Consider the following 230686-nt stretch of genomic DNA (forward strand, 5'->3'; position numbering starts at 1 on the left):
GCCGCCTCAAATAGGAGATTTTGAAGGGATTGTATTACATACAGATATGGAAAAATTGACTAAATTTGAAACGTCTAATCCATTAATCAATCAACTTCATCATAATGTAGAATGGTCTCAAAGAGGAAACTTCTTTGACGTGCCAACAGATTGTCCCCAGCGAGATGATCGACTTGGATGGACAGGAGATGCACAAATGTTTATTGGGACAGCTACGCAAATTATGAATGTGCAATTGTTCTTTAAAAAATGGCTCCAAGATTTATCATTAGATCAAAATGTTAATGGGGCTGTGCCGTTAGTTATTCCAGATGCGTTTGGGAAAAGAGCGGATTTTGATCTGGATACTTCTGGCGGTTGGGGCGATGCAGCAATTATTTGTCCATGGGTTCATTATTTACATTACGGAGATGTATCGATTTTAAAAGAACAATATGACAGTATGAAGAAGTATATAGATTACATACGTTCACAAGGTGAAAATGAGTATTTATGGGATACAGGCTATCATTTAGGGGATTGGCTCGCATTAGATACGAAACCTGATGTATATGAAGGCGGAACAGACAAGCATTTTATTGCGACAGCTTATTATGCGTATTCTACATCGCTTTTACGAAAGGTTGCTGAGATTTTAGGTAAAAATACAGATGCTAAGTTTTATGCAGAGCTACATGGAAATATTGTTCAAGCGTTTCAAAATGAATTCGTTACACCAAATGGTAGGTTAATTTCAAATACACAAACAGCCCACATATTAGTACTTCTTTTTGAACTAGTGAAAGATAATGTGAAGGAGAAAGTATTTAATCGATTAATTGAGCTTTTAAAAGCAAATAAAAATCATTTAACAACAGGTTTTATAGGAACACCGTATTTAAATTTAATATTAAGCAAGTTTCACCGTCATGACCTTGCTTGTAAGCTTCTATTTCATGAAGATTATCCATCATGGTTATACCAAGTGAAACAAGGTGCCACAACGATTTGGGAACATTGGGATGGCGTGAAAGAGGATGGGACACTTTGGAATGATAGTATGAATTCGTACAATCATTACGCATATGGTTCTATCGTTGAATGGATATACCGATATATTGTTGGATTAGAAGTGGATGAAACAAAACCTGCATATAAACATTTTTATGTACAACCACATTTTGACTCGAATTTAGAATGGATTAAAGTAAAACGTGAGACAGCTTATGGAGAAATTAAGATTGATTGGCGTGTGGAAAAGGAACAAGCCTTTTTACATGTTTCCATACCACCTAATACGAGTGCTACATTACGGATAGATGAAATGAATTGGAAAGCAGAGCATACTATTGAAAAGGAATTAGAATCAGGCGATTATAAATTTACATTTTGTAAAAATATAATGAGGTAGAATTCTGTTAATATAGAAAAATTTAATATTCATTATGAATATTAAATTCACTGTTTTTCATGTTATGATAAATTTTATATAAGATTGAAAGAAGGTTTTTCTACATATGAAACATGCTGAAAATGAATACTTAAATTTATGCCGCCATGTAATGGAGCATGGTACGAAAAAAGAAGATCGTACAGGGACAGGCACTGTATCTGTATTTGGTTATCAAATGCGTTTTGATCTAAGTAAAGGTTTTCCTTTATTAACGACAAAGAGGGTGCCATTTCGCCTTGTAGCAAGTGAATTGCTTTGGTTTATGAAAGGTGATACAAATATTCGTTATTTATTGCAGCATAATAACAACATTTGGAATGAATGGGCATTTAAGAGTTGGGTAGAAAGTGACGAGTATACGGGTCCTGACATGACTGATTTCGGTCTTCGCTCACAACAAGATGAGGAATTTAAAGTTCAGTACGATGAGCAAATGGAATTGTTTAAAAAGAACGTTTTAGAAGATGATGATTTCTCAAATAAATATGGTTATTTAGGAGACGTATACGGTAAGCAGTGGCGTGCTTGGAAAACGACAGCTGGTGAGACGCTTGATCAATTAAAAGATGTAATTGAAATGATAAAAAAAACGCCAGATTCACGTCGCCTAATTGTATCTGCTTGGAATCCTGAAGATGTACCAAGTATGGCATTACCACCTTGTCATACGTTATTTCAGTTTTATGTAGCAGACGGTAAACTTTCTTGTCAGCTATATCAAAGAAGTGGCGATATATTCCTTGGAATTCCATTTAACATTGCAAGTTACTCGTTACTAACACATTTAATTGCACATGAATGCGGACTTGAAGTGGGAGAATTTGTTCATACAATTGGAGATGCACACATTTATACGAATCATTTTGAGCAAGTAGAAAAGCAATTGGCGCGTGAACCACGTCCGTTCCCGAAACTTACATTAAATCCAGATGTGAAATCTGTGTTTGATTTTGAAATGGAAGATTTAACGATTGAAGGATATGATCCACACCCAGCAATTAAAGCACCGGTTGCAGTATAATTGTAGAGGAGATGAAAAGATGATAGTTTCATTTATGGTCGCAATGGACGAGAATAGAGTAATTGGTAAAGATAATAATTTACCTTGGCGTTTACCGAGTGAATTACAATATGTAAAGAAAACAACGATGGGTCATTCGCTTATTATGGGAAGAAAAAACTATGAAGCGATTGGTAGACCACTGCCTGGAAGACGTAATATTATTGTAACTCGTAATGAAGGGTATCATGTTGAAGGCTGTGAAGTAGCACATTCTGTAGAAGAAGTGTTTGAGCTATGCAAAAATGAAGAAGAGATCTTTATTTTTGGCGGAGCGCAAATTTATGATCTCTTTTTACCTTACGTAGACAAGTTATATATAACAAAAATCCATCATGCATTTGAAGGAGATACATTCTTCCCAGAAATGGATATGACAAATTGGAAAGAAATTTTTGTTGAAAAAGGTTTAACGGATGAAAAAAATCCGTATAAGTACTATTATCACGTATATGAGAAGCAACAATAGTAAAAAAGATTGATGTGAAAATTCACATCAATCTTTTTATTTGTATCCATCAATATAGGTTTATAGATGAGATTCGATAGTGCTATAATGAATGGTAGCATGTAAAAATGCTAAAATTTTCAAGAGTATTAAGATAGAAAGAGGAGGAGAATCGATTGAGAAAGATATGGGGGGTTCTTTTTCTTTGCTTAACATTCATGTTAGTCGGATGTGGTAAAGAAGAAAAACCACAAGAAGCATTTGATACATATGCAAAAGCATGGAATAAACAAAAATTTGCAGAAATGTATGATCAATTATCAGAAAAGGCAAAAAAAGATATTTCAAAGAAAGAATTCACTGAGAAATATGAAAAAATTTATGCTGGCATTGAAGTGAAAGACTTAAAAGTGGAAGCAGGAGAAGTAAAAGAAGATAAAAAAGATGAAGGTCCTGTTCCTTTTAAAGTAAGCATGGATACTGTTGGTGGTAAAATCAATTTTGCCCATGAAGCAAAAATGGTGAAAGAAAAGGATGGAGATAAAGAATCTTGGAAAATAGATTGGACTCCTGATTTTATATTCCCAGGTATGACGAAAGATAGTAAAGTGCGTATGCAAACGACAGAGCCGAAGCGCGGAGAAATATATGACCGTAACGGTAAATATCTTGCGGTAAATGGTAAAGCTTCTGAAATCGGATTGATTCCTGAAAAATTAGGGGATGCAGCTCCGCAAACGAAAGAAACGGTAGCGAAGTTACTAAATATGTCTGTCGAAGAAATTGATCAAAAACTAGCAGCTAAATGGGTAAAACCAAATTACCTTGTACCAATTGGAATATTGCCTGAAGGAGCAACACAAAATACGTACATAGATTTACCTGGTGTTGCAACAAAGCCAGTAAATGTTCGCTCATATCCATTAGGAGAAGAAGCCGCACATCTTACTGGCTATATTGGAAAAGTGAATGCTGAAGATTTAAAAACGTTACAAAAGAAAGGTTATCAAGCAGATGATCCGGTAGGTAAAGCTGGTTTAGAGCAAGTACTGGAAGAAAAGCTACGCGGTAAAAAAGGTGGCCGTGTCTTCGTAGAAGATGCACAAGGAAAAGAAATTAAAAATTTAGCAAAAACAGATGCTGTTGATGGAGAAAATGTAACTTTAACGATTGACAGTGCAGTTCAAAGCGAAATTTATAATGAAATGAAAAATGAGGTAGGATCAAGTGCAGCAATTAATCCAAAGACTGGAGAAACACTTGCACTTGTGAGCACACCAGCTTATAACCCAAATACCCTTACAAGAGGGGCGTCAAAAGCGCAACGTGATGCGGTAAATAATGATCCGAAAAAACCGATGACGAATCGATTTACACAATTATCAGTTCCAGGATCTGTATTTAAGCCGATTACAGCTGCAATCGGTCTTGAAACGAAAACAATTGATCCAAAAGAAGAGTTAAAAATTGAAGGATTAAAATGGACAAAAGATTCTTCTTGGGGTAATTATTATGTAACACGTGTAAAAGATGCAAATCCGATTGATTTTGATAAGGCGATGAAATACTCGGATAATATTTACTTCGCACAAGAAGCTTTGAAAATCGGAAAAGACAAGTTTATGAGTGAAGCGAAAAAATTCGGATTCGATGAGAAATTACCAATTGAATATGGGTTCCCAGCTTCTAAAATCGCAAATGATGGTATTAAAAATGATATTCAAATGGCAGACACAGGTTATGGACAAGGACAAGTATTAATGACGCCACTCCATCTAGCATTAACGTACGCACTAATTGTTAATGAAGGAAACATACCTTCTCCATATATAATTAAAACAGATAAGCAACCAAAAGCTTGGAAAGAGAATGTAATTTCAAAAGGCAATCAGGATATATTAAAAACTGCTATGACGAAAGTAATTAATGATCCAGATGGTACTGGGAAAATTGCTAAAATTGATGGCATGACTCTTGCTGGAAAAACAGGTACAGCGGAATTAAAAGTATCAAAAGAGGCTGAAGGAAAAGAACTAGGCTGGTTCGCTGCATTTGATTTAAATTCACCAGATATGGTTATTACTATGATGATTGAAGATGTAAAAGGTAGAGGCGGAAGTAATATTCCAGCTGAAAAAGTAAAACATGTATTTCAAAAATAATATGTAATAAAAGGTTAGCTCTATAATTTGTAGAGCTAGCCTTTTTATCCCACTTTAATGAGCAGTAAGACCCACACCTCAAAATTCAGCGAAAGCAAAGAAGTTAGGTAGGGGGCGGGCTGCCCATAAAAGTCCGATTGGTGAGGGCTGATTAAAGTTTCACTTTATATGAAAGAATTCTTAATATCTGTATACTGAATTTTAAGGAAACAAAACAAATCATTAACTTACGAAAAAAAAGTAGCTATTTTTTATTGACACCGAACGAAACTTTTTGTATTATACTTACATAAGGTAAGTTATTTACTTTCAAATTATAAATCTCAAATTAAAGATAAAATGTATAAAAGGGAGAGAATACAATGACAAAAGTACTATTTATTACAGCAAATCCAAATTCAGCAGAAGGTTCTTTCGGAATGGCAGTAGGGGAAGCTTTCATCGAAGCTTATAAAAACGAACATCCACAAGATGAAGTTGTAACAATTGATTTATTCAATACTACAGTACCAGCAATCGATGCAGATGTATTCGCTGCTTGGGGTAAATTTGCAGCAGGTGAAGGATTTGAAGCTTTAACTGAAGCTCAACAACAAAAAGTTGCAGCAATGAACACAAACTTAGAAACATTTATGCATGCAGATCGTTATGTATTTGTAACTCCAATGTGGAACTTTAGCTATCCACCAGTAGTAAAAGCATACTTAGATAACTTAGCAATTGCAGGTAAAACATTCAAGTATACTGAAAATGGTCCAGTTGGCTTATTAGAAGGTAAAAAAGCACTTCACATTCAAGCAACAGGTGGCGTTTATTCTGAAGGAGCATACGCAGCTGTGGACTTCGGCCGCAATCACTTAAAAACAGTATTAGGATTCATTGGTGTAAATGAAACTGAATATATTGCAGTTGAAGGTATGAATGCAAACCCTGAAAAAGCACAAGAAATTAAAGAAGCAGCAATTGCTAATGCTCGTGAATTAGCAAAACGTTTCTAATATAGAATGGTTAAAAAGTCCAAACACTTGTTGTTTGGACTTTTTTTCTTCTTTTTCCTTCGTTTGTCTAGTATAATGAAGGTCGGAATGATAATAGGTGGGGGTTCTGTATGATTCAAACGTTTTTTAAAATCTTTTATTTAATTGTAATCGTAATTGCGATTACACCAAGAATGTGGCGCCTTAAAAGACAAGTAAATACGATGTCGCCACTAGAAAAAGATAGTGCTGTGTACAAAACGACAAATTGGTTTGGTAAGAAAATGGTACGTGTAGCTGGGGGAACAGTAGAAGTTAAAGGACTTGAAAATGTTCCGAAAGACAAGCCGGTACTAGTTGTAAGTAATCACCAGAGTAATATGGATATCCCTGTTTTACTAGGTTATTTAAATAAACCAATTGGCTTCGTTTCAAAGGCAGAGATTAAAAAGTTCCCAGTTGTACCAACTTGGATGGAACTTATGAATTGTGTATTTATGGATCGTAGTGATCGTCGCCAATCACTTCAAGCGATTAAAGATGGAATTGAACTATTGAAGAATGGGCATTCTATCGTAATTTTCCCTGAAGGAACGAGAAGTAAGGGTGGCGAAATTGGAGAGTTTAAGGCTGGGAGTTTTCATCTTGCTGTAAAATCTAGTGTAGCAATCTTACCTGTAACATTAGATGGGACATATAAAATGTTTGAAGCGAATGGAAACCGTATGAAGCGAGCTCGTGCAACAGTAACAATTTCTAAGCCGATTACACCTGAAGAGTATGCGACTATGGATATTAAAGAGTTAACGAAGTATACACAGGATGTTATCGCATCACAATTACATAAGTAATAAAAAAGGTTTCAGCTTACATTAAGCTGAAACCTTTTTTATTATGCCGTAGGTAAGACGTAAAAGAGTACGCAGAAGAACATCATCGCACTACCACCTAATACGAAAAGATGCCAAATGGCATGGTTGAAAGGTAACTTTTCCCAAAGGAAGAATATAGCTCCTACAGAATATAAAATTCCACCTGCTAAAAGTAGTGAAAAACCATGTCCAGTTAGATTTTCATAAAGTGGTTTAATAGCAACGATTATGAGCCATCCCATTATGATATAACATAGCGTCGATGCCTTAATAAAGCGACGTACAAAGAAAATTTTGAAGATGATACCCCCGATTGCTAGTGTCCATATAATTGCGAGTAACGTCCAACCTAATGGTCCACGAAGCGTAATAAGTAAAAAAGGAGTATATGTGCCAGCGATTAATAAATAAATGGCTGAGTGATCTAGTATAGTAAATAATTTTTCTACTTTTGGATGGTGAATGCTATGTAACAATGTCGAAAACAAGTACAGTAAGAACATGCTTACACCGTAAACTGTAAATGCAACAACAGCAGATGCGGTACCATGTTTAGAGGCATGAATAATCAATATGATTAAGGCAGGGATGCTTAAAATGGCACCGATACCATGTGTAATTGCATTTGCAATTTCTTCTTTCACAAATTGTGTCATTCGTGTCATTTTTTCAGTCATAATGGTAATCCTTTCTACTATCATAAAATAATATGTCTTTTCCCTTACCATATCATACACAAGGGCAATAGAAAATGAAATTTGTATAATTGATTATATTTTTGAATTTTTTTGATAAAAGTCAATGGATTTGTTGACGTTTTCAAACTTTTTTGACAAAATAAAATTATGTAATAGTAGGACAAGGAATCTACTAATAAAGGGGATGGAGAAATGTTTTCAAATATTGGCTTTCCAGGATTAATTTTAATTTTAGTAGCTGTACTTATTTTATTTGGGCCGAAAAAATTGCCGGAAATCGGAAAGGCTTTAGGGGAAACGTTAAAAGAATTCAAAAAATCAACGAAAGAATTGACTGATGATGCATTTCAAGAGAAGGAAAAGAAAGAAAAAATGTAATGGATTTTCCTCGAAATGGATAAATTAAGTGTGGTGAACGAGATGGAAGATCGGGAAATGAGTGTAGTAGAACATATAGTTGAGCTTCGCAAACGAGTAATATATACCGTGTTATCCTTTGTACTATTTTTAATTGTTGGGTTTACTTTTACGAAGGATATTTATTTTTGGCTTGTAAAAGACTTACCAATGAAATTAACCGTTCTCGGTCCAAGTGATGTATTGTGGATTTTTTTCTCGATTGCTACAGTATTTGCTATCGTTTGTACAATTCCTTTTGCTGCTATACAAATTTGGTTATTTGTAAAACCGGGTTTACATCCAAATGAACAAAAGATGACGTTAATGTATATACCGGTATTGTCTATATTATTTATTGCAGGTTTATGCTTTGGATATTTCGTTGTAATGCCGTTTTTATTTCATTTTTTAACTACGATAGGTAATGAAATGTTTAATACGATGTTTACGACAGAAAAGTATTTTCATTTTGTTCTTAATTTAACAGTTCCATTTGCTGTAATTTTTGAATTGCCAGTAGTAGTAATGTTTTTAACGAGTATTGGACTGTTGACGGCGGAATTTCTAATAAAAATAAGAAGGTATGCTTACGTAGCATTGATTATCATTGCATCGTGTATATCACCGCCAGATTTTTTATCACATAGTTTAGTTGCGGTACCGCTTATTTGTATTTATGAAATTAGTATCGCTTTATCAAAGATTGTTAGTAAGCGAAAAAAGAAAAGAGAAGAAGAAATTCAGTCGAAAAGTGCCTCGTTATAAAGGCACTTTTTTTATTTATTTGTTATACTCTAGTTATAAACGTATACAATATAGAGAAGAAAAAAAATATAGAATCTCCAAAATTTAGACAAACTTTGCGCTTTTATAAGTTTATACTGAATATATTAAGCAATATACGGATAACGAGTCCTTGTCTTATTAGGAATTTAGGATGGGGGATGGATTAGGTGAAGATGAATAGAGTAAAAATCTTTTAACCATAAGGACTACAGAGATTGTCTAAGGATACTTTTGTATTGATGGGAGTCGCCACTTTAAACAACGTGTTACAGCGTAAAGTAGAAGAAGTTCAAAAATCCAATGAAAAAGAGGATTGATATTGTGATTACGAAAAGTTTTTATTTCACTCATTCAACAGGGGAGTGTATTAAAATATTTGAAATCCCTGTCCTACAAGCGCAGCATCCATTATCGTTTCTAATACAGTCTCGTCTTCAATTATTTATTGCAAAAATTCAAAAACAAAAGCACCCAAGATTTTCGTATTCTTTCCGTGAATATTTACAAAATTGTTTGAAGTGGAATGATTATTTAAATGTATATAAAACAAATACTCTTGAAAAAAATGCATGATATAGAGTGGGGACAGGGTTAAGAGCTCTGTCTTTTTCATTTTAGATATAAAAATATAATTAATTTAATGAAATTTCGTTTCAAATTGTTGAAAGCAATGGGAATACTAGTATAATAACAAGGAGAGCGTATTGGAAAGGGAAGAATATAATATGCAAAAAATTAAAATTGTAACAGATTCAACGGCAGATTTATCACAAGAGGTAATTGAGAAGTATGACATTCATGTTCTACCATTATCAATCTCTGTAAATGGACAAACATATTTAGATCGCGTTGATCTACAACCAGATGAATTTATTGAAGAAATGATTAGATCAGAGGAACTACCAAAAACATCACAACCAGCAATGGGTACATTTGTAGAAATGTATGACAAGTTAGGTGAAGATGGAAGTGAAGTACTTTCCATTCATATGACAAGTGGAATGAGTGGTACTGTGGCAACTGCAAATAGTGCTGCATCAATGACCGACACAAAAGTAACAGTTGTTGATTCGCAATTTATTACACATGCTTTAGCATATCAAGTAGTTGAAGCTGCGAAAATGGCAAATGAAGGACGCTCACTAGAAGAAATTTTAAAACGTGTAGATGAAGTAAGGAAGAATACTCGTTTATATGTAGTAGTAGATACATTAGAAAACTTAGTGAAGGGTGGGCGTATCGGTAAAGGAAAAGCATTTATCGGTTCGTTGCTTAATATAAAACCAATTGCTAGCCTTGAAGATGGTGTTTATAACCCTGTAACGAAAGTGCGTAGCCAAGGTCAAATTGTAAAAACGTTAGCTAAGTTATTTGAGGAAGATACAGCTGGAAAAGTTGTAAAAGCTGTGGCAATTCCGCATGCGAAAGCAATTCCTTTAGCTGAAAATGTAAAAGCGGCTGTTGAAAAAGTAAGTGGATTTGCTCAATCAGAAATTTTCTTTACAACGCCTATTATTAGTACTCATACAGGTCCGGGTGCAATCGGATTTATGTATTTAGCAGAGTAATAAAAAAGCTACTTGAAATTGATTTCAAGTAGCTTTTTTATGTGAATAGAAAGTAAGAAATAAGAAGGGCTATACAGGCACACCCGCTAATGATATAGCGAGTCTGTAAATATTCATTCATAGAAAACACCCACTGATTAAAGTTTCGCTTTATGATTTTCTATATTATATGTTGGATATAGAAAATAAGTAGTTACGTTATACATGTAATGTTTCAACTTCTTTATTCACTTTTTTAGCATGTGTTTCGCTATTATAGGTGAAAGTTTGACCTAAAAAGAGTACATGCAGTTGTTCCCACGGTAACATACGCAAATTCCAATTATTTCGAAGCCTTGTTATTGCCTCGCGAGGTGTTTCATCGGCGAGTGCAAAAGCTCCGTAATGCATGGGTATAAAGTGTGTAGCATTTAAATCTAAATAAGCTTGCACTGCTTCTTCAGGTGAAACGTGAGATATTTTCATAAACCATTCTGGTTCATAAGCTCCAATTGGCATAAGGGCAATATCAATGGAAAAGCGTTTGCCAATTTCTTTGAAACCTTGGAAATAGCCACTGTCTCCACAAAAATAAATGGTTTCCTCCATATTGTCATTCTTAATAATCCATCCACCCCAGTGAGATGTGTTCATATCAAATAATGATCTTCTCGTCCAGTGCTGAGCGGGTACGAAGTGAAAGGAAACATCATTAATAGTCGTACTTTCCCACCATTTATACTCTTCTACATTGTTGAATTTTTTACGAGTAAATAATTTTTTTAGCCCAATGGGTACTAAGTATAATACGTCATCGTTAAGTTGGCGAAGTGTTGAAAAATCTAAATGATCATAATGACCATGTGAAAGAAGAACAATATCAATTTTAGGTAGTTCTTTTATAGAAAGTCCAGGTTCTGTAAGTCTTGGGACTAGCTTTAATTTATTGGCCCATACTGGATCCGTTAATATATTAAGTCCATTCGTTTGGATAAGAAAAGTGGAATGCCCAATCCATGTGACAGTCGTTTTTTCAACATTACTTTGCAAAAATGCACTTTGTTTAACAGGTGATTGTTCTACTAAGAAAGAAAAATCTTTTTTGTTTTGCTTTCGTTCTTTACGCCAGCGTATAAAAGAGCGAATTGATTTTTTTGTGCTAACATTATCCATATTTTCATAGCGCTTTGCCATGAACATCACCTCATTTAAAATCGTTGTAATTGTATTGTACCGAAATGTTGTTAAGGAATACAGTGTATAACATGGATGAATGTTTAAGGAATTGTTAAAAAATAGGGGGATCTATTTACAAAAGTAACAACAAAATTAGTTTTGCAACTTCTATTTAGAGAAATAATAGTGAAAAAATATATTTTGTCTAGTGATTCGCTTGAAATAAAGAAGTAACATACGTAAATTCGTACGATTTCGTGAACAAATGTAGTAAACAATTTTCTCGTAGTGTTAACTTTTGTTATGATAAACATAACCTATTTAAATTTAGGATAGAGAAAAGAGGTTTATAAATGAAGCGTTATCAAAAAATAATTGGTCTTATGGTTGTAGTTTGTCTCTTTGTACTTGCTGGATGTAGTGGATCAGGTTCAAAGCTTCGTAAACCATTAAATTGGGATTTAGAAACTTTCCAATTTACTAATCAAGATGGAAAACCATTTGGTACAAAAGATTTAAAAGGGAAAGTTTGGGTTGCAGATTTTATGTTCACAAACTGTCAAACAGTTTGTCCGCCAATGACTGCTAATATGGCAAAATTACAGAAAATGGCGAAGGAAGAGAAATTAGATGTTCAGTTTGTATCATTTAGCGTAGATCCTGACCTTGATAAACCGGAAAACTTGAAAGCTTTTATTCAAAAGTTTACAGAAGATACAAGTAACTGGAACCTGTTAACAGGTTATTCGTTAGAAGATATTACAAAGTTTGCAAAAGATAATTTCCAAACACTTGTAGATAAACCTGAGAATGGTCAAGTTATGCATGGTACATCATTTTATTTAATTGATCAAAACGGAAAAGTAATGAAAAAGTATAATGGTATTAGTAATACGCCGTATGAGGACATTATACGTGATATGAAGCGATTAGCAGAATAAAAAGAAGGGTGCAGATTAAAGCACCCTTCTTTTTTTACACTAGTCTATGGATAAAATGTCATGTTGTTGAGGAAGTTTTGGTGCCCGAATTTCTAACACGCCATTTTGATACGAAGCTTTCGCTGCTTTTTTATTAATGGAGTACGGTAATTTAATCAATCTGGATGCTTCTGAAATGGAACGTTCTCGGCGATAATAGTTATGAGATGTTTCTTCTTCAGCCTCTTCAAGTATTTCTTCTTTTACAGAGACTTTTAAGTATTCACTTTGTATTTCAATTTGAATTTGTTCTTTTTGTATACCTGGTAGTTCAGCTGTAACAACGAGTTCTTCGCCAACTTCGTATAAATCTACAGGGAATGTTAATAAACGGTTTCCTTTTTGGAAAAAATGATTTAAATCAGCGATTACATTACGAAGTGGTGTTTGCTCGAAGAAATCATCAATTTGCTTTAAATAATTACGAACCGGTGGGCGAGAAGAGTCTTTTTTTTCTTCACTCATGATATTCCCTCCTAAAAATCAATTTGCAATATCATATGACAAAAGCGGAGAAAGGTGAGTGCCTAGTTTTCATGTTTTCATAAAAAATTGTTAAAAATGTGAAATGGAGTGATTTTTTTATAGTTTTTGGTCGCCATATTCAGTTGATTATGCTAGTATAAATAGGGTTGATATAGTAGTATAGAGACAGAATGAAAACTGAAAGAGGGTAAGAAGTATGTGTGGTTTTGTAGGATGTTTATGTGAAAACCCTAGAGAGTTTTCAGAAACAGAAAAACATCAATTTGAAAATATGAACACGATGATTTTCCACCGTGGTCCAGATGACGAAGGATATTTTCGTGATGAACATGTACAATTTGGCTTCCGCCGTTTAAGTATCATTGACTTAGAGGCAGGACATCAGCCGCTAACTTATGAAAATGATCGATATGTAATTATTTTTAATGGTGAAATTTACAACTATGTAGAATTACGTGAAATGTTACTTGAAAAAGGTGCAACGTTTGCAACGCAATCTGATACAGAAGTTATCATTGCATTGTATGCACATATGAAAGAAAAATGTGTAGACTATCTTCGTGGTATGTTTGCATTTATGATTTGGGATCGTGAAGAGAAGAAACTTTTCGGTGCACGTGATCACTTCGGTATTAAACCTCTATACATCGCACAACAAGGTGATACTACATTCTTCGCATCTGAGAAGAAAAGTATTATGCATGTGATGGAAGATAAAGGTGTTAATCCAACGTCTTTACAACATTACTTTACGTATCAATATGGTCCAGAGCCAGAAACATTAACAATTGATGTTAATAAAATCGAGCCTGGTCATTATTTCGTAAAAGAAATCGGTAAAGAGATGGAAATCCATCGCTACTGGAAGCCTTATTTCAATGCTTCAAGTGCAACGAAAGAGGAGCATATCCAAGCGATTCGTGATGTGTTATATGATTCAGTAAAAGTGCATATGCGCAGTGATGTACCAGTAGGTTCATTCTTATCTGGTGGTATCGATTCATCTATCATCGCTTCTATCGCAAGAGAAATGAATCCAAATCTTTTAACATTCTCTGTTGGTTTTGAGCAACGTGGTTTCAGTGAAGTTGATGTTGCGAAAGAAACTGCTGAGAAATTAGGCGTTAAAAACCATAACGTATTCATTTCTGCAAAAGAGTTTATGGATGAGTTTCCAAAAATCATTTGGCATATGGATGATCCTTTAGCTGATCCAGCAGCTGTACCGTTGTACTTCGTTGCTAAAGAAGCACGTAAACATGTAACAGTTGTTCTTTCAGGTGAAGGTGCAGACGAGCTATTTGGTGGTTATAACATTTACCGTGAGCCAAACTCACTGAAAATGTTCTCTTACATCCCTAGCCCAGGTAAGAGCGTTCTAAAAGCATTAAGTGGTGCTCTTAAAGAAGGGTTTAAAGGAAAGAGCTTCCTAGAGCGTGGATGCACGCCAATTGAAGAGCGTTACTATGGAAATGCTAAAATCTTCCGTGAAGAAGAGAAAGCTGAATTAATGAAGTATTACAATGAAAGTGTTAACTATATGGATATCACGAAACCATTGTATAACGAAATTAAAGATTATGATGATGTAAGCAAAATGCAGTACATTGACATGTTCACTTGGTTACGCGGTGACATTTTATTAAAAGCTGATAAAATGACAATGGCGAACTCATTAGAACTTCGTGTACCGTTCTTAGATAAAGAAGTATTCGATGTTGCATCTAAAATTCCAACTGAATTTAAGATTGCTAACGGAACTACGAAAGCTATTTTACGTGAAGCAGCACGCGGAATCGTTCCAGATCACGTATTAGATCGTAAAAAACTTGGATTCCCAGTACCAATTCGTCACTGGTTAAAAGACGAAATGCATGATTGGGCTATCAATATTATAAACGAGAGTAAAACAGAGCATTTAATCGACAAACAGTATGTATTAAACTTACTGGAAGCACATTGTGCAGATAAAGGCGATTATAGCCGTAAAATTTGGACTGTACTTGCGTTTATGGTATGGCATCAAATTTATGTTGAGCATAAATACGATACGAATAAGTTCCACGAAGAAACGAAACGTGCGTATAGCTTAGTTTAATTAGAAAAACCTTAAGATCGCATATGGTCTTAAGGTTTTTTTCATAAATAGGGCGTATTGTTGATACAATAATAGTAAAAGGATGGACAACATATGATTACGTTTGAAAAAGTAACTGTAGAAAATGAAAACGTTGTGAAAGAAATGTTTCGCTCACATAGTTTAACTGAGAATCAAGTACAGTATTGTGTGAAGGTTGATGATACATATATCGGTGTAATAGACTATAGTGTACAAGAGGAGACTGCAATTTTATCTCAATTAATTATTCACTTTGACTATCAAAGTTACGGTTATGGGACAAATACGTATTTCACATTTGAAATGATGATGAAAGAAAGAAATGTGAAAGAGATAAAGGTAGTACAAACGGAATTAACAGAACAAGCAAAATCATTTATAGAGAGCTTTGGGTTTAACGAGGAAGATGGGATATATGTGAAGAAAATATAGCGATGAGTAGTTATGCGGGATAAATATAAGGCAGGTGGATGTATGATGATGACTTCTGGTCTTGTATTAATTGGAGGGTGTTTTTTAGTAGCGGAGCTAAGCCATATGTTTATTCGAAAAAGAATGAATAAGAAGAGAAAGCCGTATGAATTACAATATGCCCCAGTGTTTTTCCTTTTGTTTTGTATGCTACTTACATTACAAAATATAACGACCTTTCCACCGCTGTTAAATATTTTTTTAAAGTTCGGTTTGCTGTATAGTACCACTGGAATAGCCCTTTTATTTCTTTTATTTTGCATACGTTATATTCACTATCAATCGTATATATTTATTTTAAATTGGTTAAAGCAAAATGATAGAAACCGCCTTACATAAGGCGGTTTTTTTATTTACGTTATGTATTGACTGGAATTACAATTACTTTCTTACGCCCATTTCTTTTTTACATGTTACGCTTAAAAAATTTGAGTAGCAAATAGGCACAAAAATATTTTGAATAAAAATGAGGGTGCAATTATATATATTGAAAAAGTTTTCTGATGTATCTATTGACAATGTATGAGATATACATTAATCTTTAAATGCTAATGATAATCAATTTCACATAGGAGGACTTATGACACGCATTAAAAATATTCTTATACTTTGCGTTATGTTACTAATGGTCGTAATCGCAGGGTGTGGTAAAGAAGAAGAGCAGAAAGATAAAGATACATCAGTAAAGGCAAAAGATTCTTATAGTATAAAGCATGCAATGGGCGAAACAACAGTGAGTGGTACGCCAAAAAGAGTTGTTGTTTTAACAAATGAGGGCGCTGAGGCACTTTTATCTGTTGGAGTAACGCCGGTTGGAACGACGAAACCACGAGCTGGTGATGAATGGTATCCTCATTTAGCGGAAGAGTTAAAGAATACGAAAGTAGTAGGAACTGAGCGTGACATTAATTTAGAAGCAGTAATGAAGCTTCAGCCGGATTTAATTATCGGAAATAAAATGCGTCACGAAAAAATATACGAGCAGTTAAAAGAAATCGCGCCAACAGTATATGCTGAAACATTACGCGGTGATTGGAAAGAAAACTTTACACTTTATACAAAAGCTGTAAATAAAGAAAAAGAAGGGCAAAATGCTCTTAATGATTATAAAAAGCGTATTGCAGGAATAAAAGAAAAATTAGGTGATAAAGTTAACTCTAAAGTTTCCATTATTCGCTTCGTCCCAGGTGATGTTCGTATTTATCAAAAAAATTCATTCTCAGGTGTTGTATTAAATGATATTGGGTTTAAACGACCACCACTACAAGATAAAGATGAATTTGCGATAAAAGGGATTACAAAAGAGCAAATTCCAAATATGGATGGGGACTATTTATTCTATTTCACATCTGATAAAGATGGGGATAAGAATAATGAAGGAAACACGTTAGCAAAAGAATGGACAGAAGATCCACTCTTTAAGCAACTGCAGGCTTCTAAAGATAATAAAGTATTCCAAGTAGATGAAGTGATTTGGAATACAGCAGGTGGTATTGTCGCTGCAAATCTTATGTTAGATGATATTGAAAAATATTTTCTGAAGTAAATGAACGGTCGAGTACATCACTTTAAATAGGTGATGTACTTTTTATTTATGAAAATACAGAAAATTCCTTCTTTTATGTATGGATAAGTTGTACAATTAAACCAATCATGGAATAAAGGAGTGGGAATAAATGAAAGCTACTCATAAAGATTGGATTTTGTTTAACGGAAGAATTGTAAATACGAAGGAAGAACAGCCGATGATTCCATTAGAAGAGAGAGGCTTTCAATTTGGCGATGGTATATATGAGGTATTCAGACTATATGATGGGAAGCCACATTTATTAGATTTACATTTAGAACGATTCTTTCATTCTATGGAAGAAATAAAACTAATTCCACCGTTTACTAAGGAAGAGTTGGTGGAAGAGTTACATCAAATGATTGAAAAAAATCACTTTCAAGAAGATGGGAATGTATACTTGCAAATATCAAGAGGTGCTCAAGCACGTAATCATGTATATGAGTCAAATATGCAACCAACATATTTTGCAAACATTGTTTCTTTTCCACGACCAATTGCTGCTATGGAACGAGGGATAAAAGTTACTGTAGAAGAGGATATACGTTGGAAGTTCTGTCATATAAAATCTTTAAATCTGCTACCTAATGTTATGATTAAAAATAAAATAAACGAACAAGGATATCAAGAAGCAATATTAGTACGAGATGGAATTGTAACGGAAGGATGTCATTCCAATTTCTTTATGGTGAAAAATAATAAATTGATTACACATCCGGCTGACAATTTCATTCTTCACGGCATTACACGTCACTTCGTTATTACATTAGCGAAAGAGTTACATATTGAAGTAGAAGAACGAGAATTTTCACTACAAGAAGTATATGAAGCTGATGAATGCTTCTTCACAGCGACACCACTTGAAATATTCCCAGTCGTTCAAATAGGTGATGAACAGTTTGGAACCGGCGAAAGAGGACCAATTACAAAGAAACTCCAAGATGTATATGAAGAAAGTATTAGTTTGTTTAAAGTTACGAACTAAAGTCACGAAAAAAAGCTGGTATTCGTCCAGCTTTTTTTCATGATATAATTCAAGCATAGGACAAGATTTGAAAACGCTGTAAAAAGGGGATTTAATGTATGCATTATGAAGATTTTAAAGAAGTAATTCACGGTAGACGAAGTGTTAGAAAGTTCACAGAACAAGAAGTATCCACTAGTGATATAAAAGAAATTATTGATTGTGCTCGTTATGCACCGAGTGATACAAACTCGCAAACTTGGGAGTTCTTGGTCATTATGAACCGAGAGAAAATTAAAGAAATTGAACAAATGACATGGGATGCATTACATAAACTTGCGGCAAAAGCGGCAGAAAATGGAGAAGAGAAAGCAGGGAAATTACTTACACGATCTTTCGGACCATATGCAACAGCTTTCTCGGAGGCCCCAGTATTAATCGTATGTTTGGCAACGCCATATGAATCAAAGTTTCGTGAAAAGATATTTGATCCAATTGCTTTTGTTCCGGATTCAGTTTGGGAAGAAGAAGGAATTAAGAGTAGCTGTTTAGCGGCACAAAACTTAATGTTGGCTGCACATGCGAAGGGGCTTGGTACATGCCCAATGACAGGACCAGTATTGTTAGCTCAAGATGAACTGCGCCAATATTTACAAATTGAGCCTGAAAAACAAATAAATATGGTTATTTCACTCGGTTTTCCGAAGGATAAGCCAAAGAAACTCCCAAGAAAAGAAGTGGATGAGATTACAACATTTGTTTTTTAAAGCCTAAAATAAAAAGACATTGTTCATTCAATGTCTTTTTATTTTGGATAGGTATGTAATTAATCTGTTGGGCTAAAATGATAGATAAGAGGGAATTACTATTTATTTCATAAAAAAAATTAATGTTCTATTAAGGAAAGTATGATACATTAATCGTGAGCAAGATTCTATTTGTTCATGAAAGTGTTACAAGTAGTCTTAAAATTTAAAAGTTATTTTTGTATAATAAATTATAATGAAATGACAGGGGGGATGAATTTTGAAAAAATTCATAATCACTGGATTGTCTGTATTGTTATTAGTTGGTTGTGGTGTTTCACAAGAAAAAGAGGGTACACAATCAAAGCAGGAAGAAAAAGTTGTAAACGCGAGTAATGAGAATATAGTTTTATTTCCTGAAGGAGCAGTGCCAATTGGAGAAGGAAAAGTAAAAGTTATTACACCAGATGGCACGTCTGAGAATGGTAATATACCAGCTGTATTCATTAAAAAGGATACTTTAATTCAACACGTTGAATTAGAGCTTTCTAATTTTCAAAACGATAAAGAAACATTTGTGTTTGTAGATCAAGTATATGCAGATAAATATCAAGTCACTAGTACAACACAGACAACAGTACAATTAAAGGAAAAGATGCTTGAGACAGGTAGTCATACGATTACTGCAGTTCAGTATGAAAACAATGACCCGAAAGGAAAGGTTATTAGTTTTAATCAAGCAACATTTGAGACAAAACCTGCGTCTTAATAAGAATAAAAAGTACATTACTCAAAAAGTAGTGTGCTTTTTTGTTTGGATTAGAGGGTGCAATAGTGAATAACTTGTTTCGTTTTCAAATACGATTAAATAGAAAGAAATCACTTATTACTTCTATGATAGAGGAAGAAGTTGAAGATGTGAATCGGTGTATTCGTATCGTCTTGATTAGTATGATGATGTCCTTAATTTGGTTTATGATACAGGAGGTTATTCAAGTTACGCTCCATTATCAAATTCATGACTTATTAATAGGAGCTATTTGTGTTACCATTGTTTATCTATTATATGATAAACTCGGACTAAGGTAAGTTTCAGAAGGAAAATGTAGGTATTTCATTTGAAATGTCGAATAATACATACGATGTCGTAATAACAAATTTTCTATTGTTTACTGTGAAACAGGAGAAGGAGAGATAGTAATGAAACGAGCTCTTATAAATATTGATTATACATATGATTTTGTAGCTGAGAAAGGTGCTTTAACATGCGGAAAACCAGGACAAGAAATTGAGAAGGAAATTGTCCATTTAACGAAGCGATATATTGAAAATGGAGATTACGTAGTCTTTGCAATCGATAAACATGAAGAAAACGATGTATATCATCCAGAATCAAAGTTATTCCCGCCTCATAACATAGCCGGTACAAATGGAAGAGAGTTATTTGGTGAATTACAAGGTGTGTATGAAACATATAAAAATGCAGAGAATGTATATTATATGGATAAAACACGATATAGTGCATTTGCAGGAACAGACCTAGAGATGAAGTTACGAGAAAGAGGAATAGAAGAAGTTCATCTTGTAGGTGTTTGCACTGATATTTGTGTTCTTCATACAGCGGTAGATGCTTATAATAAAGGATTTAAAATTGTAGTTTTTGAAAAGGCGGTTGCATCTTTTAATGCGCAAGGGCATGAATATGCACTTGGACATTTTAAGACATGCCTACATGCAGAAGTGAAGTGAAAAAAGAGGCCTTTAAAAAAAGGTCTCTTTTTTCGTTTAAATTGAGACGAGGTTTTGCTCGATTAGTTTTTTTATGAACGGACTAATTTTTTCTGGTAACCCATTTAAATCAAAAAATTGTACGTGTAATGATTCAAATCCATCGGCTTTTAACGTACCACCTGTGATGTCTTTGCAAAGGTAGGCAATAGTTATAGGATAAAATTCATCCCCGTTTGGTAATTTCACAAAAAATTCTTTTCCAGAAAATACGCTTATTAACTGTAAGATTCCTATTTCAATCCCTGTTTCTTCGAGCACTTCTCGTCTCCCGGCTTCTTCTGTTGATTCACCAAGTTCAACGAATCCACCTGGGACACCCCAAATACCATTTTGCTTTTGTTGAAGTAATATTTGTCCTTGTTCATTGAATACAGCTACAGCAACTCCTGCTAGATTGAGTGGTCTCGATCCGACAACTTCTCTAAGTTCTTCAATATATCCCATTGTATGTAACCTCCGTAAGAAAAAATAAAAGCAAATAAACTATTCGTTATTATGTAAATATATTCCTCTTTATAAGGGGAAGAGATGTCATATGCCTTATTTTTTTACTTGGTAAAATATACATCAAAAAAGGTCAAATAAAGTCTTTGACCTTTTTTGACCAAATGTTATAATAAAGACAGAAAGAGATAATCTTTCATTCATAAATAATAAGGAGGAAAAAATATGCGTAATTTATTTCCAGAGATAACAAAACGTCAAAATGGTATTTTTGATTTTGGGCCTTCTTTATTAGAAGGGATGACAGATGCTTTCTTTAAACCAATGAACATGGATACTTTCAAAGTAGATGTTCATGAGCAATCTGATAAATTTACTGTGAAAGCAGATTTACCAGGTTTTCAAAAAGAAAACATTCAAGTTGATTTTGAACAAGATGTATTAACGATTCAAGCAACGAACCATAATGAAGTAGAAGAAAAAAATGAGAATGGCACATATATTCGTAAAGAACGTTCTATAGGTTCTGTAACTCGACGCTTTAGTTTTAAACAAGTTGAGGAAGAAAATGTTAGAGCAAATTATAAAGATGGCGTGTTGACAATTGAATTGCCAAAATTGAAAGAAGAAAAAAGCAGTAAGACAACAATTAATATCGAATAAAAGAGCTGATAAATTCAGCTCTTTTTTTATGTAGTTAATGAATAAATTAGTTGAAATCGTAATGAGTAGAATAAAGTTTTAACGTTTAAAAAATTTTACGATTAGCTCCCCTTACGTTATTAAAAAAGGTATATTTAAATGGAAAGGAAAAGAACATCTAGACATACTGTTTAAAGTGAATTAGTAATAAAGTCAAAATACATAGTAAGGGTAGCAGCATTTTAGAGTAGATAATAGATTTTCCTAGAAAAAAACTGAGACAATTATGAATTTTTTAATTAGTAAGGAAGTGGTTAGATGAGTGTATTAACGTATACGGAAGAATTTTTTAATTATGTAAGGGAGTTTTTACTTTTAAGGTTTTTACTATTTGCTTTCGTTTTAATCATTATTTCTTTTGTCGTAAACCGTATTATTGATTGGTTTTTTAGGAAATCAAGCTTTTTTGATGAAGAGGTAGAGCAAACGATTCAAAGTGTGATTCGATCTATTTTTAGATATATCATTATCATCAGTCTAATCATATATTTAATTAGCCAATTTGTAGATATAAAAAGTATCATTGCAGGTGCAGGGATAGCGGGGGTTGTTATCGGTTTTGCTGCACAACAGATGCTAAAAGATGTTATATTAGGCTTTGCGAGATTAGCGGACAAAGAGTTTCGTGTTGGCGATTTTGTTACTTTTAACGGAACAAACTCAGGAACGATTGAGGAAATTAGTATTCGTTTTATGCAAATTCGTGAATGGTCAGGAAAACTCCTTACCATACCACATGGAGAGATTAGAACGATACAAAATTTTAATAAAGGGTGGATGCGAGTCATTGAACGGATTACGGTAAGTTATCAGGAAGATCCGACAAGAGTTAAGGGATTGTTAGAAGAAGTTTGTGTGAATTGTAATGAAAAATTGGCCCCAAGTCTTTATAAAGTGGAGGATGAAGCTGTTGAACCGTTTAAATATGTAGGTGTTACAGATTTAAATCCAAATCTTAAATACGTTGGATATGAATTTTGTATTACAGGCTTAATAAAGCCAGAAGATTATTTTGAAACTTCTAGACAAGTAAGATTTGAATTAATGTCTATGTTCTATAAGAATCAAGTGCAAATGCCAGCAACAAATATGTTCGTTACTACTGAGAGTTTACAGCATAATCATGGTGGACAATCTGTATCGGACAGCTAAAGTCGAATAATTGGATAAAAAACAATAATAAAATGATCAATATAAAGAAAGAACTGAAGGAATTCAGTTCTTTCTTTATTTGTAGAATTTAGAAATTTCTTAATGTTATAATGGTAATTGGTGATGAAAATGAACTTTGAAGAAAAAGAGATGCATCGTTTAGAAGCATTAAAAGCAATTGCAGAATTATTAAATGAAGCAACAGACTTACAAGACATGTTGGAAAAAGTGTTACATACATTGTTACAAGTTATGAATTTGCGAACAGGGTGGATCTTTTTTATTGATGAAAGTGGAAGGCACCGAATGCTTGTAGATGAAAACTTACCACCAGCTCTTACGTGGCAAGAGAAGAAGCCAATGTGTGAAGGGGACTGCTGGTGTGTAGAGCGTTTTGTGAATGGCAGGTTGGAAAAAGCGACAAATATTATTGAATGTAAGCGAATAGAGGATGCGATTGAGTGTAATTGGGGGGAGACAGAAGATGTTACACATCATGCGACGATCCCTCTTAGGTCTGGATCGGAGAAGTTTGGTCTATTAAATGTGGCTTCGCCTCAAAAAACACATTTTTCAGAAGAAGAATTAGCATTACTAGAATCAATTGCATTTCAAATAGGAACGACAATTCAACGTATACAGTTAGTGGAAAAAGAACGTAAATACGTAGTTGTAGCAGAACGAAATCGATTAGCTCGTGATTTACATGATTCAGTAAAACAATTGTTATTTTCTATTATGCTAACAGCAAAAGGTACGCTAAATATGACGCAGGATAAGGATTTGCAAGAGATGTTAAGTTATATTGGAGAATTATCACAGGAAGCATTACAAGAGATGACACTCTTGATTTGGCAATTAAGACCGGAAGGATTAGAGAAAGGGTTAGCTGAAGCAATTAAAAATTACGGAAAGTTGTTAGGGATTCACGTGGAAGTTCGAATTGATGGTATGGTTTCAATTGGTGATGAAATAGAAGAAGTTTTATGGCGTATTAGTCAAGAAGCGATACATAATTGTAAAAAACATGCTTCATGTGAAAAGGTACATGTTCTTTTGAAAATAGAAAATGACCAGTTGTATTTTTACATAGAGGATAACGGAATAGGATTTATACAAGATCACGTAAGAGAGTCAGCGCTCGGTTTAAAAAGTATGAAGGAACGTATTCAGTTAATGAGGGGATCATTTCAAATAAAAACTGAGCTGAAAAAGGGTACGAAAATTGAAATTCAATTGCCGGTTTGAAGGGGAGAAGAAGGTTGAAAATTAAATTACTACTAGTTGAGGATCATCATATCGTTCGAAGAGGACTTGTATTCTTTTTGAAAACGAGAGAAGAATTTGAAATAGTTGGGGAAGCGGAAAATGGTGAAGAGGCATTAACATTCGTTCGAACGAAAAGACCAGATGTAGTATTAATGGATCTATCAATGCCGAAGATGGATGGTATTGAAGCAACAAAACGCATAAAACAATATGATGAAACAATAAAGATACTAATATTAAGCAGTTTTTCAGAGCAAGATTATGTTTTGCCAGCACTTGAAGCTGGAGCAGATGGTTATCAATTAAAAGAAGTACAACCTGAGCAACTGGTCGCTTCTATCATTGCAATACATCAGGGGAATGCGAATTTTCATCCGAAAGTAACACCAGCACTATTAGGACGGTCAGTGGTCAAAAAAGAAAACCCTTTTTCCATGTTAACGAAAAGAGAACAAGAAGTACTTCATGAAATTGCGAAAGGACGAAGTAATAAAGAAATTGCAGCAGTGCTTCATATTACAGAACAAACTGTAAAAACACATGTTTCAAATGTTTTAGCTAAATTGGAAGTAGATGATCGTACGCAAGCTGCATTATATGCGGTGAAATATGGGGTTATTTAGGAGGAGTGTATGAAAGTAAGGACTACATTACAGCGGTACATGTCAAGTTTGTCTGAGGCTAGTTATTTTAATGGTACGGTACTGATTGCAAAAAATGATGAAATATTGTTAAGTGAAGCATTTGGAACAGCGAATTTCACATTTAACATTCCTCATACTATTGATACAAAATTTCGAATTGGTTCATTAACGAAAGGGTTTACCAGTACAGCAATTTTACAATTAGAAGAACGTGGATTGCTCTCGGTAGAAGACTCAATTTCAAAATATATACAGGGATTCTCTTATGGAGAAGATGTTACAATTCACCACCTATTAACTCACACATCGGGTATCTCAAATTTTACAAGTTGGCCTAATTATTGGTCGGATATAATGAGGAAATCTGTATCTAAAGAAGACATTGTGCATGTATTAAAGACGTACCCGTTAGAGTTTAAACCAGGTGAGAGATATAGTTATACAAATTCTGGTTATATTTTATTAACAATTATAATCGAAAAGATTACTGGTTTATCATATAAAGAATATATACATAAATATATATGTCAACCACTTCAAATGCATAATACTGGATGTGAGGATGAGTGTAGAGAAATAGTAGAATCTTTATCAACAGGATATACGATATTTGGAGATATAAAACAAACTGAACATATTGATATGTCATTTCCACTAGGGGCATATGGAATGTATTCGACAGTTAAAGATTTGTTTAAATGGCATAAAGCATTGCGTAGTAGAGAGGTGATTTCAGAAAGTTCACTTCAAAAAATGTTTACTGCATATTCAGATCATTATGGATATGGTTGGGCTATAGAACAAGAAGAATATATTTCTACTAGTCATTTTGGTGATATAAATGGTTTTGTGAATTATTTGATTCGATATGAAAAAGATAATGTTTGTATTATTGTACTAAGTAATATAAATATTACACCGGTCATAGAGATTGCAAATAACATAGCTAAGATTATAAATGGGGAAGAGATTCAGATGCCGAGACCTATAAAGGTGTATGAGGTGAATTTTTTCGATAAATTAAAATGTGTGGGGAAATATATAACAGAAAACAATGAAGTAATTCAAGTTATAGAAAAACAAAATAAACTCTATGTTATAGTGCCAAAACGTTATGGTGTATTGTATAAACTTGAGCTTTATCTTTGTTCTTTTCAAGAGGAAGTTGCAATGTTTCGAACGAAATACGTTGATGAAAAAATAAAAATAAATACAAAAACAGGATCATTATCTTTTGAAGATGTTACGAAAAAATGCATAAAAGCTAATAAAATATATAGTGAAGCTGAATAAAGGTTTTTCTTCTTTCAATAATTAGGTACAATAAAGTGAAACTTTAATCAGTGGAAGGTCTATCCCCACTGATTATTAGCACACACTAATTGTGTTTTTACGGGATAAAGCTACGATGGAAGGGGAAGATATGCTATGCCTGAAACAAGAAGTGGGATTGGAAAGATTCAGGCTTCGTTAAACGGTTTGTCACCGAAATTACGAAGTATTGCCGAACATATTTTGAAACATCCGCAAGATGTTGTACATAAATCTATTACTGAATTAGCAGAAGTTACGAATAGTTCTGAAGCTACGATATTCCGCTTATGTAAAAACCTTGGTTTACAAGGATTTCAAGATTTAAAGATTACATTAGCTCGTGAAATTGTACATACACCGATGCAAAATATTCATGAAGAAGTATCGGCAGAAGATAGCATGGTAACTGTTGCTAAAAAAGTTTTTCATTCGCATATTACAGGACTACAAGATACACTGCATTTGTTAAATGATACAGCGCTAGAGCAAGCTGTCAAAGTCTTGCAAGAAGCAAGCCGTATTGAGTTTTACGGAAATGGTGGCTCTGGTATTATTGCGATGGATGCGTATCATAAGTTTATGAGAACGGGTATTTCTTGTATTGCTCATACAGATTCACATTTTCAAATTATGGGGGCAGGTTTACTTACGAAAGAAGCAGTTGTGATTGCTATTTCTCATTCGGGTAGCAATAAAGGATTACTGGAAGCGTTAGAAGTAGCGAAAGCAAGAGGAGCTCGCATTATTGCAATTACGAGCTATCAGAAATCAGCATTAAGTCAACTTGCTGACATAACACTTTATACTTCTACACGCGAGACGGAATTTCGTACAGAAGCAAGTTCATCACGGTTAGCGCAGTTAAGTTTATTAGATACTTTATATGTTGGATTATCGTTACAACGCCAAGACGAAACGTTGCAAAATTTACAAAGTATACGTGAAACAATTTCGATGAAGCGAATATAAAAAAGTCCTTCAAATGTTAAATTTAGATAATAACTTATAGGATAGTTAGTCCGTTATGGGGCTGATTATCCTTTTTATTTACATAACAAATAAAAAGAATGAATATTCAATTTGATTAGTATAATATAGAAATGAAATTTGAAGCGTTTGATAAAAATAAGAGAGTTAATGATAAGATACTTTGATTGAAAGGAAAAAGAATTATGTTTCTCATAGCATATTTACCTATTTTTCTTTATTTATTATTAGAATTTTATAGAATTTCACCTATTAAAGAAGAAAAACAAAATCGTGGTTCTAGTTTCTTAATCGGAGTAGTGTTCGCATTGATGATAACGATTCCAGAAATTTTGTATTTCTTTATAGTAAATAAGATTCATTAAATGCTGTTTTTGGGTGTTATGATTGGGCTAATTGGAGTATGGATAAGATTTTCTTCAATGAAAATTTTAGGGAGATTTTACAGTAGGAATGTGGGAATGCAAGGGGGACATAGGTTAATTCAAAACGGCTTATATAAATATGTTCGCCACCCTGGTTATTTAGGATCTTTTTTGGTCTTTTTAGGATTTGCTATATCTTCATCTTCTTTCATTGCCATTTTAATAAATATAATTTTATTTTTCCTAGTGTACTCGTATCGTATAAAAATTGAAGAGAGAATTCTTATTACACTGTTTGGAGAACAATATAAACAATATCAGTCTAAGATTTGGAAAATTATACCATTTCTATACTAGGGATTATAGGAGAAAGTTCAAAATTAGTTATTGAAGTTATCTAGTCTTTATATTTGAGGAAATACATTTTTTTATTTTTGCTTCCCTTAGCTTGTCACAATCAAGCTAAGGAAAGCAAATGCCTTAAATAGATGAATGTGAGAACTCACCACATTTAAAAAGACAGGAACCTTTTGTATATATTAAATTATGTACAAAAGGTTCCTGTCTTTAATTTTATTGAGTTAAAAGTGTATGACCTAAATAAAATAATAGACGAGCTTTTTATATGGGTTGATAGTTTGTTTAATGGTTATAATTATCTATGGAATATACTACTTATAATCTCCCAATGTTAAAAAAATTTTTAACCGCTATATTCTTCATATGTAAACCGAAAAGAAATACTTGATAAATTCCAGTGTAAATAGGATGAAGGGAGTTTCAATTTTTTCTTCAAATATATCAAAATATGATTTGGTTAATAATTCAAATATTGTTCAATATTTAACAATAGACTTTTAAAATTACATGTTATGATGAACATGTAATGATGATTGAACACTTAAACTTGGCACAATGATTAGCCAAACTAGTGAAGACAGAAGTTGTGAGATGAACTCATGAAAAATTCTAAAACACTAAAGGGGAGATCACATATGAAAGCAGTAGTAGTTAATAAAAATAGTAAAGCAAACATTGAAATTATTGAAAAGGAATTACGTCCGTTACACTCAGGTGAAGCGCTAGTAAATGTAGAGTATTGTGGAGTTTGTCATACTGATTTACACGTTGCAAATCATGATTTTGGAAACACAGATGGCCGTATTCTTGGTCATGAGGGTATAGGTATTGTGACGAAAATTGCTGATGATGTTACTTCACTAAAGGTGGGGGACCGTGTAAGTATTGCATGGATGTTCCAATCTTGTGGGCGTTGTGAATATTGCGTAACTGGTAGAGAAACATTTTGCCGTGAAGTGAAGAATGCTGGTTATTCAGTAGATGGTGGTATGGCTGAACAATGTATTGTGACAGCTGATTATGCGGTGAAAGTACCAGAAGGATTAGATCCTGCTCAAGCATCATCAATCACATGTGCGGGTGTAACTACATATAAAGCTATAAAAGTATCGGATATTAAACCTGGTCAACCTATCGTCATTTATGGCTGTGGTGGATTAGGTAACCTAGCTATTCAATATGCTAAAAACGTATTTGGTGCAAAGGTAATTGCAGTAGATATTAATGACGATAAATTAGCCTTAGCAAAAGAGGTTGGCGCTGATATGACAATCAATCCAATTTCTCAAGGTCCTGCTGATACGATTGTTCAAGATGAGTTTGGTGGTGCTTATGCTGCTGTAGTAACAGCTGTTTCAAAAGTAGCATTCAACTCAGCGGTTGATGCAGTACGTGCTTGTGGTAAAGTCGTTGCAGTAGGTTTACCGGTAGAAACTATGGATTTAAACATTCCGCGACTTGTATTAGATGGAATTGAAGTAGTTGGCTCTCTAGTCGGTACTCGTAAAGATCTAGAAGAAGCATTTATGTTCGGTGCAGAAGGAAAAGTAGTGCCGGTCGTTCAAACTTGTTCTCTAGATAAAGTACAACATGTATTCGAAGAAATGGAACAAGGTAGAATTCAAGGACGTATGGTAATCGATTTTAAACACAATAATTGTGATTGCAATTCACTTTAAATATAAAAAGCATGAGTCTAGCTAAAGACATGTAAAGAAGTTAGACGACAAAAAGAAGATGATCCCTGCATTTAACAGGAATCATCTTCTTTGCATTCCACTACTATCAATATCGAGTAATGGAAAGGATTAAAGGTTCACTTTATCTACAAACGAAAAAGAATCTTTACTTTTAACAAATTTTTTATGATCTGGAACGGTTTGAATTGCTATAACTTGTGTATCTCTTGCTTTCAGTGCATCTTGAATCCCGATTGTCATAAGCTTAATAAATAGAATCGTAATAAAGAATGAAGAGAGGGTATAAAAAATAATCCACCATGAAAGATTCATTTCATTACGATTTAATCCAATAAGTCCTGCCCAATCATTAGATAGAGAAACAGGTTTGAGTACTCCGTCATAGAGTTCACGCATTTGAATCCCGCCAATTACAATGTTAAGCAACGCTAAATGGATAACGAGTATGAGTGTTTGGACGATATGTTCCATAAATAATACAAATAAGCGGTCAAGTAATAAGACTCGTAAGTGTTTTTTCATAATATGAAAACGGCTAGCACCCAATAATTGTGAACTTAAAATGTAATCTCGTTTCATAAATTCATCAACCTCTGAGGATATATATAAAGAAAGTGTAGGCAGAGCGACGAAAATAAGTACGAGTACTTGATAAAACGTAAATGAAATATTTGGATTTAACCCATCAGCATTTGATGTGATTACAATATTAACGGGTGTGATGAGTATGAATGCGATAAATAGAGTTGGAATATAATAAAAAACTTCTGAGCATCCTTGGAAAAATCTCTTGAATTTTGAAGCGTATAAACTTAAGAGTATTCCTATACATGTTCCGCATAAAATTCGAAAGAAGCTAATTGCCACGGCTAATAAAATAGTGAATTTTGCTCCTTCTATAATTTGTAAGAAAACAGACTCGCCAAAACGATCAGATCCAAAAGGCGGAATTAACGATGGTGGAAAGGGGGCCTTTCCAAGTAATTCGTTATTGTCATTGTAAAGTAACTGAGGAGGTTTTGGGATGTTATCTTTAAAGAACCAACTATAAATAAAACTAGCTGAAACAAGTATGAATAAATAAATAAAGCCGATTAAAAAGCGTTTTGATTTCCAAATAGATTTCATAAAGCTGCTCCTTTCAATTGCCTTTGCCATCTATTCATCATGAAAGAGATGATTTGAAAAATGGCGTAAAACGGTAAAATAATCATGATCAGTATGATAAATGCAGCGGGAGGTGAAATAAACGCCTTATTAAATAAAAATTGAATAATGCCATCCATATTAAAAACAAATTCTAAAATGAATAAATTAGAAAGTAAGAAAACAAAAATCGTTTTTAAATGGTGGAAGAAGTGGATAGATATATTTTTGAATAAATGAATGCGTAGTATATAACTTGATGAAAGGCCTTTTCCATAGGCAACTTCTACATAATCTTTACCATGTTCTTCTTTTATGTATAACACCATCATCCGAAACATTTGTAATGTAGGTAAGACCGCTAAAGATAAAATAGGGAGTAAATAAGCTCGATTTTCATTAAAAGAAATAATGGTGACAGGAGATTCCCCGAATTTCTTAAGTACCCATATGAAAAATATTTGCAAACAAATCATCATCATCATATCAGGGACAGCTTCTAATATGAACACAATTCGGTTTATCCATTTTTTTATATAATCTTTTGCTAAAAAATAAAAAAATGCCATGCTAGATGAAATAAAGAGCGCAAGCAAAAAGGCTAAAAATAATATAGTAAATGAATATAGGTAAGGTTCTAAAACAGTTGGAAATAATGGTGTTGTTTTTAAATGAGCATACTTTGGGTCTGATCCTATAACCAACAATGATTCAGGGGAGAAAACCTGTTTTAACATAGTAACAATCTGGTCAAAAAAATAAATTGGTTGAAAGGTAAATCCGTTTTGAGTGATAAATAAATAAGGTAAATTTAATAATAGTAACAGTGATAAAAAAATGGATGAAAGCTTAATTGTGAATTGAGATATTTTATGTAACATTAAATCCCTCCGACATCTTTTTACAACATTATACAATAAAGTTCAAAATATTGTTTTATTTTTCTGAAAAATATAAATAGTATTATAATTTATTTTATGGAACATATATTTACAAGTTAAAAAAATGATAGTAGATTCGAGCTCTATGTCCATTAAGATAAAAAGAAGAGTGAAACTAAAACACTAAAAAGAGAAAAATGCATAGAATTCTTATTGTGGAGGTAGTTGCTCTTTTGCTTTTGATGGTTATGTTACGCCTAGCTAAGTTTATGCAAATTCAAATTTAGGTGAGATTGTTTCTTCTTTTAGGTTATGTGTGGGGAATTTAAAAAACTCCTAGGGATCAATGAATACCTAGGAGGGCACCTGCGTCATATAACAAATTTACAATTATGTTGTGTTTTTGTTTGAAATGCATATTGTTTCATATACATTATAATCAATATATTTAAGTTTAAAAGAGTTATACTTTTATCTAAACTCGTAACCAAAATAACCACTAAATCCAAATAGTACTATTGTGGCTGATTTAGATATCCATTTAATTAAGATTGGATTTAGAAAAATTCTAGTAAAATGAACAAAGCCTAAAAGATACCAACAGCTATTATGATAAATGTAGATGTACTTGTATTATCTAATGAAGAGACTAGAACCGGACCGAAGACCCCTATCCAAAATACAATATTAGCCGGTGATAGAGCAATCATAAAAATTCTTCTATTTTATTCAATTACTATTCTTTTCAATTGTTTCAACAAAAAAAGATTGTGGTGATTTTTCACATTACTTCTAGCGAGTTACAAAAGTATCTCTTTGTTGAAGTTCATTGCTTAAAACCCCATAAGATCCTTTACATGTTTAGCGTTCTGTTTAGATGTTAGTTTTTCAAGTAATAAAAATGCAACATCAAAAGCTGTACCTGGATTTGAAGATGTAATAATATTTCCATCTTGAACAATTAAATCATTTTGTACTTTTGCCCCGAAATTCTTTAACTGCTCTTTTCGTTTACTCGTTGGATGACTGTATGTGGTAGCTTTTTTACCTATAAGAATTCCACTTTTACCAAGTGCTAATGATGCAACACAAATACTTGCAATAGGTTTCTGTTTGACATGAAAATGTTGAATAACATGTAAGAATTCTTTACTGTATGCATCCCGATAAAAGCCAGCTTCTTCAAATCCTCCTGGAATAGCTAGTGCATCAAACTCATCCAATTGAATATTATCAACCGTTTTTTCGGGTATGATAGTAAAATTCCAAGTACAAGTTAATTTATCCCGAAGACCAACTGTTATGACCTCGGTTGCCCCGTCTCCCTCCCACTTATTCCAACCTAGTACGTCTGTAAATACACTAGCTTCTACTGCTTCAAATCCGTCAGCTAATAATAATAAAATCTTTTTCATATAGTAAATCGCCTCCTAATATCTTTATTTTATATGGATATAAAAAGCTGATGAATAAGTTAAATAAGGATATTTAATTGTTTAGCTTTATTATATAAAGAATTTAGATTATTATATTTTATAAAAAAAGGTTGGGTACTTTATGGATCAAATTGATAAAAAAATCTTAGGGTTATTACAGTCAAATGCAAAAATTTCAATGAAGGATTTAGCTGAAGTAGTTCACTTATCTTCTCCGTCAGTAACTGAGCGAGTAAGAAAGCTAGAGGCGCAACAAATTATTGAAGGTTACCATGCACATGTTTCCCTAAAAAAAATTAACCGCCCAATTTCGGCACTTATTCTGTTTAAATCAACGAATTGTAAAGCATTATCTAACTTTTGTTATAATCATCCGGATGTAATTGAGTGTTACAGAGTAGCGGGGGAAATTAGCTATATTGTCAAATTAGCAACTGATTCTGTAGAAAGTTTAGAACAATTTATTGATGATTCAATGCAATATGGTACGCCATCAACAAATATTGTATTATCTTCTCATGAAAAAAAGATAATCGCTCCCTTTATTAGTGAAAAATAAAAATACATGCCTAATCAATTAACTATTACTTCCTTAATGTTTTTTTGAAAATAGCCCTTATTTTTCGGACTTGTATAAAAAATAAGGGTCTCTAATCATTTTTCTTATATTGTTTTTCAACACCTTTTTCATGCAAATGAGTAAAAAGTAAAGTTTGGAAGGACTATGAATGTGTTATTAATGAAAGAAAAAGATTGTGTTATGGTAACGAATGGACCGCAACTTTACCGCACGGAGAACATACATTTCGTATGTAAGTGAAATGTCATGAGGGGAATTATATTTTATTATGAAAAAAATTTTCTTTTTAAAACTTGATTAAAGAAAAAATATTTTATATACTAATTCATGTAAACGGTTTACTAAATCGTATTTTGCTAGAAACGAAGGGAAGATTCACATGGAAACAAGGGGGAGAGTAATCGGGATTGATATCGGTACCACAAGTACAAAAACGGTTGTGTTCACAGAAAAAGGAAAAGTCATTGCATCACATGCAGTCGATTATCCAATTATACAACCGAACGTCGGATGGGCTGAGCAAGATCCTGATGTAATATGTGCTGCTGTTTATAAAACTGTAAGCGTTGCCATCAAAAAGGGTAATGTATTACCAGAAGATATTTCTTCAATCGGTATTAGTACAGCAATGCACGCATTAATTGCAGTAGATGAAAATGGTGCGCCGTTAACGCACTCTATAATTTGGGCAGATAATCGTAGTACAAAACAAGCAGAAAAATTATTACAACATATGAATGGACATGAAATTTATAGACGTACAGGTACACCAATTCATCCAATGTCACCACTATCTAAATTACTATGGATGAAAGAAGAGGAACCAAAATTATATAAAAGTGCTTATAAATTTATTTCTATTAAAGAGTATGTTATTTATCAATTGTTTTCACGCTATGTAGTTGATTATTCCATTGCTTCTGCTACAGGGTTATTCAATTTAGAAACGTTAAATTGGGATGTTGATGTGCTGGAAATGTTAAATATTTCTTCAGAACAATTATCAACTCCAGTACCAACTACATATATTTTATCGGGTATGAAACGAGAATTAGCACAAAAGATGGGTATTCGTGAAGATACTCCAGTTGTTATTGGTGCAAGTGATGGTGTTCTTGCGAATGTAGGCGTTGGGGCCATATCGCCTGGATCAGCTGCAATTACGATTGGAACAAGTGGTGCAGTTCGAACAATTTCATCTAATGTTAATACAGATGAAAAAGGAAGAACGTTTTGTTATGCATTAACAGACGAGCACTGGGTGATCGGCGGACCAACGAATAACGGTGGCATATTACTGAGATGGTTACGTGATGAATTTGGTAGCCCAGAACAAGAAGTTGCAAGAAAACTTGGCATTGATCCGTATGATTTATTAATTAAATATGCGGAAAGTGTACCAGCTGGAGCAGGTGGATTGCTATTTTTACCTTTCTTATCTGGAGAACGTGCACCTTACTGGAATGCAAATGCTCGTGGTACATTCTTCGGAATTAATCTTCAGCATAAACGAGAACATTTTATTCGTGCAGTCATGGAAGGGGTTTGTATGAGCGTATATTCTGTTGCACTCGCAATCAGGGATTGTTGTACAGGGCCACTTACTGAAATACGCGTTTCAGGAGGATTTGCGAAATCTGCATTTTGGAGACAAATGTTATCCGATATGATGGGGAAAGAATTGCTTGTTCCTGAAAGTCATGAAGCATCTGCGCTTGGGGCAGCGGCAGTTGCTTTATATGCTGTGGGAAAAATTGATTCTCTTGAAGAGGTTAAGGATTGGATTGATATTGTTCATCACCATGTACCGAATAAAGAAAATACGGCTATATATTTAGAAATGTTTTATATGTATGAACGACTTTACAATCGCTTGAAAGAAGAATTTGATTGTATAGCTGCTTTCCAACGTAAACAATAGGGGGATTGGGAGAAATGGTAGTTGGAATCGTACTAGCGGCAGTTGTCATACTACTTTTACTTATTACGGTAGTAAAATGGCATCCGTTTGTCGCGTTAATTTTAACAGCAATTGGTGTAGGGCTAGCAATGGGAATGCCATTGATTGGAACTTCACCAAAAGATCCAGGGATTATTGATTCTATTAAACTAGGGCTTGGTAATACGTTAGGATTTTTAGCGATAGTTTTAGCATTAGGAACGATGCTTGGAAAAATGATGGCCGAATCTGGTGGTGCTGAACGAATTGCTAACACATTAATTGATCGTTTTGGGAAGAAACGTGTTCACTGGGCAATGATGTTTGTTGCATTTTTAGTAGGGATTCCGGTATTTTTCCAAGTTGGATTTGTACTACTAATTCCATTGGTATTTACAATTGCATTAGAAACAGGGGTATCACTTATTACAATCGGTATTCCACTAGTAGCAGGATTATCCGTTGTACACGGACTAGTGCCGCCGCATCCAGCAGCGATGGCAGCGGTAGGTATTTTTAAAGCAGATGTAGGGAAGACAATTTTATATGCGTTAATTGTCGGACTTCCAACTGCAATTATTTCAGGTCCACTTTATGGAAAATGGATTGGTGCTCGTATACATAAGGAAGTACCATTAGATATAGCGGAGCAATTTGTTGAAAAAGATAATAAAAAAGAGCTTCCTAGCTTTGGGAATACATTGTTTACAATTTTACTTCCAGTATTTCTTATGCTTGGTGCATCAATAGCGGAAGTTGCATTAAATAAAACGAGTCAACTAGCACAAGTATTACACTTTATTGGAGATCCGATTGTCGCCTTATTAATTGCAACCATTTACTCTTTCTTTAGTCTTGGATATGCAAAAGGTTTCTCAAAAGATAAAGTATTACAATTTACAAATGATTGCCTTGGTCCAATTGCAAACATATTGTTAGTGATTGGTGCAGGCGGCGCATTTAATAAAGTATTATTAGATTCTGGAATTGGAACGACAATTGCAGATATGGCGAAAGAATCGCATATTTCACCGATATTATTAGGGTGGGGAATTGCGGCACTAATTCGAATCGCAACTGGATCGGCAACTGTTTCTATGATGACAGCAGCTGGTATTGTTGCGCCGATTGCAGCAAGTACACCAGGTGTAAATGTTGAATTGTTAGCACTTGCAACTGGTGCAGGGTCATTAATTTTATCACACGTGAATGATTCAGGATTTTGGATGATTAAAGAGTATTTCGGAATGACTGTGAAAGAAACGTTATTAACATGGACTGCAATGGAGACTATACTATCTGTAGTAGCACTTGGACTCATTTCGTTATTAAATATATTTGTATAGAATGGGAGATTGATTAATATGAAACTAGGTTTAATTGGATTAGGAAAAATGGGGTTCCCATTAGCGGAACATTTATATGAGGACAAGCATGAAGTAGTTGTATATGACGTAAATAAAGAACTTGTTGAAAAAGCGGATAAATTAGGTATCACTGCTCGCCATTCATTAAAAGAAATGATTGCTGAACTAGAAGCTCCTCGTACAATTTGGGTAATGGTACCTGCAGGGGAAGTAGTTGAGTCAGTATTAAAAGAAGTTTATCCATTATTAGAGGAAGGCGATATCGTTATTGAAGGCGGAAATTCATTCTATAAAGATACGTTACGCCGTGCCGAAGAAGCGAAAAGCTTTGGTTTACATTACGTAGATATCGGAACATCGGGCGGTGTAGAAGGAGCTAGATATGGTGCTTGCTTAATGGTTGGTGGAGAAAAAGAAATTTATGATCAATTAGAACCTTTATTTAAAGATTTAGCAGTAGAGAATGGTTATTCTTATGCTGGCCGCGTTGGTAGTGGTCATTTCTTAAAAATGGTACATAACGGTATTGAATACGGAATGATGCAAGCAATCGCTGAAGGATTTGAAGTGTTAGATAAAAGTGATTTTGATTTTAATTATGAAGATGTTGCAAAAGTATGGGCGAACGGATCTGTTATCCGCGGATGGTTAATGGATTTAACTGAAAAAGCATTTGCAGAAGATCCTAAACTTGATGGCATTAAAGGTGTAATGAACTCTTCAGGAGAAGGAAAATGGACTGTTGAAACTGCACTTGAACTGCAAGCTGCAGCACCAGTAATCGCTATGTCATTATTTATGCGCTATCGTTCTCAAGAAGATGATACATTCCATGGAAAAGTAGTTTCAGCACTACGTAATCAGTTCGGTGGACATGAAGTTGTGAAAAAATAAGGATGTTTTTGAAAAGAAACTTGTGCATAAGCGCAAGTTTCTTTTTTTTATAGTGTTAGAAAGCTCTAATTTAAAAATACCAATCAACCAGTGTTTATCTGTACTGGTTGTATCAAATATAAAGCGCTGCATGAAATATGTCCCAACATAAAAATAAGAATAAATAAAATGAAGTTTTCATAAATAGTAAAAGGATGGTTATGTCATCAGTGTAGCTAAGAAATGATGTTACATATGAAAAGAGCGTGTTAATAAAATATGAGGTGGTTAAATGGGAAATGAGCAAGTGAAGAATGCAGGGGAAGAAAAAAAGTTATGTCTTTGTATGATTGTTAAAAACGAGTCTAGGATTATGGAAAGATGTTTAAATGCTACGAAATCAATTGTAGATTTTGTTTCTATTTGTGATACTGGCTCAACTGATCATACACCTGAAATTATTGAAAATTGGTGTAAAGAAAATGAAATTCCTGGAACAGTTCATCATGAACCATTTCAAAACTTCGGTTATAACAGAAGTTTAGCTGTTTCGTTGGCGCAAAAAACATATCCAGAAGCAGATTATTTATTAATATTAGATGCAGATATGATATTAGAAGTGGATCCTGAGTTTGATAAGACTAGTTTAACGGAAGACCATTATCTTACATTACAATATGATATTCATATTAAGTATTGGCTTACACGGCTTTTAAAAGCGTCTTTACCATGGAAATCAGTTGGTGTTACTCATGAGTATTGGGATATAGATCGTTCCAAAGTTGGAGAGAATTACAATACGAGAGTAGCTAGGCTAGAGACGCTTGTCGTTAATGACCCTGGTGATGGTGGGAGTAAAGCGGATAAATTTGAAAGAGATGAGAGGCTGTTGTTACAAGGGTTGAGTGATCCAGAAACTACGCCAGATTTGCATATAAGATATTTATTTTATTTAGCCCAAACTTATTTTCATTTAAGTCAATTTGAAGATTCGATTAAATGGTATAAAAAACGAGTGGAAGCAGGGGGATGGGTTGAAGAGGTATTCTATTCGTTATTGCGAATAGGATTTTGTTATGAACAATTAGCAACTCGTTCAGCAAATAAACAACTTGAAGTAACAGAAGCGGATGAAAAAGAAAATGCTAAGAAACAAGAAGAGCAATATACAGCATTAGCTGTTCTTTATTTTCAAAAAGCGTGGGAATATAGACCAACTAGGGCTGAGCCGTTATATCAACTTGCAAGAATGTATCGATTAAAATCTCAAAATAACATTGCTTTGATGTATGCCCTGCAAGGGAAGGAAGTTCCTTTTCCAAAAAATGATCTTCTATTTGTAGATTATCATGTATATGATTACTTATTTGACTATGAGATTTCTATAAGTGCTTTTTATATACCACATAAAAAACATTTAGGTGCAGTGTCACAAAAATTTTTGGAATCGAAAAAAGATGAGTTACCGTTGCATATAGCAAATATGGTAGAAAGTAATGCGAAATTTTATTAAATACAATTTCAGTTAAAGGAGTAGTGGAGTAATAATGGAATTAATACGATGGGCGCTAGAGCTAGGAGAATCTGTGCATGGAAATACGTATGAAGAATTGTTGCCACTACTAGATTATTATTATGATCGTGATCATTTAAAAGCGTATTGTATCGCAAATCTTCTGTTAAACATGGACGTATCAGATGAACATCAGCAAAGAATCGAATTAAGAAGGTGCATTGCTGCTTATTATGCTGGACTATATAAAGTAGCAAAAAAACATGCAAAGGATCTTTTACTGAAATATCCGGATGTGGATTTATATAAGAATAATTTAAGGCTAATGGAAGCTTATTTGAATAAAGAATATGATTATTGTCTGTTTATATGCCCAAAGACGTATGGTAGTTTTATAGATGTTGCGCGAGCTTTGAAATGGCGATTGGAGCAAGAGGGAAATACAGCAATCATATCAGAAACAATACTAGAAAATGTGGGAAATACAATTGTTTTTGGAGCGCATACATATGCACATAGCCCACATCTCCTTCCGAAAAATGCAATTATTTATAATTTAGAACAGCTATATGAAGGAAGCCCTTATGCGCATCCTCTTTATTTAATGTTATTAAAAGATAAGGAAATTTGGGATTATAGTAAACAAAATATAGAATGGTTAAAACAAAGAGGAGTAGGAAAAGAAATAAAACATGTAGGCATGAACTATGCACCAACTTTAGAAATAAAAAAAGATGCATTTGATGAAGAATTAACTGAAGACATTGATATATTGTTTATAGGTGCTCTTAACCCAAGACGGCAAGCTATATTGGATCAATTAAAAGTCGTTGCCCCGAATTTAAATATTGTTTTTAAAAATAATGCGTGGGGAATTGTTAGAAATGAGTTAATTGCCAGATCTAAAATTATATTAAATATCCACTTTTACTTATCTGGTATTCTTGAAACTCCTCGAGTTTCTTATGCAGTGGCAAATAAGAAATTTATTATTTCGGAAAATAGCAACCCAGAGGACGAAATAGATTGGCCGGGAATTGTATTTACTCCGTATGAAAAAATAATAGAAAATATTATGAAATATATAGCATTGCCAGAAGAACGTATCAAATTAGCAGAAAAAGCGTATAACCATTTTGAAGCTAAAAGAAGCAATGGCATACTGAGCAATAAAGAGAAAGAAAAGTAAATGTGAAAAACTCATACTTTCGTATGAGTTCTTTTTTCGTCTATCATACTATTTTATTAAGCTAGTTCGCTCTTTATATTGTGTTTTGTATAGAAATTTCTGATAATATATAAGTATAACTTGAAAACAAAGGGGAGAAATAATGATGAAACTAGTTGTTATTAACGGTACACCAAGAAAATTCGGTAGAACTCGTGTGGTGGCAAAATATATTGCTGACCAATTTGAAGGGGAGTTATTCGATTTAGCAGTAGAAGAACTACCCTTATATAATGGGGAAGAATCACAACGTGAATTAGAAGCGGTAAAAAAATTAAAGGCGTTAGTGAAAAACGCAGACGGCGTAGTGCTATGTACACCTGAATATCATAATGCAATGAGTGGGGCGTTGAAAAATTCGCTAGATTACTTAAGTAGTAGTGAATTTGTTCATAAACCTGTCGCATTACTTGCAGTTGCAGGAGGCGGTAAAGGTGGAATTAACGCATTAAACAGTATGCGTACTGTTGCTAGAGGGGTATACGCCAATGCCATCCCAAAACAAGTTGTGCTTGATGGACTTCATGTACAAGACGGTGAACTGGGTGAAGATGCAAAACCATTAATTCATGATTTAGTTAAAGAATTAAAAGCATATATGGGCGTATATAAAGAGGTGAAAAAGCAACTAGGAGTGGAGTGATATGTCCTCACTTTATCAGGATTCTCGCTTGTATTACATTCTAGGGGCCAATAGTCTATCTGCTATTGGTTCTGGAATTGTTATGATAACAATTCCTTGGCTGTTAATTAAAGAGAGTGGGGGAGAGACAACGTTTGGTTATGTTTCTATCATTGCAACCCTCATTATGTTTTTATTAACACCATTCATTGGGCAAAGTATTGATCGTTTTTCAAGAAAATCTTTATTGCTATGTAACGAAGGAATTGGAATAGCCGTAATCGGGATAATGGTTATATGGGGATTTGCTGGGCAACCCTATCATTCTATTCACTATATTCTTATTTATATAGCCGGATCATTCTACTATTTATTATTTTACCCTACAATATTTGCGTTCAACCAAGAGATATTTCAAGCAGAACATTATAAAAGTTTAAGTGGAACGATGGAAATACAAGGACAGTTAACACAAGTTATTTCTGGAGCGGCCGCAAGCTTCTTAATTGAAATTGTATCTTTGAAGTGGATTTTGTTAGTAGACATGTTAACTTTTGCTGGAGCATTTTTTCTTTTCTTATGTATACCGTACGTAAAGAAAAAAGAAGTGAAAAGAAAAATAACATTTAAGAAGCAATTGTTTGAAGGAATTCACTTTATGAAAAAACGTCCTAAGCTCTTTTGGTTCTTACTGGCCACTTATATGCCGTTTATAGGTGTTATGATGGCAAATTATTTAATACCCGTGTATATTTCGGATATACTCAAAGCCAATGCCTCTGTATACGCAATAGAGGGCACGATGTACGGTGTCGGAGCGATTGTTGCAGGAATCTGTATTCCACTTATAATGAAATATGTCAAAACAGAAGTTTCAATCGTTATGACGATGTTCATTTATGTAATTTCAATTACCGCAATGATTATTGAACCTTCCGTAATGTTGTTATATGGACTAGCGATTTTTCATGCGATTGGAAATGCGGGGACAAGAGTGGCGAGAAATGTATTGATGATGGAGGAAATTCCAAACGAAGTAATGGGACGTGTAGACAGCTTATTTCGATTAATTGGTACAGGGATACGAATCGTATTATTAATGCTGTTTACAGCTGGTGTATCTAAAGCTGGGGTAATGCTCCCGTTTTACGTATTAAGCTGTATATTGACCTTCTCATTAGGAATCGCTATTTATTATGTACTATCACAACGTAAAGTAGCGGCGAATGTTTCTAATAAATCAATCGTTTGAAAAAACACTTCTGCCTCCCTTTCTTTTTTTATATAATAAAAAGAAAGGGAGCGAAAACTTATTTATGAACAAATGGATATTACTTATCATCTTATTATTACCACCACTATACATTCTTTATATGACCTTTCGAATGAAGAAAGTTGCTCGTGAAAAGTTGAGCCATCACTCTCCGTACCTTCTTATACTGGGTGCAAAGTTATTTGGTGATAGACCGTCTTTATCTCTTCAAAATCGTTTAGATGTAGCGCTGGAATATTTATATTCTCATCCTGAGGTAAAAGTAATTGTTTCAGGCGGCCAAGGGGAAGATGAAGATATACCGGAAGCTCACAGTATGAGAAACTATTTAATGGTACATGGTATAGATGAGAGTCGTATTTTAATAGAAGACCAATCTACAAATACGTATGAGAATGTAAAGTTTAGTATGGATTTATATGAGGTGAAACATGCGGTAGTTGTAAGTAATACGTATCATTTATATAGAACGAAAATAATTGCGAAGCGTTTAGGCATGAAGATGGAGGCACTAGCTGCTGAAACGCCAATGCGCTCTAAGAGAAAAATGTATGTGCGTGAATATGCCGCTATAATGAAAACAATATTGTTAGACCGTTAGAGCTCAAATGTGAGCTCTTTTTTTGTTGAATAATGCGTATCATTTGAAATGAATTCCATATTCCAGCAAAATAAAGGAAACAACGATAAAGGAGTTGTATTTGTGATTCAGTTTAATCAAGTGTCAAAATCATATGAAGATGGCACAAAAGCAGTGGATTCATTGCATTTAGAAATTAAAAAGGGAGAATTTTTCGTCCTTATTGGTCCGAGTGGTTGCGGGAAAACAACGACAATGAAAATGATTAATCGTTTAATTGAAACGACAGAAGGCTCAATTTTAATCGATGGAAAAGATATTCAAGAATACAATATTAATGAATTACGCTGGGATATAGGGTACGTATTGCAGCAAATCGCTTTGTTTCCACATATGACAATTGCTGAAAATATTGCAGTTGTTCCTGAAATGAGAAAGTGGAGCAAAGAAAAAATAAAAGCTCGTGTCGATGAGTTGCTCCAGATGGTCGGGCTAGATCCAGACGTATATCGCGATCGCATGCCTGATGAATTATCAGGTGGGCAAAAGCAGCGTATTGGTGTCGTACGGGCATTAGCCGCAAATCCGAAAATCGTTCTTATGGATGAACCATTTAGTGCGCTAGATCCATTAAGTAGAGAACAGCTTCAGAAGGATATAGTGCAATTGCAAAAGAAGATTCAAAAAACAATTGTATTCGTAACACATGATATGCAAGAAGCATTATCACTTGGAGATCGCATTTGTATTATGAAAGAAGGAAAAGTTGTTCAATTAGATACGCCAGAAGAAATTATACGTAACCCAAAAAATGAATTTGTAGAAGAGTTCATTGGAAATCGTGGGCGACCTTGGTATGAGGGGAAAAGTATAGAAGATGTATTGCCACTTGATGAAAGTATGCGGATAGAAGGGGAAGCACTATCATTACATTCTTCTTTACAAGAAGCATTAGTTCGCCTGCGAGCTGATGCAGTCGTTCCAGTTGAAGAAAATGGTCGATATGTTGGAGCTTTAACAAGTCGTCATATTGTCAATTATATTGTTGAACAAATGAAGGAAAGAGGCTAAACAGTGACTGATTTTATACAAACGTTTCAAGAACGAAAAATAGAATTACTAACTGCATTAAGTGAGCATTTACAAATATCGCTTATTTCATTATTTTTTGCAGTAATTATTGCGGTACCGCTTGGCATTTTATTAACGAGAAAAGAACGAATGGCTGAGTTTATTATAGGAACTTCTGCAGTTATGCAGACAGTGCCATCACTTGCATTACTCGGATTATTAATTCCGTTAGTAGGAATCGGAAAACTGCCAGCCATTATTGCATTAGTTGTGTATGCACTATTACCTATTTTACGCAATACATATACAGGAATACGGGAGTTAGATGAATCTTTAATCGAAGCAGCGAAAGCTATGGGGATGAATAGCTGGAGAAGACTGTGGAAGGTAGAGCTTCCTCTTGCTTTACCAATTATTATGGCCGGTATTCGTACGGCAATGGTATTAATTGTTGGAACGGCTACATTAGCAGCGCTTATAGGGGCTGGTGGGCTCGGTAAACTCATATTACTTGGTATCGATCGGAATGATCATGCACTTATCATTTTAGGGGCCGTACCAGCCGCGTTACTCGCTTTATTCTTTGATGTAGTACTTCGAGTGCTTGAGAGGCCAAAACGCTCGTCTAAGCGTGTTATATTGACGATATGTATTGTTTGTATAATGGTTGCTTCTCCATTTCTTTGGAATACAGAAAAGAAAGATATTGTTATTGCGGGCAAACTTGGATCAGAACCTGAAATTTTAATTCAAATGTATAAGCAACTTATCGAACAAGATACCGATTTACACGTACAATTAAAACCAGGTCTTGGAAAAACAGCATTTGTATTTGAAGCGTTGAAATCAGGAGAAGTAGATATATACCCTGAGTTTTCGGGAACAGCTTTATCTACTTTTGTGAAAGAAGAGCCAAAAAGTACAAATCGGGATGAAGTATATGAACAGGCTCGCGTTGGAATGGAACAGAAATATAATATGGTTATGTTGAAGCCGATGGAGTATAACAATACATATGCACTAGCTATGCCGAAAAAAATAGCAGATCAAAATAATATAAGTACAATTTCTGATTTAGGAAAAATTGCACAGAATGCGAAAGTAGGATTCACATTAGAATTTGCTGATCGTGAAGACGGTTATAAAGGAATGCAAAAATTATATAACTATAAGTTTTCAAATGTGAAAACGATGGAACCCAAATTACGTTACAGTGCAATTCAATCAGGGGATGTGAATGTAATTGATGCATACTCAACAGATAGTGAATTGGAACAATACGGACTTAAAGTGCTAAAAGATGATAAAGGGTTATTTCCACCATACCAAGGTGCACCTTTATTAAGAAAAGAGACGTTACAAAAATATCCTGAACTTGAAAAAGTATTAAATAAATTATCTGGAAAGATTACAGATGAAGAAATGCGAAAAATGAATTATGAAGTAAATGTAAATGGTAAAAGTAGTGAAGAAGTAGCGAAACAATTTTTACAAAAAGAGAACTTACTTCGTTAAATTTACAAGAAATATACAAATTTATATGTATGAAATGACCGTTCATTACAAAATGAACGGTTTTTTTGTGCATACTTATACATTTTTTCAAAAAAGTATTCCATTTTTCTTCATTTTCTTTTAGAATAAGTAATGTTTTCCTGAAAAAATATAAGAGAAGCGTCTATTAGAGAAAAAGGTGACTTTAATAGTTGAACGAACATAACACCTAGAATGACAGATGGGGTGGTACAAATAGAAAAGAAGTTAGGTTTTTTTCCATTAATTGCATTAGTAGTTGGAACAATGGTTGGTGGCGGTGTTTTTAGTTTACCGCATGACTTAGCAGTAGGAGCAAATAGTGGCTCTATAATAATTGGCTGGTGTATTACAGCGATGGGAATGATTCCACTCGCGCTCGTATATCAAACGTTAGCAAGAAAAAAACCAGAGCTTGAGGGCGGAATTTATAGTTATGCACGTGCTGGTTTCGGTGAATATATTGGATTTAACAGTGCTTGGGGATACTGGCTAGCAGGAATTTTAGGAAACGTTGCAACAATCATGTTACTGTTTAGTACATTAGGCTATTTCTTCCCAATTTTTAAAGGTGGAAATAGTGTTGCGTCTATCGTAGGAGCATCACTTTTATTATGGACACTTCATTTTCTAATTTTATTTGGAATTCGTGAAGCATCTATTATGAATGTTATTGCAACGATAGGGAAATTAGTTCCAATCGTATTATTTATTGTTGTAATGGTAACAGCGTTTCGCTGGGATACATTTACACATGATTTTTGGGGAGAAGGAACTATTTCAGTTTCCTCTATACTTGGTCAAGTGAAAAATACAATGCTTGTAACTCTTTGGGTCTTCATCGGGGTTGAAGGAGCGGTAGTATTATCTGGAAGAGCGAAAAATAGTCGAGACGTCGGTAAAGCGACAGTATTAGGACTTATTTTAGTAATGTCTATTTATATTTTAATTTCTGTCTTGTCAATGGGAGCGATGACAAGAGGAGAGCTTTCTGTTTTAGAAACGCCGTCAATGGGACATGTATTAGAACATGTTGTTGGGACGTGGGGCGCAGTTGCGATTAACATTGGGTTAGTTGCTTCACTTGTAGGTACATTAATAGGTTGGTTTTTACTTGTTTCTGAAATTTCCCATGTAGCAGGAAAAGATGGCGTGTTTCCGAAAGTCTTTACGAAAACAAATAAAAAACAAACGCCGCATATGGCATTATGGATCTCAAATGGCGTTGCCCAAGTTATATTTATAATCGTTCTGTTTTCAGAGTCAACATATCAAATTATGTATTTCATAGCGTCAACATCAATTTTAGTACCATATTTATTATCAGCGTTATTCCAATTCAAATTAGTAATTACAAATGAACTAAAAGATGCAAAAGTGAAAAATGGTTCGCTAGCTTTAATTGCTTCGCTTTACTCTGTATGGCTTATTTATGCAGCTGGTTTGAAGAATTTATTGCTCGTTTCAATCGTATACGGGATTGGGATCATTGTTTATGTGTATGCAAGAAAAGAAAAAGGAAATCGTTGTTTTACTGGTATAGAGAGATATGTAATGTGGGCAATTGTAGTAGCAGCTGTTACATCTCTTTATATGTTATTGACTGGAAATATAAAAATGTAAAAGTCCTTTTCATTTAAAGGGCTTTTTTCTTTGTCTATAGAATATCTAATACATAAGATATTCAGGAGGGATGAAAATGGAAGAAAAAGAACAGTTGAACAGAATTGTTGATTTAGCGAGTGAAGTAAGGAAGGTATTAGTGCAAGAATCTTTTTTTAATCATCATCCTGAACTGCGAGGAGTGATTGAAAATTTAGCGAGTGCTGTAGAGAATTTGGCGGAATTACAGCAAAATAAAGATGAAAACGCTGAAGATCGTTTACGATATGTACTTGCTAAAATGAAAATTGCTCATAATGCCATCTTACAAGAGAAAAACGCATTTCCATCTCATTAATATACGATTTCATTTTGAACCTGGCGGATAACGTCAGGTTTTTTGTTTCTAGTTTTGTGTTTCTTTCATACACTAAGAATAGTATGAAAAAAAGAAGGTGACGAAGGTGAAATTACATAAAGCTCTTCAGCCAAGTTTTATAAAACGAATGTACTATATGAGGTTTATTGGGAAGTTTACAAAAGCAGAGAGTGAGAAGAGTGGAGAGAATTTCTTTGTACAATGCCTATCGCCAATACCATTCACATTGCAAGAGCAATTGAAAAATGAACCATATGTATTTGAAGGTTTATGTAGCAATAAAAAGAATGAAAAAGTCTTTTCGGAATTAAAGAAAAGAAAACTAGAAAAGCAATTGGTTATGTTTCGTCTTTATTATGAAAGAGGACATATATACGTGGAGTTAATTTGTACAGAAGAACCGCGAGAAATAGCAAACGGTTATAAAATGATTCCAGTACCTAAAGTTTCCGATTATAAAAAGGGAGAGTCTTTAGAAAGAAAACTTAGTAATGGTTATTTGTCATTTCTAATGCCAAAATATCCGAAAGACTTTGAGCCTCCTGAGTTATTGTGGCATGAGGGAAGGTTATATGGAAATATATCTTTAAAGTCATCGTCAATTAGTTCAATCGCATATTTTGAACAACAGCGGGAATGTAAATATATAGAACTGAATGACTGGATGAAGTATGTAGAAATAGCGGTAGAAGATCAATTATATTTTGTAAGCAATCATGTGTATGAGCAATTAAAAAAACGAATAACTGAAGAAGGTAAGCTTGTAGAGGTAGAGGAAATAAAAGTGCAAAAGGATGAATGGGAATGGGATGAGCGTGAATCCGTCTTTTTACAGTATGTGAAAAGTTTTGTACGTAATAAAGGACTATATTTGGATGAAACAGATATTTATAACTTTCATATAAGTACAAAAACAAATATGTTGACGATTCTGGGTGGTATACCAGGCGCTGGAAAATCCCGTTTTGTGCAAGCTTATGCAGAAGCACTTGGATTACAATACGGGGAAGAATTGGTTTGGATTCCGATTTCGCCATCGTATCAAGAACCACATGATTTACTTGGTTACCTTCACCCAAATGGTACTTTTATTGAAAGTGAAACAAAATTAGTTAGGGCGTTAATGAAGGCAAAAGAAAATCAAAATCAGTTGTATATAATCGTTTTTGATGAAATGAATATGTCACATATTGAGCATTGGTTTACTCCATTTCTATCTGTTCTTCAACTTGAAAAGCAAAATCGTATTTTAAATTTATATGAAGGTGTGCAAGAAAAAGAAAATCCAATTCCGCCAACAATTGAAATTGGAGAAAATATTATATTTGTTGGTACTGTGAATTTTGATGAAACAACGAAGGAGCTCTCAGATCGATTATTAGATCGGACGAATGTAATAACTTTACGAAAGATTCCGTTTTGTGAGATGTGTATGGAGCAAGAGAAAGTTGTATTACAACCACCTCTGAAAGTAACTGCAGGAGAATTTCGCATAAATTGGGTCAGGAATAAAACGATGATCGAGGTGTTTTCTGAAGAAGAGTTAGAGCTATTAGATAAGTTACATGGTGTATTGTCATCACACGATACGTCAAAGGGAATTTCTTTTCGATGTGCAAATGCAATTGCTACTTATTTGCAAAATATACCGTTCCAAAATAATCATTCTTATATGATTAGTAGAGAAGAAGGGTTTGATTTACAAATAAAGCAACGTGTATTGACGAAAATAAGAGGGACTGAAATGATGGTTGGGTCTTTACTTTCAGAGGAAGTAAAAAGGGGTGCAACATTGGTACCTCTTTTGCAATCTCCACTTGCAAACAGAGTATCTACATTTGAACACTCTATAGCATATATAAGAGAAAAGCGTAGAGAACTGGAGTTGTATGGCTATGCAAAATGATGGGCGATATGAAACAGAAATCGTTGATACGAAAGAAACGCTTCCTTTTGTATTAAAGTTAATTATTGGAACGGAGTCAAAAGGAGAATATATTTTATTAAATCGTCTTTGTACATCTGCAACAGCATTAGTTCAATGTATTTATAAAGTGCAAGAATTAAAACCAATTAGATTGCAATACCATTATGAAAGCCCAATGAATATTACTTTTATATGGAATAAAGTATATGAGGGACAGAAAAATATAAAAGAGACAAAATATGAAATAAATGAAAAAAAACAAAAGGTATTAATATATGAACATGGGAAAACGGAATTCTTTTATCCATGGCGTTGTGGTTTATATCATTTTGAGGTGAATATAGAAGAGCGAACGTACTATGGTGCTTTTCAAGTCGTCCCAAAAAACTTTTTTGATGATCAATTTGAAATGATTCAAAACTATGTGAAGTCAATTTTAAATGAGTTGATTTTAGATAGAGGTTATTATAAAAAGACTTTCTCTGCTCTTAGTGATATTGAAGATTCTTCTTATTTAGTGTTACTTAGAAAGTTGCCACAAAAAATGAAAAAGATAAAGCAAATTTTTAAGAAAATAGAATCGAGTTCAAAATTTATACATGAATATAAATGGGAAGAAAAGGAGCGGAAAGCAACGAGGAAAGGAGCGGTAGTGGCGGAAAGAAAACCGTATGCAAAATATTATAATCGTAAGTTTATCGAACAAAAAAATAGTATGGAAAATGAATTTCTTAAATTTAAAGCGATGCAATTTTATCTTTATTTACTTGAAGCTAAAAGTTTTTTGCGTCAAACAATTGAAATATTAGAACGAGCAAAAAAGAAGAAATCAGAAGAATTTCAAGCTGTAAAAACGATTATACAAACAATTGAGCGTAATGGATCAGTGACCGATAGAGAGAAACAAAAATATAAAAATATACATTTACTAAAAGAGGCAGATTTACGAAAAAGTTCTATGAAGATACAAGAATATAAAATTTTAGCTCATTTTGTACATGATAGTGTACAATATTTTCAAACTTTAATGCATTCTCCATTTTGGAGAGAAGTTTCTGAAACGGGTAAGATGAACTCACATAATCTACCGATACCACATCAACAATTACTACAGCATTTAGATTTACTTCCACAATATACAGATCAATCTCCATCTTTATTATTTGTTTATAAACCAACTTTTTTAGTGTATGAATATTACGCTTTTTTTATCGTTATTTCCATGTTAGAGCAAATGGGTTTTGAAGCTAGAAATTCCATTCGTGAACAAATACAAGAGCATTTTTATGTAGATGGATTACAAGATGGAACGACAGTAGTTTTACATCGAGGTGATATGAAAGTCCAAGTCGCATTTAATGATTTAATTGAAACACATCCCCTTATTGCATTAAGTAAAGGGAGTAATTTTTATAATGGAGAAGACACGAAGAAGCCAGATATTCGATTAGACTGTTATGTAAAGGAGGAAGAGAAATACGTATACCAATCTTCTATTATTATTGAAGTGAAGTATAGCCCAATGTACAATATTTTTCAGCACGTTGGCAATACGAAAGCAACTGAGCAAATGTATAAGTACTGGTCTATAAAATTTGTAGAAGAACAGGATGGAAAGCGAATCTATCATCGAAGGGCCATTTATGAAGTCATTTGTGTATATCCAGGAAGTCATATGCATAGTAAAAAAATTGAGTCTGGATGCGGTGTGTTCTTGCAATTATATCCATATAAAACGAAACAAGGAGAAGAGAAATTAGCGGGGAAACATGGAATGGTACAAATTTTTGAGAAGTGGTTAAAAAGCATGAAGAAGTAAAAGAAATCCTTTTTTATAAAGGATTTTTTTAGATTAAGAAGAATTATATGCAGTATGGAAGACAGCTTCATATGATATGAATTTGCAAGTGATAGAAATATATTTTGAGAAGAACGGTACATGAGGGATAAAAGAAGATTATGATGGAATTTAATTTATTTTGCAGAATATAATAAGGCGTAAATGTTTTTAGTTGCATACGAAGATTTGTTCTTATATGATAGATAGTGAAAGCGTTATCAAAAACAGAGCGGCGATGGGAAAGGCGGGGAAATATGTTCCAGCGTGTTCAAACAAAGGAAGAACATTTTTGGTTCGAGCAACTATGGGGAGATTTTTGTGAAGAAAGAAACTTAATGTTCGTAGAACGTAATTTAAATCCATCACGATTTTTATTAATAGAAGATGAACATCATATCGGTACAGTAGAATGTATTAAGTATACGGTACCAGAACAATCAAATTCTGAGTTTTTCTATCCGTTTTCTAAAAATGATTTAGTGAAAGATTTGCAAAATGTATATGAAATAGGCAAGTTAAGTATCGCGAAAACGTCTCGTGGGAGAGGACACTTCAAAAGACTAACAGCTATTTTATTTATGCATGCATTAGAAACGAAAGCAGAATGGTATATCGCAGCGGTTACAAAAAGAATGTATATGTATTTATTAACACTCGGTTTCCCAATTGAACCGATAGATAAGCCATTTCAGTTTCATGATACTTTACAAGGTGTACCAGTACGAATTCATGCCCGAAAAGGGGCTACGCATTTGTATTCTTTAAAAGAATTTCGAGATGTAATTCAAGGAAATGCCCATGCACAGGCATTAATCGCAGAATACAGTAAGAATATTATGTTAACTAAATAAAACGAAATGAATATGTATAATAAAGAGAATGCGATTTTAAAATGAAATCATTCTTCATGAAAAAGACCCTTATTATTTTAATAAGGGTCTAAAAATTATAATCCAAATATACTAAAAATCATTTTACGGCGCTTCGGTTTCTTTTCACGTTCATATATTGGTTTTGTATCGGGAGTAATATATATTGGTTCTTCTTTCTTGAGGGTAGCTTCTAGTTTTTGAATTCGCTCTAACATTTCCTCCATTTCACGGCGATGTTGTAAAAGTTGGTACGTAACAACATCATTTGCCTTATCTTGCATTTGTTCTTCCATGCGATCTAGTCTTCTCGTAATTGTGTTTAATTGAGCGGTTAATTGCTCAAAATCATGTGATGATATGTTTTGAACAATTGTATTTACTTGAGTTTTCAATTCTTCAACATCATTTGATGATGTTTTTTGAGTAGGGTGAGTGTTTTGGGACTGCTCAATTTGTGAAAGATGGTATTCTAACATTTGATCTAAATCATCTTGTGTAAAAATAAAGTGACCATATTTATTTTTTTTTATAGTAAGATTTAATTGTTGTGCAATCCGGACAACAGCCTTTGGGCTAACACCTAATTTTTTTGCGATAAATGGTGTTTTATATTCCAAAATAATCCCTCCTATATATATCCTGTTGAATGATTTCGATCTATGAAGTAAGTTCCCTTCCAGTGTGACAAAAGAAGTGTGGAATCGGCAAAGAAAGTGTTTTTTCACGAAATGAAGCTAGGAAGAATATATCGTGAATATAAAAACTTTTATCCCGCTTTAACGGGCAGTAAGACCCCCACCTCAAAATTCAGCGAAAAGAAGTAAGGTGGGGGATGAAGAAAATCCCCACTGATTAAAGTTTCACTTTATCTTAAGATTTAGAATCATTTGACTGAGGGGAATGAATTAGATTATCATAATGATAAATATCTTTTTTATGTATGCATATAATATATAAAAAGGTGGTTGCTAATGTAGAATTTTGTTAGAGTATTAGAATGCTTACTTCACTTGAATAAAATTAAGTAGGAGGTGGCTTCCTTGCTTACAATGTAAGTAAGGAAAAGTATTTGGACATATATAGTATAAGTATAGTGATTGTTTTAATTGCCTTAACGGCATTTTTCGTTGCAGCAGAATTTGCAATTGTTAAAGTGCGAAGTTCACGAATTGACTATTTAATTGCAGAAGGAAGTAATCGCGCAACATCTGTCAAAACAGTCATTACAAACTTAGACGAATATTTATCTGCTTGTCAGCTAGGAATAACAGTTACAGCATTGGGAATTGGGTGGTTTGGTAAACCTGCGTTAAAGCAAATGTTTGATACACTTTTTTTGAATTTGAACATTTCCACTCAACTAGCAGACATTTTTGCTGTAATTTTAGTGTTTTTGTTTATTACATTTTTACATGTTGTAATAGGGGAATTGGCCCCAAAAACATTTGCGATTCAAAAAGCTGAACAGGTGAGTTTATTTGTTGCTAAACCGTTAATTTTCTTTTATCGTATAGCGTTTCCATTTATTTGGATCCTAAATGGATCAGCCCGAATGATTACGAAGTTGCTAGGACTGAAACCACCGAAAGGGCACGATGAAGTTCATTCAGAAGAAGAATTACGGTTATTAGTTTCAGAAAGTTACAAAAACGGAGAGATTAATCAGTCTGAATATAAATATGTAAATAAAATCTTTGAATTTGATGATCGTATAGCAAAAGAGATAATGGTACCCCGAACTGAGATGCATATCATAAGTAAAGAAATGCCTGCTGAAGAAGCGTTGCAAAAAATGTCTCAGGAAAAATATACGAGATATCCAGTTGTTGATGGCGACAAAGATCACGTAATAGGCTTTGTGAATTTTAAAGATATCTTCACAGATTTTGTGCAGCATAATGCGGTTAGTAATAAGAAAGTGGAGCAATATATTAGGCCGATTATTTTAGTTATCGACTCCATCCCAATACACGACTTATTTTTAAAAATGCAAAAAGAAAGAACACATATTGCTATATTGATAGATGAATATGGTGGTACGTCTGGACTTGTTACTGTTGAAGACATTTTAGAAGAAATAGTTGGAGATATTCAAGATGAGTTTGATACAGATGAACAGCCAGAAATTCAACAAGTTAGTGAAACGAAAACAATACTAGAGGGAAAAGTACTTGTTAGTGAAGTAAATACGTTATTAGGTTTAACGATTGATGATAATGGTGTTGACACAATAGGTGGATGGATTTTAACGAAGAATATAGAAATTGCTGAAGAGGATTTCATTGAAATCGAAAATTATAAGTTTTGCGTGAAAGAATTAGACGGACACTATATAAAGAGACTAGAAGTTACAAAAACTGTAGAATCAATTGTTATTTTAGAAGATGAACAACAAATTTCATTACAAGAACAAATTAGTTCGTAGACTCTGCTAGATGGCAGAGTTTTTTTGAGCATAATGTTTTTTGCAGAATAAGGGCTATGTTACAATGACATAAGTCAGACCTTTCACTAGGTGAAGTATTGCTGCATACATATATTTGAAAGGGGAAGAATTATGAAAAAGCATTTATATATAAATGGAGATTGGAAGTCTGTAAATACGTATAAACCATTATATGCACCATATTCTGAAGAAACATTAGCGGAAATCGCGCAAGGAACGGAAGAAGATGTAAAAGAGGCTGTTATTGCTGCAAAGAATGCGATGAAAGAAATGAATAGATTATCTGCATATGATCGTGCGACTATTTTAGAGAAAGTCGCACAAAAAATGGATGAAAGAAGAGAAGAATTTGCAGAGATTATTGCAAAAGAGGCTGCAAAACCAATACGTGCTGCAAGGGGAGAAGTAGATCGTACCGTTCAGACATACAAATTTGCAGCTGAAGAAGCGAAGCGTATATACGGTGAGACACTGCCACTTGATGCAGCACCTGGTGCAGATGGGCGCATAGCTTACACAATACGAAAACCGATTGGGGTTATAGGGGCAATTACACCATTTAATTTTCCATTAAATTTAGTGGCACATAAAGTTGGCCCTGCAATTGCTGCTGGAAATACAGTTGTATTAAAACCAGCTGATCAAACGCCTCTATCATCTTATGCATTAGTTGAACTATTTGAAGAGGCAGGATTGCCAAAAGGGGCTTTAAATATTATTTCTGGTCCCGGTTCAACTGTAGGCGAAGCAATAGTTACAAATGATGGTGTTGCTTCCATTACTTTTACGGGAAGTCCGAAAGTTGGACTTGGAATTAAGGCAAAGGCTGGGTTAAAGCGAGTTACGTTAGAACTAGGATCAAATGCTGCTGTTATTATTGATGAAGATGTTGAATTAACAGATGAATTAATTGAACGAGTAAAATGGGGAGCATTTGTTAATAATGGACAAGTTTGTATTTCGGTACAACGTGTTTTTGTACATGAAGAGAGAATGGATGAATTTTTATCTAAGTTACAGAAAGCGATGGAAACAGTTGTTGTTGGTGATCCGTTGCTTGAGGAAACGGATGTATCAGCTTTAATTTCGAAAAAAGATGTCGAGCGTATCGATAACTGGGTGCAAGAAGCAGTTAAAGAAGGAGCGAGCGTTTTGTATGGTGGTAACAAACGTGATGAAAGGATTTTTGAACCAACTGTATTAACGAATGTTCCAGAGCATGTATCTGTACAGTGCCAAGAAGTATTCGGTCCACTTATGACCGTAAATACATTTAAAGAAATTGATGAGGCCATAGAGAAAGTAAATCATTCGCGTTACGGTCTACAGGCAGGTGTATTTACAAAAAATTTGTTTAAAGCTATGCGTGCAATTGATGAGCTTGAAGTTGGTGGTGTCATGATAAATGATATTCCAACGTTCAGGGTAGATCATATGCCTTACGGTGGTGTGAAAGAAAGCGGTACGGGGCGTGAAGGAATTAAATATGCAATCGAAGAAATGACAGAAATGAAATTAGTGTGTATTAAAAAATAAAGTAACTAGAACTTAAACATCGCAAAAAAACGAGTAGGAAATGTTTACGATTCCATACTCGTTTTTTTGTTTATTTTACGTTTCTTAGAATGATTTCATTTAATCAAGTGTACCTTTTACTTCATTTCTTGTTTGAAAACAGCATCTTCTACATAAATTTGTTCTTTGTCGACAGCAGTGCTATGAGATAATACTAAACCAATTGGTGTTTCTATCCCTTTATTTTGAACAATTGTAAAAGGAACATTTTTTTCATTCGCTAATTTAATGTATTTTGATAAATGTGGGTAAGCAATGCCACCATTTAGGAATATTTGTAATGATTGAGAAGAGCGCATGCTATTAGCTACTTCAGAATATACATTACTTTGCATTACTTGACCGATAGTTAAAGCGATTTCTACACGCTCACGTAATGTAGTTAAATACATATTACGTTCTTCTGGTTTGTTCTGCTTTTGGCCGTAAATGCCTTCTTGGAGATAATCTTCCACATTTTTATTTACCATATTTTTCACACCTTTCCTTTTCTATTGTACGAAAGAATGAAGCAGGATGCAAAAAAAGTCGCATCGAATATAAAAAATTTGAATGAAAGGAAGGAAAATGGAATGTAACAATCTAAACAATTAATAAGGTTATAAAAATTTTATCAACACATATTAACAAAATGTGACAATAATCTATTAACGAATCTTGTTTTTTGTGTTAATATTCAAAATATAAAGGGTGTTCGTCGCATGGAAATGGAGGAATGGAGGTTTTTCCAATCGATAAGGATATTAAAGAAGTATTTTGTTCGCACTTGAAAAACAACAGGCACCAATTCGTTGAGAACTGGAAAAACAAAATGATAATTTCCGATAAAGATCCATTTAGACTAGAAGCAGTTCAAAATGGAGAGGATTTATTAGAGTTTATTATTGAACTTACTATGGAAGAAAAAGATATAAATTATCTTCAGCCATTATGCGAGAAAATTGCTATTGAACGTGCAGGAGCAGATGCGAATATAGGTGATTTTGTTTATAATGCAAATGTGGGAAGAAATGAGCTTTTCGAAGCGATGTGTGAATTAGATGTTAGTGCACGTGAATTGAAACCAATTATGGCCCAAATACATACTTGTTTTGACAAATTAATTTATTATACTGTTTTAAAATACTCGGAAATTATATCAAGAAATTTAGAGGAAAAACAGCAATATATTAACGAAACACATAAAGAAAGGCTGACGATTTTAGGACAAATGTCAGCTAGTTTTGTACATGAATTTCGTAATCCGCTTACTTCCATTATGGGGTTTGTCAAATTATTAAAGGCAGACCATCCTAGTTTATCGTATTTAGATATTATTTCTCATGAATTAGACCAATTAAATTTTCGCATTTCGCAATTTTTACTCGTATCGAAAAAAGAAATGTGGACTGAATCTGAACGGTTTTGGCTAAATGATTTGTTTCAAGACATTATACAGTTCTTATATCCAAGTTTGGTCAATGCAAATGTTTCTATTGAAAAGAATTTGCCATATCCAATTCCTCTTACTGGTTATCGGAGTGAAGTGAGACAAGTATTTTTAAATATATTAATGAACTCAATTGACGCTCTTGAATCAATGAAAGAAGAACGAAAAATTATCATTGATGTATTTGAAGAAGATCAATCGATTCGAATTGTAATAAAAAATAACGGGCCAATGATTCCAGCTGAAAATGTAGAAACGATTTTTGAACCATTTGTAACTACTAAAAAGTTAGGAACTGGTATTGGGTTATTTGTATGTAAACAAATTGTAGAAAAACATAATGGGTCCATCATGTGTCGTTCAGATAATGATTGGACAGAATTTCAAATTGCATTTCAAAAATAAACAGTCTACACCAAATGAATGGTGTAGACTGTTTTAATTCGTAAGTATAACAGCTTCTAATTTAGGATCTTTCGTTGAATAACCTAAAATTGAAATTGTATAAATAATGTTCGGTTCGACTTTGAAATCCGGTATAGTTAGCAAGACACTTTGATTATCTGCGAGTGAAACTTCTATATCCGCTGTACCAGGGCTAACTTCTAAAAAATCTGTTATTTGTTTAAAGAGTACATTTTCAAATAAATGATCGCCACCTTTTAAACTTACATTTACAACAGAGGTATCGGGAGAAAAGTGCGCAAAGCGTATTTTTGCCTGGCCTGTTGGTAAATGAGTATTATCAAGCATAGGCTGTAATTGTAGATGATTATCACTATTTATTGCAGCAAAAGTATAAGTGTGATTTCCCATTATTGGTACTAAAGCTGAAAAGTTGGGCGTTTCATTTCCGACAGGAACAATATCTATTCGGTACTTACCTTGTACTAATGTTAAATAGGGACTAAATTGTTTAAATGAAATGTTTTTAATTACCTTTTGCCCGTTTACTAAAATGTCAACGGCAGGTGTATTTGAAGCAGAGTGAAAAAATCTTATGTGCGATGGTAAAGCAGCTTCTTGTGAATCTCTTTTTTCGTATGCCTGTACAAGATTCGTAAGCGCATCATAATATTTCATATATAGTTCTACATATTTTTTTGGATTATGAAATTGATAGTAACGAGCGAGATGTTCGTAACGTGCAGCTTCTTGTCCATATTTTTCGATTTCAGATTGAGACATGAACATTCCTCCTTTGTCATCATTAAAACTATATGCTTAGCAAGAATGAGGTTATGCGAAAAAAATTTGTTTTTTAAAGGTGAAAGATTGAAAATTAATAATAAGTATTTTTTAAGGATAAGTTTAGGTGAACGAGAGTTATAATTTTCTAGAGGATACAACAATATATCATCCATATTGGCTGAGGAAGTGTGTATTTCGAAATGAAAAATTTGAGAGCATTACACGTGACATGTCGAAACCATGTCCTGAAACCCTTAGGAAACTGGGGATTTTTTTAATTATGGGCAAATACACATACAAAGTAATAATTGTCCTACATAAATTATAAAGGAAAGGTAGTTTGAAATTAAGGAAAGGAATGAAACCTTGGGATGGGGATATCCCGCAAGGAATTGTGAATGGAGTTATGGACGGTTTTGTGCTTTATATTGTAGGATGAATTGTGATTTTGTAATACTATTGTTTCTATTTACGTTAGCAAGTGACGGTATTAACTGATAAAAGAGCGTCGTGCCGAACTGATTAATGTGGTTAATCGGTTCTTTTTTTATTGTATAAATGGAGGAGAATGTATGTGAAATATTGGGTTCTACAAAAAATAATTGCTATGCATTTAGTAGGATTAATTGTCGAGATTTGTTTGAAAATATGCAATATAAAGTAGGAGAACAGGAAGGAGTTTAAAGGGAGTTTCGTCGAAGTTTACACAATGTCGGTATTTGAGGGAAGCTGGCATTATGTTAGAAAAATATTTAGTGAAGCGTTAATTTTTATATAAGGGAGGGTTACTTGAGCGTATAGATAAGGGTTGGTCTTTGAATTAAGTTCTGAATTTTCTGTTTTTAAAATTGGTATTTAGCACTCATTTGTATATTTTATAATAGTTTTTTGATAAATTCACTGCTTTCGCAGAGGGTTCTTTTTTATGAAAGAAACGTCAATTTTCTTCATATATATATACAAATTGGAGAAATGGGGGAGCGCTATGCGCGATTACTTAATTAAACCACTTGTTGGTCAGCCGTATCCAATGATTTCACATGGAAAAGGTGTGTATTTGTATGATCAAAACGGAAATAAATATTTTGATGGCTCGTCAGGAGCAATTACGGCAGGTATTGGGCATGGCGTAAAGGAGATTGCGGACGTTATCAAAAAGCAAGCAGAGGAGATTGCTTTCGTTTATAGATCACAGTTTACGAGTGAACCAGCTGAAAAATTAGCTAAGAAATTAAGCGATTTAAGTGTAGGAGATTTGAACTGGAGCTTTTTTGTAAATAGTGGTACGGAAGCAAATGAAACAGCTATGAAAATTGCGATTCAGCATTTTCAAGAGCGGGGTATTCAAGGGAAGCATAAAATATTGTCACGATGGATGAGTTATCACGGTATTACGATGGGAGCCTTATCAATGTCTGGGCATCCACTGCGTAGACAACGTTTTGTGTCAATTTTAGAAGATTATCCAACTATTCCAGCTCCATATTGTTTTAGATGTCCGGTGCAAAAGGTATATCCAACTTGTCAGCTTGCTTGTGCGACTGAACTAGAAAGATCAATTGAAAGGATTGGAGCAGAACATATTGCGGCTTTTATTGCTGAACCGATTATTGGAGCAGCTGGAGGTGCAGTCGTTCCGCCGAAAGAATATTATAAAGTTATTAAAGATATTTGTAGTCATTACGATATTTTATTTATTGCTGATGAAGTAATGACTGGGCTTGGTCGTACTGGTGCATGGTTCGCGATGGAGCATTGGGGTGTAGAACCGGATATTATGACCCTTGGTAAAGGTTTAGGAGCTGGATACACACCGATGGCAGCGACGGTTGTAAGTGACCGTGTTATGGAGCCAATTTTACGAGGATCGCGTTCTGTTATGAGTGGGCATACGTTAAGTGCAAATCCATTATCTGCAGCAACAGCTCTAGCTGTTATTGAATATATGGAGAAACATAATCTACCTGAAAAAACAGCGGAAAAGGGAGAGTATTTAATAAAAGGATTACAGAAAGTTCAGCAACAATCGACAATCATTGCTGATGTGCGCGGAAAAGGGTTGCTGATTGGTGTAGAATTGCAACCGTTTACAAAGGCGTCAGAACTTATTTCGGTTGCAGCTAAAAATGGTCTTCTTTTATACCAAGCTGTTTCAGGGCAAGCAGGAAAAGAAGATAGTGCACTGCTTGTAGCACCGCCAATGACAACTACATATTCCGAGTTAGATGAATTACTTTCAATTTTTGCAAAAAGTGTGGAAGAAATGATGCAAAAAGGAGGGCATAGTATCGCATGACAACTATTACGAATACATTCAGTAAATTAAAAGAGATAGAGGAAGTAATTTCTTTATTCCACGATGATATGACATTAATGTTTGGGGGATTTGGGGGGATTGGATCCCCTCCATCTTTAATACAGGCGATTTTAGAAAAAGGAGTTACAAATTTAAATTTAATTGGAAATGATACGGGATTTCCTGATGTAGGAATCGGTCGTCTCGTTACGAATGAAAGAGTAAAATCATTAATTACTTCTCATATCGGCTCAAACCCAAATGCAGGAAGACAACTAAACGAAGGAAGGTTACAAATTGAGTTTTCTCCCCAAGGAACATTAGCAGAGCGTATTCGCGCTGGTGGTGTAGGGCTTGGTGGCGTATTAGTTGATGTAGGTGTTGATACGATTGTAGAAGAGGGAAAACGTACTGTTGAAATGAATGGTAAAACATATTTAGTTGAAACAGCATTAACTGCTGAGGTTGCGATTGTATACGCGAAAAAGGCGGATCCATTCGGTAACCTTGTGTTTGATAAGAGCGCTCGTAACATGAACCCTCACGTAGCTATGGCCGGGGATATAACGATTGTAGAAGCAGAAGAAATTGTTCCACTTGGAAGTTTAGATCCAGAAGAAATTGTTGTCCCAGGAGTATTTGTAAATTATATCGTACCGTCGGAAGGAGTGAATTGGAAATGGGTATGGGCGTAGAAGTGAGAGATAAGATTGCTAGACGTGCAGCGAAAGAAATACAAAATGGTATGATTGTAAATTTAGGAATTGGTATACCATCGCTTGTACCGAATCATTTGCCTGACGATATAAACGTTATGTTTCATGCAGAAAATGGAATTGTAGGTATGGGACCTACGCCAAGTAAAGGAAATGAAGACGAAAATTTATGTAACGCAGCAGGTTTGCCAACTTCTCTTATTACAGGAGCAAGTTATTTTGATAGTTGCACAGCGTTTGGGATGATTCGAAAAGGTTTACTAGATATAACGATTCTTGGTTCATTACAAGTAAGTGAGAATGGTGATTTAGCAAACTGGATTGTTCCAGGGAAACGCGTTCCAGGTATTGGAGGAGCAATGGATTTAGCTCAAAAAGCGAAGCGGGTCGTTGTTGTGATGAATCATGTCGATAAATACGGAAATGCGAAAATTGTTTCGGAGTGTACATTACCATTAACTTCAAAAAAATGTGTAGATTTAATTATTACGGATATGGCAGTAATGGAAGTGACGCAGGATGGACTTATTTTACAAGAATTAATGAGCCCATACACAGTGGAAGATATAAAACAACATACAGAAGCAGATTTTAAAATTGGTTCTAATTTACTAGTAATTGAATGAGGGGAGATGTAATATATGGAGCAATTAAAAAAACAAGTTTGTGATTATATTGAGAGTCATGAAGAAGAAAGTGTAAAATTTTTGAAACGATTAATTCAAGAAAAGAGCGTATCTGGTGATGAAAGTGGTGCACAAGCAATTGTAATTGAAAAATTACGTGAGCTAGGTTTAGATCTTGATATATGGGAGCCATCATTTTCTAAAATGAAAGATCATCCTTATTTTGTATCACCGCGTACAAGTTTTTCAGATAGCCCGAACATTGTGGCAACCCTTAAGGGAAGCGGCGACGGAAAATCTATGATATTAAATGGACATATTGATGTCGTACCAGAAGGAGATGTGAATCAGTGGGACCATCATCCTTATAGTGGTGAGAAAATAGGAAATCGTATATATGGTCGAGGAACGACAGATATGAAGGGCGGCAATGTTGCACTAATGCTTGCCATGGAAGCAATTATTGAATCTCGTATTGAATTAAAAGGAGATATTTATTTTCAAAGTGTAATAGAAGAAGAAAGTGGTGGGGCAGGAACATTAGCGACTATATTGCGAGGATATAAGGCAGATGGTGTTATTATTCCAGAACCGACAAATATGAAGTTTTTCCCGAAACAACAAGGGTCCATGTGGTTTCGTCTACATGTGAAAGGGAAAGCAGCACACGGTGGAACGCGTTATGAAGGTATAAGTGCAATTGAAAAAAGTATGTTTGTTGTAGATCATTTGAGAAAGCTGGAAGAGAAGAGAAATGACCGAATTACAGACCCATTATTTAAAGGAATCCCGATTCCGATTCCAATTAATATTGGGAAAATTGAAGGCGGGAGCTGGCCAAGTTCTGTTCCTGATTCGTTAATTTTAGAAGGAAGATGCGGTATTGCGCCGAATGAGACTATAGGGGCAGCAAAAGAAGAGTTCGAGAATTGGATCACGGAATTAAATGATGTGGACAATTGGTTTGTTGAAAATCCTGTAGAAGTAGAATGGTTTGGTGCAAGATGGGTTCCAGGTGAACTAGAAGAAAATCATGAGTTAATTACAACACTCGAGCATAACTTTGTTGAAATCGAAGGGAATAAACCGATTATTGAAGCATCCCCGTGGGGGACTGATGGAGGCTTATTTACACAAATCGCAGGTGTACCAACGATAGTATTTGGCCCGGGAGAAACGAAAGTAGCGCATTATCCAAACGAATATATAGAAGTTGATAAAATGATAGCTGCCGCAAAAATTATTGCATGTACATTACTAGATTGGTGTGAGGTGAAAAAATGAAATACTATGAATCTTTTAGAGAACAGACAAATGGCTATACAGTAGAAGGTGTTTTGGACTATTTTAATAAACGTATTCGAGTAGACCACTATACAGGAAATGTTGAGAGGATCATCCAAACAATTGATGAATTAGCAGAGAAACATTCTTTCACTAAATGTATTGTTAAAGGAAAGGGAGAGCATGTTTCCACATGGCTCTCTTTCGGTTTTTTATTAGAAGCAACATTACCACATTATTTTCAAGGTCATGATGCATACTTCTTCGTGAAATTTAATAATGATGAAAGACGCAATAGTATTCATTGGGCTGAGGAAGATACTATTTTAAGCGGTGTAAAAGCAAAAGAGGTAAAGGAAAAAATAGTCCCAGAGAAATTTCTACTAAGAAAAGCGACAGAAGAGGATGCAGAAGAATTAGCAGCAGTCTTTGGAGAAGTATTTGAAGTGTATCCAACTCCATTAAACGAAGCGAGTTATGTAAAACAAACGATGAAAGAAGACGATACAATTTACTATGTGTATGAATTCGAGGGGAAAATAATTAGTACAGCGTCTGCAGAAATGAATATAAAAGAAGGAAATGCAGAATTAACGAATTGTGCGACCTTACCCGAATATCGTAAACATGGGTTTATGAAAAGTTTATTAATTAAGTTAGAAGAGGAACTTCAAGAAAAATCGATTTTCTGTTCTTATACAATTGCTCGATCGCTTTCTTTCGGAATGAATGCAGCCTTTCATCAGTTAGGCTATACGTATACAGGAAGATTGGCGAACAATTGCTACATTTTTGATAAGCTAGAAGATATGAATATATGGGTAAAAGATTTGTCTAAATAGTACGTTATAAAAATAGAACGGAATCATCATGCTTATAATCGCACATAGGTATGCCGAAAATTCGGCATAGTATTTGCTGGATTTTCGGCAAGAGGGGGGATGACATTGCTAGCAGTTTCGACACAAGAAGTCATTGAAGCGATTTTGGGCAGTATTGATGAGGCTATACACGCAGTAGATGAAAATGGTATTACAATTTTCTATAATACTGTAGCTGCAAAACATGATGGATCAAAAATTGAAAAAGTGTTAGGTAAACATTTGTTAGAAGCGTTCCCTTCTTTATCTAGGGAAACAAGTACGTTGATGAAAGTATTAGATACAAAAAAACCAATCGTTCATCAAGTGCAGCATTATCAAAACTTAAATGGGGAAGACATTTGTACAGTAAATACGACGTTACCTATTTTCATAGATGGAAATATTGCTGGTGCTGTTGAAATTGCAAAGGATTATTCGACAGTACAAAAGCTTACGGATACAATAGTCGATTTGCAGTCGAAAATAAAGCGGTCATCTAGAAAAAAAGCGATCAAAAAGGATGTTGCATTTGAGACGATCGTGACGAATGATGCTCGGTTTAAACAGACGAAAGAATTAGCACAAAAAGTAGCCCCAACTGATGCGAATGTTTTAATATATGGGGAAACAGGAACAGGGAAAGAGTTATTTGTACAAGCGATTCATGAAGCTTCTAAGCGGAAGAACAAGCCGTTTATTGCACAAAACTGTGCTGCTTTGCCAGAGTCTCTATTAGAAAGTTTATTGTTTGGAACGACGAAAGGTAGTTATACGGGGGCAATTGAAAGAGCGGGATTATTTGAACTTGTAGATGGAGGGACATTGTTTTTAGATGAACTGAATTCAATGCCACTCGATTTACAAGCGAAAATGCTACGTGTATTAGAGGATGGTGTTATTCGTCGTATTGGTGATAATAAGACGAGAAAAGTAGATGTTCGCGTTATTACCGCAATGAATCAGCCACCAGAAATATGTTTAAAAGAGAATAAAATTCGCACTGATTTATACTATCGATTAAATGTCTTTTCATTATATATTCCGCCGCTCCGTGAAAGAACGGAGGATGTATTATTGTTAGCGTCTTATTTTTTGAAAGAATATAATAAAAGTTATAAAAAAGGTGTACTTCAAATGGATAAGGAAGCGAAGGAAAGACTACAAGCTTACCAATGGCCTGGAAATGTTCGGGAGTTAAAACATACGATTGAACATGCTGTCATTATTGCAGAAGGGAATACATTAACAGCCAATTGTTTACCGCGTGCATTTCGGAAAGAGAGTTTTCCAAAGAAGAAGAGCATATTGCCTCTTAGAGAAGCACTTCATCAAACGGAAAAAGAATTAATAGATCAAGCGTTAATTGAAACGGAAGGGAATATATTACAAGCTGCAAAAATGTTAGGTATCCCTCGTCAGACGCTTCAATATAAACTGAGTAAGTACGACAAAACCGCCGAATAATTGGCGGTTTTTGTGTGTTTGCACCAATAAAAGAGCGTTTACATATATAAAAAGTAATGAATATGATAGTATGTATGAATTTCATACAGCGCTTAAAAATATTTTTTGCGCTTATATAATAGGGTTCTCCGTACATTTACTTATCAATAAAGTAAAGTTGGCATAACTATTGCTTATATAAAGGATGAGCGTATAAAAAGGGGGAATAGCAATGTTACATGATGTATACAAACCAAATCGTCACTGGAAGGATATCGAATTATGGAAAGATGTTACTGAAGAGCAATGGAATGATTGGGTTTGGCAATTAACGAATACGATCAAAACGTTAGATGACTTAAAGAAAGTGATTAACTTAACACCTGATGAAGAAGAGGGCGTTAAAATTTCAACGAAAACGATCCCGTTAAATATTACACCGTACTATGCTTGGTTAATGAATCCTGATGACCCACGCTGTCCGATTCGGATGCAATCTGTACCGATTTCGGAAGAGTTATATAAAACAAAATATGATTTAGAAGATCCGCTTCATGAAGATGAAGACTCGCCAGTTCCAGGGTTAACGCATCGTTATCCTGACCGTGTATTATTCTTAGTAACGAATCAATGTTCTATGTATTGTCGTTACTGTACACGTCGTCGTTTTAGTGGACAAATTGGAATGGGTGTGCCGAAGAAACAATTAGATGATGCAATTGCTTACATTCGTGAAACACCACAAGTACGAGATGTATTAATCTCTGGTGGTGATGGTCTTCTTATTAACGATAAAATTTTAGAATATGTATTAAAAAATTTACGAGAGATTCCGCATGTTGAGATTATTCGAATTGGAACGAGAGCGCCGGTAGTATTCCCGCAGCGTATTACAGAAAACTTATGTAACATTATTAAAAAATATCATCCAGTATGGTTAAATACACATTTCAATACATCTATTGAAATTACTGAAGAATCGAAAAAAGCATGTGAAATGTTAGCGAATGCTGGTGTTCCAGTCGGAAACCAAGCAGTAATTTTAGCTGGTATTAACGACAGCGTTCCAATTATGAAAAAACTTATGCATGACTTAGTGAAAATCCGTGTACGTCCATACTACATTTATCAATGTGACTTATCTGAAGGTATCGGTCACTTCCGTGCACCAGTATCTAAAGGTCTTGAAATTATTGAAGGTTTACGCGGACATACGTCTGGTTATGCAGTACCAACATTCGTTGTTGATGCACCAGGAGGGGGCGGTAAAATTGCGCTTCAGCCAAACTATTTAATCTCACAAAGTGCAGATAAAGTTGTACTTCGTAACTTTGAAGGTGTTATTACAACGTATCCAGAGCCAGAAAGCTACATTCCAGGAAGAGCGGAAGGATACTTTAAAGAAATCTATCCAAACTACGAAGAAAAACGTTCAGATGTTGGTATTGCGGGTCTTATGAGCGATAAGAAATTTAACCTTGTTCCAGACGATTTACAGCGTATGAATCGTCGTAAAGACTATGAAGATAATGAAACGCATGCATCATTAAAAGATAAACGTGATAAGCGCGACCAATTGAAAGATAAAAAATATCAAGCACAAATGGCTAAATTAGAAGAAAACGACAAAAAAACTGAGGGTGATGCAGTATGAATTGTATGTGGTGTGACAGTACAGAAGCAAAAGAAAGCTTAAATACTGTATATTGGGAATTGCCAGATGGTACGAAAGCCATTGAAATCCAAGAGACACCATGCATTTCTTGTTCCTCATGTGGTATGGACTATCAATCAGATCAAACAGTGAAAGAAATAGAAGATCAATTGTTTTTAATTTATACGAAAGATTTACCAAAACAACTAACATATGAAGAATTAATGGGAAGACCACGTCTATTAAAAAGAAATTATTTTGACTTTTAACCAGCTTTTATGCTGGTTTTTTTCTTTTTTGCCTTGTATAATGTACCCAAGTTAGAAAGGTAGGGAATATTTTTGAAAAAGACATTTTACCACTATATGATGAAGCATCGTGCAGCTTTATTTAGTAATGAAATATCGAATTTAGCAGAGGCAATGTACGATGATTTAAGCTTTCCAAAGCAATCTGAAGATTATGATGAAATTAGTTCATACTTAGAGCTAAGTGGAATGCTAGCAAGTATGTCTATATTTGATGAAGCGTGGGATTTATACATACAAGATAGATAAAAACTATATGAACTTTTTTGACGTGAAGCTAGTCTATTTGCTAGCTTTTTTACGTTGTAAATAAATTTTCATATGGTGATATTTTTTATTGAAAAAATTTATGAATATACGCTTCTGTGATAAGCGTTTTGATGTAGGTTGCATATACTGTTATCAAAATCACGACGTCAAAAAAAGGAGAGATATAGATGGCAAGGAAAAAGCAACCTAAATATAACGTAGGGGACATAGTCGTGATTACGCTATATGGAACCGTTGGTAAAATCACAAATATGAAGGTTTTAGATGGAGTTTACGTATACGAAGTCAATAATCACGATGGATTTTACGTAGAGCAAACGTTGCAGCATGTTACTGAGCAAGATATGAAAAAAGGTGAAACTGAGTGGATTGAATTAAACTATAATTTCACATTTGGTGATCTCGTGCAAGTAACAGGATACGATAAAGATGTGTTTCGAATTGTTGGTTTTCGTACAGAAGTATGGAGATATAAAAATGACGCATGGGAAGATACAATATATGAACTATCACGAATTACGGATGGTGAATGGTTAGAAGCGGATGAGTCAGATTTAACGTTACTTGCTAATGCTCAAACGGCAAATGCAATTTTGAAGAAAATGAAACAAGATAAAGCAGGTATGAATAAATTAGATTTAGGAAAATTAAAGTCAATTAACAACTCAAAAAAAGTGAGTGTTAAGACAAATCGTCAAGAAATCATTGATGGATTACTTGATATTTATAACGATTACCAATTGTTATTTGATACATTTAAAGATGAAGAATACAAAATTGTTATGGATGTTGTTCATAATTATTTAGTTAAATTGACAGAGAAAAAATAGTTAACTAGAAAGAGAGAATGAATTGAACAACAACATATGCAGTATAAGGTATGCCTACAACTATTAAAAAAATAAAAAGCCATTTAATAAGAGAGTCTGCCCATTGATCTTCATGCATGAACTCTTCTTTTGTTTGCCCTACTTCTTGCTTTACCTCGTATTGATATTCCATAATTATTTCCCCCTTTTGATAGCTTGTACTACCATCGTATGCACCTCGTCCAAAGGATATGACCTATAAAAAAAGAAAAACTATTTTTCTAATCTCATATACATAATTTTGAGATTTTTTCATAAAACAGAAATAAAGGAGTGATGCTCATGAAGGAAATTGAAGTCGTAATTGATACGGAAGAGATTGCGGAGTTTTTTTATGAGCAACTAATTGAAAGAGGATACGTCCCAAAACGAGAAGAAATTGAAGATCTTGCAGATATTACATTCGAGTATTTATTAGAGAAATGTATGATTGATGAAGTGTTTGATGAAGAGGATGAGTGAAAGTAACGACGGGCTTAACTCGTCGTTTTTTACTCTTTACAAACTTGTCACAAATCTAGCCAGCAATAGTTGGTATAATTAAAAGAAAATTTTACTCAAGAGGTGAAGGGATGTTCAAAAAAATTATTGATTCTTTATTAGGAAAGAAAAAATATCGTTCGTATTCTAGTAGTGATTATCGCCATAGAGGTCGCTCTTATTCAAGTAGCGATTATAAACGTCGTTCATCTGGTTATGGGCATCATCATTATAAAAGAAAACGTAAAAGCCGTAGCTTCTTTTCAAGTAGCTGATGAAATGGCGTCGTATACTAGCTTTATTAGATAGACCACTGCGAAAAAATACAATTGTGGCAGAACGGTATAAAATTGAATCAGTAATTGGAATGGGCAGTTATGGGGTTACATATGTCGTTAATGATTTACAAATAAATAAATATAAAGTCTTAAAACAATTAAGACAAAGTAAACAAAGATATGAGTCTGGTAGAAAATCATTTGAACAAGAGAAAATGATTTTACAAACATTAAATTATCATGCAATCCCTAGTTTATACGATCATTTCGTATGGGAGAAAAAAAGCTTTTTTGTGATGGAATATATGCCTGGTAAAAATTTCGAAGATTATATTTTCTCGGATGGGCATGTATATACAGAACGTGAAGTTTTTAAAATTTTATATAAAATTTTAGAAATTGTATCGGTGTTTCATAGTAAAGGTATTATTCACCGAGATTTACGCATTCCAAACATATTAATGAAAGAAAACCAAGTTAGTATTATTGATTTTGGGTTGGCGAAATTGAAAGATGAGGGGGATGAACGAGCTACAACTTATGAAGGTGAACAAGCTTTGATGCGAGAAGTTCACTTTCGTAGTGATTTTTATGCACTTGGTCATTTCTCGTTATTTTTATTATATGCAGGCTATGAATCTAATGAAAAACATGAAAACCCATGGTATGACGAATTAACTTTAGAAAATTACAACCGTGAAATGTTGATGCGAATGTTACAAATAAAAACGCCGTACTATGAGAATGTACAAGATTTAAAAAAAGATGTAGCTTTTGCTTTAGAAAGGATGGAGGATCCATGTTTCAAAAGTTTTTAGTAAGCGTTGGTATTAGGTTTTAAAGCGCGTCATATAGAATGTGAAGAATTACCGTATCGATTACGTAAGCAAATTCCATTCGCACAAGAATTTGAGTTTGTTCCTGTTTCCGGAGAGTATTATGGGAAATTAGATGAACTAGAATTGTTGATCTTGCCAAATGCTTACGATCGTCTAGAGATTATGATGGAAGTAGACAGAAAATCTCGCGGATTAGCAGGTTTATTTGCAGAAGCACTTGATCTTGATGAGAAAGTGATGCGCTTTACAATAACGAATGAAGATATTCCAACGATGAAAGAAACAATTAACAATTATATTTTTTAATAAACTATGCATAAAAAAGAAATGGAGAGGAAAACTAAAACAACCGCTCCATTTTTTTGCATAGTGAGGTTATGTATGTGAAACGATATCGACATTTATACTTGTTAAGTTTTACGCTACTCATTTGTTTTGTCGTATTATCACTTTCGTATCATACCGCTTGTATTGAGAAATTTGACAATATAGTCGCACATTTTATTCAAAGTTTTCGAAACGATTATTTGACAGCCTACTTTAATTGGGTGTCGTTTATCGGTTCCAAAAGAATATATTTTCCGTTACTCATTATTCTTGTAATGTATTTTCTCGTTAGAAAAAAGTTGCTTAGTGCATTACTTCTAACAATTAATTATTATGGATCTCGTTATTTAAACAGTATGCTTAAACAATGGTACGAGCGAGCAAGACCTGATGTGTCGCAGCTTGTTACTGCAACTGGATATAGTTTTCCGAGCGGTCATACGATGAATGCTACTGCTTTTTTAGGATTTATTGCATACGTCACGATTACAGAAGAACGTATTACGTTGCATAAAAAATTGTTGATTATTTTTATAGCGAGCTTTGTTGTATTATCTATTTCAGTTAGCCGAATATATCTTGGCGTTCACTATCCATCTGACATATTAGCAGGATGGGCAGCTGGCGGTAGCTGGCTCGTTTTATGTGTTATATTTCATAAAACGTTCATTAAAAAAGAACCTATGTCATAATAGGTTCTTTTTCCATTGGTTCAACATGAATGTGCGCATGATAAATGCCAAATTTTTTCCGAAGCATTGCCTCGATGTTGTCAGTAATACAGTGACTTTCTCCAACATCCATACGAGCATCTACCTCGATTGTAATATCAACGTACGTTTGATTCCCGTACATACGAGCACGAATATCTACGATGTTTTCTACGCCACCAATATGTTCAATCGCATCAGCGTACTCTTCCATCTTATCTGGATCGATTCCATCCGTTAACATATGAGAAGCTTCTACGAAAATCTCCCATGCAGTTTTACAAATAATAAGACCGACAATTAAAGCAGCAATAGGATCTAAAATAGGCATTTGGAACTGCGAACCGACAATACCTACTACTGTACCAATACTTACGAGGGCATCTGATAAATTATCCTTTGCAGCTGCTTCTAATGATTTACTTCTTGTTCGTGCTGCAATCTTTTTCGTATATAAATACACACAGTACATAACGACAGCAGAAAATAAAGCTACCCATGCAGCAAGTACATTAGGTGCAGCTTGTTTCGGATTTAAAAAAGATTGAATGGCACTAATAACAACTTCTAATCCGACCGTTGCCATAATAAAAGAAGCAACAAGTGATGCAATTTGTTCTGCACGCGAATGCCCATAAGGATGATCTGGATCACGAGGTTTCCGAGAGATTTTTAGACCAATTAATATAGCTAAAGAAGCACCGATATCCGTTAAGTTATTTAAACCGTCAGCACGTAATGCGCTAGAGAGGGTAATATAACTGATGATGATTTTCATAGAGGATAAAAATATGTAGGCCATAATGCTGACAATCGCACCTTTATCAGCTTCTTTATGAGAAAGAGTATCCATTTTAATCACTCACCTTTCTACAAGGAATTTCTTTCTATAAATAGAGTATCAAACGAAAGTCGTGTGGGTCTATACAAACATTGTTGACGTTTTTTAGCTTTTTAAGAAGGGGATAACAAAGTTTCGTGAAGGAAAAATATGTTGTAAAGTGCAAAGTTAGGATATGAACGCGATTTGGATCTATGTATAACAGAAGGGGTAGGAGAAGGGAGTTCAAATATGTACACTTCTGACAGCTGATTTGGAAAAAATAAAAACCCTCTAGAAAATATTTTTCAGAGGGTTTTCATCTTAGTATGCTTCTAAAAACTCAGTAACTTGCTCTTCAGTTTTTGCATTAGCACTATGTAAGTGGCCTAGCTTCTCGCCATTTTGATATACAAGTAAACTTGGAATACCCATTACTTGATACTCTTCAGCGATACTTGGGAACTCATCTTTATTAATAGAATACCATTCAAATTTATTGAACTCTTCCATCACATCTCCGATAAAGTTGTCCATACGTACGCAATCTGGGCACCATGTAGTAAAGAACTTAACAACTACTGGCTCCTCGCTTGCGATGATGTCTTTGAATTCCTGTTCTGATTTGATTTCTTTCATGTTTTTGACTCCTCTCAATGTCAATCGGATATGCTAGTATTTTTATGCAAAATCCGTAATTGCAAACATATTGCAAACAATAGTTTTGATGAAATAGATTGTTTGCAATATCTTCGACTGCTTCTATGTCCTGATCATTCATTTGTGATTTTTGGATATACACCTTAAATCCTAGTAACGAATATTAGGAACCTCACTTTTCTTTATAAGCTTTTTCATGAGCTATGTCAAACTTCTGAAATTACATGGGTTACCGTTATATGGCGGACAAACCAAACCGTAGTTGTTATAGCCTTCAACCATATCGCTCTTTTTCCTCAGAAATTTTTTGCAGATGGTCATTTAATGCCATTAAAGTAATGTCAGGCAAAACCAGCAATCTATTTCCTATAGATGTTTTAGGTTTATGAAGTTTTTTTGTGATATGAGAGAGGGAACGATTAATAGATAAAGTTCTTCCTTCAAAATCAATATCCTTCCATTACTATCAAATCATTGATTAGCGGTATCGCCATGATTTGCCGATTTTATACAGCTCAAATGAAGATGATGAGTGTTCACTTGAAACGTATATTGATGGGGAAGATCACGATGAAATTGACAAGTCCATAAAATACCAACTCATCGATTACGCACTAGACACAAGAAATGAAAAACTGATCCGTAAGTTGATTGCTAATTAAGGGGGAGGTGAAAGGCTAGTGGTCCTTTACAAATTCAAACTCACTACCATTTTCGAACAATGGCCGAATGAAGAATATGTGGTAGCGGAAACTGAAGGAAAGGCAAGATTCCTGTATTGGCAAAAGTTCAGAACAAAGTTTCTAATAATGCCGATGGCTGAATTCATGAAGTTTGTAACGTGCGAGAACGAAGGTGTTTTTGATAGTAAGCGAATGTATAGCGTAGAACAAGCGTTTAAGAAAATGTAATTGGCATGTGGGGTAAATTGTTGGAAACTGGAAAACTAATCTATTCGTTTTGTTCGATGGGGAAATTGAGAAGCATAATTGCCATCCTTATTGGGAAATTGCTTACTACAATGATGAGGGGAACGTGGTTCGAAGCTACCAGAAGGGAGAGTATGCGATATAAGAAAAAGAGGACTAGCAGTCGTACCTGCCGTCCTTTAGTAGGAGAAAAGTATTCTTGGTTAAAACTACGAATAAACAGAAAATCTGTTTGTAATTAGTTTTAACCTAAATGTACGTGTCTATACAAAAAAGGGATAAGTAAAAATACTTATCCCCAGGAAGGGAAATCCCAAGCACCAAAATGGCTCGTATTGGTCTACAGGTTCAAAAGTAGTATATGTAAAACGAAAAAATCTCATACAAAAAGCAGACAACGAATTTGGTTGTCTGCCAGTGAGTCGAATGAGTTAGCTAATTGTGATAAATTGCATTCCCATTGCGAGAAGAGTGAAGCTGCTAGTTCAAACAGCTTGTTGGTATTATTTTTGATATTTAAAAAAATATACACAGAAAGCAGATAAGTGAAGAACCTATCTACTTCTGGTGTAACAAAAGAAAGAAGTATTAGCCGTGGGGCGGCTTGAAAATAGTATGTATTTTTATTTAAAAATTATTCAAGGGGTGAAGACACATGGAATATTTGATAAACGGTGTCTATGAAATTACTCAGTTAATCAATAAAGAAAAAGAGTAAATATAACAACCATTGATTTAGTTTCATTTAGGAGATAGGAATGATGATAATGATTAAACCAATATCTGTGATCTGGTGGGTGTTTTGTTTGTTGTTAAGGAAAGATAAGGAGGTAGACTAGCAATTTGAAGAATAAATAGGAATATTATTAGTTTAAAACACCAAACATAGGCTAGTAAACAAGCTGTTTCCCCTTTTATTCATAGAATATAATGAATTCTATTTATAGAGGAGGTAATCATATTTATGGGATGGAATAATAATTTTCGAGATTGTGATAGATTTTGGGATGATTTAATGTTCGGCAGATGCAGACACAGAGATTGTGATGACAGTCGTTGTAGACGTGATCGTGACTGCGATTGTGATGAGTGTCGTCGCAGACGTAATCATGAACGTGATCATGATCATGATGATCGTCGAAATTGGTAAATTCCTTGGAAAGAGTGCTTTTAAGAAAAGCGCTCTTTTTTGTTCAGGGATAATAGGGAAAATAAAAAAAGAGAGCTAATGCTCTCTTTTTTTGGATGTGGTAATTAATCACAAATTGGTATTCCAAGTACTCTTAGAGCCAATGCTACTTGAAGCGAAATCTCTAATCTAGCAATTTCGATACCAGCTACTGAAAGAACTAAAAAAGGTTGTCCATTTACAAACACAACGCAACTATCCATGGTTACGCCTCCTTTCTAGCAATCTACTATAGTATATGAACGGATTATTAATATGTAATAGTTGAATTAATTGATTAGTCCATTTAAACAAAACAAAACAAAAGATCTAGAGAAAGAGAAAAATTAAAAAAGATTTATTATTGTTGAATTAAGAATTCAAATTACTGAACTGCAACGACTGATTAATGAATTAACACGAAGAGTAATTATGATTAGAAAGGAATTAGTAATGTAAGTTGATACAAATCATGTTCAAGAAATAGTCAAACAATCTATGGTAATTAAAAAGATTAACGACAATAAATCGGTAGGGATGGATTGTAAAGTTGGGTATGTAAAGAGAAGCCCACATAGTACGAGTAGCCGTTTACTCAGAAGAGTCCGTATAGCATCTTATATTTGGGAGATTAAATCTGAAATGGTTGAAAATGTATTTAGGGAAGCGATAGATGTAAGGAATGAGAAAATTAAGATTGCTTTTGCAAATACGAAAAAAGGTCCTGTTGTTTCCAACAGGACCTTTCCTAAAATGGCAAAGAGTAACTCTTACCTTACTCTTCTCGTATATAATACATGAAAAAGATAGATGTGTATACAACAAGAAATTCCAATGTAATTATTCGAATATAGTGTTTAAAAATAAAGGAGTGGAATTTAAAATAAGGAATTAAATTACAAACGTTGATTTATCAATTGGTTTGAATGTTTTTCTATCAACTTGTAGTAAATAAAGTGATATTGAGATAATAAGATATGTAATTTTGCATACCGGATTGTCAAGCTGAATAAGGGGGGAAATGATACGGAAGTTGAAGGAGAGTAATACTGAAATTTCATTTGCCTGTTTACTGTGTGAAATAAATTCATTTGAATAGAAGCAAAAATAGAGGTTTGCCTTAGACATTTATGAAGGTTAAGAATATTTATAAAGAAAGGAGTAAATACACAGGTCCGATTTTTGTAATGATGGAGGGAATTGATGTGGACATAACTCAAAGTATGGCGCGAATAGTGGTTAATGGGAAAGATCTTCCGTTTAATTTAGTTAGAACTTCTGTATGGAATCAAGGGCCTGTAAATGATTTAATTGTTTCAACAAACCAAAGAGTCGAAGAGTTTTATCAATTCATGTGGTCACAAGTGCCAATTACACTTGCGATGTATTTTCTTCAAGGAGCGGACTTAATGAGGTTTGCTAGAATTATTGGGATTAATCAAAGTGTAACGGGAGAATATATATATCATTTTTCTTGGGGATAAAACGAATATAATGTAGCATAACAGCTGCTTTTTTATTTTGTGAAATTTTATAGGGTGGTCAATAGGAGGTTATGAAAATAAGGTTAGAGCGTGATATAGATAATTTGTGAATCTATTTAAGCTCGTAAAGATACTCGGTTACTTCTTTTAATACAATGGGTTTTACAAACAAATGTATAGAAGTATACATGAGATAATATGAAATGAGACGAATAATATCCTCTTCATGTATATTACGATTAAAACGAAATACGTAGAGGGGGCGGCTATAAATATGAAATTTTTAAGGAGCACAAAAAATAAAAAACAGAGAGACATATTTTTTGTCCCTCTGTTTTTTATATTATTCACAAATAGTTCCGGTTGCTATACCAGTTGGGGCAACACCTACTGGAACCGTATCTATAACCGTATTTGTAGCAGTATTGATAACAGAAACAGTATTACTACCTTGGTTTGTAACGTATGCGAGAGTGCCGTCTGGTATGATCGTTACTTGATCCGGCGATAAAGCAACAGGAATTGTATCGATTACAGTATTTGTCGCCACGCTTATTACTGATACATTATTACTTACTTTATTTACAACGTAAATACGAGTGCCATCTGGTGTAATATCTATACCAACCGGTTCAGAACCTACGCTAATTGTATTAACAACGGAATTCGTAGTGGTGTCAATAACAGAAACAGTATTGCTATTCTGATTTGTGACATAGGCACGAGTGCCATCTAGTGTAAAGACGATTATTCTAGGACGAATGCCAACAGGAATGGTAGCGCTAACTGTATTCGTAGCGGTATCAATAACAGAAATATTGTTGCTTAATTCGTTTGCAACATATGCAAAGGCTCCATTTGGAGAAACAGTGATTCCTTGCGGAGCGTTGCCAACAGGAATGGTATCAATGACAGTGTTAGTACCAGCATTAATAACAGAAACGGTATTATTACCATGATTTCCAACATAAACAGTTGTGTTATTTGGAGAAACAGCTACACCGATTGGATTAGATCCAACAGGGATGGTAGCAATAACTGTATTCGTAGCCGTATTAATAACAGAAACGGTATTAGAAAAAATATTAGTAACATAAGCGCGAGTCCCATTTGGAGAAACGGTTACTTCGAGAGGTGCATTACCTACAGTGATTGTAGCAACAACTGTATTTGTTCCGGTGTTAATTACAGATACTGTATCATTTGTTGGATCATCTATGGCTCCTGCGTTTGTAACATAAACAAGGAAATTACATGCAGGTCCAGTCGGTCCGGTTGGCCCAGTCGGCCCAGTCGGTCCAGTCGGCCCCGGTGGACATTCACAATCTCCAGTCGGTCCAGGTGGTCCTTCTGGCCCTTGAATCCCTTGCACCCCTTGAGGTCCAGTCGGCCCTGGTAGTCCTTCCGGTCCTTGCATTCCTTGCACCCCTTGAGGTCCAGTTGGCCCTTCGAGTCCTTCTGGCCCTTGAAGCCCTTGGATACCTTGAGGTCCAGTTGGTCCTTCTGGTCCCTCCGGCCCTTGAATTCCTTGTACCCCCTGAGGTCCAGTCGGCCCTGGTGGTCCAGGAACTCCCATTCCGGTCCCGGATCCAGTTGGCCCTGGTGGTCCCGGTGGTCCTTGAATACCTTGCACACCTTGGGGCCCAGTCGGTCCCGGTGGTCCTTCTGGCCCTTGAAGCCCTTCCACGCCTTGAGGACCAGTCGCTCCTGCAAGTCCTTCCGGCCCTTGAAGCCCTTGTACACCTTGAGGACCAGTCGCTCCTTCTGGTCCTTCTGGCCCTTGAATACCTTGGACACCTTGAGGTCCAGTCGCTCCTTTAGGTCCTGGAAATCCTCTAGGTCCAGTCGCGCCAGTAGGACCGGGTATTCCGGTAATATTTAATAGAGAACTATTCAATATTCCTTGCAAAATTAAGTTAAATGTTTGTTGTAACAATGGGTCCGATATATTGGAACAACTAATGAGCGAAGATAAATTTTGGAATAGAAATTGAAATAACGCAGAGATTTGAGTAAGCGATGCAGTAGGTAAGGAATTAATTAATTGAGTTATAGTTCGTATAACTAAATTTCTATTTGGAGTATTTGGTTGCACTGTAATAATTAAATCGTTTAATGCCTGTAATGCAGATTGGAGTATTTGTATAGTTGTCGGATTTGGCGTGGTAAAGAAAGAAAGGATTGCTTGGTTTAATTGGTTAATTAGGGACAATAATTCTTGTTGCTGAGAAAATGAGAAAAAAACAGGTGTACAACAATTACTTTGATTGCAAGAGGATATAGAAATAAAACAGGGGAATTGGAACTTTTTGCACGGGTCGTTTGAGTTTTGATTATTTTTCATAATTACCTCCTTTTAAAAAATTTAAATAGTAAGTACATGTAATGATCAATATTTGTTTCTAGATGTAAAGTGTTTATGAGTATATGTTATATGTGATATACCCAAGAATGTTTTGTAAAAGTATATGTAAACAAAATGAAGGTGTTCTTATGAGATTAGTATTATTGTAAAGATTTGGTGATAATTATAAGCTTAATTAAGTTAGGGTCTAATGGAGTTCCATTTAGAATTTTATCCCGCTTTAATGGGCAGTAAGACCCCCACCTCAAAATTCAGCGAAAGCAAAGAATTTAGGTGGGGAATCAACTGTCCATTAAAGTCCGATTGGTTCAACTAATAATCAGTGGGGGATGAAGAAAACCCCACTGATTAAAGTTTTACTTTATGTAAGGTTATTCCTTTTTTTATTCTGCTTTAAAAATTCAATCACGTTTAATAATTGAAACGAGTAAGTGAAATATGAAATTGAAGCGACTAAAAGAAAAAATGAAATGAGAAACCTAATAAAAGCTAATGTACTAGTTTTCAGCACTTCCTAAAAAAAGAATCATACTATGGTTTGTAATAGCTTATATGGAAGTGAGTTGAAAATAATGTTTTATTCATATTTTGCTAATCAAGCTAGTATGCGACCAGCGTATGGTACATCAATCACGTTTAGCGGAGCACAAAGTACGGTTCAAGCTGTTCAACAAGCGTTACAAATGCAACAACAAATGCAAATGCAGCAACAAGGTATCGAGCCGTATTATTCATCTATGGAATATTTTTATCCAGTGCAACCTATTACACCATATGGAAGTCCTTTTCTTACCATCCCATATGGAACTGTATTTAATTTATAAGGAGAGAGAAATAGAATTGTGTATAAAAATAAGGGTGTAAGTATAGGGCACCCTTATTAGAAAAGATTTTAGCTCGTCCAAACATTACGAGTCCCTCTTACATAATATGTAGGAATAAGCATGAAAGGGGGAACTAGTATGTCTTGCTACAACTATTGTAAGTATTGTAAAGAGTATAAAAAGAAACAGCATGACTGTTGTAAGAACACTAGTAAGTGTAATGAAAACAAGGATAAGCTTGTTAGGGCATCAGCATTTAGAGCTAGAAATACGGTGGATCAAACGGTTCCTGCCAATACTTTTGTAAAGGTATTATTCCAGGATGAACAATTTGATTTAGCAAATGAGTATAATCCAGCAACATCTATTTTTATTCCGAAGACTAGAGGGGTTTACTCTATTATTGGCACGATTGGTTTTTTTCCAAATGATTTTAATTTAAATTATAGGGCTCGTGTAGAAATTCGTGTGAATGGAAACGCAGCAATAGCTATAGATAATGACTTTTTTGGTCCAATAGGTTTTGGAAATGTAGTAAGTGTTTCGACGATTATTCAATTGCATGAAGGAGATCAAGTTGAGGTTTATGCACAAAGTAGCATAGACGGAGTTTTAAGTACTTCGGAAGACGGCTCACATTTTGAAGCAGCAAGATTCCCTTCTCCAATTAAATAACGAAGAGAATAAAATACTTTTCAGTAGGTCTAGTTAATCCCCTGTACCGAATGGTGGGGGGATTATTATTGTTTTTTAAAATATATAAGTAAATTGATTAAAAATAGTTTGTTTCATGAAAATTTCACATGCTAAAGATGTAATGATGAAAGGTAAAGTTTTAAAATTATTTTTTACAGTTTTGATGTTGAAAGGGCTATCTTATTTTAAGTATTAGATCTTCTGCAGGTAATAAAAAGAGTAAGTACCAAGGTTGTAAAAGTTCTTTGGCGTTACATTTGCTAGTTGCCTAACGGTATAAAAAGACATCTTAATTTATGTCCGTATAATTACAGGCTTTTTCATTACTATATAGAAATTACATATTTAACATCGGTTTGTGCAGGTATTGCTATTGATAACATTAAGAACAGTACACTATATAAAAATAAAATAAATCCTAAGATGAGTAGTATCGGATGAAACTTGAACATATTTAACCTCCTTGAGTATATAAAGAATGTTAATACATCTTTGGTCCATTTAGAAGGAAAATATATTAGGTGAATGGTGCTTGAATGGATATAGAAATTTAACAGAGTAGTGAATGTATAATAAATAAAGGAGTATTGTGAGGGAAACCTTGACTAGATTGTTTATAAAAGGCAGGTCAATTTACCCCATGTGAAATATAAAAGTTATCAGGTTTATATTTCACGTGGGGTAAATAAAAAAAGAGCATACATAAAAAGTATGCTCTAAAGAAAGATAGGTTTTATGAGTGGATAATCTCCATACGATAATATATGCTCTGCTAATAAAAACGTGTAAAAAATCAATAGATTATCAATGGAATATCATGAAATGAGTAATTTTAGTCTATTAATAAGGTTGTGTAGTTAACCAAATTGTAAGGATTTTGTATAGAATGGATTAACAGCTCGATAATGATCGTACTTCAGTTTCATATTTCGTATAGTTTGGATATTGTGTAATAGTTTGACATTTAGGTGTGGAAAGTTGATTAATTATAGAAACATTTGTAATTACTTCGTTACAAGGACCGAAAAATGTAACTTTTAATTTTGAATTTGGTGGGACTTTGAAAACAATAGGTTTTTTCTCCATGAAATCAGCTCCTATGATGCAGTATTGTATACTGTGTTTTTTCGTTCGTATTATAAAGACGTACTAATATAATATGAACTTTTAGTTGAGTTGATAATGATATGGAGTTTTATGGCATGGTAAAAATGTGGAAAAAGAGTACAGACTAAGAATGTTTTATGAAATGTTTAAATAATATAATATATAAAAGTGAAAAATAAGTAATCTATCTAATACACTTTTTTCCTTGCTACATATCATAATAGTAAGAATTGTATTAGGAGGTAATGAAAGAGTGCAAGAAAATGCACGAGCTCAGCTTTCACCGCCGTGGATCACATATTTCAATGAGTTAAAAAATTCAATTGGTGCTGATCCAACTGTTACAGTTGGTCCGTTGATTCCAGTTGGCGGGAATTATATTATTTTAGTGCACGCGTTAAGTGATGAAAAAGCGAGAGCGTTAGCAACGCTCCTAAAATCTTTTGTAGAATTTGGGAATGTAAGTGTAACAGTTATTGTCACTAATAAGGAAAATGACATTGTAAATCCATTTCCATGTCCTCTAGATGCATTTGAAATTGCCCATTTATTTCAAGTGGCGTTAGAAAATAATCCTTATTTTGAACAAGTTGTTGTACAACCACAGCTCCCTGGTGGGTCAAATGTTGTCTTTCCAGTTTTTGCTGCGCAAGTGATTCAATTTTTTAATGATGATATTTCAAATTTATGTCAAACATTTACTGGTGTTGCTGCAAATGTATTTCATGATGTAATGAACGATGACGTTTGTGGTATCCCAATATTATTCTCCACAAGCTGTGTTTCGAGCAGGGAAAGTGCACAATTACAAAATACAGATTTAACACCAAAACTGTTTTATTAAATTGTGAGAAGACATTTTCATTAATAGGAAATGTCTTTTTCGTATGCATTAACGTTACTTTGTAGAGTTATTGCGGGCGATAAACGAGGCTTCCACTGATAAAATTGTTACTGAATCTTATATAGAGTGTAAAGATAGTATTTTTGAATTGAAATATAAAAGAAATGAGAGATAAATTGTTTTTGTTAATATAGAATAATCACAAAAAACACAGTAAATTAGCGTTCATACATATGTTTCATCGTATAAAGAAGATTAATTACAAAAAACGAAGATTAGTAGTAATAGAGAAAATAATTCTAGTATTAGTGCAAAAGATAGATTGATTAACTAATGTTATATACTGGCACATAGTTTTTTCACATGAAATGAATTACATGTAGAAAACACATTGTATACACAACAACACTGTATAGTTATTCTTATATAATAATAAAAGTGAGGTATTTTGAATTGAAAAAGAAGAAGCTATTTTTAGGAACGATTATTTCATGCGTAGTACTGGCATTATCTGCATGTGGTTCCTCGGGTAACGTAGTAACATCAAAAGTAGGAAATGTTACAGAGAAAGAGTTAAGTAAAGAGTTAAGACAAAAATATGGGGAGAGTACTTTATATCAAATGGTGTTAAGTAAGGCATTGCTAGATAAATATAAAGTTTCAGATGAAGAAGCAAAAAAACAAGTAGAAGAAGCAAAAGATAAAATGGGCGACAATTTCAAATCGACTCTAGAGCAAGTTGGATTGAAAAATGAAGATGAATTAAAAGAAAAAATGAAGCCAGAAATTGCATTTGAAAAAGCGATTAAAGCTACTGTCACAGAAAAAGATGTCAAAGATAACTATAAGCCAGAACTGAAAGTAAGTCACATTTTAGTGAAAGATGAAAAGACTGCTAAAGAAGTGAAAGAGAAAGTAAATAATGGTGAAGACTTTGCGGCTTTAGCGAAGCAATACTCAGAGGATACTGGTTCAAAAGAACAAGGCGGAGAAATAGCTGGTTTTGCACCAGGGAAAACGGTGAAAGAATTTGAGGAAGCTGCATATAAATTAGATGCAGGACAAGTAAGTGATCCGGTAAAAACAACTTATGGTTACCATATTATTAAAGTGACAGATAAAAAAGAATTGAAGCCATTTGATGAAGTGAAAGATGATATTCGTAAAGATTTAGAACAGCAAAGACTACAAGATACGACAGGTAAATGGAAGCAACAAGTAGTCAATGATTTATTAAAAGATGCTGATATCAAGGTGAACGATAAAGACTGTAAAAAGACATTTGAATTTTTAGAAAAGAAATAATGACTGTAATTAGAAAAGGGAACCTTTATAGGTTCACTTTTCTAATTAGTGTGTGAGTTATAAATAGATAGTAAGACAATACAATATTACATTTAAATATTAAGAATTACAATGGGAATTTATGTAATTGTTTTGAAGTAGGTTAATCATCACTTCATAGAATGTTGATATTATAATGTTTTGTTTCATCTCATTAAAAATAAAACGAATTAATTAATTTTAGCCCATTATTTGTAGGTAGTAAGATTTGTGTGAGCTAATTATTAGTCAGTAATGAACAAAGCTTGAGTGGATTAAAGTTTCACTTTATAGAAGTGGATAAACATAATTTGCAGAATGAAACATACAATAAGATTGAAATATATTGACGCTAAATGAAGTGAAAAGCAGAGCATTCTATTAAGATGGATGTTCTTTTTAGTATGAAATTTTAAGGAATACTCTTAAATGAATTATTGAATAGATAAATAAATTATATAGGGGGGAGAAAATGTGAAAGTAATTTTTCAAAGAGAAGACGGAGGGAAAATTTTTGAATCGTATGATGAAGATATAAATAACCTATTAGCTATTTTAAAAGAAACGAAAGGGATTAAGATCGGAATGGTTGACTATGAAGTATTAAAATACGAATTAGAGTATTTTCGAAACCCGAAAAAAGCAGTAACAGAGAGGGAGTTACATATAATAGTACAACCAAAATATATTTAATAATAAAGATCAATTATTTATTAGTGTTATAAAGTATGTACGAAAAGAGAGTGTTTACACTGCTCTCTTTTCTTAGGAATTTATAAGGAACGAATTGTAGTCCGTTATAAACCCTCTAAATTTTGTGAGTTCGTTCTTTATAATATACGCTTTCATTTATAGATGGTTAATAAACTCGAAAAAATTAAAATTTTTTAGTTGATTTTTTCACTTCCTATTAAGTGGGAAGTGAAAAGATTATTTGATGAAGAAAAAATAAATGTCTTCTCAAAAGAACATAGGTTCGTGTATAATTAGAACGAACGTTCTTTCCGTGTAGATATTATAAAATTTAGAAATAAAGTGAAACTGTAATTAGCGGGTGTTTACGGGGAGTTGATTTTCGACTTACTTTCCTTGTATGTCTTGAATTTTGAGGGGGGAGAATTCCTACCTGTTCATCCGGGAGAAATATGAGCCGAGCAATTGTTAAAGAATAATCGAAGCGCAATATGTTTGAAATAGAATGGATAAATGATCGAGGAGATAGAGAAATGAATGATGTAAAGATGCAAGAAGCAAAAAGAGAATGGGTTCCATTTACAGTAATATCGGAACAGTTATTAAGTATGCGAAAGGTCATTGGAGAGAAATTTAAAGTACAAAAACCACTCTTAACAAAAGAAGCAAAAGAGAGGATTTTTGATAGATTATTAATGTCATTATTGTCTGAGAAAGAAATATTGGTGACATATTTTGAAGGTGGGTACATACTTACAAGCTATATGACAGTTGTACATATAAATCCGCTAAAGCGCATTGTAATGTGTACTGACGCGTTTTATAAAACTTACGTATTTAATACTACGGATATTATTGAAATAACGTAAAGTAAGCTAAAATTTAACTTTTAGCTTACTTTACGTTATGTTAGATGTGGAACAGAAAAAATGAAACGAAAAAGCAGCTAGCTTCATACTAGCTGCTAAGCCCCAGGGAAAGGGAGAAAAAGATAGGGTACTCCAAAAATCAACATTAGCTGTGTAACAGCCTGATTATAGTATAGACAAATTTAAAATTCCTAAACAGAACGATGAAAAAATAGGACTAGGCTGTACCAACTTGGTTTTGATCTGCAAGGTCAGAGTCAAACGTATTAGTCGCGCTAACACCATTAAAAGTATTAACAACAAAACCAACATTTGAAGCGCCAGATCCATTATAGGCCTTCGTATTTTCTTTCGGAGAAACGTTGTAGAAATCACCTAAGTTAAATGAACCGTTACTATTTTGTACAACTAAATTCCCTACAACTGAGGGCATAGTTTTCACCCACTTTACAATAATTTGTTAACACCAATATATGGTGTTATAGTCCAAATGGTTCATGTAACAAGAATTGTGGAATAGTAAACGTTTGAAGTGTAGCTCATAATAAAAGTGTGTTAAACTGAATGTAAGGTTTAGTAATTAAAAAACAATTGTATAATTATTATATACGAAAATAAAGGAGGCAAAATGTAATGAATAATGTTATAAAAAAAGTAGATTTAACAGATGCAAAATCAAGTAATCTTGTTGCACTTATTTATAGCAATGAAGTTATATTGGTTGAAGAAGCATTTTGTCCAAATGAAATAAAATTAAAGTTTAATGAAATTGCAATTTTATCGGCTATTAAAACAGCACATATAACGAAAGTATCCATTAGAAAAGAACTTGAAGCAATTTTTCATGATACTGGTGTTTTATTGGTGAAGCATAGTGTTGATTATGGAAACAGTCAATCTATCACCATGCATTTTGAACAATTTAAAAAGTTACAAAATGAGATTGAGAAATTACATAAGAGTATGTAATCAGGTTAGATGAAAATTCTTTCATAGAGGAGAACTGTTCTATGTTGAAAAAGTGGCTTGGAATTTTTTTAGATGAATCTCACTGTAAGCATAGATTTAGATTTATAAAGACACAGGATAATGAAGATTTTAAAAGAGGTAAGCTAGGTGTAGTTTATATGTATCGGTGTGAGAAGTGCGGGAAAGAGAAGTTGAAATTTAAAAGCAATAACGAAATAAATAATGATTTTTTTGATATATAAGCGAGAGTAACTGTTATGGTTACTCTTTTTATTTGCATAAAAACTCCTTCTAAAGTATGAGATGAGTTGATACTTTAGTAAATAGATGAATGAAAAGGAAGAGTGTAATATGTTGTAAAGGAGGAGAGATACTTGAAGCGAACCAACATTGGGAAAATAGTCATTATTACAGGAGTGACGCAAGGGTTAGGACGTGCGATGGTTGATCGATTTCATGAATTGGGATGGAGTATATTTGGTTGTGGACGATCAAAAGATAAAATTGAAGAATTAAAAAAATATTATGGTAATACACATGATTTTCAAATCATTGATGTTTCAGATTCTCAGCAAGTAAGTAATTGGGCAAATGATATACTTAATAGACATAGAGCGCCGGATTTGTTAATAAATAATGCATCGATTGTTAATAAAAATGCGCCACTGTGGAAAGTAACCGTTCAAGAATTCGAAAACGTAATGAATATAAACGTAAACGGTGTAGTAAATGTAATAAGAGCACTTGTCCCAGCGATGGTAGCCAGGAAAGAAGGAATGATTATTAATATGAGTTCTAGTTGGGGGAGAGAGGGGGAAGCTGAACTTGCGCCATATTGTGCCTCAAAGTTTGCAATTGAAGGTATCACGAAATCTATGGCACTGGAATTGCCCAATGGTATGGCAGTTGTTGCTTTAGATCCGGGCGGAAGTATTAGTACCCCAATGCTGTATTCATGTGCACCACAGTACGTAAATGAATCACCCACACCTGAAATGTGGTCACATCATGCGATTCAATATATATTGAATATAACAATAGATAAAAATGGTGCTTCATTGACATGCCCAGAATGTATGTAAATATATATTGAATTGTATAAGTATCTTTTAATTAGCTACACACTTTGTTTAAAAAAGTACCTGTTAGGTGCTTTTTTGTATGATTAATACATTATAGAATGCACAAAATTACATATAGAAAATAAATATGAGGTATAGGATACGGATTTTGTAATTCGGAAACATTAGAAAATTTCTAAATAGGTGATAAAAATGAATCCAAGCGGTTTAAAAGTGACAGGAGCATGGTTTCAAGTAGGAGGCAATCTTACAGCGGCTATTGGGACGACAAGAGGATTTATTGGAGAAGAGACGGTGGAATCAGATCTTGTAATTGTAGGAAGCTCATTACAAGCCCTCGGGTATATACTACAAATTATAGCGAGTAATGATACCGAAGATGAAGGTGAAAGAGAAAATCAAAATATGTATTTGGAGAATAAAAGTGAAATGCTCGATAAAATGGGCATTGAGTTATTAGCATTAGGGAATATATCAAATGTAATAGGAACATATTTTAATATAAATGAAAAATTGAAAGAGAATGATTATCTTATAATTGTCGGGAACAGTTTACAATCAATTGGAGCTTTTTTAGGAGTAGAAGCAGCCTTGCTTCAGATGAAAGCAATACAGAGAATTATTATACTAGGCAATTCTCTGCAAAGTTTAGGCGCTGGACTTCAAGCGTATCAAGGTATTGTTAATATATCGAAGAATGGAATAGAAAAGGAAAATAGTTTAGGCGATAAGAAAAATGAGAGAATAACAGCCCTTATAGGTATTTGGATACAAGCGATAGGAACGGCTATTTCTGCGATTGGATTAACTATAATAGAGAAAGAAGAAAGATTAGAAAAAATAATAATATGAAATTGTTCATGTAAAGGAGGTATGTAACATTTCAATTTTACATAAGTAGAAAAGTTGAAGTGGTAGGTTTTTTGGCATTGGGATAGAATATATAACAGTAGAAAAGTCATTAGTGGTTAATAAAAATATAAGAAATGCAAAAAAATGTTTTAAATAGCGTATGAAGAGAGATAAAAAATACAAAACAAGGAGTTTTCAAGAGATGATGTATTTACTGGCAATTCTTCTGCCGCCTGTAGCCGTATTATTGTGCGGAAAGCCAATTCAAGCAATAATTAATTTCATATTAACATTAATATTTTGGGTTCCAGGAGTTATACATGCGATATTAGTTGTACATGATAAAAAAGCAGATCGGCGTTTAAAAAAACAAATTCAAGCATATGATGAAATAAATAAAAAGAACAGAAGATAGCTGAGTTGCGAAACGATTTTAAAAAGAAAGGGGGACCACCTCCTTTCTTTTTTTATTCTGGTTAAGTTTATATTTTGGTGTAGCGGTAAGAATTTTTAATATAAGTATTGTGATAATTCGTTTTAGAGTGTGCGTTTAGTAAACCGGTGTAAATGTTTTCAGGAACGTTAAAGAAATCATACAGTCCATTCTTTAATTGAATGCGTAAAATCATAGAAAAAGGATTATATCCAACAGCAACTATAGTTTTGGAAATCACGGGAGATAACTCCATCATTACGCAACTCCTCACTTTTCATTTTTAATAATTTCTTATAGATGTTGAGGTTGTGATGTTGAAATCTTTATAATTAAAGAGGTATTATACTTATATGCAATATATTAAATGTTCGTTATACGTAATTATAAGGAAGTTCACACGAAGTACATATCGTTGTGCTATTTTTATTTCACCTTTGATTTATAAATAAGAAAATATTGACCATTTGAAAAAAAGGTATATTATTTATACGAGGTATTAAAAATTCACTTTTTACATTCTATGCTTAAAGGGGCAGCATTATTAGAAAAATAGAAGTGAAAATACTTTGTGTAACAAGCATTCTAAAATTTATAATCTGTGAATTAGGAAAATATTGAATGCTCCAGGTCAATATACTTTCTTAATTCAATTCATTTTAGAAAGTGACCTCAATATTTTTAAGTAAATCAACGGGAGAATTGAAAGGCAGGAGAAAGTAACATGTCAGAAAATTATCGTTCTCGAGAGGAGCGACGACAAGTTAAAAAGAAAAAACAGCCAGCTTCTAAAACACAAAAACCAAAAGGTAAAACATCATTTTTTCGCAAGTTTTTAATTACTTGTTTATTACTTGGTATTGTTGGTTTAGTGGGGGGAGTTGCTACCTTCTTTGTAATGATTAAGGATGCACCAAAACTTGAGAAAGCAAAACTTGTTAATCCGTTATCCTCAAAAATTTATGATAAAAATGGCGATTTGGTATATGAATACGGGAAAGAAAAACGGACGAATGTTACGTATGATCAAATTCCTAAATTAGTAGAAAATGCATTTTTAGCAACAGAAGACGCACGTTTTTATGAGCATAGCGGGGTAGACTTCAAAGGTACTGCCCGTGCTGTTTTGGTGAGTCTTAAAGGAGATTACGGTTCACAAGGTGGAAGTACAATAACGCAACAGGTTATTAAAAACTACTTCTTATCGATGGAAAAAACATCGAAACGTAAGGTCCAGGAAATATATTTAGCGTATAAGCTAGAACAACAATATTCAAAACATGAAATTTTGGAAATGTATTTAAATAAAATTAACTTAGGAAACCGTTCATATGGTATCGCAACAGCAGCACAAAACTACTATGGTAAAGAATTGAAAGATTTAACATTACCAGAAGTCGCGATGCTTGCAGGGTTACCGAAAGCACCGAATAACTATGATCCAACGAAAACGGAGAATATTCAAAGAGCAACAGAAAGAAGAAATGTTGTACTAGGATTAATGAATCGACATGGCTATATTACGAAGGCAGAAATGGAAGAAGCTTCGAAAGTTGAAGTGACAAAGGGGCTTAAGACAGCAACGGAACTTCAAGCAATGCCGCATACTGCATTTATGGATGCAGTAGTTAAAGAGGTAGAAAAGGAAATACCAGATGTTAATATTGGATCAGATGGTTTAGAAATCTATACAACATTAGACCCAAAAGCGCAAGAATTTGCTGATAAGATTTTAAATGAAAATATTATTAATTATCCAAATGATAAGTTCCAAGGAGCTTTTACATTTATGGATACGAAAACAGGAGAAGTTCGTGCTATAGGTAGTGGGCGCGGTGAAAATAAAGCAGTATTTAAAGGGCATAATATGGCAATTGAGTTAGATCGTGCAGCTGGTTCGACGATGAAGCCAATCTTTGATTACGGTCCTGCAATTGAATACTTAAAATGGGCTACGTATCATCAAATTGATGATTCTCCATTTAAATATTCAACTGGACAAGAACTTCGAAATGCGGACAGAAGTCATTTAGGTCCAATTACTATGCGTGAAGCGTTAAAAATGTCACGTAACGTTCCGGCAGTTAAAACTGCAAAAGAAGTAGGACTTAATAAATCAAAGGAATTCTCTGAGAAATTAGGTATTACATTTAATAAACCGCCAGCAGAATCTACAGCTATTGGTACAAACGAAGTATCACCAACTGAAATAGCGGGTGCTTATGCGACATTTGGTAATGGTGGAAAGTATGCAAAACCGCATTTTGTTAAGAAAGTAGTTTATCCAGACGGCAAGTCACAAAGTTTTGAGCAAAAACCAAAACAAGTTATAGCTGACTCTACAGCATATATGATTACTGATATGCTTCGTTCAGTAGTGACATCAGGTACTGGTACAGCGGCCAATATTAGTTCTTTAGATGTAGCTGGTAAAACAGGTACAACAAACTATGATTCAAAACAATTAGCGAAATTTAATATTCCAGAAAGTGCAACTCGTGATAGTTGGTTTGCAGGTTATACGCCGCAATATACGATGGCGGTATGGACTGGATATATGAAAGATGGTAAAGACGAGTATATTAGTAGTAAAAATACGAAAATTGCACAGTTGATCTTTAAAGAAATGATGAGTGAGTTTGCTACTGACAAATCACGCTTTAAAATGCCAAGTAGTGTTATTCAAGAAGGTAGTGAGCTACGTATAAAAGGGGAAAAACGTGATTCTTCTCCAAATACGAGCGTACCTGATACAACGGAACAACCAAAACAAGATCAACAGCAAAAGACTGAAGAAGAGAAAAAGCAAGAAGAATTAAAGAAACAAGAAGATCTTAAAAAACAAGAAGAACAAAAGAAACAAGAGGAACTTAAGAAGCAAGAAGAACAAAAGAAACTAGAAGAGCAAAAGAAACAAGAAGAAGAAAAGAAACAAAATGAACAAAATAATGGAAATGGCCAAGGAAATACAACCCCTCCAGCAAATAACGGAGGAGGCCAAGGAAATACAACCCCTCCAGCGAATAACGGAGGAGGTCAAGGAAATACGACCCCTCCAGCAAATAACGGAGGAGGCCAAGGAAATACGACCCCTCCAGCAAATAACGGGGGAGGTCAAGGAAATACGACCCCTCCAGCGAATAACGGAGGAGGTCAAGGAAATACGACTCCACCAGCGACCACAGAACCCAATACTGGCGGTAATGCAGGAGAGGTCCCTGCTAATAATGGGCAGTAAGGAAATTTTATAAAAATATTAAAAAGCACTTAAGATTTGTATAAATTACATTCTTAAGTGCTTTTTTCGTTTGAATGAAGTAGCTATGAGATGATGTATTTTAAATGTTAAAAGTACCATAAAAATTTTGGAAATATATTGAAGGGAAATGATAAAAAATTTGAGCCTGAGGTTGTGGAGGATAAGCGTGGCTTTGAAAGGTGGTACTACTTGGATGTGCTCCGTGATGCCAAAACGAGGGAGTAACTTGACCGGGAATTTGATAGTGTTGCCAAGTTGCGGGAAGTTCAATACCGACATCAGAACTAGCTGTATGAACGGCAGGAGCGTGTATTTCGGAAATCGAAGGAACCACGGCAGTAACTCTGGATGATATCCACATAAAAATAATCACTCCTAAGTTGTGATAATAAGGTAGTATATTCTTTTCACACGTATAAAGTACATATAGATAGGACTTTAGGCTAAGGTATACGTATAAAGTTGTAAGACTAATTTAAATGGATGGTGGACCATTTATTATAAAAAGATACGTCTATTTACGGAGGGAAAAGGGATTAAGAAAAGGTAAAATGGAGGTGTTAATTGCAATAACTTACGTGTTTATGGAGGAATTTTAATGGAACGATTATGGACGAAATCATTTATTCAAATGACTTTCGCAATGTTATTTTTATTTACAGGATTTTATTTACTAGTTCCAACGCTCCCACTCTTTATTAAAGAGATAGGTGGTAATGAATCACAAGTAGGACTTATGATGGGAATGTTTACAATAGCGGCAGTTGTAATACGACCGATTATTGGAGGAATGTTGGATCAATATGGTAGAAGATCCTTTATTATTTTCGGGCTCATCTTTTTTGGGTTAACGATGTATTCTTATAATTTAGCGTCGACTATTGTCCTTTTAGCTGTTTTGAGGGTTATTCATGGAGTAACATGGGCTGTTTCTACAACAGCTGTTGGAACAGCGATAACTGATATTATTCCAGATTCACGCCGTGGTGAAGGGATGGGTTGGTACGGGATGGCCATGACAATTGCAATGGCAATCGGGCCAATGATTGGATTATCGGTTGTACAACATTATTCATTTCACGGCCTATTCTTGTTAGCAACTCTTTTATCCTTTATGGCAGTCTTATTATCGTTAATGACGAAAATGCCATTCACACCACAAAAAGAAAAAGGGAAAATACAACTGTTTGAAAAATCCGTTCTATCCATTACGATAGTTGTATTCTTTTTATCATTTGCATATGGAGGCATTACGACGTTTTTACCGCTATTTGCATCGTCAATTGATGTGAATCCTGGGACATTCTTTCTTGTATATGCAATTGCTTTAACAATCGTAAGACCAATTTCAGGAAAACTATTAGATAAGTATGGAGAAGTATTTATCATACTTCCGGCACTATGCATTACTATTATTGCAATAGTTGTATTAACGATTTCAAATAATTTAATAGGTGTAGTTATCGCAGCTACATTATATGGTGTTGGATTCGGTTCAGCACAGCCAGCTTTGCAAGCGGCAATGCTTACAATTGTCGATCCGAGTAAAAGAGGAGTTGCGAACGCTTCATTTTTTACAGCGTTTGATTTAGGAATTGGATTAGGTGCTATTTTACTTGGGGTTGTTTCACAAATGTTTGGTTATCGTATTTTATTTTCAGGGAGTGCAATTTCAGCATTAACAGCCTTAATTATTTTCGTCTTCTTTGTAAAACAACGATTAGGAAAAAAAGAGTTTGCATAAACTGAGGGGGAATAAAGATGAGAATTTCAATTGATCGTAAAGCTCTACAATGGTTCCAGGAAGAATTACGTATAAAGCACGGTGAATCTGTACGTTTTACTGTAAGGTACGGAGGGAACAGTTCAATTCAGCCTGGATATTCTTTAGGGATTGTTGCAGAGAAACCAGATGGGGAAATCGTGTCAGTTGAGAAGGAAGGTATTATATTTTTTGTAGATTCTGATGATCTTTGGTATTTTCAAAACTATGATTTATTTGTAAGTTATCATGAGGAAATGGAAGAAATTCAATTTAATTATGTAAAATAATAACTTTATTAAAAATAAATAAATTTTATATGGGAATTATATTTAGGGAATAGTGAAATAAATATAATGCGAAAAGCGAGCTGTATATGAATACAGCTCGTTTTTTTATTTAGTAAAAGAAATTGTAAAGTAGGTATATATGTAACGGGATTATATGAATCAACTTTATATTTTGTTTTAAAGATGAAGAAAGAGAAGTCGGTCCTTTCTTTGTAAAATATGAAAATTATTGTTGAAAAACTGTATTGTTACATCGGTAAAAGTATAGGAAACTTATCATTATAAAATAAATTGAAATCTTCTAAAAACTCTGATACATTGAAATAGAAATGTAGTTTCGCAATATTGTAAAGGCTTACAGTTATGTGCACGAAGATCTATTAGGATTGGAGGAAATAATGATGAAAGCTGAAGAAAAATTTTCCCCGGGATTAGATGGTATAGTGGCAGCGGAGACGAAGATTTCGTTTCTTGACACAGTGAAAGGTGAAATTGTAATTCAAGGGTATGATTTAATCGAACTCTCAAAAACAAAAGAGTATTTAGACATTGTGCACCTTTTATTGGAAGAACATCTACCGAATGAAGATGAAAAAGCAACACTTGAAAAGAAATTAAAAGAAGAATACGCAGTACCAGAAGGTGTATTTAACGTACTGAAGGCGTTACCGAAAGAAACACACCCGATGGATGGATTGCGTACAGGTGTGTCCGCATTAGCTGGTTACGATAATGATATTGAAAATCGCTCGTTAGAAGTAAACAAAAGCCGCGGGTACAAATTATTGAGTAAAGTACCAAACATTGTAGCGAATAGCTATCATATTTTAAATAATGAAGAGCCAATCGAACCACTTAAGGAATTATCATATAGCGCGAATTTCTTCTATATGTTAACAGGTAAAAAACCAACTGAACTTGAGGAGAAGATCTTTGATCGTTCCCTTGTTTTATATAGTGAACATGAAATGCCAAACTCTACATTTACAGCGCGCGTTATTGCGTCTACGCAATCCGACTTATATGGTGCTTTAACAGGTGCGGTTGCATCTTTAAAAGGTAGCTTACATGGCGGTGCGAACGAAGCGGTTATGTACATGCTTTTAGAAGCTGGTAATGTTGAAAAGTTTGAAGAGTTATTACAGAAGAAACTATATAACAAAGAAAAAATTATGGGCTTTGGACATCGTGTATACATGAAGAAGATGGATCCAAGAGCATTGATGATGAAGGAAGCTTTAAAGCAGTTATGTGATGTGAAAGGTGATTATACACTATATGAAATGTGTGAAGCTGGAGAAAAGATTATGGAGAAGGAAAAAGGAATTTATCCAAATCTTGATTATTACGCAGCTCCAGTATATTGGATGCTTGGTATTCCAATTCAACTGTACACACCAATTTTCTTTAGCTCTAGAACAGTAGGACTTTGTGCGCACGTTATTGAGCAACACGCGAACAATCGTTTGTTCCGTCCACGTGTAAATTATATTGGCGAGCGACATGTGCTTAGTAAATAAGAACAACTGGGGAGTTGTTAGCACCGCCCGCCAGATGGGTGTTTGACCGACACCCATCATTAATAATAACGAATTTTCGACAGAAAGGGAAGAATTGCATGATTAAAACAAATGAAATTAAACAAAAAGATGCGTTATTAGAAGAAATTACGGATTATGTATTAAATAAAGAGGTAACAAGTGCAGAAGCATTCAGTACTGCTCGTTACGTCTTACTTGATACGCTTGGATGTGGAATTTTAGCACTACAATATCCAGAATGTACGAAATTATTAGGACCAGTTGTTCCAGGAACAATCGTGCCAAATGGTACACGTGTACCAGGTACGTCATATGTACTTGATCCAGTGAAAGGTGCATTTAATATCGGATGTATGATCCGTTGGTTAGACTATAACGATACTTGGCTTGCAGCAGAGTGGGGACATCCATCTGATAACTTAGGCGGAATTTTAGCAGTTGCAGATTATATTAGCCGTGTTCGTATTTCAGAAGGAAAAGAACCATTAAAAGTACGTGAAGTACTAGAGATGATGATTAAAGCACATGAAATTCAAGGTGTACTTGCTTTAGAAAACAGCTTAAACAGAGTTGGTCTTGACCACGTATTATATGTAAAAGTAGCAACAACTGCAGTAGTTGCAAAAATGCTTGGCGGAACACGTGAAGAAATCTTTAATGCATTATCACATGCATGGATTGATAATTCTAGTCTTCGTACATATCGTCATGCTCCAAATACGGGATCACGTAAATCATGGGCAGCAGGTGATGCAACGAGCCGCGGTGTTCATCTTGCAATGACTGCTCTAAAAGGTGAAATGGGTTATCCAACAGCTTTATCTGCACCAGGCTGGGGATTCCAAGATGTATTATTTAATAAACAAGAATTAAAGTTAGCGAGACCATTAGAGTCATATGTAATGGAAAATGTATTATTTAAAGTTTCATATCCAGCAGAATTCCATGCACAAACAGCTGCAGAATGTGCTGTGAAATTACATCCGGAAATTAAAGAAAGATTAGATGAAATTGATCGTATTACAATTACAACTCATGAATCAGCAATCCGTATTATTGATAAAGAAGGTCCATTAAATAACCCAGCGGATCGTGATCATTGCTTACAATACATTACGGCAATTGGTTTATTAAAAGGAGATATCGTTGCGGACGATTATGAGGATGCAGTAGCAAATGATCCACGTGTAGATGAATTACGTAATAAGATGGTTGTTGTTGAAAACAAACAGTACAGTTTAGATTACCTTGACCCGAACAAGCGCTCAATCGCCAACGCTGTTCAAGTCCATTTCAAAGATGGCACTGAAACAGAAAACGTGGAATGTGAATATCCACTTGGTCACCGTTTCCGTAGAGACGAAGCAATTCCAAAAGTTGTTCAAAAATTCACTGCAAATATGGCAGGTCATTATTCTAGTAAGCAACAAGAACAAATTCATGAAGCTTGTTTAAATGAAGAGAAACTAGAAAATATGAACGTAAACGAATTTGTAGATCTATTCTTAATTTAATAATAGGGGGAATTTAGAATGGCTTGGGTTGTGAATAAACAGTCAACACAAGAGGAGCTTGCGAATCGCTTCCGAGCTTTAGTAGAAGCAAATGAAATTTTGCAAATTCCAGGTGCTCATGACGCAATGGCAGCTTTAGTTGCGAAAAATACAGGATTTTCAGCTCTTTATTTATCAGGAGCTGCTTATACTGCAAGTAAAGGGCTACCTGATTTAGGAATCGTGACGTCTACTGAAGTAGCAGAGAGAGCAAGAGATCTAGTAAGAGCTACAGACTTACCAGTTCTTGTTGATATTGATACAGGATTTGGTGGTGTCCTCAACGTAGCAAGAACAGCGGTAGAAATGGTAGAAGCGAAAGTTGCAGCTGTTCAAATTGAAGATCAACAATTACCAAAGAAATGTGGACATTTAAATGGTAAGAAACTCGTTACAACAGAAGAATTAGTTCAAAAGATTAAAGCGATTAAAGAAGTTGCACCAAGCTTATATATTGTGGCACGTACAGATGCTCGTGGTGTAGAAGGCTTAGATGAAGCGATCGAAAGAGCGAACGCCTATGTAAAAGCAGGTGCAGATGCGATATTCCCTGAAGCACTTCAATCAGAAGAAGAGTTCCGTCTATTTAATAGTAAAGTAAATGCACCTTTACTAGCGAATATGACTGAATTCGGAAAAACACCGTATTATAGTGCAGAGGAATTTGCAAATATGGGCTTCCAAATGGTTATTTATCCTGTAACTTCACTTCGCGTAGCAGCGAAAGCATATGAGAATGTGTTTACTTTAATTAAGGAAACTGGTTCTCAAAAAGATGCACTTTCAAGTATGCAAACGAGAAGTGAGTTATATGAAACAATTTCATATCATGACTTTGAAGAACTGGATACTGGAATTGCAAAAACAGTATTATCAGAGGATCAATAGATAAAACAACTAAGGCGATGATAATACATCTTTGGCAAAACGAACTGCTTGATGTGAATATTCATCGCCTTCTGTTTTCAAAAATAAGATATTCCACTCATCGTAGACGAGCATATGAAGTAGAAAATAAGGCCGAAATGATAGGGGGATTCAGATGGAGAAAACGAAGTTACCGTGGGATGAATTTTTTTCACTTAATAAAGATGTGAATCATACTTTTTTTACGCCAGAAGATTTTTCAAGAGATGAAGATTTAATCGCAAAAACGACAGAACAATTCGTTAAACAAGAAATTGTTCCACAAATGGAGAATATTGAACAACATAACTATGAAGTTTCTCGTCAATTATTTGAGAAAGCTGGAGAACTTGGATTATTAAGTATCGAGGTCCCAGAAGAGTACGGTGGGTTTGAGTTAGGAAAGGCAGTTTCAGGGCTTGTAGCAGAAAAAATGGGATATGCTGGTGCATTTAGCGTTTCATTTAATATACACGCTGGTGTAGGTACATTGCCTTACATATATTACGGAACGAAAGAACAAAAAGAAAAATATTTGCCGAAAATTGCATCAGGAGAATGGGTTGGGGCTTATGCTTTAACTGAGCCAAATGCCGGTTCTGATGCATTAAGCGCAAAAACGAGCGCAGTATTAAATGAAGATGGAACTGCTTGGAAGTTAAATGGTGAGAAGCAGTGGATTACAAATGCTCATATGGCAGATGTATATGTTGTTTTTGCGAAGACAAATAAAGGAATGACAGCGTTTATTGTCGAAAGAACATGTGAAGGCGTATCCATTGGACTAGAAGAAAAGAAAATGGGGATTAAAGGTTCTTCAACGGCTACCCTTATTTTAGAAGATGTCGTAATCCCTGCAGAAAATGTTTTAGGGGAAGTTGGAAAAGGGCATCACGTAGCTCTTAATATTCTAAACTTCGCTAGACTAAAGCTCGCTTTTGGAAATATTGGAACAGCAAAACAAGCAATTGGTTTGTCGGTTCAATATGGAAAAGAACGAAAACAGTTCCAAACAGAATTAGTAGACTTTACGATGATTCAAGAGAAAATTGCAAATATGATCATTGCTACCTATGGAGCAGAAAGTGCAGCGTATCGTACAGCAGGTGTAATCGATGAAGCAATTCATGAGAGCGATGAAGATCTTATGAAGAAAATGTCTCAATTTGCAATTGAATGTGCACTAAATAAAGTAAATGCTTCTGAAACACTTGGTCACATCGTAGATGAAGCTGTACAAATTCATGGTGGTTACGGTTATATGCAAGAATACGAAGTAGAACGTTTATATCGTGATGCTAGAATTAGTCGTATTTTTGAAGGGACGAATGAAATTAATAGATTAACAGTTGCTAAAATGTTAATGAAGCAAGTGGAACAAATTGAAGATACTGAAGTAGAGATTGATGTAGAAAATGTCGAAAGAAACCATCGTTACATTTTATTAGCGAAAAAATTGTTGAAACAATCTTTGAAAACGCTCTCTAAAACTCCAGGTTTAAAAATTGATCAAGAGCAAGAATATTCACGTGTATTATCAAATATGTTAACGGATGTGTACGTCATGGAATCAGCATTTTTACGTACGAGTAAAGCAATTAGTAAAAATGGTGAAGGGAAAGAACGTACGAAACAAATGATAACTGACGTTATTTGTGAAGAAGGATATCGTAAAGTAGAAGAAGCGGCGATTTCTATACTTTCAGCGGCTGTTACAGAAGAACAAGATAGACACGTAATTTTAGCTGGAATTCGTCAATTATCAGTACCTTTATACACGAACGTATTTACAAAAAAGAGAGAAATTGCGAAAGCTATTATAAATCGCGGAAAGTATATTGTGTAAATAGGAGGAAAGCGATATGAAAAAGATTGGTTTTATCGGTTTAGGTAACATGGGTCTTCCGATGTCTAAAAATTTAGTTAAATCAAATTACACAGTATATGGTGTGGATTTAAATAAAGATGCTGAAGCTTCCTTTGAAAAAGAAGGAGGAATTATTGGCTTATCAATCTTAAAACTAGCAGAAACATGCGATGTAATTTTTACAAGTTTACCTTCACCTCGGGCTGTTGAAGCAGTATATTTTGGAGAAGAAGGATTATTTGAAAATAGTCACTCGAATATAGTTTTAATAGATACAAGTACTGTATCTCCACAGTTAAACAAACAGTTAGAGGAAGCTGCAAAGGAAAAGAAAGTAGACTTTTTAGCAGCACCTGTTAGTGGTGGGGTAATTGGAGCTGAAAACCGTACATTAACGTTTATGGTTGGTGGATCAAAAGAGGTATATGAGAAAGCGGAATCTATCATGGCTGTACTAGGTGCGAACATTTTCCATGTTAGTGAGCAAATTGATAGTGGTACAACAGTTAAATTAATTAATAACCTATTAATTGGTTTTTATACAGCTGGTGTGAGTGAAGCCTTAACATTAGCGAAAAAGAACAATATGGATTTAGATAAAATGTTTGATATTTTAAATGTAAGTTATGGTCAGAGTAGAATTTATGAGCGCAATTATAAAAGTTTCATTGCATCAGAAAACTATGAGCCAGGTTTTACTGTGAATTTACTAAAGAAAGATTTGGGGTTTGCAGTAGATTTAGCGAAAGAAAGTGAACTTCACTTACCAGTAAGCGAAATGCTATTAAACGTATATGAAGAAGCAAGTGAAGCTGGGTATGGTGAAAACGATATGGCTGCTTTATATAAGAAAGTTAGTGAACAATTAATTTCTAATCACAAATAATAGACTTATAAACATCATAAAAAAGGAGAGAATATAATGATTACAACTGAAATTAAACGAGTAAAAAATCATATTAATGGTGAGTGGGTAGAATCTACTGGTACAGAAGTAGAAGCAGTTCCAAATCCGGCGACTGGAAAAATTATCGCTTACGTTCCGCTATCTCCGAAAGAAGATGTTGAAAAAGCTGTTGAAGCGGCAAAAGCAGCATACGAAACATGGTCTAAAGTACCAGTTCCGAATCGTTCAAGACAATTGTATAAATATTTACAGCTTTTACAAGAAAACAAAGAAGAACTTGCAAAAATCATTACGCTCGAAAATGGTAAAACATTAACGGATGCAACTGGTGAAGTGCAACGTGGTATTGAAGCGGTAGAACTTGCGACGTCAGCACCAAATTTAATGATGGGACAAGCACTTCCGAATATTGCTAGCGGCATTGATGGATCGATTTGGCGCTATCCAATTGGAGTTGTTGCTGGTATTACACCGTTTAACTTCCCAATGATGATTCCATTATGGATGTTCCCACTTGCAATTGCTTGCGGTAATACATTTGTATTAAAAACATCTGAAAGAACGCCACTTTTAGCAGAGCGACTTGTAGAGTTATTCTATGAAGCTGGCTTCCCGAAAGGCGTATTAAATTTAGTGCAAGGCGGAAAAGATGTTGTAAATAGCATTTTAGAAAATAAAGATATTCAAGCTGTTTCGTTCGTTGGATCTGAGCCGGTAGCTCGTTACGTATATGAAACAGGTACAAAACATGGAAAACGTGTACAAGCGTTAGCTGGTGCAAAAAACCATGCGATTGTTATGCCAGATTGCAATCTTGAGAAAACGGTACAAGGTGTAATTGGATCCGCATTTGCAAGTAGTGGAGAGCGCTGCATGGCTTGTTCAGTAGTAGCAGTAGTTGATGACATTGCAGATGAATTCATCGACGTACTAGTAGCAGAGACGAAGAAGTTAAAAGTAGGTGATGGTTTCCACGAAGATAATTATGTTGGACCATTAATTCGTGAATCTCATAAAGAGCGTGTATTAGGCTATATTAACAGCGGTGTAGCAGATGGAGCTACTTTATTAGTAGATGGTCGTAAAATTAAGGAAGAAGTTGGAGAAGGTTACTTTGTAGGTGCGACAATCTTTGATGGGGTAAATCAAGAAATGAAAATTTGGCAAGATGAGATTTTTGCTCCAGTATTAAGTATTGTGCGTGTTAAAGATTTAGAAGAAGGTATTAAACTAACAAATCAATCTAAATTTGCAAATGGTGCGGTTATTTATACATCAAACGGTAAACATGCACAAACGTTCCGTGATAACATCGATGCGGGTATGATCGGTGTAAACGTAAACGTTCCAGCACCAATGGCATTCTTCGCATTCGCTGGAAATAAAGCTTCATTCTTTGGTGATTTAGGTACAAATGGTACAGATGGCGTTCAATTTTATACACGTAAAAAAGTTGTAACTGAGCGCTGGTTTTAATATAAAGTAGACAGCTAAATCAGTTATTAAATGAAAACCACCACTATTCATAGTGGTGGTTTTCTTCTTGTTAATTGCTTTTTTCAAAGGCTAGTTTAATACCAAAACCAATTAAGACCATTCCCGTTAACCCTTGAATATAACGTTGGGTCTTCGGTTTTTTCATAAAAGCACTAATTTTATCAATTAAAAATATATAAAAAGCGAACCATATAACTGTTAAAACTAGGTAAGTAAGGCCCATTATGAGAAGTTGGATAAACGTATTATGATTTGGATTTAAAAATTGCGGTAAAAAGGTTAAAAAGAAGACTGCAATTTTAGGGTTTAATAAATTTGTAAGAAACCCTTGGCGAAAACAAGAAGAATGCTCGTTTTCATTATTCAATGATATATCATTCATAGCAACGTCTTCTTTATTTCTTACTGCTAAAAGGGCTTTAATACCGATATAAATTAAATATAGAGCTCCAACGTACTTGAAAATAGAAAATAAAAGAGCTGACTTTACAATAAGTGCGGAAAGTCCGATTACTGCTGCTAAAGTATGAATCAATAGTGCAACACATGTACCGAACACTGTTTTCACCCCGCCTACCTTACCAGCAACTAATGTGTTTTTCGTAGCCATTGCAGTATCAGGACCTGGCAAAATAATAAGACATAGACATAATGATGAAAAGAAAATAATTTTCAATCATAGTCGCTCCTCCTTCTTTATTTTTAGAATATTTGATTAAAAATAGTGTAGCACACATTTTGATTTAATAAAATTAAATTTTATTAAAAATTATTAAATAGGAAAAAGGCTACATCGTCGCGTAATTACACGACGATATAGCCTCAGGTTTATCCCGTATGAATGGGGATGTTCCCCATTTATTAAATTTTCACTTTATGCGTTAAGTAAGTTAAAGAATCTATTTACATCTTCTTCTGAAACATCACTTAACTGTTTATATTTATAATTCGGATTTTGGTCTTTATCAACGACAACGGATCGTACTCCTTCAAAGAAATCTTCATGTCTCATGAAGTTTTTAGCAAGTACAAGGTCAGTAGCGAAACATTCTTCAACGGACTTATCTTGTCCATCAATAAACTGTTTTAATGTTACTTTTAGTGAAATAGGAGATTTTGATAATAACGTTTCTATCGTTTTTAAAGCAAAGGAACTTTGATCTTTCTCTAATGAATGAATAATTTCTTCGATTGTATCGAATGCAAAATGTGAATTAATTTCTTCTAATAAAGGGGCAAGCTCGCTTTCTAATTTTGGAGCAGTTGCAAATGTACGAATGACTTCTTTTAAATGAGTATGTACATCATCTTCTTTTTTCCAATTTACACTTTCCAGTTCAGTAAGGAAATTTGGTAATGAATCAGATTCCATAAAATAATCAGCAGCGTTTATAAATAATACATCAGAAGCTTTTAAAATAGATGCTGTTAAAGCGACATAGCGGCCAGCAAACCCTGGAGCTTTATTTAAGAAATAAGCAGCACCGACGTCTGGAAAGAAGCCAATATTCATCTCAGGCATTGCCCATTTCGTACGCTCAGTTACAATTCGATATTTTGCACCATTTGTAAGACCGACACCACCACCCATTACAATTCCATCTAAACAAGCGATAATCGGTTTTTTATATTGATAAATATATGTATCAATTTCATACTCTTCTTCAAAAAAACGTTCCGCATGTTGCAATGCAGCTTCATTTGAACGTGCTTCATAAAGAGTTTTAATGTCGCCACCTGCACAAAAACCTTTTGTGCCAGCTCCTTTTAATACGATAAGCGCAATTCGCTCATCATTTTCCCACTCTTTCAGTTTTTGCCCAATTGGTTGCAACATGTCATAAGATAAAGAATTAAGTGCTTTTGGGCGGTTTAAAGTAATTGATGCAACGCCGTTTTCACTAACAGAAAATAAAACGTGTTCAGTCATAATTCATCCTCCCTTACATATCTTCTTATTCTTAATTCTTGATACGTACTGAAATGTCCTTTATAAATTTTGTCTAAAGTTGGCGGTACATGTTAATTTGTCCACTGCATATTTTGACGAGTTATATTTGCAGGATTTTCGAGGTTGAAAATGAATATTACAACATTACTGTAATTGTAATTATTTGAAGTGAACATGATAAACACGCTATTATATATGTGTAAATTGTACATGATCACTTCGAAAAGAGTATTTGAAGTGATTATAATGAAAGAAAAATTGCTTTTCATTAGAAATAGAGAAAGGAGAAATCGGAATGCCAGTACCTTTACTATTGTCGGTGATTATTTTGTCTTCTTTAATGATAGGGATAACGCAGTATTTTCATCATACAGATACGACAGAGGAAGTGAAGGATAAGGTACGACTTGTATTTCCGATTTTTATCATATCTATTTCTTTTTGCATTCTATTAAATAAGGATGGGTATATTGTCGCAGTATTTTCATTTTTTGTAGCGATTGTTTTCATTACAGTTTTATATTATGTAATGAAAGAGTTTATCCAAAAATAAAGATGTCACATGAGACATTTTTATTTTTGGAACGAATAAAATTTCACATACCGTATTGTATATGAAAATAAAAAACATATAGCAATAGAAAAGTATGTACTTTACCTTGTATTTACTTGTCAATCTTGCATAGCCAATATACTATTAATAGTGTAGAGATTAGAAAAAGGGGTTGTATCTATCATGAAATTTGAGATGCACACAAAAATTATTTCAAATGAAAATGAAGTAAGATTACATATAGAAGAAAACATATTTCAATTAAAATTGGATGGTTACCACTTATTTGCAGTTCAAGAAATATTACCTTTATATAAATCAAATGAAGAAAAAATCGGTAGTGCAATGATACAAAAGTTAGAATGGGAGAACGGAAAAACTACAATAAACTATCAACTTGTATCACTAAATTCAGTAAATTAAAAGGAGCAGGAAACCATGAAGTTATTTCATACAGCGGATTGGCATCTAGGAAAGCTTGTTCATGGCGTATATATGACTGAAGATCAAAAGATTGTATTAGATCAGTTTGTACAAGCCGTTGAAGAAGAAAAACCAGATGCCGTAATTATTGCAGGGGATTTATATGATCGAGCAATTCCACCTACGGAAGCAGTAGACTTATTAAATGATGTACTACAAAAAATAGTGATTGATTTACAAACGCCAGTTATTGCAGTTGCTGGGAACCATGATAGTCCAGATCGTATTCATTTTGGAAGTAGTTTAATGAAGAAACAAGGATTATTTATTGTAGGGCAATTTCAATTTCCTTATGAACCAATTATTTTAAATGATGAATATGGGGAGGTTCACTTCCATCTCATTCCATATGCGGATCCAAGTATAGTTAGACATGTATTGAAAAACGAAGACGTACGTTCTCATGATGATGCGATGCGTATTTTTATGAATGAGCTATCTGAAACGATGGATAAAGAAGCTAGACATGTATTTGTTGGTCATGCATTTGTAACTTCTGCTGGAGAAGCGGAAGAGAATACAAGTGATGCTGAACGACCGCTTTCCATTGGTGGTGCTGAATACGTAAATAGTCATTATTTTGATAAATTTCATTACACAGCGCTTGGACATTTACATCAAGCGCATTTCGTACGTAATGAGACAATTCGATATTCCGGTTCGCCACTTGCCTATTCTATTTCTGAAGAAAAACATAAAAAAGGATATTATATTGTGGAGCTGAACGAGCAAGGTGAAGCAACAATTGAAAAAAGGTTACTTACACCACGCCGTAAAATGCGAACAGTAGAAGCGAAAATAGATGAATTGTTACAACATCCAGTAAGTGAAGATTACGTGTTTGTAAAATTATTAGATGAAAATCCTGTCTTGCAGCCAATGGAAAAAATACGCTCTGTTTATCCAAATGCAATGCATGTTGAAAGAGCCATTCAAAGACGAGAGTTCACTGAGTCAAATGAAGTAACTGTTTCCAGACATAAAATGGATGATTTATCATTATTAAAGGCTTTTTATAAAGAAATGAAAGGCTTAGATTTATCAGAAGAGAAAGAACGTCTATTTGTAGAAGTATTACAAACAGTGCAGGAACGGGAAGGTGAACGAGGATGAGACCGATTCAGCTTATTATGACGGCATTTGGCCCATATAAACAGAAAGAAGTAATTGATTTTGACGATTTGGGAGAGCATCGTATTTTCGCCATTTCTGGGAACACGGGCGCTGGAAAGACAACGATTTTTGATGCGATTTGTTATGTGTTATATGGTGAAGCAAGCGGAGAAGAACGAAGTGATACGAGCATGCTCCGCAGCCAATTTGCTGATGATAATGTGTATACAAGCGTAGAACTAACCTTTCAATTAAAAGGGAAACGTTATGAAATAAAACGACAACTGGGACATAAAAAACAAGGGAACAAGACGATTACGGGACATGCAGTAGAATTATATGAAGTAATTGATGAAGAGAAGGTTCCAGCTGTTGATCGTTTCCATGTAACGGATGTAAATAAAAAAGTAGAAGATTTAATTGGTTTAAGTAAACATCAATTTAGTCAAATTGTTATGTTACCGCAAGGGGAATTCCGAAAACTATTAACATCTGAGACCGAAAACAAAGAAGAAATTTTGCGTCGTATTTTTAAAACAGATCGTTATAAGTTAATGCGTGAGTTACTTGATCAAAAACGAAAACAATGGAAAGACGTCTTACAAGAAAAACAGAAAGAGCGAGAGCTATATTTTCGTAATGTTTTTAAATTACCAATCCGAGATGGAGCATTATTAGAGACATTAGTGGAACAAGAGCATGTAAATACACATCAAGTAGTAGAAGCATTAGAACAAGAAACAGCTGTGTATAAGGCAGAGGTTGAGCAATTACAAGTAGAACAAGATGTTCAAACGAAGCAATTAAAGGATGCTGAAACACGTTTTCATGTAGCGAAGTCTGTAAATGAGAAATTTATAGATTTACAACAAAAGAATGAGAAATATAATATTTTACAAGAAAAACGTTCAGTAATTGAAATGAAAGAAATATCTTTTAAGCGTGCGGAACAAGCGAAGCGCTTATTACCATTTGAACAATGGCACGAAGAAGCGATGGAAAATGAGCAGAAAGCTGAAAGTTTGTTAAAACAAATTATCGCTAAAAAAGAAAATATAATGAATAATTTTGAACTTGCTCAGGAGAAATATGAAGTAGTAAAGAATAAAGAACCTGAAAGAGAAGATGCAAAAAAACTCGTTCAAAGATTAGAAGAGTTACAACCGATTATTGCATCATTAGCTGAGAAACAGTTGAATTTACAAAAGGCAGAAATTCAAGTTGGGAAATTAAAAGAAGGTATGCACAACTTAGAGCGACAATTAGACGCGCATACAAATCAAAAACAGCTAATGTCTGATGAATTGCAACAATTAGAACGAGCGCTTGAGCAATATGTAGATAAAGTAGAAGAACTAACGAATATGCGAGAAGATGCAAAAGTTTTAAAGCAAGCATATGATGTATGGCAAGAAAAACAAAAATTCGAGCAAGAAAAAGAAACTGCATTTACTAAGATGCAAGAAGCAGTTCGCGCATATGAGAATATGGAACGTCGCTGGTTAAATGAACAAGCTGGTATATTGGCTCTTCATCTACATGATGGTGAATCTTGTCCAGTATGTGGCAGCACGAACCATCCGAAAAAAGCTACAGAGCAAAGTGATGCGATCGATGAAAAAGAGTTAAATGATTTAAGAGACAAGAAGAATATTGCCGAAAAATTACATGTGCAAGTAGAGGAGAAATGGAATTTCTATCGACTACAATATGAACAAGTTATAGAAGAAGTTTTAAAGCGCGGCTATAACTCGGAAGAATTAGCTGAAACATATAGTGCACTTGTTCAAAAAGGAAAACAATTAGCAACTGAAGTGAATACGTTAAAAGCAAGTGAAGAAACGCGTAAGCAAACAGCTGTGAAAATAAAAAGCATAGAAGAAAAAGTAGATGCACTTCAGAAGCAAAAGCGTGAGGTAGAAACAGAGCAGCACCGTATAGAAATGGATTGTATGCAGCTTCGTACGTCATATGAACATGATAAGAAAAATATTCCTGAAAACTTACAAACAGTACAAGCTTGGAAAGTTCAATTTGACCAAGCTATGCATGAACTCAAATTAATGGAAGACGAATGGAAGAAAGTGCAGGAAGCGTATCAACATTGGCAAAATGAACATATACGTATTCAAGCAGAGCAGGAAAGTGCTTCTACTCAATTTGAAAGTGCAAAATCGAAGAAAGAAGAGACTTTCACGCGCTTTATGAAAGAGCTTGAGCAGAGCGGATTTACAGATCAATCTACGTATAAAGAAGCTAAATTAAGTGATGCTGAGATGGAAATGATACAAAAAGAAATTCAAAGCTATTATTCATCTCTTGAAGTACTTGCGAAACAAATTGAAGAGTTACAGGGTGAATTAAAAGATAAAGAGTATATGGATATTACAGCGTTAGGTGAACATATAAAAGATCTAGAAATTAACCTTGATATCATTAAAGAAAAACGTCAACGTGCGCAAAATGCTGTCGCATATATTTCTGATTTACATGAAAATATTAGACGTATTGATGAACAAATTCATGAAGAAGAAAAAGCATTCCAAGAACTTGTTGATTTATATGAAGTAATGAAAGGTGATAACGAAAGCCGTATTTCATTTGAACGTTACATCTTGATTGAGTATTTAGAACAAATTGTTCAAATCGCAAATGAGCGATTACGTAAATTATCAAATGGACAATTTTATTTAAAACGAAGTGAACGAGTTGAAAAGAGAAATCGTCAAAGTGGATTAGGTCTAGATGTATACGACGCATACACAGGCCAAACACGCGATGTAAAAACTCTATCTGGCGGCGAGAAATTTAATGCATCGCTTTGCTTAGCGCTCGGAATGGCAGACGTCATTCAAGCATATGAAGGTGGTATATCCATCGAAACGATGTTTATCGATGAAGGTTTTGGTTCATTAGATGAGGAATCATTAACAAAAGCTGTAGATGCATTAATTGACTTACAAAAATCAGGCCGATTTATCGGTGTCATTTCACACGTTCAAGAGCTGAAAAACGCAATGCCAGCTGTATTAGAAGTAACGAAGCAGAAGGATGGGTGTAGTCAGACTCGTTTTGTGGTGAAGTAAGTTTAAGTGTAATTCAAAGTATTATTTGTGATTTTCTAGTAAAGAACTTATGATAAAATAAATGCCGCCTCTTTTTAGAGACGGCATTTATTTGTTATTCAAAATTAAATAATTCACTTACGAGTTATCTGTAGAAGGCGGTGTATTTTCCAATCGATTATAAGTTTTAAAGGCCGAAATTGCCGAGATAACACCACCGACTAAAAATAAAGCTGATCCACCGACCAAAATGATACGACTGACATACGTTTCGCGCGCTTCTTCAACTTCTTCTTGTAACATTGTTGGCATTTGAAATCCCCCTTAACAACATTTATTTTGTAGATAGTATATACAAACGCCTAAAATATGTTAAAATCACTGGATAGTGTTAGGAGGAAGTATGTAGTTAGATGTGAATTGTTTGAAAAATCTTCATTACAAATTTATGCGAACTTCACATAGAGCACATATTAACATTGTATTATGTATATGTACCAAATAAATAAAGTGAATTGAATGTATTTCTGTTTTTAAAAATTTAAAATTCTATTATTTTTATATAAAGGTTTCACATCGGAGTTTTAAATATTTTGGAAATAGATCTAAATAAAAGGAATTCATATAAAAGGGGAATGTCTTATGACAACATATACGAGTGAAATGAAAAAAACTTTAGTTTCAGAAGAAGATGTAGATATTTTAAAAATTATGGCGCATCCAATCCGACTGCAAATTGTAAATGAATTAAGTACAAGAAAAACTTGTAATGTAACACAATTAACAGAGTTACTGAATATTCCACAATCTACTGTTTCACAACATTTATCAAAAATGAAGGGTAAAGTGTTACGAGCAGAGAGAAGAGGTTTAGAAATTTATTATCATATTAACAATTTAAAAGCGAGTAAGATTGTTAATGTTTTAGGATATATAAACTAATGAAGTATTTTCATATAAAATAGCCGCTGCTGGTAAGCAGGGGCTATTTTGTGTTGCTTTATTCCGCATTAGCTTTCCGTAAACGCCCGGTTGGTGCAACTGATTAAAACTGCATTTTATGTATTCGTATTTAAAATCTTATAGTTTTTATGATTTACAATTGTTCGATCAAATTCAAAAGTACCACCGCTTACATTTGTAATTTCAACTAAGACCGATTCAGTATAAAGTTTTAGTACAGATCCTGTAATCTTTAAATTATTTCGTTGAAAAAGTATAGTATCCCCTACGTTTGCTTTCATAGTACCTCCTCATTAAAGACAGAAATATTTTTTATTATATATATTAAACGTATAGAGTACTCCTATGTTAAAAGTTATATTTTATTTAACTTTATTATATGCAAAGTAAAGTGTTTCAGTATTAGCGAAACAATATTCTATGTAAATACTGCAGCGAAACAAATTATTCAAAAGACAGATACTATGTAGCCTAAAACGAAAAGTAGATAAGTAAAGTTTTTTTCAGTAGTACAAGAAAAAATATACATTTATTAATTAGATCTCTTTTTAATAAAATTCCAATTAAAAATATAGAAAAACTTTAATATAAAAAGGTGATCAATTATAAATGGAGAAGTAATATATATGAAAGGAGAGATTTATATGAATAAAGGGAAAAAACAAGTTAGTCAACTTAGTTTTCTAGTGAATTTTTTGAACGACAAGGGGAGTTTTGTAAAAATTTAATAGTATTATAGTATCCCCTTGTAAAAAAATGGTGGGGGAATATATAAATGATAACAGAAATGAATATTAAAGTAGTTTGTGAAGAATCGTTTTCAAAAAGAGAAATAAAAATTTTAGAGACGTTTCTTTCAACTTTATCGGGGCATTCTAACGCTCTTGTTACAAAAGAGGGAATGTTTTTAAACCCTTTAAGTAAAGAGAAGAGTGTGATTTATTATCACAACTTCGTATTTGTAAAATCACTAACAGAAGAAATGGGTGCAGAATTAAAAGAAGTTTTAACAAAACGTATTAAAAATGCTTTCATTATGATGGAATTTGTAGAGCCAATTGTTACATTTGAAGAAACTATTATAAACGTATAAAGAAAGTCAGGCTTATGAATTGAACTAATAAAACCGTCTCTTTAATAAATATTAAAGAGACGGTTTTATTGTTTCGCTTTTTAAAAAAGGGTTCAAAAACAAATATAAATCGAACTTATACAAAACAATATAAATAACAGTTACGTATTTAAAAAATAGTTTTTTGTATTTCGTCCTTCATTTTCTGTAACTGACTCTATATTTTTGACGCTCTATCATGTAAGTGCTTACATGATCAGAAACATCTTATACAATGAGGGTGTTAAATCAAAAGAGGTGACCAAAATGAACATTAAAAAAGTAAATTTAGCGAATAGCATTGAAATAGAAAGAGGAGGCGGAAAGGTATGAAAAAATCAACTGTTAATCCATGGCTTGTTGTCCTTGGCACAGTCATAGTACAAATGGGTCTTGGAACGATATATACATGGAGCTTATTCAATCAGCCTTTAGTTAGTAAATACGGATGGGGTCTTAACGCAGTTGCGATAACTTTTTCAATTACTAGTCTTTCCTTAGCATTTTCAACTTTATTTGCGAGTAAATTACAAGAAAAATGGGGACTTCGTAAACTTATTATGATAGCTGGACTAGCATTAGGGCTAGGATTAATACTTAGTTCACAAGCTTCCTCATTAATATTACTTTATGTACTAGCAGGAGTTGTTGTAGGGTATGCAGATGGTACAGCATATATCACTTCATTATCCAATTTAATAAAGTGGTTTCCAGAGCGTAAAGGTTTAATTGCTGGAATTTCTGTCTCTGCATATGGTTCAGGTAGCTTAATCTTTAAATACGTTAACGCACAGTTAATTGAATCAGTTGGTGTATCACAAGCATTTATATACTGGGGTTTAATTGTTACAGCTATGATTGTCCTTGGAGCTTGTTTAATCCATCAAGCTGCTGATCAAGGTGCAGTTCAAGAAACAAAAACTCATGAATATACAACAAAAGAAATGTTAGGTACAAAACAAGTATACTTATTATTTATTATGTTATTTACATCATGCATGAGTGGCTTATACTTAATTGGTATGGTAAAAGACATTGGTGTTCAACTTGTAGGACTTAGCGCAGCAACAGCTGCTAATGCGGTCGCTATGGTTGCAATCTTTAATACATTAGGTCGTATTATTCTAGGGCCGTTATCAGATAAAATTGGCCGTTTAAAAATCGTTACTGGCACTTTTGTTGTTATGGCGAGTTCAGTGTTAGTTCTAAGTTTCGTAGATTTAAATTACAGTATCTATTTCGTATGTGTAGCAAGTGTAGCGTTTTGCTTTGGTGGAAATATTACTATTTTCCCAGCTATTGTTGGTGATTTCTTCGGTATGAAAAACCATAGTAAGAATTACGGAATTGTATACCAAGGATTTGGATTCGGAGCGCTTGCAGGTTCCTTTATAGGTGCACTTCTAGGTGGATTCAAACCAACCTTCATGGTGATTGGCGTATTATGTGTCGTGTCATTCATTATCGCAATTTTAATTCAAGCACCTAAACAGAAAAAAGAACAAGAAGAAGAGTATCGCAGCGTAGCATAAGTATATAAATCTTCTATAACACTATGATCACGAAAAAGCATCCTGTTAAATAGGGTGCTTTTTTTGAATTATTTTAAGGGGGTTATATAATTTTTTAGGTTTTTTGAGACAAAAAAGTGAATGAAATTGTTATTTGGATTATATTGGAATATAAAAATGGAATATTATATTCGAAATACATATTAAATCTTAAATTATTAACAAGACATACATTGATATTTGCAAGATATATTTTCAGAAAAATATTGAGAAAGTATATATTTGAATTTTTCATAAAGCATTATAAATAAACGTATCTAAAGTTTATCTTTTTCAATTTTAAAATGAGGAGTTTGGATTTTATTTATAATATAAGTACTTTTAATGCGTTTAGATAAGATTTTAGTAGGATGATCTAAAATGTTTTATCTGAAAAATAAAAATAGGTTGACAAGTTTATTGAGAAAGATTATCATTTCGGTGTAAGAATATTAAATGAAAAACATTATCAATGAATAATATTTTGATGAAAAGTACACTTGACCAATTAGTTTAGTAAGTGTATTATTTTTTACATTGATAATGATAATCATTATCGAAATTTGTTTAATTAGATTAATTTTTAAATGAAAGGATAGAGGAAATGAACTTAGGGGAATTTGATGGAAAAACGGTTTTAGTAACAGGTGCAGCCCAAGGTATAGGTAGTGTTGTTGCCAAAATGTTTTTAGAAAGAGGAGCTACAGTTATTGCGGTTGATCAAAATGAAGAGGGGTTAAACGTTCTCTTAAATGAAAATGAATTACGTATGAAAACATTTCGTTTAGATGTGAGTGATAGTACCGCTGTTGAAGATATGGTAAACGGTATTGAAAATGATATAGCGCCGATAGATATATTAGTTAATGTTGCAGGGGTTTTACGTATGGGAGCGATTCACTCTTTAAGTGATGAAGATTGGAATAAAACATTCTCTGTAAATACTACAGGAGTTTTCTATATGTCCCGAGCGGTAAGTAAACGTATGATGCAAAGAAAGTCAGGGGCAATTGTTACAGTTGGTTCAAATGCAGCAAACACCCCGAGAATGGATATGGCAGCGTATGCGGCATCCAAAGCTGCAACGACGATGTTTATGAAGTGTTTAGGATTAGAACTTGCGGCATATAACATTCGCTGTAACTTAGTTTCTCCAGGTTCAACTGAAACTGAAATGCAAAGGTTACTATGGGCTGATGAGAATGGAGCAAAAAATATCATTGCTGGTTCTCAAAGTACATATAGACTCGGTATACCATTACAAAAAATTGCACAGCCTTCAGAAGTTGCCGAAGCGGTATTGTTTTTAGCTTCAGATAAAGCAAGCCACATTACAATGCACAATTTATGTATCGATGGCGGAGCTACATTAGGAGTGTAATAAAAAATTCAGGGGGTTACGATACTATGAATGAATTTACGGCTGTAAAGGAACTGTCAGAAAAACTTTTAGAAGATTATAAGACTGAATCTTCATTTTTTTTCGCTTCACCTACTCGAACGATATTGACAGAAGGAGAGTTTACTACAGTAAAGCATCGTGAAATTGAAAGTTTTCCAGAACTTGTACAAGCAGTATTACGTAATGCAAAACAAGCTGGAAATCCGAATCCTATCGTTGTCGGTGCTTTGCCATTTGATCGTAGAAAAGAAGTTCAACTTATCGTACCAGAATATAGCAGAATTTCTGATCGTTTACAATTGGATACAACAAATCAGCTTAAAACAAATGAGAAATTAACATTTGAAATGATGCCTGTACCAGATCCTGAAGTGTATATGAATGGTGTGCAGCAAGGAATTGAAAAAATACAAGACGGAGATTTTAAAAAAATCGTTCTATCCAGATCGTTAGATGTTAAATCTTCCGAAAAGATTAATAAGCAAAAACTTCTTCGAGAATTAGCAGAGCATAATAAGCATGGTTATACATTTGCTGTTAATTTACCGAAAGATGAAAACGAGAATAATAAGACATTAATTGGAGCAAGTCCTGAGTTACTCGTTTCACGTAATAGTATGCAAGTTATTTCTAATCCGTTAGCTGGTTCAAGACCACGTAGTGATGATCCAGTTGAAGATAAAAGAAGAGCAGAGGAATTACTTTCTTCTCCAAAAGATTTACATGAACATGCGGTAGTAGTAGAAGCGGTAGCTGCTGCGCTTCGTCCATACTGTCACACATTACATGTTCCAGAAAAACCATCCGTTATTCATAGTGAAGCGATGTGGCATTTGTCTACGGAAGTGAAAGGTGAACTAAAGGATCCGAATACTACTTCTTTGGAATTAGCAATTGCACTTCATCCTACGCCAGCAGTTTGCGGGACGCCTATGGAAGAAGCGAGAGAGGCGATTCAAAAAATTGAGCCATTTGACCGTGAATTTTTTACAGGAATGCTAGGTTGGAGCGATTTAAATGGAGATGGTGAATGGATTGTTACAATTCGCTGTGCTGAAGTGCAAGAAAATACCCTTCGATTATTTGCAGGAGCGGGAGTTGTGGCTGAGTCAAAACCAGAAGATGAGTTAGCAGAAACGTCAGCTAAATTTCAAACGATGCTGAAAGCTTTGGGGTTAAATGATAGTTCGTTGAATGAAAAATAGGGGGGAAAAAAGAATGCTAACAGGTTATATAAAATGGCCAAAAGAATTTGCCGATCGCTATCGAGAAGAAGGGTGTTGGCTTGGGGAAACATTTGGCGGCGTGTTAAGAGAGCGTGCTGAAAAATATGGAGATCAAATTGCAGTTGTAAGTGGAAATACGCATATAACGTATAGTGAGCTTGATAAAAAAGTAGATCGCTTAGCGTCAGGTTTACTGAATTTAGGAATAAAGCAAGATGATCGAGTTGTAATCCAACTACCTAACGTTATCGAGTTTTTTGAAATATGTTTTGCGCTATTTCGAATTGGAGCACTTCCTGTCTTTGCACTTCCTTCACATCGTAGTAGTGAAATTAGTTATTTTTGTGAGTTTGGTGAGGCGAGTGCTTACGTTATTTCAGATAAGGCTCTCGGTTTTGATTATCGAAAACTAGCAAGAGAAGTGAAAGAGAAAGTACCAACTTTACAACAAGTCATTGTAGTGGGAGAAGAAGAAGAATTTGTGAACATAAGTGATTTATATATAGATCCCGTTCCATTACCAGAAGTTCAGCCAAGTGATGTTGCGTTTCTCCAATTATCAGGAGGGACAACAGGACTTTCTAAATTAATTCCTCGAACGCATGATGATTATATTTATAGTTTACGTGTTAGCGCTGAAATTTGTAATTTGAATGCAGAAAGCGTCTATATGGCAGTTCTTCCAGTAGCACATAATTACCCGATGAGCTCTCCTGGAACATTTGGAACTTTCTATGCGGGTGGAAAAGTAGTGCTGGCAACTGGAGGTAGTCCAGATGAGGCATTTGCACTTATTGAAAAAGAAAAAGTTACGATTACTGCTCTCGTACCGCCATTAGCAATGATATGGCTTGATGCTGCATCTTCACGTAATAACGATTTATCGAGTCTAGAAGTGATTCAAGTAGGTGGTGCGAAATTTAGTGCTGAAGTTGCAAAACGTATACGCCCTACATTTGGATGTACATTACAGCAAGTATTCGGTATGGCGGAAGGATTAGTGAACTATACAAGATTAGACGATCCGGAAGAAATTATTATTTATACACAAGGTAGACCAATGTCTGCACTCGATGAAGTACGAGTTGTTGATGAAAATGACAACGATGTACAACCTGGCGAAGTAGGTAGTTTATTAACACGAGGTCCATATACAATTCGTGGTTACTATAAAGCCGAAGAGCATAATGCACGATCATTTACAAAGGATGGGTTTTATCGCACAGGTGATCTTGTAAAAGTAAATGAACAAGGATACATCATTGTAGAAGGAAGAGATAAAGATCAAATTAACCGTGGTGGTGAGAAAGTTGCTGCGGAAGAAGTTGAAAATCATCTATTAGCACACGATGCGGTCCATGACGTAGCAATTGTATCTATGCCTGACGATTATTTAGGTGAACGCACCTGTGCTTTTGTTATAGCTCGTGGACAAGTTCCGGCAGTAAGTGAATTAAAAATATTTTTAAGAGAACGTGGTATAGCGGCTTATAAAATTCCAGATCGAATTGAATTTATTGAATCATTCCCGCAAACAGGAGTCGGAAAAGTCAGCAAAAAAGAACTACGTAAAGTCATTGCTGAAAAACTTATTACAGTAAAACAATAATAAAAACCGGAAGGAAGTGATTAGATGGCTATTCCATCTATTTCAGTATATAAAATGCCAATTGAATCAGAACTACCAAAAAATAAAGTGAATTGGACACCAGACCCGAAACGTGCAGTACTTTTAATTCATGACATGCAAGAATATTTTCTTGATGCATATAGCGATAAAGAATCACCAAAAGTAGAACTTATTTCAAATATTAAAATGATAAGAGAAAAATGTAAGGAACTTGGTATACCAGTTGTTTATACAGCACAACCTGGTGGGCAAACGTTAGAACAACGAGGTTTATTACAAGACTTTTGGGGTGACGGTATTCCTGCTGGACCAGATAAAAAGAAAATTGTTGATGAACTTACTCCTGATGAGGATGATATATTCCTAACAAAATGGAGATATAGTGCATTTAAAAAGACAAATCTATTAGAAATTTTAAATGAACAAGGAAAAGATCAACTCATTATTTGCGGTATTTATGCGCATATTGGCTGTCTTTTAACAGCTTGTGAAGCATTTATGGATGGTATAGAGCCGTTCTTTGTAGCAGATGCAGTTGCTGATTTTTCACTAGAGCATCATAAACAAGCATTGGAGTATGCATCTAATAGATGTGCAGTAACGACATCAACAAACCTACTGTTAAACAATTTAAAAAGTGTAAAAGGTGATGAGAGTGAAGGGATCACTATACAGGAAGTGCATGAATTAGTTGCACAACTACTTCGTGAGCCAATAGAGAGTATTGGTATTGATGAGGACTTATTAATTAGAGGGCTTGATTCGGTCAGAATTATGAGTTTAGTAGAGAAGTGGCGTCGTGAAGGGAAAGAAATCACTTTTGCAGATTTAGCAGAACGTCCAACTGTTGCGGGTTGGTACAGTTTACTATCTTCACAAACAGCACAGGTGCTGTAACAAATAGACTACATAATAAAGGGGTAGTAAAGAATGCCTAACAGTCAAAAGATTCGTCATTCGTTATCATCTGCGCAGTCTGGCATGTGGTTTGCGCAACAATTAGATCCGCTTAATCCAATTTATAATACTGGGGAATATGTAGAAATAAACGGAAATATGAATCAAGAAATTTTCGAATTAGCAGTACGTAAAGTTGTAATGGAAGCAGAAGCACTTCATGTTCGCTTCGAAGAGGATGAAATGGGCCCATGGCAAGTTATTGAAGAATCACAGTTTCATATGCATTTTATTGACGTACGTAAAGAAGAAAACCCTGAAGAAGCTGCTAAAGCATGGATGAAAAATGATTTATCTATGCCAGTCGATTTGAAAAAAGATACTTTATTTACTGAAGCACTTATTCAAGTTGAAAATAATCGTTTCTTTTGGTATCAGTGCATCCATCACATTGTGATGGATGGCTATGGATTTTCACTTCTTAGCCAAAAGGTAGCGAATGAGTATACATCACTTATAGAAGAAACAAACAAGAATGAAAAGCCATTTGGTTCTCTTGCAAAAGTTGTGCAAGAAGATATGGAGTATCGTGAGTCTAAACAATTTCAGGAAGATCGTACTTTTTGGTTAGAAAAATTTGTGGATGAACCAGAAGTTGTAAGTTTGGCAGAACGAGCACCGAGAACATCAAATGGATTTTTACGCGAAACAGCATATTTATGTAGTTCTAGTACGAAAACTTTACTAGAAGATATCAATTTTTCGTTAACAAGTTGGCCGGAATTCATTGTCGCTGTAACAAGTATTTATATGCATAAATTAACAGGCGAAAATGATATTGTTTTAGGTTTACCGATGATGGGACGTCTAGGTTCGGTATCTATTCATACACCAAGTATGGTAATGAATTTAGTTCCACTTCGTATTACAGTAACTCCAAATATAACTCTTGCGGAATTATTGCAGCAAGTTTCTAAAGAAATCCGAGATGTACGTCGCCATTATAAATACCGTCATGAGGAATTAAGAAGAGAATTAAAGTTACTAGGTGAAAATCAAAGGTTGTTTGGACCGTTAGTGAATGTTATGCCTTTTGATTACGGGCTAAATTTTGCTGGAAATCGTGGTATTACACATAATTTATCAGCGGGACCTGTCGATGATTTATCAATAAATGTATATAAACGTTTTGATCAAAATGAGCTAATGATTCATTTTGATGCGAATCCGGAAGTATATAATGGTGCGGAGCTAGCATTGCATAAAGAAAGATTTATGCAATTATTAGAATTAATGATAAATGATTATCAAAAAGACGAGTCGATTGGAAAGATAAACATTACTCTTCCTGAAGAAAATCATAAAGTTTTATTGGAATGGAATGAAACAAAGGAAGACGATGAATTAATCAATCTGCCTATATCATTTGAAAAACAAGTGCAAAAAAATCCCGATAAACTAGCGATTACTTGTGACGGTGTAAACCTTACGTATAAAGAGCTAAATGAACGAGCGAATGAACTAGCACATTATTTAGTAGAAGAAGGAATACGACCAAACCAGTTTGTAGCTTTAGTATTTCCAAGATTAACGGAAATGGTTGTTAGTATGCTAGCAGTTTTAAAGGCTGGTGCAGCGTATTTACCAATAGATCCAGAATATCCAGCCGAGCGAATAAATTATATAGTAAATGATGCAAAACCAGCTTGTATCATAACACATTCATCTGTTTCATCTAAGTTAGTTATAAAAAATGATATGAAAAAAATTGTATTAGATGACGAAGAAACGAAACTAGCATTACATACATATTCTCGTATGAATATAGCATGTAAGAATGATATATCACTTTTAAACCCAGCCTATACAATATATACTTCAGGCTCAACAGGAAACCCAAAAGGTGTAATTGTTCCTATGAGAGGTTTAAGTAACTTTTTAATGGCTATGCAACAAAAGTTTTCGTTACATGAACATGATCATTTATTAGCAGTTACAACATTTGCGTTTGATATTTCTGCTCTAGAAATTTATTTACCTCTTATTAGTGGTGCAAGTTTAACAATTGCGCAAAAAGAAGACATACAAGAGCCTTCTGCATTAACGACACTTTTACATGAAGAAAGAGTGACCATTATGCAGGCTACACCGACGCTTTGGCAGGCGTTAGTAACTGATTATCCGGAGAGGCTACAAGGGCTAAATGTGCTCGTTGGTGGTGAAGCTCTTCCTGCGCATTTAGCAAATACATTAAAAGAATTAGGTTGCGCTATTACAAACTTATATGGACCAACTGAAACGACTATTTGGTCTACTGTCATGAACATCGATGAAAGGGAAAGAGGTATACCTCCTATCGGAAAGCCAATTTGCAATACAGACGTGTATGTATTAGATGCAGGGTTACAACCAGTTCCACCTGGAGTGATTGGGGAATTATATATTGCAGGGGAAGGACTTGCAAGCGGATATTTAGGAAAACCAGAGTTAACGGCTGAACGGTTTGTTGCAAATCCTTATGGAGAACGAGGAGAGCGCATGTACCGTACTGGTGATCTTGTAAAATGGCGCAATGATGGTGTGCTAGAATATGTGAGCCGTGCAGATCATCAAATTAAAATTCGTGGTTTCCGAATTGAATTAGCTGAAATTGAAATGGTATTACAACGCCATGAAAATATTAAGCAAGCAGTAGTAATGGTACGAGAAGACCGCCTGAATGATAAACGAATCATCGCGTATATCGTTGCCGAAGAGAAGGAAACGATTCATCTTTCAGAAATTCGTTCTTATGTTTCAGAAAGTTTAGCGAATTATATGGTGCCATCAGCATTTGTATTGCTAGAAGAATTACCGTTAACGCCAAATGGTAAGGTTGACAGAAAGAAATTACCTGCTCCTGATTTTAATGGAATGAACAATGAGAGGGTTGCTAGAAATCCGAAAGAAGAAATATTATGTGATTTATTTGCAGAAGTACTTGGTGTTTCTCGAATTAGCATTGATGATAATTTCTTTGAAATGGGTGGACATTCACTTCTCGCATCTCGTTTAATGGCAAGAATTCGTGAAACGTTAAGTGTGGAACTAGGAATCGGGAAACTATTTGAATCACCAACTGTTGTTGAATTAGCGAAACAATTGGATCGAGCAAAAACTGCAAGACCAGCGATTAAGAAAGTAAGTAGGCCAAATGAAGTTCCACTTTCATTTGCACAGCGTAGATTATGGTTCTTACATTGTTTAGAAGGCCCAAGTCCTACTTATAATATTCCGTTAGTCATTCGTTTGTCTGGAAAGTTGAACGAGGAAGCATTGCATGGTGCTTATTATGATGTAGTTGAGAAACATGAAACGCTTAGAACGATTTTCCCTAACGTATTAGGTAGTTCCTATCAGAAAATTTTAGATATGGAAAATTTAAATATAGAAATGATTATAACAAAAACATGTAAAGAGGAATTAGAAAGTGTGCTTGCAGAGGCGGTAAGATATAGCTTTAACCTTGATTTGGAACCCGCAGTTCGTATGCAGCTATTTACATTGAATGAAAACGAACATGTATTATTAATTCTATTACATCATATTGTAGGTGACGGCTGGTCATTACAGCCTTTAACGAGAGATTTTACAGCGGCTTATAAAGCGCGATGTCAAAGTGACAGAGTTCAGCTGGAGACACTTCCAGTTCAATACGCAGATTATGCACTTTGGCAACAGCGATTGCTAGGTGATGAAACAACACCAGAGAGTCTTATTTCAACACAATTAGATTTTTGGAAAGAAGAACTTAAAGGTTTACCAGACCAAATGGAGTTACCTACAGATTTCCAGCGTCCAATTGAGACGAGTTACCGCGGGGAAACAATTCATTTTCATATAGATGAAGGTATGCATAGTAGGTTAGTAGAGCTTGCACGTAAAAATGGAGTTAGTTTGTTTATGGTATTGCAAGCAGGGCTTAGTGCACTATTTACAAGATTAGGTGCAGGCACTGATATACCAATTGGAAGTCCGATTGCTGGAAGAAACGATGATGCACTCTCTGACATAGTTGGTTTATTTGTAAATACATTAGTGTTACGTACAAATACTTCAGGAGATCCAAGTTTTAAAGAATTATTAAATAGAGTGAAGCAGGTAAATCTTGCAGCTTATGAAAATCAAGATGTTCCATTTGAAAGACTTGTTGAAGTGTTAAATCCAGTACGTACTCGAAACAGCCACCCGTTGTTTCAAGTTATGTTAGCTTTTCAAAATACACCAGAAGCAACGTTTCATGTACCAGATTTAGAAGCGAGCCTTGAAATTCAAAGCGTTGGTTCTGCAAAATTTGATTTAACATTTGAAATTAGTGAGAGTAACGGGGTTGATGGTACTCCGAACGGTTTACATGGATTACTAGAGTTTAGTACCGATTTATATAAACGTGAAACGGTTCAAAAACTAATAGAACGATTCATTTTGTTATTAGATGATGCAGCTACAATTCCGGATCAATCCATTGGCAGATTAGAAATATTAACTTTAGCAGAGAAAAATACAGTGTTAGAAAAGTGGAATGGTGGTTTTCAAATTGCACCAGAAATGACATTGCCACAATTATTTGAAAAGCAGGTTCATATAAATCCAAATTCTATTGCTGTTGTCTTTAAAGATAAGAAATTAACTTATGAAGAGTTAAATACAAAAGCAAATAAAATAGCTCGATTCCTAATAGCAAAAGGAATTGGTCCTGATCAACTCGTTGCTTTAGCAATGCCAAGATCATTAAACATGGTTGTAAGCTTATTAGCTGTTCTTAAAGCTGGTGCTGGATACCTACCGTTAGATCCAGATTACCCGTCAGATCGTATTTCATTTATGCTCCATGATGCGAAACCATCATGTGTTTTAACAAACTCAGAAGTGGAAATTGAATGTGATGAGGCACTAAAAGTTTTAGTTGATGATGTGAAAGTAATAGCAGAAGTTGAGAAATATAGTGAAGAAAATATTGATGAAGTGGAACGAATTAAGCCATTATCTCCATCACATATTGCTTACGTTATTTATACGTCAGGCTCAACGGGTAGACCGAAAGGCGTTATGATACCTCATCAAAATGTAGTAAGACTTTTAGGCGCAACTGATCATTGGTTCCAGTTTGACGGGAACGATGCTTGGACGATGTTCCATTCATATGCTTTTGATTTCTCGGTTTGGGAAATTTGGGGGCCTTTATTATACGGAGGGCGTTTAGTCGTAGTGCCACATACGGTAAGTCGCTCGCCGAAAGAATTTTTACAGCTTCTAGTTAAAGAAAAGGTTACGGTTTTAAACCAAACTCCATCAGCGTTCTACCAATTGATGCAAGCAGATCGTGAAAATGAAGAGATTGGTCAAAAATTATCTTTACGATATGTTGTTTTTGGAGGAGAAGCACTTGAGCTAAGTCGCTTAGAAGATTGGTATAGTCGACATCCTCATAACGCACCGAAGCTTATTAATATGTATGGTATTACGGAGACGACAGTACATGTTAGTTATATTGAATTAGATGAAACTATCGTCTCTTTACGAGCAAATAGTTTAATTGGGTGCAGTATACCTGACCTTAAAGTGTATGTGTTAGACAACTACTTACAACCAGTCCCACCTGGAGTAGTTGGAGAAATGTATGTTGCAGGCGCAGGGCTTGCGCGTGGATATTTAGGAAGAGCAGGATTAACGGCTGAACGCTTTATTGCAGATCCATTTGGCAAGCCAGGTACAAGAATGTATCGTACTGGAGACTTAGCACGTTGGCGTCAAGATGGGACGCTAGATTATATAGGACGTGCAGATCATCAAATAAAAATTCGCGGATTCCGAATTGAATTAGGAGAAATAGAAGCAGTCATAATGAAGCACCCTAAAGTTGAGCAAGTAGCCGTTATTGTACGGGAAGATCAACCGGGGGATAAACGGTTAGTTTCTTATATCGTCGCATCAAATAATGAAGCGATTGATACGAATGAAATGCGTCAGTTTGCTAGTGGTAGTTTACCAGATTATATGGTTCCATACGCTTTTGTAGTAGTAAATGAGTTACCTTTAACTCCGAACGGTAAATTAGATAGAAAGGCATTGCCAGCTCCAAAATTTATCGCATCATCTTCTAGTCGTGGTCCAAGAACACCGCAAGAAGAAATGCTATGTGACTTGTTTACAGAAGTGCTAAGTGTGCCTCAAATTGGAATTGATGAAGGATTCTTTGATCTTGGTGGCCATTCACTCCTTGCAGTGCAGCTTATGAGCCGCATGAAAGAGGCGCTTGGAGTGGAACTAAACATTGGTACTTTATTTGCAGCACCGACTGTTGCAGGGTTAGCTGAAAGACTTGAGATGGGGAATGGTCAAAGTGCACTTGATGTGTTGCTGCCATTACGAGCAAGCGGGAATCAATTACCACTATTTTGTGTACATCCAGCAGGTGGATTAAGTTGGTGCTATGCAGGACTTATGAAATCTTTAGGAACAAATTATCCAATCTATGGTGTACAAGCACGTGGCATCGCTAAAAATGAAGAACTTCCAAAAAGTTTAGAGGAGATGGCGGCGGATTACTTAAAACACGTTCGTGAAGTACAGCCTCATGGACCATATCGTTTATTAGGTTGGTCGCTTGGAGGAAATGTTGTGCATGCAATGGCGGCGCAACTACAAAATGAAGGGGAAGAAGTAGAATTACTCGTTATGCTTGATTCTTATCCTGGACACTTCTTACCGAATACGGAAGCACCTACTGAAAAGGAAGCGTTAATCGCCTTACTTGCTTTAGGCGGATATGACCCAGATAACATGGATGGTAAACCACTTACAATGGAAAGTGCAGTTGAAATCCTTCGTAAAGATGGAAGTGCATTAGCAAGTCTTGAAGAAGAGACTATATTGAACTTGAAAGAAACATATGTAAATTCAGTAGGGTTGTTAGGGAAATATGTACCGAAAGTTTATAACGGAGATATCTTATTCTTTAGATCTACTGTTATACCAGACTGGTTTGATCCTATTTCTCCAAATACGTGGCTAAATTATTTAGATGGACAAATTATGCAGCATGATATTGACTGTAGACATAAAGATCTATGTCAGCCAGGTCCACTTACGGAAATTGGACAAGTATTAGCGAAATATTTGCAGAATAAGAAAGGGGTAAGTAGAGTATGATGAATCCATTTGAAAACGATAATTACACATATAAAGTATTAATAAATGAGGAGGGCCAGTATTCTCTCTGGCCTGTCTTTCTTGATGTACCTATTGGGTGGAATGTCATACATGAAGAAGCTAGCAGGCATGATTGCTTACAATATGTTGAAAATAACTGGACTGATTTGAATCCAAAAAGTAATCAAGCTGGTGAAAAAATAGTAGTAGGAAAACGATAATGAAAGCAAAAATAAATCCAAAAGTAGTTGTAAGCATCGTATATATAACAGCGATGTTTATGGCTGCGATGGATGCAACAATTGTGAACGTAGCACTACAAACGATAAGTAAAGAATTACAAGTAGCTCCATCTGCAATGGGGACGGTTAATGTTGGGTATTTAGTTAGTTTAGCTGTTTTCCTTCCGATTTCCGGTTGGTTAGGAGATCGATTCGGTACGAAAAGAGTATTTCTAACTGCTCTTTTCGTATTTACAACTGCATCTGCGTTATGTGGGATAGCGAACGATATTACATCATTGAATATTTTTCGTATTATTCAAGGTGCTGGTGGAGGGCTTTTAACGCCAGTTGGGATGGCGATGTTATTCCGAACATTTTCACCAGAGGAAAGGCCGAAAATTTCTCGGTTTATTGTGTTGCCAATTGCTGTCGCACCGGCAGTAGGACCAATTATTGGTGGCTTTTTTGTAGATCAAATGTCTTGGCGCTGGGCATTTTATATTAATCTACCGTTTGGAATCGTTGCATTGCTATTTGGACTTCTATTTTTAGCAGAGCATGTTGAAAAATCAGCTGGTCGCTTTGATTCTCTCGGCTTTATTTTATCAGCACCAGGATTTGCGATGCTCATATATACACTCAGCCAGGGACCATCAAAAGGGTGGATTTCTCCAGAAATTATGAGTACAGGGATGGCTGGGCTTGTATTCATTACATTGTTTATAATCGTAGAACTGAAAGTAAAGCAACCGATGTTAGATTTACGCTTATTAAAAGAACCAGTCTTTAGAAAGATGAGCCTTATATCATTATTTTCATCAGCTGGTTTACTAGGAATGTTATTTGTTTTTCCGCTTATGTATCAAAATGTAATAGGAGCATCCGCACTGGAATCAGGTCTTACTACATTCCCAGAGGCAATTGGATTAATGATATCGTCACAGATTGTGCCTTGGTCATATAAGAAATTAGGTGCTCGTAAGGTAATTTCTATCGGGTTAATTTGTACGGCGATTATCTTTGTTTTATTAAGTTTTGTAAATCACGATACGAATCCTTGGCAAATACGGGCATTATTGTTTGGCATAGGTATTTTCTTAGGACAGTCAGTTGGAGCAGTTCAATTTTCTGCATTTAACAATATAACGCCACCTTCTATGGGGAGAGCAACTACTATATTTAATGTGCAAAATCGATTAGGTTCAGCAATAGGAGTTGCTGTTTTAGCTAGTATATTAGCTGGTTTTGGAAATAACAGTGCACAACATAATGCTCATTCAGATTTCGTGCCATATCAAGCGGCATTAATTGGGTCAGCAATATTTTTACTCGTAGCATTACTATTTTCTTTACGTATTTCTGATAAAGAGGTAATGTCAAAAAAGAAGAAAAAACCGTTACCTGTATTACAAAAAGAGAAAGAAATTGTAAATGAATAAGTTTGAAAATGGTCTTTTGAAATAAAATGATATTGGTATTTAGAAGGAGAGAGTTTACATGATAGAAAGTAAAGTTGTAGATTCTATACCGATTTTGAATGAGAATGATTGTCAAATATGGTGGGGAAGAATTTCGGATTTACAATCATGGCATTACAATTTACTAAATGATGTTGAACGAGAGAAGGCAAATTCATATCATCATTCGGCAGATCGTGCTCGTTTTATAATCGGTTGTGTAATTAGTAGATTAGTTCTAGGTAAAATACTTTCTATGTCACCAGTTCAAGTGCCAATTGATAGGCTGTGCCCAGTATGTAATTTACAACATGGTAGACCACAATTACCAGAGGGTATGCCGCAGTTATCGGTTTCACATTCGGGTGAATGGGTTGTTGTTGCATTTACAAAGTCTGCACCTGTAGGCGTTGATGTTGAACAAATGAATCCAAATATAGATGTAATGAAAATGGCAGAAGGTGTATTAACAGACATTGAAATAGCGCAAGTTATGAAATTACCTAATGAACAAAAAATAGAAGGTTTTTTAACATATTGGACTAGAAAGGAAGCTGTGCTCAAAGCGACAGGTGAAGGTCTAATGATTCCACCAGTGGATATTACTATATCAGCTCCAAATGAACCTCCAAACTTGTTGTTTTTTAAGGATAGACAAGAGTTAGTAGAAAATACAGTGATGAGAGATTTAAGGCCAAGTGTAGATTATACGGCTTCAATTGCAATATTCAGTAAAGAAGTCACCGAAATCATACAGCTGGATGCAGTAGCGCTTTTAAATGATAAATAAGTTTAATAAAATATTTTATAGAAGAGGTGTTCCTCATGCTAGTAGCGGAAAATAGAACAAATGAATTCACTTATCATGTACAAGCAATTAAAAATATTTTATTTTCTGGAGATACATCATCTATTCATGCTTTAGAAAAGCTTTTGAATGATACAGTTCAGTTTGATGTTCTAGAACAAGAGGTGCTTGATAGACAGTATATCCCGAAAGAAGCAAAGAGTTTCTTTGATAAAAACGGAACATTTCTTTACCGTGTATCCAATATTAGTTATAAAGGAAAAGTATTATCTGAAAATCTCATTTTTGCGGATACCTCGTTTTTACCAAATACAATAAAGAGGGAGTTAGAGAGTGGAAACATTCCAGTTGAAAAACTTATAGAAAAGATGGAAGTAAGAAGGAACGTATTATATGAAGGATATCAGCCTTCTGGGAATATTATTGAATTGTTCGATGGATGCTCTGTTTCGGCGCATGTGTATCCAACAAGAAAATATCAAATTGTAAGTAACTGCAGATGCATATTTTATATTTGCGAGGTGTATCATGCAGAAAATATAAAGCAATTACTAAATTAAAACAAGAAACCAGCCTATAAAATGGCTGGTTTCTTGTTTATTTCACAGCTTCTTTTAACTCTTTACCTGCTTTAAATGCAGGAACTTTACCAGCAGCGATTTGAATTTCTTCGCCGGTTTGTGGATTACGTCCTGTACGAGCAGATCTTTCACGAACTTCAAAAGTTCCAAAGCCAATTAATTGAACTTTATCACCAGATTGTAATGCAGTAGCAATTGTGTCAAATACAGATTGTACAGCTGCAGAAGCATCTTTTTGAGAAATATCAGCTGATTGTGCGACATTTTTAATTAATTCTGTTTTGTTCATGTTTTCACCTCATAAAAAAATTTTTTGGAATGAATGATTTAGTATAATAGATAGTAAAGATAAAGCTATTTATATTGTTAAAAAGAATGCTATATAGTTATGTTAATTTCGTTGCAAGAAACTGAATCCCTGCTAACAATTAGGGATTAATTAAGAATTGATGAATAGAAAACGCTGTAATATGAGGATGAGGGGGAGTATACGGATGATTTTTCGTGAAAAGGATGAGAAAGAAAGTATATTAATTCGTCAACATGATCATGGTTTTTTAGCTGGAGAGATTGCAAAGCATATAAAAGAAGATTTTTTTGAAGATGACACATATTTAAAAGAGACAATTGATGCAATATATGAGCATGATAGAGGATGGATAGAACTTGATAAAGTACCAATTTTGAATGATGCTAAAAATATCCCATATACATTTATGGATTGTCCAAGTTCATTACGCTTTGTCTTTTATACGATTGGTTTGAATGAAATTGAAGATTCCAATCCATACGGAGCATTACTTTGTAGTAAGCATTTTTTATCATTTCCATTAAATGAGGAAGATGAAGAGATGATGTCATTTTATACAGGGGAATTGGAACGACAAAAAAGAATATTGACAACGCTAACAAAAGAACAATTTACGATGTTCGATAAACATTATAGATTATTAAAGTTTTGCGACGAACTTTCTTTATATGTCTGTATGAATAAACCAGGGATAGAAAAGAAAGATGAAATTGATTTGTTTAAAGATGGCTTTGAAGGGACAGAAATGTTTAATAGTAAAGAGGAGAAACCTATTCAAGCTGAATGGATAGATGAGGAAACAATTCGCATTACACCGTTTCCATTTCAAACGGAATTTTATACGCACGTAAAATATAAAACTATAGATAAATGTAAAATTGAAGAAAAAGGAATTGTTAAGGCTGATAGAGAATCAAAAATGAAGAAACAAACTATTCGTTTCATACAATAAGGAGGCGATTTCGTTTGAGAGAGTGCATGTTAAAACAGGTGGATTACCATGCTTGGGCTAATATACGATTATTCAATCGACTAAAAAAATTACCAAACTATGAGACTATTTTTACTGAACAGATACAGAGTGTATTTCCATCAATCAAGGATACGTTTGCCCATATTTATATTACAGATCAAGTGTGGTTACACATATTGCATGGTAAAAGTATGAATGAAGCCATACAAGGCCGAGAAGAATTACGAAAACAAATGGAAAACAAATCGTTACATGAATTAGAAAAAATGTTTGAAAACATGGCAAATCAATATAAAGACTTTTTAAGTACAATACAAGATGTGAATGCTGCATTTGTTATCGAGAATCCATATGTAGGAAAATTAGAAACTTCAATTTTAGAGTTAGTACAACATGTCGTAAATCATGGTACATATCATAGAGGAAATATAACAGCGATGATTCGTCAACTTGGTCATTCGTCGACAATGATGGATTTTGTTCTGTATTTACATATGGTTAAAAAGCAGGGAGAGTAATATAGTTTATAAGAAGGAGAGGCTTTCGTTGTAGAAGTCTCTCCTTCTATTTTATTCCGCATTAATGGTAGAGCGACTGATTAAAGTTTTACTTTATTTCTTAAGAAGCTTTATTTTCTTGTAATTGCTTCGCATATTGTACAGCCTTATATGCATTGACTCTACCGTTTTTCCAGTACGTACCTGTACCACTAATTTTATCTGTAGTAGACTCAATAATTTGGCGAATTTGTGTATTGCTATATCCTTGATTTGCTAAAAGAGCAGCAACTCCTGCGACATGAGGTGTTGCCATAGATGTACCACTTAATGATTGATACGTGCTTCCTTTATATGTGGAATATATATTTGAACCTGGTGCTGCAACATCTACCCAGCTACCATAAGTAGAAAATGAAGATTTCTTATCTGATTGATCTGTAGAAGCAACTGCAATCACTTCGCTGTAATAAGCAGGGTAATTAGCTTTTGTATTTCCAGCATTTCCAGCAGCTGCAACAATAACAGAGCCTTTATTCCATGCATATTGAACGGCTTGTTGTAATGCAGTCCCACCATTTGGAGCTCCTAAACTTAAACTAATTACTTTTGCACCCGAATCAGCAGCTTCTCGAATACCTTGTGCTACAGCATCAAGAGTACCACTTCCTTGATTATCTAATACGCGGACAGCATAAATTGAAGTTTGTGGGGCAACACCAGCAATTCCGACACTATTATTCGTAAGTGCCCCAGTAATTCCAGCGCAATGCGTACCATGACCATTACCGTCATCAGAAACATTGTCGTTATCAACATAATCATGCCCGTAAATTACTTTCGAAGCCAAATCAGGGTGTGAGCCTTGAACTCCTGTATCAATAATGGCTACTTTTACACCGGGATCACTTCGTTGGCTATCCCAAGCTTGTGGAGCTTGAATCTTTTGTAATCCGTATTGACTATTAAAATATGGGTCGTTTGGAGTCCAAAAGGCGTGAACGTAATAATTCGGTTCTGCATATTCTACATCTGGATTATTTTTATAACTCTTTATTTTTTCTTTTACAGTACCTTTTGAAAATTGTACGACTTCAAAACCTAACTTATCATCTTTAGATAAGACATTAGCTCCGACAGATTTATGAAAAGATTGCACATTACTTAAAGATGCATTTTGTTTGAACTTAACAATTAATTGGTTAGGAACGTAATCAGTAGATGATGTTTCAGCGCTTGAAGTATTCGTGTTAAAGAAGAAACCACCAATAATAAATGACAAAACAGATAGGAAAACAATGATTTTGTTTTTCAAAAGATTTTTCCTCCCTTTTCTTGGATGAGTTTTTCAGCGACACTTTAATGTCGCATTCCTTTTCAACTATATAGTTAGACCATACGATTTATGACATTTATGTGAAAAACTTTTGGAGGAATAAAAAGGAGTAAACATTGATATAAATATATTTTTAATGATAGTAATTAAGTAAAAGAGGGGATGAAAAAAGGAATGCTCATCATATATGAGTCATTCCTACTTTCATAGATTAACTTGCCTGTTTTTTATTATTTTCTTTCAATTTCTCTGCTTGTAAAAAGCGATTTGTTTCAGCAACAACAATACTACTTAACCCAATAAGACCAATTAAGTTTGGAATCGCCATAAGTCCATTTGCAATATCCGCAAATGTCCATACGATGCCTAATTTTAAATTCGCACCAATAGCAATCATGACAATAAAGGTTGCTTTATAATATTTAACAGCACTTTCTCCAAATAAATAAGCTACACATTTCTCACCGTAATACGACCAGCCTAAAATAGTAGAGTAGGCGAATAATATAATGGCGATACCTAGAATCATACTACCAGCAATGCCAAATACGGATTGGAACGCAAGTGTTGTAGCTTCAACCCCAGTTTTACCAGACTTCCATGCACCTGTAGTAATTAATACAAGTCCTGTAATTGTACATACAATAAACGTATCTAGAAAAGTACCAGTCATAGAAACTAAAGCTTGCTTTGCAGGTGAATCTGTTTTTGCAGCCGCCGCAGCAATAGGGGCACTACCTAAACCAGCTTCGTTCGCAAATACACCGCGCGCCATTCCGATTTGAATCGCTGATGCAACAGTCGCACCGATAAAACCACCAGCTGCTGCAGTACCATTAAATGCACCAGAAAAAATAAGTAAAAATGCTTCAGGAATTTGATCGTAGTGATAGAAAATAATGATAAGACCAGCGATGATATAAAAGAAAGCTTTAATAGGAACGATATATCCTGTCACTTTCCCGATTTTTTTAACACCGCCTAAAATAACGATAGCGATTAAAAATGACATTACTATACCAGTTAAAGCAGGAGGGAAAGAGAAATTAATTCGCATTGCCTCTGCAACAGAGTTAGATTGCACCATATTCCCGATACCGAAAGAAGCAGTTGTACCGAATATAGCGAATAAAACTGCAAGCCATTTCTTACCTAAACCACGTTCTAAATAGTACATTGGTCCACCTGAATATTCGCCATTTTCATTACTAACACGGTATTTCACTGCAAGAATTGCTTCGGCATATTTTGTTGCCATACCGAACAAAGCAGTAATCCACATCCAAAAGATTGCACCGGGCCCACCGATCGTCACAGCAGTTGCAACACCTGCTATATTTCCCATTCCAATCGTTGCCGCCATAGCTGTCATAAGTGCTTGGAAGTGGCTAATATCTCCAGAGGAAGATGTATCTTCTGATTTTTTAAAAGCTAGTTTGTGAGCGTATAACAGTTTACTAAACTGTAAACCTTTTAAACGCACTGTGAGAATGATTCCAGTACCAACGAGTAATAACAACGTCGGTAATCCCCACACATAGTGATTGATTTGTTCTAATACTTTACTTACTGTCTCCATCTTTATTCTCCTTTTTTAGAAAAAATAAAAACCACTTCAAGTAAATGAAATGGTCTCTGGAGAAACAAGGGATAGAAAAATAAACCGATACAAATCGGCTTTTTCTTTCGCTTGTCTCTGTCCTTTTACCTGAGAGATTATCCGCTAGAATAGCGGATTTGCTCCTTCGGTGCTCGTTTTCCTCTACGCTATAAAGCGAGAGGGAGTCTCTCCAGAGATTCGTCCCCATGCAGTTCTACTTGTAAACAAGACCTGAGAGTTTCAAAGTCGGTTAACAACTTTTTGCCCCGTCGGTAGATCAATAGACCTTCTCCTGAATGGTTCATCCGAATTATAAAATTTATAAAAACATTGATAATAAATCAATAAAAACATTATAGACAGACAAAATGTTAATTGCAATCTTTTTTTATTGTAAAATAGTAAACAGTTTTATTTTTTTGCAAGTGCTAATTTCTCTTCAACTTCAGTTAAAGTAGATAAAGCGATGACAATATGTTGATCTGCAAGCCCTAAAGCATGTTTTGTTTTTTCAATAGTTTCATTGGTTGGAGTAGAGTTATTTGCTCCGTCTATAATCAAATTTGCTGCATTTTTCATAAAATTTGATGCGGATTTAAACTGAGTTGTGAATTCAATTAGTTGTTTTTGTATATTTATATCTGTTATGTTTTCTTCGATTTTAAGCATGTCTATTTCGTTCATAATTGTTTCGTATTGCCTGGAAACAGCATTCATTGTAACTAATAGTTTATTTCTATCTACTGAATCTCCATTCGTGTTAATCTCTTCCCAGGCAGGCAACCAATCTTTTTCGATGATGTCATTATAATTAATAGTTAATTCATTGATTTTAGGTTGTAATTTAGTTTTAAAAATTTTTGTATCCACTGTTTCTACAGTTGCTTTTTTGTTGTTATTTTTCACATTAGTAACATATAAAATCGTACTGAAAATGATGAAAATAGAAATAACAACAGTCCATTTAGTAAAAAGTAATTTCTGCAATATGTAACGCCTCCAAAATTTAAAAACTTATAATTCTAATATATAACAATAATGTTGTTTTAAGTAGAGAAAATAGGTTAGAAATGATTTAAATTATATTTTTTCTATACGCGAATAATTAAAGTTAGTAAAATGATAAAAGAAATATGTGAGAAAAGAGGAATTTTAGTGAAAATGAATAGAAGAAAACTAGTTTCAAATATTTCAATGACTATGCTGTTAATTAGCTTAATTGCACTCATATATTTAGACAAAGAATCTAAAATTGAAGATTTTCTGGTACCAATGTCAGCAATCCATATTAACGATGATAAGGAAGAGAATTATAAATATATAAGTGTAATGCCTATTACAAAGGCAAGTGAATGGGAGAACTTAGGGGAAAACGGGCATACTATTAGTTTTAAAAAAGGAGAGCGGAAGGTAACTGTATTACATTATCCAGGAGAAATTACGTATTCTATATTTGAAAAATGATTGATGATAAAAGAGATAGGAAATAAACGTTATTTTAGACTGTTTACTTCCTATCCTTTTTTTGGGTTTTTAATTCTGAATTATTTGAATAATAATCATTATGCGTATAGAATAAAATAGTATTTCTTACTAGAAATGAGTTGATAATTTGCCAAGTATAAAAAAAATAGGACGTTTTTGTCCTACAGATGATGAAGGATATATTATAAATGATGCACATATTGAAAAAGTGCAACCTATGTTTATGGAGGTAATACAGGAAATAAAAAATACTTGTTGTGAATTGTTACAGGATGATTTACACAGTGTTTATATAAGAGGCTCAATTCCAAGGGGGATTGGAATTGAAGGAATTGCAGATATAGATGTAATTATAGTAGTACGAAAGGATCCCAAATTAATAGACTTAAGTTGGCGAAAGAAACTAGAAGTTCAAAGTTTGCAAAAGTTTAATTGTATAACAGGAGTGGAATTGAGTTTTTACAGTGAAAAAGAAGTGATAAATTCAAAGAGTTTTTCTTTTATAAGCTTTATGATACAGACACATGGAGTATGTATATGTGGTGAAGATGTAACATCGTCTTTACCTAAATATAAAGTAAGTCAGGAGTTAGCCCATGAACACCTTATTCAACTGGGGAAACAAATTGGACAAGCACGCAAAGAGTTAATACATAATAAAGGCGTGGAAGATATAGAAGATTGTTGTCGTTGGATTATGAAGATAATAATCAGGTCAGGTCTGGCATTGACAATTGAGAGAGAAGGGCTTTATTCCAGAGACTTATATCCTGCATATGAATTATTTAGTAAGCATTTTCCTGAACAAGAAAAAAATATGAGAAAGGCATTACAATATGTAATTGAGCCGATAAATGATATAAATGAAATTTTATTATTTTTAAGTACATTTGGTGAATGGCTAATAGAAAGAGCGGCTGATTTTTTGAATAATATAGATAACTAGAATAACATAAAAATATTATGTAAACAAAAAAGGGGGGGAGAAAGTGAAATGAATGTTCGTGTAGGTGGAAATGTAGAAAATATTGCAAATGGGAAATGGAATATAAGATAAGGGGGAATTAAAAATGCTACTAAAAACAATCTACTGTAAGGTAGAAGAAGAGAAAAAAGAATTGTTTTCAAAAGCACAAGAAAAATGGCAAGATATACAGTATCTAGATGGATTTCATGGACAATTTGGTGGATGGCATAAAGATGAGGCATGCGTATTTACTTTATGGGAAGATAGAAGTGCGTATCAATCATTTATGAATGGTGCTCACGATACAATTTATGTAAATAGCAATCAAGCGGATACTTTTCTTTCATGTGAAATTGAACTGTTTCAAACGTTGTATGATATAGCTGATACGCATTTGAAAGATGTTGTGACAGAAGGCTCATTCGTAAGAGTTGCTATATGTGATTTAAAGTTAGGAAAGGAAAAGTATTTTTTACATAAGCAAGAAACAATTTGGAATAAAGGAATGGAAAAAGCAAAAGGAATGTTAGGTGGAGTAGTTGGGAAGTCTTTAAAAAATGAGAACCGTTACATAGTGTTCACTTATTGGAAAGATGAAATGGCTCATCAACATTATGTGGAAGAGATGTTTCCAGGTTTATATAAATTAGCTAATATTCATGAAGATATAGAAGATATAAGAGGAAAACAAGCTGTATGTAAGGAAGAATGGCTTGTATATTAAGCGCGGAAAAAGTGCATAAATGAATGTATAATAAAGATATTTTCTTATAAATGAGTAATTAATAGAAGACGTTATATACCCTTTCATGTTAATATATTTAAGTTATAATAGCAGGCTTACCCTTTTGTATTGTACGGTAGAAGCAGTGTGAGCTAGAATTTTTTAGAAAAGGAAGTGCCTAATTTGCGTATCAATAAATTTATTAGTGAAGCTGGAAAAGCGTCTCGACGCGGAGCAGATAAATTAATTAATGAGAGAAGAGTAATTATTAACGGTAAGGTTGCAAAAATTGGTGACCAAGTGAATCCAGGTGATGATGTACGCGTAAATGGAGAGCAACTTCGTATTGCTCGAGATCACGTATATATCGCTTTAAATAAGCCAGTAGGTATTACATGTACAAGTGAAAAATCAGTAAAAGGTAATATTATCGATTTAGTGAATCACCCTTTACGAATTAGCCATATTGGACGTCTTGATAAAGACTCAGATGGTTTAATTTTGTTAACGAATGATGGTGATATTGTTAATGAGATTTTACGTGCTGAAAACAAACATGAGAAAGAATATATCGTTTCAGTAGATAAGCCAATTACACCCGATTTCTTAGAAAAAATGGCGGCAGGTGTTAAAATTTTAGGTACAAAAACACTTCCTTGTGAGATCACACAGTTATCAAAATATGAGTTCAAAATTATTTTAACACAAGGGTTGAATCGCCAAATTCGTCGTATGTGTGAAGCTTTAGGTTATCAAGTATACACGTTAAAACGTACGAGAATTATGAATATTGAATTAAATAATTTACCCGTTGGACAGTGGAGAGATTTAACGAAAAAAGAGAAACGCCGTCTATTTGCAGACTTAAATTACGAACCACAAGATTGGTAAAATTGTGAAGTGTAACCAAAAAAATTTGGTTTCACTTTTTTTAATTAAATAAATAATTTTTTTAAACACTTGCAAAAATAAAATGAATAAGATATAGTAAATAACAATTAATGGATGTACTTAAAAAAGCAAAGAAAAGGACACGAGTTATTTTCCCCGGTTATACAGAGAAGGAAGGAAAGCTGAGAACTTCCTAACGCAGAAAAATAACTTACCACCTTAGAGCTGCACTAGGGAAACTAAGTATCTAGTGCCGTGTAAGCGACGTTATCGCAAAAGAAGCCATTATGTTTTTTTGTGATGGGAATCTGGGTGGAACCACGGATATAAGCATATTCGTCCCTATTTTAGGGATGAATATGCTTTTTTGCATTCAATTTCATAATAAGCGAAGAAAAGGACACGAGTTATTTTCCCCGGTTGTACAGAGAAGGAAGGAAAGCTGAGAACTTCCTAACGCAGAAAAATAACTTACCACCTTAGAGCTGCACTAGGGAAACTAAGTATCTAGTGCCGTGTAAGCGACGTTACCGTAAAAGAAGCCATTGTTTGTTTGCAATGGGAATCTGGGTGGAACCACGGGTATAAGCACGCTCGTCCCTATTTTAGGGATGAGTGTGCTTTTTATTATGAAATGGAGAGATGAAAAATGAAAGAACAAATGATTGAAATTAAATTTCCAGATGGTAGCGTGAAAGAATTTGTAAAAGGAATTACTTTAGAAGAAATTGCGGGATCCATTAGCAGTAGCTTAAAAAAGAAAGCAGTCGCGGGGAAAGTAAATGATGGGTTATATGATTTACGCCGAAATATTGAAGAAAATGCGGAAGTAGAAATCATTACTATAGATTCAGATGAAGGTGTAGAAATTGCAAGACACTCCGCGGCACATATCTTAGCGCAAGCTGTAAAAAGATTGTATGGTCATATAAATCTTGGAGTAGGGCCTGTTATTGAAAATGGTTTTTATTATGATATGGATCTTCCAAGTAGTGTAAATGTAGAAGATTTACCGAAAATCGAAAAAGAAATGAAAAAAATTATAAATGAAAATGTAAAAATAGAACGAGTTGAAGTTTCACGAGAAGAGGCAAAAACATTGTTTCAAGAAATGAATGATCATCTGAAATTAGAATTGTTAGAGGCAATTCCTAGTGGGGAAAGTGTAACACTATATAAACAAGGTGAATTTGTAGATTTATGTAGAGGACCGCATTTACCTTCAACAGGCTATTTGAAAGCTTTCCAATTAACTCACGTTTCAGGTGCATATTGGCGAGGAGATAGTAATAATCAAGTGCTTCAGCGTATATATGGTGTTGCATTCTTTTCTCAAAAAGAATTAGAAGAGTATTTACATTTCATTGAAGAAGCAGCAAAAAGAAATCATCGTAAGTTAGGCAGTGAGCTTGAGTTATTTATGTTTTCTGAAGAGGCTCCGGGAATGCCGTTTTATTTACCGAAAGGACAAATAATTCGTAACGAATTGGAAGCATTTTTAAGAGAAATTCAAAAAGAGTACAATTATCAAGAAGTACGCACTCCGTTCATGATGAACCAAGAAGTATGGGAGAGATCAGGGCACTGGGGACATTATAAAGATAATATGTATTTCTCTGAAGTAGATAATAAAAGTTTTGCATTAAAACCGATGAACTGCCCAGGACACATGCTTATGTTTAAAAATAAATTGCATTCTTATCGTGAATTACCGATTCGTATGTGTGAATTTGGTCAAGTACATCGTCATGAATTTAGTGGTGCGTTAAACGGGTTATTAAGAGTACGTACTTTCTGCCAAGATGATGCACATTTATTTGTAACTCCAAAACAAATTGAAGATGAAATTAAATCAGTAATGGCGCAAATTGATTACGTATATAAAACTTTTGGATTCGAATATGAAGTAGAGCTTTCTACTCGTCCAGAAGATTCAATGGGTGATGATAAATTATGGGAGCAAGCAGAAGCAGCATTAGAAAATGTATTACAATCGCTAAATTATAAATATAGACTAAATGAAGGTGACGGTGCATTTTACGGGCCGAAAATTGATTTTCATATTAAAGATGCTTTAAATAGAAGTCACCAGTGCGGAACAATCCAGCTTGATTTCCAAATGCCAGAGAAATTTGATTTAAATTATATAGATGAGAAGAATGAAAAGAAAAGACCAGTTGTTATTCACAGGGCAGTTTTAGGGTCATTAGATCGCTTCTTAGCAATATTAATTGAGCACTTTGGAGGTGCGTTCCCGGCATGGGTGGCACCAGTTCAAGTAAAAGTAATTCCAGTTTCAAATGCAGTACATGAACAATATGCCAGTGAGGTTGCATATAAATTAGCACAAGCTGGGATTCGTGTTGAACAAGATGCACGAGATGAAAAATTAGGATATAAAATAAGAGAAGCACAAATGCAAAAAGTACCGTATGTTCTTGTTATTGGGGATAAGGAAATGGAAAGTGGAGCTGTAAATGTACGTAAATATGGGGAAGAGAAGTCAGAAGTTATTGCGCTAGATGTATTTGTGGCAAGTATTGAAGAAGAAATAAAGAATAGAAAATATTGATTGTAAAGAAAACACACTATTAGAAATTAGTGTGTTTTCTTTTTTATCTTACAAAAATGTAAGGTAAATGTAAGCGAAATCGAGGGAACGAGTTGTAGAAAAATGAGAATATGAAGTAGGAAATAGGTTCATGTTATCCGTGTAATCCTTTCTGATTGAAAAATTAAAAAATTCTTAAGGGTTTACATGAGAAAAAGATAAGAAATATGTGAGAAATTAATTGTATACAAAAGGGATGGAGTGAAAGAGATGTCAACAAATGTAGTTACTGTAGAAAGTGTAGAAAAAACGTATGGGAAAAGGAATGAGAATCAGTCAAAAGCATTAAGGGGTGTATCATTAAATATTAAAGAAGGGGAATTTGTCGGGATTATGGGTCCTTCTGGATCTGGAAAAACGACTTTACTAAATGTGATTAGTACATTGGATCAAGCGACAGGTGGTAGTGTGACAATAGCTGGTACAAATATTACTTCTATGAAGGGGAATGCATTATCAGATTTTCGATCTCAAAAATTAGGGTTCATCTTTCAAGATTTTAACTTACTAGAAAACTTATCAATTTATGAAAATATTGCTTTACCACTTTCTCTGCAAGGTGTACCGTCAAGCGAGATTACGGGAAAGGTAAATGAGGTGGCGAAGAAATTAGGGATTACTGAAATTTTAACAAAATATCCAACTGCTGTTTCTGGTGGACAAAAGCAAAGAACAGCGGCAGCACGAGCTTTAGTACATAATCCAGCAATCGTATTAGCAGATGAACCGACAGGAGCGCTTGATAGTAAAAATGCAAAAAGCTTATTAGAAGCGATGCAAGATTTACATGAAAATCACAATGTAAGTATTTTGATGGTTACACACGATGCATTTAGTGCGAGTTATTGTGAGCGTATATTATTTATTCAAGATGGTCTTCTGTATAAAGAATTAAAGCGTCAAGGAACACGAGAAAGTTTCTATCAAGACATTTTAGGTGTGCTCGCTCATATGGGCTCAGCTGCTGAGTCTAAGTAGGGGGCGAGACTATGTTATTCAAATTATCACGTCATAGTATGAAAAAGATGTTAAAAGATTATATGGTTTTACTTATCGGTCTCGTTATTAGTATTAGTATTTTTTACATGTTCCAAACGATGGCGATGAATAGTGAATTTACGAAAGATAATAGTCTAATTAGTAGTATTAGACTCGTATTCTGGGTAGGTGCAATATTATTATCTTTCATTACTGTATTTTATATTATATATGCCAATTCTTTCTTACTTACGTTAAGGAGAAAAGAACTTGGTATGTACATGATGCTCGGAGCGAAAAAGAAAAAAGTAGCACAGTTATTATTTATTGAAACATTCGGTATGGGTATTGTCAGTATTATTATAGGAATTTTAGTAGGGATGTTACTTGCAAGTGTAGCAGGAAACTTTTTAATAAATGGTATGGAAATTTCAGCAAAAGGTAGTTATTCATCTGTATATACACCAGCAATCATAGTTACAGCTATTTTCTTTTTAGTACTATTTTTTATTACTGGTTTAATGAATAGCATCCGTTTATTACGTAAAACAGAATTAGAATTAATACGTGAAGATGAAACACTAGATGAAGTGAAGAAAAGCAAAACTCGCATTATTATAATGACTGTACTTGGTGTATTACTAGTAAGTACAGGATACTATTTTATGATAAATATAAAAACGTTTGCTGAACTCGGTTTTATAATAGCAACAATTGTTACAACACTTGGAACATATTTTATCTTTAGTTCATTGCTCCCATTTTTTGTGATGAAAATGAAAGGGAATAAAAAACGAAATGAAACGGGCTTAAATAGTTTTACATATGCACAGCTACGTTTCCGAGTGAATAGCTTATCGAGAGTACTAGGTACTGTAGCAATGTTAATTGCATTAGGCGCAGGTGCGATGACTGCAGGTATGGCATTCCAAAAAAATGTAGGTATTATGACAGACTTCTCACGTGTTTATGATGTCGTAATTCATGATCCAAATGAACAAGATACAGCTGCATTAAAAGAAATGGAAATTGTTGAAGAAAGCCAGTACAAGTATAAAGTTGATGGAGAAGCGGTTTATTACTTACGTAACGACTTAACTGCGAAACCGCCACTTGTTTCAGACCACTTTGATACAAAAACTTTAAAAGAGCCTGTTCGTAAACGTGTGACTGAACCTTTAACTGAACCTGTATATTCTGCTTTAGAGGCTCCTGAATTAGCAAAATTCCCTCGTATGCCGAGAGATTGGGAAGATGCAATTGTAAGAGAGATACAAATTACACATAATCAATTTAACGGAAAACCTGTAAGAATTGCAGATGAAGCGCATTATAAAGGAATTCAAGGAACCGAACACACTGTAACATTAGCAAAAGTAGATGATATGAAAAAGTATAAACCGTTGTTGATCGAAATAGATAAGAGACAAAAAGAACAAATTGAAAAAACAACAGGTACAAAAGTAGACTTATTTACGAAAATGACAATTTATCAATTTATGAACAGTTTCATGAGCGGAACAATGTTTATGGGATTCTTCCTCGGAATTGCCTTTTTAGCAATGATGGCAAGTTCACTAATGTTCAAAATATTAACAGGTGCTTCTCGTGATGTACGCCGTTATGAAATGTTACGAAAAATCGGTGTGAGACGCAGTATGTTAACGAAAAGTATATATAAAGAAATTTCATATTTATTTATCTTCCCAGCAATCATTGGTATTTCCCACGTGTTAGTAGGGCTTAACCTATTTAGTTTTATATTAGTTGACCCGTTTGTAAAAGTATGGGTGCCGATTGGGATCTTCTTAGTCATTTATTTCATCTATTACTGGATAACAGTTCAATTGTATAAAGGAATGGTAATGCCGAAAGAAGAAGTAGCGAAATAGTTTATGAAAAAAGCCCTTGTTTGAAAACAAGGGCTTTTTTTCTATATTTGTAATACCTGTGATCAAGTTTTTCTACGATTAATGTATTGAAAATTAAGAAAATATTAAGAGTTTATATAGCGGAATGTTAAGAAGTGTATAGGATATTCATAATGTAGTTTTATAGAATTAAATTGTTATTTTTACAAATTTATAAGAAAGGATGCATCTTATGAAGAAGATAAAAAAATTAATAACATTTATTGGAGTCATAACTACATTAATACTAATGGTAGCGCTAGTATTTCCTACATGGACCTCGCAAATAAAGGGGAAAAACAGTATAAGTACATTAGAGCAAGTAGAGATAAATGGAAGTGATCATGAAATTATGATACGCGGTAAAGATAAGAGGAATCCAGTTATTATCTTTGTTCATGGTGGACCAGGCTCTTCAGAAATGCCATATGCTCAAAAATACCAGGATTTATTGGAAGAGAAATTCACGATTGTTAATTACGATCAAAGAGCAAGTGGAAAATCGTATCACTTCTTTGAAGACTATTCGAACCTTTCATCAGACCTATTAGTAGAGGATTTATTAGCTATGACAGATTACGTTTCAAAACGTCTTGGTAAAGATAAAGTAATATTGATCGGCCATTCTTACGGTACATATATTGGAATGCAAGCTGCTAATAAAGCACCTGAAAAATACGAAGCGTATGTTGGGATAGGGCAGATGAGTGATACAGTAGAAGGTGAGATGGATAGTTTACAGTTTGTCATAGAAGAAGCGAAAAATGCAGGCAATGAAGAGGAAGTTTTCTATTTAAATGGATTGACTGAAAAAATTAAAAATGGCGATACATACACTCCGCGAAATTATGTTGCGAAATATGGCGGAACATCAAGACTCATTGAAAACCCAGATGGTGATAACATCGGAATGTTACTCAGTAATGAATATAACTTGTTTGACGTAATTCGTTATAACGTGGGATTATCAAAATCTCAAACTGTCTTATTAGAAAAGGATTTAAAGAATCCATTACCTAATAAGGTGAATAAAATGAAGCTACCGCTTTATTTCCTTATGGGGAAATATGATTATAACACTTCATTTCACGCAGCGAAAACATATTTTGATGCGGTTGAAGCAGAGCAAAAAGAATTTATTACTTTTGAAAAATCCGCGCATTATCCGCAATTTGAAGAGAAGGAAAAGTTTTATGAGTGGATGTGCGATACATTTGTAAAATAAATAAAGTGTATCCGAACTATAGAGAATTAAAAAAGTTAGCGAGATATATCATAAAAAAAGCGAAGTTAAATAAAAAAGACTCTTGTATAAAAAAAACAAGAGCCTTTTTTATAATGTTCTCTATGTAGAAGGAAAAGATTGGATAATGGTCGAAAAATATAATATAACTTCCGAGAAATGACTAAAATAATACCATTTTGTCGAGAGAAAGGATACGAAGTATGAAAGAAATGCTACAGTTATTTCGCAACAAAGTGTATGCACGTTTTTTTCTAGCAAATATTTTAGAACGACTTGGTTCTATGATTGCTGGAATTTCTTTAATGTTTTACTTGTTAGATTAATACGGAAAACAACCAGTTTACGCAACGATGACACAAATTATGATTGCGTTACCTGCATTAATCTTTTTTCTATTAGTAGGGACAGTAGTGGATCGTTTTGATAGACAACGTATTTGTACGGTAAGTAATATATGTTGTTCGCTCTGTAATATTGGAATCTTAATTTCGCTTTATTACGGGATGATTATACTTGTCTTTATATTTTTATTTTTAGAAAATGCATGTATACAATTTTTCTCTCCATCAGAACAGTCGATGATACAGGGAGTAGTTGAATCAGACCAATACGGTGCAGCAGCGGGTATGAATCAAATGGTAAATAGTTTGTATGCTTTGTTTGGTGTAGGAATTGCAACGATCGTGTACTGGACTTTTGGAATTTACGGGAGCATTTTAGTAAATACGCTCACTTTTATTATGAGTGGTATTTTGATTCAAACGATCTCCATTCCAGAAAAAGTTCGTTTACCAAATGGGAGAACGAAATGGAAAGAAGTTAATTTGAAGATGTTAATAACAGAGTTTCAAGGAGGGATCAAGTATATATATCGAAATGAAACTTTAAAAAAATTACTATTGGGATTTATCGTATTTGGCTTATTAAATGGTATTTTAAGCGTATCTACTACTTACATATTAAAATACAAATTAGCACCAACAACGTATGAAAGTTTAGCAATGGTGGGCGGTGTAGTTGGAGGGATTTCATTACTAATTGGAAGCATAGTAGCAACGAGTATAGGTAAGAAATATGCACCAAAATCTATTATAGTTTTTGGTATGGCAGGCTCAGGAGTCTTCTTCGGTATGTGTTACTTTGTAAATTATGTATGGTCTTTTTATGTATGTATCGCTTTTGCGACTTTCTTTTTACCGTTTATTAATGTTGCAATATCGGGCTGGATGTATGAAATTGTAGAAGAGTCATTCATGGGGCGTGTACAAAGCTTGCTTAGTCCATTAACGACGGGATTCCAGCTTTTATCTCTCGGTGCGATAGCAATGTTATTCCCAAAATGGATTCGTGCAGATACATTGTATATTATTTTATTTGGTTTATTATTATTTGTTACATGTTTATATCAAGCTATTCTACCTAGTGGGCAAAAGCGAGTACATGCTGTAGCTGAAGAGATGTGATATATTTAGTTTTTGTTTCTGAATATTCTATCGAACGGTAAGGGGAAATCGTTATGTTGATGAGAATGGTTAAGTGGTGTGGGATTACTTGTTTACAACTAGTAGCTGCAATTGTATGTATAATCTGCCTAGGAGCGCTACCGCGTTTATTTAAGGGATTAAAAATTGATTTAATCGGTTTTTGGAACACGATTGTATTTCTTGGAGGAAAGTTACTTCAACCGGGTGAAATTACATATGGATTTCGGGATTCAAGAAAATTATTTCCGCAAATATGGATTCATTATATTGAAACGATGATTGTATTTCTTTCAGCTTTTTTACTCTCTTTGCTTATAGCGTATATACTTGTCATTTGGGTATTACAGCGTTCTCATATGAAACAGAAAATGTGGAACGGGATTTTTCTTACACTTGAGAGTATACCAGATATATTACTTATTTTATTATCGCAACTTCTTGTCGTAATTATGTTTCAAAAAACAGGATTTATGCCGATCAAACTGGCTGGATTAGGGGAAGAAAGGATACGTTTGTTACCAATTATATGTCTTACAATACCAACAACATTCTTGTTTATTAAACTGTTGTTATTACGTTTTAAAGAAGAATTAGAGAAAGATTATAGTTTGTTTGCCAAGAGTAAAGGGCTAAGCTTACGGTATATTTTGACACATCATATTTCAAGAAATGTTTTATTAACGACAATTTATTACGCGAAAACAAATATTTTATTTATGCTTTCCAATTTATATATTATTGAATGGATATTTAATACATATGGTATGTTTGTTTTTGTGAAAGAAAATTCGAAATTAGAAATATTTACGGTGAGTCTAGTAATATTATACGTACCGCTTTTTATACTATTTCGTATATTACACACGCTTTTACAAAATGTTATAAAGGAGCGTGTGTAACATGTGGCAAGTTGTAAAAAGAGATGTGAGATTCTGGATAGGTATTACTTTTTTGAGTGTACTAATGATTGTTAGTATTGGATATACGTTGTTTTTTGATGGGAATATTCGTGAACTTACGATGATGTATAACGAAAAAGGAGAATTAGAAGCAGCTCCATTTGCACCATCAAGTAAATTTTGGTTTGGAAGTGATGTGAAAGGACGTGACCTTGTTCAATTAATAATAGAAGGTGCAAAATGGACAGTTGGAGCGAGTATAATTATAGCGATTTTACGAGTTATAGTTGGAGGGGGAATTGGTTTACTTCTTGGTATGTGTGGTAAACGTTCTTTTCCAGTTATTTCATCCTTTTTTGATCCTTTTAGTATTGTACCGATGGTTATGATTTCTTATTTTATGTTAAATGAAGTATTAACGTTTGATAGTGGAGCAGAAGTTGTGCCGTTATATTTGCGGGTGTCATTTCAAATTATAGTTCTTGTATGTCTTGCTGTACCAACAGTGATGTTGTATGTAGCGCAAGAAGTAAAACGTATTAAGAAAGAAGAATTTATGTTGGCAGCCACTGTGCTCGGCGGTAGTAAGTGGCAGAGGTTGAAGCGCCATATATGGCCGCATATGTTACCACCATTTCTTTTATTAGTAGCTCAACAATTTGTAAGTACGTTATTACTTCTTTTACATCTTGGTTTGTTGCAATTATTTTTCGGCGGAACAATAACCTTCAGTGGAATGGATCCAGATAGTGTAACAAAAGAATGGACTGGCCTAATTGGTCAAAACTTCCGCCATTTAACTACACATACATGGATTGTACTTATACCGATTGCTTTTTATAGTATGACAATTTTAGCTGGAAATCTAATTAGTAATAGCATGCAAGATGCGATTAAGTTAGGAAATGTGAGAAAGCTAGAGAGGGAAAGTAAAGAATTGCAAGTAGAGAAACAAGTACAACCAACTACGAATGACTTTTCTTTTTATAGGGAGATACAAAAATAAAAAAAGATAGCTGAAGACAAATCGTTTTCAGCTATCTTTTTCGTTTAAAGTGGAGGTAAATCAATCTTACCTTCTTCAAATAATTCTTTTATCATATGCTTCGTATAACCAGCTGCTTGACCAAATGTGATTTTTGCTGGCATTGGTGCTTCATTAGCATCTACAACTACATCGATAATACATGGTCTACTTTGTTTTACCGCACTTTCAAAAGCAGGAAGTAGTTCATCTAAATTTTCAACGCGGTATCCAATACCTCCGCACGCCTCTGCGTATTTTGCAAAATCAGGGTTTGTTAAGTCTGTACCAAATTCAATATTACCCATAACTTCTTGTTCGAATTTAATCATGGCGATTTTATTATTGTTTAAAACGACGACAACGATTGGTAGTTTATATTTAACAGCTGTTACGAAGTCGTTCATTGTCATTCCAAAACCACCGTCACCACAAACTGCAAATACTTGTTTATCCGGGAAAGCAATTTTTCCAGCAAGTGCACCAGGTAAACCGCAGCCAAGTGTTGCGAGCCAGCTAGAAATGATAAATTGTTGGTTTGTCATACGGAAGTGACGTGCTGTCCATACTGTTACATTTCCGACATCGACTGATAGAATTGCGTCATCATGTGCTACTTGCTGCAGAGTATGCATAACGCGTTGTGGTTTAATTGGAATGGAAGAGTCTTCTTCTTGATCGTGTAATTTTTCTTCCCACTTTTTCATCATTTCTTGGTGATGTTCTAAGAAGGAATGGTCTGTGTGTTTTTCAACATTTTCAATTAACCATCTTAATGTTTTATCAGCATCACCAGCTAAGCCAATATCTGTTGCATAACGTTTCCCGATTTGGGCAGGATCTGTATCGATATGGATTGTTTTAGCTTTTTCAGGTAAGAAACCAGTGAACGGATAAGAAGTACCAACCATAATTAAAGTATCCGCATGTTTCATTGCTTCATAAGAAGGTTTCGTTCCGATTAATCCTAATCCACCAATACAAAGAGGGTGTTCATCAGGAATAACGCCTTTAGCTGGTAATGTAAGTACGATTGGAGCACCAATATGTTCTGCCAATGCAAGTAAAGATTCTTTTGCATGTTTTGCTCCTTTTCCAGCTAAAATAACAGGTTTTGTCGCTTCATTTATTGCAAGTTTCGCTGCATCTAAATCTTCTTTTTGCGGAAATAACTCAGGTAATGTAAAGGAAGTATTTGTAACACGAGCACCACTTTTTACTTCGAATTTTGGAACATCATCAGGAATCGTAAGGACAGATACACCTTTTTTCGTATAAGCCATTCGAATCGCTTGATTTACGACAGCAGGTAGTTGTTCTGCTGACATAATACGCTGGTTATAAACCGCGACATCATCGAACATTCTTTCCAAGTTTACTTCTTGGAAAAAATCCGTTCCGAGTAAATCGGTTTCTACTTGACCTGAAATTGCTAGTACAGGAGCTTTATCGAGTTTCGCATCATATAAACCATTTAATAAATGAATAGCTCCAGGTCCTGCGATTGCCATACAAACACCAAGTTTCCCTGTTAATTTCGCATAAGCAGCAGCTGCTAATGCGCCAGCCTCTTCATGGCGAACTTGAATAAATTTGATTTTATCTTGTTTTTTTCTTAAAGCTTCAATAATAGAGTTGATAGAATCTCCAGGCATTCCGTATATGTGTTCTACTCCCCAGTCAATTAATAAATCAACTAGTGCTTCACCGGCCGTTTTCCCAAACATAATTGTTCCTCCTTATAGTAGGTAGATAACATTATGTTTTGGAGAAAAAGGAAAAATATACAAATAATTATATTTTTAACTTTAATGATGGCCAGTAAATAGTGTAAATACTGTTATTAATAAAAATCCACTAGTTGCCCACATTAAAAATGTAAGGAAAGAAAGCTGTTTCTTTGCCTTCCAAAGCATTTCATGAATTGTTACATAGCCAAGTGAACCGATAGCACTTCCCATGATGAGTCCTTGTAAATGAAGCGCTTTTCCTTTCATCAAAATACCAAAAACCGTACCAGTACCGAGAATAAGAGAAAGTAATAAAGTTGTTAATAAAAAGGAAATATATTTATGTTTTGTAAAGAGAAAGGGGATAATTAATGCTAAGCCTTCAGGTATATGATGAACGACGATTGCTATTAAAAAAGGTATGGCAGAGTCAGCATGATTAATAAAAGCTGTACCAAGTGCAAATCCACTCGGTATATTATGAATAAATATAGCGAAAGACAGAAAAAGGAAGGTTTGCCATGCTTGTTGATCTTTTTTATGTAGCATTGGATGATGACAATAGTTATCTAATAAGCTCATGACTAAAATACCGATAGCTATACCAAGTATAGGTCCAATTATTTCATAGCTTGAAAATGTTTCAGGAATAATTTCAAGTGATAAAAGCCCAAGCAAAATTCCACCACATAATGCATATAAACGATGCATCTTTTCTTCAATTAGCTGGCGCGTAGCAATGCCAACAGCACCGCCTAATAGTAATCCACCAAATGAAAAAAACGTAACAATCATTGGAATCCATAATCGTTCCATAGTATCACACTCCGATTCTTCCACTTATTTTTAGCTTACGAAAAGGAAAGTTAGAATAGTCCAAGTAATTGTGTTTGATTATAGAGAAAAAACTAATAATTCGTTATAATTTATATATTAAATTTAAGTGGAAATATGAAATGGGGAATAATTTTGCAAACAAAGTAGAGTCTATCTGAATATGAAAATCCAAAACGATATGATATAGAAAATAAAAGTTTATCAGATTTTCCGTTTTTACTATCATGGGCACAAAAACTACATATACAAAATGAATGGATTCTAGATATTGCCTGCGGTACAGGAAGGGTTACAATTCCATTTATAGAAAATGGATATCAAATGATTGGTGTAGATATACATGAAGGAATGCTTGCTGAAGCAAAGAAAAAAACTACGGATTGTAAGAAGGTAAAATGGTTACAACAAAACTGTTTACAATTAAGCATGACTGAAACAATTCCGTTAGCATTTATGGTGGGGCACGGATTCCAGCATTTCCTTACGAATACAGATCAAAATCAGTTATTAACATCTATTCATCATGTATTAGCTGATAATGGTATATTCATATTCGATACACGTTTTCCTTCTAAAGAAGAATTAATACAACCATCTACAGAAGAATATTGGACAACTATTAGTGATGAAAAGGGAAGAAAATGTGATTTATATACTGAAATGACATACGATTCAATTCAGCAAATACAGCACTACATAACAACGAGAAGGTTTTATGAGGACGATGTACTAGTAGAAGAAATGAAAACAACGATAGATCTTCGCTATACGTACCCGCAAGAGCTAGAAAGATTATTAGTAGCGAATGGTTTTGAATTATTACATATATATAATGATTGGGAAGACAATGAGGTAGGGGAAGATTGCTATTCTATGGTAGTAGTCTGCCGGAAGAAAAAATAGTATTATTTTAAAAATATGAATGTGAAAAGCCTTTAAGGAGAGGAAAAAATGACTTGGTACTTAGATAATGTTTATGAATTAAATAAAGAAGCGCCCTATACATTCTACCTTCCTAGCTCAGAAGTTTTGGAGAAATTAAAGGTTGGAGATTTGGTAAAGCTAATTTTTGTATCTAAAAATGAGGAAGAAGATGGATTTAATGGTGAAAGAATGTGGGTTGAAATCATGGAAAGAAATGAGAAGAAGTTTGTAGGGGAACTGAGCAATGAACCATATCGCTTAGATTTAAAAATAGGTGATAAAATTTCATTTGGGATTGAAAATATATGTGATACGGAATATAACGATTCATCTTCAAAAGATTGGGATTTTTATTTTGATACGAAGGTAATTGTTAGTAATGATGTACTAGAAAAAAGAGAATTTAACTTTATGCTTAAAGAAGATTCAAGAGAAGAAGGTGAATCTGGTTGGTCAATTTTAAGTGGCTATGAAAGTGATGACTATGTGAATGATCCTAAAAACTTTCAAATTATTTCAATTGGAGTCATATTGAATATAGATGATACTATTTTGAAATTTCTTGAGGAACCACCTTTATGTGCATATGAAAGAAATGATAAAGGTAGTTTTTATAAGATTGAAGACTATGATTGGGATACTTATTTAAATGGATAGAAAAAGTTATTACGTTTTAAAGAAAGCAATATAATTTCACGCTATGTGCTTGATGAAGGTTCTACAGATAATAATTCAAGAGAGTAATAGTAAATGGAGGAACAAATGATGCAACAAATTAAAAAAATAGGAAACTCATTTTGGTATATGACACCTGTTTCTGAAACAGATAGACCTATCTTAGGAATGGTCGTTGGACAAGAAAAAACGTTAATGATTGATGCAGGGAATTCAGAAGAACATGCACAATTATTTTTAGAAATGTTAAAAGAACAAAATGTATCAAGTCCAGATTTTGTAGCACTAACGCATTGGCATTGGGATCATATTTTTGGATTATCTATATTACAGAATGCATTAACTATTTCGCACGCTGAAACGAAAAAAGAAATGCAGGCAATAGTATCTTATGAATGGACAGATGAAGCGTTGGACGCACGCGTAAAAGAGGGTACTGAAATTGCATTTTGTGCGGATTGCATCAAGAAAGAGTTTGAAGAAAAAGCGAGAAATATTAAAATTATTCTTCCAACCTTAACGTTCCAGGATCAAATTGAATTAGACCTTGGTGAGGTGACCTGCGTGTTAAAACATGTGGGCGGAGATCATGCACATGATTCTGTTGTTATGTACATAAAAGAAGAAAAGATATTGTATTTAGGAGACTGTATATATGCAGATATTTTTTCCTCGAAGTGGAACTATACGACGAAAAGAACGTTTGCATTAATAGATGAATTAGAAAAATTTGATGCTGAGACATATATTCTCTCTCATGGGGGAGCGATAAATCGAGAGGAGTTTTTACAAGAGATTCGTATGTTAAAAACAGTAGGAACTTATACGGAAATACATAAAGGCGATGAAGGGAAGATAAAGGAAGCGTATAAACGAGACATAGAAAGAGAATTAAATGAAGACGAAATAGAAACAATAACGTTTTTTGTAAATGGTTATGAAATGAGTAATCAATAAGATACTACATGAATCCAATATAATTAAATTGCACAAAAAGAGTATTGAAATTTAATTCAATACTCTTTTCAATAGTTAAATATGTAGTTTCAACCAAATTCTAAATGGGGTGTCATTCTATTTATTTTTCATATAAATAGTGGTTTAACTAGAAGCTTTCTTTGCTAATTCAGTTATATAGTTAAAAAATCCATTGTGGTTTACATCATATACTACATTTACAGGTCGCCCACTATCAAATTCCACAGTACGCCCCTGGCTAGGTCCGTATGTATGAACGATACTATTAATCGTTTGAGTTTTTGCAAGGCTAGTGTTTCCGACAAGCGCGGTAGTTAGTACATCCCATAAATAGTAAGTAGAGTTCGTTGAGAAGTGAACGAGAGGGGGAACCATCGCATAGCATTGGCCAAGGAAATCTACACCCATATACTTTCGTTCTTTTGCCCAGCGTTCACGTATGTCTATAGTTAATGGAACTTGGTTTGTACTTTCTAGTGTCACTAAGTTGATTTCGATTTTTGATTCCCATACACGAGCTACTGCTTCAGGGTCCCAAAATGAATTCCACTCAGCTGTTCCATCATGCTCTGGTTCATGTACATTGCCTGCGGTAAGAAATGTACCACCCATCCAAACGAGACGTTCAATTTTATCTTCTATTATGGGAGCTTCATATAATGCACGAGCAAGGTCAGTTAGGGGTCCCGTAAATAATAAAGTTGTTTTTCCTTCCGTTTGTAGAAGTGTTTCTATTAAATGGTGATGTGCAGGCTTTGCTGCCATGGGTGTTACAACTTTTCCAGACTCATTTAAAATTGGTAAAGCATCTACATAAAATGCATGCATCCGCCAGTCTTTTGGAAATGGATTTTTCGCACGGGAATTTGATGCGGCTACTTCAATATATTCTTTGCTGAAGCGATCAATAATTTTGCGACTTGCATACATTGCTGGTTCCAAATAGCAATCCGCTGGGATAACTGAAACACCTGTAAGTTCGACATTATCCATTTGGAGTAATAAAAATAGTGAAACTAAATCATCTACACCACCATCATGATTGAAGTACACTTTTTTTATCATTGTAATCTCCATCCTTTTTGATTTAGTTAGAAATTAAACATGAATTGAGGAAAAGTCATCAATAATTTCGACCACTTCAATTTCGCCATTAATGAGTAGCTCAGGGAGTTCGTTATGCACATTTCCTTTCCAATATTCTCTAGCTTGTTCCATTTTTTGAGAAAAAGGAATAGCATCTTCTTTCGGTAAAAGATTCCCGTCACCTTCAAAAGAACTTCCGATTACTCGTAGTTTAACAATCTGCAAAACTTCTCGATTGTAAGAATCAAATAATGTTTTCCATTTTAAAGCATCTTCATAGTTTTTAGCAGCATATAAACAAGACAATCTTGACGGATAATTAGGATATTCTTGCAGTCTAACCATTTCCACAATCGTTTCTCTAATGGCTCTACTTGTTTGATCCATGTAATTCATAACTACTGTAGCATTTTCATTCTTTATATGTAATTCTTCATTTGTATAATGCTCTTTTAAAATTTGCATAGAATCTTTACCACTAGAATTTAAATGTTTTCTTTCAAAAAAGAAGTGGAATAGCGTATTCGTTTGATTTTTATTAAATTGAATGATTTGTCCGATCTTCATTTTTTTCCTTGTTACGATATGATATACGAAAAATCCTTGTTCATTCATGGTTTTCCTCCTAGTAGTAATGTTTAAATGTAGTAATTCAACATTGAAATATATAAAACCTTTATAAGTAAAAGTGAGAAGTTGAGATGAAAGTAAAGAAAAATATGAAAGCGTTTAAAATTTGTTCACAAAATGTTCACTTACGAAGGGGTTTCCAATATCGATATAATGACAAAGACTCAAAGAGAAAGGATGATGAATTTTGCCAACTACAAGAAAAGAAAACCTCCAATTTGGTATGATGATGTGCTTTGGGATGGTTATTGTAATGACGTTTTATAACTTATTACTGAACGGAGCAGGGGGGCCACTTCATATTAAGGAGATTGCGTTAGAACTATTAATTGGATTCATTATTGCACTATTAATTGAAATATGTATCGTTGGACCTTGTGCGAAAAAAAATAGTATTCGCGTTACCGTTTGATAAGTCAAAAAAAGTAAATATTATTATTACGATGGCGACACTTATGGTCATTGGAATGGTATTCTTTATGTCTTTTTACGGAATGGCTATGATGTATTTACATAAGTATTTACATAATGGACTACATGGCGATTCATTCGTTTCAATGTATTTTTCAATTTTTATTAAAAACTTCATTATGGCGTATCCATTGCAATTAATTATTATGGGGCCGCTTGTTCGTTTTTTATTTGGAAAGATTGTTTTGAAGAATAAAGTTGTAAAAGTAGTGTAAATCGATTCCTATTATTCGATTATAAAAATTAAATAATACTAATTTACTCTGTGGTATGTAAAAAGAGGGTTGCAAATGCAACCTTCTTTTTACGTTTCTATAAGCTATACCGTGCCAAGGAATATAATATATGTAAGAATATGTGCATTGATAGGATTATTGTTTGGATTGAACCAAATCAAAAAAGGATTGTACGTTTTGAGGGCTTGAAAAATTGTCAAATACAATAAAATCGTCTCCATAGTTCATAGTTATTTTTTTGATAAAGGGGATCGCAGACATCTCTAATACAACTCCATCCGTATGACCGAAATCTTCTATTTCAATGTATTCGAATTCCCATTTCAGTCCTTTTCCAAACATGGCATCAGAGCAGAACAATAATTTTTTATTTGTAGCAGCTAAAATACCAGATCTGCTCATATAACCAAAATGTATTACGCAGTAGAGTGTAGAAAGAATATCTTCCTCACTGTTTAAGTGTTCTTTTATTGTTTCTAGATTCGCCTTCATGATCAGGCCTCCTTATTGTTGAAAGTAAAGTGTAAAGTTTTCATATCTAGTTTATCATATATTAATCTTTTTTGATTTTATATCCTATAATCAAAAAACCCCTTTAGAATGGAAATATGTAGTGCTGATTTTTATGTAAGGGATGAAAAGAGAGGGGGGGAAGCCTTCTAGTTTTTGTACAATAAAAAACAAGGAGTAGTGGTGTATGTGTGTGTACCATAATGCAAAGATATTTTAGTTAGAAGCGATGAAGTTGGCGGAACATGTTACAGAGAAAATTAGCGCAGCTTTTCTATGACAACTTCGTTGGTAGTTATAAGGAGCTTTGAACTGAGAAAATCCCCCACTCAATTCAGTTCGTTAAGAGATACTAAGTGGGGAGTTGACTATATAAAGTGTTAATATATTACTTCTTAAACCGCAAATGAACAAACTTCAACATCTTTATTAAGTTTACAATTCTCATCATTATACGCGTACTACCATCCCAATCTTTATTTGTAGGTATATCTTTAAAGAAAGGAGAGCAGCTTAATACTGTTATGTTTGAAGACCATTTTTCTAATGTCTTTGGATTATTTATATAAAAATACATTAGAGCGCCATTATTACCAGATTTTTTTACTGTAGCATTTGAAAGATTCAGTGCGAATTTTGATTCAGCGTCAAAATATAACTCGCCTCCAGGGAATCGTTTTGACATAGCGACTATGATCTTTTTTAAATCTTCTTCTTTAAAGTAATAAAATACACCTGCTGATATGAAAAGAATGCCGTCATTTGGATCATACTTTATATCATCAAACCAAGAAGTATCAAAAAATGATTTAGCTATACTAGTATTCCTCGATGTATCTTCAATTAAAGTTTTGCGAAAGGAAATTGCATCGGGCAAATCAAGATTATACCAATGTATCGTTCCGTTATCAATTCTAGAAAAAGTAGTGTCTAGTCCGGAACCGATATTTATTATAGTAGCATTAGGGTGTTTTGTTATGAATTGTTTTATCATATCGTCAATTTTTCGTGCACGGGTAATGTAAGTAATACATCCGTATTCACCAAATGTATTTGCTATTGTTGAGAAGTCAAAATCACACTCTTTAATAATTCGAATTGCCTCCGTATCATCTAAAATATCTTTATTGTTCTCACTGCCATACGCACGTCCCCATAACGGAATAAGCATCGTACCTTGTACTGAATGTATATCTATTTCTTTAACCATGAAACAGCCTCCGTGTAATAAAAAATTATTTATATTTTTAATCGTTATTTAACATTTTTGAGAGCATTTTATTTGTTTTATACAATCCGTAAGTTAAATCCCGTTGATCTTCTTCACTTAGGTTTTCAAGATTGTGAGTGAAATTATTATATATTTGTTTCCATCTCTCATAATGTACTTTTTCAGCTTTTTCTGTCAGAGAGATTAATATAGCTCTTTTGTCCACCGTATCTTGCTTTTTTACAATGTATCCGTTTTGTTCTAAGTTACGTACTGTTACGCTTAATTGCTGTTTAGGTATGTTTAAATAACTAGCAATCATTTTTAAATTTACAGGCACCTTTTGCTGGGCGATATACTCTACTACGTGTTGCTCTAAATGTGTAAATTCAGAGGATTTCTCCGATAGTAATTTGAAAGTACCCGACATATTTAATAATAAATTCATGTATTCATTTAATAATTCATTTTGGGTCATTGTTTCACTTCCTTTATGCGTTTAGTAAATATTTTATTACTATTTTTATTGATAATCAAATGTTTTAATTAAAAATAGTAAATTATTTTTTACTATTTTTGTTTTTGAAACTAAATGAATTAAAATAAAAGAGCATAAGGGATGCTTTTAGGGGAGGAGAATATGAACGGAAACAAAATATTACTAAATACATATAACTAATGAATCCAATGTCTTTTTCAGTTATTATGTTGTAAATCATTTTATGATAAAATCTTTTACATAATTTAATAAAGGGGTAGTATTCAATGGGTTATTTCTCAAATGGTTTATTGGTTTTGTTTGTGCTAATCGTATGCAGTTGTATAATTTTTGGTTAATAATATAATGAGAGTCTTATATAAAAGAAGTTATCTCTAGTGAGATAACTTCTTTTTATTTTATCACGCTTTAATGGGCAGTAAGACCCCCCTCAAAATTCAGCGAAAGCAAAGAAGTTAGGTGGGGGTGGGGCTGCCCGTAAAAGTCCGATTGTTGAGGGTTGATTAAAGTTTCACTATATGTTGAGAAGGAATTCTATCTTTCTTATTGAAGTTTGTTCTAGTTATTTTCACGCCAATCGCAATTTTCATAAGAGGAATTTTACTGAATATTAACAAAATATAGAATAAGGGAGTGTTTACATGAAAAATAGTATACACTATACAAGTGAACATCCTACAAATTTTACTGAATTATTAGCTTTATATGAATCTTTAGGATGGAATTCTCTTAAATTAACAGTGAATGAATTAGAACAAATGTGTAAACAAAGTTGGTATGCAATTTATGTATTTGATGATAAAAAGTTAGTAGGAATGGGGCGTATTATATCAGATGGTGTAATAACAGGCGTTATTTGTGGTGTTTGCGTGTTGCCAGAGTATCAATCTAAAATGGTAGGGCGGTTAATCCAGCGGTGTGAACAAAGAAAAGTTATTCCTCAACTTATCTGTGTAGAATCGTTACAATCTTACTATGAATCTATAGGATTTGAGGCATTCTCGATTGGGATGACAAAACATATTAAACGATAGCGGTATTAGAAAGGAGAATATAAAGATTCAACTTAAAAATTTGTAAAAGTTGAAGATAATATTTGTTTGATAATAGATGCTAAAGTGTAGTCTAATTGTTGACATATAAATAAAACACTTAAATGATAAAAAAGCATGTTTGAAAAAATTCAAACATGCCCTTTTATTAAAGGAAAGCAGTTTAATATTAGTGAACTAGACCGTTCCAATAAAACGAAACGATTTCTTCTGCTAATTCATCTATATTTACAATAATAGGATTGTCATTTTCATCTTTAAAATTTCCAATTGATAATAAAGATACGAATGCATGAGCAGTGAATTTAGCATTTCTTTTCGGTATTTCTCCAAGTTGCATTGCATTATCGAGTGCTTTTTCTAATACTTCATACATGTTGTCTTCAGCATGTTTTAATTGTTTTAATTGTTCTTCAGATAAAGATAGTTTTGCATCTTTCATAAAATTCTTCATATCAATATCCATCGTTGCGTGTAAGTATACTTTAGCGAAGTCCAATAATCTTTCTTTTAAAGTCTTATTTGTAGAAAGGATTTGAGACATATTCTCGCGTATACGTACCATCATTTGAATCATGGTAGCGGTAAATAAATCTGCTTTTGTTGAATAGTAATAGTAGACGGTTGCTTTCGTAACACCACAAACTTTTGCGACTTCATCCATGGAAACGACTTGATAATTTTGAGTAAGAAATAACCGAGTTGCCACTTCTAAAATGGTTTCTTTTGTAGATTTTGTATTTTTATTTTGACGAGGCCTTCCGAGAGGACGTTGTTTTTGTTCCAAATCTATTCGCTCCTGACATGTATGATTGAGATAATTATAACATAATTTTTATTCATTCTTGATTAATTAACCAACCAGTATATATAATTAATAGTGGAGGAAAAAAGGAAGGTGGGTTTTTTATGAAAAAGCACCCGTTACATATGTTAGGGAGGCTTGTAGCAGGGAAAAATACGCAATGGATCACTTTATCGGTATGGATTCTTATTACATTATTACTTTCATTTACGTTACCACAAGTAAATAGTACGAAAGAACCGAACCCGAAAAATTTACCCGAAACAGCTATGTCGCAGCAAGCGGAAGCACTTTTGAAAAAAGAGTTTCCTAATAATGCGGGGAATCCTTTGTTAGTAGTATGGTATAGGGATGGTGGATTACAGTCGCAGGATTATAAACTCATACAAGACGTTTATAAAGAGTTAAAAGCTAGTCCTTTAAAGGAGCAATCAACATTACCACCATTTGATACAATCCCGGAACAAGTATTATCAAAAAGTGCATCAAAAGATGGTACATCATTTGTTACACCAGTATTCTTCAACAAGTCGGCTGGAACAGATATATTAAAAGGAAATCTTGAAGATTTAAGAAAGCTAGTGAATAGTAGGGTCGATGAAGATCCATTTAAACAAAAAATAAGTGATTCTGGATTACATGTTCGATTATCTGGACCAGTAGGTATTCAAACGGATGCAGTTAGTTTATTTAGTCAAGCAGATGTGAAATTATTAATTGCTACTGTATTACTCGTATTGGTTTTATTAATTTTACTGTACCGTTCACCAATTTTAGCAATTTTACCTTTACTTGTTGTTGGCTTTGCATATGGTATTATTAGTCCTACACTCGGTTTTTTAGCTGATCACGGATGGATTAAAGTAGATGCACAGGCGATATCAATTATGACTGTACTATTGTTTGGTGCTGGGACGGATTATTGTCTATTTTTAATTTCGAGATATCGAGAATACTTGCTAGAAGAAGAAAGTAAATATAAGGCATTGCAACTTGCAATTAAAGCTTCTGGCGGGGCAATAATAATGAGTGCGTTAACTGTTGTACTTGGATTAGGAACATTATTACTTGCTCAGTATGGTGCCTTTCATCGATTTGCAGTACCATTTAGTGTTGCTGTATTCATTATGGGAATCGCTGCTTTAACAATTTTACCAGCGTTATTATTAATTTTCGGTAGAGCTGCATTCTTCCCATTTATACCTAGAACAACTTCGATGGATGAGGAATTAGCAAGAAGGAAAAAGAAAGTAGTAAAAGTAAAAAAATCAAAAGGCGCCTTTAGTAAAAAACTTGGAGATGTAGTAGTACGAAGACCGTGGACAATAATTATGCTCACTGTATTTGTATTAGGTGGATTGGCTTCATTTGTACCACGTATTCAATACACATATGACCTATTAGAATCGTTTCCAAAGGATATGCCTTCACGCGAAGGATTTACGTTAATTAGTGATCATTTTTCAGCTGGTGAACTAGCGCCAGTAAAAGTTGTTGTTGATACGAAAGGAAAAGATCTTCCTATTAAACAAGAACTCGAGAAGTTTTCTTTCGTAAAAACAGTGAAAGATCCAAAAGAGGGGAAAGAAAATAAGCAAATACAAATGTATGAGGTTTCTTTAGCTGAAAATCCATACTCCATTGAAGCGTTAGATCAAATCCCTAAATTGAAAAACAGTGTAGAAAAAGTATTAAAAGATGCTGGGATTAGTAATGCAGAAGATCAACTATGGATTGGCGGAGAAACAGCTTCATTATATGATACTAAGCAAATTACGGAACGTGATGAAGCTGTTATTATTCCAGTAATGATTAGTATTATAGCTTTATTATTACTTGTTTACTTACGATCAATTGTTGCGATGATTTATTTAATTGTAACTGTTGTATTATCATTTTTCTCTGCATTAGGAGCAGGGTGGCTATTACTTCATTATGGTATGGGAGCGCCGGCCATTCAAGGTGCGATACCGTTATACGCATTCGTATTTTTAGTTGCTTTAGGTGAAGATTATAATATCTTTATGGTTTCAGAAATATGGAAAAACAGAAAGACACAAAATCATTTGGATGCAGTAAAAAATGGCGTTATACAAACAGGTAGTGTCATTACATCAGCAGGTTTAATTTTAGCTGGAACTTTTGCTGTGTTAGGAACACTTCCAATTCAAGTGCTTGTTCAATTTGGTATCGTAACAGCAATTGGTGTATTACTAGATACGTTCATTGTAAGACCACTACTTGTACCGGCAATCACAGTCGTTTTAGGTCGCTTTGCTTTTTGGCCAGGGAAACTTTCAAGAAAGAATGAAGAGATACAAAAAGTGGATGCCTAGTTGGAAAAGCCAAGGATATTTTCCTTGGCTTTTTTCAATGTAATTCATTTTTTGAAGTTAAATCGTCAGATGCAGTATGATCAGCATCTTCAATATCGGTTTCTGGCATTCCATATAAGCCGTTCATTGCTTGTTCTTCGATAGTAAGATTTGCAGTATTATTATTTTGAATAGGTGTAGCGTTTTCGATAACATTTTCTTTTTTATTTACATTTTTGTTATTCATGTATGAATCCTCCAAATTTCATTTGATTTATTTATAGTATGTGGATGGCTTTCCAGAAATATGTGAATGGATTCTTATAGATGTAATATAATTAAATAAACATTTAGGGTGAAATGTAAACTGTTAGGAGTGAACAATTATGGTGAAAGCAAGGAAATTAGCCTTCTAAAATAAAAAGAAAATTTTAGGAGGCTATTAAAATGACGTTTCACGTAATTGATAGAGAAAATTGGAATAGAGAGCAGTATTTTGAACATTATTTAGAATTAAAATGTACGTTTAGTATGACAGTGAATGTTGATATTACGCTTCTGATAGAGAAAGTACATCAAAAGGGAATTAAATTTTATCCGACTTTTATTTATATAATTTCGAGAATAATAAATAAACATAAAAGAATTTCGAACATGTTTTAATGAAGAAGGAGTTTTGGGCTATTGGGAGGAAATGATACCGAGTTATACAATCTTTCATAAAGATGATAAGTCTTTTTCAAGTATATGTACGGATTATTCAAGTGATTTCCACATCTTCTATAAAAATTATGAAGACGATATGAGAAACTATGCTAGTGTTCATGGTCTTTTCACGAAAGAAAATATTCCACCTAATGCTACCAGTTTCATTACAAGTTCATCATTCGGTTTGTGATGGATATCATGCGAGTCGATTTATAGAGGATTTACAGGAGTTAAGTAATACTTGCAACGAGTGGCTTAAGTAATATCTAATTTTTAATTATGTGCAATTGAAAATGAATAAAAGAAGAGACCATGTTTATATTGCATGGTCTCTTCTTTTATTCATTAATACTAAGCAACAGTGGAAAATATAGGTTTATTTATAGTTTAATAGTAAAGAGAGGGATTGTTTTAATTTTTTTTATTTTCAATCATCTAAAATTTAAAATGATTTAATAGGGGGTAGTAAAGTGAAATTCGTAAGTATTGAAAAAGAAGAGATCCTAATTGAGAATATGGCAAAACTGTATTGTAAAGCATTTGAAAAAACAAATTTCAATGAGATGATTGAGCGAATGAAAAGACATGTAGAATATGCAGATTTTAAAGGTATAGTAGCAATAAATGATGAAAATGAAGTGGTTGGTTTTACTTATGGTTATCGCTCATTAGAAGGACAGTACTATAATCGATTAATGAGAGAAGCGTTAAATTTAGAGCAAGTAGAAGAGTGGTTACAAGATTGTTTTGAATTTGTAGAGTTAGCAGTTCATCCACAATATCAAAATGAAGGTCTTTGAACAAAATTACATAATAAATTACTAAAAGGAATTTCAAATAGAACGAGTGTTTTAACAACACAAATAAACAATGAAAAAGCGCGTTCGTTATATGAAAGATTAGAGTGGGTAAATATATTAGAGCCATTTCATCCAAGTACAAATGATGTTCCATATATAATAATGGGAAAAACTTTAAAACCAAAAGTGAATTGATAATTATTTCGTTCGCAAAGGTTATTTGCTTGTAACGATAAAGGGGAAAACAAAGATGACAATAATATCTATAGAAAAAGCTACAATTTTAGATGCAGAAAAGTTAACAGAAATAATGACAAGAACATTTGATGAAGAAGCAAAACGATGGTTATGTGGTCAAGGTGATGTTATTGACTATAACATCCAACCACCAGGGTATTCTTCAGTTGAAATGATGAGATATTCGATTGATGAGTTGGATTCTTTCAAAGTGATGTTGGATGGGAAAATAATTGGGGGAATTATAGTTACGATCTCAGGTAAGTCATATGGCCGAATTGATCGTATTTTTGTAGAGCCTGTTTATCAAGGGAAAGGAATTGGATCAAATGTTATTAAATTAATAGAAGAGGAATATCCAAGCATAAGGATTTGGGATCTTGAAACATCAAGTAGACAACTTAATAATCATCATTTTTATAAAAAAATGGGCTATGAAATAACTTTTAAATCTGATGATGAGTATTGTTATGTAAAAAGAATCACTGTAGAGTCAGCTGAAGAAAACCTAATAAAAAATAAAAATATAAAAAATAGCCAATATGAAAACTGTAACTTAGCAAATACAGAGTATTATCAAGTGAATTTAAAAAACAGTGCATTTGTTGGTAGTAATATAATGCATATAAATATGAGTAATTGTAATGTAAGTCAATCTAAGTTTAGAAATATAAATTTTAAAAGATCTTTATTTGCAGATTTAAATCTTTCCGGTAGTAAATTTAATTTGGTGACATTAGGTGGAGTGCAATTCAAAAATACAAGTCTTGGAGATGAGAAGGAATCTATTTTATTCGATAATTGTGATTTGGAAGGTACTGTAATACATAATAGTAATTTGAAAAATATTGAAATAGAAAATTGTGATATAACCGGTATGAAAATAAATGGTATTCCAATTGAAAAACTGCTTGCGTTATATAATAAAGTGAAAAGTTAACCCTTAATTGTAGATAAGAAGTTTGTAAATCTAATATTATTCCGGAATAATTATGTAAAAATAACATAAAGAAATCCAGGAGAGAAGGGGTTTCATGCAGGAAGGTAGAATATATTGTTATGAATATGGAGGAGAGAAAATATGGCGATCAAAGTAAGAGCAGTAGAAATACAAGATGCTAGAGCGATTCACCGTATATGCATACAAGATGACGTTTTACCTTATATGGTTTTCTTACCTAGCATGCGTGTAGATGCGATGGAAAATAGAATTCGAAATTTAGCTTCAAATCAATTTGAATTTGTTGCAGAGTATGATGGGGAAGTTGTAGGATTTGTTGGATTAACCCAAAGTCCAGGACGTAGATCTCATTCGGGTGACTTGTTTATCGGGGTGGATAGTGAATATCATAATAAAGGCATTGGAAAAGCTCTTCTTACAAAAATGCTTGATTTGGCTGATAATTGGTTAATGCTAGAGAGAGTAGAACTAGGTGTTTTAGAAACGAATCCGAAAGCGAAATCTTTATATGAAAAATTCGGATTTGTAGAAGAGGGAGTAAAGATAGGGAATTTGAAAGCTCACGGAAAGTTTATTAATGAAATTATGATGAGTCGTTTTAGACCTGACGGTTTAATCGTACATAATGCATAGTGAAAGCATGACAGTATAATGTCATGCTTTTTTATTAGAATTTGCTTGTAATAAAAATAATGCTAAACCAATAAAAATAACTGAAATACCTAGTCCTTGTTGTAAAGAAATAGTCTCATTTAATATAAAGTACGCTAGTATACAAGTCCCAATCGTTTCTCCTAAAATGCTCATGGAGATTACAGTAGCACTCATCCATTTTAACAACCAATTAAAAATGGTTTGTCCTAAAATTGTAGCAATGAAAGCTAATCCAATAAAGCACAACCAAGTTTGTGTAGAGTAATGGATGAAAGATTCTTGTTGTGTGAAAGCAAATATGCCAAGAAAGCCAGCACTACTTCCATAACTAATTACCGAATATGGTATAAGTGACAAATCTTTACGAACGTGTTGGCTAATGAAAAAATAAGCAGTAATAATACCGGCAGCGATAATTGCTAAAATATCTCCATATAAAGCTTCTCCACTAATTTGGAAATCTTGCCAGCCAATGATGATACTACCTGAAATAGCGATGAGGCAACCAATAACCGCTCCTTTCGTAAATCTTTCCTTAAATAAAAAATAACCACCAATCATTGAGAACAAAGGTTGTAACGTTACGATAACTGTAGAGCTTGCTACAGAAGTAAATTGTAATGATTCAAACCATAGTACATAATGTGCAGCTAAAAATAGCCCAGATATGAATCCAAATGTCCATTGTTTTTTCGTTAAAGTTTTTAGCTCATTTCGATTATTTTTATTAAATAGTAATAACGGTAACAGAATTAGTGTGGCAAAGAATAATCGGTAAAAAGCAATGATTGTCGCAGGAGCATCTGCCAATTTTACAAAAATTGCTGAAGTTGATAAGGCGAATACACCAAAAAATAAGATGAAATATGAAAGAATAGGTGATTTCAAAGTTTGTCCCTCCGATAGAATGTTTATTATAATAAACTTAATACGATATAATGTACAAGGGTAAGTATATAAGTCCCGGAGATAATAGGAAAGGATTATTTGCCTTTGTTTAGTATGTAAGCACAAAGACAATGAAATATGCATTATGATGGACGGAAGGAAGTTTTACTATGATACATGATAGGCTTGGACAAACAGTATTAAGTTATCGTAAGAAAAATAATATGACAATTCGTGAATTCGCTGATTATGCAGGGATTAGTACATCACTAATTAGCCAAATTGAAAGAGGATATGCTAATCCTTCTTTAAATGTTTTGGAGTTAATTGCAAAAGCATTGAATGTACCGCTGTTTACACTTTTTATTAACGATATTGATACAGATTCGCTCATTTCTAAGAAAAAAGATCGAAAAAAAGTATATCGGGAAAACAATGATCACATTGTATATGATGTATTAACACCTGATTTTATGAAAGCACGTATTGAAATGTTAATGATGGATTTAAATAAACAAGCAAATACAACAGAAAGCCATTATTCCCATGAAGATAAGGAAGAGATTGCTGTTATAATGAAAGGGGAAGTGTATGTGGAATTGGAGGGAAAAGAATATTTTTTAGAAGAAGGCGATGTTGTACGTATTCCACCGAATGTGAAGCATCGGTTTTTGAATAAAAGTGATGAATCGAATCACATTTTATTTGTACTGACACCATCTTTAGGATGAAAATATAGTGATTTTAACTAGGTGAGAAAGAAAATGGAAAACAAAAGTATTTTAAAAGGCGGCTTAATCTAGTTTCTTTTTTTGTTAGTAGTATATTATTTTTTCAAATATGTAAGATTTTACATCCGTATTTTGCTTTTACTAATTATGTAAATAGGCTATACTAAAATACATACATTTTAGTATTGGAGAGAGAAGTAAAACGACATGGAATTAGTGAAATTGGAAAAAGTAATTGAAATAAAGAAAGAAGAACTTTTATATTTAGTATCGGATTACGGAATTCAACATGAAAAAGTATTAGCATTAAGTCAAGAAATAGACAAATTGATTAATTACTTTATGTTTTTAAAATAGGAAGAACTATGACATGATGTGAAAATGTTATAGTTCTTTTTTATTTGGAAATTCAAATGTAAATTCTATATACTAATAATTAATGGAATATTCTGTTTTGGAGGCGGGGGAACAATGATATTATATACGCACATTTCAGGTGAGGGGGAACCGATCGTACTTTTACATTCTGGTGGTATGACAGGTTTAGCAGAATATGAAGAGCAGGTAGCATTTTTTCGAGAACAAAATTATCAAGTCATTCGCCCTGATTTAAGAGGGCATGGAAGATCAGGGGGGACATTGGAGAATTATTTCCTACGTTCTGTTAAGGATTTGCGTGATACGTTAGAGCATTTACAAATTGATAGATGTCATATAGCTGGTGTTTCACTAGGAGGGTTAGTTGCTTTATTATTTGCAAAAAAGTATCCAGAGAAGGTGAGAACATTAACTTTTTCAGGTATATTTCCAGTTAAGAGGGATAATTGGGAAGAGTCATTGGAGTATGAAGCGAAGTGTCATCAGCAATTGATGAAAAATGAAGAAGTTGTAACGTATATGAATCAAATTCATGAAAAAAGTGATTGGAAAGCATTGCTTGAATCGTGGCAAGTTAAAGATTGGTACCCTTACGATGAAACTGGTGAAGTAGCGAATCTTCAAATACCTACACTTTGTATTGTTGGGGGAGATTCAGAAGATGAAGTTACAGCTGTTACAACGTTCAAACAATTAAACAAAAATATTCATATTGCCGTTATTCCGTTTGCTGGTCATTTAGTGCATAGTGATCAACCAAAAATTTATTCGAATATATTGTCTAATTTCTTACAGAACGCGCAAGTTGCTAGTCGAATATAAGGACTTTTGGGTATAATAATAAAGGAATTATTAATTGTATCGGTTAGGAGCGCAATACATATGAAAACAGTTGTTGTCATCGGTGGAGGTATAACGGGACTTTCTACTATGTTTTATTTAGAAAAATTAAAAAAGGATTATAATATAGATTTAAATTTAATCCTTGTAGAAAAAGAAGAGTACTTAGGTGGGAAAATCCATAGTGTAGAAGAAAAGGATTTTATTATGGAATCCGGAGCAGATTCTATCGTTGCTCGTAATGAACATGTCATGCCGCTTATAAAGGATTTAAATTTAGAAGAAGAAATGGTGTATAACGAAACGGGTATTTCTTACATATATTCTGATAATACTTTACATCCAATTCCTTCTGATACTATATTTGGGATACCGATGAGTGTCCAGTCGTTGTTTAGCAGTACGCTAGTATCAACGAAAGGGAAAATTGTTGCTTTAAAAGATTTCATAACGAAAAATAAAGAGTTTACGAAGGATACTTCTCTTGCTGTATTTTTAGAAAGCTTTTTAGGGAAAGAGTTAGTAGAAAGACAAATTGCTCCGGTACTTTCAGGTGTATATTCCGGAAAATTGAATGAGCTTACTATGGCGTCTACACTACCGTATTTACTGGATTATAAAAATAAATATGGTAGTATTATTAAAGGTTTTGAAGAGAATAAAAAACAGTTTCAATCAGCAGGAAATAAAAAGTTCGTATCATTTAAAAGTGGATTATCTACGATTATTAATCGTTTAGAAGAAGTGCTGACTGAGACGGTTGTTAAGAAGGGTGTTGTAACGACAACTGTAAGTAAACAAGGTAATCGCTATGAAATCTCCTTTGCAAATCAAGAATCAATCCAAGCTGATTATGTTGTTTTAGCAGCTCCGCATGATATCGCAGAAACTTTATTACAGTCTAATGAGTTAAACGAGCAGTTTCATACATTTAAAAATTCATCTCTTATAAGTATTTACTTAGGATTTGATATACTAGATGAACAATTACCAGCGGACGGCACAGGATTTATCGTAACGGAAAACAGTGATTTACATTGTGATGCTTGTACATGGACAAGCCGGAAATGGAAACATACATCTGGAAAACAAAAGCTATTAGTGAGAATGTTTTATAAGAGTACGAATCCAGTATATGAAACGATTAAAAATTATAATGAAGAAGAACTAGTGCGAGTCGCTTTATATGATATTGAAAAGAGTCTCGGAATTAAAGGTGAACCAGAAGTAGTTGAAGTGACAAATTGGAAAGATTTAATGCCGAAATATCATTTAGAACATAATCAAGCAGTTCAAACATTACAAGAAAAAATGAAGGATCTATATCCTAATGTATACTTAGCTGGCGCTTCCTATTACGGTGTCGGTATTGGTGCGTGTATAGGAAATGGAAAGAACACTGCAAATGAAATCATTGCAACATTAAATGAACCGTCAAATTAATATAGCATATAAATAAAATGTCCCTCCGTTATGCTGGAGGGACATTTTATTTATTTTACTTGAATGGAAATCTTTTTATTAGTTGTATGATTCTCAGTAATCGTTAATGTTATGTTACCGGATTCTTTAAATGAATATGATGAGAGTTCGTAAAGCTCTTTTATTCCGTGTTTCTCTTTTAATTTATTGGCAGGAAGTAATGTTATGTTCGGTTTCCATGTTTCCTGTTTACCGGAAGGATAGTTTACTATTATTTCTGGATTATTTAATTGCATTGGTTTCCAAGAGGCAAAATGTAGCTTAACTTCTGTATCTTTTTTTAGTAATTCTTCTGAGAAATATCCAAGTTCTCCAACGTTACCGAAAACCGTAAAGTTTTGATTTTGTAATGTGATGTCTAAATGTTTAGGTTGATATGTTGCTGCGTGATAGATTCCATATGAAAGAGAAAGAGTAGCGGCGATTAAAATGCTGATTGAAAATGTCTTAAAGCTATTGCCTTTAAAACTAGTCATCATGAATGAATTTGGAGTGAACTTTTTTGCAAATAAAAATATGAGTAATATGAGTAAGAGGGATAAACCGATGAATATATACATAGAAAATATACACCTCCATAACAAATTTTACATCAACTATATTTTACCATATATGTATGGGGTAGGGTGTTGTTTTAGAAGGGAAAAGTGAGTATGGAATAAAGAGATGATCAGTGTACGATGATCATCTCTTTATTTTTTGTCATTATGTAAATGCAAGAAGGGTTACTCTTAGTTCGTATTGAATTAAGAGGGTAGGCTACTCTTGAAATATTTGATTAATGGGACATTGAGGACTTTCCTAATTATAAATATGTTTTCTGCTATAATGAATAAGTAGAAAGAAAGGAGTGATCCTATGGCATTTCCTATATTAGAAACAGAACGTTTGCGTTTAGTTGAAATAGAACAATCTTATTGTCAAAAAATATTTGAAATCTTTTCATTGGATGAGGTAACGTGTTTTTACGGTATGAATTCTTTTACGGAGTTTGGACAAGCTTCACGTATGATTGAATCTTTTTCAAAAAATTATTTTGAGAAAAAGGCAATACGATGGGGGATAGTATTAAAAGAAACAAATGCTTTAATAGGTACAATTGGATTAAATAATTTACAATTATGGAGTAAACGATCAGAAATTGGATATGACTTACATCCTCGTTATTGGGGGAATGGTTATGCGTCAGAAGCAGCCAGGGAAATTATTCATTATGGATTTCAAGATTTAGGCTTATTTAGAATTGGTGCTATTACATATCCTGAAAATGTTACTTCTTGTAAAATGTTATCTAAAATAGGTTTTCACAAAGAAGGATTATTACGTGGATATATTCATCAAGGAAATAAGCAACATGATGCACTATTGTATTCTATAGTTCGAACGGATGTTGAACATATAAATTTATAATAAAAAACCCCTCTTATTTAAGAGGGGTTTTTTATTATAAATTAACCTAACTTAGGTAATAAACGTTCTCCGCTTTTCATGCTACTTTTACATAAAGGGCATTTAGGCTCTTCTTCAAATGAAAAGTTCTTTCTCATCCATCCTAAACAATCCTCTGCTTCACATTCCCAGACAGGGGTTTGTTCTGGTGGTACTTCTGCTACATCGTTCTTTCGATTGCGATACATGTAACCACTCCTTTTATGTAAAAAATTTTAGTTATATATTAAAAAGGTTGTTAACCGTGCTGGTAACAACCTTTTTATTGTTTGAATTATAGCTTTACAACGTTTTTAGCTTGAGGTCCACGGTTACCGTCTTCAACTTCGAAGCTAACTTCTTGACCTTCGTCAAGAGATTTGAAGCCGTCGCCAGTGATAGCTGAGAAGTGAACGAATACGTCGTTACCACCTTCAACTTCGATGAAACCGAAACCTTTTTCGCTGTTAAACCATTTTACTTTACCTGTTAATGTCATGGTAATGCCTCCTAAAAATTAAAAAGATTACAATATGTTCGGCCTTATTTGAATGAAAAATAAAATTTCACATATTATCAAAAACCCATAAGGAATATAAAATATTCCTGATTGATACTTGATAATATGCAAAGAAAATATACTGTTAAATTGACCTTAATTACTATCTTACAACAAATGGTGGGAAATAGCAAGTGCTGGTAATACCAGTGTGAAATAGGATGGTAAAAGACACAAAAACATCTCTTTTATTTATATATTATTCCTAATTTTGGTTTATGCTAAACTAAGAACATTTTTATTGAAAATTTGTATTATTGAATCGATATATAGTATAAGAATAGTGTTGATGTATTTGTTAAGGAGGCGAGAATATTGCAGTCTAATCAATTTAAAATAATTGAAGCAGCCAAAGAGGGAAGAAGAAAAGTTCATCCAGTATTTGCTGTTATACTTGCAATTGTATTTTTAACTTTGGGTGAATTGTTCATGTTATTTATGTTGTTTTTACCGAAAGCAGAAACGCTTTTAATGAAAGCAATTTATAGTGATATTGAAATGATATTGACGTTTGGCGGAGCTATATTTTTTGTTTTTTTATGGATTAGATTTGTAGAGAAAAGATCAATTTCATCTATTGGATTTTGGAGAAATCAGTGGATAAGAAAATATTTAAGAGGTGCATTAATAGGTTTTGTTTTTATTTCAATACCAGTCATGCTACTTTTATTAACCGGAAATGTACAACTACAAATGCAACATATTACACCAACCGCTATACTTGGAATTGTGGGATCTTTAGTTGCTTTTTTAATACAAGGTGCAACAGAAGAAATTGTTGTTCGAGGTTGGTTATTTCCAGTTCTTTCTGTTAGAGGCCGTATATGGGTCGGTATTGTTGTAACTTCATTTTTATTTGGTTTTCTTCATTTACTAAATCCAGGTATTACAATTCTTTCAATATCGAATATAATATTAGTTGGTGTGTTTGCCGCTTTTTACGTTTTGAAAGACAGTAGTCTTTGGGGGATATGCGCATGGCATTCCATTTGGAATTGGGCACAATATAACGTATTTGGTTTTGCAGTTAGTGGAATGACAATGTATTCTACACCACTTTTTAAACCTGTAACAAGTGGATCGGAATTCCTTCATGGAGGCTCGTTCGGAATTGAAGGGAGTATTATTACAACAATAATGCTCTCTATCGCTTCAATTGTTTTATGGAAACAGTTATGGGGGAGAAAAGCGAAACAACGAGATTTTAGTTAATGAAAGAGGGAGAAACTATGGGGATTATAGCGTTTGAGGGAGCAAGTGCGGTTGGTAAGAGCACAACGTGTCGTGAGTTAGAAAAGAAATATGGAGCTTATATTATACCTGAAGTGAATTTTTTATTTGAAAGACCAAAAAATGAACATAGAACATGGTATTTTGAAAAACAAGTAGAGCGCTGGAAAATAGCAGTGCAGAAGTCAGAGCAATATGAATTAGTAATACTTGATGGAGATATTTATCAGCCGCTTAGCTATAATTGGTGTTTCCACTTTGAAATATTTGATCAGCCATTATCTTTAATAGAAGACTTTTATAAGGAAAAGCTGATACATAGGGAAATTGGTTTTCCTGATCAATATTTTTATTTATATACGAATGATGAAGAACTTAGAAAACGGAAAAAATCTGATGAGACAAAAAGAAGAAGAAATTTTGAAAAGCATTTACATATATCAAAATCGTTTCAACGTTTTTATGAAAATTTAAATACCGTTACAGACGGGTACTGCAAAATAATTGAAGCGAAAAGTGTAAAAACGAATGAACTAGAAATTGTAAATAACTTAAACAGTTTACATGTGTGTGAAGAGAGTCGTTTTGATGTTTCGAGGTTAGATGCGATTACGAAGTGGTTAAAAGAAAATCGCGCGTAAAAAGAACGAGTGCCTTATAAGGTATTCGTTCTTTTTATGCATATTGAATATGTAAGTTCGTTTCATAGATTGTTTTTAAAATTCGTAAGTTTGCTTGTTCATTTTTCTGAATAGCATTTTTATATTTAGGTAAGAAAAGTTGAGAAGGATAAACTGGGAGTTCACCGCAAATATCAATACCATAGATAGATTTATTCATAATAAGAGAATGAATAAATTGTAAAAGTCTAGATAGTTTCATATGCCCTTGATCCCAATTGGTAATAGTAACTTTTGGATCTAAAACATCTTTATCAATGCTTACATATATTGTTTCTGTATGAATATGTGAAAGTATTGTATGTATGGATACTTCATATGATATATCAATTGGAAAAATTTCTACGTATGGACAATCATTAGAATGAATTGTAAGAGAAGAAGGCCCAATAATGATTACCTTCTTTAAATTATCATTATTTCGAAGAGAAAATGATACCCAAGATCCACAGGAAATAAGAGTTTGTTCATTCGCTCCCTTTAAGTTCATATCAGTATGATGATCAAATAGTATAAGGGTAAAAGGCTTGTTTATTTCTTCTAATAATAAATAAGATACATAATGATAATTTCCAGAACCTATAAAAGTAATTCCTTTATTCTTTCTACGATTTAATGCCCTTTTGATATGCATTAAAGAAGTGTTTTCGCAATATAGATTTGAGTGTTCTAAATGAGTAAAATCAATATCTTCATGTGAATTAGAATGTAGTTTATTTTGTAATAAATACGTATCATCAAAGTTTAAAAAAGTTAAACCGTTATGCAATAAACTCATATTTATTCATCTCCTTTAAATATAAGGCTATCATTTATTTTTATAAAATTAAAATGAAATGCTTTGAGTGGAATTAATATTTGGAAAAGATAGTGTTTTTGACAGAATAATCTTTCAATTGAAAAAGAAAAGGAATACAATATAAGGAAATATGTATATGCTTCAGGAAATAGAAAATATGTAGCAAATGGAAATAATACTTGGAATTAAATTGAGACAAAAAGAAAGTTGAGATTAACTATAGGCAGATGCTCTGTTGATTCAACAAATAATCAATATTTCGAGTTATTATTTGTGAAAGGAGAATAAAGCTAAGTATGAAAAAGATTATTATTTCAGATCTTGATGGAACTTTATTAAGAAGTGACAAAACAATTTCAGAGAAATCTATTAATATTTTAAGGGAATGTAAAAATAATGGGGACGAATTAATTTTTGCTACGGCAAGGCCGCCAAGAGCTATAAAACAGTATATTCCCGACGTGTTAAAGAGTGAGATTATCATTTGTTATAACGGGGCTCTAGTTCTTAAAGGGAATGATATTTTATATGAAATGAAGATTTCTAAAAATAACATTTTAGAAATCATAGAAATAGCAAACAAGTATAATCTTCATGAGATTTGCCTTGAAATAGGTGATAAGTTGTATTCAAATTTTGATGTTACTGATTATTTTGGTAATATACCATGTGAAATTATGGATGTAAGAGATTTAGAATTTGAAAAAGCTTCTAAAGCGATTATTTGTACTAAAGGCTCAATAAACCAGAAATTTATTAAAGAATTGCCTGATGAATGCAAGGCAGTCATTACAGATGACGGGACATTGTGTCAAATTATGCATGCAGAAGTTTCAAAATGGAATAGTATTCAATATGTTCTACAACACTTAAATCGAGACGTATCTGAAGTTATTGCCTTTGGAGATGACTACAATGATATGGAAATGATAGAGAAGTGTGGGGTTGGTGTAGCGATGAGTAACGCTGTTGAGGAATTAAAAGCAGTCGCTAAATTTATTGCTAAAAGTAACGATGAGGATGGAGTTGCTACATTTCTAGAAAGTAAAAGTTATGTTTATGTTAACTAGTATGAAAAAAATGTAGTAAGCAGCGAAAAAAGAGATGCTGCATCTGTTTTTGATAAATAGATATTATGAATGGGATATGCGGGAGGAAACAAGCAAGATGAAAACATTCTTTAAAATAATTGGAATTATAGCTGGCATGGCGGTAATCGGAGTAGGTTTAACATATGGTATGCTGTATTATTTGAATAATAGTAAACCTGCTGCGAAAAAGGCATCACCAGCTGCTCCGGCAGCAGAAGTGCTGGCTGATAGTAATGTAAAAGCTGAAGATGCAAAGGTTTTAGAAAATGGCAATCATTCATTACCAAATAGCGGCTTTAATAAAAATTTTAAATGGACAGATGAGAACATACAGACAGCGTTACATGAAATGGCACATCAAAAAACGAAAGCTGATCAAAAGTGGGGCTATATTTTTATTACACAAGAACGTATTGAAAGTTTACTTGATATTGTAAAGAGCAATGATCTAGTACAAGGAAAAACATATGCAGATATTTTAGAGAGATGGAAACAAGGGAAATATGAAAAAATGGATGCGGATCACAATCAGATTTGGAAATTACAAAGCGGGAATTTAGGCGAAGGAAAAGGGGTAATGTCAGAAGCGGAACAAAAAGAGTTAATTAATCAAGTGTTTATGCAAAAAGGTACATATTCAGGTAGTCAATTAATTGTAGGTGGGGGACAGGCTAATAAATAAGATAATATGGGAAGAGAGTAATTGCTTTTTAGGCAGTTACTCTTTTTTCTGTGCACTTTTTAGTTTTTCTCTAGTAAGGAAAGAAACGATTGTAAAACGGGTGAAATCCATCTAGATTTATGATAAATTACATGGCTTTGAATAACTGTTGGCGTTTCGATAGGCTGAAAACAGAGTTGCTCTTTTTGACAACTTTCTTGTACAACGATGTAAGGAAGAATTGAAATTCCTAACTCACACATAACGGATTGTTTAATAACTTCAACGTTGGAAGTTTCAAATGTTTTAGCTGGAATATTCCCGCTTTGACGTAAAAAACGATCTACCATTGGTCTATAACCGCAGCTTTGTTCAGTAAAAATAAACTGAGTATCCTTTAATAAACAAAACGGATTAGATTGTGTAGAATAATGAGGTGGTAAAATCCATCCAAATGTTTCATTACTAAATGTACGCGTAATAAAATCGTTATGTTCTATACATTCTCCAATTATGAAGACAATGTCTGTTTCTCCTTCACGTAATTTTTGTACTGCTTGTTCATTTGTATTTGTTTCAAGTACGATATTTACTTTCGGATTTTTCTGTTTGTAAGTACGTAATAATTGTGGTAAACGGTAGACTGCTAATGATTCGTTTGATGTAATACTTAATGTACCTTCTAATTGATCGGTATTTTGAGGGATTTCTTGCGCTTTTTCATAAATTGCAAGTAATTCTAAAGCATAAGGATGAAATTGATGACCTGCTTTTGTAAGAAGTATTTTTTTCCCTAATCGATCAAAAAGAGGGAGGTGTAAATCGTTTTCTAATGCTTTCATATGCGCTGTTACAGTAGATTGCGCATAACCTAACGCATGAGCAGCTTTAGAAAAGCTACCATACTTAACGATGGCACAAAAAGTTTTCACATGTCTGATTTCCATAAACAATCCCTCTTTTATTATCATGATTTGTGAATGATTATATCACGTATTTCAATTTTCCAAATGATTAAATTCCTTATAAAATGAAATTGTAGAAATATTTATTCAATTAACATTGGAGGAGAAAAGATGAGTGAAAAGGGCTATCATGTAGCTGTTGTTGGGGCTACGGGTGCAGTAGGTCAGAAAATTATTGAACTGTTAGAAAAAGAAACAAAGTTTAATATAGCTGAAGTTACGTTACTTTCGTCAAAAAGATCGGCTGGTAAGACAGTACAATTTAAAGGGCGAGAGATCATTATACAAGAAGCAAAAATAAATAGCTTTGAAGGGGTAGATATTGCCTTTTTTAGCGCTGGGGGAGAAGTTTCTAGACAATTTGTAAATCAAGCTGTCTCTAGCGGTGCAATCGTAATTGACAACACTAGTGAATACCGAATGGCACCTGATGTACCTCTTGTTGTTCCGGAAGTAAATGCGCACATTTTAAAGGAACATAAAGGTATAATAGCAGTTCCGAATTGTTCAGCATTACAGATGGTAACAGCTCTTCAGCCAATACGAAAAGTATTCGGATTAGAACGAATTATCGTTTCAACTTATCAAGCTGTATCGGGTTCTGGTATCCATGCGATTCAAGAATTAAAAGAACAGGCTAAGTCAATACTTGCAGGTGAAGAAGTGGAGAGTACTATATTACCAGCGAAAAAAGATAAAAAACATTATCCAATTGCATTTAATGTACTTCCTCAAGTAGATATATTTACGGATAATGATTTCACCTTTGAAGAAGTAAAGATGATTCAAGAAACAAAAAAGATTTTAGAAGACCCCAACTTGAAAATGGCAGCTACTTGTGTGCGCGTTCCGGTTGTATCAGGTCATTCAGAAGCGGTTTATATAGAACTTGAAAAAGAAGTAACTGTTGCAGAAATTAAAGAAGTACTGCTTGATGCACCAGGTGTTATTTTGCAAGATAACCCTAGTGAACAGCTGTATCCAATGCCATTAAATGCAGAAGGGAAAATAGATACATTTGTCGGAAGAATTAGAAAAGATCCTGATATGCCAAACGGATTCCATCTTTGGATTGTCTCCGATAATTTATTAAAAGGTGCGGCGTGGAACTCGGTTCAAATTGCAGAAACGATGGTGGAAGAGGGAATCATTTAGTATTAAGGAAACTAGGGAACTGTTAATGATTACAGTTTCCTAGTTTTTATTTTTATAATTTTTTACTTTATCCCAGCCGCATTTGATTTGAAAGACAGTAAAAAACATCAAGAATTTATAAAATTTATTTGGTACGATATGGATAAATTCAATAAGGGGGAATTAAATGTATCAAGTAAAGGGGTATTTTTCATCGCTCAAAGGAAGTCATTATGAAATTGGTAAGCAACAAGGTGAATTTGTGGAACAACATCCTTTTCTTATTCCGCAATTTATAGAGCAAGAAAACTTAATATCGCATAACCATTGGACAGAATCTAGAAATATATTAAATCAATATTGTTCTGGAATTAATGAAGAAATTGAAGGTTTTTGTGAAGTGTTGAAAATTCCTACTAAAAATATGATGTATTATTATCAAACGTTATTAAAAGCAGGATGTAGTCATTGTGTGGTATTACCTAAAAAGACAGATTCAAAACACACATATGTATTAAGAAATTATGATTTGTCACCAAAAATAGATGATATGCGTTTTTGTTCAACTCATGTTGAAGGTGAGTATGCACATAGTGGCTTTTCTACTCAATATTTTGGCCGAACGGAAGGAGTTAATGAGCATGGATTATCTGTTACATTTTCAGCATGTGGCCAACCGGTAGGAAATATTGCGGGTTTAAGAAAGCCAGCAGTAAGGGGTTTACAATGTTTTGCGGTCATTCGAGTGTTATTGGAGAAATGCAAAAATGTGCAGGAGGCGAAATCATTAATAGATGAAATACCAATAGCAAGTAATATTAATCTAATTGTAGCAGATCCATTAGACGCAGCGCGTATTGAAATATTTGACGGGTATAAATCAATAACTTCAATTGATGAGGAAAGCCAAGACTTTATCGTCTCAACAAACCATGCAATTAGTTTACCTATTCAAAAACTGAGTAATAGAAGATTAGAACAATCTACAAACAGATACCACACATTGCATGAATATTTAAATCGAAATGAACTAGTGAGTCTGGAGTCTTTAAAAGGATTAGTAGAAAAAGAGTATCCTACTGGGCTGACAGTACATAATTATGAAGAATGGTTTGGAACTTTACATTCTGTATTATTCGATTTACATGATCGTACAATGAAGATTTGTTTTGGATCACCACTTTTAAACGACTGGTACTCATTGAAAGTTGGAGGAAGCATGCCGTTTTCTGAGGTGAACGTGAACTTTAAAAATAAAACTTATACTGACTTTTGGAGGGAAGACAAGAAAAAATTGATTCCTAAAAGATAAATGGGATAAGATGGTAATATGAAGAGTGCATTTATACTGGAGGGATTACAAATGCTAAAAGCTATTTTACCATTTGTTCTTATCTTTTTTCTTGTCATTGCGATGTATATGGCTTATCAAAAGAGAAAAAAATCCGGGATAAAAGGATTGAAAAGTGCGTTAACTTCTATTTGCTTCTTTTCACTCGCAATCTTAAATATGTTTGCATATTCGTTTCATTTTGGCGGTGCTTTAACTTGGTTATTTTCAATTGTATTATTGCTAGTTGGTGCATATTTTACTAAATATATTCCAATATCTAAAAAGATACATTAAAATTTAAAAGAGTTTAAATATAATGTTTACTTTGTTTTGAAAAGAGATTATTCTACTAGATCGTTGTGAAATGGTTTCATAGGATAATCTCTTTTGTTTATTTTTAGAAAGAACGTACGGTGCTTTTTAGTTGTTCAATAAATTCTCGAGTTGCAGCACACATATACTTATCTTTTCTATAAATTAGTCCTATTTCAATTGTTGGAGTAGGGTTTTCTATTTTAATAGCTTGAATGTTTTTATTTTGTAAAAAGTCTATATATGGTTTGGGTAAAACTGTAATTCCCATTCCTTTGGAAACCATTTGGATTAAAGATTCCATCGTGCTAATTTCTAAAATTGGTCTTGGTTTAAAGTTGAATTTTTGACAATGAGATGTAATTAGTTCGGTTAAAAAGAAATTTTTAGGTAAAAGAATTAAAGGGTAGTTCTGTAATTCAGCAATAGATACATGATTACGTTGAGCCAATCGATGACCAGTGGGCACGACTAATGTAAGGTCGCTTTTGTATAGAGGGATAGAGATAATCTCTTTATCTTGCACCGGGAGAAATGTAATTCCAATATCTAGTTCGTTTTGTAATAATTTTCCACGAATATCTCCAGTACGAAGCCCTAATACAGAAAGCTCTATATTGGGATATAAATTATTGAAATTTAAAATAGCTGTCGGTAGTAAATAATTTACGACGGTTAACAAAGCCCCTATTGTTAAAGAACCTTGCTGTAATCCGTTTAGGTCTTGAATAGCTGAACGAGCTTGTTCGACTTCATGAAAAATAGTTTTACTATGTAATAATAAAATCTTCCCTGCTTCAGTTAAAGATATTTTTTTACCAATTCGATCGAAAAGTGGCATTCCTACTTCATGCTCTAATGCACGTATTTGTTGACTTAGTGAAGGCTGTGAAATATTTAATTTCTCAGCTGCTTTTGTGAAATGTAATTCTTTTGAAACAGCTAAAAAGTATTCAAGTTGTCGTAATTCGATTGGAATCACCTCAAGTATAATAATAGGTTATACCTATCATTATTATATAAATAATTGAATTGAACAATGATTTTAGAGGTTATATAATCATCTTTATATAACAGAGAGGGTTGTAAAAATTAACCAAGAGAAAATACATGTAACACCTTTAAAGGAGGAAATAGAATGGCTAATGAATTTCAATTATTATCTTTAAATATAGGATTACCAAAAGAGGTTACATACGGCGGAAAAGTAATTCATACAGGCATAAATAAGAAACAAGTAAAGGAACCAGTATATTTATCTTTTGTAAAATTTAATGGGGATGGACAAGCTGACTTAGTTCATCATGGAGGAGTAGATAAAGCAGTTTGTGTTTATACTGGTGATCACTATCCATACTGGGAAAAAGAGTTGAATCAAAATCTTGTATATGGGGCTTTCGGAGAAAATATAACAGTTAGTGGTATGCGCGAAGAGGATGTTTGTATTGGTGATACGTTTGAGCTTGGACAGGCAATCGTGCAGGTAACACAACCAAGGCAACCTTGTTTTAAATTAGCAAAAAAATATAATATTCCAAAGTTACCACTATATTTTCAAGAAACAGGATATACAGGATTTTATTTTCGTGTATTAAAAGAAGGATGGGTATCATCAGTCGATACTTTAAAAAGACTACAGTCTGATCCAAAAGGTGTTTCAATAGCGTTTGCTAACCGTATCATGCACAAGGAAAAGCAAAATATTGAAGGGGTAAAAAGGATATTAGAAGTAAATGCGCTTTCAAGTAGTTGGAGAAAGTCTTTTGAAAAGCGTATAAGTGGAGAAAAAATTAATACGAAGGAGAGACTGGAAGGGAAAAAATAATAAAAAATATTTTTTTATAAATGGTGTATTTCTATGAGTAAAAACGAAGTAGAAAGCACTATTTTTATATAATAAACTCATTAATATCCAAAAATCCTAATATTGTTTTATTCGACTTATTTTCGAATAGTCAAAACATAAAATTAATTAGACTCTTTTTTTATATTTTATGATAGTATATTGATTGGTAAGACCTATTACTTTAAGGGTAGGTTCTACAACTATATCTAATTGGATGGAATTAACGTATGGAGGGACAACATGGGGAATGTTGAAAATTTTGAAAAACTTCTTTTAGAAGAACCGAAAAGAGAGCAGTTATTTCCTTTATTTGAAGAAGTGTTTGGAATTACAATTCAAACATTGAATGATTTTTCAGAGAGAGGTTATTGGGATGATACATACAAAGCTTTAACATTTTTACATGACGATAAAGCTATTGCAAATGTTGCGGCATTCTCGCTACCATTGCTAGTAAATGGTGAAAGAATAAATGCAGCGGCCATTCAATCGGTAATGACGCACCCTAATTTTCGTAGACAAGGACTCATGACACAATTAATGAGTAAAATGATAGAAGAAATTGATAAGACATGTGAATGTATATTATTGTTTACGGAAAAACCTGAACTATATGCATCATTTGGTTTTAAAGTTGTGCAGGAATATTTGATGACTATTCCATATGATCAAAAGAATAATAATGATTTCTCACTTAGAGAGCTAGATTATTATATGGAAGAGGATAGAAAGTTAATACATGAAACTATAGAAAGTAGCCAAAGACTTTCAAATAATTTTTCAACATTAAACTTCCATCCTTCGTTTTATTTGAATATGTATGATTCGAAATGGAATGAAAAATTGTATTATTCAGAGAAACTAGATACTCTAATTGTGTATGAAGTAGATAATGAAAAGTTGAAATTATATGGAGTATTTGCACCAGTAATTCCAGTTTTAGATGAAATATGCGGGGAAATTGCTGAAAGATTTACAGAAATCGAATTTTACTTCTCTCCAGATCAATTAGGGGTTGAGGATGTACAGTTTAAAGAATTACAGTCAAGTAAGTATTTAATGGTTCGAAGTAATAGAGAGTTGGATTTAAAAGGTTATAAATTCCCAGTATTAGTAGAATTTTAAATGTGCATATAGATGCTTTATTATGGAGGAACTATGAAAATATCACATATACCAGAACATATTGAGCAACTTACTATAATGAATGTACCTGAATATTATAAGCTTAATAACAATCATGCGCTTATTGTCCGCTCGAAAGCCGAAACAGATTTTTGGCTTAAAACACATTATGGATTCGAAGTAATGAATGGTCATGTATTTTATACAGAGACGATGGCAGACTTTCAAGCTGAAGTTCAATTGCGTATGAATCCAAATTCAAAATTCGATCAAGCGGGTCTTTTTGTTATGATTTCGGAAAAGTGTTGGTTGAAAACTTCATTAGAATATATTCCAGATGGTCCATCTCATTTAGGAGCTGTCGTAACAAATAATGGATATTCCGATTGGTCCACACAAGACTTTCCAACAGAATTAGCTAACGAGCAACTTCGTTTTCGAATTGTTCGTAAACGTGGTGATTATACAATATATGTGAAGAAGATCCACCAATGGGAACAAATAAGAATCGCTCATTTGATGGAGGATATAGGAAATGGGCCTATTAAAATAGGCTTTTACACGTGTAGTCCTTCTAAAAATAATGGATTTGAGACTGAGTTTTTAAATTTTACAACTGAAAAAATATAGATAAAAAACCGTATTCTTTTTATTAAGAATGCGGTTTTTGTATTTATATAATACAAAGCACATTTATTGACCGAAAAGTCATTAATGATTATCATTTAATAATGTTAAATATTAATTTACATAATATAATAAAAGTAAGAAAGAAATTACAAACTATATCGCTTAAATAAGGGGGGATATGAATTATTCAGTGGTAATTTCATGGGAAAAGGAGATTATGTATGAAATCATTTCGCAAATTATTACAGTATTTAAAACCATACATGTTCTTCGCTATTATTGGACCACTATTTATGGTACTTGAGGTTGCGATGGACTTAATTCAACCGACTATTATGCAACATATTATTGATGTTGGGATAGCAAATCGGGATATGAATTATGTAATAAAAATGGGACTTCTTATGATAGGAGCTGCAGCACTCGGTTTAGTTGGAGGACTTGGGTGTATGATGTATTCTACAAAAGCAGCTGTTAATTTCGCTACTGACATACGAAAAGATGTGTTTGCGAAAATAGAAACATTTTCTAGTGAAAATCGTGATTCGTTTGGAACTGGAAAGTTATTAACAATTGTGACAAATGATATTACTTCTATTCAATCGGCGATGACGATGACATTACGTGTTCTTGTTCGTGGTCCTTTGTTATTTATCGGAAGTATAATAATTGTTTTTATGACAGCGCGTGAGTTATTTCCTATATTACTCGTAGTCGTTCCAATTTTATTACTTGCGATTATATTCATTGCGAGTAAAGCAAGCGGGACGTTCAGAAAAGTGCAAGAAGCATTAGATAAAGTGAATACAAAGTTACAAGAAAATTTATCTGGAGTACGTGTGATTAAAGCGTATGTAAGACAAAAATATGAAATTAATCAGTTTGGAAATGTCAATACAAATTTAACGAAGATAAATATTCGAGCGGTGCAGCTTATTTCCTTAATGATGCCAATCATTATGTTAGTTGTAAGTGGCGGAATTGTCGCAACGTTATGGGTTGGTGGAGAGAAAGTATTTAATGGGACCCTTCAAGTAGGGGCTATATTAGCGTTTATAAACTATTTGAATATTATTTTAATGTCACTTATGTCTATAAGTATGGTATTTATGCAAATCGCGCGAGCATTTCCGTCAGCGGATCGTGTACAGCAAGTTTTAAATACTGACGTTGATATTATGACCCCAAAAAATGCGCTTGCACCTAAGCAAATTGAGGGACAAATTGAATTTAAAAATGTTAGTTATAGTTACACGAAAAATAATGAATATGTTTTAAAAGATATTTCATTTTGCATAAGTAAAGGTGAAAAAATAGGGATTATTGGTTCTACAGGGAGTGGTAAATCTACTTTAGCAAAATTATTACCGCGCTTATACGATGTTGATCAAGGAGAAATATGCATTGATGGAATAAATGTTAAGGCGTATGATTTACAAAAACTTCGTGCGTCAATCGGGTTTGTACCTCAAAAGGCATTGTTGTTTTCTGGTAGCATAGAAGAGAATTTACGTTACGGTAAAGAAGATGCATCAAATGACGAATTGAAAGTAGCAGCTTCATCAGCTTGTGCGACTGAGTTTATTAACAAGCTGGAAGATTCATATCAATATCATTTAACACAAGGTGCGACGAATTTGTCAGGTGGCCAAAAACAACGTGTATCAATTGCAAGGGCGCTTGTGAGAAAGCCATCCATTCTTATATTAGATGATTCTACATCAGCAGTGGATGCAAAATCAGAATCTAACATTCAATCGGCATTAAGAACAGAGTATATAGGAACAACAACATTATTAATCGCTTCTAAAATCTCATCTATAATAGATTCAGATAAAATTCTCGTTTTAGATAACGGTGAATTAGTTGGTGATGGTACACATGAAGAACTGTTAGAACAATGTGAGGTATATAAAGAAATCTATCTTTCCCAAGGTGGTAATTTATATAAAGAAGGTGGGAAAGAACATGCGTAATTTTCAAGGACAATTTGCTAATAAAGGTGGGCGTAACTCACCAAAGATGGGGAAGGCTAAAAATACGAAAGGAACTGTGATGAGAGTATGGAACTATATGGGCTACCAAAAGGCTGCCCTTACGTTCGTTATATTCTTAGTGTTTGTTACGACGTTACTTGGGTTATTAGGTCCGTATTTAATGGGAGTAATTATCGATCAATATATTGTACCGAAAGATTTAAGCGGTACGGCGAGAATGTGTTTGATACTTATCGCGATTTATGCTGTAACAGTATTATTAACTTGGTTACAAACATTTGTAATGGTTAATGTTGCATTAAAAACGATACAAAAAATACGACAAGATATTTTTGAGAAAATCCAAACGCTTTCTTTACGGTTCTTTGATGTACGTTCTCAAGGGGATTTAATGAGTCGTGTAACAAATGATATAGATAATTTAAATCAAGCGTTGACACAAAGTGTTGTACAAATTATTTCATCAGCGCTAACTTTTATAGGTGTGACGATTGCGATGTTCGCATTAGATTGGATTTTAGCGATTGTTACTTTAATTACAGTACCTATTATGTTTTTCGTTACAAAAAAATTAGTTGCTTATAGTGGTAAAAACTTTGCAAAGCGTCAAAAAGATTTAGGGGAATTAAATGGATTTATTGAGGAAGCTATAACAGGTGCGGATGTTACAACGTTATATGGGAAAGAAAAAGAAACCGTACAAAATTTCAATAAAATTAATGAACAGCTAAGAGTTTCTGCAACGAAGGCGGATACATTTTCAGCTTTTATTTTTCCGAGTATGAACTTTATTAACAATTTAGGTATGGGACTTGTAATTGGGACTGGGTCAGTAATGGTTTTAAATGGAATGACAACAGTAGGTGTCATTGCAGCTTTTATTAATTATTCTCGTCAATTCTCAAGACCACTCAGTCAATTCGCAACTTTAATGAATACGATTCAAGCAGCAGTTGCTGGTGGGGAACGTGTCTTTGAAATTATGGATGAAGTACCGGAAATCAAAAATAAAAAAGATGCATTCGTTGTACAAAATTTACAAGGACATGTTGCACTCGAGAATGTTTCATTTGGGTATGAGGAAAATAAAACGATTTTAAAAGAAGTGAGTCTTAAAGCGCGGCCAGGGGAGACAATTGCTTTAGTAGGTCCAACTGGATCGGGCAAAACAACAATCATTAATTTGCTAACGCGCTTTTACGATATACAGCAAGGTCAAATTCATATTGATGGAAAAAACATAAAAGAATATGATATGAATTCGTTGCGAAGTAAAATAGGAGTAGTTTTACAAGATACGTATTTATTTGCTGGGACGATTATGGATAATATACGTTATGGTCGATTAGATGCTAGTGATGAAGAAGTAATCAATGCAGCTAAGGCAGCATCTGCACATTCTTTTATAAAACATTTACCGAATCAATATGAAACGAAAATTGCTTCAGAAGGATCGAATTTAAGTCAAGGACAAAAACAACTTCTTGCGATTGCACGGGCAATTTTAGCAGATGCAGATATATTAATTCTCGACGAAGCAACCTCTAATATTGATACGAGAACAGAATTACAAATACAAGAAGGACTAAACAATTTAATGAGAGGTAGAACAAGTTTCGTAATCGCTCATCGACTGAAAACGATTGAGAAAGCAGATCAAATCCTTGTTATAAAAGATGGAAGTATTTTAGAAAAAGGGAACCATGAATCTCTCATGGAAGATAGAGGGTTTTACTTTGATCTGTATACGAGTCAGTTTAAAATTTAATATAAAAAATGAGGTTTCTCTAGAAAAGAGAAACCTCATTTTTTATATTTGTAAACTTTATGAATTACTTTTCTAACCAAATTAATTATCCGACCTGAAAAATACTTATACTTGCAGATACATTTGTTAAAGAGCCACCATCATTATTTGAGAGAGTGACAGTACCTGTTGAAGAGGTGTTATTTATTAAAGTCAATGTTGAAGGAACAACTGTTACGGTAAAAGCAGCAGTACCTTGATTGATTGTATGTGGTGACCCTGTACCAAAGCGCCCACCTGGAATTGGTGTGCCATTTAGTGCAAAGGAGAATTGGTTTTCACGAGAAGCTTGTAATTGAAACTCTGCTACATATGTTCCTAGTGTATTAATTATAATATTTCCAGTACCTGTGATGTGGCTAAGGGCAGTTCCTGTTATAGGTCCATTTGTGTTAAAAGTAACACTACTTCCCACTGCAATTGTTTGGTTAGTAGTATCAAAAACATATAGATAGTTTGTTAATCCTACACTAGCCGCCCCGGTAGGCCCAGTGGAACCAGTAGCCCCGGTAGATCCAGTGGAACCAGTAGCCCCGGTGAAACCAGTGAAGCCAGTAGGCCCGGTGAAACCAGTGAAGCCAGTAGGCCCGGTGGAACCAGTGAAGCCAGTAGGCCCGGTGGAACCAGTGAAGCCAGTAGAGCCAGTGGAACCGGTAGAGCCAGTAGGTCCGGTGGAACCGGTAGCCCCAGTAGAGCCAGTAGAACCGGTAGAGCCAGTGGAACCGGTAGAGCCAGTAGGTCCGGTGGAACCGGTAGCCCCAGTACAGCCAGTAGCCCCAGTAGGTCCGGTGGAACCAGTGAAACCAATGAAGCCAGTAGGTCCAGTAGCCCCGGTAGGTCCAGTAGAGCCAGTAGAGCCAGTAGGCCCGGTAGGTCCAGTAGGGGAATGTGGGAGAATAATACGGTTAATATCTAAAAGCGGAAAGTTAATGAATATATCTTTGTTTTGATAACCTATCAAAATCACCTCACTAGTATGTTTAAAGAAATAGTAAAGTAATAATTTTTATGCGTATTTCATTTCTATATTATTAATGCAACTTATTTTGAAAATAGTAAATAGTTATTGTGACTGTAGGTGTTAATTTTTAATATAGTCTTTTTTAAAAGATAAAGAGCGCTGTTAAAGGCGCTCTGAGACAAGTTTCATGTCGAAAAAGGGAATTGAGGATATTATGTGCATACTGTTTTAGAATGTTGTAGATTTTTAATTAAAAATAAAAAGACCTTATAAAAATTTAAAATTTGTATTATTAGATAGTCACTATACATTAAAATATGCTTGTTTGATATAAATGTGTGTCAAATTTGCCAAAATATATTTTGGCATGCACAAGAAAATGAAAATACTTTGTTAGCAAATACTAGCAACTTCAGTGCCAGACGGGAACAATAATTTACGAGGTATTGTAATAATCTCAAGAGCAATCTGGGCTGAATGGAGAAGTATTGGAGTTAACTCTAAAGCATGTGTTAATAATAATATAAAGCTTGTTAGGATTGCAAAGCTTCCCCAAAAGAAACATTTTGAAGTGTTACGGAAATCTTTTATTAAGGAAAAGAAAGAAAAAAATGCTGTAACAACAAGAATTAAAAATTTATACTTATCAGCCATTAAACCCCTCCTAAAGAACAATAACTTATATTATAGCGTATTTTTCTGTATTATTATAAAAAGATTTTAAAATAAATGATAAAAAGCAGAGGCCGCAACTTAAAGTATGGATTGAGGGTATTATTTTTGATTTATGCATAAAAAAATAGATTAGCGCCCTATTTATTATTTGTAAGTGTTGTACTGGATATTTAACCGGACAATAAGACTAGCTTTGAATATATTAATAAAAAAGGGGGGGTGAAAAATGGCTAGATATAGTTTACATGCAGGTCATAACAGTATTGTACAAGGCGCGAATTATGGGAATCGGAAAGAACACATTATGGATCGCCAAGTTAAGGATGCAGTTGTTGCTAAATTAAGAGTATTAGGGCATACAGTTTATGATGATACTGATGAGGTAGGGACAACGCAGGCACAAAATTTACATAATATCGTATCAAAAACAAACGCACATGATGTAGACTTAGTAGTTTCATTTCACTTAAATTCATATGATACGAAAGCTAATGGAGTGGAAGTACTTTACTATGATCAACAAGCTTCATTAGCAAAGATAGCAGAACAACTTTCAAAAGATATTGGCTGGTCAAATCGTGGAGGAAAGGAACGATTTGACCTTTATGTGTTAGCGAATACGAAAGCACCTGCAATCTTAATTGAACTTGGATTTATCGATAATGAAGCAGATATGGCAAAATGGAATCTAGATAAGATTGCAAATTCAATTGTTTATGCATTAACTGGTCAATCTGGTGGGACAACTCCGCCATCTAAAAAAAATATCATTCAATCAGGAGCTTTTTCACCGTATGAAACACCGGATGTAATGGGAGCATTAACGTCCCTAAAAATGACAGCAAACTTCATCTTACAATCTGATGGTCTAATATATTTTATCTCTGAACCAACTTCGGATGCGCAACTTAAAGGAATGACGGATTACCTTGATCGTAGAGGCTGGTGGTATGAAGTTAAGTAAAAATTTGAGTTTAGTGGAACAGAATATTTACAAACAATCGGCCTGAGAAAGAGGATTACTTATAATGAATAATCCTCTTTTTTAATTTTTATTCCGGCTTAAAACTAAGTAATACATGTAAGTAGGATGTTCATTGAACATATCAGCTATATTTGTAAAACATACTTTTAATAAGAAAAGAATTTAGAATCTGAATTTAATTGATTACAATTGAAATAGCGCTGAAAACTAATAAAACGGCCATGATGATGTTAAATGATTTTGTATGTTTTAATAATAGTTTTTGAAACATGGAACCAAATAAGCTCCAACTAAATGTACTCATTAACCCGACTACACCGAGAAATAATGAAAAAAGTAGATAACTTGAATATGAATTGTAATAAGGGAGAATAAAAGTTGATACTACAGTTAGTCCGAATAATATCCCTTTAGGGTTAACAAACTGAAGAAAAATCCCTACTGTAAATAAATTTTTATTATACTTTTCATCGGGATCTGTACTAGCTTTACTAGTGAGTATTTTAAAAGCTAAATATAGCATGTATGCTACACCAAAGATTTTTAAAGGAAATTCGATTGTGGGTAGAATATTAATTAGGACAATATTAAAGAAGCTACATAAGGAAGTGAGGATGAAAAAACCGAAAGCCACTCCGAAGCAAAATTGCATACTCCTTTTTAAACCACGTTGATTAGCGTATGTCATAGCTAAAAAATTGTTAGGTCCGGGTGTGAAGCTACTTATAAAAACAAATAATAAAAAAGAAAATATAGGCATTTCAAAACCCCCTATTTTTTTGTATGTTATAATGACCGAAAAGAACAATATAACGTGTGCTTTTTATTATACATAACGGTCGTTATATTGTATATATTTTAGGAGTGTTTCTTATGGAAGAAATTCAACTTATTTTGGCGAAAAATTTAAAGACAATACGAGAGAAGGAAAAATTAAGTTTAGAAAAGGTTTCCCAATTAACAGGTGTGAGTAAAACGATGGTTGGACAAATTGAACGAGGAGAGTCAAGTCCAACATTAACAACGATATGGAAAATTGCGAATGGCTTGAAAGTGTCTTTTACTTCCTTAATCAATAATCCGCAACCGGATACGAAAGTTGTTTTACGAAATGATATTCAAGTATTATCTGAAGACAATGGAAGATATAAAGTGTATCCTTCTTTTCCTTTCCAAGATGATAGGAACTTTGAAATTTATTCCGTTGAAATTGAAGCAGAAGGAAAATTAAGTTCGGAAGGCCATAAAGAAGGGACCGAAGAATTTATAACGGTGTTTGAAGGGGAATTGACAATTGAAATAAATGATTGTCAATATAGATTAAATAGTGGGGATGCAATTCGCTTTAAGGCGGATAGACCGCATTCCTATCATAATTTTGGAAGAACGCTAACTCGTTTAAGTATGACCATTTATTATTCAACTTCATAAATTTACAGCTGCCTTAAAAATAAAGAAAGGCGTAATGATAAAACCATCTATAAGAGATGGTTTTTATTTATTATAATCCAAAAAAAGACACTCATTTGAGTGTCAACATAGTGTTGCTCTCGCGTATAGGATTGGAGTATGTTTCTCAAATATGTTTTGAGATGGTTCGCATTTGAGAAACTATCTTCAAATTCAATGTAACATTAGTAGTGAGGAGTGTAAATTGATAATGTATATACGGAAAATTTAGTATAGATACTTTGTACTATGAATATAGTACAAAGTGTTTCTTATTGCATAATCACTTTCGTGAAGTTATTAAAATATAAACTAAAGGAATGACCTAGTAGTTACTATTTTAGCATTTAAGAATGATTATTATAAAAAGAACGAATCATTTTTTAATCGATTCGTATAATTGTTAAAGAGGCACCTGTTGAACCACCTCCAACTAAATTAACTTTTGATAATAGGCCGAATGGTTGAAGTGAAATTGTATTACCAGCAGTTAAATTAATTATTAAATTATTATTATAATTTGAAGTTGCTAATGCGGGGGGAAAAATAGATCCGGAAAGTGGAGTCGAAGAGTTTAATAGTAGCGATTTAGTATTTTGGAATGGAACTATCATTTTATTATATTAATACTACTAGTTGTAGTAACGGTAAAAAGTTTACTTTATGTAAAATCATTTGAGTATGAAAAAGTAGTTATGTAATTTTTCTAAAATGATAGAGGTTTTATTTTGTTAATTAGTAAACAAAATGTGAAATGAGGTAGTAAATTGAATAGCAATGAAAAATTATCTTTGAATAAAGGTATGGTAAGACCAGAAAATATTGGACCTACTTTTCCGGTTCTTCCGCCAATTTATATTCCAACGGGAGCAACGGGAGCAACGGGAGCAACAGGAGCAACAGGAGCAACAGGAGCAACAGGAGCAACAGGAGTAACGGGATCAACAGGAACAACAGGAGCAATGGGATTAAAGGCAGCAACAGGATCAACAGATCCATCTGAAGCACAAAGGGAGCAACGGGAGCAACAGGAGCAACAGGAGCAACAGGAGCAACAGGAGCAACAGGAGCAACAGGAGCAACAGGAGCAACAGGAGCAACAGGAGCAACAGGAGCAACAGGAGCAACAGGAGCAACAGGAACAACAGGAGCAACAGGAACAACAGGAGCAACAGGAACAACAGGAACAACAGGAGCAACAGGAGCAACAGGAGCAACAGGAGCAACAGGAGCAACGGGATCAACAGGAGTAACGGGATCAACAGGAACAACAGGAGCAATGGGATTAACGGGAGCAACAGGGTCAACAGGTCCAACTGGCGTTATTGGCCCCATAACAACAACTAATTTATTATTTTACACTTTTTCAGATGGAGAAAAACTTATATATACAGATTCAGATGGGCTAGCTCAATATGGTACAACTCACATATTATCTCCTGATGAGGTTTCGTACATTAATTTGTTTATTAATGGAATACTTCAACCACAACCATTATATCAGGTTAGTACTGGTCAGCTAACTTTATTAGATAATCAACCACCATCACAAGGTTCTTCAATTATTTTACAATTTATCATCATTAATTAAAAAAGACAGATTCTTAAATAAAAAGGATCTGTCTTTTTGCTCTACATTAAAGTAGTTAAAACTAAGTGACGATAAATTCGATTGTAATTGGAATTCCACCGTCTAATGCATCTCCGCCAGGAATTGTAATAGCACCAGTAGGTCCAGTAGTAACACTGGAGTTCACACTAGGTTGAAGAATGCCGTTTACATATAAGTTGTAATACGTAAAAGTCGGAAAAGCAGTTGCAGTAGTACCAGCATCGTTTAAACAAGCTGTAGCAGCAATTGCGAAAGCTGCACCAGTTCCGGTTCCAGCTCCTAGTGTAGATGTGAATCTTCTAGATGCCATAAATGGTTGAATAATTGGCAATTAATTTTCACTCCCTAAACTATTTTTGAACAATGTATGGGATAACTTGTCCAATATATTGTATGAAAGTTTTTGATAATAGAAACGGCTTCATGATAATAGAAGGAGCACAATTTTAGTAAAGGTAGCATTGTTACTTATGGAGCGTATGCTATTGGATAATGGGAGTTTTTATATGCACATCAATATGTGCTTTTGGACCTAAGAGATAAACGTGGAAAAATAAAATAAACTCTTAAGTTTAGGTGTTTAATCTAAGCAGTCAATTATTAAAAACATATAATTAATATGTGAGTCATGAACATAATTAAATTAAGCTTTCAAGTTTAATTATCATTCATGTTTCCTATCTTAAATGAAAAAAATAACTCAATTATTTTTTTCAATCGGATCTTTTATAGTTCTTAGAATAGGAAAACACTCAACTATAAGACAAGTCAGGAGGAAATAAATGTCACATAACAATTGTTTTGGTCATAACAACTGCAATAATCCGATTGTGTTCACTCCAGAATGTTGTAACAATCCACAAACAGTTCCAATTACTAGTGAGCAATTAGGTAGATTAATTACTTTACTAAACTCTTTAATTTCGGCAATTGCAGCGTTTTTTGCAAATCCAAGTGATGCAAACAGATTAGCTTTACTCAATTTGTTTACTCAGCTATTGAACTTACTAAATGAATTAGCACCTTCTCCAGAAGGAAATTTCTTAAAACAATTAATTCAAAGTATTATCACTGTACTCCAATCTCCTAATCCAGACATAAGCAAATTGCTTTCTTTATTACAACAATTCTACAGTGCTCTTGCACCATTCTTCTTCTCTTTAATTATTGATCCTGCAAGTTTACAACTTCTATTAAATTTATTAACTCAATTAATAGGTGCTACTCCAGGAGCAGGAGCAACAGGAGCAACTGGTGCAACAGGAGCGACAGGTCCAACAGGCCCAACAGGTGCAGGTGGTGGAGCAGGAGCGACAGGTCCAACAGGAGCAACAGGAGCGACAGGAGCGACAGGTCCAACAGGAGCAACGGGGGCAGGAGCAACAGGCCCAACAGGTCCAACAGGGGACACTGGAGCAACAGGCTTAACAGGAGCAACAGGCTTAACAGGAGCAACAGGTCCAACAGGAGCAACAGGCCCAACGGGAGCAACAGGTTTAACTGGTGCAACAGGTTTAACTGGTGCAACAGGAGCAACAGGTGGCGGAGCTATTATTCCGTTCGCTTCAGGTACAACACCAGCTGCGTTAGTTAATGCGTTAGTAGCTAATACAGGAACTCTTCTTGGATTTGGATTTAGTCAGCCTGGCATATCTCCAGGGATTGGGGGAGACCTCACATTACTGCCAGGTATTGTAGGTGATTATGCATTTGTAGCACCACGTGATGGAATTATTACGTCGTTAGCAGGTTTCTTTAGTGCAACAGCTGCATTAGCTCCACTAGCACCTGTTCAAGTTCAGATGCAAATATTTGTTGCAGCTCCAACAAGTAATACGTTTTCACCAGTGGCGCCACCTCTATTATTAACACCAGCATTTCCTGCAATAGCAGTTGGTGCTACAGCAACAGGAATCCAAGCTTATAATTTTCCAGTAGTTGCTGGGGATAAGATATTAGTATATGTTTCATTAACAGCAGCAAGTCCAATAGCTGCAGTAGCTGGATTTGTAAGTGCAGGTATTAATATCGTCTAGTTTGCTATAATGTCGGTTTGAAATTTGAACTGGCATTTGTATATAGCCCTTCCTAATTGTATTAGGAAGGGCTATATTTTATGGAAAGATAGGTGATAAATCAATTGAGAAAGTACTCTTTGTTAAAAAAATCAAAATTTATGATTTATAATCTATTGTTTATGGAATAAGTTATAGGATATGAAAAATTATCTATAAATAAAAAAGATGAATTCTATTAAAAATAGAATTCATCTTTTAAATAAAAGGAATAAAAGGGAAGTAATTTATTTATCGTGAGCGTTGCAATGTTATTGTTCAAATTAATAATAAACTATTTGTTTTTATTACAGTTACATCCTTTTTTCTTTACATAGCCTTGCTGGGCTAAGTCTCTTTGTGATTGGGAATTGGAAGATTGAGAATTTGAGGATTGAGAGGATGCGGATGAACTACTATTTTTATTATGAGAGTAGTTTTTTCGATAGTTATAATTACTCATAGTACTATCACCTCCAATTAAATATATAAATATTATATGCATGTACTCTATTAATTGTTACGAAAATAAATAGGAATGGGGGATACAATAAAAAATCTCCTGCGTATTTTCCGAGGAGATAAATCATTTTTTTTATATTATAAATTAATATCCCCAGTAAAGAGGAAAATAATACGAATCTTGGTAATATAAATTTTGTTGTGGATTAGGAGGCTGATTTGGAGCGTTTATCGTTCCGCGATTTTGATTACAGTTTGCTGGGGGACCAATTACTGTAGTGGATTGAATAGGGGACACCGCTTGCTTCCATTGTTGTTCATCGAGACAGTAAGTATGAGCCATCATATTAGGAGGGGTTAACCTTAAAATATCAGAACCAAAAATAACTTCCGGTGTTGGGGCATCGAAAATAGCTAATAAATGAGTATTATCTGCTGTAGCAATTTCATAATGCCACCACGCTTGTGGAATATTTGCAACTTGCCCCGGTTTTATTGGTAAGTTTAATATTTGATTTGTAAAAGGGTTAAGTAAAGAAACAATCGCAGAGCCTGAAATACAGTAAACAAGTTCAGCTGCATTTTGATGAATATGCGGTTCTACAACATTACCTGAACTTAAATAAATATCTAATAAAGAAGTGTTTTCTAAAGTGTTTAATTGTTTCATGCCAAGTACATTTATATAATTCTGGGCATCTTTCTGAAAAAAATTACTTTTATTTAAATCATAAGTGAAATTAGTTGAGGGGGAGGTGTAGTCGATATTAGAAGTCAATTGTATTACCTGCCTTTCTATTAGTAAGTAAGGTTATAAAATTAGGATATGTGTCTAGTGTTTGTTATGTGCGTTTGTTGGTATCATAATAAATTTGCCTATGCCATAAAGAATATGGGTTGTATTTCGTATTTTGAATAACAGACCAATCCTTTTTCATAGAGGTATTGGTCTGTTATTCAAGATAGTTTTTGCTGAATAATTAATTGTGCTTTAGCGGTATTGGCGTAATTTAGCCACTCTAATGCCAAGTTTTGTTTTAAACCAAAATGGATTTCTATGATGTCAAAATGAGATACCTTTGTTTTAAGTGGAACAGGTATACCGTTTACTTTTGCATTTTTCATTTTATGTGCAATTTTTGGAAATGCAGAGAAAGTAAAATCAATAATTGTAGCACCATCTGGTAAATAAATAGGCTGTAAATCTGAAGTATAAGCCGTTATGGTATTTTCAAATAGTTCGTACGATACTAGATTGTGGAACGCAATTGGATCTGTAGTTAATAAATTGTTATGCACAATTGTATCATTCATTATTTTATAAGATATGGATTGGACATTTGCAGTTCTATTATTTAATAAAGAAAAAATGCCGTTATCTTTTAATGTTTTTGCTAATTGTGTTTGAATGATAATTGTTTGTTCAGTATTATTCATATTGACTTTAGTTTTTAAATTGTTATTAAAATAGCTATTTTCAAGTGCTATATTGTCTTCGAAATAGTTTATAGTTGGATTGTATAATTGATGTATCATTCCAAGGATTTTATAGCAATCTAGTACACTTGTAGTTGTAATACAAATTTGTGAAACCTCTGATACGTTTTGTATTTCTTGTAATTGTGAGTAAGCAGTATAAATCGGAGGGAACTCATAGCTTATTTCAAATGAAAGGTTAGTATCACAAAAAGAATGAATTCCTTTGCTTAAATCGGTTATATTTTTTTGAAGATGTGGAACATATCCCGTTAAGAATTTAAGTACCTTGCTATATCTTTCTTTATGTAAATATTGAAAAGCAAGATTTTCTAATTCATACTGGATTGTATATAATCCAAGTCGCTTTGCAAGTGGCGCAAAAAGTGTTAATGTTTCATTCGCATATGCTACTTGTTTCGCGGGTTTTTTAACATTCAAAGTTTTTATATTATGAAGGCGATCTATAACTTTAATAATGCCAACACGTATATCATGTTGAGAGGATAATAGTAATTTTTTAAAATTAATTGCTTCGTATAATACTTTGTTTTGATCTTGTTGTTTTTTCCCTTTTGTTAATCCATTTACAATATATCGAATAGTCGCACCAAAATGTGATTCGATTTCTTCTAGAGAATATTCGGTATCTTCTACAACATCGTGTAATAAAGCAGCAATCAATGTTGTAATGTCAGCTTTATAATTTAGCAGTATTTCTGTAATTGCGAAAGGATGAATAATATATGGTTCTCCAGTTTGACGGTATTGTCCATCATGTGCTTGCTCTGCAAAATATATAGCTTTTTTCAAGCGTTTTAATTCATGAGATTGTAGATAATTTGCCTTTTGTAATAATACCTCGCTCATATAAATCCGTCCCTTAAAATTATTTTTAATAGTAATTCTATATAATAGAATAAATCCCCTTTGAAATTATTTTAATTATGTAAAAAATAAAGGTGTTGAGATGAAACTATATTCGTATATCCATTCATACTTTGGATTGATGGAAAAAAGTAAAGAACGTGTTAATTTAATATTACATCAATCATTAATAAGGGGTGAAGGTTCATGTCATTTAGTGAAATGATTAGAAATGAAGTGCTTGGCTGGGCAGGTGTCTCTGAAAAACCGCATCGATTTGGCGGCATTGAAATAAATTATGGCAAGAAAGAACTTGGTCATCTGCATGGAGATAAGTTAGTTGATTTACCATTTCCAAAGTTAAAGCGGGATGAATTAGTAAAACAAGGATTGGTCAAACCACATCACGTATTACCTGAATCAGGATGGATAAGTTATTATATAAAGAGTGAAGAGGATATACCATTTGCAATTGAGTTATTTCGTATGCAATATGACCGAATAAAAAAATAATGAAATAAAATAGATGAGTAAAAATATATTTTCATGTCACATCCCTCCTTAATCGTTCGTCTTGTATGTAGAACGATAAGGAGGGATTTTATTATGAAGAAATTTGATGTAGCAATTGTTGGTGGTGGCCTTGCTGGATTAACAGCATCTATATATTTAGCGAAAGCTGGAAGAAAAGTGATTGTATTAGAAAAGTCCAGTCGCTTTGGTGGTCGAGGGATGACTATTAATAAAAATGGGATCTGTATGAATCTTGGTGCACACGCCTTATATAGAGGAGGAGCCGCATTTTTAACTTTTAATGAGCTCGGTATGAATCTACCGGGTGGAATTCCATCTACAAAAGCACATGGAATATGGAAAGGGGATATATTCACCATCCCAACAGATTTCCGCTCAATTTTATCAACACCACTACTTGCGTGGTCTGCAAAAGTACAATTCTCACGTCTTATGATTCGTTTAGGGAATTTAGATGTAAGAAAAGTTCAAAAAGTGAGCCTAACTACATGGGCAGAAAATGAAATAAAAGATCCAATGGTTCGCAATATATTTTATGCGCTATGCCGAACAACAACATATACGTTTGCTCCTACAATACAATTAGCATCATCTGTACTAAAGCAAATACAGCTTTCGATAAAAGATGGGGTATTTTATGTAGATGGTGGCTGGGAGACGATAATAACAAAATTAAGAGACATTGCGAATCATGCCGGGGTGCAATTTTTGGATAAAAAGAATGTTTTGGAAATAGAGCATTACGAAGATAAACAAAGAATATATTGTTTTGATGATGAGGTATTTGAAGTGGGTACAGTCATTGTGACGACTCCACCGAAAGAAGCTTGTAACATAATTAAAGGTGTGGAAGGAACAAGTTTGCATAGATGGAGTGAACAATCGGTACCGGTTACTGTTGCTGCATTAGATATTGGTTTAAGACGATTACCTAATCCGACACATCAATTTGCATTAGGGTTAGATCAGCCTATATTTTTCACGAATCAATCAAGAGCAGCTAAATTAAGTGATGATGGATCAATTGCAGTGAGTTTAATTAAGTACCATAATCCTGTACTAGAGATGAAACATACTCATGAAGATAAAGAACAGTTAGAAAGTACAATGGATTTGCTACATCCAAATTGGAAAAGAGAAGTTGTTGCACAGCAATATTTACCGAAAATAACGGTAGTATATGATTTTCCTCATATAAACCGAGTTGAAAACCCAGCTCCTAATATCCCTGAAATGCCAGGTATTTACGTGGCAGGTGATTGGACTGGGCATGATGAAATATTAGCTGATGCTGCAGTAGCAAGTGGAAAACGTGCAGCATTACACATTTTAAAGCAATTAGAAAGTGAGGGAGTTCATCATGGAAACGGAGCAATTATATGAAGCGTATCAACCATTATTATTTTCGTTAGCATATAGAATCCTTGGGAGTGTTATGGATGCTGAGGATATCGTTCAGGATGTATTTATCTCGCTAAATAATATAGAAGATCTTCAGTCTATAGAAAATATGAAAGCATATTTGTGTAAGATGGCGACAAATCGTTCAATTGATAAATTACGTTCGGCAGCGCATAAACGTAACGTGTACGTAGGGATGTGGTTACCAGAGCCACTTGTAGAAGAAAGCGATGAGCCATCAGAGTCATTTGTTATGAAAGAATCCCTTTCCACAGCATATTTATTGCTTTTACAACAACTGTCTGAGGTAGAAAGGATTGTTTTTATATTAAGAGAGGTTTTCAGTTATGAATATGAAGAAATAGCTTCGATTGTTGATAAGAGTAGTGTGAACTGTAGGAAGATCTTTCAACGCGCAAGAAATAGTATATTAGATAAGCCGAAACAATCAACATTAAGTACGAAGAAAATGGCTGCTTATGTTGAAAAATTTGTATCATCATTACAGTGCGGGGATGCGCAAGGTATGTTAGAAGTATTAAAAACAGATGCGATATTGAAAGCAGATGGTGGTGGTAAAGTTACAACTGCGATTCATCCAATTTACTCTGCGGATCGAATTATACGTTTATTCTTTGGAATAGGGAAGAAGTTCCCGATAGAGTACGATGTTGATTATAAGATAGTAAATGGTGCCCCAGGTGTTATTGTTAAAGTGAAAAATAAGGTGACTTATGTGCTTTCATTTACATTTGAGAATGAAAAAATTTCAAACATTTATATGATGGTTAATCCGGAAAAACTTATGCACTTAAATGTAATAGTATAAAAAAAGACGCATTTCTTTAGAAGTGCGTCTTTTTTATTATTTCTCTAACATTTCAAGAGGTACGTCTTTTTCGCCGGCTACCTCAAATTTAATTTCTCCGTCTTCTTCATAAATACGTGAAATAATCGGTATAGTAATCATTAATTTTTTATGCTGCTTTCGCTTTCGAGCGGCATCTAAGCTAATCACGTTCATTATAAGCATCCTTTCTTCTAAAATTATATAAACAAAAGAAAATGCGTCCGGAAAGGGCGCTTAATTGAATTTGAAATACCGATTCATTTAAATGAGGTTTATATGATTTAACAACTGCAATTGAATTAAAAATAGTATGAATGGAATAATTGCACGTAGAAATTAACTTTACCAAAAAACGAAACAATATGCTATAAAAAATTTCAAATCTTTATCATATAACGAGAAAAAGGTTTTCGTTTCGCATATAATGAAAGTAGACGGGCAACGAGAGCTTTTTCATCATATTGCTGTGGAAAGGCGATGAAAAGAATGGATACGTTAGATTCATTATTATTTCAACTTGAACAATATGGAGAAGAGCATGATCGAAATAAAAAAACACGGGAAGAAAAATTACGGAATATTTCTCGTGAGATGGGGCAATTTTTATCAATTTTAGTAAAAGGCTGTAGTGCAAAAAACATTTTGGAAATTGGAACTTCTAATGGTTATTCTACATTGTGGTTAGCTAATGCGGCAGAAGAAACTAATGGAAATGTAACAACTGTAGAACTTTCTTCAGAACGAGTGGGAGAGGCACTTGCCAATTTTGAAAAGGCAAATCTTTTACAAAGGATTGATGTTCACAATCAAGAAGCAGGGGCATTTTTAGATTCACAACTAGATCATTCATTTGATTTTATTTTCCTAGATTCAGAGCGTACGCAATACATGTGGTGGCTGGAGCATATAAAACGCATTTTACAACCAAAAGGTCTTCTTGTTGTCGATAATGCTACTTCTCATGCGAGTGAATTAGCCGAGTTTATAAACATGATTGAAGAAGATGAAATGTTTGAAACAGTATTATTGGCATTTCAAAATGGTGCATTTGTAGCGCGTAAGAAGAAATAGGATTGAGCGTAATATAATTATCACATTGAAAAAGGGTGTATGTCAAAAGATTGAGTGCAGTAGTATGGGAAGGACGTAATTTATATACGTAACATACGAAGAATCCGCCTTGAGCATGTCGGTCTCTAGGTCTTAAGTCTGAGGAAAATTATGTTGTTTACAGGTATACTGATAGTAAGAAACAGGGAATGACTGCATAAGCAGGTATTTCTTGAAAATTGATTTCATATAGGCTGTTTGCAAATGAAATACAATATATTAGATGAAATATAGTGCACATAAATTCGCACATATAAATAAAGGAGCGATTTTGTTGACTGAACTCGAGAAAAAAGAACCCGTATCAATTGTGAAAGATAATAATGTAGAAGTAGTAGTTGATACAGTAATAAAAGATGAAGAACTTGATGAATTAAATAAAGAAGCTGATCTTTATGTACAAAAGTTGAATAGCGAGCAAAATACAGATTTATCGAAAGTATTGTCTCAGCTAGGAGATTTAGGGGATAAAGAACAGCAAGCAGCAGGACAAACGCTATCAGCATTAAAACGTCCTGTCACAGCGATGATGAATGGAAAGAATGAAGAAATTCCAAATACGTTGTTAGAATTACGCAAAGTAGTATCAGAGCTTGATCCAAATTCACTAAAAGCAAGTGGTATGAAGAAAATTATGTTTAAAGTATTCAAGAAAAACCCACTTGAAACATACGTGCATAAATATCAATCCATAGATAAGCAAATTGAGGAGATTATAAGATCGCTTCTAATTGGTCGTGATAATTTACAAGAAGATACAGTTGGTCTTGAAATGCTTAAAGAGCAATCACACGATAAAATTCACGCGCTTGATAAGCAAGTATACTTAGGGAAAAAACTTGCTGGCATGCTGGAAGCTGAGAAACAAAATCCAGAACGTCAAAGAGATATTCCATTAATTAATGATGCATTAGAAAAGATTTTAGTGCGTACACGTAATATGCAGCAAGCGAAAAGTGTGTTATTACAATCTATCGCATCAGTAGACATTATTAAGAAAAATAATGAAAAGTTAACAGAGGCAATTCGTAATGCAATTACGATGACGCAAAACGTTGTAACAGTTTCTGCTGCTATCCAGTTAGCATTAACAAATCAACGTAAAACAATTGATGCAGTGAATGCAACAAATGAAGCAATTGAATCCATGGTATTAAGTAACTCACAAGCATTAAAACAAAATACAGAAGAAACAACAAAACTTCTTGAAAATCCTGCAATTAGCATGGACAAATTACGCGAGTCATTCCAAAACGTATTCGCTGCAATTGAAGCTTCTGAGAAATCATCAGAACGTATTATCGAGTCAAGTAAGAAGTTTGTTATTGAACTAGACACATTTAATGATGAAATGAAACAAAAACTCATTCAGCGTCCAAGGAAATAACAGACTTTTAGAGGAGGTGAAAAAATGAGTTTCATTCAAACCGTATTAGTACTATTGGGTACATTACTTTTAATCGCTTTTACTGTTGTTGTTTTAGTTGTATATTTCGGACGTAAACTGTATTTTTCATGGACGAAGCCATATAAAAGAGCACACGATTCTTTAGATAAGTTATCGAATAAATCATTACCGTTTCTACAAGAATTTACACAACATCCACTCTTTTATCGCTGGATTCGTACGGAAGGAAAGAAAGAACAACATATATTAAACACGCTTTTCTGTGCATCGGGTCAACGTACGAGAGAGCAAGTATTCTCAATGTTACCGAAAGAAAAACAGAAAAAAGTACATGTAATGGCAAAAACGACGAAAAAGCTTACTAATGAAGATATTGATGTAGCAGCGATGAAAGTAAAAGATTTTTTAAGACAAGAAACGCAGCAAACAGTAAAACCGACAGACTTATCGTTTTATAAATTGTATTTTTATGATCGATATCCAGATGCATTAAATACAATTCAAGCGTATAAACGCTCAATAAATCCTTCATTACAACGAACGGTTGATGAAATTACAATTTCAGTATTAAATGCCTTACCGTATTATCAGGAGCAGCGTATGTTTGAACAACAACATAAACTCGAAACGTTCTTAATGAAAGATTTAACAGCGATGCTATCTTTAGTGGTGCAATTACCACCTTCACAACGACCAGAAAAAGAAGAAGAATTAAAAATCTACTTGCAAAATTTCCAAAAAGAAATGGAAGAAGTAGAGCGAGATATTCGTGACTCGATTGATCACGATTTGAATGTGAAGATGAGAGCAGCGACTGAGAAGTTTAAGAATAAATAAAAAAGGCGCCTTAAAGCTATAATACTTAGCTTTAAGGCGTTTTTTATTACCTGTTATTTTGCTGTAACGGTAGTATGACTAGATGCAACACTTTCATTATGCAATCGATCAACCGCAGTTACTACATACGTATACGTCTCACCAGAAATAACTGCTTTATCTACATAAATTTCTCCAAGTTTTGTTTTTCTTACAGTAGTAAGTAAATTTTTCGGATTTTGTATATCCACTTCATTTTTTCCATTCACACGGTAAATGGCGTAATAAGCAGAGTCATTCTCTCTATTATCAATGATACCTATAGCAACCCCTTCATCTCTTGGAATGGCACCTTTTAAAGTAGGTTGTTTTGGTGGTTCATGATCAAGCCAAGGCATAGGTGGGACTAATGCAGGATGTTTATATATGTCTTTTGAGAGTATATCTTTCACTCCTAATGGGTTGTTATTAATATCTTTTAAGCTAAAATGCATACTACCTTTAATTTGAGGATATAGCCGGTTTAATGCAATCTGTCTTGGATATTCTTCAGGATCAGACCAAGCGGGGACAGAGTTATTATTAATTTTATAGGCTGCCTGACCGATGTATAGGTGGATCGGTTTATTATTTGTTTCTTTTACCCACCAATCTACTAATATGTCATACGCAGCAGGAGTGAAACCTATATTCCAATATATTTGCGGTGTGATGTAGTCAATGTAACCTTTTTGTATCCACTCACGTGTATCAGCATAAAGGTCATCATAGTTTCTTTGGCCGGCAGTTGTGTTAGAGCCAGTCGGATCATCAGCTATATTTCGCCATACGCCAAATGGGCTAATGCCAAATTTCACATATGACTTTTCTTGTTTAATAGCAGTATTTAAATCTCTTACAAGTTCATTTACATTGTCACGTCGCCAATCTTCTATATTTGTAAATCTACCGTTATTATATAATTCGTACGTTTTTTGATCGGGGAATTGTTCACCCACCACTTTATATGGATAAAAATAATCATCCATATGCAATGCATCAACATCGTAATTTTGTACGATTTCTAAAGCACCTTCAGTTATAAACTTTTTCACTTCTGGAATACCGGGATTGTAATATAATTTTCCGCCATAAGGTACAACCCAATCCGGGTGCTGTCTTGCAGGGTGATTATTTGATAATCGATTTATATCAGTGTGATTCATTGTTATTCGGTATGGATTAATCCATGCGTGGAATTCTATATTTCTTTTATGTGCTTCTTCAATCATAAATGCTAGTGGGTCGTATCCGGGATTTTTTCCTTGTGTACCGGTAATATATTCAGACCAAGGGCCGTAATTGGAAGGATAAAAGGCATCAGCAGTTGGTTTTATTTGTACAATGACTGCATTCATACCAGTGTTTTTTACATCGTCTAATAATTTAATAAATTCTTGTTTTTGATTTTCAATTGGTAAGCCAGTTTTTGAGGGCCAATCAATATTAAGAACAGATGCGATCCATACAGCACGTAATTCGTGTTTTTTGTACGTAGAAGTTACTTCAGCATAAGTAGAGTGAGGGGAAATGAATGAGAAAGGGATAATCAAGATGACGATGCAACATATCATAAATAAACGTTTAACGATCATGTATACGCCTCCCTATCATATGATTATCTAAGATAATATACGAGGTGAGGTTGGCCTTGCAATAGAGAAAATTGTATGTTGAAACATTAATTTAATAGGAAAAATATTTTTAATGAAATTTACTTTCAGTATAACTAAATTCATTTACTACTTCATATGCTTGTTAGTAAAGTGAAACTTCCTTTCATTTGAAGGGTAGTAAATTATAAGTATAGGAGGATTCATAAATGAAGGTTTTGTTCGTTTGTTCTGGAGGAATGTCCAGCGCAATTGTTGTAAACGCTTTAAAAAAGGAGGCAGAGAAAAAGGGTATGAACATGGAAGTGCATGCGATTGGAACAAGTGAGGTGGAAGACGAAGTAAAGAATGGTTGGGATGTTGTAATGGTTGCACCACAAGTTAGACACCGATTTGTCTCTGTAAAAAAATTTGCAGAAGAGGAGTCTATTCCATGTGGTATCATTCCGCCGCAAGCATATACGCCTCTTGGTGGACCGACTTTATTAAAGACTGTAAATGATTTAATTCGTTAGGGGGAACCGTTATGAATAAGTTTGTCACGTTTCTTGATAAAAACTTATCTGGACCGATGGCAAGACTTTCTGAACAGAGACATTTACAAGCAATCCGTGATGGAGTTATTTCGGCGTTACCATTTATCATTGTAGGAAGTTTCTTTTTAATCGTAGCATTTCCACCATTACCGAAAGATAGTTTCATATCAGTTTGGGCATTAAAAAATCAAACAAGTATATTAATACCATATCGGTTAACGATGTTTATTATGTCTTTATATATAGCATTTGGAATAGGATATAATTTAGCGAAAAGTTATAAGTTAGATGCTTTATCGGGAGCTCAGCTAGCGGTATGTTCACTGCTATTAACATTAACGCCTGAATTAATTGATAAAAAAGGATTTATGCTTCCGATGACAAATCTCGGAGGTCATGGATTATTCGTGACGATGATTGTTTCTATTTTATCCGTAGAGATTTTAAGGTTTTGTAAGACGAAAAATGTAATGATTAAAATGCCAGAACAAGTACCGCCATCTGTGTCGCGTTCATTTGAAGCACTTATACCTGCTGCATTCGTTATTATTATAATGAGTCTAGTAACTGTCGTTTTTAACATTGATTTACACCATGTCGTTGATAAATTAGCAGCACCATTAGTAAAAGCTGGGGATAGTTACTTCGGTGTAATGATTCCAGTGTTTTTAATTACGTTTTTTTGGTCATTTGGAATCCATGGTGTGTCGGTTGTGGGAACTGTTGCTCGGCCATTATGGGAAGTTTACCTAGGGAAAAATGGTGAAGCAGTTGCTAGTGGAGCAGATCAGTTGCCATTTATTTCACCAGAGCCGTTATATCAATGGTTTATATGGATTGGAGGTTCTGGCGCGACATTAGGGCTTGTTTTAGCTATGATTGTATTTGGTCGATCAAAATATTCGAAAGCATTATCAAGAACTTGTATTGTTCCGGGTATTTTTAATATTAATGAGCCAGTCATATTCGGATTACCGATTGTGCTAAATCCAATTTTAATTATCCCATTTATCATTACACCACTTGTAACAGCAACTGTTGCATATTCAGCAACTGCGATGGGATTTGTAACGCCAACACATATTATGCCACCGTGGACATTACCAGCTCCAATTGGTGCGTATTTAGCTACAGGCGGAGATTGGCGTGCAATAGTATTAGTTTTTATAAATATAGCAATATCGTTCCTTATATATTTACCATTCTTTAAAATGTACGACAAAAATATGCTTGAAATTGAGAAGAATGGTGAAGGGGAATCTGTTAATCCATAATCTTTATGCTTTAATTTATGAGTGATAGGTATTTTGCCTATCACTTCTTTCACATGAAGTCCAGAGAGGATGAAATGGAATGAATATAAAATTTAGTTATAAAGGTGTATTTTTATTATTATTTGGAGTGATATGTGCGAATTTACTTTTTGTGCCTTTATTAAGAATGCTACATCTATCACAAATGCATAGTATATGGCTCGTTTCAAGCATTGCGGCAAGCATTTTGCTTACAGTAGTTGTTTCTTTCATCGATGGCTCGTTTGCATCGAAAGCTCAGTTGTTTTTTAGATTTATATTCTTTTCAATCGGTTGTACGTTTGTAACTTACATGATTGTTTTTTAATAAATAGGAGGTTATGCATGTTATGTATGTTGCAGGGGTAATGTCTGGTACTTCGTTAGACGGTATAGATGTAGCACTCGTTCATATAGAAGGAAGCGGTGTAGGTTCTAAAGTTGAACTCATCCATTTTACTACTGTGCCATTTAGTAATGATATAAAAAATGAGATTCAGCAAGTATTATCAATAGAAAATTCAAATGTCCAACTCATATGTAGTTTGAATTTTAAGTTGGGTTTATGTTTCGCTAAAGCCGTAAAGGAAGTTTGTAATGAGGCCAATTTTCCTTTAGGACAATTAGATTTAATTGGTTCTCACGGACAAACGATTTACCATCAGCCAAAGCAAGATGGTAATATGATATCTTCCACATTGCAAATTGGGGAACCTGCAGTAATAGCATATGAAACGAATACGACGGTCATCTCGAATTTCCGAACGATGGACATGGCAGCAGGAGGACAAGGTGCACCACTTGTGCCATATTCAGAGATTATTTTGTATCGGCATTCAACTAAAAATAGATTACTACAAAATATTGGCGGGATTGGTAATGTGACAGTAATGCCAAGTCATCTAAGTGATAAGAGCGTTATAGCTTTTGATACTGGTCCAGGAAATATGGTAATGGATGAAGTATGTCAAAGGTTATTTCAGTTGCCATATGATCAAAATGGTGAGATTGCAAAAAAGGGAGTAGTTGTAGATGAAATTTTGACATATTGTATGAACCATCCATTTTTGAAAATGCATCCACCGAAATCAACTGGTAGAGAACAGTTTGGAGAAGAATTTGTAAGTGAGTTATTGAAGCGGTATGAAAAGCATAGAAAAGAAAATATATTGACGACTGTCACGATGTTTACAGCAAGTTCAATTGTTCATCATTATAAGGAGTTTATTTTGCCGTATTATGAAATCGGTGAGGTAATTGTAGGCGGTGGCGGCAGTTATAATAGCACACTTGTTGAAATGATACGGTATGGATTGAAGGATGAAAAATGTAAAATATTCATTCAAGAAGATATAGGCTATTCTTCAGAGGCGAAAGAAGCAATCGCCTTTGCAATTTTAGCAAACGAAACGCATCATCGTAATCCGAGTAATGTGCCAAGCGCAACAGGTGCAAAGAAATCTGTAATTTTAGGGAATGTAACGTACCCTTCAATATGAAGAAAATGAGGAGAACGTATATGAAGTATATGATTGGAGTAGATGGCGGGGGAACGAAGACAGAAGCGATTGCGTTTGATAAAGACGGAAATGAACTTGTAAGAGCTACCAGTGGATTTGGAAACATATTAATAGATCTTGAAGAAGCTCTTGTGCATATTATGGAAGCGATTGATCAATGCCAGAAAGAGTTATTAAACGGGCATTGCGTTTGTATTTGTTTAGGATTAGCGGGTGTAAGCGGAGCAAATACAAATGAATTAACAATACGTTTAAAAAAGAAGTATGGAATACAAATTGCAATTTTTAATGATGCAATGATAGCGCATGCAGCCGCTTTAGAAGGGAAGGATGGAATTTTAACAATTGGCGGTACAGGTGCAATTTGTCTTGGAAAGAAAGGAGAAGTGTACGAGTATAGTGGGGGATGGGGACATATTTTAGGAGATGAAGGAAGCGGATATTGGATTGCATTACAAGGTTTAAAAAGAATGGCAAATCAATTTGATCAAGGAGTTAGACTCTGTCCATTAAGCTTAAGAATTCAAGACGAGTTTCAACTTTTGACAGCGTCTCATATAAAAAGGCTAGTATATAGATCTTCAAAAGATAAAGTTGCAGCAATCACACCATTAGTTATTCGGGAAGCTAGAAATGGAAATGATGCTGCACATGAAATTATGATGCAGGCTGGAAAGGAATTAGCAAGGATTACGATAGATGTTTATAACAAGATGCAGTTTGATTTATCAGCTTTAATTGCGGTAAGTGGCAGCATATTACGTTTAGTACCTGAAATATATGATGAATTTAAGAAATGTTGTGAGAAAAGTATAGGAGAAGTTACATTTGTATCACAATCCGAACCAGCAGTGAATGGAACATATTATTTAATGAAGAATAAATATTTTAAAATATAAATGCATGAGAATTTTTGTATGATTTGTAAAAATATGATGTTAAAATATATAAAGGAATGTAAAGCAAGAAAAGTACAATATACATAGTCATTGAATATTGTATAAGTATTCCTATGTAGAAAGTGAATGATTACATGATTAATAGTATACAATTTTTGTATTTGGTCGCTTCTTATTTGTTTGGAAACATATTGACCGCTTATATAGTAACGAAATGGAGACATAACATTGATATTCGGAATGAAGGAAGCGGGAATCCTGGCGCAAGAAATATGGGGCGCGTATACGGAAAAGGTTATTTTATCGCTACATTTTTAGGTGATGCAATTAAAGGGGCAATTGTTGTTGCAGTAGCAAAATATCTTTTTGATGATCCTACATTTGTAATGTTAACATTATTGGCCGTTATTATTGGACATATTTACCCAGTTTTATTTAAAGGTAAGGGCGGTAAAGGTATTTCAACATTTATTGGAGGATTAATCGCATTTGACTATTTGATAGCGCTTACTCTCGCTGCTGTTTTCATTATATTTTATTTAATCTTTAAAGGGTTTACGAAGCCAGGGTTAATTACAATCGCTTGTTTGCCAGTGTGCATGATTTTGTATTCTTATTCTATTGTTACGACTATTTTTAGTGCTCTTATCATTGTACTTATTTTATATGTAAATCGGGAATGAAATGAATTTTTAATAAGTGGGGTTAAGCTCCACTTATCATTTTTATTAAATACATAAAGGAGAAAAGGCATGGGGTTAATTTATAAAGTTGCTGATCAAGCTTGGGAATTTGAACATATGCATAAATTGAATTATAAAACATTTGTAGAAGAAATTCCGCAACATGAAGAAACGAAAGAGCGTGTTCGTATTGATCGTTTTCATGATGAAAATACATATTTAATTTGTTTAGATGACAATAAGTTAGTAGGTATGGTCGCGTTGCGAGGAAAACGACCATTCTCGTTAGATTATAAAATTTCAAATTTAGATTTTTATTTGAAAGAATATGGAGAAAATGTATATGAAATTCGTTTACTCTCAGTAGAACGTCAATATCGAAATGGAAGAGCATTGTTAGGACTAATCCGCTTTTTACATCGTTATTTGCTTCTAAATGGATATGAATTAGCACTCATTTCTGCGACAACACGTGAACTACCTTTATATGAGCAAATGGGATTCAAATCTTTCCATACGTTAGTTGGTACTGAAGAAGCAGCCTTCCAGCCAATGTATGTTACTCCTGCTATGTTTGAAGAGTCGAGTGTTGGGGGCATTATGACGAAAGAATATACGTTTTTACCTGGTCCAGTAGATATTGAAGAAAATGTTCGAAAGGCATTTTCTACTAAGCCGATTTCACATCGTTCTAAGTCATTTCATGTGACGATGGAAAATGTGAAAAAACGTTTACTACAAATGACAAAAGCAAAACGTGTGCAAATCATGTTAGGAACAGGGACGTTAGCGAATGATGCGATTGCTTTACAGTTACGTTCTGTAAAAGGGAAAGGACTAGTATTAACAAATGGGGAATTTGGTAATAGGTTAGTTGGACATGCAACACGCGCAGAGTTACATTTTGATACGTACAAAAAAGAAATGGGAGAACCGTTTATTTATACTGAATTAGAAAAAATAATGGAAACAGGAAATTATGAATGGGTTTGGTTTGTTCACCATGAAACATCAACCGGAATGTTAAATGATTTAGACGAACTAAATGTTTTATGTGAAAAGTATAAAGTGAAACTATGTGTAGATTGCATTAGCTCAATTGGAGCAATATCGATAGATTTGAAAGATGTATATTTTGCAAGTGGTGTTAGTGGAAAGGCAATTAAATCGTTTACTGGATTATCTTTCGTTTTTTATAATCACAATGTGAAAGTAAATGAGACATTACCGGCCTATATGGATATTGGCATGTACGAAGAAAATGACAGTATTCCATATTCTCATTCATGGAATTTAATGTATGCATTGCAAGAAGCCTTAAAAAGATTTGATGATGAACTGGCATTTGAAAAAATAAAAGAGACGTATGCATATATTGAACAAGTTATTACTACTATGGGTTTAAAACTTGTTTCACCTAAAGAACATGCTGCGCCAATCATACTTACCATTCAATTAAAAGAAGGTCAGTCTTCTAAAGATGTAGGCGATGCGTTAGCATTACAAGGATATATCGTCCATTATGAATCAGCGTATTTACAAAAGAATAATTGGATTCAAATTGCATGCCTAAATCATTATAAAGAACGTGATTTGAAGAGGATGTTAAACTGTCTGCAAATGTGTATATTACAGAGTGAGGTACATATTTAAAAACTTTTTCTTAATATAGATGGTTTCGTATAAAGGAGCTACGACTTACGAAAACTTAGGAATAGAACATTGGAAGAGGTGTTAGTATGATAACTAAAAAATTACCATTACATATAGACGATATTAAAAAAGCTCAAAACATTTTGGATAGAAATGCACGTAAAACTCCATTAGTAAAATCATTTTATTTGACTAGTAAAACCGGCGGAGAAATTCACTTGAAACTAGAAAATATGCAATTAACGGGTTCTTTTAAATTTCGTGGTGCGTTTAATAAAATGTCACAGCTGACAGATCAAGAAAAAGAGAGAGGCGTAATTGCATGTTCAGCAGGTAATCATGCACAAGGAGTTGCATTATCTGCTCATTTACTTGGTATAAAGAGTAAAATTGTAATGCCAATTTCTGCCCCTCAGGCGAAAGTTGATGCAACGAAAGGATATGGATCTGAAGTGGTTTTACATGGTGAAACCTTTGATGATGCAAAGGCAAAATGTGAAGAGATAATAAGGGAAACAGGTGAAACATATTTACATCCATATGATGATGTAGAGGTAATGGCTGGTCAAGGTACAATTGGATTAGATATTCTTGATGATATGTGGGATGTTGATACAATAATTGTTCCTATTGGCGGAGGTGGAATTATTTCTGGTATTGCTGTAGCATTGAAATCTTTTAATCCATCAATCAATATAATTGGTGTACAAGCAGAAAATGTTCATGGGATGAAGGCATCTTATGACAAAGGTACAATTGTAGAACATTATGAGGCACCTACTATAGCAGATGGTTGTGCAGTTAAAATACCAGGGGAACTAACATTTGAAATTGTAAAAGAATTAGTAGATGATATTGTAACAGTATCGGAAAAAGAGCTAGAAGTAGCGATGAAAGACTTATTACAGCGTGGTAAAGCTGTTGTAGAAGGTGCAGGTGCTTTAGCTACTGCTGCTCTACTTGCAGGGAAAGTGGATACATATATTAAAGAGAAAAAAGTAGTAGCGGTTATATCTGGTGGGAACGTAGACTTACAGCGTATTTCAAGTGTTTGTGAGCACTTTTTTGTCGCTAATGAAGTGAAATAGTTTTATAAAAGAAGAGCTAAGAGAAATAGTCTTAGCTCTTCTATTTTGTCTATTGTATAATACAAGTTGTAATATTTACCGTTTAGTAAATTATTTTATTTAATAATTTGTTTTTACGGATACCTCAAATAATTATTTCAATTTTGTCGAAATAGGAAGAGAAATTAAATATAATATTGTAAATGCACGAATGAACGGGCGAGGAGGATAGGCTATGAATAAGGAAGAACAGGTTATGAACGGTTTCAGGGAATTATATAATAAGCTGGTTTGGCTCAATAAAGATAAGATGGAAGAAGGTCTTAAAGGTTTTAAGTCTTCTGAAGTACATTGCATTGAATATATTGAAAACAATGCAGATTCTAACGTGACACAACTTGCAGAGGCTTTTTATGTGACTCGTGGTGCTATAAGTAGAATGACTAAGAAGCTCATACAAAAAGGCCTTATTGAAAGCTATCAAAAGTCGGAAAATAAGAAAGAAATTTATTTTAGGCTTACTGAACAAGGGAAAGAAATTTATAAAATCCATGAAGATCTGCACAAAGAGTTTCAGGAGCGAGATAAAGCCGTATTTGAGCAAGTAACTGAGGAAGAGTTCGACAGTATCATTAGCTTCGTGGAAAAGTATAGTAGGCATTTGGATGCAGAAATAAAGAAACAGGGTATACATATTAAGTCGTAATACATTTAAATAATAAAAAGGTAGCCTTATTTTCCTGAGAATAGGCTACCTTTTTATTATTTTATTTTTGTTGACCAATCAACAAAATGGAGTTATTATTTTGTTGACACGGCAACAAAAGTTTTGAGGGGAGAAGTTAAATGTCTATATTTAGATCGAAAAATGAAAAGGAAACTGAAAAAAACATAAATAAACATGCTTTACTATTCGGACTTATTTCTGTATTTCTTTGTGGTATAGGTTTCAGTATCATCATGCCTGTAGTCCCATTCTTAGTCCAGCCATATACAAGTAATCCGGAAGAACAAGCATTGGTTGTTACACTACTAACTTCCGTATATGCGGCCTGCGTGTTTTTAGCTGCTCCTGTACTTGGAGCTTTGAGCGATAAATATGGCCGTCGCCCATTACTTTTAATATGCCTGTTCGGTTCTGCAATCGGGTACTTAGTTTTTGGGATAGGGGGAGCTTTATGGGTACTGTTTGCTGGACGCATAATAGAAGGAATAACAGGCGGGAGCATAAGTATGATCTTCGCATATTTTGCAGACATCATCCCTCCAGAGCAGAGAACGAAATACTTTGGATGGGTGAGTGCAGTTGTAGGAGCGGGAACTATTATTGGACCAACTCTTGGGGGCTTACTTGCAAAGTTTGGTCATTCTGTACCTTTATATTTCGGAGCGCTCATCACTTTATTAAATGTTTTATATGGTATGAAATATATGCCTGAGAGTCTTCACAAAAATAATAGGTTAAAAGAGATTGTTTTTGTAAGGTTGAATCCTTTTGCACAGCTAGCAAACATACTTTCCATGAAAAACTTAACATGGTTACTTGTCTCAGCGTTTTTACTATGGATACCTAACGGATCTTTACAAGCAATTTTCACTCAATTTACGATGGATACTTTTAGTTGGCAGCCTGCACTAATCGGACTTATGTTTTCAATTATGGGCTTTCAAGACATCATTTCACAAGCTTTTATAATGCCAAAACTTTTAATCAAGCTTAGTGATAAACAAATAGCGATACTTGGGATGGTTTCGGAGATTATTGGCTACAGTTTTATTGCAGCATCTGCTTTGTTTTCCTTATATCCACTTCTAATCGTTGGGATGTTACTGTTTGGTTTTGGTGATTCAATTTTCGGGCCCTCATTCAATGGGATGCTCTCAAAGTCTGTCAGTTGTAGTGAACAAGGAAGGATACAAGGTGGTAGCCAATCTATTCAAGCTTTAGCAAGAATAATTGGTCCAATTATTGGCGGACAAATCTATGTATCACTTGGTCATGCAGCTCCTGCTTTTATGGGGATGATTCTTATCGCAGTGGCAATAGCAGTTTTGTATAAGGGGACACATGCAACTGTATAAACTATCTGCACTATTATTGTTTTTATTCCTCTACTGGAATCAACTGCATAACAGATAAATATAAGAATAAATAATAGGTGTCAGAACTTAGGAACAAGTGCTGACACCCTATTTGTTTACGGTTTGAGCGCTAAGAGAAATGCTTTTGCTTTTTAGGAATTTATTCTGCAATGCTCTCATGGTGAAGGTTAATATTCAATGAGGTGGATAGAAATATCATTAATTACAGTTAGCTTTATTTGAAAGTAAAAAGGTAGATAAATGACTGTTAGTTTAATTATGCTTGTGCTGAAGTAAATAATGACTCCATTTTTACCTTGCTCTTCTCTCGAATTTCAGCATCTGCGTGTCTCATAACGTATTTATGCGCTACAGCGATTGCTAAAACATCATCTAATAAGCCAATCCCAATAATAGCAGCTATATCTGGAATGAAATCGATTGTTAATACGTAATAAGATAAAGCGGCTAATATTATGAATTTCGCTTTAGTAGGCAATTCTTTCTTTTTCATTGTGTAGAATAAGATAATACTTTCATATACGCTAGATTTACCGAGGTTTACAGAGCTTTTTTTGAACTTTTTCCAAAGTACCTGTTTCTCCATATAAACACTCCTTTTACAAAAACATAGATTTTTTAAAAGGATGGACAAAGAAGTGAGAGATTAATCAATTTTATTGTTTTTCTTAATGATATATTTCCATAAAAATAGGGGATTACCTGTTTAAAATAATATAATGTGGATTATGCAATGATTCACATTGTTTTATTACATGGTATATAAGTAGTATTTGTTAAATCAAACCACTTGCAAACGTTATCTATCTAAAGATGATTTTACCTAAGGTTTTAATTAATTCTAAAAGGATAGAGATTGTACGTCTTATCAGTGAATCGCTGCAATATAAGGAATAGTAAAGGTATATTACTGCAAATGAAGCTTATTTATTTAATGTCCCATATTTTTACAATTAATGAACTAGCAACCTTCTTCTTTCTATATCCTTCACCTGTAAATTTTTCACTACTATATTATTGACGTACAATAAATGGCTAAATGTTTCTAAAAGGTTTTCTAAACACACAAAATTTTCAAATTGATACGAAAATGCTATAAAAAATAATAAATATATCTAATGCACTATTAGAATTGTTCCATATTATAGTATTAAGAATTGTATAAGGAGGTGGAAAAAGAATGGACGAGCGTGTACAACCTCAACTTTCACCGCCATGGATCACATATTTTAACGAACTTAGAAATTCGATAGGAGCTGATCCAACTGTAACAGTAGGTCCGCTAATACCGACTGATGGAAATTTTATAATTTTAGTACAAACTACGGATTTTGAAAAAGCGATTGCATTAGCTACACTTCTTAAACCTACAGTGCAATTTGGCAATGTAAATGTAACTATTGTTGTTAGTGTTATTGGAGATGGAATTGTAAACCCAATTCCTTGTCCTTTAGACGCTTTTGAAATTGCACACCTTTTTCAAGTAGCTTTAGAAAGCAACCTGTATTTTGAGCAAGTTGTTGTGCAGCCGCAGTTCCCAGGTGGAGCGAATGTTGTTTTTCCGGTTTTTGCTGCAAAAGTGATTCAGTTTTTTAATGATGATATTTCTAATCTATGCCAAACTTTTACAGAAGTCGCTGCAAAAGTTTTTCGTGATGTAATGAATGATGCTATATGCGGTATACCAATTTTATACTCGACAAGTTGTAGTACAAGCACTGAAAATGTATAATTTATTGATGAAGAAACTTTTCAAAAAAAAGAAATACAACTAAATTTGTTTAATTAATTTAAAAGAGACATTTCTAATTTTATGAGATGTCTCTTTTATTACATATGAAAATATGGTTTTCAAAAAAATTTAAACTATCTATCTGAAAAAGAATATTCAGAATAAGTAATTTGGGTGTTTTGTTCTATATCTCGTTTTTGGGGGAATCACTTCATTTGTATATTTTAGGTGGAAAAAGAGGGTATTTAGAATACAGAAAACTATTTATATTAGATAAATAATGGTAAATTTATATTTTAGGAAGAAAATTAAATAGGCAAAATATTTGTAAACAGCAAAAGCACCCACTCTAGGGCGCTTTTATCACTTATAGATAATATGATATTTAAGAAAAGAGTATTAGGATAATTTAATTAGATTAATCGATGCTGCAAGTTTTCGACCATCACAAGTGTCTATAATTTCATCTAATACATTTCTCAATTGAACAGTAGCATTAGCTGGGATGAATACAATAGATCCACCAGAAACAGTGGCACAACCATTGCGATCGGCTTCGTAATCAGAAACTCCAAATCGCGTTTGATTGTTGGGAACTTCCACCCCGTTTATGAATAACCCCAAATCCCTGTCACCGCCAGGAGTATCGGGATTATAATTCACGCTTACATAGTAATCGATATAATATGAACCAGCTTGAGTAACATGGATAGTCACTCCATCAGAGTCAAGATTTACTCCACCAGCTGTCTGCCCAGTAGCATTCCAAGGCATAGGTTGATTCCTGACTAATGTAATAAAGTTAGTCTGATAAAAATTCCCGAAAGCCGGTGAGAATACACTTGGTGCGCTCTCAATAAAAACTTTTTGTACACAAGTTTTGCATTCTTTATGACAACTACAGTTACAAAGTCTATGTCCACACTTCTTACAACGTTCAGACAAAAAAACATCTCCCATCCTATCAATTAGCTAATAGCTATTAGTAGGATATTCATCTTTTTAATAATTCGAAACGGATACTTGTCCAATAAGGGTTAAATTCATTTATAAAAAGGATCAGCTTAGGTTAAGAGTGAAAACCCTGTATATGATTTTACAAACGAACTTGCTAACACATATGAGAAATAGATATAAAATATCTTTGGTATACCACATTTAAAAATAGAATTAACCAATAAAAAACATTAAAACAAAATATTGAAAAAATTTTTTAATATGTATAGTAAAATATATGTGGACGAAGTGGTTATTAAATATTGAATAAGCAATATGGGGGGAGAAAAATGAAAATAATAGAACTACCAATTGAATTCGAATTTAACGGGCAAAAACAATGTGTTTACCCAAGTTTAATTATATTACATAATGAATTAACGTTAGTCGATACAGGATATCCAAGTTTTTTACCTTTAATTGAAAATGCAATATTAAAACATGGATATGAGATGAAAAACTTAAAGAATATAATTATTACCCATTATGATGAAGACCATCTAGGGGCTTTATATGATTTCAAAGTGAAGTATCCTCAAATTAATGTTTTTGCTAGTGAAATCGAATCTAACTATATTAGTGGTGATATAAAATCAGAGAGGTTGGCTCAAGCTGAAAAAATGCTAGAATGTATGCCAAATGAAGAAAAAGAATTTGGTAAATGGTTTATACAACAGTTAAAAAAGATAAAACATATTTCCGTCGATGAAAAAGTACAGGATGGTCAAATGATTTTGAATAATGAATGTCAAATAGTAGCGACGCCAGGACATACTTCGGGGCATATTTCATTATATTTTCCGAATTTAGACTGTGTAATTACAGGAGACGCAGCGGTTCAAGAGAATCGAGAGTTAGTTATAGCTAATCCGAATTATTGTTTAGATATAGAAAAAGCGAAACAGTCTTTAAATAGGATTAAAAGTCTTAAAGCAGCACAGTATTATTGCTACCATGGAGGAAAACTTATTTTATAAAATAATGAAAACTGATCTTTCCTAAATCGAATAGATCGGTTTTTTAGTTCATATATTTTGCAATTTCAACCAAGTCAGTAACATTATATTTCAGTAAAATTGAAATATATATGTAAAGAAGAATATATATAATTTGAGCAAGGGGATAGGGGGAGAAGATGGGTTCGTTATTTGAGGTAATAGCAAATGTTATTTTATTTTATTTTATCCTCGAAATGACATGAAATTAAAACATCATATTGCAAAATTAAGTGAATTAGAGTGGTTTCGAAAGCTACACGAAGATACAAAGTATACAAGATTAATTTGGAGTAATAGAAAAGTTAAGAAGTTCATTTTGTCTTCTACTAACATGGAAGCATTAATAAAATCCGAGAAAAAGCAAAAAGAATTTGTCCGACTAGTACACGATGAATATAAAAAAAGAAGATAAGAATTTTTTTATTTTTCATATTTGGCGAAACAAATGGTACAATGAAAGCTAATGTGAAAAATAAGGAAAAGAAGTGGTCTATTTGAAAAACTTTTTAGAATTAGGAATTAGTGAGACTTTTAATCATACATTACGTGAAAATGGAATTACAGAAGCAACACCAATTCAGGAGAAAGCGATTCCGGTTATACTGTCAGGTAAAGATATTATTGGGCAGGCGAAAACAGGAACGGGTAAAACGTTAGCATTCGTGTTACCGATTTTAGAAAAAATCGATCCAGAGTCTAGTGATGTTCAGGCTTTAATTGTTGCACCAACAAGGGAACTAGCCCTACAAATTACAACTGAAATTAAAAAAATGCTTGTTCAAAGAGAAGATATTAATGTACTAGCGATTTATGGCGGACAAGATGTAGCACAACAATTGAGAAAATTAAAAGGTAATACACATATTGTTGTTGCAACACCAGGACGATTATTAGATCATATACGACGTGAAACAATTGATTTAAGTAATCTTTCAACGATTGTACTAGATGAAGCGGATCAAATGCTTTATTTCGGTTTCTTATATGATATTGAAGATATTTTAGATGAGACACCTGGTAGTAAACAAACGATGCTATTCTCAGCAACGATGCCAAAAGATATTAAAAAATTGGCGAAACGTTATATGGATGAGCCGCAAATGATTCAAGTACAAAGTGAAGAAGTAACGGTAAATACAATTGAGCAGCGTGTCATTGAGACGACAGATCGTGCAAAGCCAGACGCACTTCGTTTTGTTATGGACCGTGATCAGCCATTTTTAGCAGTTATTTTCTGTCGTACAAAGGTTAGAGCAAGTAAATTGTATGATAATTTAAAAGGACTAGGTTATAATTGTGCTGAACTTCATGGTGATATCCCTCAAGCGAAACGTGAAAGAGTTATGAAGAGTTTCCGCGAAGCAAAAATTCAGTACTTAATCGCAACGGATGTAGCAGCTCGTGGATTGGATGTAGATGGTGTAACGCACGTATTTAACTTTGATATCCCTGAAGATGTAGAAAGTTATATTCACCGCATTGGCCGAACAGGACGTGCAGGTGGATCAGGTATTGCAATTACGTTCGTTGCAGCGAAAGATGAAAAACATTTAGAAGAAATTGAAAAAACGCTTGGTGCACCAATACAAAGAGAAATAATCGAACAACCGAAGATAAAACGTGTAGATGAAAATGGAAAACCGGTACCAAAGCCGGCTCCGAAGAAATCAGGCGAGTATCGTCAAAGAGATAGCCGTGAAGGTTCAGGAAGTGATTCAAGACGTGGTTCGAGAAATGGTTCAAGAAGTGATTCAAGAAATAGTTCAAGAAATGAAAACAACCGATCATTTAATAAGCCAAGTAATAAAAAAGGTAGTACAAAGCAAGGTCAGCAAAGACGTGGCCGTTAAATAGTTATAATTGTAAAGAGTCGCAAAATATTGTGGCTCTTTTTTTGTTTGTATAGAACAAGGATGATAGCAAGAAAAAACAAAAATTTCATTCACCGTATTTAAAACTTATAAAAGAAATTTTATAACCCAAAACCAGTAGAATAAGGGTGTTACAACCATGTCGTAATTCAAGAACAAGTGCAACTTACGTATGGACAATATTTAATCGAAAAAAAATCGAGAGAAAGCAATTCGTACTAGCTCCTCTGATGATGATACGAATTATGAAAAAATCAATTGGTATAACGATACGAAAATATCTTTTGCTAATAAAGAATTGGATGATTTGGTGAAAGAAATTTATAACACATTCAAACGATACGGGAATGTTATGCTACAGTAAAAAGAGAATAGAACTTATTATGTCTACTATTTCAGTAGACCACTTTGGTTGAAAGAAAAGGTATTTAAGTGAGCGAGTATTTTCATTACACATTCCGCAATTATCGAAATGGAACAAGAGAAGTTTATGAAGGATTTAACTCGTATGGGGGTACGAACGTTGGAAACTGAAAAACTAATTTGTTAGTTTTGTTCGATGGGGAACTCGAGAAACACAACTGCCATCCTTATTGGGAAATTGCTTACTACGGCGATGAATGTAATGTAGTGTGAAACTATCAGAAGGGAAAGTGATATAAGAAAAAAGGACTAGCAGTCGTACCTGCTGTCCTTTAATAGGAGAAAAAGTAATCTTGTTTAGAACTACGCATAAACAGAAAATCTGCTTGTGATTAGTTTTACCCTAAATATAAGTGTCTATACAAAAAAGGGATAAGTAAAAAATACTTATCCCCGGAAGGGAAATCCCAAGCACCAAATGGCTCGTATTGGTATGCAGGTTCAAAAGTAGTATATGTAAAATGAAAAATCTCATACAAAAAGCAGACAACGATTTTTGTTGTCTGCCAGTGAGTTCAATGAGTTAGCTAATTGTGATAAATTGCATCCTCATTACGAGAAGAGTGAAGCTGCTAGTTCAAACAGCTTGTTGGTATTATTTTCGATTTCTTAAAAAATATACAGAGAAAGCAGATAAGTGAAGAACCTACCTGCTTCTGCTGTAACAAAAGAAAGAAGTATTAGCCGTGGATACGGCGGCTTGAAAATAGTATGTATTTTTATTTGAAAAATATTCAAGAGATGAAGAGACATGGAATGTTTAATAAATGGTGTTTGCGAAATTAATCAGCTAATTAGTAAAACAAAGAGAAAAACAATGAGCAAATATAACAATAGAAAGGTAAATGTTCAAAAGAGCAATGAGTATAAAGTAAAACAAAATAGTTATTTGGGAGAAAGGTCGAATGAATACGGGATGAATTGAAGTTGTTGGAGAATTACTCGAGGTGATGAAAGAATGCTTTTTGAATGGAACATCTTTAAAGGTTGAAGCTAATAATTTTAATATTGTATCTTGGCTGATTGAAGAAGCGACGCGTAAAACAAAATAAAGATTTCATTTTGTAGCAAAGGGGAATAGATATGTGTACGTATTGGGAAACGCAGTTAAAGACTTCTTTAAGAGGTAAGAACTGGAACGAAATAAAAGAGCAGCTAGCAAGAGCTAACTGCTCAATAGAAGGAGATACAGAGAAGACTACTTTACATGAATGTTGGCATACAGCCTACATTCAGTATTGACCGAATATTTATTTTAAATTCAATTTATTTAAAGTAAACGTTCCAACAGATAAAATGGCTGCGCCTGCTACAGAACCTAGCCAGTCTCTCCAGCCTAATGTATTTAAAGATGCATCTTTTAAATCCATAATTAAGAAGATAGCAAACATTAATACACCAAATGCTAAGCATTCCCAAAATGTTTGCAAATATTTAATTATCTTATTTCGGAACTTGCTCATATAAATCACCCTTAGTAATAATTTATATTGTTATAGATAAATTATTACACATATATATAAATTAAAAGTACGAAATATGAAATATTGCATATTGGGACTCAACAAAATAATCCATTCATAAGTAAATAGATCGAACAGAGGGGAACCGTATCGTATGAATCAATTGTCATTTTTTGAAGCTATCGGTGAAAAGGAGATGCGTAGACTGTGGTAAAGGAGCTGAAAAACTACAAAGTATTGTGCGTCTGAATGAAGAATTAAGAAAAATAGGTTCAAGCAGGGGGGCATCGTTCTTTTCCTAAAATGAAAGTTGACGATAAGAAACATGAGATACGTTTTAAACAAATTGAACGGACGTTATAAAATAAAAATTTATAAAGGAAATAGAAACTAAGATGGTGTATATGTACAATAACAGGAAACTTTTTACTAACTAAGCATATAATTTAAATAGACCGACAGTCGGTCTGGCGGGAAGGAGAACTTGAATGCGAATAGTAAAGGAGTATGAGGAGCGTAGAAAAGAAATTTTAGAAACGGCTGAACGTTTATTTGTTACGAAAGGTTATACGAAAACAACAGTAAATGACATTTTAAAAGAGATAGGGATAGCAAAAGGGACGTTTTATCACTATTTTAAGTCGAAAGAGGAAGTAATGGATGAAATTATTATGAGGATTATTAAAGAAGATGTTGCTAAAGCAAAAGTAATCGTCTCGAATCCAAATATCCCAGTGTTAGAAAAGTTATTTCGAGTTTTAATGGAGCAATCGCCAAAATCAGGGGATGTAAAAGATAAAATGATTGAGCAATTTCATCAACCAAATAATGCGGAAATGCATCAAAAAAGTATAGTGCAATCCATTATTCATTTATCTCCTGTTTTAGCAGAGATTTTAGAACAAGGAATCGATGAAGGTGTATTTTCTACACCATACCCACAAGAAACGATTGAATTATTACTCTCTTCAGCGCAAGTGATATTTGATGAAGGTTTATTCCAATGGAAGCCAGAAGAAATGATGAGAAGAGCGAAAGCTTATATTAAAATGATGGAAGTATCTGTTGGAGCGAAAGAAGGATCCTTTGATTATATGATGGAGGTTTTAATGAAGCTGAAATAATGCTTTTCTGTTTGTTTATTATAGACCGACAGTCGGTCTAATTTAAAGGAAGGGTGTGATTATAATGTCTATTAGTATAAAACCTTCGATGAAAGATTTTTATTTAATGGTGAGTGGACAAATTATTACTATTTTAGGTTCAACACTTTTACGTTTTGCTCTGTCATTATATGTGCTAGATATAACAGGGCGTGCTGATATATTCGCAGGATTATATGCGGTAACAAGTATTCCGTTTTTGCTAGCTCCTCTTGGCGGTGCGATAGCAGATCGTTTCAATCGCCGTAATGTAATGGTTATATTTGATTTTATAAACGCTGCGATTGTATTAAGCTTTATAGTTTTGTTATTTACTGGATCTGTATCTATTCTATCGATTGGAACAATTATGTTTTTACTAGCGATCATTAGTGCAATGTACGCACCGTTAGTAATGGCGAGTATTCCGCAATTAGTTCCAGAGAAAAAGTTAGAACAAGCGAACGGTATCGTAAATGGTGTGCAAGCGTTATCTAATATAGTTGCTCCTGTATTAGGAGGAATATTGTACGGCATAATTGGTTTGAAAATGCTTGTCATAATAAGCTGTCTTGCTTTCTTTTTATGTGCGATTTTAGAAATATTTATTACAATACCTTTTATAAAGAGAGTGCAAGAAAGTCATATCATACCGACAATTGTAAAGGATATGAAAGAAGGGTTTATATACGTTTTAAAACAACCATTTATTTTGAAATCTATGCTTTTAGCCGCATTACTAAATTTAATACTAACACCGCTATTTGTTGTTGGTGCTCCAATTATTATACGAGTAACAATGGAAAGTAGCCACACGTTATATGGAATTGGAATGGGATTGATCGATTTTGCTACTATTATAGGTGCATTATCAATAGGTTTTTTTGCGAAAAAGCTACAGATGAAAACATTGTATTATTGGATGATTTTAATAGCTTTATTAGTAATACCAATGGCACTATCAGTTACGCCTTTTATTCTTAATTTAGGATACTACCCACCATTTATCCTCTTTATACTTTCTTCTATTCTAATTGCAATGATCATGACAATTGTATCCATCTATGTGATTACTGTAGTTCAAAAGAAAACACCAAATGAAAACTTAGGAAAAGTAATGGCAATTATAACAGCGGTATCCCAATGTATGGCACCGATTGGGCAAGTCGTTTATGGTTTTATGTTTGAAGAATTCAGTATGAAAATTTATTTACCTATATTAGTTATTAGTTTCATAATGTTATTAATAGCGGTTGTGACGAAGAAAATACTATCGAATGAAGGGAACTAGCTTAATATGATTAGGAGAATGTTAAAAAGAGATTTCTCTCAAAATAAAATGATAATTACCATTTTATTTATGTTTATCATGTTATCAAGTCTTTTAATGGCTAGTGCTTCAAGTAACGTTATTAATCTATTGAACTCAATGGAGCAATTGGTTAAAGTATCAAACGCACCGCATTTCGTACAAATGCATGTAGGAGAAGTAAATCAAAAATCAATTGATTCTTTTGTAGAAAAAACTCCGTTTGTAAAAAAACAACAAACGGCTGAGATGGTCCAAATAAACGGATCTACCATTTTTATAAAGAAGAAAAATGAAGCGGAACATAATAGTGTAATGGACATAAGCTTCGTTAAACAAAATAGTAAGTTTGATTTTTTATTAAATTTAAATAATGAAGTGGTTGATATTAGGAAAGGGGAAATAGGTGTACCCATTTATTATATGCAAAAATATAATTTGCGTATTGGAGATAAAATATGGGTTGATAAAAATAAGAATGAACTAGAATTTACTATTTCAGCATTTGTTCGTGATGTTCAAATGAATCCATCAATTGTTAGTTCAAAACGATTCGTAATAAGCAATGAAGATTTCAAAAGAATAAAAAGGAATTTTGGAGAAAGCGAATATCTTATTGAATTCCAGCTAACAGATGTAAATAAAATAAATGAATTTGAAAATCTATACGAGTCATCGAACTTACCTCAAAAAGGTCCCTCTATTACGTATTCACTATTTAAAGCACTCAATTCATTAACGGATGGAATAATAGCTGCGGTACTTATCATAATAAGTGCATTATTAATGTTAATTGCAATGTTATGTATTAGATTTACGATCATTACTTCGATGGAAGAAGATTATCGGGAAATAGGTGTTATGAAAGCTATCGGCATTACAAGTAAAGATATTCAAAAACTATATGTAACAAAATATGTTGTTATTTCAGCTGGTGGATGTATATGTGGATATATACTTTCCCTATTTGTTACAAAGATATTCACTTCTAATATCACTCTTTATATGGGGGCGGCAGATAAAAGTATTTTACACAATGTTGTGCCATTCATAATTACAACACTGTTATTTTTAGTCGTTATCCTGTACTGTCGTATCATTTTGCGGAAATTTAGGGGAATTACAGCAATAGATGCTTTACGATCAAGAGATAAGTTAGGGAAAAGAAAGATTAGAAACTCTTTTTCACTCAATCGATCTAAATTTAAAAATGTAAATATATTTATTGGTATACAAGATATTATAAAAAGATTTAAGTTATATCGCGTATTAAGTATCGTATTAATAATAGCTGTGTTTATGATTGTTGTACCTGTTAACTTTTTGTATACGATTCAATCACCGAAGTTTGTTAATTATATGGGAACAGGAAAAAGTGATATTCGAATAGATTTACAGCAAACTGAAAATATAGAGAAACGATTTAAGGACGTTATATCATATATACGAAATGATGATGAAGTAGAAAAATATGCAACATTTGTAACGAGTACATTTAAAATGGTAAGCGCTGATGGTACAAATGAAAACTTACATGTAGAAGTGGGAGACTTCACTACATTTCCATTAGACTATATGCAAGGTAGGGCACCAAAAAATGAAAATGAAATTGCTCTTTCTTATATGAACACAAATGAATTAAAAAAGAATGTAGGGGATTCTATCGTTTTATTTGTTGATGGGAAAGAGAAAACACTTACGATTAGTGGTATGTATCAAGATGTAACAAATGGCGGGAAAACAGCTAAAGCGAACTTTTCTTATAATAACGAAAACATATTATGGTATGTAGTAAATGTAGATTTAAAGTCTATTGTTGATTTGCAAGAAAAAGTGAAGGAGTATAAACAAAATTTTAGTTCTGCAAAAATAACAGATACGGATGATTATTTAACGCAAACTTTAGGAGAGACAATTAAACAATTAAGACTCGTGACTCAAGTGGCTATTTTGATTGCGATATTGATATCAGTTTTAATTACTGCGATGTTTTTTAAAATGATATTAGCAAAAGATTCTTCGCAAATTTTAATTATGAAAAATATCGGTTTTTCTTATAAAGATATTCGTATACAGTATATAACTCGTTCTATTGTGATCGTATTATTAGGCATTGTGACAGGGACATGTATAGCTGCTACGTTTGGTGAAATGTTAGTAAGTTGGTTAGGCTCATTTATGGGAGCAGCTCATATAAAGTTTGTCGTAAATCCTATCGTTTCTTATATAATATGCCCAGCTATATTATTTATATCTGTGACTGCAACAACACTTTTCAGTAGTTTTACTATAAAGCAAACAAACGATGTAAAGCCAAATGGGGAGTAGGGGTGTAAAACTTGAAAAAAATTTTAGAAGTAAAGCAAGTAAACAAAACATATTCAATAGATGGAAATGCAAATTATCACGTGCTAAAAAATATAGATTTAGAGGTTTATGAGGGAGAATTTGTATCGGTTATGGGGCCTTCTGGTTCTGGGAAATCGACGTTACTATATAATATTAGTGGAATGGATCAAATGTCATCAGGAAGTGTGAAAATTGGTGATAAAGAAATATCTTGTATAAAAGAAGAAGCGTTAGCCAAGTTGCGCCTTACTGAAATAGGGTTTATTTTTCAGCAGAGCAACCTTCTTAGAAACTTGAATCTATTTGATAATATCATTTTGTCAGCATATTTAGCGAAATGTGAGAGTAAGAAAATAGTAAATAAACGTGCTCTAGAGCTAATGGGGAAAATGGGGATAAGTGATATAGCGTCTCATTATATAACCGAAGCATCTGGAGGGCAATTACAAAGGGTCTCTATTTGTAGAGCGCTCATTAATAATCCAAATATTATTTTTGCTGATGAGCCAACGGGTGCTCTAAATTTAAAATCAACAGAAGAGGTAATGCAAATTTTATTAAATATTAACCGTGATGGAACGACTATTATGTTAGTGACTCATGATGTAAAGGTAGCAGCGAAAACAGAAAGAGTTCTTTTTATGGCGGACGGAGAAATTGTGAGTGAAATACAGTTAGGTAAGCTTAGGAACGATGATTTAAAAGCGCGAGAAGAGAAGTTGTTAAAATGGTTAGCTATACTTGGATTTTAAAAATAAAAACTCCTATTGAATGTAGGAGTTTTTATTTTTGTCTGAAAGTTCTAAAAGATGTATAATGATTTTCTGACTATTTAAATTTGGAGGGATACAAGTGAAAAATGAAACGTTGCATAATCAAGAAGATATTATTAAAATGCTTGATTCATTATTAAGACCAGCAGAACCATTTTGGAATGAATTTTATGCGAATAGAGAAAAAGATGTTCCGTTTTTTGAAAATGTTCCAGATGAGAACCTAGTTTCGTATATAAATAAAAAGTGGGTTTCAAAAGGAAAAGTACTAGAACTTGGATGTGGTCCGGGTAGAAACGCAATTTATCTAGCAAATGAAGGATTTGATGTAACGGCAGTGGATTTATCTATAGAAGGCATTAATTGGGCGAAAGAGAGAGCGTTAGCAAAAGGGATAGAAATTCACTTTATTTGTGATTCGATTTTTAATTTGGAGGGTCAAAATGATTTTGACTTTGTATACGATTCGGGCTGTTTACATCATATTCCACCACATAGAAGAGTAAATTATGTGGATTTAATTAAAAACTCATTGAAATCAGGTGGTTATTTCGGATTAACATGTTTTGCGGCAGGTGATTTAGATGAGCGAAATGGATCAGAAATAACAGATTGGGACGTATATAGAGGATGGAGTCTACAAGGTGGTCTTGCTTATTCGGAAGAAAAATTAAGAGAGATATTTAAAGAATTTGAAGTGAGTGAAATTAGAAAAATGAAGCAAATGGAACAACCAAATACTATGTTTGGAGAATCATTTCTTTGGACAGCATTATTTAAGAAGAAATAAGAAAGTAGATAATTGACAAACTCATCGTTTTTATAGACAATATACTCGCGGGAATATATGTTCGATTTTACTAGCCGATGTATATTTTGCATCAATACATAACAAGGGGTTGTCTCTATATGAGTAACACAAATCAAAAAATCACTACATTTTTAATGTTTGAAGGCAAAGCTGAAGAAGCGATGAATTTTTACACATCACTATTTGATCAATCAGAAATTGTAAGTATCTCTCGCTACGATGAAAATGGACCTGGTAAAGAGGGTACTGTAATTCAGGCAATGTTTACGTTACACGGGCAAGAATTCATGTGCATAGATAGTTATGTAAATCATAATTTTACATTTACACCAGCTATGTCTCTTTATGTAACTTGTGATACGGAAGAAGAAATTGAAACGGCTTTTAATAAATTAGCGGAGGATGGAGCAGTACTTATGCCTTTAGGTGCCTATCCGTTTAGTAAAAAATTTGGTTGGTTAAATGATAAGTATGGTGTGTCTTGGCAGTTAACGCTTGCTGAATAAAAAAGAAAAATTGTAGCTTATTTGTTTAATGGGTTCAGTTAAGAGCTTTAGAAATTAAATAACATTAAAAAAGGCATTCCAACTGTCAACAGATTTGGAATGCCTTTTTATGTGTAAGTGAGTGGTTTGAAACTGCCAATTCTACGGTTATTCTAAGTAAATTGAATGGATATATAATTTTGTGAGTTTTTATAATTTTTAGTAATTATCGTCATTTATCTGTTAATATGAATATAGACAACTATGTAATAACTATCAGGCAGGTTAATAGAAAAAGGAAAGCATAAATAATTAATAAGCTTACACTTAAAATGCAACTAGGTCATTAGGAGGAATAACTGTAATGGATACTACACAACAAAACAGTAATGCATGGGATAAGAAGGTTGAAGAAGGTTCTAGATACACGCAGCCTGTGAGTACCGAGGTTATTGAGAAAAGCAGAACAGGTGAATGGGAGATTACAGTGACTACGGAAAAATCAGTTCCTAGAGATTGGTTTCCAAAGTCATTAAATGGATTAAAGATACTTTGCTTAGCGTCAGGTGGCGGACAACAAGCACCAATTCTAGCTGCTGCTGGAGCAGATGTAACAGTTACTGATATATCAAAGAAGCAATTGGAACAAGATGAAAAGGTAGCAAAACGGGATGGTTTAACTTTAAAAACAGTACAAGGAGATATGTCAGACCTTAGTGATTTTGAGGATGAATATTTTGATATTGTTATAAATCCTGTTTCTAATTTATTTGTAAAAGATGTTCATCTTGTATGGAATGAAGTTTCAAGGGTCTTAAAGAATAAAGGTATTCTCATTTCTGGATTTACAAATCCGTTACTATGGATTTTTGATGATAATCAAGAACAAAAAGGTATTCTTGATGTAAAACATTCGATCCCTTCATCGACATTGGATTATTTACCAGAGGATGAAGTTCAAGATTATATCGATTCAAATCAAACAATAGAATATGCGCATACACTAGAAGATCAAATCCAAGGCCAAGTTGAAGCGGGTTTTATTATAACAGGTTTTTATGAGGATGATTTTGGTGGAACAAGGATATTAGATAAGCATATTAAAACATTTATTGCTACAAAAGCTATAAAGTTAAAGGCTGATTAAAAATTTTGACTTGTCACACGAGACGTTAGTCGAAGGATATTCTTAAAATATTATATATAAAAGGAAAAGGATGACACTTGTCATCCTTTTCCTTTTATATAATTAGATTATGCTTGTAATATTAAGAATTTTGTTGGCCAATTCTTTTTCCAAGTTTAGCTAAC

General features: G+C 33.8%; 224 protein-coding genes, 11 pseudogenes, 1 riboswitch and 2 other annotated features (2 of these 238 cut by a window edge). Of the genes and pseudogenes, 176 read left to right on the forward strand and 59 right to left on the reverse strand.

Going from position 1 to position 230686, the window contains the following annotated elements:
• The 6 genes from EKQ63_RS12250 to EKQ63_RS12275 all read left to right on the forward strand — a co-directional run.
• On the forward strand, nucleotides 1-1390 hold the 3' portion of the coding sequence (locus tag EKQ63_RS12250; RefSeq protein ID WP_143881084.1) for an alpha-L-rhamnosidase. Its footprint begins 1193 nt before the window's first position; 1390 of the gene's 2583 nt are visible here — the last part of the coding sequence; the start codon falls outside the window, past its left edge; it ends in the stop codon at nucleotides 1388-1390.
• Between the two features lie 106 nt (nucleotides 1391-1496).
• On the forward strand, nucleotides 1497-2453 hold the full coding sequence (locus EKQ63_RS12255; protein ID WP_000679600.1) for a thymidylate synthase: 957 nt from the start codon (nucleotides 1497-1499) through the stop codon (nucleotides 2451-2453).
• Between the two features lie 19 nt (nucleotides 2454-2472).
• Nucleotides 2473-2961 (forward strand): dihydrofolate reductase, encoded by a 489-nt coding sequence (locus EKQ63_RS12260; protein WP_088327134.1) that lies wholly within the window; start codon nucleotides 2473-2475, stop codon nucleotides 2959-2961.
• Between the two features lie 155 nt (nucleotides 2962-3116).
• On the forward strand, nucleotides 3117-5102 hold the full coding sequence (gene pbpC, locus EKQ63_RS12265) for a penicillin-binding protein 3 (RefSeq protein ID WP_143881085.1): 1986 nt from the start codon (nucleotides 3117-3119) through the stop codon (nucleotides 5100-5102).
• Nucleotides 5103-5464: 362 nt separating this feature from the next.
• Nucleotides 5465-6100, forward strand: coding sequence for an FMN-dependent NADH-azoreductase (locus EKQ63_RS12270; RefSeq protein ID WP_000170016.1), 636 nt, complete (start codon nucleotides 5465-5467; stop codon nucleotides 6098-6100).
• Between the two features lie 110 nt (nucleotides 6101-6210).
• The gene (locus EKQ63_RS12275; RefSeq protein ID WP_087952402.1) at nucleotides 6211-6930 is read left to right on the forward strand and encodes a lysophospholipid acyltransferase family protein; all 720 of its coding nucleotides are present in this window, start codon (nucleotides 6211-6213) and stop codon (nucleotides 6928-6930) included.
• A 41-nt stretch (nucleotides 6931-6971) separates the two neighbouring features.
• On the opposite strand, the gene trhA is transcribed toward EKQ63_RS12275, so the two are convergent.
• Nucleotides 6972-7628, reverse strand: coding sequence for a PAQR family membrane homeostasis protein TrhA (gene trhA / locus EKQ63_RS12280; protein ID WP_000136894.1), 657 nt, complete (start codon nucleotides 7626-7628; stop codon nucleotides 6972-6974).
• Nucleotides 7629-7841: 213 nt separating this feature from the next.
• On the opposite strand from trhA, the gene EKQ63_RS12285 reads away from it, so the two are divergent.
• The 4 genes from EKQ63_RS12285 (at nucleotide 7842) to EKQ63_RS12300 (ending at nucleotide 10402) form a co-directional block, all read left to right on the forward strand.
• A complete protein-coding gene (locus EKQ63_RS12285; protein WP_000492443.1) occupies nucleotides 7842-8027 on the forward strand; it encodes a twin-arginine translocase TatA/TatE family subunit in 186 nt (61 codons plus the stop codon).
• Nucleotides 8028-8069: 42 nt separating this feature from the next.
• On the forward strand, nucleotides 8070-8813 hold the full coding sequence (tatC, locus tag EKQ63_RS12290; protein ID WP_000390139.1) for a twin-arginine translocase subunit TatC: 744 nt from the start codon (nucleotides 8070-8072) through the stop codon (nucleotides 8811-8813).
• Between the two features lie 342 nt (nucleotides 8814-9155).
• A complete protein-coding gene (locus tag EKQ63_RS12295; RefSeq protein ID WP_000629015.1) occupies nucleotides 9156-9407 on the forward strand; it encodes a DUF2535 family protein in 252 nt (83 codons plus the stop codon).
• A gap of 152 nt (nucleotides 9408-9559) precedes the next feature.
• Nucleotides 9560-10402, forward strand: coding sequence for a DegV family protein (locus tag EKQ63_RS12300; RefSeq protein ID WP_087952695.1), 843 nt, complete (start codon nucleotides 9560-9562; stop codon nucleotides 10400-10402).
• 198 nt (nucleotides 10403-10600) lie between these two features.
• Here EKQ63_RS12300 and EKQ63_RS12305 read toward each other — a convergent pair whose 3' ends face one another.
• Nucleotides 10601-11575 (reverse strand): MBL fold metallo-hydrolase, encoded by a 975-nt coding sequence (locus tag EKQ63_RS12305; protein ID WP_087952404.1) that lies wholly within the window; start codon nucleotides 11573-11575, stop codon nucleotides 10601-10603.
• Between the two features lie 335 nt (nucleotides 11576-11910).
• On the opposite strand from EKQ63_RS12305, the gene EKQ63_RS12310 reads away from it, so the two are divergent.
• A complete protein-coding gene (locus tag EKQ63_RS12310; protein WP_087952405.1) occupies nucleotides 11911-12498 on the forward strand; it encodes an SCO family protein in 588 nt (195 codons plus the stop codon).
• A 39-nt stretch (nucleotides 12499-12537) separates the two neighbouring features.
• Here EKQ63_RS12310 and EKQ63_RS12315 read toward each other — a convergent pair whose 3' ends face one another.
• On the reverse strand, nucleotides 12538-13002 hold the full coding sequence (locus EKQ63_RS12315) for an Hsp20/alpha crystallin family protein (protein ID WP_001288083.1): 465 nt from the start codon (nucleotides 13000-13002) through the stop codon (nucleotides 12538-12540).
• 217 nt (nucleotides 13003-13219) lie between these two features.
• On the opposite strand from EKQ63_RS12315, the gene asnB reads away from it, so the two are divergent.
• The 10 genes and pseudogenes from asnB to EKQ63_RS12360 all read left to right on the forward strand — a co-directional run bounded on the left by asnB (nucleotide 13220) and on the right by EKQ63_RS12360 (nucleotide 20639).
• Nucleotides 13220-15121, forward strand: a complete 1902-nt coding sequence (asnB, locus tag EKQ63_RS12320) for an asparagine synthase (glutamine-hydrolyzing) (RefSeq protein ID WP_000333816.1) — start codon at nucleotides 13220-13222, stop codon at nucleotides 15119-15121.
• Between the two features lie 93 nt (nucleotides 15122-15214).
• On the forward strand, nucleotides 15215-15574 hold the full coding sequence (locus EKQ63_RS12325; RefSeq protein ID WP_087952407.1) for a GNAT family N-acetyltransferase: 360 nt from the start codon (nucleotides 15215-15217) through the stop codon (nucleotides 15572-15574).
• 48 nt (nucleotides 15575-15622) lie between these two features.
• Complete coding sequence (locus EKQ63_RS12330) at nucleotides 15623-15952, forward strand: hypothetical protein (protein WP_087994856.1); 330 nt, start codon at nucleotides 15623-15625, stop codon at nucleotides 15950-15952.
• 8 nt (nucleotides 15953-15960) lie between these two features.
• Nucleotides 15961-16056 (forward strand): annotated as a pseudogene (locus EKQ63_RS30680) (phosphatidic acid phosphatase); the annotation flags it as partial.
• Between the two features lie 137 nt (nucleotides 16057-16193).
• On the forward strand, nucleotides 16194-17159 hold the full coding sequence (locus EKQ63_RS12335) for an ABC transporter substrate-binding protein (RefSeq protein WP_088326939.1): 966 nt from the start codon (nucleotides 16194-16196) through the stop codon (nucleotides 17157-17159).
• 130 nt (nucleotides 17160-17289) lie between these two features.
• The gene (gene dat / locus EKQ63_RS12340; protein ID WP_143881086.1) at nucleotides 17290-18165 is read left to right on the forward strand and encodes a D-amino-acid transaminase; all 876 of its coding nucleotides are present in this window, start codon (nucleotides 17290-17292) and stop codon (nucleotides 18163-18165) included.
• A gap of 98 nt (nucleotides 18166-18263) precedes the next feature.
• On the forward strand, nucleotides 18264-18911 hold the full coding sequence (locus EKQ63_RS12345) for a nitroreductase family protein (RefSeq protein WP_087952410.1): 648 nt from the start codon (nucleotides 18264-18266) through the stop codon (nucleotides 18909-18911).
• Nucleotides 18912-19170: 259 nt separating this feature from the next.
• A complete protein-coding gene (locus EKQ63_RS12350) occupies nucleotides 19171-19659 on the forward strand; it encodes a hypothetical protein (RefSeq protein WP_087952411.1) in 489 nt (162 codons plus the stop codon).
• 65 nt (nucleotides 19660-19724) lie between these two features.
• Entirely contained in the window at nucleotides 19725-19979 is a 255-nt protein-coding gene (locus EKQ63_RS12355; RefSeq protein ID WP_087952412.1) for a hypothetical protein, read from the forward strand.
• 111 nt (nucleotides 19980-20090) lie between these two features.
• Complete coding sequence (locus EKQ63_RS12360) at nucleotides 20091-20639, forward strand: cysteine hydrolase family protein (RefSeq protein WP_087952413.1); 549 nt, start codon at nucleotides 20091-20093, stop codon at nucleotides 20637-20639.
• Between the two features lie 36 nt (nucleotides 20640-20675).
• Here EKQ63_RS12360 and EKQ63_RS12365 read toward each other — a convergent pair whose 3' ends face one another.
• Nucleotides 20676-21125, reverse strand: coding sequence for an NUDIX hydrolase (locus EKQ63_RS12365; protein ID WP_087952414.1), 450 nt, complete (start codon nucleotides 21123-21125; stop codon nucleotides 20676-20678).
• 225 nt (nucleotides 21126-21350) lie between these two features.
• Here EKQ63_RS12365 and EKQ63_RS12370 point away from each other — a divergent pair, with 225 nt between their 5' ends.
• From EKQ63_RS12370 to adhP, 9 genes are all read left to right on the forward strand, one after another.
• Nucleotides 21351-21788 (forward strand): Hsp20/alpha crystallin family protein, encoded by a 438-nt coding sequence (locus EKQ63_RS12370; RefSeq protein ID WP_088326935.1) that lies wholly within the window; start codon nucleotides 21351-21353, stop codon nucleotides 21786-21788.
• Nucleotides 21789-22085: 297 nt separating this feature from the next.
• Complete coding sequence (locus EKQ63_RS12375; protein ID WP_087952416.1) at nucleotides 22086-22979, forward strand: mechanosensitive ion channel family protein; 894 nt, start codon at nucleotides 22086-22088, stop codon at nucleotides 22977-22979.
• Nucleotides 22980-23129: 150 nt separating this feature from the next.
• Entirely contained in the window at nucleotides 23130-24227 is a 1098-nt protein-coding gene (locus EKQ63_RS12380; protein ID WP_173601511.1) for a GAF domain-containing sensor histidine kinase, read from the forward strand.
• A gap of 14 nt (nucleotides 24228-24241) precedes the next feature.
• A complete protein-coding gene (locus tag EKQ63_RS12385; protein WP_087952418.1) occupies nucleotides 24242-24871 on the forward strand; it encodes a response regulator transcription factor in 630 nt (209 codons plus the stop codon).
• A gap of 9 nt (nucleotides 24872-24880) precedes the next feature.
• Complete coding sequence (locus EKQ63_RS12390; RefSeq protein ID WP_088326933.1) at nucleotides 24881-26185, forward strand: serine hydrolase domain-containing protein; 1305 nt, start codon at nucleotides 24881-24883, stop codon at nucleotides 26183-26185.
• A 135-nt stretch (nucleotides 26186-26320) separates the two neighbouring features.
• Entirely contained in the window at nucleotides 26321-27175 is an 855-nt protein-coding gene (locus tag EKQ63_RS12395) for a MurR/RpiR family transcriptional regulator (RefSeq protein ID WP_087952420.1), read from the forward strand.
• Between the two features lie 203 nt (nucleotides 27176-27378).
• Nucleotides 27379-27558 (forward strand): hypothetical protein, encoded by a 180-nt coding sequence (locus EKQ63_RS30195; protein WP_223290787.1) that lies wholly within the window; start codon nucleotides 27379-27381, stop codon nucleotides 27556-27558.
• On the forward strand, nucleotides 27559-27915 hold the full coding sequence (locus EKQ63_RS30200) for a methyltransferase family protein (protein ID WP_263053826.1): 357 nt from the start codon (nucleotides 27559-27561) through the stop codon (nucleotides 27913-27915).
• 638 nt (nucleotides 27916-28553) lie between these two features.
• A complete protein-coding gene (adhP, locus tag EKQ63_RS12405; RefSeq protein ID WP_087952422.1) occupies nucleotides 28554-29597 on the forward strand; it encodes an alcohol dehydrogenase AdhP in 1044 nt (347 codons plus the stop codon).
• A gap of 129 nt (nucleotides 29598-29726) precedes the next feature.
• Here adhP and EKQ63_RS12410 read toward each other — a convergent pair whose 3' ends face one another.
• From EKQ63_RS12410 to EKQ63_RS12425, 4 genes and pseudogenes are all read right to left on the reverse strand, one after another.
• Nucleotides 29727-30746, reverse strand: a complete 1020-nt coding sequence (locus EKQ63_RS12410) for an ABC transporter permease (RefSeq protein WP_140168533.1) — start codon at nucleotides 30744-30746, stop codon at nucleotides 29727-29729.
• Nucleotides 30743-31645 (reverse strand): ABC transporter permease subunit, encoded by a 903-nt coding sequence (locus EKQ63_RS12415; protein WP_087952424.1) that lies wholly within the window; start codon nucleotides 31643-31645, stop codon nucleotides 30743-30745. Before EKQ63_RS12415 ends, EKQ63_RS12410 begins: the two co-directional genes overlap by 4 nt.
• Before the next feature lie 471 nt (nucleotides 31646-32116).
• Nucleotides 32117-32358: pseudogene (locus EKQ63_RS30205) on the reverse strand (LysE family translocator); the annotation flags it as partial.
• 120 nt (nucleotides 32359-32478) lie between these two features.
• On the reverse strand, nucleotides 32479-33060 hold the full coding sequence (locus EKQ63_RS12425) for a DJ-1/PfpI family protein (protein ID WP_143881087.1): 582 nt from the start codon (nucleotides 33058-33060) through the stop codon (nucleotides 32479-32481).
• Nucleotides 33061-33202: 142 nt separating this feature from the next.
• Between EKQ63_RS12425 and EKQ63_RS12430 the strand changes: the two genes are divergently transcribed.
• The 16 genes from EKQ63_RS12430 (at nucleotide 33203) to EKQ63_RS12505 (ending at nucleotide 52259) form a co-directional block, all read left to right on the forward strand.
• A complete protein-coding gene (locus EKQ63_RS12430; RefSeq protein ID WP_087952425.1) occupies nucleotides 33203-33640 on the forward strand; it encodes an Lrp/AsnC family transcriptional regulator in 438 nt (145 codons plus the stop codon).
• Between the two features lie 400 nt (nucleotides 33641-34040).
• Nucleotides 34041-35582, forward strand: coding sequence for a gluconokinase (gene gntK / locus EKQ63_RS12435; protein ID WP_143881088.1), 1542 nt, complete (start codon nucleotides 34041-34043; stop codon nucleotides 35580-35582).
• Nucleotides 35583-35596: 14 nt separating this feature from the next.
• Entirely contained in the window at nucleotides 35597-36946 is a 1350-nt protein-coding gene (locus EKQ63_RS12440; RefSeq protein ID WP_000260196.1) for a GntP family permease, read from the forward strand.
• Between the two features lie 18 nt (nucleotides 36947-36964).
• Nucleotides 36965-37861: a phosphogluconate dehydrogenase (NAD(+)-dependent, decarboxylating) gene (gene gnd, locus EKQ63_RS12445; protein WP_000765989.1), complete on the forward strand. Its 897-nt coding sequence runs from the start codon at nucleotides 36965-36967 to the stop codon at nucleotides 37859-37861.
• A 271-nt stretch (nucleotides 37862-38132) separates the two neighbouring features.
• Nucleotides 38133-39353 carry a tetratricopeptide repeat-containing glycosyltransferase gene (locus EKQ63_RS12450; protein WP_087952428.1) on the forward strand — a complete coding sequence of 407 codons (1221 nt, stop codon included), beginning with the start codon at nucleotides 38133-38135 and terminating at the stop codon, nucleotides 39351-39353.
• 34 nt (nucleotides 39354-39387) lie between these two features.
• Entirely contained in the window at nucleotides 39388-40542 is a 1155-nt protein-coding gene (locus EKQ63_RS12455; protein WP_087952429.1) for a CgeB family protein, read from the forward strand.
• A 145-nt stretch (nucleotides 40543-40687) separates the two neighbouring features.
• Entirely contained in the window at nucleotides 40688-41224 is a 537-nt protein-coding gene (locus EKQ63_RS12460) for an NADPH-dependent FMN reductase (protein WP_014893779.1), read from the forward strand.
• Between the two features lies 1 nt (nucleotide 41225).
• Nucleotides 41226-42455 (forward strand): MFS transporter, encoded by a 1230-nt coding sequence (locus EKQ63_RS12465; protein WP_088326927.1) that lies wholly within the window; start codon nucleotides 41226-41228, stop codon nucleotides 42453-42455.
• Nucleotides 42456-42519: 64 nt separating this feature from the next.
• Nucleotides 42520-43077 carry a YdcF family protein gene (locus EKQ63_RS12470; RefSeq protein ID WP_048552616.1) on the forward strand — a complete coding sequence of 186 codons (558 nt, stop codon included), beginning with the start codon at nucleotides 42520-42522 and terminating at the stop codon, nucleotides 43075-43077.
• A gap of 102 nt (nucleotides 43078-43179) precedes the next feature.
• Complete coding sequence (locus tag EKQ63_RS12475; protein WP_087994829.1) at nucleotides 43180-44127, forward strand: ABC transporter ATP-binding protein; 948 nt, start codon at nucleotides 43180-43182, stop codon at nucleotides 44125-44127.
• A gap of 3 nt (nucleotides 44128-44130) precedes the next feature.
• Nucleotides 44131-45642, forward strand: coding sequence for an ABC transporter permease/substrate-binding protein (locus tag EKQ63_RS12480; protein ID WP_073530205.1), 1512 nt, complete (start codon nucleotides 44131-44133; stop codon nucleotides 45640-45642).
• Nucleotides 45643-45855: 213 nt separating this feature from the next.
• A complete protein-coding gene (gene arcD / locus EKQ63_RS12485) occupies nucleotides 45856-47283 on the forward strand; it encodes an arginine-ornithine antiporter (RefSeq protein WP_000129463.1) in 1428 nt (475 codons plus the stop codon).
• A gap of 76 nt (nucleotides 47284-47359) precedes the next feature.
• The gene (locus EKQ63_RS12490; RefSeq protein ID WP_029438147.1) at nucleotides 47360-47620 is read left to right on the forward strand and encodes a hypothetical protein; all 261 of its coding nucleotides are present in this window, start codon (nucleotides 47360-47362) and stop codon (nucleotides 47618-47620) included.
• A gap of 106 nt (nucleotides 47621-47726) precedes the next feature.
• Entirely contained in the window at nucleotides 47727-49547 is a 1821-nt protein-coding gene (locus EKQ63_RS12495) for an AAA family ATPase (protein WP_140168532.1), read from the forward strand.
• Entirely contained in the window at nucleotides 49537-51387 is a 1851-nt protein-coding gene (locus tag EKQ63_RS12500) for a hypothetical protein (protein WP_087952433.1), read from the forward strand. The genes EKQ63_RS12495 and EKQ63_RS12500 overlap by 11 nt, the downstream gene beginning before the upstream one ends.
• A 275-nt stretch (nucleotides 51388-51662) precedes the next feature.
• Nucleotides 51663-52259 (forward strand): hypothetical protein, encoded by a 597-nt coding sequence (locus tag EKQ63_RS12505; RefSeq protein WP_000487803.1) that lies wholly within the window; start codon nucleotides 51663-51665, stop codon nucleotides 52257-52259.
• Between the two features lie 95 nt (nucleotides 52260-52354).
• Here the strand turns inward: EKQ63_RS12505 and racA are convergent, their stop codons facing one another.
• On the reverse strand, nucleotides 52355-52897 hold the full coding sequence (racA, locus tag EKQ63_RS12510; RefSeq protein WP_087952434.1) for a chromosome-anchoring protein RacA: 543 nt from the start codon (nucleotides 52895-52897) through the stop codon (nucleotides 52355-52357).
• Between the two features lie 452 nt (nucleotides 52898-53349).
• Here racA and EKQ63_RS12515 point away from each other — a divergent pair, with 452 nt between their 5' ends.
• Nucleotides 53350-54705 carry a hemolysin family protein gene (locus EKQ63_RS12515; RefSeq protein WP_087952435.1) on the forward strand — a complete coding sequence of 452 codons (1356 nt, stop codon included), beginning with the start codon at nucleotides 53350-53352 and terminating at the stop codon, nucleotides 54703-54705.
• A 132-nt stretch (nucleotides 54706-54837) separates the two neighbouring features.
• Nucleotides 54838-56262, forward strand: coding sequence for an aldehyde dehydrogenase family protein (locus EKQ63_RS12520; RefSeq protein WP_143881089.1), 1425 nt, complete (start codon nucleotides 54838-54840; stop codon nucleotides 56260-56262).
• Between the two features lie 116 nt (nucleotides 56263-56378).
• Here EKQ63_RS12520 and EKQ63_RS12525 read toward each other — a convergent pair whose 3' ends face one another.
• The gene (locus EKQ63_RS12525; RefSeq protein WP_087952437.1) at nucleotides 56379-56771 is read right to left on the reverse strand and encodes a YueI family protein; all 393 of its coding nucleotides are present in this window, start codon (nucleotides 56769-56771) and stop codon (nucleotides 56379-56381) included.
• A 245-nt stretch (nucleotides 56772-57016) separates the two neighbouring features.
• Between EKQ63_RS12525 and EKQ63_RS12530 the strand changes: the two genes are divergently transcribed.
• The gene (locus EKQ63_RS12530) at nucleotides 57017-58135 is read left to right on the forward strand and encodes a BA2291 family sporulation histidine kinase (protein ID WP_000451748.1); all 1119 of its coding nucleotides are present in this window, start codon (nucleotides 57017-57019) and stop codon (nucleotides 58133-58135) included.
• A 33-nt stretch (nucleotides 58136-58168) separates the two neighbouring features.
• Here the strand turns inward: EKQ63_RS12530 and EKQ63_RS12535 are convergent, their stop codons facing one another.
• The gene (locus tag EKQ63_RS12535) at nucleotides 58169-58918 is read right to left on the reverse strand and encodes a DUF4397 domain-containing protein (RefSeq protein WP_143881090.1); all 750 of its coding nucleotides are present in this window, start codon (nucleotides 58916-58918) and stop codon (nucleotides 58169-58171) included.
• Between the two features lie 988 nt (nucleotides 58919-59906).
• Between EKQ63_RS12535 and EKQ63_RS12540 the strand changes: the two genes are divergently transcribed.
• From EKQ63_RS12540 to EKQ63_RS12585, 10 genes are all read left to right on the forward strand, one after another.
• Nucleotides 59907-61217: an aspartate aminotransferase family protein gene (locus tag EKQ63_RS12540; protein WP_001205894.1), complete on the forward strand. Its 1311-nt coding sequence runs from the start codon at nucleotides 59907-59909 to the stop codon at nucleotides 61215-61217.
• Complete coding sequence (atoD, locus tag EKQ63_RS12545; protein ID WP_000208119.1) at nucleotides 61214-61912, forward strand: acetate CoA-transferase subunit alpha; 699 nt, start codon at nucleotides 61214-61216, stop codon at nucleotides 61910-61912. The genes EKQ63_RS12540 and atoD overlap by 4 nt, the downstream gene beginning before the upstream one ends.
• On the forward strand, nucleotides 61897-62559 hold the full coding sequence (locus tag EKQ63_RS12550) for a CoA transferase subunit B (RefSeq protein ID WP_000525280.1): 663 nt from the start codon (nucleotides 61897-61899) through the stop codon (nucleotides 62557-62559). Before atoD ends, EKQ63_RS12550 begins: the two co-directional genes overlap by 16 nt.
• Before the next feature lie 15 nt (nucleotides 62560-62574).
• Nucleotides 62575-63843 carry a peptidase gene (locus tag EKQ63_RS12555; protein ID WP_087994825.1) on the forward strand — a complete coding sequence of 423 codons (1269 nt, stop codon included), beginning with the start codon at nucleotides 62575-62577 and terminating at the stop codon, nucleotides 63841-63843.
• Nucleotides 63840-64685, forward strand: coding sequence for a putative beta-lysine N-acetyltransferase (gene ablB / locus EKQ63_RS12560; protein ID WP_000878622.1), 846 nt, complete (start codon nucleotides 63840-63842; stop codon nucleotides 64683-64685). The genes EKQ63_RS12555 and ablB overlap by 4 nt, the downstream gene beginning before the upstream one ends.
• 99 nt (nucleotides 64686-64784) lie before the next feature.
• Nucleotides 64785-66170 (forward strand): arginine utilization transcriptional regulator RocR, encoded by a 1386-nt coding sequence (gene rocR, locus EKQ63_RS12565; RefSeq protein ID WP_087952440.1) that lies wholly within the window; start codon nucleotides 64785-64787, stop codon nucleotides 66168-66170.
• 211 nt (nucleotides 66171-66381) lie between these two features.
• Nucleotides 66382-67803 carry a lysine 2,3-aminomutase gene (gene ablA / locus EKQ63_RS12570; RefSeq protein WP_001972296.1) on the forward strand — a complete coding sequence of 474 codons (1422 nt, stop codon included), beginning with the start codon at nucleotides 66382-66384 and terminating at the stop codon, nucleotides 67801-67803.
• Nucleotides 67800-68072 (forward strand): YokU family protein, encoded by a 273-nt coding sequence (locus EKQ63_RS12575; RefSeq protein WP_000995764.1) that lies wholly within the window; start codon nucleotides 67800-67802, stop codon nucleotides 68070-68072. The genes ablA and EKQ63_RS12575 overlap by 4 nt, the downstream gene beginning before the upstream one ends.
• Before the next feature lie 72 nt (nucleotides 68073-68144).
• Nucleotides 68145-68360 carry a YozE family protein gene (locus tag EKQ63_RS12580; protein ID WP_001972299.1) on the forward strand — a complete coding sequence of 72 codons (216 nt, stop codon included), beginning with the start codon at nucleotides 68145-68147 and terminating at the stop codon, nucleotides 68358-68360.
• Nucleotides 68361-68548: 188 nt separating this feature from the next.
• Nucleotides 68549-69211, forward strand: coding sequence for a hypothetical protein (locus tag EKQ63_RS12585; RefSeq protein ID WP_000101501.1), 663 nt, complete (start codon nucleotides 68549-68551; stop codon nucleotides 69209-69211).
• A 4-nt stretch (nucleotides 69212-69215) separates the two neighbouring features.
• Here EKQ63_RS12585 and EKQ63_RS12590 read toward each other — a convergent pair whose 3' ends face one another.
• The gene (locus tag EKQ63_RS12590; RefSeq protein WP_061686205.1) at nucleotides 69216-69383 is read right to left on the reverse strand and encodes a DUF3930 family protein; all 168 of its coding nucleotides are present in this window, start codon (nucleotides 69381-69383) and stop codon (nucleotides 69216-69218) included.
• Between the two features lie 149 nt (nucleotides 69384-69532).
• Here EKQ63_RS12590 and EKQ63_RS12595 point away from each other — a divergent pair, with 149 nt between their 5' ends.
• The 5 genes and pseudogenes from EKQ63_RS12595 to EKQ63_RS12615 all read left to right on the forward strand — a co-directional run bounded on the left by EKQ63_RS12595 (nucleotide 69533) and on the right by EKQ63_RS12615 (nucleotide 71866).
• On the forward strand, nucleotides 69533-69712 hold the full coding sequence (locus tag EKQ63_RS12595; protein WP_000658451.1) for a YozD family protein: 180 nt from the start codon (nucleotides 69533-69535) through the stop codon (nucleotides 69710-69712).
• A 110-nt stretch (nucleotides 69713-69822) separates the two neighbouring features.
• Complete coding sequence (locus EKQ63_RS12600) at nucleotides 69823-70005, forward strand: hypothetical protein (RefSeq protein WP_000473370.1); 183 nt, start codon at nucleotides 69823-69825, stop codon at nucleotides 70003-70005.
• A complete protein-coding gene (locus tag EKQ63_RS12605; RefSeq protein ID WP_087994824.1) occupies nucleotides 70005-70826 on the forward strand; it encodes a serine/threonine protein kinase in 822 nt (273 codons plus the stop codon). Before EKQ63_RS12600 ends, EKQ63_RS12605 begins: the two co-directional genes overlap by 1 nt.
• Before the next feature lie 12 nt (nucleotides 70827-70838).
• Nucleotides 70839-71153, forward strand: a pseudogene (locus tag EKQ63_RS12610) (sporulation protein); the annotation flags it as partial.
• A gap of 77 nt (nucleotides 71154-71230) precedes the next feature.
• Nucleotides 71231-71866 carry a phosphatase PAP2 family protein gene (locus EKQ63_RS12615; protein ID WP_140168531.1) on the forward strand — a complete coding sequence of 212 codons (636 nt, stop codon included), beginning with the start codon at nucleotides 71231-71233 and terminating at the stop codon, nucleotides 71864-71866.
• Here EKQ63_RS12615 and EKQ63_RS12620 read toward each other — a convergent pair.
• From EKQ63_RS12620 to EKQ63_RS30685, 3 genes and pseudogenes are all read right to left on the reverse strand, one after another.
• The gene (locus tag EKQ63_RS12620) at nucleotides 71856-72737 is read right to left on the reverse strand and encodes a cation diffusion facilitator family transporter (protein ID WP_000380386.1); all 882 of its coding nucleotides are present in this window, start codon (nucleotides 72735-72737) and stop codon (nucleotides 71856-71858) included. The two genes, EKQ63_RS12615 and EKQ63_RS12620, sit on opposite strands and share 11 nt — an antisense overlap.
• A 291-nt stretch (nucleotides 72738-73028) precedes the next feature.
• Nucleotides 73029-73343 carry a thioredoxin family protein gene (locus EKQ63_RS12625; RefSeq protein WP_000658777.1) on the reverse strand — a complete coding sequence of 105 codons (315 nt, stop codon included), beginning with the start codon at nucleotides 73341-73343 and terminating at the stop codon, nucleotides 73029-73031.
• A gap of 225 nt (nucleotides 73344-73568) precedes the next feature.
• Nucleotides 73569-73767, reverse strand: a pseudogene (locus EKQ63_RS30685) (site-specific integrase); the annotation flags it as partial.
• A gap of 277 nt (nucleotides 73768-74044) precedes the next feature.
• Between EKQ63_RS30685 and EKQ63_RS12635 the strand changes: the two are divergent.
• Nucleotides 74045-74275 (forward strand): hypothetical protein, encoded by a 231-nt coding sequence (locus EKQ63_RS12635; protein ID WP_087994822.1) that lies wholly within the window; start codon nucleotides 74045-74047, stop codon nucleotides 74273-74275.
• A 982-nt stretch (nucleotides 74276-75257) separates the two neighbouring features.
• On the forward strand, nucleotides 75258-75443 hold the full coding sequence (locus EKQ63_RS30210) for a hypothetical protein (protein WP_087952444.1): 186 nt from the start codon (nucleotides 75258-75260) through the stop codon (nucleotides 75441-75443).
• Nucleotides 75444-75547: 104 nt separating this feature from the next.
• Here the strand turns inward: EKQ63_RS30210 and EKQ63_RS12645 are convergent, their stop codons facing one another.
• Nucleotides 75548-75685: a DUF3956 domain-containing protein gene (locus EKQ63_RS12645; protein WP_000376554.1), complete on the reverse strand. Its 138-nt coding sequence runs from the start codon at nucleotides 75683-75685 to the stop codon at nucleotides 75548-75550.
• Nucleotides 75686-75998: 313 nt separating this feature from the next.
• On the opposite strand from EKQ63_RS12645, the gene EKQ63_RS12650 reads away from it, so the two are divergent.
• On the forward strand, nucleotides 75999-76262 hold the full coding sequence (locus tag EKQ63_RS12650; RefSeq protein ID WP_223290798.1) for a terminase small subunit: 264 nt from the start codon (nucleotides 75999-76001) through the stop codon (nucleotides 76260-76262).
• Nucleotides 76263-76591: 329 nt separating this feature from the next.
• Nucleotides 76592-76945, forward strand: a complete 354-nt coding sequence (locus tag EKQ63_RS12660; protein WP_087952446.1) for a hypothetical protein — start codon at nucleotides 76592-76594, stop codon at nucleotides 76943-76945.
• Between the two features lie 343 nt (nucleotides 76946-77288).
• Here EKQ63_RS12660 and EKQ63_RS12665 read toward each other — a convergent pair whose 3' ends face one another.
• Nucleotides 77289-79289, reverse strand: coding sequence for a beta-propeller fold lactonase family protein (locus EKQ63_RS12665; protein ID WP_087994820.1), 2001 nt, complete (start codon nucleotides 79287-79289; stop codon nucleotides 77289-77291).
• Between the two features lie 593 nt (nucleotides 79290-79882).
• Here EKQ63_RS12665 and EKQ63_RS12670 point away from each other — a divergent pair.
• Both EKQ63_RS12670 and EKQ63_RS12675 read left to right on the forward strand, forming a co-directional pair.
• Nucleotides 79883-80134, forward strand: a complete 252-nt coding sequence (locus EKQ63_RS12670) for a DUF3947 family protein (protein WP_087952700.1) — start codon at nucleotides 79883-79885, stop codon at nucleotides 80132-80134.
• A gap of 138 nt (nucleotides 80135-80272) precedes the next feature.
• Nucleotides 80273-80809 (forward strand): C1q-like domain-containing protein, encoded by a 537-nt coding sequence (locus EKQ63_RS12675; protein ID WP_087952448.1) that lies wholly within the window; start codon nucleotides 80273-80275, stop codon nucleotides 80807-80809.
• Between the two features lie 347 nt (nucleotides 80810-81156).
• On the opposite strand, the gene EKQ63_RS30480 is transcribed toward EKQ63_RS12675, so the two are convergent.
• Both EKQ63_RS30480 and EKQ63_RS12680 read right to left on the reverse strand, forming a co-directional pair.
• Nucleotides 81157-81282 (reverse strand): hypothetical protein, encoded by a 126-nt coding sequence (locus EKQ63_RS30480; RefSeq protein ID WP_254912630.1) that lies wholly within the window; start codon nucleotides 81280-81282, stop codon nucleotides 81157-81159.
• A 439-nt stretch (nucleotides 81283-81721) separates the two neighbouring features.
• Nucleotides 81722-81916: a hypothetical protein gene (locus EKQ63_RS12680; protein WP_000412568.1), complete on the reverse strand. Its 195-nt coding sequence runs from the start codon at nucleotides 81914-81916 to the stop codon at nucleotides 81722-81724.
• A 274-nt stretch (nucleotides 81917-82190) separates the two neighbouring features.
• On the opposite strand from EKQ63_RS12680, the gene EKQ63_RS12685 reads away from it, so the two are divergent.
• The 4 genes from EKQ63_RS12685 (at nucleotide 82191) to EKQ63_RS12700 (ending at nucleotide 85666) form a co-directional block, all read left to right on the forward strand.
• Nucleotides 82191-82781 carry a hypothetical protein gene (locus EKQ63_RS12685; RefSeq protein WP_087994819.1) on the forward strand — a complete coding sequence of 197 codons (591 nt, stop codon included), beginning with the start codon at nucleotides 82191-82193 and terminating at the stop codon, nucleotides 82779-82781.
• Nucleotides 82782-83234: 453 nt separating this feature from the next.
• Nucleotides 83235-84086, forward strand: coding sequence for a peptidylprolyl isomerase PrsA (locus EKQ63_RS12690; protein ID WP_143881091.1), 852 nt, complete (start codon nucleotides 83235-83237; stop codon nucleotides 84084-84086).
• Nucleotides 84087-84578: 492 nt separating this feature from the next.
• Entirely contained in the window at nucleotides 84579-84797 is a 219-nt protein-coding gene (locus tag EKQ63_RS12695; protein ID WP_029438172.1) for a hypothetical protein, read from the forward strand.
• A 533-nt stretch (nucleotides 84798-85330) separates the two neighbouring features.
• A complete protein-coding gene (locus tag EKQ63_RS12700) occupies nucleotides 85331-85666 on the forward strand; it encodes a YolD-like family protein (RefSeq protein ID WP_088326921.1) in 336 nt (111 codons plus the stop codon).
• A gap of 217 nt (nucleotides 85667-85883) precedes the next feature.
• Here the strand turns inward: EKQ63_RS12700 and gerPF are convergent, their stop codons facing one another.
• Nucleotides 85884-86099, reverse strand: coding sequence for a spore germination protein GerPF (gene gerPF, locus EKQ63_RS12705; RefSeq protein ID WP_001141565.1), 216 nt, complete (start codon nucleotides 86097-86099; stop codon nucleotides 85884-85886).
• 200 nt (nucleotides 86100-86299) lie between these two features.
• On the opposite strand from gerPF, the gene EKQ63_RS12710 reads away from it, so the two are divergent.
• The 5 genes from EKQ63_RS12710 (at nucleotide 86300) to EKQ63_RS12730 (ending at nucleotide 88984) form a co-directional block, all read left to right on the forward strand.
• Nucleotides 86300-86635, forward strand: coding sequence for a hypothetical protein (locus tag EKQ63_RS12710; RefSeq protein WP_088327878.1), 336 nt, complete (start codon nucleotides 86300-86302; stop codon nucleotides 86633-86635).
• Nucleotides 86636-86676: 41 nt separating this feature from the next.
• The gene (locus tag EKQ63_RS12715) at nucleotides 86677-86877 is read left to right on the forward strand and encodes a hypothetical protein (protein ID WP_087952453.1); all 201 of its coding nucleotides are present in this window, start codon (nucleotides 86677-86679) and stop codon (nucleotides 86875-86877) included.
• Nucleotides 86878-87009: 132 nt separating this feature from the next.
• Entirely contained in the window at nucleotides 87010-87717 is a 708-nt protein-coding gene (locus EKQ63_RS12720; protein ID WP_087952454.1) for an SDR family oxidoreductase, read from the forward strand.
• Nucleotides 87718-87909: 192 nt separating this feature from the next.
• Nucleotides 87910-88569 (forward strand): DUF6944 family repetitive protein, encoded by a 660-nt coding sequence (locus EKQ63_RS12725; RefSeq protein ID WP_087952455.1) that lies wholly within the window; start codon nucleotides 87910-87912, stop codon nucleotides 88567-88569.
• Nucleotides 88570-88771: 202 nt separating this feature from the next.
• Nucleotides 88772-88984 carry a YqaE/Pmp3 family membrane protein gene (locus EKQ63_RS12730; protein WP_087952456.1) on the forward strand — a complete coding sequence of 71 codons (213 nt, stop codon included), beginning with the start codon at nucleotides 88772-88774 and terminating at the stop codon, nucleotides 88982-88984.
• Nucleotides 88985-89051: 67 nt separating this feature from the next.
• Here the strand turns inward: EKQ63_RS12730 and EKQ63_RS12735 are convergent, their stop codons facing one another.
• Nucleotides 89052-89261, reverse strand: coding sequence for a KTSC domain-containing protein (locus tag EKQ63_RS12735; protein WP_000970366.1), 210 nt, complete (start codon nucleotides 89259-89261; stop codon nucleotides 89052-89054).
• 465 nt (nucleotides 89262-89726) lie between these two features.
• On the opposite strand from EKQ63_RS12735, the gene EKQ63_RS12740 reads away from it, so the two are divergent.
• Nucleotides 89727-92240 (forward strand): PBP1A family penicillin-binding protein, encoded by a 2514-nt coding sequence (locus tag EKQ63_RS12740; RefSeq protein WP_143881092.1) that lies wholly within the window; start codon nucleotides 89727-89729, stop codon nucleotides 92238-92240.
• Nucleotides 92241-92340: 100 nt separating this feature from the next.
• Here EKQ63_RS12740 and EKQ63_RS12745 read toward each other — a convergent pair whose 3' ends face one another.
• On the reverse strand, nucleotides 92341-92622 hold the full coding sequence (locus EKQ63_RS12745) for a hypothetical protein (protein WP_073530220.1): 282 nt from the start codon (nucleotides 92620-92622) through the stop codon (nucleotides 92341-92343).
• A gap of 237 nt (nucleotides 92623-92859) precedes the next feature.
• Here EKQ63_RS12745 and EKQ63_RS12750 point away from each other — a divergent pair, with 237 nt between their 5' ends.
• The 8 genes from EKQ63_RS12750 to EKQ63_RS12785 all read left to right on the forward strand — a co-directional run bounded on the left by EKQ63_RS12750 (nucleotide 92860) and on the right by EKQ63_RS12785 (nucleotide 102563).
• A complete protein-coding gene (locus EKQ63_RS12750; protein WP_073530221.1) occupies nucleotides 92860-94005 on the forward strand; it encodes an MFS transporter in 1146 nt (381 codons plus the stop codon).
• Between the two features lie 17 nt (nucleotides 94006-94022).
• Nucleotides 94023-94313: a HesB/YadR/YfhF family protein gene (locus EKQ63_RS12755; protein WP_073530222.1), complete on the forward strand. Its 291-nt coding sequence runs from the start codon at nucleotides 94023-94025 to the stop codon at nucleotides 94311-94313.
• A 398-nt stretch (nucleotides 94314-94711) separates the two neighbouring features.
• On the forward strand, nucleotides 94712-95833 hold the full coding sequence (gene mmgD / locus EKQ63_RS12760) for a citrate synthase (RefSeq protein ID WP_001987369.1): 1122 nt from the start codon (nucleotides 94712-94714) through the stop codon (nucleotides 95831-95833).
• 98 nt (nucleotides 95834-95931) lie between these two features.
• Nucleotides 95932-97368, forward strand: coding sequence for a 2-methylcitrate dehydratase (gene prpD / locus EKQ63_RS12765; protein WP_087994814.1), 1437 nt, complete (start codon nucleotides 95932-95934; stop codon nucleotides 97366-97368).
• Nucleotides 97369-97386: 18 nt separating this feature from the next.
• Entirely contained in the window at nucleotides 97387-98295 is a 909-nt protein-coding gene (gene prpB / locus EKQ63_RS12770) for a methylisocitrate lyase (RefSeq protein ID WP_046955730.1), read from the forward strand.
• A 154-nt stretch (nucleotides 98296-98449) separates the two neighbouring features.
• Nucleotides 98450-100159, forward strand: coding sequence for an acyl-CoA dehydrogenase family protein (locus EKQ63_RS12775; protein WP_087952460.1), 1710 nt, complete (start codon nucleotides 98450-98452; stop codon nucleotides 100157-100159).
• Nucleotides 100160-100175: 16 nt separating this feature from the next.
• Nucleotides 100176-101066, forward strand: coding sequence for an NAD(P)-dependent oxidoreductase (locus tag EKQ63_RS12780; protein ID WP_087952461.1), 891 nt, complete (start codon nucleotides 100176-100178; stop codon nucleotides 101064-101066).
• Between the two features lie 36 nt (nucleotides 101067-101102).
• Nucleotides 101103-102563, forward strand: coding sequence for a CoA-acylating methylmalonate-semialdehyde dehydrogenase (locus EKQ63_RS12785; RefSeq protein WP_048552453.1), 1461 nt, complete (start codon nucleotides 101103-101105; stop codon nucleotides 102561-102563).
• Between the two features lie 70 nt (nucleotides 102564-102633).
• Here EKQ63_RS12785 and EKQ63_RS12790 read toward each other — a convergent pair.
• Nucleotides 102634-103264: pseudogene (locus tag EKQ63_RS12790) on the reverse strand (LysE family translocator).
• 194 nt (nucleotides 103265-103458) lie between these two features.
• Entirely contained in the window at nucleotides 103459-104514 is a 1056-nt protein-coding gene (locus EKQ63_RS12795) for an enoyl-CoA hydratase/isomerase family protein (protein WP_143881093.1), read from the reverse strand.
• A 316-nt stretch (nucleotides 104515-104830) separates the two neighbouring features.
• On the opposite strand from EKQ63_RS12795, the gene EKQ63_RS12800 reads away from it, so the two are divergent.
• From EKQ63_RS12800 to EKQ63_RS12815, 4 genes are all read left to right on the forward strand, one after another.
• Nucleotides 104831-105088 (forward strand): hypothetical protein, encoded by a 258-nt coding sequence (locus EKQ63_RS12800; protein ID WP_001145041.1) that lies wholly within the window; start codon nucleotides 104831-104833, stop codon nucleotides 105086-105088.
• Nucleotides 105089-105271: 183 nt separating this feature from the next.
• Nucleotides 105272-105511: a DUF2584 family protein gene (locus tag EKQ63_RS12805; protein WP_087952464.1), complete on the forward strand. Its 240-nt coding sequence runs from the start codon at nucleotides 105272-105274 to the stop codon at nucleotides 105509-105511.
• Between the two features lie 15 nt (nucleotides 105512-105526).
• The gene (locus EKQ63_RS12810) at nucleotides 105527-106684 is read left to right on the forward strand and encodes an exonuclease SbcCD subunit D (RefSeq protein WP_087952465.1); all 1158 of its coding nucleotides are present in this window, start codon (nucleotides 105527-105529) and stop codon (nucleotides 106682-106684) included.
• Nucleotides 106681-109770: an AAA family ATPase gene (locus EKQ63_RS12815; RefSeq protein ID WP_143881094.1), complete on the forward strand. Its 3090-nt coding sequence runs from the start codon at nucleotides 106681-106683 to the stop codon at nucleotides 109768-109770. Before EKQ63_RS12810 ends, EKQ63_RS12815 begins: the two co-directional genes overlap by 4 nt.
• A gap of 117 nt (nucleotides 109771-109887) precedes the next feature.
• Here EKQ63_RS12815 and EKQ63_RS29890 read toward each other — a convergent pair whose 3' ends face one another.
• Nucleotides 109888-110061, reverse strand: a complete 174-nt coding sequence (locus tag EKQ63_RS29890) for a hypothetical protein (RefSeq protein WP_001142748.1) — start codon at nucleotides 110059-110061, stop codon at nucleotides 109888-109890.
• A 330-nt stretch (nucleotides 110062-110391) separates the two neighbouring features.
• On the opposite strand from EKQ63_RS29890, the gene EKQ63_RS12820 reads away from it, so the two are divergent.
• Nucleotides 110392-110691 (forward strand): ArsR/SmtB family transcription factor, encoded by a 300-nt coding sequence (locus tag EKQ63_RS12820; RefSeq protein WP_000214794.1) that lies wholly within the window; start codon nucleotides 110392-110394, stop codon nucleotides 110689-110691.
• Between the two features lie 116 nt (nucleotides 110692-110807).
• Here EKQ63_RS12820 and EKQ63_RS12825 read toward each other — a convergent pair whose 3' ends face one another.
• The gene (locus tag EKQ63_RS12825; protein WP_000646791.1) at nucleotides 110808-110993 is read right to left on the reverse strand and encodes a YkvS family protein; all 186 of its coding nucleotides are present in this window, start codon (nucleotides 110991-110993) and stop codon (nucleotides 110808-110810) included.
• Nucleotides 110994-111487: 494 nt separating this feature from the next.
• Between EKQ63_RS12825 and EKQ63_RS12830 the strand changes: the two genes are divergently transcribed.
• The 11 genes from EKQ63_RS12830 to EKQ63_RS12885 all read left to right on the forward strand — a co-directional run bounded on the left by EKQ63_RS12830 (nucleotide 111488) and on the right by EKQ63_RS12885 (nucleotide 128768).
• On the forward strand, nucleotides 111488-111805 hold the full coding sequence (locus EKQ63_RS12830; RefSeq protein ID WP_071724911.1) for a hypothetical protein: 318 nt from the start codon (nucleotides 111488-111490) through the stop codon (nucleotides 111803-111805).
• A 347-nt stretch (nucleotides 111806-112152) separates the two neighbouring features.
• Nucleotides 112153-113355: an L-lactate MFS transporter gene (locus EKQ63_RS12835; protein ID WP_087952468.1), complete on the forward strand. Its 1203-nt coding sequence runs from the start codon at nucleotides 112153-112155 to the stop codon at nucleotides 113353-113355.
• A gap of 622 nt (nucleotides 113356-113977) precedes the next feature.
• Nucleotides 113978-114754, forward strand: coding sequence for a 2,3-dihydro-2,3-dihydroxybenzoate dehydrogenase (dhbA, locus tag EKQ63_RS12845; RefSeq protein ID WP_087952469.1), 777 nt, complete (start codon nucleotides 113978-113980; stop codon nucleotides 114752-114754).
• A 26-nt stretch (nucleotides 114755-114780) separates the two neighbouring features.
• Nucleotides 114781-115980, forward strand: a complete 1200-nt coding sequence (gene dhbC / locus EKQ63_RS12850) for an isochorismate synthase DhbC (protein ID WP_088327872.1) — start codon at nucleotides 114781-114783, stop codon at nucleotides 115978-115980.
• A 13-nt stretch (nucleotides 115981-115993) separates the two neighbouring features.
• Nucleotides 115994-117610 (forward strand): (2,3-dihydroxybenzoyl)adenylate synthase, encoded by a 1617-nt coding sequence (locus EKQ63_RS12855; RefSeq protein WP_087952471.1) that lies wholly within the window; start codon nucleotides 115994-115996, stop codon nucleotides 117608-117610.
• 24 nt (nucleotides 117611-117634) lie between these two features.
• Complete coding sequence (locus EKQ63_RS12860) at nucleotides 117635-118528, forward strand: isochorismatase family protein (protein WP_143881095.1); 894 nt, start codon at nucleotides 117635-117637, stop codon at nucleotides 118526-118528.
• A 33-nt stretch (nucleotides 118529-118561) separates the two neighbouring features.
• On the forward strand, nucleotides 118562-125719 hold the full coding sequence (locus EKQ63_RS12865) for an amino acid adenylation domain-containing protein (protein WP_143881096.1): 7158 nt from the start codon (nucleotides 118562-118564) through the stop codon (nucleotides 125717-125719).
• On the forward strand, nucleotides 125716-125940 hold the full coding sequence (locus EKQ63_RS12870; RefSeq protein ID WP_087952474.1) for an MbtH family protein: 225 nt from the start codon (nucleotides 125716-125718) through the stop codon (nucleotides 125938-125940). Before EKQ63_RS12865 ends, EKQ63_RS12870 begins: the two co-directional genes overlap by 4 nt.
• On the forward strand, nucleotides 125940-127382 hold the full coding sequence (locus tag EKQ63_RS12875; RefSeq protein ID WP_087952475.1) for an MDR family MFS transporter: 1443 nt from the start codon (nucleotides 125940-125942) through the stop codon (nucleotides 127380-127382). Before EKQ63_RS12870 ends, EKQ63_RS12875 begins: the two co-directional genes overlap by 1 nt.
• 58 nt (nucleotides 127383-127440) lie before the next feature.
• On the forward strand, nucleotides 127441-128190 hold the full coding sequence (sfp, locus tag EKQ63_RS12880; protein WP_143881097.1) for a 4'-phosphopantetheinyl transferase Sfp: 750 nt from the start codon (nucleotides 127441-127443) through the stop codon (nucleotides 128188-128190).
• A gap of 35 nt (nucleotides 128191-128225) precedes the next feature.
• Nucleotides 128226-128768 (forward strand): hypothetical protein, encoded by a 543-nt coding sequence (locus tag EKQ63_RS12885; protein WP_000959131.1) that lies wholly within the window; start codon nucleotides 128226-128228, stop codon nucleotides 128766-128768.
• Nucleotides 128769-128805: 37 nt separating this feature from the next.
• Here the strand turns inward: EKQ63_RS12885 and EKQ63_RS12890 are convergent, their stop codons facing one another.
• Nucleotides 128806-129078, reverse strand: coding sequence for an HU family DNA-binding protein (locus tag EKQ63_RS12890; RefSeq protein WP_001043907.1), 273 nt, complete (start codon nucleotides 129076-129078; stop codon nucleotides 128806-128808).
• 205 nt (nucleotides 129079-129283) lie between these two features.
• On the opposite strand from EKQ63_RS12890, the gene EKQ63_RS12895 reads away from it, so the two are divergent.
• Together EKQ63_RS12895 and EKQ63_RS12900 are read left to right on the forward strand one after the other, a co-directional pair.
• A complete protein-coding gene (locus EKQ63_RS12895; RefSeq protein WP_087952478.1) occupies nucleotides 129284-130051 on the forward strand; it encodes a DUF3891 family protein in 768 nt (255 codons plus the stop codon).
• A gap of 26 nt (nucleotides 130052-130077) precedes the next feature.
• Nucleotides 130078-130590 carry a DinB family protein gene (locus EKQ63_RS12900; RefSeq protein WP_411469472.1) on the forward strand — a complete coding sequence of 171 codons (513 nt, stop codon included), beginning with the start codon at nucleotides 130078-130080 and terminating at the stop codon, nucleotides 130588-130590.
• Nucleotides 130591-130690: 100 nt separating this feature from the next.
• Here the strand turns inward: EKQ63_RS12900 and EKQ63_RS12905 are convergent, their stop codons facing one another.
• The 3 genes from EKQ63_RS12905 to EKQ63_RS12915 form a co-directional block, all read right to left on the reverse strand.
• Nucleotides 130691-131884 carry a S8 family peptidase gene (locus EKQ63_RS12905; RefSeq protein ID WP_143881099.1) on the reverse strand — a complete coding sequence of 398 codons (1194 nt, stop codon included), beginning with the start codon at nucleotides 131882-131884 and terminating at the stop codon, nucleotides 130691-130693.
• A 232-nt stretch (nucleotides 131885-132116) separates the two neighbouring features.
• A complete protein-coding gene (locus tag EKQ63_RS12910; protein WP_143881100.1) occupies nucleotides 132117-133484 on the reverse strand; it encodes an alanine/glycine:cation symporter family protein in 1368 nt (455 codons plus the stop codon).
• A gap of 107 nt (nucleotides 133485-133591) precedes the next feature.
• Nucleotides 133592-133709: riboswitch (glycine riboswitch) on the reverse strand.
• A 207-nt stretch (nucleotides 133710-133916) separates the two neighbouring features.
• Nucleotides 133917-134492 carry a hypothetical protein gene (locus EKQ63_RS12915; RefSeq protein ID WP_143881101.1) on the reverse strand — a complete coding sequence of 192 codons (576 nt, stop codon included), beginning with the start codon at nucleotides 134490-134492 and terminating at the stop codon, nucleotides 133917-133919.
• Nucleotides 134493-134624: 132 nt separating this feature from the next.
• Here EKQ63_RS12915 and EKQ63_RS12920 point away from each other — a divergent pair, with 132 nt between their 5' ends.
• From EKQ63_RS12920 to EKQ63_RS12970, 11 genes and pseudogenes are all read left to right on the forward strand, one after another.
• The gene (locus EKQ63_RS12920) at nucleotides 134625-134969 is read left to right on the forward strand and encodes a hypothetical protein (protein WP_143881102.1); all 345 of its coding nucleotides are present in this window, start codon (nucleotides 134625-134627) and stop codon (nucleotides 134967-134969) included.
• Nucleotides 134970-135117: 148 nt separating this feature from the next.
• Nucleotides 135118-135936 carry a nucleotidyltransferase family protein gene (locus EKQ63_RS12925; RefSeq protein ID WP_143881103.1) on the forward strand — a complete coding sequence of 273 codons (819 nt, stop codon included), beginning with the start codon at nucleotides 135118-135120 and terminating at the stop codon, nucleotides 135934-135936.
• A gap of 124 nt (nucleotides 135937-136060) precedes the next feature.
• Nucleotides 136061-136681 (forward strand): YdbC family protein, encoded by a 621-nt coding sequence (locus EKQ63_RS12930; protein WP_087952486.1) that lies wholly within the window; start codon nucleotides 136061-136063, stop codon nucleotides 136679-136681.
• A 183-nt stretch (nucleotides 136682-136864) separates the two neighbouring features.
• On the forward strand, nucleotides 136865-137572 hold the full coding sequence (rluF, locus tag EKQ63_RS12935; protein WP_001222167.1) for a 23S rRNA pseudouridine(2604) synthase RluF: 708 nt from the start codon (nucleotides 136865-136867) through the stop codon (nucleotides 137570-137572).
• A 122-nt stretch (nucleotides 137573-137694) separates the two neighbouring features.
• Nucleotides 137695-137919 (forward strand) — a binding site (T-box leader).
• A 35-nt stretch (nucleotides 137920-137954) separates the two neighbouring features.
• Nucleotides 137955-138177: a binding site (T-box leader), on the forward strand.
• A gap of 44 nt (nucleotides 138178-138221) precedes the next feature.
• Nucleotides 138222-140144: a threonine--tRNA ligase gene (gene thrS / locus EKQ63_RS12940; protein ID WP_143881104.1), complete on the forward strand. Its 1923-nt coding sequence runs from the start codon at nucleotides 138222-138224 to the stop codon at nucleotides 140142-140144.
• A gap of 249 nt (nucleotides 140145-140393) precedes the next feature.
• Nucleotides 140394-141161 carry an ABC transporter ATP-binding protein gene (locus tag EKQ63_RS12945; RefSeq protein WP_000106419.1) on the forward strand — a complete coding sequence of 256 codons (768 nt, stop codon included), beginning with the start codon at nucleotides 140394-140396 and terminating at the stop codon, nucleotides 141159-141161.
• Nucleotides 141162-141172: 11 nt separating this feature from the next.
• Nucleotides 141173-143053 (forward strand): FtsX-like permease family protein, encoded by a 1881-nt coding sequence (locus tag EKQ63_RS12950; protein WP_087952489.1) that lies wholly within the window; start codon nucleotides 141173-141175, stop codon nucleotides 143051-143053.
• A 211-nt stretch (nucleotides 143054-143264) separates the two neighbouring features.
• The gene (locus EKQ63_RS12955) at nucleotides 143265-144296 is read left to right on the forward strand and encodes an alpha/beta hydrolase (RefSeq protein WP_087952490.1); all 1032 of its coding nucleotides are present in this window, start codon (nucleotides 143265-143267) and stop codon (nucleotides 144294-144296) included.
• 221 nt (nucleotides 144297-144517) lie between these two features.
• A pseudogene (locus tag EKQ63_RS12960) lies at nucleotides 144518-145780 on the forward strand (MFS transporter).
• A gap of 53 nt (nucleotides 145781-145833) precedes the next feature.
• Nucleotides 145834-146700, forward strand: a complete 867-nt coding sequence (locus EKQ63_RS12965) for an ABC transporter permease subunit (protein WP_143881105.1) — start codon at nucleotides 145834-145836, stop codon at nucleotides 146698-146700.
• A gap of 1 nt (nucleotide 146701) precedes the next feature.
• A complete protein-coding gene (locus EKQ63_RS12970) occupies nucleotides 146702-147706 on the forward strand; it encodes an ABC transporter permease subunit (RefSeq protein WP_143881106.1) in 1005 nt (334 codons plus the stop codon).
• A gap of 44 nt (nucleotides 147707-147750) precedes the next feature.
• Here the strand turns inward: EKQ63_RS12970 and EKQ63_RS12975 are convergent, their stop codons facing one another.
• Nucleotides 147751-149451, reverse strand: coding sequence for a pyruvate oxidase (locus EKQ63_RS12975; protein WP_087952493.1), 1701 nt, complete (start codon nucleotides 149449-149451; stop codon nucleotides 147751-147753).
• A gap of 81 nt (nucleotides 149452-149532) precedes the next feature.
• Nucleotides 149533-150270: a ZIP family metal transporter gene (locus EKQ63_RS12980; RefSeq protein WP_087952494.1), complete on the reverse strand. Its 738-nt coding sequence runs from the start codon at nucleotides 150268-150270 to the stop codon at nucleotides 149533-149535.
• 204 nt (nucleotides 150271-150474) lie between these two features.
• Here EKQ63_RS12980 and EKQ63_RS12985 point away from each other — a divergent pair, with 204 nt between their 5' ends.
• The 3 genes from EKQ63_RS12985 (at nucleotide 150475) to EKQ63_RS12995 (ending at nucleotide 152847) form a co-directional block, all read left to right on the forward strand.
• On the forward strand, nucleotides 150475-151194 hold the full coding sequence (locus EKQ63_RS12985; protein WP_223290799.1) for a class I SAM-dependent methyltransferase: 720 nt from the start codon (nucleotides 150475-150477) through the stop codon (nucleotides 151192-151194).
• 48 nt (nucleotides 151195-151242) lie between these two features.
• Nucleotides 151243-151872 carry an immunity protein Imm33 domain-containing protein gene (locus EKQ63_RS12990; protein WP_143881107.1) on the forward strand — a complete coding sequence of 210 codons (630 nt, stop codon included), beginning with the start codon at nucleotides 151243-151245 and terminating at the stop codon, nucleotides 151870-151872.
• Between the two features lie 108 nt (nucleotides 151873-151980).
• Nucleotides 151981-152847, forward strand: coding sequence for an MBL fold metallo-hydrolase (locus tag EKQ63_RS12995; protein ID WP_087952495.1), 867 nt, complete (start codon nucleotides 151981-151983; stop codon nucleotides 152845-152847).
• A 144-nt stretch (nucleotides 152848-152991) separates the two neighbouring features.
• On the opposite strand, the gene EKQ63_RS13000 is transcribed toward EKQ63_RS12995, so the two are convergent.
• Both EKQ63_RS13000 and EKQ63_RS13005 read right to left on the reverse strand, forming a co-directional pair.
• Nucleotides 152992-153933 carry a nucleoside hydrolase gene (locus EKQ63_RS13000; RefSeq protein ID WP_140168718.1) on the reverse strand — a complete coding sequence of 314 codons (942 nt, stop codon included), beginning with the start codon at nucleotides 153931-153933 and terminating at the stop codon, nucleotides 152992-152994.
• A gap of 33 nt (nucleotides 153934-153966) precedes the next feature.
• Nucleotides 153967-154569 (reverse strand): DUF2441 domain-containing protein, encoded by a 603-nt coding sequence (locus tag EKQ63_RS13005; RefSeq protein WP_143881108.1) that lies wholly within the window; start codon nucleotides 154567-154569, stop codon nucleotides 153967-153969.
• Between the two features lie 202 nt (nucleotides 154570-154771).
• Between EKQ63_RS13005 and EKQ63_RS13010 the strand changes: the two are divergent.
• Nucleotides 154772-155270 (forward strand): annotated as a pseudogene (locus EKQ63_RS13010) (DUF2798 domain-containing protein).
• A 156-nt stretch (nucleotides 155271-155426) separates the two neighbouring features.
• Here EKQ63_RS13010 and EKQ63_RS13015 read toward each other — a convergent pair.
• From EKQ63_RS13015 to EKQ63_RS13025, 3 genes are all read right to left on the reverse strand, one after another.
• The gene (locus EKQ63_RS13015) at nucleotides 155427-155783 is read right to left on the reverse strand and encodes a PH domain-containing protein (protein ID WP_143881109.1); all 357 of its coding nucleotides are present in this window, start codon (nucleotides 155781-155783) and stop codon (nucleotides 155427-155429) included.
• A gap of 406 nt (nucleotides 155784-156189) precedes the next feature.
• On the reverse strand, nucleotides 156190-157011 hold the full coding sequence (locus EKQ63_RS13020; RefSeq protein ID WP_143881110.1) for a class I SAM-dependent methyltransferase: 822 nt from the start codon (nucleotides 157009-157011) through the stop codon (nucleotides 156190-156192).
• Between the two features lie 37 nt (nucleotides 157012-157048).
• Nucleotides 157049-157489: a MarR family winged helix-turn-helix transcriptional regulator gene (locus EKQ63_RS13025; protein WP_016717462.1), complete on the reverse strand. Its 441-nt coding sequence runs from the start codon at nucleotides 157487-157489 to the stop codon at nucleotides 157049-157051.
• Between the two features lie 662 nt (nucleotides 157490-158151).
• Between EKQ63_RS13025 and EKQ63_RS13030 the strand changes: the two genes are divergently transcribed.
• Nucleotides 158152-158544 carry a GNAT family N-acetyltransferase gene (locus EKQ63_RS13030; RefSeq protein WP_016717463.1) on the forward strand — a complete coding sequence of 131 codons (393 nt, stop codon included), beginning with the start codon at nucleotides 158152-158154 and terminating at the stop codon, nucleotides 158542-158544.
• Between the two features lie 187 nt (nucleotides 158545-158731).
• On the opposite strand, the gene EKQ63_RS13035 is transcribed toward EKQ63_RS13030, so the two are convergent.
• On the reverse strand, nucleotides 158732-159355 hold the full coding sequence (locus EKQ63_RS13035) for a TetR/AcrR family transcriptional regulator (protein WP_080444053.1): 624 nt from the start codon (nucleotides 159353-159355) through the stop codon (nucleotides 158732-158734).
• A gap of 116 nt (nucleotides 159356-159471) precedes the next feature.
• On the opposite strand from EKQ63_RS13035, the gene EKQ63_RS13040 reads away from it, so the two are divergent.
• Nucleotides 159472-161703 (forward strand): MMPL family transporter, encoded by a 2232-nt coding sequence (locus tag EKQ63_RS13040; RefSeq protein WP_087996770.1) that lies wholly within the window; start codon nucleotides 159472-159474, stop codon nucleotides 161701-161703.
• Between the two features lie 34 nt (nucleotides 161704-161737).
• On the opposite strand, the gene EKQ63_RS13045 is transcribed toward EKQ63_RS13040, so the two are convergent.
• Entirely contained in the window at nucleotides 161738-161929 is a 192-nt protein-coding gene (locus tag EKQ63_RS13045) for a DUF4021 domain-containing protein (RefSeq protein WP_061182460.1), read from the reverse strand.
• 200 nt (nucleotides 161930-162129) lie between these two features.
• Here EKQ63_RS13045 and EKQ63_RS13050 point away from each other — a divergent pair.
• The 4 genes and pseudogenes from EKQ63_RS13050 (at nucleotide 162130) to EKQ63_RS13065 (ending at nucleotide 165021) form a co-directional block, all read left to right on the forward strand.
• A pseudogene (locus EKQ63_RS13050) lies at nucleotides 162130-162653 on the forward strand (CatA-like O-acetyltransferase).
• A 207-nt stretch (nucleotides 162654-162860) separates the two neighbouring features.
• Nucleotides 162861-163385, forward strand: a pseudogene (locus EKQ63_RS13055) (GNAT family N-acetyltransferase).
• Nucleotides 163386-163422: 37 nt separating this feature from the next.
• A complete protein-coding gene (locus EKQ63_RS13060) occupies nucleotides 163423-164367 on the forward strand; it encodes a GNAT family N-acetyltransferase (protein WP_140168732.1) in 945 nt (314 codons plus the stop codon).
• Nucleotides 164368-164508: 141 nt separating this feature from the next.
• Nucleotides 164509-165021 carry a GNAT family N-acetyltransferase gene (locus tag EKQ63_RS13065; RefSeq protein ID WP_000985869.1) on the forward strand — a complete coding sequence of 171 codons (513 nt, stop codon included), beginning with the start codon at nucleotides 164509-164511 and terminating at the stop codon, nucleotides 165019-165021.
• A gap of 21 nt (nucleotides 165022-165042) precedes the next feature.
• Here EKQ63_RS13065 and EKQ63_RS13070 read toward each other — a convergent pair whose 3' ends face one another.
• Complete coding sequence (locus EKQ63_RS13070; protein WP_087952501.1) at nucleotides 165043-165930, reverse strand: DMT family transporter; 888 nt, start codon at nucleotides 165928-165930, stop codon at nucleotides 165043-165045.
• Between the two features lie 170 nt (nucleotides 165931-166100).
• On the opposite strand from EKQ63_RS13070, the gene EKQ63_RS13075 reads away from it, so the two are divergent.
• From EKQ63_RS13075 to EKQ63_RS13090, 4 genes are all read left to right on the forward strand, one after another.
• Nucleotides 166101-166661, forward strand: a complete 561-nt coding sequence (locus EKQ63_RS13075; RefSeq protein WP_087952502.1) for a helix-turn-helix domain-containing protein — start codon at nucleotides 166101-166103, stop codon at nucleotides 166659-166661.
• Between the two features lie 207 nt (nucleotides 166662-166868).
• The gene (locus EKQ63_RS13080; RefSeq protein WP_000424361.1) at nucleotides 166869-167018 is read left to right on the forward strand and encodes an aspartyl-phosphate phosphatase Spo0E family protein; all 150 of its coding nucleotides are present in this window, start codon (nucleotides 166869-166871) and stop codon (nucleotides 167016-167018) included.
• Between the two features lie 114 nt (nucleotides 167019-167132).
• Nucleotides 167133-167861, forward strand: coding sequence for an alpha/beta fold hydrolase (locus EKQ63_RS13085; RefSeq protein WP_143881111.1), 729 nt, complete (start codon nucleotides 167133-167135; stop codon nucleotides 167859-167861).
• 60 nt (nucleotides 167862-167921) lie between these two features.
• Nucleotides 167922-169322 carry a protoporphyrinogen oxidase gene (locus tag EKQ63_RS13090; protein ID WP_143881112.1) on the forward strand — a complete coding sequence of 467 codons (1401 nt, stop codon included), beginning with the start codon at nucleotides 167922-167924 and terminating at the stop codon, nucleotides 169320-169322.
• Between the two features lie 50 nt (nucleotides 169323-169372).
• Here the strand turns inward: EKQ63_RS13090 and EKQ63_RS13095 are convergent, their stop codons facing one another.
• Nucleotides 169373-169921, reverse strand: a complete 549-nt coding sequence (locus EKQ63_RS13095) for a hypothetical protein (protein ID WP_087996781.1) — start codon at nucleotides 169919-169921, stop codon at nucleotides 169373-169375.
• 298 nt (nucleotides 169922-170219) lie between these two features.
• Between EKQ63_RS13095 and EKQ63_RS13100 the strand changes: the two genes are divergently transcribed.
• Nucleotides 170220-170771 (forward strand): GNAT family N-acetyltransferase, encoded by a 552-nt coding sequence (locus EKQ63_RS13100; protein WP_000885371.1) that lies wholly within the window; start codon nucleotides 170220-170222, stop codon nucleotides 170769-170771.
• Between the two features lie 41 nt (nucleotides 170772-170812).
• On the opposite strand, the gene EKQ63_RS13105 is transcribed toward EKQ63_RS13100, so the two are convergent.
• Complete coding sequence (locus EKQ63_RS13105; RefSeq protein ID WP_000286198.1) at nucleotides 170813-170998, reverse strand: cold-shock protein; 186 nt, start codon at nucleotides 170996-170998, stop codon at nucleotides 170813-170815.
• Nucleotides 170999-171084: 86 nt separating this feature from the next.
• Nucleotides 171085-171288 carry a cold-shock protein CspD gene (gene cspD / locus EKQ63_RS13110; RefSeq protein ID WP_000176368.1) on the reverse strand — a complete coding sequence of 68 codons (204 nt, stop codon included), beginning with the start codon at nucleotides 171286-171288 and terminating at the stop codon, nucleotides 171085-171087.
• Between the two features lie 375 nt (nucleotides 171289-171663).
• On the opposite strand from cspD, the gene EKQ63_RS13115 reads away from it, so the two are divergent.
• Both EKQ63_RS13115 and EKQ63_RS13120 read left to right on the forward strand, forming a co-directional pair.
• Nucleotides 171664-172560: a CPBP family intramembrane glutamic endopeptidase gene (locus EKQ63_RS13115; protein WP_087996783.1), complete on the forward strand. Its 897-nt coding sequence runs from the start codon at nucleotides 171664-171666 to the stop codon at nucleotides 172558-172560.
• Complete coding sequence (locus tag EKQ63_RS13120) at nucleotides 172560-173219, forward strand: nucleoside/nucleotide kinase family protein (RefSeq protein WP_140421329.1); 660 nt, start codon at nucleotides 172560-172562, stop codon at nucleotides 173217-173219. Before EKQ63_RS13115 ends, EKQ63_RS13120 begins: the two co-directional genes overlap by 1 nt.
• A 34-nt stretch (nucleotides 173220-173253) precedes the next feature.
• Here EKQ63_RS13120 and EKQ63_RS13125 read toward each other — a convergent pair whose 3' ends face one another.
• Nucleotides 173254-174036, reverse strand: coding sequence for an arginase family protein (locus tag EKQ63_RS13125; protein WP_143881113.1), 783 nt, complete (start codon nucleotides 174034-174036; stop codon nucleotides 173254-173256).
• A 317-nt stretch (nucleotides 174037-174353) separates the two neighbouring features.
• Between EKQ63_RS13125 and EKQ63_RS13130 the strand changes: the two genes are divergently transcribed.
• Both EKQ63_RS13130 and EKQ63_RS13135 read left to right on the forward strand, forming a co-directional pair.
• Entirely contained in the window at nucleotides 174354-175127 is a 774-nt protein-coding gene (locus EKQ63_RS13130) for an HAD family hydrolase (RefSeq protein ID WP_143881114.1), read from the forward strand.
• A 97-nt stretch (nucleotides 175128-175224) separates the two neighbouring features.
• The gene (locus EKQ63_RS13135) at nucleotides 175225-175830 is read left to right on the forward strand and encodes a PRK06770 family protein (RefSeq protein WP_087996788.1); all 606 of its coding nucleotides are present in this window, start codon (nucleotides 175225-175227) and stop codon (nucleotides 175828-175830) included.
• Between the two features lie 59 nt (nucleotides 175831-175889).
• Here EKQ63_RS13135 and EKQ63_RS13140 read toward each other — a convergent pair whose 3' ends face one another.
• Complete coding sequence (locus EKQ63_RS13140; RefSeq protein WP_143881115.1) at nucleotides 175890-176756, reverse strand: LysR family transcriptional regulator; 867 nt, start codon at nucleotides 176754-176756, stop codon at nucleotides 175890-175892.
• 129 nt (nucleotides 176757-176885) lie between these two features.
• Here EKQ63_RS13140 and EKQ63_RS13145 point away from each other — a divergent pair, with 129 nt between their 5' ends.
• The 3 genes from EKQ63_RS13145 (at nucleotide 176886) to EKQ63_RS13155 (ending at nucleotide 179535) form a co-directional block, all read left to right on the forward strand.
• The gene (locus tag EKQ63_RS13145; RefSeq protein ID WP_143881116.1) at nucleotides 176886-177929 is read left to right on the forward strand and encodes an aspartate-semialdehyde dehydrogenase; all 1044 of its coding nucleotides are present in this window, start codon (nucleotides 176886-176888) and stop codon (nucleotides 177927-177929) included.
• Between the two features lie 166 nt (nucleotides 177930-178095).
• Nucleotides 178096-179220: a C45 family autoproteolytic acyltransferase/hydrolase gene (locus EKQ63_RS13150; RefSeq protein ID WP_143881117.1), complete on the forward strand. Its 1125-nt coding sequence runs from the start codon at nucleotides 178096-178098 to the stop codon at nucleotides 179218-179220.
• Nucleotides 179221-179271: 51 nt separating this feature from the next.
• Nucleotides 179272-179535: a hypothetical protein gene (locus tag EKQ63_RS13155; protein WP_143881118.1), complete on the forward strand. Its 264-nt coding sequence runs from the start codon at nucleotides 179272-179274 to the stop codon at nucleotides 179533-179535.
• Between the two features lie 103 nt (nucleotides 179536-179638).
• On the opposite strand, the gene EKQ63_RS13160 is transcribed toward EKQ63_RS13155, so the two are convergent.
• Entirely contained in the window at nucleotides 179639-180535 is an 897-nt protein-coding gene (locus EKQ63_RS13160; protein ID WP_088328195.1) for a LysR family transcriptional regulator, read from the reverse strand.
• Between the two features lie 156 nt (nucleotides 180536-180691).
• Between EKQ63_RS13160 and EKQ63_RS13165 the strand changes: the two genes are divergently transcribed.
• The 5 genes from EKQ63_RS13165 (at nucleotide 180692) to EKQ63_RS13185 (ending at nucleotide 186919) form a co-directional block, all read left to right on the forward strand.
• Nucleotides 180692-181378 carry an MOSC domain-containing protein gene (locus EKQ63_RS13165; RefSeq protein WP_087952526.1) on the forward strand — a complete coding sequence of 229 codons (687 nt, stop codon included), beginning with the start codon at nucleotides 180692-180694 and terminating at the stop codon, nucleotides 181376-181378.
• A 261-nt stretch (nucleotides 181379-181639) separates the two neighbouring features.
• Nucleotides 181640-182524: a GNAT family N-acetyltransferase gene (locus EKQ63_RS13170; RefSeq protein WP_087952527.1), complete on the forward strand. Its 885-nt coding sequence runs from the start codon at nucleotides 181640-181642 to the stop codon at nucleotides 182522-182524.
• Between the two features lie 33 nt (nucleotides 182525-182557).
• A complete protein-coding gene (locus tag EKQ63_RS13175; protein ID WP_087952529.1) occupies nucleotides 182558-183154 on the forward strand; it encodes a DUF1349 domain-containing protein in 597 nt (198 codons plus the stop codon).
• Between the two features lie 221 nt (nucleotides 183155-183375).
• Nucleotides 183376-185130 carry an ABC transporter ATP-binding protein gene (locus EKQ63_RS13180; protein ID WP_087952530.1) on the forward strand — a complete coding sequence of 585 codons (1755 nt, stop codon included), beginning with the start codon at nucleotides 183376-183378 and terminating at the stop codon, nucleotides 185128-185130.
• Nucleotides 185123-186919: an ABC transporter ATP-binding protein gene (locus tag EKQ63_RS13185; RefSeq protein ID WP_087952532.1), complete on the forward strand. Its 1797-nt coding sequence runs from the start codon at nucleotides 185123-185125 to the stop codon at nucleotides 186917-186919. Before EKQ63_RS13180 ends, EKQ63_RS13185 begins: the two co-directional genes overlap by 8 nt.
• Before the next feature lie 85 nt (nucleotides 186920-187004).
• On the opposite strand, the gene EKQ63_RS30690 is transcribed toward EKQ63_RS13185, so the two are convergent.
• Together EKQ63_RS30690 and EKQ63_RS13195 are read right to left on the reverse strand one after the other, a co-directional pair.
• Nucleotides 187005-187895: a collagen-like domain-containing protein gene (locus EKQ63_RS30690; protein WP_143881765.1), complete on the reverse strand. Its 891-nt coding sequence runs from the start codon at nucleotides 187893-187895 to the stop codon at nucleotides 187005-187007.
• A 417-nt stretch (nucleotides 187896-188312) separates the two neighbouring features.
• Nucleotides 188313-188573 (reverse strand): hypothetical protein, encoded by a 261-nt coding sequence (locus EKQ63_RS13195; RefSeq protein ID WP_087952536.1) that lies wholly within the window; start codon nucleotides 188571-188573, stop codon nucleotides 188313-188315.
• Between the two features lie 247 nt (nucleotides 188574-188820).
• Here EKQ63_RS13195 and EKQ63_RS13200 point away from each other — a divergent pair, with 247 nt between their 5' ends.
• On the forward strand, nucleotides 188821-189558 hold the full coding sequence (locus EKQ63_RS13200) for an N-acetylmuramoyl-L-alanine amidase (RefSeq protein WP_143881119.1): 738 nt from the start codon (nucleotides 188821-188823) through the stop codon (nucleotides 189556-189558).
• A 196-nt stretch (nucleotides 189559-189754) separates the two neighbouring features.
• Here EKQ63_RS13200 and EKQ63_RS13205 read toward each other — a convergent pair whose 3' ends face one another.
• Complete coding sequence (locus EKQ63_RS13205) at nucleotides 189755-190339, reverse strand: LysE family transporter (protein ID WP_087952540.1); 585 nt, start codon at nucleotides 190337-190339, stop codon at nucleotides 189755-189757.
• A 56-nt stretch (nucleotides 190340-190395) separates the two neighbouring features.
• On the opposite strand from EKQ63_RS13205, the gene EKQ63_RS13210 reads away from it, so the two are divergent.
• On the forward strand, nucleotides 190396-191010 hold the full coding sequence (locus EKQ63_RS13210; RefSeq protein WP_140168720.1) for a helix-turn-helix domain-containing protein: 615 nt from the start codon (nucleotides 190396-190398) through the stop codon (nucleotides 191008-191010).
• Nucleotides 191011-191411: 401 nt separating this feature from the next.
• Here EKQ63_RS13210 and EKQ63_RS13215 read toward each other — a convergent pair.
• Nucleotides 191412-191612 (reverse strand): annotated as a pseudogene (locus EKQ63_RS13215) (BclA C-terminal domain-containing protein); the annotation flags it as partial.
• A 183-nt stretch (nucleotides 191613-191795) separates the two neighbouring features.
• On the opposite strand from EKQ63_RS13215, the pseudogene EKQ63_RS13220 reads away from it, so the two are divergent.
• A pseudogene (locus EKQ63_RS13220) lies at nucleotides 191796-192619 on the forward strand (DUF4183 domain-containing protein).
• 61 nt (nucleotides 192620-192680) lie between these two features.
• On the opposite strand, the gene EKQ63_RS13225 reads toward EKQ63_RS13220, so the two are convergent.
• On the reverse strand, nucleotides 192681-192971 hold the full coding sequence (locus EKQ63_RS13225; RefSeq protein WP_001121647.1) for a DUF4183 domain-containing protein: 291 nt from the start codon (nucleotides 192969-192971) through the stop codon (nucleotides 192681-192683).
• Nucleotides 192972-193422: 451 nt separating this feature from the next.
• Between EKQ63_RS13225 and EKQ63_RS13230 the strand changes: the two genes are divergently transcribed.
• Nucleotides 193423-194676, forward strand: a complete 1254-nt coding sequence (locus EKQ63_RS13230; protein ID WP_190240629.1) for an exosporium glycoprotein BclB-related protein — start codon at nucleotides 193423-193425, stop codon at nucleotides 194674-194676.
• A gap of 625 nt (nucleotides 194677-195301) precedes the next feature.
• On the opposite strand, the gene EKQ63_RS13235 is transcribed toward EKQ63_RS13230, so the two are convergent.
• The gene (locus EKQ63_RS13235; protein ID WP_143881120.1) at nucleotides 195302-195934 is read right to left on the reverse strand and encodes a cupin domain-containing protein; all 633 of its coding nucleotides are present in this window, start codon (nucleotides 195932-195934) and stop codon (nucleotides 195302-195304) included.
• Nucleotides 195935-196113: 179 nt separating this feature from the next.
• A complete protein-coding gene (locus EKQ63_RS13240) occupies nucleotides 196114-197502 on the reverse strand; it encodes an HD domain-containing protein (RefSeq protein WP_088309795.1) in 1389 nt (462 codons plus the stop codon).
• A 204-nt stretch (nucleotides 197503-197706) separates the two neighbouring features.
• On the opposite strand from EKQ63_RS13240, the gene EKQ63_RS13245 reads away from it, so the two are divergent.
• The 3 genes from EKQ63_RS13245 (at nucleotide 197707) to EKQ63_RS13255 (ending at nucleotide 200263) form a co-directional block, all read left to right on the forward strand.
• On the forward strand, nucleotides 197707-198012 hold the full coding sequence (locus EKQ63_RS13245) for a luciferase domain-containing protein (protein WP_000010316.1): 306 nt from the start codon (nucleotides 197707-197709) through the stop codon (nucleotides 198010-198012).
• 93 nt (nucleotides 198013-198105) lie between these two features.
• Nucleotides 198106-199416, forward strand: coding sequence for a phytoene desaturase family protein (locus EKQ63_RS13250; protein ID WP_143881121.1), 1311 nt, complete (start codon nucleotides 198106-198108; stop codon nucleotides 199414-199416).
• Nucleotides 199394-200263 (forward strand): RNA polymerase sigma-70 factor, encoded by an 870-nt coding sequence (locus EKQ63_RS13255; protein WP_087952552.1) that lies wholly within the window; start codon nucleotides 199394-199396, stop codon nucleotides 200261-200263. The genes EKQ63_RS13250 and EKQ63_RS13255 overlap by 23 nt, the downstream gene beginning before the upstream one ends.
• Before the next feature lie 36 nt (nucleotides 200264-200299).
• Here the strand turns inward: EKQ63_RS13255 and EKQ63_RS29895 are convergent, their stop codons facing one another.
• Nucleotides 200300-200458 (reverse strand): hypothetical protein, encoded by a 159-nt coding sequence (locus EKQ63_RS29895; RefSeq protein ID WP_001100983.1) that lies wholly within the window; start codon nucleotides 200456-200458, stop codon nucleotides 200300-200302.
• A 303-nt stretch (nucleotides 200459-200761) separates the two neighbouring features.
• Here EKQ63_RS29895 and EKQ63_RS13260 point away from each other — a divergent pair, with 303 nt between their 5' ends.
• From EKQ63_RS13260 to EKQ63_RS13270, 3 genes are all read left to right on the forward strand, one after another.
• Complete coding sequence (locus EKQ63_RS13260; protein WP_087952554.1) at nucleotides 200762-201355, forward strand: O-methyltransferase; 594 nt, start codon at nucleotides 200762-200764, stop codon at nucleotides 201353-201355.
• Nucleotides 201356-201668: 313 nt separating this feature from the next.
• Nucleotides 201669-202781, forward strand: a complete 1113-nt coding sequence (locus tag EKQ63_RS13265; protein WP_000137402.1) for a toxic anion resistance protein — start codon at nucleotides 201669-201671, stop codon at nucleotides 202779-202781.
• 24 nt (nucleotides 202782-202805) lie between these two features.
• Entirely contained in the window at nucleotides 202806-203639 is an 834-nt protein-coding gene (locus EKQ63_RS13270) for a DUF3974 domain-containing protein (RefSeq protein WP_029438331.1), read from the forward strand.
• A 53-nt stretch (nucleotides 203640-203692) separates the two neighbouring features.
• On the opposite strand, the gene EKQ63_RS13275 is transcribed toward EKQ63_RS13270, so the two are convergent.
• Nucleotides 203693-205252: a glycoside hydrolase family 10-like protein gene (locus EKQ63_RS13275; RefSeq protein ID WP_143881122.1), complete on the reverse strand. Its 1560-nt coding sequence runs from the start codon at nucleotides 205250-205252 to the stop codon at nucleotides 203693-203695.
• A 227-nt stretch (nucleotides 205253-205479) separates the two neighbouring features.
• Here EKQ63_RS13275 and EKQ63_RS13280 point away from each other — a divergent pair, with 227 nt between their 5' ends.
• The 10 genes from EKQ63_RS13280 (at nucleotide 205480) to EKQ63_RS13325 (ending at nucleotide 215002) form a co-directional block, all read left to right on the forward strand.
• Nucleotides 205480-205785, forward strand: a complete 306-nt coding sequence (locus EKQ63_RS13280) for a PTS sugar transporter subunit IIB (protein WP_087952558.1) — start codon at nucleotides 205480-205482, stop codon at nucleotides 205783-205785.
• An 11-nt stretch (nucleotides 205786-205796) separates the two neighbouring features.
• Nucleotides 205797-207080, forward strand: coding sequence for a PTS sugar transporter subunit IIC (locus tag EKQ63_RS13285; protein WP_087952560.1), 1284 nt, complete (start codon nucleotides 205797-205799; stop codon nucleotides 207078-207080).
• Between the two features lie 79 nt (nucleotides 207081-207159).
• Nucleotides 207160-207426: a hypothetical protein gene (locus tag EKQ63_RS13290; RefSeq protein WP_087952562.1), complete on the forward strand. Its 267-nt coding sequence runs from the start codon at nucleotides 207160-207162 to the stop codon at nucleotides 207424-207426.
• A gap of 22 nt (nucleotides 207427-207448) precedes the next feature.
• Nucleotides 207449-208597: an anhydro-N-acetylmuramic acid kinase AnmK gene (anmK, locus tag EKQ63_RS13295; protein WP_087996811.1), complete on the forward strand. Its 1149-nt coding sequence runs from the start codon at nucleotides 207449-207451 to the stop codon at nucleotides 208595-208597.
• Nucleotides 208598-208617: 20 nt separating this feature from the next.
• Nucleotides 208618-209517: a BadF/BadG/BcrA/BcrD ATPase family protein gene (locus tag EKQ63_RS13300; RefSeq protein WP_143881123.1), complete on the forward strand. Its 900-nt coding sequence runs from the start codon at nucleotides 208618-208620 to the stop codon at nucleotides 209515-209517.
• Nucleotides 209518-209651: 134 nt separating this feature from the next.
• Nucleotides 209652-210200 carry a glycerol-3-phosphate 1-O-acyltransferase PlsY gene (gene plsY / locus EKQ63_RS13305; protein WP_087952567.1) on the forward strand — a complete coding sequence of 183 codons (549 nt, stop codon included), beginning with the start codon at nucleotides 209652-209654 and terminating at the stop codon, nucleotides 210198-210200.
• 69 nt (nucleotides 210201-210269) lie between these two features.
• Entirely contained in the window at nucleotides 210270-211853 is a 1584-nt protein-coding gene (locus EKQ63_RS13310; protein WP_143881124.1) for an aminotransferase class V-fold PLP-dependent enzyme, read from the forward strand.
• 86 nt (nucleotides 211854-211939) lie between these two features.
• Nucleotides 211940-212941: a bifunctional threonine ammonia-lyase/L-serine ammonia-lyase TdcB gene (gene tdcB / locus EKQ63_RS13315; protein ID WP_087952572.1), complete on the forward strand. Its 1002-nt coding sequence runs from the start codon at nucleotides 211940-211942 to the stop codon at nucleotides 212939-212941.
• Nucleotides 212942-213155: 214 nt separating this feature from the next.
• Complete coding sequence (locus EKQ63_RS13320; protein WP_087996815.1) at nucleotides 213156-213626, forward strand: MarR family transcriptional regulator; 471 nt, start codon at nucleotides 213156-213158, stop codon at nucleotides 213624-213626.
• 140 nt (nucleotides 213627-213766) lie between these two features.
• Entirely contained in the window at nucleotides 213767-215002 is a 1236-nt protein-coding gene (locus tag EKQ63_RS13325; protein ID WP_143881125.1) for an MFS transporter, read from the forward strand.
• A 277-nt stretch (nucleotides 215003-215279) separates the two neighbouring features.
• On the opposite strand, the gene EKQ63_RS13330 is transcribed toward EKQ63_RS13325, so the two are convergent.
• Nucleotides 215280-215609, reverse strand: a complete 330-nt coding sequence (locus tag EKQ63_RS13330; protein ID WP_087952577.1) for a YkvA family protein — start codon at nucleotides 215607-215609, stop codon at nucleotides 215280-215282.
• Between the two features lie 594 nt (nucleotides 215610-216203).
• On the opposite strand from EKQ63_RS13330, the gene EKQ63_RS13335 reads away from it, so the two are divergent.
• Nucleotides 216204-216755 carry a hypothetical protein gene (locus tag EKQ63_RS13335; RefSeq protein WP_061676298.1) on the forward strand — a complete coding sequence of 184 codons (552 nt, stop codon included), beginning with the start codon at nucleotides 216204-216206 and terminating at the stop codon, nucleotides 216753-216755.
• A gap of 399 nt (nucleotides 216756-217154) precedes the next feature.
• On the opposite strand, the gene EKQ63_RS13340 is transcribed toward EKQ63_RS13335, so the two are convergent.
• Nucleotides 217155-217700: a hypothetical protein gene (locus tag EKQ63_RS13340; RefSeq protein WP_061680180.1), complete on the reverse strand. Its 546-nt coding sequence runs from the start codon at nucleotides 217698-217700 to the stop codon at nucleotides 217155-217157.
• A 341-nt stretch (nucleotides 217701-218041) separates the two neighbouring features.
• Here EKQ63_RS13340 and EKQ63_RS13345 point away from each other — a divergent pair, with 341 nt between their 5' ends.
• From EKQ63_RS13345 to EKQ63_RS29900, 4 genes are all read left to right on the forward strand, one after another.
• Nucleotides 218042-218728 carry an MBL fold metallo-hydrolase gene (locus EKQ63_RS13345; RefSeq protein WP_087952581.1) on the forward strand — a complete coding sequence of 229 codons (687 nt, stop codon included), beginning with the start codon at nucleotides 218042-218044 and terminating at the stop codon, nucleotides 218726-218728.
• A 220-nt stretch (nucleotides 218729-218948) separates the two neighbouring features.
• The gene (locus tag EKQ63_RS13350; RefSeq protein ID WP_411469468.1) at nucleotides 218949-219161 is read left to right on the forward strand and encodes a hypothetical protein; all 213 of its coding nucleotides are present in this window, start codon (nucleotides 218949-218951) and stop codon (nucleotides 219159-219161) included.
• 73 nt (nucleotides 219162-219234) lie between these two features.
• A complete protein-coding gene (locus EKQ63_RS13355) occupies nucleotides 219235-220599 on the forward strand; it encodes a DEAD/DEAH box helicase (RefSeq protein ID WP_143881126.1) in 1365 nt (454 codons plus the stop codon).
• Between the two features lie 1527 nt (nucleotides 220600-222126).
• Entirely contained in the window at nucleotides 222127-222285 is a 159-nt protein-coding gene (locus EKQ63_RS29900; protein WP_173601326.1) for a hypothetical protein, read from the forward strand.
• Between the two features lie 8 nt (nucleotides 222286-222293).
• Here the strand turns inward: EKQ63_RS29900 and EKQ63_RS13365 are convergent, their stop codons facing one another.
• Nucleotides 222294-222506, reverse strand: a complete 213-nt coding sequence (locus EKQ63_RS13365; protein ID WP_143881127.1) for a hypothetical protein — start codon at nucleotides 222504-222506, stop codon at nucleotides 222294-222296.
• Between the two features lie 488 nt (nucleotides 222507-222994).
• Here EKQ63_RS13365 and EKQ63_RS13370 point away from each other — a divergent pair, with 488 nt between their 5' ends.
• The 7 genes from EKQ63_RS13370 (at nucleotide 222995) to EKQ63_RS13400 (ending at nucleotide 230522) form a co-directional block, all read left to right on the forward strand.
• Nucleotides 222995-223630, forward strand: a complete 636-nt coding sequence (locus EKQ63_RS13370; RefSeq protein WP_143881128.1) for a TetR/AcrR family transcriptional regulator — start codon at nucleotides 222995-222997, stop codon at nucleotides 223628-223630.
• 61 nt (nucleotides 223631-223691) lie between these two features.
• On the forward strand, nucleotides 223692-224939 hold the full coding sequence (locus tag EKQ63_RS13375) for an MFS transporter (RefSeq protein ID WP_143881768.1): 1248 nt from the start codon (nucleotides 223692-223694) through the stop codon (nucleotides 224937-224939).
• Nucleotides 224940-224945: 6 nt separating this feature from the next.
• Entirely contained in the window at nucleotides 224946-227285 is a 2340-nt protein-coding gene (locus tag EKQ63_RS13380) for an ABC transporter permease (RefSeq protein ID WP_143881129.1), read from the forward strand.
• A gap of 11 nt (nucleotides 227286-227296) precedes the next feature.
• Nucleotides 227297-228058, forward strand: a complete 762-nt coding sequence (locus EKQ63_RS13385; protein ID WP_087952594.1) for an ABC transporter ATP-binding protein — start codon at nucleotides 227297-227299, stop codon at nucleotides 228056-228058.
• A 100-nt stretch (nucleotides 228059-228158) separates the two neighbouring features.
• Nucleotides 228159-228869: a class I SAM-dependent methyltransferase gene (locus tag EKQ63_RS13390; RefSeq protein WP_087952595.1), complete on the forward strand. Its 711-nt coding sequence runs from the start codon at nucleotides 228159-228161 to the stop codon at nucleotides 228867-228869.
• A 119-nt stretch (nucleotides 228870-228988) separates the two neighbouring features.
• Nucleotides 228989-229396, forward strand: a complete 408-nt coding sequence (locus EKQ63_RS13395) for a VOC family protein (protein ID WP_087952597.1) — start codon at nucleotides 228989-228991, stop codon at nucleotides 229394-229396.
• 343 nt (nucleotides 229397-229739) lie between these two features.
• On the forward strand, nucleotides 229740-230522 hold the full coding sequence (locus tag EKQ63_RS13400) for a class I SAM-dependent methyltransferase (protein WP_087952600.1): 783 nt from the start codon (nucleotides 229740-229742) through the stop codon (nucleotides 230520-230522).
• A gap of 121 nt (nucleotides 230523-230643) precedes the next feature.
• Here EKQ63_RS13400 and EKQ63_RS13405 read toward each other — a convergent pair whose 3' ends face one another.
• A protein-coding gene (locus tag EKQ63_RS13405) for an alpha-keto acid decarboxylase family protein (RefSeq protein ID WP_088328200.1) crosses the window boundary here: on the reverse strand, nucleotides 230644-230686 show its 3' end. Its footprint extends 1643 nt past the window's final position; 43 of the gene's 1686 nt are visible here — the last part of the coding sequence; the start codon falls outside the window, past its right edge; it ends in the stop codon at nucleotides 230644-230646.

This window comes from Bacillus sp. BD59S (genome assembly GCF_007363175.1).
Lineage (GTDB): Bacteria > Bacillota > Bacilli > Bacillales > Bacillaceae_G > Bacillus_A > Bacillus_A pacificus.

Excerpts from the sequence above, each read along its gene's own strand:
- EKQ63_RS12255 (WP_000679600.1), top strand. The coding sequence starts at position 1,497 with ATGAAACATGCTGAAAATGAATACTTAAATTTATGCCGCCATGTAATG.
- EKQ63_RS12260 (WP_088327134.1), top strand. The coding sequence starts at position 2,473 with ATGATAGTTTCATTTATGGTCGCAATGGACGAGAATAGAGTAATTGGT.
- EKQ63_RS12270 (WP_000170016.1), top strand. The coding sequence starts at position 5,465 with ATGACAAAAGTACTATTTATTACAGCAAATCCAAATTCAGCAGAAGGT.
- EKQ63_RS12275 (WP_087952402.1), top strand. The coding sequence starts at position 6,211 with ATGATTCAAACGTTTTTTAAAATCTTTTATTTAATTGTAATCGTAATT.
- trhA (WP_000136894.1), bottom strand. The coding sequence starts at position 7,628 with ATGACTGAAAAAATGACACGAATGACACAATTTGTGAAAGAAGAAATT.
- EKQ63_RS12285 (WP_000492443.1), top strand. The coding sequence starts at position 7,842 with ATGTTTTCAAATATTGGCTTTCCAGGATTAATTTTAATTTTAGTAGCT.
- tatC (WP_000390139.1), top strand. The coding sequence starts at position 8,070 with ATGGAAGATCGGGAAATGAGTGTAGTAGAACATATAGTTGAGCTTCGC.
- EKQ63_RS12300 (WP_087952695.1), top strand. The coding sequence starts at position 9,560 with ATGCAAAAAATTAAAATTGTAACAGATTCAACGGCAGATTTATCACAA.
- EKQ63_RS12305 (WP_087952404.1), bottom strand. The coding sequence starts at position 11,575 with ATGGCAAAGCGCTATGAAAATATGGATAATGTTAGCACAAAAAAATCA.
- EKQ63_RS12310 (WP_087952405.1), top strand. The coding sequence starts at position 11,911 with ATGAAGCGTTATCAAAAAATAATTGGTCTTATGGTTGTAGTTTGTCTC.
- EKQ63_RS12315 (WP_001288083.1), bottom strand. The coding sequence starts at position 13,002 with ATGAGTGAAGAAAAAAAAGACTCTTCTCGCCCACCGGTTCGTAATTAT.
- asnB (WP_000333816.1), top strand. The coding sequence starts at position 13,220 with ATGTGTGGTTTTGTAGGATGTTTATGTGAAAACCCTAGAGAGTTTTCA.
- EKQ63_RS12325 (WP_087952407.1), top strand. The coding sequence starts at position 15,215 with ATGATTACGTTTGAAAAAGTAACTGTAGAAAATGAAAACGTTGTGAAA.
- EKQ63_RS12330 (WP_087994856.1), top strand. The coding sequence starts at position 15,623 with ATGACTTCTGGTCTTGTATTAATTGGAGGGTGTTTTTTAGTAGCGGAG.
- EKQ63_RS12335 (WP_088326939.1), top strand. The coding sequence starts at position 16,194 with ATGACACGCATTAAAAATATTCTTATACTTTGCGTTATGTTACTAATG.
- dat (WP_143881086.1), top strand. The coding sequence starts at position 17,290 with ATGAAAGCTACTCATAAAGATTGGATTTTGTTTAACGGAAGAATTGTA.
- EKQ63_RS12345 (WP_087952410.1), top strand. The coding sequence starts at position 18,264 with ATGCATTATGAAGATTTTAAAGAAGTAATTCACGGTAGACGAAGTGTT.
- EKQ63_RS12360 (WP_087952413.1), top strand. The coding sequence starts at position 20,091 with ATGAAACGAGCTCTTATAAATATTGATTATACATATGATTTTGTAGCT.
- EKQ63_RS12365 (WP_087952414.1), bottom strand. The coding sequence starts at position 21,125 with ATGGGATATATTGAAGAACTTAGAGAAGTTGTCGGATCGAGACCACTC.
- EKQ63_RS12370 (WP_088326935.1), top strand. The coding sequence starts at position 21,351 with ATGCGTAATTTATTTCCAGAGATAACAAAACGTCAAAATGGTATTTTT.
- EKQ63_RS12375 (WP_087952416.1), top strand. The coding sequence starts at position 22,086 with ATGAGTGTATTAACGTATACGGAAGAATTTTTTAATTATGTAAGGGAG.
- EKQ63_RS12380 (WP_173601511.1), top strand. The coding sequence starts at position 23,130 with ATGCATCGTTTAGAAGCATTAAAAGCAATTGCAGAATTATTAAATGAA.
- EKQ63_RS12390 (WP_088326933.1), top strand. The coding sequence starts at position 24,881 with ATGAAAGTAAGGACTACATTACAGCGGTACATGTCAAGTTTGTCTGAG.
- EKQ63_RS12395 (WP_087952420.1), top strand. The coding sequence starts at position 26,321 with ATGCCTGAAACAAGAAGTGGGATTGGAAAGATTCAGGCTTCGTTAAAC.
- EKQ63_RS30195 (WP_223290787.1), top strand. The coding sequence starts at position 27,379 with ATGTTTCTCATAGCATATTTACCTATTTTTCTTTATTTATTATTAGAA.
- EKQ63_RS30200 (WP_263053826.1), top strand. The coding sequence starts at position 27,559 with ATGCTGTTTTTGGGTGTTATGATTGGGCTAATTGGAGTATGGATAAGA.
- adhP (WP_087952422.1), top strand. The coding sequence starts at position 28,554 with ATGAAAGCAGTAGTAGTTAATAAAAATAGTAAAGCAAACATTGAAATT.
- EKQ63_RS12410 (WP_140168533.1), bottom strand. The coding sequence starts at position 30,746 with ATGAAATCTATTTGGAAATCAAAACGCTTTTTAATCGGCTTTATTTAT.
- EKQ63_RS12415 (WP_087952424.1), bottom strand. The coding sequence starts at position 31,645 with ATGTTACATAAAATATCTCAATTCACAATTAAGCTTTCATCCATTTTT.
- EKQ63_RS12425 (WP_143881087.1), bottom strand. The coding sequence starts at position 33,060 with ATGAAAAAGATTTTATTATTATTAGCTGACGGATTTGAAGCAGTAGAA.
- EKQ63_RS12430 (WP_087952425.1), top strand. The coding sequence starts at position 33,203 with ATGGATCAAATTGATAAAAAAATCTTAGGGTTATTACAGTCAAATGCA.
- gntK (WP_143881088.1), top strand. The coding sequence starts at position 34,041 with ATGGAAACAAGGGGGAGAGTAATCGGGATTGATATCGGTACCACAAGT.
- EKQ63_RS12440 (WP_000260196.1), top strand. The coding sequence starts at position 35,597 with ATGGTAGTTGGAATCGTACTAGCGGCAGTTGTCATACTACTTTTACTT.
- gnd (WP_000765989.1), top strand. The coding sequence starts at position 36,965 with ATGAAACTAGGTTTAATTGGATTAGGAAAAATGGGGTTCCCATTAGCG.
- EKQ63_RS12450 (WP_087952428.1), top strand. The coding sequence starts at position 38,133 with ATGGGAAATGAGCAAGTGAAGAATGCAGGGGAAGAAAAAAAGTTATGT.
- EKQ63_RS12455 (WP_087952429.1), top strand. The coding sequence starts at position 39,388 with ATGGAATTAATACGATGGGCGCTAGAGCTAGGAGAATCTGTGCATGGA.
- EKQ63_RS12460 (WP_014893779.1), top strand. The coding sequence starts at position 40,688 with ATGAAACTAGTTGTTATTAACGGTACACCAAGAAAATTCGGTAGAACT.
- EKQ63_RS12465 (WP_088326927.1), top strand. The coding sequence starts at position 41,226 with ATGTCCTCACTTTATCAGGATTCTCGCTTGTATTACATTCTAGGGGCC.
- EKQ63_RS12470 (WP_048552616.1), top strand. The coding sequence starts at position 42,520 with ATGAACAAATGGATATTACTTATCATCTTATTATTACCACCACTATAC.
- arcD (WP_000129463.1), top strand. The coding sequence starts at position 45,856 with ATGACAGATGGGGTGGTACAAATAGAAAAGAAGTTAGGTTTTTTTCCA.
- EKQ63_RS12490 (WP_029438147.1), top strand. The coding sequence starts at position 47,360 with ATGGAAGAAAAAGAACAGTTGAACAGAATTGTTGATTTAGCGAGTGAA.
- EKQ63_RS12500 (WP_087952433.1), top strand. The coding sequence starts at position 49,537 with ATGCAAAATGATGGGCGATATGAAACAGAAATCGTTGATACGAAAGAA.
- EKQ63_RS12505 (WP_000487803.1), top strand. The coding sequence starts at position 51,663 with ATGTTCCAGCGTGTTCAAACAAAGGAAGAACATTTTTGGTTCGAGCAA.
- EKQ63_RS12520 (WP_143881089.1), top strand. The coding sequence starts at position 54,838 with ATGAAAAAGCATTTATATATAAATGGAGATTGGAAGTCTGTAAATACG.
- EKQ63_RS12525 (WP_087952437.1), bottom strand. The coding sequence starts at position 56,771 with ATGGTAAATAAAAATGTGGAAGATTATCTCCAAGAAGGCATTTACGGC.
- EKQ63_RS12530 (WP_000451748.1), top strand. The coding sequence starts at position 57,017 with ATGGAGGTTTTTCCAATCGATAAGGATATTAAAGAAGTATTTTGTTCG.
- EKQ63_RS12535 (WP_143881090.1), bottom strand. The coding sequence starts at position 58,918 with ATGTCTCAATCTGAAATCGAAAAATATGGACAAGAAGCTGCACGTTAC.
- EKQ63_RS12540 (WP_001205894.1), top strand. The coding sequence starts at position 59,907 with ATGCGCGATTACTTAATTAAACCACTTGTTGGTCAGCCGTATCCAATG.
- atoD (WP_000208119.1), top strand. The coding sequence starts at position 61,214 with ATGACAACTATTACGAATACATTCAGTAAATTAAAAGAGATAGAGGAA.
- EKQ63_RS12550 (WP_000525280.1), top strand. The coding sequence starts at position 61,897 with ATGGGTATGGGCGTAGAAGTGAGAGATAAGATTGCTAGACGTGCAGCG.
- EKQ63_RS12555 (WP_087994825.1), top strand. The coding sequence starts at position 62,575 with ATGGAGCAATTAAAAAAACAAGTTTGTGATTATATTGAGAGTCATGAA.
- ablB (WP_000878622.1), top strand. The coding sequence starts at position 63,840 with ATGAAATACTATGAATCTTTTAGAGAACAGACAAATGGCTATACAGTA.
- rocR (WP_087952440.1), top strand. The coding sequence starts at position 64,785 with ATGACATTGCTAGCAGTTTCGACACAAGAAGTCATTGAAGCGATTTTG.
- ablA (WP_001972296.1), top strand. The coding sequence starts at position 66,382 with ATGTTACATGATGTATACAAACCAAATCGTCACTGGAAGGATATCGAA.
- EKQ63_RS12575 (WP_000995764.1), top strand. The coding sequence starts at position 67,800 with ATGAATTGTATGTGGTGTGACAGTACAGAAGCAAAAGAAAGCTTAAAT.
- EKQ63_RS12585 (WP_000101501.1), top strand. The coding sequence starts at position 68,549 with ATGGCAAGGAAAAAGCAACCTAAATATAACGTAGGGGACATAGTCGTG.
- EKQ63_RS12590 (WP_061686205.1), bottom strand. The coding sequence starts at position 69,383 with ATGGAATATCAATACGAGGTAAAGCAAGAAGTAGGGCAAACAAAAGAA.
- EKQ63_RS12595 (WP_000658451.1), top strand. The coding sequence starts at position 69,533 with ATGAAGGAAATTGAAGTCGTAATTGATACGGAAGAGATTGCGGAGTTT.
- EKQ63_RS12600 (WP_000473370.1), top strand. The coding sequence starts at position 69,823 with ATGTTCAAAAAAATTATTGATTCTTTATTAGGAAAGAAAAAATATCGT.
- EKQ63_RS12605 (WP_087994824.1), top strand. The coding sequence starts at position 70,005 with ATGAAATGGCGTCGTATACTAGCTTTATTAGATAGACCACTGCGAAAA.
- EKQ63_RS12620 (WP_000380386.1), bottom strand. The coding sequence starts at position 72,737 with ATGGATACTCTTTCTCATAAAGAAGCTGATAAAGGTGCGATTGTCAGC.
- EKQ63_RS12625 (WP_000658777.1), bottom strand. The coding sequence starts at position 73,343 with ATGAAAGAAATCAAATCAGAACAGGAATTCAAAGACATCATCGCAAGC.
- EKQ63_RS30210 (WP_087952444.1), top strand. The coding sequence starts at position 75,258 with ATGGGATGGAATAATAATTTTCGAGATTGTGATAGATTTTGGGATGAT.
- EKQ63_RS12645 (WP_000376554.1), bottom strand. The coding sequence starts at position 75,685 with ATGGATAGTTGCGTTGTGTTTGTAAATGGACAACCTTTTTTAGTTCTT.
- EKQ63_RS12650 (WP_223290798.1), top strand. The coding sequence starts at position 75,999 with ATGGATTGTAAAGTTGGGTATGTAAAGAGAAGCCCACATAGTACGAGT.
- EKQ63_RS12660 (WP_087952446.1), top strand. The coding sequence starts at position 76,592 with ATGAAGGTTAAGAATATTTATAAAGAAAGGAGTAAATACACAGGTCCG.
- EKQ63_RS12665 (WP_087994820.1), bottom strand. The coding sequence starts at position 79,289 with ATGAAAAATAATCAAAACTCAAACGACCCGTGCAAAAAGTTCCAATTC.
- EKQ63_RS12670 (WP_087952700.1), top strand. The coding sequence starts at position 79,883 with ATGTTTTATTCATATTTTGCTAATCAAGCTAGTATGCGACCAGCGTAT.
- EKQ63_RS12675 (WP_087952448.1), top strand. The coding sequence starts at position 80,273 with ATGTCTTGCTACAACTATTGTAAGTATTGTAAAGAGTATAAAAAGAAA.
- EKQ63_RS30480 (WP_254912630.1), bottom strand. The coding sequence starts at position 81,282 with ATGTTCAAGTTTCATCCGATACTACTCATCTTAGGATTTATTTTATTT.
- EKQ63_RS12680 (WP_000412568.1), bottom strand. The coding sequence starts at position 81,916 with ATGGAGAAAAAACCTATTGTTTTCAAAGTCCCACCAAATTCAAAATTA.
- EKQ63_RS12700 (WP_088326921.1), top strand. The coding sequence starts at position 85,331 with ATGAATGATGTAAAGATGCAAGAAGCAAAAAGAGAATGGGTTCCATTT.
- gerPF (WP_001141565.1), bottom strand. The coding sequence starts at position 86,099 with ATGCCCTCAGTTGTAGGGAATTTAGTTGTACAAAATAGTAACGGTTCA.
- EKQ63_RS12710 (WP_088327878.1), top strand. The coding sequence starts at position 86,300 with ATGAATAATGTTATAAAAAAAGTAGATTTAACAGATGCAAAATCAAGT.
- EKQ63_RS12715 (WP_087952453.1), top strand. The coding sequence starts at position 86,677 with ATGTTGAAAAAGTGGCTTGGAATTTTTTTAGATGAATCTCACTGTAAG.
- EKQ63_RS12725 (WP_087952455.1), top strand. The coding sequence starts at position 87,910 with ATGAATCCAAGCGGTTTAAAAGTGACAGGAGCATGGTTTCAAGTAGGA.
- EKQ63_RS12730 (WP_087952456.1), top strand. The coding sequence starts at position 88,772 with ATGATGTATTTACTGGCAATTCTTCTGCCGCCTGTAGCCGTATTATTG.
- EKQ63_RS12735 (WP_000970366.1), bottom strand. The coding sequence starts at position 89,261 with ATGATGGAGTTATCTCCCGTGATTTCCAAAACTATAGTTGCTGTTGGA.
- EKQ63_RS12740 (WP_143881092.1), top strand. The coding sequence starts at position 89,727 with ATGTCAGAAAATTATCGTTCTCGAGAGGAGCGACGACAAGTTAAAAAG.
- EKQ63_RS12745 (WP_073530220.1), bottom strand. The coding sequence starts at position 92,622 with ATGTGGATATCATCCAGAGTTACTGCCGTGGTTCCTTCGATTTCCGAA.
- EKQ63_RS12750 (WP_073530221.1), top strand. The coding sequence starts at position 92,860 with ATGGAACGATTATGGACGAAATCATTTATTCAAATGACTTTCGCAATG.
- EKQ63_RS12755 (WP_073530222.1), top strand. The coding sequence starts at position 94,023 with ATGAGAATTTCAATTGATCGTAAAGCTCTACAATGGTTCCAGGAAGAA.
- mmgD (WP_001987369.1), top strand. The coding sequence starts at position 94,712 with ATGATGAAAGCTGAAGAAAAATTTTCCCCGGGATTAGATGGTATAGTG.
- prpD (WP_087994814.1), top strand. The coding sequence starts at position 95,932 with ATGATTAAAACAAATGAAATTAAACAAAAAGATGCGTTATTAGAAGAA.
- prpB (WP_046955730.1), top strand. The coding sequence starts at position 97,387 with ATGGCTTGGGTTGTGAATAAACAGTCAACACAAGAGGAGCTTGCGAAT.
- EKQ63_RS12775 (WP_087952460.1), top strand. The coding sequence starts at position 98,450 with ATGGAGAAAACGAAGTTACCGTGGGATGAATTTTTTTCACTTAATAAA.
- EKQ63_RS12780 (WP_087952461.1), top strand. The coding sequence starts at position 100,176 with ATGAAAAAGATTGGTTTTATCGGTTTAGGTAACATGGGTCTTCCGATG.
- EKQ63_RS12785 (WP_048552453.1), top strand. The coding sequence starts at position 101,103 with ATGATTACAACTGAAATTAAACGAGTAAAAAATCATATTAATGGTGAG.
- EKQ63_RS12795 (WP_143881093.1), bottom strand. The coding sequence starts at position 104,514 with ATGACTGAACACGTTTTATTTTCTGTTAGTGAAAACGGCGTTGCATCA.
- EKQ63_RS12800 (WP_001145041.1), top strand. The coding sequence starts at position 104,831 with ATGCCAGTACCTTTACTATTGTCGGTGATTATTTTGTCTTCTTTAATG.
- EKQ63_RS12805 (WP_087952464.1), top strand. The coding sequence starts at position 105,272 with ATGAAATTTGAGATGCACACAAAAATTATTTCAAATGAAAATGAAGTA.
- EKQ63_RS12810 (WP_087952465.1), top strand. The coding sequence starts at position 105,527 with ATGAAGTTATTTCATACAGCGGATTGGCATCTAGGAAAGCTTGTTCAT.
- EKQ63_RS12815 (WP_143881094.1), top strand. The coding sequence starts at position 106,681 with ATGAGACCGATTCAGCTTATTATGACGGCATTTGGCCCATATAAACAG.
- EKQ63_RS29890 (WP_001142748.1), bottom strand. The coding sequence starts at position 110,061 with ATGCCAACAATGTTACAAGAAGAAGTTGAAGAAGCGCGCGAAACGTAT.
- EKQ63_RS12820 (WP_000214794.1), top strand. The coding sequence starts at position 110,392 with ATGACAACATATACGAGTGAAATGAAAAAAACTTTAGTTTCAGAAGAA.
- EKQ63_RS12825 (WP_000646791.1), bottom strand. The coding sequence starts at position 110,993 with ATGAAAGCAAACGTAGGGGATACTATACTTTTTCAACGAAATAATTTA.
- EKQ63_RS12830 (WP_071724911.1), top strand. The coding sequence starts at position 111,488 with ATGATAACAGAAATGAATATTAAAGTAGTTTGTGAAGAATCGTTTTCA.
- EKQ63_RS12835 (WP_087952468.1), top strand. The coding sequence starts at position 112,153 with ATGAAAAAATCAACTGTTAATCCATGGCTTGTTGTCCTTGGCACAGTC.
- dhbA (WP_087952469.1), top strand. The coding sequence starts at position 113,978 with ATGAACTTAGGGGAATTTGATGGAAAAACGGTTTTAGTAACAGGTGCA.
- dhbC (WP_088327872.1), top strand. The coding sequence starts at position 114,781 with ATGAATGAATTTACGGCTGTAAAGGAACTGTCAGAAAAACTTTTAGAA.
- EKQ63_RS12855 (WP_087952471.1), top strand. The coding sequence starts at position 115,994 with ATGCTAACAGGTTATATAAAATGGCCAAAAGAATTTGCCGATCGCTAT.
- EKQ63_RS12860 (WP_143881095.1), top strand. The coding sequence starts at position 117,635 with ATGGCTATTCCATCTATTTCAGTATATAAAATGCCAATTGAATCAGAA.
- EKQ63_RS12865 (WP_143881096.1), top strand. The coding sequence starts at position 118,562 with ATGCCTAACAGTCAAAAGATTCGTCATTCGTTATCATCTGCGCAGTCT.
- EKQ63_RS12870 (WP_087952474.1), top strand. The coding sequence starts at position 125,716 with ATGATGAATCCATTTGAAAACGATAATTACACATATAAAGTATTAATA.
- EKQ63_RS12875 (WP_087952475.1), top strand. The coding sequence starts at position 125,940 with ATGAAAGCAAAAATAAATCCAAAAGTAGTTGTAAGCATCGTATATATA.
- sfp (WP_143881097.1), top strand. The coding sequence starts at position 127,441 with ATGATAGAAAGTAAAGTTGTAGATTCTATACCGATTTTGAATGAGAAT.
- EKQ63_RS12885 (WP_000959131.1), top strand. The coding sequence starts at position 128,226 with ATGCTAGTAGCGGAAAATAGAACAAATGAATTCACTTATCATGTACAA.
- EKQ63_RS12890 (WP_001043907.1), bottom strand. The coding sequence starts at position 129,078 with ATGAACAAAACAGAATTAATTAAAAATGTCGCACAATCAGCTGATATT.
- EKQ63_RS12895 (WP_087952478.1), top strand. The coding sequence starts at position 129,284 with ATGATTTTTCGTGAAAAGGATGAGAAAGAAAGTATATTAATTCGTCAA.
- EKQ63_RS12900 (WP_411469472.1), top strand. The coding sequence starts at position 130,078 with ATGTTAAAACAGGTGGATTACCATGCTTGGGCTAATATACGATTATTC.
- EKQ63_RS12910 (WP_143881100.1), bottom strand. The coding sequence starts at position 133,484 with ATGGAGACAGTAAGTAAAGTATTAGAACAAATCAATCACTATGTGTGG.
- EKQ63_RS12920 (WP_143881102.1), top strand. The coding sequence starts at position 134,625 with ATGATAAAAGAAATATGTGAGAAAAGAGGAATTTTAGTGAAAATGAAT.
- EKQ63_RS12930 (WP_087952486.1), top strand. The coding sequence starts at position 136,061 with ATGCTACTAAAAACAATCTACTGTAAGGTAGAAGAAGAGAAAAAAGAA.
- thrS (WP_143881104.1), top strand. The coding sequence starts at position 138,222 with ATGAAAGAACAAATGATTGAAATTAAATTTCCAGATGGTAGCGTGAAA.
- EKQ63_RS12945 (WP_000106419.1), top strand. The coding sequence starts at position 140,394 with ATGTCAACAAATGTAGTTACTGTAGAAAGTGTAGAAAAAACGTATGGG.
- EKQ63_RS12950 (WP_087952489.1), top strand. The coding sequence starts at position 141,173 with ATGTTATTCAAATTATCACGTCATAGTATGAAAAAGATGTTAAAAGAT.
- EKQ63_RS12955 (WP_087952490.1), top strand. The coding sequence starts at position 143,265 with ATGAAGAAGATAAAAAAATTAATAACATTTATTGGAGTCATAACTACA.
- EKQ63_RS12965 (WP_143881105.1), top strand. The coding sequence starts at position 145,834 with ATGTTGATGAGAATGGTTAAGTGGTGTGGGATTACTTGTTTACAACTA.
- EKQ63_RS12970 (WP_143881106.1), top strand. The coding sequence starts at position 146,702 with ATGTGGCAAGTTGTAAAAAGAGATGTGAGATTCTGGATAGGTATTACT.
- EKQ63_RS12975 (WP_087952493.1), bottom strand. The coding sequence starts at position 149,451 with ATGTTTGGGAAAACGGCCGGTGAAGCACTAGTTGATTTATTAATTGAC.
- EKQ63_RS12980 (WP_087952494.1), bottom strand. The coding sequence starts at position 150,270 with ATGGAACGATTATGGATTCCAATGATTGTTACGTTTTTTTCATTTGGT.
- EKQ63_RS12990 (WP_143881107.1), top strand. The coding sequence starts at position 151,243 with ATGACTTGGTACTTAGATAATGTTTATGAATTAAATAAAGAAGCGCCC.
- EKQ63_RS12995 (WP_087952495.1), top strand. The coding sequence starts at position 151,981 with ATGCAACAAATTAAAAAAATAGGAAACTCATTTTGGTATATGACACCT.
- EKQ63_RS13000 (WP_140168718.1), bottom strand. The coding sequence starts at position 153,933 with ATGATAAAAAAAGTGTACTTCAATCATGATGGTGGTGTAGATGATTTA.
- EKQ63_RS13005 (WP_143881108.1), bottom strand. The coding sequence starts at position 154,569 with ATGAATGAACAAGGATTTTTCGTATATCATATCGTAACAAGGAAAAAA.
- EKQ63_RS13015 (WP_143881109.1), bottom strand. The coding sequence starts at position 155,783 with ATGAAGGCGAATCTAGAAACAATAAAAGAACACTTAAACAGTGAGGAA.
- EKQ63_RS13020 (WP_143881110.1), bottom strand. The coding sequence starts at position 157,011 with ATGGTTAAAGAAATAGATATACATTCAGTACAAGGTACGATGCTTATT.
- EKQ63_RS13025 (WP_016717462.1), bottom strand. The coding sequence starts at position 157,489 with ATGACCCAAAATGAATTATTAAATGAATACATGAATTTATTATTAAAT.
- EKQ63_RS13030 (WP_016717463.1), top strand. The coding sequence starts at position 158,152 with ATGAAAAATAGTATACACTATACAAGTGAACATCCTACAAATTTTACT.
- EKQ63_RS13040 (WP_087996770.1), top strand. The coding sequence starts at position 159,472 with ATGAAAAAGCACCCGTTACATATGTTAGGGAGGCTTGTAGCAGGGAAA.
- EKQ63_RS13045 (WP_061182460.1), bottom strand. The coding sequence starts at position 161,929 with ATGAATAACAAAAATGTAAATAAAAAAGAAAATGTTATCGAAAACGCT.
- EKQ63_RS13065 (WP_000985869.1), top strand. The coding sequence starts at position 164,509 with ATGGCGATCAAAGTAAGAGCAGTAGAAATACAAGATGCTAGAGCGATT.
- EKQ63_RS13075 (WP_087952502.1), top strand. The coding sequence starts at position 166,101 with ATGATACATGATAGGCTTGGACAAACAGTATTAAGTTATCGTAAGAAA.
- EKQ63_RS13080 (WP_000424361.1), top strand. The coding sequence starts at position 166,869 with ATGGAATTAGTGAAATTGGAAAAAGTAATTGAAATAAAGAAAGAAGAA.
- EKQ63_RS13085 (WP_143881111.1), top strand. The coding sequence starts at position 167,133 with ATGATATTATATACGCACATTTCAGGTGAGGGGGAACCGATCGTACTT.
- EKQ63_RS13090 (WP_143881112.1), top strand. The coding sequence starts at position 167,922 with ATGAAAACAGTTGTTGTCATCGGTGGAGGTATAACGGGACTTTCTACT.
- EKQ63_RS13095 (WP_087996781.1), bottom strand. The coding sequence starts at position 169,921 with ATGTATATATTCATCGGTTTATCCCTCTTACTCATATTACTCATATTT.
- EKQ63_RS13100 (WP_000885371.1), top strand. The coding sequence starts at position 170,220 with ATGGCATTTCCTATATTAGAAACAGAACGTTTGCGTTTAGTTGAAATA.
- EKQ63_RS13105 (WP_000286198.1), bottom strand. The coding sequence starts at position 170,998 with ATGTATCGCAATCGAAAGAACGATGTAGCAGAAGTACCACCAGAACAA.
- cspD (WP_000176368.1), bottom strand. The coding sequence starts at position 171,288 with ATGACATTAACAGGTAAAGTAAAATGGTTTAACAGCGAAAAAGGTTTC.
- EKQ63_RS13120 (WP_140421329.1), top strand. The coding sequence starts at position 172,560 with ATGAAAGAGGGAGAAACTATGGGGATTATAGCGTTTGAGGGAGCAAGT.
- EKQ63_RS13125 (WP_143881113.1), bottom strand. The coding sequence starts at position 174,036 with ATGAGTTTATTGCATAACGGTTTAACTTTTTTAAACTTTGATGATACG.
- EKQ63_RS13130 (WP_143881114.1), top strand. The coding sequence starts at position 174,354 with ATGAAAAAGATTATTATTTCAGATCTTGATGGAACTTTATTAAGAAGT.
- EKQ63_RS13135 (WP_087996788.1), top strand. The coding sequence starts at position 175,225 with ATGAAAACATTCTTTAAAATAATTGGAATTATAGCTGGCATGGCGGTA.
- EKQ63_RS13140 (WP_143881115.1), bottom strand. The coding sequence starts at position 176,756 with ATGGAAATCAGACATGTGAAAACTTTTTGTGCCATCGTTAAGTATGGT.
- EKQ63_RS13145 (WP_143881116.1), top strand. The coding sequence starts at position 176,886 with ATGAGTGAAAAGGGCTATCATGTAGCTGTTGTTGGGGCTACGGGTGCA.
- EKQ63_RS13150 (WP_143881117.1), top strand. The coding sequence starts at position 178,096 with ATGTATCAAGTAAAGGGGTATTTTTCATCGCTCAAAGGAAGTCATTAT.
- EKQ63_RS13155 (WP_143881118.1), top strand. The coding sequence starts at position 179,272 with ATGCTAAAAGCTATTTTACCATTTGTTCTTATCTTTTTTCTTGTCATT.
- EKQ63_RS13165 (WP_087952526.1), top strand. The coding sequence starts at position 180,692 with ATGGCTAATGAATTTCAATTATTATCTTTAAATATAGGATTACCAAAA.
- EKQ63_RS13170 (WP_087952527.1), top strand. The coding sequence starts at position 181,640 with ATGGGGAATGTTGAAAATTTTGAAAAACTTCTTTTAGAAGAACCGAAA.
- EKQ63_RS13175 (WP_087952529.1), top strand. The coding sequence starts at position 182,558 with ATGAAAATATCACATATACCAGAACATATTGAGCAACTTACTATAATG.
- EKQ63_RS13180 (WP_087952530.1), top strand. The coding sequence starts at position 183,376 with ATGAAATCATTTCGCAAATTATTACAGTATTTAAAACCATACATGTTC.
- EKQ63_RS13185 (WP_087952532.1), top strand. The coding sequence starts at position 185,123 with ATGCGTAATTTTCAAGGACAATTTGCTAATAAAGGTGGGCGTAACTCA.
- EKQ63_RS13195 (WP_087952536.1), bottom strand. The coding sequence starts at position 188,573 with ATGGCTGATAAGTATAAATTTTTAATTCTTGTTGTTACAGCATTTTTT.
- EKQ63_RS13200 (WP_143881119.1), top strand. The coding sequence starts at position 188,821 with ATGGCTAGATATAGTTTACATGCAGGTCATAACAGTATTGTACAAGGC.
- EKQ63_RS13205 (WP_087952540.1), bottom strand. The coding sequence starts at position 190,339 with ATGCCTATATTTTCTTTTTTATTATTTGTTTTTATAAGTAGCTTCACA.
- EKQ63_RS13230 (WP_190240629.1), top strand. The coding sequence starts at position 193,423 with ATGTCACATAACAATTGTTTTGGTCATAACAACTGCAATAATCCGATT.
- EKQ63_RS13240 (WP_088309795.1), bottom strand. The coding sequence starts at position 197,502 with ATGAGCGAGGTATTATTACAAAAGGCAAATTATCTACAATCTCATGAA.
- EKQ63_RS13245 (WP_000010316.1), top strand. The coding sequence starts at position 197,707 with ATGTCATTTAGTGAAATGATTAGAAATGAAGTGCTTGGCTGGGCAGGT.
- EKQ63_RS13250 (WP_143881121.1), top strand. The coding sequence starts at position 198,106 with ATGAAGAAATTTGATGTAGCAATTGTTGGTGGTGGCCTTGCTGGATTA.
- EKQ63_RS13255 (WP_087952552.1), top strand. The coding sequence starts at position 199,394 with ATGGAAACGGAGCAATTATATGAAGCGTATCAACCATTATTATTTTCG.
- EKQ63_RS29895 (WP_001100983.1), bottom strand. The coding sequence starts at position 200,458 with ATGAACGTGATTAGCTTAGATGCCGCTCGAAAGCGAAAGCAGCATAAA.
- EKQ63_RS13260 (WP_087952554.1), top strand. The coding sequence starts at position 200,762 with ATGAAAAGAATGGATACGTTAGATTCATTATTATTTCAACTTGAACAA.
- EKQ63_RS13270 (WP_029438331.1), top strand. The coding sequence starts at position 202,806 with ATGAGTTTCATTCAAACCGTATTAGTACTATTGGGTACATTACTTTTA.
- EKQ63_RS13275 (WP_143881122.1), bottom strand. The coding sequence starts at position 205,252 with ATGATCGTTAAACGTTTATTTATGATATGTTGCATCGTCATCTTGATT.
- EKQ63_RS13280 (WP_087952558.1), top strand. The coding sequence starts at position 205,480 with ATGAAGGTTTTGTTCGTTTGTTCTGGAGGAATGTCCAGCGCAATTGTT.
- EKQ63_RS13285 (WP_087952560.1), top strand. The coding sequence starts at position 205,797 with ATGAATAAGTTTGTCACGTTTCTTGATAAAAACTTATCTGGACCGATG.
- EKQ63_RS13290 (WP_087952562.1), top strand. The coding sequence starts at position 207,160 with ATGAATATAAAATTTAGTTATAAAGGTGTATTTTTATTATTATTTGGA.
- anmK (WP_087996811.1), top strand. The coding sequence starts at position 207,449 with ATGTATGTTGCAGGGGTAATGTCTGGTACTTCGTTAGACGGTATAGAT.
- EKQ63_RS13300 (WP_143881123.1), top strand. The coding sequence starts at position 208,618 with ATGAAGTATATGATTGGAGTAGATGGCGGGGGAACGAAGACAGAAGCG.
- plsY (WP_087952567.1), top strand. The coding sequence starts at position 209,652 with ATGATTAATAGTATACAATTTTTGTATTTGGTCGCTTCTTATTTGTTT.
- EKQ63_RS13310 (WP_143881124.1), top strand. The coding sequence starts at position 210,270 with ATGGGGTTAATTTATAAAGTTGCTGATCAAGCTTGGGAATTTGAACAT.
- tdcB (WP_087952572.1), top strand. The coding sequence starts at position 211,940 with ATGATAACTAAAAAATTACCATTACATATAGACGATATTAAAAAAGCT.
- EKQ63_RS13320 (WP_087996815.1), top strand. The coding sequence starts at position 213,156 with ATGAATAAGGAAGAACAGGTTATGAACGGTTTCAGGGAATTATATAAT.
- EKQ63_RS13325 (WP_143881125.1), top strand. The coding sequence starts at position 213,767 with ATGTCTATATTTAGATCGAAAAATGAAAAGGAAACTGAAAAAAACATA.
- EKQ63_RS13330 (WP_087952577.1), bottom strand. The coding sequence starts at position 215,609 with ATGGAGAAACAGGTACTTTGGAAAAAGTTCAAAAAAAGCTCTGTAAAC.
- EKQ63_RS13335 (WP_061676298.1), top strand. The coding sequence starts at position 216,204 with ATGGACGAGCGTGTACAACCTCAACTTTCACCGCCATGGATCACATAT.
- EKQ63_RS13345 (WP_087952581.1), top strand. The coding sequence starts at position 218,042 with ATGAAAATAATAGAACTACCAATTGAATTCGAATTTAACGGGCAAAAA.
- EKQ63_RS13350 (WP_411469468.1), top strand. The coding sequence starts at position 218,949 with ATGAAATTAAAACATCATATTGCAAAATTAAGTGAATTAGAGTGGTTT.
- EKQ63_RS29900 (WP_173601326.1), top strand. The coding sequence starts at position 222,127 with ATGTGTACGTATTGGGAAACGCAGTTAAAGACTTCTTTAAGAGGTAAG.
- EKQ63_RS13365 (WP_143881127.1), bottom strand. The coding sequence starts at position 222,506 with ATGAGCAAGTTCCGAAATAAGATAATTAAATATTTGCAAACATTTTGG.
- EKQ63_RS13370 (WP_143881128.1), top strand. The coding sequence starts at position 222,995 with ATGCGAATAGTAAAGGAGTATGAGGAGCGTAGAAAAGAAATTTTAGAA.
- EKQ63_RS13380 (WP_143881129.1), top strand. The coding sequence starts at position 224,946 with ATGATTAGGAGAATGTTAAAAAGAGATTTCTCTCAAAATAAAATGATA.
- EKQ63_RS13395 (WP_087952597.1), top strand. The coding sequence starts at position 228,989 with ATGAGTAACACAAATCAAAAAATCACTACATTTTTAATGTTTGAAGGC.
- EKQ63_RS13400 (WP_087952600.1), top strand. The coding sequence starts at position 229,740 with ATGGATACTACACAACAAAACAGTAATGCATGGGATAAGAAGGTTGAA.